The organism is Paenibacillus konkukensis, from assembly GCF_023523925.1.
In the GTDB taxonomy this organism is placed as follows: Bacteria; Bacillota; Bacilli; order Paenibacillales; family NBRC-103111; genus Paenibacillus_S; species Paenibacillus_S doosanensis.
In genome coordinates, this window is sequence record NZ_CP027059.1 from 6945314 (window position 1) to 7175999 (window position 230686).

At 54.9% G+C, this 230686-nt stretch carries 208 protein-coding genes, 1 pseudogene, 1 riboswitch and 2 other annotated features (2 of these 212 cut by a window edge); of the genes and pseudogenes, 174 read left to right on the forward strand and 35 right to left on the reverse strand.

Going from position 1 to position 230686, the window contains the following annotated elements:
• The 8 genes from SK3146_RS30140 to SK3146_RS30175 all read left to right on the forward strand — a co-directional run.
• Window positions 1-93, forward strand: partial view of an RluA family pseudouridine synthase gene (locus tag SK3146_RS30140; protein WP_249862246.1) — the final stretch only. 792 nt of this gene lie to the left of the window's left edge; only the last 93 of its 885 coding nucleotides appear in the window; its start codon lies beyond the left edge, outside the window; the stop codon is at window positions 91-93.
• A 106-nt stretch (window positions 94-199) separates the two neighbouring features.
• On the forward strand, window positions 200-1435 hold the full coding sequence (locus SK3146_RS30145) for a LysM peptidoglycan-binding domain-containing protein (RefSeq protein WP_249862247.1): 1236 nt from the start codon (window positions 200-202) through the stop codon (window positions 1433-1435).
• A 625-nt stretch (window positions 1436-2060) separates the two neighbouring features.
• Window positions 2061-4736 carry a valine--tRNA ligase gene (locus tag SK3146_RS30150; RefSeq protein ID WP_249862248.1) on the forward strand — a complete coding sequence of 892 codons (2676 nt, stop codon included), beginning with the start codon at window positions 2061-2063 and terminating at the stop codon, window positions 4734-4736.
• A gap of 22 nt (window positions 4737-4758) precedes the next feature.
• Window positions 4759-6129 carry a bifunctional folylpolyglutamate synthase/dihydrofolate synthase gene (locus tag SK3146_RS30155; RefSeq protein WP_249862249.1) on the forward strand — a complete coding sequence of 457 codons (1371 nt, stop codon included), beginning with the start codon at window positions 4759-4761 and terminating at the stop codon, window positions 6127-6129.
• A 7-nt stretch (window positions 6130-6136) separates the two neighbouring features.
• On the forward strand, window positions 6137-7525 hold the full coding sequence (murC, locus tag SK3146_RS30160) for a UDP-N-acetylmuramate--L-alanine ligase (RefSeq protein ID WP_249862250.1): 1389 nt from the start codon (window positions 6137-6139) through the stop codon (window positions 7523-7525).
• Between the two features lie 152 nt (window positions 7526-7677).
• Window positions 7678-7902, forward strand: coding sequence for a DUF1450 domain-containing protein (locus SK3146_RS30165; RefSeq protein ID WP_249862251.1), 225 nt, complete (start codon window positions 7678-7680; stop codon window positions 7900-7902).
• Between the two features lie 94 nt (window positions 7903-7996).
• The gene (locus SK3146_RS30170) at window positions 7997-8464 is read left to right on the forward strand and encodes a ferritin (RefSeq protein WP_434006918.1); all 468 of its coding nucleotides are present in this window, start codon (window positions 7997-7999) and stop codon (window positions 8462-8464) included.
• A 102-nt stretch (window positions 8465-8566) separates the two neighbouring features.
• Complete coding sequence (locus tag SK3146_RS30175) at window positions 8567-9904, forward strand: SPOR domain-containing protein (RefSeq protein WP_249862253.1); 1338 nt, start codon at window positions 8567-8569, stop codon at window positions 9902-9904.
• Between the two features lie 313 nt (window positions 9905-10217).
• Here SK3146_RS30175 and SK3146_RS30180 read toward each other — a convergent pair whose 3' ends face one another.
• A complete protein-coding gene (locus tag SK3146_RS30180; protein ID WP_249862254.1) occupies window positions 10218-11522 on the reverse strand; it encodes an N-acetylmuramoyl-L-alanine amidase in 1305 nt (434 codons plus the stop codon).
• Window positions 11523-11646: 124 nt separating this feature from the next.
• On the opposite strand from SK3146_RS30180, the gene SK3146_RS30185 reads away from it, so the two are divergent.
• The 18 genes from SK3146_RS30185 (at window position 11647) to SK3146_RS30270 (ending at window position 26636) form a co-directional block, all read left to right on the forward strand.
• On the forward strand, window positions 11647-11889 hold the full coding sequence (locus SK3146_RS30185; protein ID WP_249862255.1) for a DUF4321 domain-containing protein: 243 nt from the start codon (window positions 11647-11649) through the stop codon (window positions 11887-11889).
• 115 nt (window positions 11890-12004) lie between these two features.
• Window positions 12005-12610 (forward strand): Maf family protein, encoded by a 606-nt coding sequence (locus tag SK3146_RS30190; RefSeq protein WP_249862256.1) that lies wholly within the window; start codon window positions 12005-12007, stop codon window positions 12608-12610.
• A 57-nt stretch (window positions 12611-12667) separates the two neighbouring features.
• Window positions 12668-13357: a RadC family protein gene (gene radC / locus SK3146_RS30195; RefSeq protein WP_249862257.1), complete on the forward strand. Its 690-nt coding sequence runs from the start codon at window positions 12668-12670 to the stop codon at window positions 13355-13357.
• Window positions 13358-13526: 169 nt separating this feature from the next.
• Window positions 13527-14561, forward strand: a complete 1035-nt coding sequence (locus tag SK3146_RS30200) for a rod shape-determining protein (protein ID WP_249862258.1) — start codon at window positions 13527-13529, stop codon at window positions 14559-14561.
• Between the two features lie 35 nt (window positions 14562-14596).
• Entirely contained in the window at window positions 14597-15466 is an 870-nt protein-coding gene (gene mreC, locus SK3146_RS30205; RefSeq protein ID WP_249862259.1) for a rod shape-determining protein MreC, read from the forward strand.
• Window positions 15463-15990 carry a rod shape-determining protein MreD gene (gene mreD / locus SK3146_RS30210; protein ID WP_249862260.1) on the forward strand — a complete coding sequence of 176 codons (528 nt, stop codon included), beginning with the start codon at window positions 15463-15465 and terminating at the stop codon, window positions 15988-15990. Before mreC ends, mreD begins: the two co-directional genes overlap by 4 nt.
• Before the next feature lie 70 nt (window positions 15991-16060).
• Window positions 16061-16711, forward strand: coding sequence for a septum site-determining protein MinC (gene minC / locus SK3146_RS30215; RefSeq protein ID WP_249862261.1), 651 nt, complete (start codon window positions 16061-16063; stop codon window positions 16709-16711).
• A gap of 18 nt (window positions 16712-16729) precedes the next feature.
• Window positions 16730-17524 carry a septum site-determining protein MinD gene (minD, locus tag SK3146_RS30220; RefSeq protein ID WP_249862262.1) on the forward strand — a complete coding sequence of 265 codons (795 nt, stop codon included), beginning with the start codon at window positions 16730-16732 and terminating at the stop codon, window positions 17522-17524.
• A 6-nt stretch (window positions 17525-17530) separates the two neighbouring features.
• Complete coding sequence (locus SK3146_RS30225; RefSeq protein ID WP_249862263.1) at window positions 17531-18676, forward strand: FtsW/RodA/SpoVE family cell cycle protein; 1146 nt, start codon at window positions 17531-17533, stop codon at window positions 18674-18676.
• A gap of 198 nt (window positions 18677-18874) precedes the next feature.
• Window positions 18875-19774: a M23 family metallopeptidase gene (locus SK3146_RS30230; RefSeq protein ID WP_249862264.1), complete on the forward strand. Its 900-nt coding sequence runs from the start codon at window positions 18875-18877 to the stop codon at window positions 19772-19774.
• Window positions 19767-20651 carry a M50 family metallopeptidase gene (locus SK3146_RS30235; RefSeq protein ID WP_249862265.1) on the forward strand — a complete coding sequence of 295 codons (885 nt, stop codon included), beginning with the start codon at window positions 19767-19769 and terminating at the stop codon, window positions 20649-20651. The genes SK3146_RS30230 and SK3146_RS30235 overlap by 8 nt, the downstream gene beginning before the upstream one ends.
• Window positions 20652-20674: 23 nt before the next feature.
• Complete coding sequence (locus SK3146_RS30240) at window positions 20675-21916, forward strand: Rne/Rng family ribonuclease (protein ID WP_249862266.1); 1242 nt, start codon at window positions 20675-20677, stop codon at window positions 21914-21916.
• Window positions 21917-21980: 64 nt separating this feature from the next.
• Window positions 21981-22067: a sequence feature (ribosomal protein L21 leader region), on the forward strand.
• A gap of 14 nt (window positions 22068-22081) precedes the next feature.
• On the forward strand, window positions 22082-22393 hold the full coding sequence (rplU, locus tag SK3146_RS30245; protein WP_249862267.1) for a 50S ribosomal protein L21: 312 nt from the start codon (window positions 22082-22084) through the stop codon (window positions 22391-22393).
• An 11-nt stretch (window positions 22394-22404) separates the two neighbouring features.
• Window positions 22405-22734, forward strand: a complete 330-nt coding sequence (locus tag SK3146_RS30250; protein ID WP_249862268.1) for a ribosomal-processing cysteine protease Prp — start codon at window positions 22405-22407, stop codon at window positions 22732-22734.
• 21 nt (window positions 22735-22755) lie between these two features.
• On the forward strand, window positions 22756-23067 hold the full coding sequence (rpmA, locus tag SK3146_RS30255; protein ID WP_249862269.1) for a 50S ribosomal protein L27: 312 nt from the start codon (window positions 22756-22758) through the stop codon (window positions 23065-23067).
• A 125-nt stretch (window positions 23068-23192) separates the two neighbouring features.
• Entirely contained in the window at window positions 23193-23891 is a 699-nt protein-coding gene (locus SK3146_RS30260; RefSeq protein ID WP_249862270.1) for a Spo0B domain-containing protein, read from the forward strand.
• Window positions 23892-23903: 12 nt separating this feature from the next.
• Complete coding sequence (gene obgE / locus SK3146_RS30265; protein ID WP_249862271.1) at window positions 23904-25205, forward strand: GTPase ObgE; 1302 nt, start codon at window positions 23904-23906, stop codon at window positions 25203-25205.
• A gap of 378 nt (window positions 25206-25583) precedes the next feature.
• The gene (locus tag SK3146_RS30270) at window positions 25584-26636 is read left to right on the forward strand and encodes an anthranilate phosphoribosyltransferase (protein WP_249862272.1); all 1053 of its coding nucleotides are present in this window, start codon (window positions 25584-25586) and stop codon (window positions 26634-26636) included.
• Between the two features lie 291 nt (window positions 26637-26927).
• Here SK3146_RS30270 and SK3146_RS30275 read toward each other — a convergent pair whose 3' ends face one another.
• Window positions 26928-27431: an NUDIX domain-containing protein gene (locus SK3146_RS30275; protein ID WP_249862273.1), complete on the reverse strand. Its 504-nt coding sequence runs from the start codon at window positions 27429-27431 to the stop codon at window positions 26928-26930.
• A 236-nt stretch (window positions 27432-27667) separates the two neighbouring features.
• Between SK3146_RS30275 and SK3146_RS30280 the strand changes: the two genes are divergently transcribed.
• The 14 genes from SK3146_RS30280 (at window position 27668) to yajC (ending at window position 43916) form a co-directional block, all read left to right on the forward strand.
• Window positions 27668-28141 (forward strand): ACT domain-containing protein, encoded by a 474-nt coding sequence (locus tag SK3146_RS30280; RefSeq protein WP_249862274.1) that lies wholly within the window; start codon window positions 27668-27670, stop codon window positions 28139-28141.
• A gap of 141 nt (window positions 28142-28282) precedes the next feature.
• A complete protein-coding gene (locus SK3146_RS30285) occupies window positions 28283-29770 on the forward strand; it encodes an IS1182 family transposase (RefSeq protein WP_249861446.1) in 1488 nt (495 codons plus the stop codon).
• Between the two features lie 173 nt (window positions 29771-29943).
• On the forward strand, window positions 29944-31230 hold the full coding sequence (locus SK3146_RS30290; RefSeq protein ID WP_249862275.1) for a homoserine dehydrogenase: 1287 nt from the start codon (window positions 29944-29946) through the stop codon (window positions 31228-31230).
• Between the two features lie 170 nt (window positions 31231-31400).
• Complete coding sequence (gene thrB, locus SK3146_RS30295; protein ID WP_249862276.1) at window positions 31401-32375, forward strand: homoserine kinase; 975 nt, start codon at window positions 31401-31403, stop codon at window positions 32373-32375.
• Window positions 32372-33253, forward strand: coding sequence for a prephenate dehydratase (gene pheA, locus SK3146_RS30300; protein ID WP_249862277.1), 882 nt, complete (start codon window positions 32372-32374; stop codon window positions 33251-33253). The genes thrB and pheA overlap by 4 nt, the downstream gene beginning before the upstream one ends.
• A 508-nt stretch (window positions 33254-33761) precedes the next feature.
• The gene (locus tag SK3146_RS30305) at window positions 33762-35858 is read left to right on the forward strand and encodes a LysM peptidoglycan-binding domain-containing protein (RefSeq protein ID WP_249862278.1); all 2097 of its coding nucleotides are present in this window, start codon (window positions 33762-33764) and stop codon (window positions 35856-35858) included.
• 176 nt (window positions 35859-36034) lie between these two features.
• The gene (locus SK3146_RS30310) at window positions 36035-36703 is read left to right on the forward strand and encodes a BofC C-terminal domain-containing protein (protein ID WP_249862279.1); all 669 of its coding nucleotides are present in this window, start codon (window positions 36035-36037) and stop codon (window positions 36701-36703) included.
• A gap of 255 nt (window positions 36704-36958) precedes the next feature.
• Window positions 36959-37462: a crossover junction endodeoxyribonuclease RuvC gene (ruvC, locus tag SK3146_RS30315; protein WP_249866489.1), complete on the forward strand. Its 504-nt coding sequence runs from the start codon at window positions 36959-36961 to the stop codon at window positions 37460-37462.
• Window positions 37459-38097: a Holliday junction branch migration protein RuvA gene (ruvA, locus tag SK3146_RS30320; protein ID WP_249862280.1), complete on the forward strand. Its 639-nt coding sequence runs from the start codon at window positions 37459-37461 to the stop codon at window positions 38095-38097. The genes ruvC and ruvA overlap by 4 nt, the downstream gene beginning before the upstream one ends.
• Window positions 38098-38110: 13 nt before the next feature.
• A complete protein-coding gene (gene ruvB / locus SK3146_RS30325; protein WP_249862281.1) occupies window positions 38111-39118 on the forward strand; it encodes a Holliday junction branch migration DNA helicase RuvB in 1008 nt (335 codons plus the stop codon).
• 95 nt (window positions 39119-39213) lie between these two features.
• Window positions 39214-41331: a SpoIID/LytB domain-containing protein gene (locus SK3146_RS30330; RefSeq protein WP_249862282.1), complete on the forward strand. Its 2118-nt coding sequence runs from the start codon at window positions 39214-39216 to the stop codon at window positions 41329-41331.
• Between the two features lie 5 nt (window positions 41332-41336).
• Window positions 41337-42401, forward strand: a complete 1065-nt coding sequence (gene queA / locus SK3146_RS30335) for a tRNA preQ1(34) S-adenosylmethionine ribosyltransferase-isomerase QueA (protein WP_249862283.1) — start codon at window positions 41337-41339, stop codon at window positions 42399-42401.
• A 32-nt stretch (window positions 42402-42433) separates the two neighbouring features.
• The gene (gene tgt / locus SK3146_RS30340) at window positions 42434-43570 is read left to right on the forward strand and encodes a tRNA guanosine(34) transglycosylase Tgt (RefSeq protein ID WP_249862284.1); all 1137 of its coding nucleotides are present in this window, start codon (window positions 42434-42436) and stop codon (window positions 43568-43570) included.
• 31 nt (window positions 43571-43601) lie between these two features.
• Window positions 43602-43916, forward strand: coding sequence for a preprotein translocase subunit YajC (gene yajC / locus SK3146_RS30345; RefSeq protein ID WP_249862285.1), 315 nt, complete (start codon window positions 43602-43604; stop codon window positions 43914-43916).
• A gap of 75 nt (window positions 43917-43991) precedes the next feature.
• Here the strand turns inward: yajC and SK3146_RS30350 are convergent, their stop codons facing one another.
• Window positions 43992-44351 (reverse strand): TIGR04086 family membrane protein, encoded by a 360-nt coding sequence (locus SK3146_RS30350; protein ID WP_249862286.1) that lies wholly within the window; start codon window positions 44349-44351, stop codon window positions 43992-43994.
• 178 nt (window positions 44352-44529) lie between these two features.
• Here SK3146_RS30350 and SK3146_RS30355 point away from each other — a divergent pair, with 178 nt between their 5' ends.
• A complete protein-coding gene (locus SK3146_RS30355) occupies window positions 44530-45852 on the forward strand; it encodes an SLC13 family permease (RefSeq protein WP_249862287.1) in 1323 nt (440 codons plus the stop codon).
• A 122-nt stretch (window positions 45853-45974) separates the two neighbouring features.
• Window positions 45975-46649 (forward strand): DUF421 domain-containing protein, encoded by a 675-nt coding sequence (locus SK3146_RS30360; RefSeq protein WP_249862288.1) that lies wholly within the window; start codon window positions 45975-45977, stop codon window positions 46647-46649.
• Between the two features lie 4 nt (window positions 46650-46653).
• Here the strand turns inward: SK3146_RS30360 and spoVB are convergent, their stop codons facing one another.
• A complete protein-coding gene (gene spoVB, locus SK3146_RS30365) occupies window positions 46654-48222 on the reverse strand; it encodes a stage V sporulation protein B (RefSeq protein ID WP_249862289.1) in 1569 nt (522 codons plus the stop codon).
• 225 nt (window positions 48223-48447) lie between these two features.
• Between spoVB and SK3146_RS35195 the strand changes: the two genes are divergently transcribed.
• The 6 genes from SK3146_RS35195 (at window position 48448) to SK3146_RS30395 (ending at window position 55370) form a co-directional block, all read left to right on the forward strand.
• A complete protein-coding gene (locus tag SK3146_RS35195) occupies window positions 48448-48981 on the forward strand; it encodes a post-transcriptional regulator (RefSeq protein WP_349655170.1) in 534 nt (177 codons plus the stop codon).
• Between the two features lie 137 nt (window positions 48982-49118).
• On the forward strand, window positions 49119-50345 hold the full coding sequence (gene secD, locus SK3146_RS30375) for a protein translocase subunit SecD (RefSeq protein WP_249862290.1): 1227 nt from the start codon (window positions 49119-49121) through the stop codon (window positions 50343-50345).
• Between the two features lie 16 nt (window positions 50346-50361).
• The gene (gene secF, locus SK3146_RS30380; protein WP_249862291.1) at window positions 50362-51246 is read left to right on the forward strand and encodes a protein translocase subunit SecF; all 885 of its coding nucleotides are present in this window, start codon (window positions 50362-50364) and stop codon (window positions 51244-51246) included.
• 60 nt (window positions 51247-51306) lie between these two features.
• Entirely contained in the window at window positions 51307-52260 is a 954-nt protein-coding gene (locus SK3146_RS30385; RefSeq protein ID WP_249862292.1) for a cation diffusion facilitator family transporter, read from the forward strand.
• Window positions 52261-52413: 153 nt separating this feature from the next.
• The gene (gene recJ / locus SK3146_RS30390; RefSeq protein WP_249862293.1) at window positions 52414-54861 is read left to right on the forward strand and encodes a single-stranded-DNA-specific exonuclease RecJ; all 2448 of its coding nucleotides are present in this window, start codon (window positions 52414-52416) and stop codon (window positions 54859-54861) included.
• Window positions 54858-55370, forward strand: coding sequence for an adenine phosphoribosyltransferase (locus SK3146_RS30395; RefSeq protein ID WP_249862294.1), 513 nt, complete (start codon window positions 54858-54860; stop codon window positions 55368-55370). The genes recJ and SK3146_RS30395 overlap by 4 nt, the downstream gene beginning before the upstream one ends.
• Before the next feature lie 65 nt (window positions 55371-55435).
• Here the strand turns inward: SK3146_RS30395 and SK3146_RS30400 are convergent, their stop codons facing one another.
• Window positions 55436-56146 carry a phospho-N-acetylmuramoyl-pentapeptide-transferase gene (locus SK3146_RS30400; protein WP_349655171.1) on the reverse strand — a complete coding sequence of 237 codons (711 nt, stop codon included), beginning with the start codon at window positions 56144-56146 and terminating at the stop codon, window positions 55436-55438.
• A 35-nt stretch (window positions 56147-56181) separates the two neighbouring features.
• Here SK3146_RS30400 and SK3146_RS35200 point away from each other — a divergent pair, with 35 nt between their 5' ends.
• From SK3146_RS35200 to SK3146_RS30435, 8 genes are all read left to right on the forward strand, one after another.
• The gene (locus SK3146_RS35200) at window positions 56182-56559 is read left to right on the forward strand and encodes a hypothetical protein (RefSeq protein ID WP_349655172.1); all 378 of its coding nucleotides are present in this window, start codon (window positions 56182-56184) and stop codon (window positions 56557-56559) included.
• 67 nt (window positions 56560-56626) lie between these two features.
• Entirely contained in the window at window positions 56627-57589 is a 963-nt protein-coding gene (locus SK3146_RS30405) for a bile acid:sodium symporter family protein (protein WP_249862295.1), read from the forward strand.
• 193 nt (window positions 57590-57782) lie between these two features.
• On the forward strand, window positions 57783-59036 hold the full coding sequence (locus SK3146_RS30410; protein WP_249862296.1) for a DUF445 domain-containing protein: 1254 nt from the start codon (window positions 57783-57785) through the stop codon (window positions 59034-59036).
• A 136-nt stretch (window positions 59037-59172) separates the two neighbouring features.
• Window positions 59173-60042, forward strand: coding sequence for a non-homologous end joining protein Ku (locus tag SK3146_RS30415; protein ID WP_249862297.1), 870 nt, complete (start codon window positions 59173-59175; stop codon window positions 60040-60042).
• A gap of 385 nt (window positions 60043-60427) precedes the next feature.
• Window positions 60428-61507 carry a response regulator transcription factor gene (locus tag SK3146_RS30420; protein ID WP_249862298.1) on the forward strand — a complete coding sequence of 360 codons (1080 nt, stop codon included), beginning with the start codon at window positions 60428-60430 and terminating at the stop codon, window positions 61505-61507.
• A 1-nt stretch (window position 61508) separates the two neighbouring features.
• Complete coding sequence (locus tag SK3146_RS30425; protein ID WP_249862299.1) at window positions 61509-63374, forward strand: cache domain-containing sensor histidine kinase; 1866 nt, start codon at window positions 61509-61511, stop codon at window positions 63372-63374.
• Window positions 63375-63422: 48 nt separating this feature from the next.
• The gene (locus SK3146_RS30430; protein WP_249862300.1) at window positions 63423-65078 is read left to right on the forward strand and encodes an extracellular solute-binding protein; all 1656 of its coding nucleotides are present in this window, start codon (window positions 63423-63425) and stop codon (window positions 65076-65078) included.
• Window positions 65079-65103: 25 nt separating this feature from the next.
• Complete coding sequence (locus tag SK3146_RS30435) at window positions 65104-65250, forward strand: hypothetical protein (protein ID WP_249862301.1); 147 nt, start codon at window positions 65104-65106, stop codon at window positions 65248-65250.
• Here SK3146_RS30435 and SK3146_RS30440 read toward each other — a convergent pair.
• Entirely contained in the window at window positions 65226-66074 is an 849-nt protein-coding gene (locus SK3146_RS30440; RefSeq protein ID WP_249862302.1) for a sugar phosphate isomerase/epimerase family protein, read from the reverse strand. The genes SK3146_RS30435 and SK3146_RS30440 overlap by 25 nt on opposite strands.
• Before the next feature lie 41 nt (window positions 66075-66115).
• The gene (locus tag SK3146_RS30445; RefSeq protein WP_249862303.1) at window positions 66116-67192 is read right to left on the reverse strand and encodes a Gfo/Idh/MocA family protein; all 1077 of its coding nucleotides are present in this window, start codon (window positions 67190-67192) and stop codon (window positions 66116-66118) included.
• A gap of 236 nt (window positions 67193-67428) precedes the next feature.
• On the opposite strand from SK3146_RS30445, the gene SK3146_RS30450 reads away from it, so the two are divergent.
• A complete protein-coding gene (locus SK3146_RS30450; protein WP_249862304.1) occupies window positions 67429-68322 on the forward strand; it encodes an AraC family transcriptional regulator in 894 nt (297 codons plus the stop codon).
• A gap of 68 nt (window positions 68323-68390) precedes the next feature.
• On the opposite strand, the gene SK3146_RS30455 is transcribed toward SK3146_RS30450, so the two are convergent.
• Complete coding sequence (locus SK3146_RS30455; protein ID WP_249862305.1) at window positions 68391-69989, reverse strand: sulfatase-like hydrolase/transferase; 1599 nt, start codon at window positions 69987-69989, stop codon at window positions 68391-68393.
• 195 nt (window positions 69990-70184) lie between these two features.
• Between SK3146_RS30455 and SK3146_RS30460 the strand changes: the two genes are divergently transcribed.
• Both SK3146_RS30460 and SK3146_RS30465 read left to right on the forward strand, forming a co-directional pair.
• Entirely contained in the window at window positions 70185-71936 is a 1752-nt protein-coding gene (locus SK3146_RS30460; protein ID WP_249862306.1) for an ABC transporter ATP-binding protein, read from the forward strand.
• Window positions 71933-73732 carry an ABC transporter ATP-binding protein gene (locus SK3146_RS30465; protein ID WP_249862307.1) on the forward strand — a complete coding sequence of 600 codons (1800 nt, stop codon included), beginning with the start codon at window positions 71933-71935 and terminating at the stop codon, window positions 73730-73732. Before SK3146_RS30460 ends, SK3146_RS30465 begins: the two co-directional genes overlap by 4 nt.
• Before the next feature lie 186 nt (window positions 73733-73918).
• Here SK3146_RS30465 and SK3146_RS30470 read toward each other — a convergent pair whose 3' ends face one another.
• Window positions 73919-74521, reverse strand: a complete 603-nt coding sequence (locus tag SK3146_RS30470) for an MmyB family transcriptional regulator (protein WP_249862308.1) — start codon at window positions 74519-74521, stop codon at window positions 73919-73921.
• A 309-nt stretch (window positions 74522-74830) separates the two neighbouring features.
• On the opposite strand from SK3146_RS30470, the gene SK3146_RS30475 reads away from it, so the two are divergent.
• Both SK3146_RS30475 and SK3146_RS30480 read left to right on the forward strand, forming a co-directional pair.
• Window positions 74831-76822 (forward strand): heparinase II/III domain-containing protein, encoded by a 1992-nt coding sequence (locus SK3146_RS30475; protein WP_249862309.1) that lies wholly within the window; start codon window positions 74831-74833, stop codon window positions 76820-76822.
• A 137-nt stretch (window positions 76823-76959) separates the two neighbouring features.
• A complete protein-coding gene (locus SK3146_RS30480) occupies window positions 76960-78129 on the forward strand; it encodes a DUF2087 domain-containing protein (RefSeq protein WP_249862310.1) in 1170 nt (389 codons plus the stop codon).
• Between the two features lie 272 nt (window positions 78130-78401).
• On the opposite strand, the gene SK3146_RS30485 is transcribed toward SK3146_RS30480, so the two are convergent.
• The 4 genes from SK3146_RS30485 to SK3146_RS30500 all read right to left on the reverse strand — a co-directional run bounded on the left by SK3146_RS30485 (window position 78402) and on the right by SK3146_RS30500 (window position 84583).
• Window positions 78402-80753 (reverse strand): helix-turn-helix domain-containing protein, encoded by a 2352-nt coding sequence (locus SK3146_RS30485; RefSeq protein ID WP_249862311.1) that lies wholly within the window; start codon window positions 80751-80753, stop codon window positions 78402-78404.
• A 238-nt stretch (window positions 80754-80991) separates the two neighbouring features.
• Window positions 80992-82524: an extracellular solute-binding protein gene (locus tag SK3146_RS30490; RefSeq protein WP_249862312.1), complete on the reverse strand. Its 1533-nt coding sequence runs from the start codon at window positions 82522-82524 to the stop codon at window positions 80992-80994.
• Between the two features lie 210 nt (window positions 82525-82734).
• Entirely contained in the window at window positions 82735-83607 is an 873-nt protein-coding gene (locus SK3146_RS30495) for a carbohydrate ABC transporter permease (protein ID WP_249862313.1), read from the reverse strand.
• A 16-nt stretch (window positions 83608-83623) separates the two neighbouring features.
• Window positions 83624-84583 carry an ABC transporter permease gene (locus SK3146_RS30500; RefSeq protein ID WP_375295432.1) on the reverse strand — a complete coding sequence of 320 codons (960 nt, stop codon included), beginning with the start codon at window positions 84581-84583 and terminating at the stop codon, window positions 83624-83626.
• A 315-nt stretch (window positions 84584-84898) separates the two neighbouring features.
• On the opposite strand from SK3146_RS30500, the gene SK3146_RS30505 reads away from it, so the two are divergent.
• Both SK3146_RS30505 and SK3146_RS30510 read left to right on the forward strand, forming a co-directional pair.
• The gene (locus tag SK3146_RS30505; protein WP_249862314.1) at window positions 84899-86797 is read left to right on the forward strand and encodes a heparinase II/III domain-containing protein; all 1899 of its coding nucleotides are present in this window, start codon (window positions 84899-84901) and stop codon (window positions 86795-86797) included.
• A 194-nt stretch (window positions 86798-86991) separates the two neighbouring features.
• On the forward strand, window positions 86992-87903 hold the full coding sequence (locus SK3146_RS30510; protein ID WP_249862315.1) for a pectinesterase family protein: 912 nt from the start codon (window positions 86992-86994) through the stop codon (window positions 87901-87903).
• 129 nt (window positions 87904-88032) lie between these two features.
• Here SK3146_RS30510 and SK3146_RS30515 read toward each other — a convergent pair whose 3' ends face one another.
• Window positions 88033-88926 (reverse strand): sugar phosphate isomerase/epimerase family protein, encoded by an 894-nt coding sequence (locus SK3146_RS30515; protein ID WP_249862316.1) that lies wholly within the window; start codon window positions 88924-88926, stop codon window positions 88033-88035.
• A gap of 289 nt (window positions 88927-89215) precedes the next feature.
• Between SK3146_RS30515 and SK3146_RS30520 the strand changes: the two genes are divergently transcribed.
• From SK3146_RS30520 to SK3146_RS30540, 5 genes are all read left to right on the forward strand, one after another.
• The gene (locus SK3146_RS30520; RefSeq protein WP_249862317.1) at window positions 89216-89986 is read left to right on the forward strand and encodes a DeoR/GlpR family DNA-binding transcription regulator; all 771 of its coding nucleotides are present in this window, start codon (window positions 89216-89218) and stop codon (window positions 89984-89986) included.
• Between the two features lie 126 nt (window positions 89987-90112).
• Window positions 90113-90910, forward strand: a complete 798-nt coding sequence (locus SK3146_RS30525) for a hypothetical protein (protein WP_249862318.1) — start codon at window positions 90113-90115, stop codon at window positions 90908-90910.
• A gap of 40 nt (window positions 90911-90950) precedes the next feature.
• A complete protein-coding gene (locus SK3146_RS30530; protein ID WP_249862319.1) occupies window positions 90951-91124 on the forward strand; it encodes a hypothetical protein in 174 nt (57 codons plus the stop codon).
• 24 nt (window positions 91125-91148) lie between these two features.
• Window positions 91149-91634 (forward strand): pantetheine-phosphate adenylyltransferase, encoded by a 486-nt coding sequence (gene coaD / locus SK3146_RS30535; RefSeq protein ID WP_249862320.1) that lies wholly within the window; start codon window positions 91149-91151, stop codon window positions 91632-91634.
• A 151-nt stretch (window positions 91635-91785) separates the two neighbouring features.
• The gene (locus SK3146_RS30540) at window positions 91786-92328 is read left to right on the forward strand and encodes a DUF402 domain-containing protein (protein WP_249862321.1); all 543 of its coding nucleotides are present in this window, start codon (window positions 91786-91788) and stop codon (window positions 92326-92328) included.
• Window positions 92329-92462: 134 nt separating this feature from the next.
• Here SK3146_RS30540 and SK3146_RS30545 read toward each other — a convergent pair whose 3' ends face one another.
• Window positions 92463-93419: a substrate-binding domain-containing protein gene (locus tag SK3146_RS30545; protein ID WP_249862322.1), complete on the reverse strand. Its 957-nt coding sequence runs from the start codon at window positions 93417-93419 to the stop codon at window positions 92463-92465.
• A gap of 167 nt (window positions 93420-93586) precedes the next feature.
• Here SK3146_RS30545 and modA point away from each other — a divergent pair, with 167 nt between their 5' ends.
• Together modA and modB are read left to right on the forward strand one after the other, a co-directional pair.
• Window positions 93587-94441, forward strand: coding sequence for a molybdate ABC transporter substrate-binding protein (gene modA, locus SK3146_RS30550; protein ID WP_249862323.1), 855 nt, complete (start codon window positions 93587-93589; stop codon window positions 94439-94441).
• Between the two features lie 12 nt (window positions 94442-94453).
• Window positions 94454-95113 carry a molybdate ABC transporter permease subunit gene (gene modB, locus SK3146_RS30555; protein ID WP_249862324.1) on the forward strand — a complete coding sequence of 220 codons (660 nt, stop codon included), beginning with the start codon at window positions 94454-94456 and terminating at the stop codon, window positions 95111-95113.
• Between the two features lie 241 nt (window positions 95114-95354).
• Here modB and thiM read toward each other — a convergent pair whose 3' ends face one another.
• Window positions 95355-96167: a hydroxyethylthiazole kinase gene (gene thiM, locus SK3146_RS30560; protein ID WP_249866492.1), complete on the reverse strand. Its 813-nt coding sequence runs from the start codon at window positions 96165-96167 to the stop codon at window positions 95355-95357.
• Between the two features lie 219 nt (window positions 96168-96386).
• On the opposite strand from thiM, the gene SK3146_RS30565 reads away from it, so the two are divergent.
• The 10 genes from SK3146_RS30565 (at window position 96387) to SK3146_RS30610 (ending at window position 103080) form a co-directional block, all read left to right on the forward strand.
• Window positions 96387-96875 carry a hypothetical protein gene (locus SK3146_RS30565; protein WP_249862325.1) on the forward strand — a complete coding sequence of 163 codons (489 nt, stop codon included), beginning with the start codon at window positions 96387-96389 and terminating at the stop codon, window positions 96873-96875.
• A 292-nt stretch (window positions 96876-97167) separates the two neighbouring features.
• Window positions 97168-97614, forward strand: coding sequence for an NUDIX hydrolase (locus tag SK3146_RS30570; protein ID WP_249862326.1), 447 nt, complete (start codon window positions 97168-97170; stop codon window positions 97612-97614).
• Window positions 97615-97626: 12 nt separating this feature from the next.
• Window positions 97627-98394: a DUF3891 family protein gene (locus SK3146_RS30575; RefSeq protein ID WP_249862327.1), complete on the forward strand. Its 768-nt coding sequence runs from the start codon at window positions 97627-97629 to the stop codon at window positions 98392-98394.
• 241 nt (window positions 98395-98635) lie between these two features.
• Complete coding sequence (locus SK3146_RS30580; RefSeq protein WP_249862328.1) at window positions 98636-99121, forward strand: NUDIX domain-containing protein; 486 nt, start codon at window positions 98636-98638, stop codon at window positions 99119-99121.
• A 27-nt stretch (window positions 99122-99148) separates the two neighbouring features.
• Window positions 99149-100054 carry a TIM barrel protein gene (locus SK3146_RS30585; RefSeq protein WP_249862329.1) on the forward strand — a complete coding sequence of 302 codons (906 nt, stop codon included), beginning with the start codon at window positions 99149-99151 and terminating at the stop codon, window positions 100052-100054.
• Window positions 100051-100599: a hypothetical protein gene (locus SK3146_RS30590; protein WP_249862330.1), complete on the forward strand. Its 549-nt coding sequence runs from the start codon at window positions 100051-100053 to the stop codon at window positions 100597-100599. Before SK3146_RS30585 ends, SK3146_RS30590 begins: the two co-directional genes overlap by 4 nt.
• A gap of 55 nt (window positions 100600-100654) precedes the next feature.
• Window positions 100655-101041: an MmcQ/YjbR family DNA-binding protein gene (locus SK3146_RS30595; protein ID WP_249862331.1), complete on the forward strand. Its 387-nt coding sequence runs from the start codon at window positions 100655-100657 to the stop codon at window positions 101039-101041.
• Entirely contained in the window at window positions 101038-101445 is a 408-nt protein-coding gene (locus SK3146_RS30600; protein WP_249862332.1) for a hypothetical protein, read from the forward strand. Before SK3146_RS30595 ends, SK3146_RS30600 begins: the two co-directional genes overlap by 4 nt.
• A 250-nt stretch (window positions 101446-101695) precedes the next feature.
• Window positions 101696-102220 carry a GNAT family N-acetyltransferase gene (locus tag SK3146_RS30605; protein WP_249862333.1) on the forward strand — a complete coding sequence of 175 codons (525 nt, stop codon included), beginning with the start codon at window positions 101696-101698 and terminating at the stop codon, window positions 102218-102220.
• Entirely contained in the window at window positions 102220-103080 is an 861-nt protein-coding gene (locus SK3146_RS30610; RefSeq protein ID WP_249862334.1) for an HAD family hydrolase, read from the forward strand. Before SK3146_RS30605 ends, SK3146_RS30610 begins: the two co-directional genes overlap by 1 nt.
• A 234-nt stretch (window positions 103081-103314) precedes the next feature.
• Here the strand turns inward: SK3146_RS30610 and SK3146_RS30615 are convergent, their stop codons facing one another.
• Window positions 103315-103533: a hypothetical protein gene (locus tag SK3146_RS30615; RefSeq protein WP_249862335.1), complete on the reverse strand. Its 219-nt coding sequence runs from the start codon at window positions 103531-103533 to the stop codon at window positions 103315-103317.
• 187 nt (window positions 103534-103720) lie between these two features.
• Here SK3146_RS30615 and SK3146_RS30620 point away from each other — a divergent pair, with 187 nt between their 5' ends.
• Together SK3146_RS30620 and SK3146_RS30625 are read left to right on the forward strand one after the other, a co-directional pair.
• Window positions 103721-104305 (forward strand): histidine phosphatase family protein, encoded by a 585-nt coding sequence (locus tag SK3146_RS30620; RefSeq protein WP_249862336.1) that lies wholly within the window; start codon window positions 103721-103723, stop codon window positions 104303-104305.
• Between the two features lie 220 nt (window positions 104306-104525).
• On the forward strand, window positions 104526-104945 hold the full coding sequence (locus SK3146_RS30625) for a GNAT family N-acetyltransferase (protein WP_249862337.1): 420 nt from the start codon (window positions 104526-104528) through the stop codon (window positions 104943-104945).
• On the opposite strand, the gene SK3146_RS30630 is transcribed toward SK3146_RS30625, so the two are convergent.
• Window positions 104922-105299 (reverse strand): MerR family transcriptional regulator, encoded by a 378-nt coding sequence (locus tag SK3146_RS30630; RefSeq protein WP_249862338.1) that lies wholly within the window; start codon window positions 105297-105299, stop codon window positions 104922-104924. The two genes, SK3146_RS30625 and SK3146_RS30630, sit on opposite strands and share 24 nt — an antisense overlap.
• Before the next feature lie 213 nt (window positions 105300-105512).
• On the opposite strand from SK3146_RS30630, the gene SK3146_RS30635 reads away from it, so the two are divergent.
• Window positions 105513-107483, forward strand: coding sequence for an FAD-dependent oxidoreductase (locus SK3146_RS30635; protein WP_249862339.1), 1971 nt, complete (start codon window positions 105513-105515; stop codon window positions 107481-107483).
• 98 nt (window positions 107484-107581) lie between these two features.
• Window positions 107582-108136 carry a DJ-1/PfpI family protein gene (locus SK3146_RS30640; RefSeq protein ID WP_249862340.1) on the forward strand — a complete coding sequence of 185 codons (555 nt, stop codon included), beginning with the start codon at window positions 107582-107584 and terminating at the stop codon, window positions 108134-108136.
• Between the two features lie 169 nt (window positions 108137-108305).
• Here the strand turns inward: SK3146_RS30640 and SK3146_RS30645 are convergent, their stop codons facing one another.
• Complete coding sequence (locus tag SK3146_RS30645) at window positions 108306-108461, reverse strand: hypothetical protein (RefSeq protein WP_249862341.1); 156 nt, start codon at window positions 108459-108461, stop codon at window positions 108306-108308.
• 108 nt (window positions 108462-108569) lie between these two features.
• Here SK3146_RS30645 and SK3146_RS30650 point away from each other — a divergent pair, with 108 nt between their 5' ends.
• The 7 genes from SK3146_RS30650 to SK3146_RS30680 all read left to right on the forward strand — a co-directional run bounded on the left by SK3146_RS30650 (window position 108570) and on the right by SK3146_RS30680 (window position 118282).
• Window positions 108570-110405, forward strand: a complete 1836-nt coding sequence (locus tag SK3146_RS30650) for an ABC transporter substrate-binding protein (RefSeq protein ID WP_249862342.1) — start codon at window positions 108570-108572, stop codon at window positions 110403-110405.
• A gap of 215 nt (window positions 110406-110620) precedes the next feature.
• A complete protein-coding gene (gene ppdK, locus SK3146_RS30655; RefSeq protein WP_249862343.1) occupies window positions 110621-113326 on the forward strand; it encodes a pyruvate, phosphate dikinase in 2706 nt (901 codons plus the stop codon).
• Between the two features lie 96 nt (window positions 113327-113422).
• A complete protein-coding gene (ndk, locus tag SK3146_RS30660) occupies window positions 113423-113866 on the forward strand; it encodes a nucleoside-diphosphate kinase (protein WP_249862344.1) in 444 nt (147 codons plus the stop codon).
• A gap of 206 nt (window positions 113867-114072) precedes the next feature.
• Window positions 114073-114237, forward strand: a riboswitch (SAM riboswitch).
• 139 nt (window positions 114238-114376) lie between these two features.
• Window positions 114377-115396 carry a methionine ABC transporter ATP-binding protein gene (locus tag SK3146_RS30665; protein WP_249862345.1) on the forward strand — a complete coding sequence of 340 codons (1020 nt, stop codon included), beginning with the start codon at window positions 114377-114379 and terminating at the stop codon, window positions 115394-115396.
• A complete protein-coding gene (locus tag SK3146_RS30670; protein WP_249862346.1) occupies window positions 115389-116057 on the forward strand; it encodes a methionine ABC transporter permease in 669 nt (222 codons plus the stop codon). Before SK3146_RS30665 ends, SK3146_RS30670 begins: the two co-directional genes overlap by 8 nt.
• Before the next feature lie 68 nt (window positions 116058-116125).
• The gene (locus SK3146_RS30675) at window positions 116126-116971 is read left to right on the forward strand and encodes a MetQ/NlpA family ABC transporter substrate-binding protein (protein ID WP_249862347.1); all 846 of its coding nucleotides are present in this window, start codon (window positions 116126-116128) and stop codon (window positions 116969-116971) included.
• A gap of 195 nt (window positions 116972-117166) precedes the next feature.
• On the forward strand, window positions 117167-118282 hold the full coding sequence (locus SK3146_RS30680; protein ID WP_249862348.1) for an aminopeptidase: 1116 nt from the start codon (window positions 117167-117169) through the stop codon (window positions 118280-118282).
• A gap of 862 nt (window positions 118283-119144) precedes the next feature.
• Here the strand turns inward: SK3146_RS30680 and SK3146_RS30685 are convergent.
• Window positions 119145-120020: an AraC family transcriptional regulator gene (locus tag SK3146_RS30685; protein ID WP_249862349.1), complete on the reverse strand. Its 876-nt coding sequence runs from the start codon at window positions 120018-120020 to the stop codon at window positions 119145-119147.
• 150 nt (window positions 120021-120170) lie between these two features.
• Between SK3146_RS30685 and SK3146_RS30690 the strand changes: the two genes are divergently transcribed.
• The 3 genes from SK3146_RS30690 to SK3146_RS30700 all read left to right on the forward strand — a co-directional run bounded on the left by SK3146_RS30690 (window position 120171) and on the right by SK3146_RS30700 (window position 122648).
• Entirely contained in the window at window positions 120171-121457 is a 1287-nt protein-coding gene (locus SK3146_RS30690) for a Gfo/Idh/MocA family protein (RefSeq protein ID WP_249862350.1), read from the forward strand.
• 188 nt (window positions 121458-121645) lie between these two features.
• A complete protein-coding gene (locus SK3146_RS30695) occupies window positions 121646-122368 on the forward strand; it encodes a peptidylprolyl isomerase (protein ID WP_249862351.1) in 723 nt (240 codons plus the stop codon).
• A gap of 43 nt (window positions 122369-122411) precedes the next feature.
• Complete coding sequence (locus tag SK3146_RS30700; protein WP_249862352.1) at window positions 122412-122648, forward strand: hypothetical protein; 237 nt, start codon at window positions 122412-122414, stop codon at window positions 122646-122648.
• A 231-nt stretch (window positions 122649-122879) separates the two neighbouring features.
• Here the strand turns inward: SK3146_RS30700 and SK3146_RS30705 are convergent, their stop codons facing one another.
• Window positions 122880-123728, reverse strand: coding sequence for a helix-turn-helix domain-containing protein (locus tag SK3146_RS30705; RefSeq protein WP_249862353.1), 849 nt, complete (start codon window positions 123726-123728; stop codon window positions 122880-122882).
• 169 nt (window positions 123729-123897) lie between these two features.
• Between SK3146_RS30705 and SK3146_RS30710 the strand changes: the two genes are divergently transcribed.
• The 6 genes from SK3146_RS30710 (at window position 123898) to SK3146_RS30735 (ending at window position 133337) form a co-directional block, all read left to right on the forward strand.
• Window positions 123898-125397, forward strand: a complete 1500-nt coding sequence (locus SK3146_RS30710) for a tagaturonate epimerase family protein (RefSeq protein WP_249862354.1) — start codon at window positions 123898-123900, stop codon at window positions 125395-125397.
• A 90-nt stretch (window positions 125398-125487) separates the two neighbouring features.
• Window positions 125488-126900, forward strand: coding sequence for a glucuronate isomerase (gene uxaC / locus SK3146_RS30715; protein WP_249862355.1), 1413 nt, complete (start codon window positions 125488-125490; stop codon window positions 126898-126900).
• A gap of 377 nt (window positions 126901-127277) precedes the next feature.
• Window positions 127278-128615 carry a multi antimicrobial extrusion protein MatE gene (locus SK3146_RS30720; protein WP_249862356.1) on the forward strand — a complete coding sequence of 446 codons (1338 nt, stop codon included), beginning with the start codon at window positions 127278-127280 and terminating at the stop codon, window positions 128613-128615.
• A 395-nt stretch (window positions 128616-129010) separates the two neighbouring features.
• A complete protein-coding gene (locus SK3146_RS30725) occupies window positions 129011-130438 on the forward strand; it encodes a sulfatase family protein (RefSeq protein WP_249862357.1) in 1428 nt (475 codons plus the stop codon).
• Window positions 130439-130455: 17 nt separating this feature from the next.
• On the forward strand, window positions 130456-132336 hold the full coding sequence (locus tag SK3146_RS30730) for a heparinase II/III family protein (RefSeq protein ID WP_249862358.1): 1881 nt from the start codon (window positions 130456-130458) through the stop codon (window positions 132334-132336).
• 29 nt (window positions 132337-132365) lie between these two features.
• Complete coding sequence (locus tag SK3146_RS30735) at window positions 132366-133337, forward strand: ROK family glucokinase (protein WP_249862359.1); 972 nt, start codon at window positions 132366-132368, stop codon at window positions 133335-133337.
• A 187-nt stretch (window positions 133338-133524) separates the two neighbouring features.
• On the opposite strand, the gene SK3146_RS30740 is transcribed toward SK3146_RS30735, so the two are convergent.
• Complete coding sequence (locus tag SK3146_RS30740) at window positions 133525-134280, reverse strand: 3'-5' exonuclease (RefSeq protein ID WP_249862360.1); 756 nt, start codon at window positions 134278-134280, stop codon at window positions 133525-133527.
• A gap of 223 nt (window positions 134281-134503) precedes the next feature.
• On the opposite strand from SK3146_RS30740, the gene thrC reads away from it, so the two are divergent.
• Window positions 134504-135895 carry a threonine synthase gene (thrC, locus tag SK3146_RS30745; protein WP_249862361.1) on the forward strand — a complete coding sequence of 464 codons (1392 nt, stop codon included), beginning with the start codon at window positions 134504-134506 and terminating at the stop codon, window positions 135893-135895.
• A gap of 325 nt (window positions 135896-136220) precedes the next feature.
• On the opposite strand, the gene SK3146_RS30750 is transcribed toward thrC, so the two are convergent.
• Window positions 136221-137459 carry a CynX/NimT family MFS transporter gene (locus SK3146_RS30750; RefSeq protein WP_249862362.1) on the reverse strand — a complete coding sequence of 413 codons (1239 nt, stop codon included), beginning with the start codon at window positions 137457-137459 and terminating at the stop codon, window positions 136221-136223.
• Between the two features lie 114 nt (window positions 137460-137573).
• Between SK3146_RS30750 and SK3146_RS30755 the strand changes: the two genes are divergently transcribed.
• Window positions 137574-138155, forward strand: coding sequence for an XRE family transcriptional regulator (locus tag SK3146_RS30755; protein WP_249862363.1), 582 nt, complete (start codon window positions 137574-137576; stop codon window positions 138153-138155).
• A gap of 107 nt (window positions 138156-138262) precedes the next feature.
• On the opposite strand, the gene SK3146_RS30760 is transcribed toward SK3146_RS30755, so the two are convergent.
• Window positions 138263-139585: a TolB family protein gene (locus SK3146_RS30760; RefSeq protein ID WP_249862364.1), complete on the reverse strand. Its 1323-nt coding sequence runs from the start codon at window positions 139583-139585 to the stop codon at window positions 138263-138265.
• Between the two features lie 256 nt (window positions 139586-139841).
• Between SK3146_RS30760 and SK3146_RS30765 the strand changes: the two genes are divergently transcribed.
• The 7 genes from SK3146_RS30765 (at window position 139842) to SK3146_RS30795 (ending at window position 147900) form a co-directional block, all read left to right on the forward strand.
• Entirely contained in the window at window positions 139842-141278 is a 1437-nt protein-coding gene (locus SK3146_RS30765; protein ID WP_249862365.1) for a PTS mannitol transporter subunit IIBC, read from the forward strand.
• A gap of 187 nt (window positions 141279-141465) precedes the next feature.
• Window positions 141466-143535 (forward strand): BglG family transcription antiterminator, encoded by a 2070-nt coding sequence (locus SK3146_RS30770; RefSeq protein ID WP_249862366.1) that lies wholly within the window; start codon window positions 141466-141468, stop codon window positions 143533-143535.
• A gap of 35 nt (window positions 143536-143570) precedes the next feature.
• Window positions 143571-144005, forward strand: a complete 435-nt coding sequence (locus tag SK3146_RS30775; RefSeq protein ID WP_249862367.1) for a PTS mannitol transporter subunit IIA — start codon at window positions 143571-143573, stop codon at window positions 144003-144005.
• Window positions 144005-145162: a mannitol-1-phosphate 5-dehydrogenase gene (locus SK3146_RS30780; protein WP_249866493.1), complete on the forward strand. Its 1158-nt coding sequence runs from the start codon at window positions 144005-144007 to the stop codon at window positions 145160-145162. Before SK3146_RS30775 ends, SK3146_RS30780 begins: the two co-directional genes overlap by 1 nt.
• A 22-nt stretch (window positions 145163-145184) precedes the next feature.
• Entirely contained in the window at window positions 145185-146909 is a 1725-nt protein-coding gene (gene ptsP / locus SK3146_RS30785) for a phosphoenolpyruvate--protein phosphotransferase (RefSeq protein WP_249862368.1), read from the forward strand.
• Complete coding sequence (locus tag SK3146_RS30790; protein WP_249862369.1) at window positions 146910-147173, forward strand: HPr family phosphocarrier protein; 264 nt, start codon at window positions 146910-146912, stop codon at window positions 147171-147173.
• Window positions 147174-147348: 175 nt separating this feature from the next.
• The gene (locus tag SK3146_RS30795) at window positions 147349-147900 is read left to right on the forward strand and encodes a glutathione peroxidase (protein ID WP_249862370.1); all 552 of its coding nucleotides are present in this window, start codon (window positions 147349-147351) and stop codon (window positions 147898-147900) included.
• A gap of 238 nt (window positions 147901-148138) precedes the next feature.
• Here the strand turns inward: SK3146_RS30795 and pepT are convergent, their stop codons facing one another.
• Entirely contained in the window at window positions 148139-149371 is a 1233-nt protein-coding gene (gene pepT, locus SK3146_RS30800; protein ID WP_249862371.1) for a peptidase T, read from the reverse strand.
• Between the two features lie 141 nt (window positions 149372-149512).
• On the opposite strand from pepT, the gene SK3146_RS30805 reads away from it, so the two are divergent.
• The gene (locus tag SK3146_RS30805) at window positions 149513-150037 is read left to right on the forward strand and encodes a DinB family protein (RefSeq protein ID WP_249862372.1); all 525 of its coding nucleotides are present in this window, start codon (window positions 149513-149515) and stop codon (window positions 150035-150037) included.
• Window positions 150038-150129: 92 nt separating this feature from the next.
• On the opposite strand, the gene SK3146_RS30810 is transcribed toward SK3146_RS30805, so the two are convergent.
• From SK3146_RS30810 to SK3146_RS30820, 3 genes are all read right to left on the reverse strand, one after another.
• Window positions 150130-151569 carry a sensor histidine kinase gene (locus SK3146_RS30810; protein ID WP_349655174.1) on the reverse strand — a complete coding sequence of 480 codons (1440 nt, stop codon included), beginning with the start codon at window positions 151567-151569 and terminating at the stop codon, window positions 150130-150132.
• Window positions 151566-152267 carry a response regulator transcription factor gene (locus SK3146_RS30815; RefSeq protein ID WP_249862373.1) on the reverse strand — a complete coding sequence of 234 codons (702 nt, stop codon included), beginning with the start codon at window positions 152265-152267 and terminating at the stop codon, window positions 151566-151568. The genes SK3146_RS30810 and SK3146_RS30815 overlap by 4 nt, the downstream gene beginning before the upstream one ends.
• Before the next feature lie 133 nt (window positions 152268-152400).
• Window positions 152401-152919, reverse strand: coding sequence for a hypothetical protein (locus tag SK3146_RS30820; protein ID WP_249862374.1), 519 nt, complete (start codon window positions 152917-152919; stop codon window positions 152401-152403).
• Window positions 152920-153288: 369 nt separating this feature from the next.
• Between SK3146_RS30820 and SK3146_RS30825 the strand changes: the two genes are divergently transcribed.
• The 12 genes from SK3146_RS30825 (at window position 153289) to SK3146_RS30880 (ending at window position 165714) form a co-directional block, all read left to right on the forward strand.
• A complete protein-coding gene (locus tag SK3146_RS30825; protein ID WP_249862375.1) occupies window positions 153289-154386 on the forward strand; it encodes a mandelate racemase/muconate lactonizing enzyme family protein in 1098 nt (365 codons plus the stop codon).
• A gap of 61 nt (window positions 154387-154447) precedes the next feature.
• Entirely contained in the window at window positions 154448-155776 is a 1329-nt protein-coding gene (locus SK3146_RS30830) for an ABC transporter substrate-binding protein (RefSeq protein WP_249862376.1), read from the forward strand.
• 203 nt (window positions 155777-155979) lie between these two features.
• Complete coding sequence (locus tag SK3146_RS30835) at window positions 155980-156834, forward strand: carbohydrate ABC transporter permease (RefSeq protein WP_249862377.1); 855 nt, start codon at window positions 155980-155982, stop codon at window positions 156832-156834.
• Window positions 156831-157646 carry a carbohydrate ABC transporter permease gene (locus tag SK3146_RS30840; protein WP_249862378.1) on the forward strand — a complete coding sequence of 272 codons (816 nt, stop codon included), beginning with the start codon at window positions 156831-156833 and terminating at the stop codon, window positions 157644-157646. The genes SK3146_RS30835 and SK3146_RS30840 overlap by 4 nt, the downstream gene beginning before the upstream one ends.
• A 117-nt stretch (window positions 157647-157763) precedes the next feature.
• The gene (locus tag SK3146_RS30845) at window positions 157764-159314 is read left to right on the forward strand and encodes a sensor histidine kinase (RefSeq protein WP_249862379.1); all 1551 of its coding nucleotides are present in this window, start codon (window positions 157764-157766) and stop codon (window positions 159312-159314) included.
• On the forward strand, window positions 159299-159451 hold the full coding sequence (locus SK3146_RS30850) for a hypothetical protein (protein WP_249862380.1): 153 nt from the start codon (window positions 159299-159301) through the stop codon (window positions 159449-159451). Before SK3146_RS30845 ends, SK3146_RS30850 begins: the two co-directional genes overlap by 16 nt.
• 59 nt (window positions 159452-159510) lie before the next feature.
• Window positions 159511-161148 carry a response regulator gene (locus tag SK3146_RS30855; protein WP_249862381.1) on the forward strand — a complete coding sequence of 546 codons (1638 nt, stop codon included), beginning with the start codon at window positions 159511-159513 and terminating at the stop codon, window positions 161146-161148.
• A 53-nt stretch (window positions 161149-161201) separates the two neighbouring features.
• A complete protein-coding gene (locus SK3146_RS30860; protein WP_249862382.1) occupies window positions 161202-162353 on the forward strand; it encodes an ABC transporter substrate-binding protein in 1152 nt (383 codons plus the stop codon).
• Entirely contained in the window at window positions 162350-163501 is a 1152-nt protein-coding gene (locus SK3146_RS30865; RefSeq protein ID WP_249862383.1) for a CaiB/BaiF CoA transferase family protein, read from the forward strand. The genes SK3146_RS30860 and SK3146_RS30865 overlap by 4 nt, the downstream gene beginning before the upstream one ends.
• A gap of 21 nt (window positions 163502-163522) precedes the next feature.
• The gene (locus tag SK3146_RS30870; protein ID WP_249862384.1) at window positions 163523-164698 is read left to right on the forward strand and encodes a CaiB/BaiF CoA transferase family protein; all 1176 of its coding nucleotides are present in this window, start codon (window positions 163523-163525) and stop codon (window positions 164696-164698) included.
• Window positions 164691-165218 carry a MaoC family dehydratase gene (locus SK3146_RS30875; RefSeq protein ID WP_249862385.1) on the forward strand — a complete coding sequence of 176 codons (528 nt, stop codon included), beginning with the start codon at window positions 164691-164693 and terminating at the stop codon, window positions 165216-165218. Before SK3146_RS30870 ends, SK3146_RS30875 begins: the two co-directional genes overlap by 8 nt.
• A gap of 4 nt (window positions 165219-165222) precedes the next feature.
• Entirely contained in the window at window positions 165223-165714 is a 492-nt protein-coding gene (locus SK3146_RS30880; RefSeq protein ID WP_249862386.1) for a MaoC/PaaZ C-terminal domain-containing protein, read from the forward strand.
• 137 nt (window positions 165715-165851) lie between these two features.
• On the opposite strand, the gene SK3146_RS30885 is transcribed toward SK3146_RS30880, so the two are convergent.
• Window positions 165852-167123 carry a hypothetical protein gene (locus SK3146_RS30885; protein ID WP_249862387.1) on the reverse strand — a complete coding sequence of 424 codons (1272 nt, stop codon included), beginning with the start codon at window positions 167121-167123 and terminating at the stop codon, window positions 165852-165854.
• A 272-nt stretch (window positions 167124-167395) separates the two neighbouring features.
• Complete coding sequence (locus SK3146_RS30890) at window positions 167396-168316, reverse strand: AraC family transcriptional regulator (protein WP_249862388.1); 921 nt, start codon at window positions 168314-168316, stop codon at window positions 167396-167398.
• Window positions 168317-168738: 422 nt separating this feature from the next.
• Here SK3146_RS30890 and SK3146_RS30895 point away from each other — a divergent pair, with 422 nt between their 5' ends.
• From SK3146_RS30895 to SK3146_RS30950, 12 genes are all read left to right on the forward strand, one after another.
• Complete coding sequence (locus SK3146_RS30895) at window positions 168739-170556, forward strand: sensor histidine kinase (protein ID WP_249862389.1); 1818 nt, start codon at window positions 168739-168741, stop codon at window positions 170554-170556.
• On the forward strand, window positions 170531-172078 hold the full coding sequence (locus tag SK3146_RS30900; protein WP_249862390.1) for a response regulator: 1548 nt from the start codon (window positions 170531-170533) through the stop codon (window positions 172076-172078). The genes SK3146_RS30895 and SK3146_RS30900 overlap by 26 nt, the downstream gene beginning before the upstream one ends.
• 107 nt (window positions 172079-172185) lie before the next feature.
• Window positions 172186-173526 carry an ABC transporter substrate-binding protein gene (locus tag SK3146_RS30905; protein ID WP_434006833.1) on the forward strand — a complete coding sequence of 447 codons (1341 nt, stop codon included), beginning with the start codon at window positions 172186-172188 and terminating at the stop codon, window positions 173524-173526.
• 82 nt (window positions 173527-173608) lie between these two features.
• Window positions 173609-174487, forward strand: coding sequence for a carbohydrate ABC transporter permease (locus tag SK3146_RS30910; protein ID WP_249862392.1), 879 nt, complete (start codon window positions 173609-173611; stop codon window positions 174485-174487).
• A gap of 27 nt (window positions 174488-174514) precedes the next feature.
• On the forward strand, window positions 174515-175414 hold the full coding sequence (locus SK3146_RS30915) for a carbohydrate ABC transporter permease (protein ID WP_249862393.1): 900 nt from the start codon (window positions 174515-174517) through the stop codon (window positions 175412-175414).
• Window positions 175415-175443: 29 nt separating this feature from the next.
• Window positions 175444-176217: a phytanoyl-CoA dioxygenase family protein gene (locus tag SK3146_RS30920; RefSeq protein WP_249862394.1), complete on the forward strand. Its 774-nt coding sequence runs from the start codon at window positions 175444-175446 to the stop codon at window positions 176215-176217.
• A gap of 256 nt (window positions 176218-176473) precedes the next feature.
• Window positions 176474-177490, forward strand: a complete 1017-nt coding sequence (locus tag SK3146_RS30925; RefSeq protein ID WP_434006834.1) for a ketoacyl-ACP synthase III — start codon at window positions 176474-176476, stop codon at window positions 177488-177490.
• 218 nt (window positions 177491-177708) lie between these two features.
• Window positions 177709-178632 carry a peptide-methionine (R)-S-oxide reductase MsrB gene (gene msrB, locus SK3146_RS30930; RefSeq protein ID WP_249866496.1) on the forward strand — a complete coding sequence of 308 codons (924 nt, stop codon included), beginning with the start codon at window positions 177709-177711 and terminating at the stop codon, window positions 178630-178632.
• A gap of 217 nt (window positions 178633-178849) precedes the next feature.
• Window positions 178850-179431 carry an RNA polymerase sigma factor gene (locus SK3146_RS30935; protein WP_249862395.1) on the forward strand — a complete coding sequence of 194 codons (582 nt, stop codon included), beginning with the start codon at window positions 178850-178852 and terminating at the stop codon, window positions 179429-179431.
• Window positions 179428-180204: a hypothetical protein gene (locus SK3146_RS30940; RefSeq protein WP_249862396.1), complete on the forward strand. Its 777-nt coding sequence runs from the start codon at window positions 179428-179430 to the stop codon at window positions 180202-180204. The genes SK3146_RS30935 and SK3146_RS30940 overlap by 4 nt, the downstream gene beginning before the upstream one ends.
• Window positions 180205-180219: 15 nt before the next feature.
• A complete protein-coding gene (locus tag SK3146_RS30945; protein ID WP_249862397.1) occupies window positions 180220-181176 on the forward strand; it encodes a DUF4367 domain-containing protein in 957 nt (318 codons plus the stop codon).
• 97 nt (window positions 181177-181273) lie between these two features.
• On the forward strand, window positions 181274-181456 hold the full coding sequence (locus SK3146_RS30950; RefSeq protein ID WP_249862398.1) for a hypothetical protein: 183 nt from the start codon (window positions 181274-181276) through the stop codon (window positions 181454-181456).
• A 206-nt stretch (window positions 181457-181662) separates the two neighbouring features.
• On the opposite strand, the gene SK3146_RS30955 is transcribed toward SK3146_RS30950, so the two are convergent.
• Entirely contained in the window at window positions 181663-182346 is a 684-nt protein-coding gene (locus tag SK3146_RS30955) for a DUF1232 domain-containing protein (protein WP_249862399.1), read from the reverse strand.
• Window positions 182347-182478: 132 nt separating this feature from the next.
• Here SK3146_RS30955 and ytaF point away from each other — a divergent pair, with 132 nt between their 5' ends.
• Together ytaF and SK3146_RS30965 are read left to right on the forward strand one after the other, a co-directional pair.
• On the forward strand, window positions 182479-183114 hold the full coding sequence (ytaF, locus tag SK3146_RS30960) for a sporulation membrane protein YtaF (protein ID WP_249862400.1): 636 nt from the start codon (window positions 182479-182481) through the stop codon (window positions 183112-183114).
• Between the two features lie 280 nt (window positions 183115-183394).
• A complete protein-coding gene (locus tag SK3146_RS30965) occupies window positions 183395-183847 on the forward strand; it encodes a hypothetical protein (protein ID WP_249862401.1) in 453 nt (150 codons plus the stop codon).
• 294 nt (window positions 183848-184141) lie between these two features.
• Here SK3146_RS30965 and SK3146_RS30970 read toward each other — a convergent pair whose 3' ends face one another.
• Complete coding sequence (locus SK3146_RS30970) at window positions 184142-185026, reverse strand: LysR family transcriptional regulator (protein WP_249862402.1); 885 nt, start codon at window positions 185024-185026, stop codon at window positions 184142-184144.
• A 50-nt stretch (window positions 185027-185076) separates the two neighbouring features.
• Entirely contained in the window at window positions 185077-185517 is a 441-nt protein-coding gene (locus tag SK3146_RS30975) for a MarR family winged helix-turn-helix transcriptional regulator (protein ID WP_249862403.1), read from the reverse strand.
• 179 nt (window positions 185518-185696) lie between these two features.
• Between SK3146_RS30975 and SK3146_RS30980 the strand changes: the two genes are divergently transcribed.
• The 14 genes from SK3146_RS30980 (at window position 185697) to SK3146_RS31045 (ending at window position 203073) form a co-directional block, all read left to right on the forward strand.
• On the forward strand, window positions 185697-187160 hold the full coding sequence (locus SK3146_RS30980; RefSeq protein WP_249862404.1) for an MFS transporter: 1464 nt from the start codon (window positions 185697-185699) through the stop codon (window positions 187158-187160).
• Window positions 187161-187346: 186 nt separating this feature from the next.
• Complete coding sequence (locus SK3146_RS30985) at window positions 187347-187754, forward strand: VOC family protein (protein ID WP_249862405.1); 408 nt, start codon at window positions 187347-187349, stop codon at window positions 187752-187754.
• Between the two features lie 64 nt (window positions 187755-187818).
• Window positions 187819-188787: an aldo/keto reductase gene (locus SK3146_RS30990; protein ID WP_249862406.1), complete on the forward strand. Its 969-nt coding sequence runs from the start codon at window positions 187819-187821 to the stop codon at window positions 188785-188787.
• A 65-nt stretch (window positions 188788-188852) separates the two neighbouring features.
• Complete coding sequence (locus tag SK3146_RS30995; protein WP_349655175.1) at window positions 188853-190871, forward strand: GTP-binding protein; 2019 nt, start codon at window positions 188853-188855, stop codon at window positions 190869-190871.
• Window positions 190872-190916: 45 nt separating this feature from the next.
• Complete coding sequence (locus SK3146_RS31000; RefSeq protein WP_249862407.1) at window positions 190917-191795, forward strand: aldo/keto reductase; 879 nt, start codon at window positions 190917-190919, stop codon at window positions 191793-191795.
• A 236-nt stretch (window positions 191796-192031) separates the two neighbouring features.
• A complete protein-coding gene (locus SK3146_RS31005) occupies window positions 192032-194251 on the forward strand; it encodes a helix-turn-helix domain-containing protein (protein WP_249862408.1) in 2220 nt (739 codons plus the stop codon).
• A 316-nt stretch (window positions 194252-194567) separates the two neighbouring features.
• The gene (locus SK3146_RS31010; RefSeq protein ID WP_249862409.1) at window positions 194568-195959 is read left to right on the forward strand and encodes an ABC transporter substrate-binding protein; all 1392 of its coding nucleotides are present in this window, start codon (window positions 194568-194570) and stop codon (window positions 195957-195959) included.
• A 102-nt stretch (window positions 195960-196061) separates the two neighbouring features.
• On the forward strand, window positions 196062-197003 hold the full coding sequence (locus SK3146_RS31015) for a carbohydrate ABC transporter permease (RefSeq protein WP_249862410.1): 942 nt from the start codon (window positions 196062-196064) through the stop codon (window positions 197001-197003).
• Window positions 197000-197836 carry a carbohydrate ABC transporter permease gene (locus SK3146_RS31020; protein ID WP_249862411.1) on the forward strand — a complete coding sequence of 279 codons (837 nt, stop codon included), beginning with the start codon at window positions 197000-197002 and terminating at the stop codon, window positions 197834-197836. The genes SK3146_RS31015 and SK3146_RS31020 overlap by 4 nt, the downstream gene beginning before the upstream one ends.
• 41 nt (window positions 197837-197877) lie before the next feature.
• A complete protein-coding gene (locus tag SK3146_RS31025; RefSeq protein ID WP_249862412.1) occupies window positions 197878-198879 on the forward strand; it encodes a Gfo/Idh/MocA family protein in 1002 nt (333 codons plus the stop codon).
• 551 nt (window positions 198880-199430) lie between these two features.
• Window positions 199431-200201 carry an FHA domain-containing protein gene (locus SK3146_RS31030; RefSeq protein ID WP_249862413.1) on the forward strand — a complete coding sequence of 257 codons (771 nt, stop codon included), beginning with the start codon at window positions 199431-199433 and terminating at the stop codon, window positions 200199-200201.
• A gap of 71 nt (window positions 200202-200272) precedes the next feature.
• Window positions 200273-201565: a UDP-N-acetylglucosamine 1-carboxyvinyltransferase gene (gene murA / locus SK3146_RS31035; RefSeq protein WP_249862414.1), complete on the forward strand. Its 1293-nt coding sequence runs from the start codon at window positions 200273-200275 to the stop codon at window positions 201563-201565.
• A gap of 27 nt (window positions 201566-201592) precedes the next feature.
• Window positions 201593-202417 carry an inositol monophosphatase family protein gene (locus SK3146_RS31040; protein ID WP_249862415.1) on the forward strand — a complete coding sequence of 275 codons (825 nt, stop codon included), beginning with the start codon at window positions 201593-201595 and terminating at the stop codon, window positions 202415-202417.
• Window positions 202414-203073, forward strand: coding sequence for an HAD family hydrolase (locus SK3146_RS31045; RefSeq protein WP_249862416.1), 660 nt, complete (start codon window positions 202414-202416; stop codon window positions 203071-203073). The genes SK3146_RS31040 and SK3146_RS31045 overlap by 4 nt, the downstream gene beginning before the upstream one ends.
• Window positions 203074-203210: 137 nt before the next feature.
• On the opposite strand, the gene SK3146_RS31050 is transcribed toward SK3146_RS31045, so the two are convergent.
• Window positions 203211-204104 carry a helix-turn-helix transcriptional regulator gene (locus SK3146_RS31050; RefSeq protein ID WP_249862417.1) on the reverse strand — a complete coding sequence of 298 codons (894 nt, stop codon included), beginning with the start codon at window positions 204102-204104 and terminating at the stop codon, window positions 203211-203213.
• Window positions 204105-204256: 152 nt separating this feature from the next.
• Between SK3146_RS31050 and SK3146_RS31055 the strand changes: the two genes are divergently transcribed.
• The 13 genes and pseudogenes from SK3146_RS31055 to SK3146_RS31115 all read left to right on the forward strand — a co-directional run bounded on the left by SK3146_RS31055 (window position 204257) and on the right by SK3146_RS31115 (window position 220947).
• Window positions 204257-205639, forward strand: coding sequence for a sulfatase family protein (locus SK3146_RS31055; protein WP_249862418.1), 1383 nt, complete (start codon window positions 204257-204259; stop codon window positions 205637-205639).
• 207 nt (window positions 205640-205846) lie between these two features.
• On the forward strand, window positions 205847-206803 hold the full coding sequence (locus tag SK3146_RS31060) for an iron-hydroxamate ABC transporter substrate-binding protein (protein WP_249862419.1): 957 nt from the start codon (window positions 205847-205849) through the stop codon (window positions 206801-206803).
• A gap of 274 nt (window positions 206804-207077) precedes the next feature.
• The gene (locus tag SK3146_RS31065; RefSeq protein ID WP_249862420.1) at window positions 207078-208595 is read left to right on the forward strand and encodes a sulfatase family protein; all 1518 of its coding nucleotides are present in this window, start codon (window positions 207078-207080) and stop codon (window positions 208593-208595) included.
• Between the two features lie 141 nt (window positions 208596-208736).
• A complete protein-coding gene (locus SK3146_RS31070) occupies window positions 208737-210464 on the forward strand; it encodes a DUF4091 domain-containing protein (protein WP_249862421.1) in 1728 nt (575 codons plus the stop codon).
• Between the two features lie 84 nt (window positions 210465-210548).
• Complete coding sequence (locus SK3146_RS31075) at window positions 210549-211925, forward strand: sulfatase family protein (protein WP_249862422.1); 1377 nt, start codon at window positions 210549-210551, stop codon at window positions 211923-211925.
• Between the two features lie 203 nt (window positions 211926-212128).
• A complete protein-coding gene (locus tag SK3146_RS31080; RefSeq protein ID WP_249862423.1) occupies window positions 212129-213466 on the forward strand; it encodes an ABC transporter substrate-binding protein in 1338 nt (445 codons plus the stop codon).
• Between the two features lie 69 nt (window positions 213467-213535).
• Complete coding sequence (gene yidD, locus SK3146_RS31085) at window positions 213536-213796, forward strand: membrane protein insertion efficiency factor YidD (protein WP_249862424.1); 261 nt, start codon at window positions 213536-213538, stop codon at window positions 213794-213796.
• Between the two features lie 437 nt (window positions 213797-214233).
• A complete protein-coding gene (gene metG / locus SK3146_RS31090; protein WP_249862425.1) occupies window positions 214234-216225 on the forward strand; it encodes a methionine--tRNA ligase in 1992 nt (663 codons plus the stop codon).
• 59 nt (window positions 216226-216284) lie between these two features.
• The gene (locus SK3146_RS31095) at window positions 216285-217358 is read left to right on the forward strand and encodes a Gfo/Idh/MocA family protein (protein WP_249862426.1); all 1074 of its coding nucleotides are present in this window, start codon (window positions 216285-216287) and stop codon (window positions 217356-217358) included.
• 291 nt (window positions 217359-217649) lie between these two features.
• Window positions 217650-218558, forward strand: a complete 909-nt coding sequence (locus tag SK3146_RS31100) for a metal ABC transporter substrate-binding protein (RefSeq protein WP_249862427.1) — start codon at window positions 217650-217652, stop codon at window positions 218556-218558.
• Window positions 218559-218711: 153 nt separating this feature from the next.
• Window positions 218712-219371: pseudogene (locus tag SK3146_RS31105) on the forward strand (metal ABC transporter ATP-binding protein); the annotation flags it as partial.
• A gap of 36 nt (window positions 219372-219407) precedes the next feature.
• A complete protein-coding gene (locus SK3146_RS31110; RefSeq protein ID WP_249862429.1) occupies window positions 219408-220211 on the forward strand; it encodes a metal ABC transporter permease in 804 nt (267 codons plus the stop codon).
• Window positions 220212-220236: 25 nt separating this feature from the next.
• Entirely contained in the window at window positions 220237-220947 is a 711-nt protein-coding gene (locus tag SK3146_RS31115) for a cytochrome c biogenesis CcdA family protein (protein ID WP_249862430.1), read from the forward strand.
• 5 nt (window positions 220948-220952) lie between these two features.
• On the opposite strand, the gene splB is transcribed toward SK3146_RS31115, so the two are convergent.
• Window positions 220953-222014: a spore photoproduct lyase gene (gene splB / locus SK3146_RS31120; protein WP_249862431.1), complete on the reverse strand. Its 1062-nt coding sequence runs from the start codon at window positions 222012-222014 to the stop codon at window positions 220953-220955.
• A gap of 229 nt (window positions 222015-222243) precedes the next feature.
• On the opposite strand from splB, the gene mntR reads away from it, so the two are divergent.
• The 11 genes from mntR to leuS all read left to right on the forward strand — a co-directional run.
• Window positions 222244-222666, forward strand: coding sequence for a transcriptional regulator MntR (gene mntR, locus SK3146_RS31125; protein WP_249862432.1), 423 nt, complete (start codon window positions 222244-222246; stop codon window positions 222664-222666).
• A gap of 151 nt (window positions 222667-222817) precedes the next feature.
• On the forward strand, window positions 222818-223315 hold the full coding sequence (locus SK3146_RS31130; protein WP_249862433.1) for a YqeG family HAD IIIA-type phosphatase: 498 nt from the start codon (window positions 222818-222820) through the stop codon (window positions 223313-223315).
• A gap of 7 nt (window positions 223316-223322) precedes the next feature.
• Window positions 223323-224444, forward strand: a complete 1122-nt coding sequence (gene yqeH / locus SK3146_RS31135; protein WP_249862434.1) for a ribosome biogenesis GTPase YqeH — start codon at window positions 223323-223325, stop codon at window positions 224442-224444.
• Window positions 224445-224525: 81 nt separating this feature from the next.
• Window positions 224526-225374 (forward strand): shikimate dehydrogenase, encoded by an 849-nt coding sequence (locus SK3146_RS31140; RefSeq protein ID WP_249862435.1) that lies wholly within the window; start codon window positions 224526-224528, stop codon window positions 225372-225374.
• A gap of 32 nt (window positions 225375-225406) precedes the next feature.
• The gene (gene yhbY / locus SK3146_RS31145) at window positions 225407-225700 is read left to right on the forward strand and encodes a ribosome assembly RNA-binding protein YhbY (protein ID WP_249862436.1); all 294 of its coding nucleotides are present in this window, start codon (window positions 225407-225409) and stop codon (window positions 225698-225700) included.
• Window positions 225701-225741: 41 nt separating this feature from the next.
• Complete coding sequence (locus tag SK3146_RS31150) at window positions 225742-226329, forward strand: nicotinate-nucleotide adenylyltransferase (RefSeq protein WP_249862437.1); 588 nt, start codon at window positions 225742-225744, stop codon at window positions 226327-226329.
• Entirely contained in the window at window positions 226319-226885 is a 567-nt protein-coding gene (gene yqeK, locus SK3146_RS31155; protein WP_249862438.1) for a bis(5'-nucleosyl)-tetraphosphatase (symmetrical) YqeK, read from the forward strand. Before SK3146_RS31150 ends, yqeK begins: the two co-directional genes overlap by 11 nt.
• 78 nt (window positions 226886-226963) lie before the next feature.
• Complete coding sequence (gene rsfS / locus SK3146_RS31160) at window positions 226964-227311, forward strand: ribosome silencing factor (RefSeq protein ID WP_249862439.1); 348 nt, start codon at window positions 226964-226966, stop codon at window positions 227309-227311.
• On the forward strand, window positions 227308-228207 hold the full coding sequence (locus SK3146_RS31165) for a CvfB family protein (protein WP_249862440.1): 900 nt from the start codon (window positions 227308-227310) through the stop codon (window positions 228205-228207). The genes rsfS and SK3146_RS31165 overlap by 4 nt, the downstream gene beginning before the upstream one ends.
• 106 nt (window positions 228208-228313) lie before the next feature.
• Complete coding sequence (locus tag SK3146_RS31170; protein WP_249862441.1) at window positions 228314-229120, forward strand: class I SAM-dependent DNA methyltransferase; 807 nt, start codon at window positions 228314-228316, stop codon at window positions 229118-229120.
• Window positions 229121-229530: 410 nt separating this feature from the next.
• Window positions 229531-229803, forward strand: a binding site (T-box leader).
• 98 nt (window positions 229804-229901) lie between these two features.
• A protein-coding gene (gene leuS / locus SK3146_RS31175) for a leucine--tRNA ligase (protein ID WP_249862442.1) crosses the window boundary here: on the forward strand, window positions 229902-230686 show its 5' end (the start). The gene runs 1666 nt beyond the window's last position; 785 of the gene's 2451 nt are visible here — the first part of the coding sequence; it begins with the start codon at window positions 229902-229904; the stop codon falls past the right edge of the window.

A 230686-nucleotide genomic window follows, 5' to 3' on the forward strand; every position in this document is an offset into this window, starting at 1 on the left:
CTGAGCCACCCGTTCACAGGGGAGCCGCTGCATATTGAAGCTCCATGGCCGGCCGATATGCAGGTCCTTTATAATACTTTGAAAAAAATATAGTCATGCTCCTCCCGCGCAAACCATATAATCCTATAGATAAGTGATACTGACCCATTTTTTCGGATGCGGTTTGCGAGACTAGCTTTACGAAAGGGAGGGCAATACATTGGCTGATCAACAAAGCGGTTTGCGGTTTGACATTTATGAACGAGTGCATTTATCGGAAGGCGTGGCAGGCATCAAAGAGCTGGAGGGAGTCGAGCTGGTGCCGCATATTCAGGTGCTCCCGCAAGGGGATCAAGCGCTGCTCAGAGGCAACCTGCTCTTGTCCGGCACCTATGTGGACGAACAGGATGCTTTCAATAGAACTTTGGAGCATCTGATTCCCGTTGAAATTACGCTTCCTATGAATCGCGTGCAGCGGATGGAAGATATTGCGGTAGAAATTGAAAATTTCGACGTGGAGCTGCTGTCTACGAGAAGCTTGAATATTACCGGCGTCCTCTCGCTGAACGGTCTTGAAGTCGTATCGGCCGCTTCCGCCGACAGCTGGGGCGAGGAGGAAGAGGAGGTCGTATTCGTTCACGAGGCTCGGGAGCAGGCGCCCGAGGAAGCTCAGCGGTTTGAAGAGGCGCTGCAGGAGGAAGAGCCGCCGTTTGAACAGGAGCCGGGATTTGCCGAAGAAGCGGCGTTTGCGCAAGGAGAGACGGCGGAACCGAGCGGGGCGGAAAGAACGGAGGCGTCCGGCTTTGCCGCCCAGCCTTCGGCCAATCAGCAGCAGTGGTCTTCCCCGCCGTCGTCTTATGCCGCCGCGAACCCGATTCCGGAGCCGAAGGGCAGTCCTGCCGCCGAGCGGAGCAACCGGTCGGAAAGCTGGTCGGCGGCCGAAAGCGGCTCGCTCTCCGCGGTGAAAGAGTCTGAGCAAGCCGCAGATGCCGAAGCCGCCCAAAACCAGAGCTTGGAGGCTGCGGAGGCGAACGAGCCGAACGAACAAAGCGAACAGAACGAGCCGCTCCAGCCGCTTAGCCAGCAGGAAGACAAGAAGGAAATGAAGATCGCCTTCTCCGGCAAAAAGACGGAAAGCGCGGAGTCTTCCAAGTCTGCCGGCCTGTCGTCACTGCTGCAAAACGCCGTATCGTCCAAGGGCGAGACCAGACCCGAAGAAGAGGCTCCTGCTGCCGCGCCTCCGACAGGCGACAAGCTGGAATGGAAGCGGCTCCTCGGCGGTCCTAGACAGGAGCAGCAGGAATTCAAGCGGCTGCGGCTGTGCATCGTGCAGAAAGAAGAGACGCTGGAGACGATTGCGAAGCGTTACGATCTGAACCCTCGGGAGATCGCGCTGTTCAACCGGCTTGGCGAGAATGACTTGTCGGAAGGGCAAATCGTGTACATTCCGAAGTAATCGATTCAAAGCGAAGATTATGCGGCTCAAAATAACACCTCGTCGGCCCGCTGCGGGTTTGATGGAGGTGTTATTTGGTTATAATGAGAACAAACGATATTTATAGACGCCTACCGTATTGACTCTATGTGCAATGTTGTTTATCATAGGAATGATTATACATCTTAACAACTTGGAGAGGGAATAATAGGCAGCCAACCCTTCAGAGAGCGGAATTGCTACGCTGGAAGATTCCGCAGGACGTAACTGGCCGAAGTCGCCCTGGAGTTGCAATGTTCAAAGCATAAGAGACCCAATCGGCCTGTCGCCTACATTTCAGAAGAAGGTGCGAAAGCTTCGGGCGTCTTATGCGAATAGACACTGCCGGCCGCAGCCGTTACCTGTTAAGTGCCGCATGGAGAGCCGTTTTTGTACGCTTTGCCCTCATAAGCGAGGCAAGCGCGAATCCAATACGCTATTCAAGCGGAATAAAGGTGGTACCACGGAAGCAGATCCTTTCGTCCTTTGCGGCGAAAGGATTTTTTTGTTGTTTTGGGAAACGGCGCATACGGCCGGTTCTTCGGCTTCACCGTGAATGCCCGAAACCAATAGTTATGAATGACTTGATAAATGGAGGTTTATACGTATGGAAGAGACCAAAGCAGCACAAACGCAGGGATCGGCAACTTCAATGCCGACCACTTACGATCCGAAGGAAGCGGAGAAAAAATGGTACGATTATTGGCTGAAAGGCGAATATTTTAAAGCGGGGCAGCGGCAGGACGCCGAAACGTATACGATCGTCATTCCTCCTCCGAACGTAACGGGGATGCTTCACATCGGCCATGCGCTCGACTTCACCTTGCAGGACATTATGGTCCGCACCAAAAGAATGCAGGGCTACGATGCGCTGTGGCTTCCCGGCTCCGACCATGCGGGCATTGCGACGCAAACGAAAGTGGAGCAAAAGCTGCGCGAGGAAGGCGTAACCCGATACGATTTGGGTCGGGAGAAGTTCCTTGAGAAAGTGTGGGAATGGAAAGAAACCTACGCCAACACCATTCGGGAGCAATGGGCCAAGATGGGCTTCTCGCTGGATTATTCCAGAGAACGTTTTACGCTCGACGAAGGATTGTCCAAAGCGGTTCGCGAGGTGTTCGTCAAGCTGTACGAAAAAGGGCTGATCTACCGCGGCAACTATATTATCAACTGGGACCCGGCGGCGCGCACGGCGCTTTCGGATATCGAGGTGGAATATAAAGAAGTTCAGGGTCATTTGTATCATTTGCGTTATCCGGTAAAAGACAGCGGCGAATCGATCGTCGTAGCGACGACGCGGCCGGAGACGATGCTCGGAGATACCGCCGTCGCCGTTCATCCGGAGGACGACCGCTACAAGCATCTGATCGGCAAAATGCTCGTGCTGCCGATCATCGGCCGGGAAATTCCGATTGTAGCCGACGAGTACGTCGAGAAAGATTTCGGCAGCGGCGCCGTGAAAATTACGCCGGCCCACGATCCGAACGACTTCGAGGTCGGCAAACGCCATGATTTGCCGCAAATTCTCGTCATGGACGATACGGGCACAATGAACGACAACGCCGGCAAGTACAAAGGCTTGGACCGTTTCGAATGCCGGAAGCAAATCGTCACCGACATGAAGGAATCCGGCGTTCTCATCAAGATCGAGGATCACGTTCATCAAGTGGGACACAGCGAGCGCAGCGGCGCCGTTGTCGAGCCGTACTTGTCCACCCAATGGTTCGTCAAAATGAAGCCGCTCGCCGATCGTGCGATCGAAGCGCAAAAAGCCGGCGAAGGCGTTAACTTCATTCCGGACCGGTTCGAGAAAATTTACCTGCACTGGATCGAGAATGTGCGCGACTGGTGTATTTCCCGCCAGCTTTGGTGGGGGCATCGGATTCCCGCCTGGTACTGCGAGGATTGCGGTGAAATGCATGTATCCCGCGAAGCGGTAACCAAGTGCTCCTGCGGCAGCGCGAATCTTCGTCAGGACAACGATGTGCTCGATACTTGGTTCAGCTCCGCATTGTGGCCGTTCTCCACGCTCGGCTGGCCGGATGAAACCGAAGATATGAAACGTTACTACCCGACCAGCCTGCTGGTGACGGGATACGATATTATTTACTTCTGGGTGGCGCGGATGATTTTTAGCGCACTCGAATTTACGGACCAAATTCCGTTCAAGGATGTGCTGATGCACGGCCTCGTACGCGACGCGGAAGGCCGCAAAATGTCCAAGTCGCTCGGCAACGGGGTCGATCCGCTGGAAGTGATCGAGAAGTACGGAGCGGACGCCATGCGCTTTATGATCTCCACCGGCTCCACACCGGGGCAGGATCTTCGCTTCCGCTGGGAAAAGGTCGAGCAGGCGCGTAATTTTGCCAACAAAATTTGGAACGCATCCCGTTTTGCGCTGATGAATCTCGGGGATTTCAAGGCCGAACAAATCGATCTGACCGGTTCGCTGAGCACGGCCGACCGCTGGATTTTGCATCGTTTGAACGAAACCGTGCGGGAGGTTACCCGCCTCATCGATTCGTACGAGTTCGGCGAAACCGGACGACTGCTGTACAACTTTATTTGGGACGATCTTTGCGACTGGTATATCGAGTTCAGCAAGCTGTCCTTATACGGCGCCGACGAACAGGCGAAGCATACGACCCAATCCGTCCTTGCTTACGTGCTGGACCGCACTCAGCGTTTGATTCATCCGTTCATGCCGTTTATTTCCGAGGAAATATGGCAGCATCTGCCGCATGAAGGCGACACGATTACATTGGCGCCATGGCCGGTATATGAAGCGGGTCTGGAAGCGCCCGATGCGGTTCGCGAAATGGAGCTGCTGATGGATATGATTCGTACGGTCCGTAACATCCGGGCGGAAGTGAACGTGCCGATGAGCAAAAAGATCGAGCTGCTGGTGAAACCGGCAAGCGAAGACACTCTAGCTATTCTGAAACGGAACGAAGAGTATGTGAGACGTTTCTGCAATACGTCGCTGTTTGATATCGGCATGGAAATCGCCACTCCGGACAAAGCCATGACAGGCATCGTAACCGGCGCCGAATTGTATCTGCCGCTTGCCGGGCTGATCGACATTTCGCAGGAGCTGGCAAGATTGGAGAAGGAGCTGCAGACGCTGCACGGCGAAGTGGAACGGATTGAGAAGAAGCTGAACAATCCGGGCTTCGTAGCGAAGGCTCCGGCCAAAGTTATCGACGAGGAAAAAGCGAAGCTGGCCGATTATGCCGACAAGCGGGATAAAGTGAACGCCCGTCTGGCAGAACTGAGAGGGTGAGTTTGAAGTGAGCGAAACGAACGTGACAGCGCAACAAACGGCAGGCGCTTTTCGCACCGCGGCGGAAGCCGTCAATTGGATCGTCCATTTGATCCCTTTCGGAATTAAGCCGGGACTTAAGCGGATGGAGAAGCTGATGGAGCTTCTGGATCATCCGGAACGCCGCCTCAAATTCATTCATGTAGCGGGAACGAACGGCAAGGGCTCGGTCTGCGCTTTCCTGACGGAAGTGCTGAAGCAGAGCGGATACGATGTGGGGACGTTTACGTCCCCTTACATTGAGAAATATTCGGACCGAATTCGCCTGAACGGCGAAAATATCCCCGATGAGGACCTGGTGCGCGTAGTTAACAAGATCAAGCCTCTGGCCGATGAAATCGCCGCGAGCGAGCTGGGCCAGCCGACGATGTTCGAAGTATCCACGGCGGTAGCCATCGAATATTTCGCTCATGTCGCTTATCCCGACTTCGTCGTGTGGGAGACGGGCCTTGGAGGCCGGCTCGATTCCACCAACGTCGTCGCTCCGATCCTGTCGGTTATCACGAACATCGGGCACGACCACATGGAAATATTGGGCGATTCGATCGCCAAAGTCGCTGCGGAGAAGGCGGGCATTATTAAACCCGGCGTCCCGGTCGTCAGCGCGGTCGGCCAGCCCGAAGCGGTCGAAGTGCTGGATCGGACGGCGAAGGAGAAAAACAGCACGCTTTATTTGCTGGATCGGCAATTCCGTTACGAAGCGTTGTCTTCGCGGGAAAACGATCAAACGTTCCATTTTTACAGCCCGTTCCGCAATATTCCGGATCTCGGCATCTCGATGAACGGCCGGCATCAATTTCAGAATGCGGCGGTTTCGGTCATGGCGCTGGAGCTGCTGCGCCAATATTATGCGCTGATCGTGGAGGACGATGTGCTGGTTAAGGCTCTCAAGGATACGCGGTGGGCAGGCCGGATGGAGATGATCTCGCAAACTCCGCGCATTTTGATCGACGGGGCTCATAATCCCGAAGGCGGGGCAGTACTAGCACAGGCGCTTAAGGAAACTTACACATACAATAAACTACACTTCGTTATGGGAATGCTTTCGACAAAGAATCATTCCGAATATTTGCGGCATATACTGCCATTGGTGGATACCCTCATCCTTACCGAGCCGGATTGGCACAAAAAGGAAGATGCTGCTAAGCTAGCCGAGCTGGCCAGAACGCTTTTACAGGAGATCGGTCGAACCGATGTGGACGTGATCGTGGAACCGGATTGGAAGGCGGCGCTGGAGCAGGTAAAAGGCAGAACGGCAAAGGACGACCTGGCCGTCGTTTCCGGCACGTTGTATTTAATAGGAGATGTTCGTTCCTGGATCTTACATCAATCCGATTCTGAAAAAGGCTGGTGAGAGCGGCGTGAATACAACAGAGCACATCCATTTTATCGGTATTGGCGGGTATGGCATGAGTGCTATCGCCAAGGTTATGCTGGAAATGGGCTACCATGTTTCGGGGTCTGATTTGGCGCGGCAGGAGCTGACGGAAAAGCTTGTCGCCAAAGGAGCTCAAGTGTTTATCGGTCATGAGGCCGATCATGTCAAAGGGGCGGATGTCGTCGTTTATTCGACCGCGCTGTCCAAAGACAACGTAGAGATAGCCGAAGCCGAGAAGCTGAACATACCGATTTTGCACCGTTCCCAAATGCTGGCGCGATTAATGAACGCCAAGAAGGGAATCGCCGTAGCGGGAGCGCACGGCAAGACGACGACGTCGTCGATGATCGCTCTCGTGCTGGAGCAGTGCAAGCAGGATCCGACCTACATTATCGGCGGAGAAATTATGAACGTGGGCAGCAACGCCAAAGCGGGACAAGGCGATTGGGTCGTGGCGGAGGCCGACGAGAGCGACGGCTCTTTTCTGCAGTATCATCCCGCCATTGCGCTTGTGAACAATATCGAAGCCGACCATCTGGAAAACTATGACGGCGACTTTGAAAATTTGAAAAAAGCGTACGCCCAATTTTTGAGCCAGGTCAAGGCGGACGGCAATGCGGTCGTATGCAAAGACGACCCTTACCTGCGCCAGATGATCCCCGATATTCAAAGCGAGGTCATTACTTACGGCATAGAAGAGCAGGATGCCGATTATATAGCGCGCAATATCGATTTGGGCGACCGCAAGGTTCGCTTTGACGTCGTTCGCCGGGGAGAGCACCTCGGAACGATCAAGCTGTCGGTGCCGGGCAAGCATAACGTGTACAACGCGCTCGCCACGCTGATTACTTGCATGGAGGCGGGACTTGCGTTCGGACAGGTGGCCGAGGCGATTACCGATTTCCGCGGCGCGAAGCGGAGATTTCAGGTGCTGGGCGAGGTGAACGACATCCTCGTGATCGACGATTACGCCCATCATCCGACGGAGATCGAAGCGACGATCAGCGCGGCCAAAGCGACAGGGAAAAAAATTACGGCCGTATTCCAGCCGCAGCGCTATACCCGAACCTATTTCCTGTTCGAGCAGTTCAGCCGCGCGTTCCCGGAAGCGGACGAAGTCATCATTACGGATATATACTCTCCGGCCGGAGAGAAACAGATTGAAGGCATTTCCTCGGCGAAGCTGGTCGAGCTGATCCGCCAGAACAGCAATGCGAACGTGCGCTACATTCCGAGCAAGGAAGAGGTGCAAACCTACTTGCTGTCTCATGTGAAGCGCGGAGATTTGGTGCTGACTATGGGCGCAGGCGACATATGGAAGGCCGCCGACGGGTTGGCCAGAGCGCTGGAAGCGAAAGCAAGCTCGCAATAAGACGATAACCGCAAGGAGGTCACTCTCCGATGCGGTTTTTCTTTTGTTTCGACGCCTAAAAAAATTGGCTTGTCTCCGTCTCCGAACCGATTGACAATGATAATGAGAACTATTATCATTTGAATGAAATATAGGAAAAGAAGGGAAGCCTTATGAAGAAGATCAAATACTGCTGCCGCAATTTAAAACGGGGCTCCAAGAGCGTATATAAGACGATCAAGAAGGAATTTCCGGACATTAAGCAGAAGAAGAAAGATTGTCTGGGCAACTGCAAGCTCTGCTCCAAGCAGTGTATGGTGATGGTCGGCAAGACGAAAATCGTCTGCGCCTCCTCGGCCGATAAGCTGTATGACGAGCTGCGGTATTTGATCGGATGAAAGGCTTATGTATAATAGGGTAGAATACCAAACCATTAAGGAAGGTCGTGTTAGTTTGTTAAACGATGCATTAAGCGAAGCGCTAAACGAGCAAATGAACTTTGAATTTTATTCCTCCCACGTGTATTTGGCGATGGCCGCTTATTGCTCGGGCGAAAGCTTGGACGGATTTGCCAACTTTTTTATCGTGCAAGCGGAAGAGGAACGTTTTCACGCAATGAAAATATACAAGTTTCTGAACGACCGCGGCCGTCGGGCGACGATCACGGGAATGGATCACCCGCATAACGAATACCGGTCGATGCTCCACGCCTTCGAGCAGGCCTACGAGCATGAGCAGACCGTAACGAAACGGATTTACCATTTGTCCGACATTGCGCTGAACGAGCGCGAGCATGCGACCATTCACTTTCTGAAATGGTTTATCGACGAGCAGGTGGAGGAGGAAGCGATGTTTGACAGCATCATCCACAAGCTCAAACGGATCGATAAGGACAGCAACGCGTTCTTCGTGCTCGATACCGAATTCTCGCAGCGCGTATTCACGCCTCCGGCCAACTAAGATCTGAAGGGCGATCCATCGAAATCGGACTTGCCTGTTCTAATTAGGACGACTCTCTCATAGTCTAGTAATACGAAAACGGGACAAGGGAGAGAAGTAGAAATGAGCAGGAGCAAAATGACGTTTCGATTTGATCATACTACCCCTGGACGGAAGCAAAACGCCGAGCGGACGGTGAAAGAGGAACCGCCGGTCATTCCTCTTCATGTAGAGGAATACCGCGTTGTGGAGGAGCGCCAGCCGGAGAGCTTGACGAATCTGGACAAAGTATACGGAATGCAGACGACAACCGCTTCCGAAACGGAGCGCAAAGCGCCGCTTATCGACGCCCAGCAGCTGAATCCGTATACGACCGATTACGGCGGCTGGCAGAGCTCCTTCGATACGGAGACGAACAGAGTGGAGCGGATTATCCGGGAATCGGCCAATCATAAGACGAACAGGTCGCAGCCGCAGGAGCATTCGGAAGGAAGAGACAGGGACGCCGGAGCGTTTGGAAGCGGCGATTATGTGCCGCCTCAGGAGCCTATTCGCGATCATCAATGGTATATTCCCGAAGACCCTGTCTTCGTATCGAGTCCGCCGAAGCCGAATACATCCTGGCTGAAAGTAGCGACTTCGGTAGCCGGAGCGATTGTAACCGGCATCGCCTTCGGATTTTTCGTGCTGTCGATGTTCTCCGGGGATTCGCCGGAAAAAGCCGCGAAGGACGCTTTGTCCGGCCAACCCGCCGCAGTGAATCAGGCCGGCGGCGGAGTTAAGCAGGATGCGGCAGGGGCTGCGGTTCCGGCATCGGCCGCGGCGGGCGCCGCGGTAACCATTCCGGCCAAAACCTACAGCTTCCTGCAAAGCGGCGTATTCAGCACGCCGCAAAGCGCCGATGCGGCTCAGGCCGATCTGAAGAAGCAAGGATTCGTCGCCGTCCGCGACAGCGGAGACAAATATCCCGTTTACGTCGGGATATCGATGACTCGGGACGAAGCGCTCGGTCTCGCCCAGAAGTTCAAGCAGAAAAATATCGATGTCATCGTTAAAAATGTCGATTTGCCCGCCGTGAGCAAAGCGAAATGGAGCGGCAAGACGGCCGACGCGCTTCCAAGCTTTATCAACCAAGGGGATAGTCTGCTGCAAACAATCGCTCCCCTTACCGTAGCTCATCTGTCGGAAGCGAAGCCGACCCCCGCCGATGCGGCGGCCGTGCAATCGGTCAAAACGGCGCATCAGGCCTGGATCGGGCTGAACGCTCAAGTAAACGAAGGACTGGCCGACGATGCCAAGGCGATCGTGCAGCGAATGAATACGGCGATGCAGACGGCGGTCGTCTCGGTCGACGAATACAGGAAAAATCCCGCGGCAGCGTACATGTGGCAGGCGCAGACGGCGCTGATGCAGTACGTCGTGGCGGAGAAGGAGCTGCGGGCCGCGGTTGCTGTGCAGTAAGCAAGACGGGCGATGACGAATCGCCGAAGGGCCGCGCGGCATAGCGCAAATCAAACAAAGACGAACGGGATCAGCCTGACGGCAGCCCGTTCGTCTTTGTTTGGTTGTTTAGGAAATGATGCGCAGCCATATCCTGTGGAAATCCGGGTTCTCCCCCGAAAGGAAAGTCTACCCATAGAACGATCCCAGAGGAATGGTTAGACGCCGATCCAGCTTAGGCTGGATGCGGGCGGAATAAGCTTCAGAGCATCAATGTCACTTGTTCCTAAGGCGGCTTGGCGCGAGCGCCTGGCAAGCTGCCTGAAGCTTCGCGTCACTTCGGCGACGCGGTTTTTTCGCTTTGCACGTAGCGGTCGAGCAATGCCGCCGCTTCGGCGCGATTCATGCGGCGGTCCGGCATATACCGGTCCGCCGTCATGCCGTCGATCCAGCCGGCCTGCTTGAGGCCGGCGATCGCCTGCGCCGCCCAGTGCTCGGGCGGCACGTCCCGGAACGGCTGCGGCGCCGTGCCCGCAGCGGCGGTGCCGTCCAGCGGCAGCGCGAGCCGCTGGAACATCGCGGCCACCTCCGCGCGCGTGACCGGCTGGTCGGGGCGGAGCGTCCCGTCCGCGTAGCCGTCCAGCACGCCGGCTCTGACGGCCTTGTTCAAGGTAGCATAGGCCCAGTGTCCCGGGGCCACGTCCTTGAAGCGTTCCGTCGCGGCGACGCCGCTGCAGGCGTTCGGACCGTACACCTCGCCGGTTACGGTGCCGCTTGCCGCGCATTGGCCGGTCGCGGCGGAAGCTTGGGCCTTCGACAAGTCGAAGACGCGGTCCAGTAAAGTAACCCATTCCGCGCGCGTCAGCTCGCGATCCGGCTGAAACTGGCTGCCGACGCCGTCGATAATGCCGAGCTGCTGCAGCCGGGTGATCGGCTCGCTGGCCCAATGGCCGCGAATATCGGTGAACACGGCCGATTTGCCGTCAAGCGGCATATAATTTTCGATGCCAAGGGCGATTGCCTTGGCCATCTGCGTTCTTGCTTTGTCGCTAGCGAGCAAATCCGCGTCCTGCGCGTTGGACAGAAACGCCGTCTCTACGAGGATGCTCGGGATCGTTCCCATTCGCACGACGTAGACGGAGCTTTCCATCAGCCCGAGGCTGCTCGTGCCCGTCGTCTCAACAAACTTGTCCAATACGGACTGCGCAAGCTTCCGGCTCTCTGGCGTCAATGCCGCCATTTGCGGACTCGCGGGGTAATCCGCCTGAGGATAGGCGGAGTCGTAATATAAGACCATAGCGCCCCGGCTCGCGGGATCGAAATAAGAATTGGCGTGAACCGATACGAACAGGTCCGCATGCTGCGCGTTGGTAAAATCGACCCGGTCTTTTAAAGATACGTAAGTATCGTCCGTCCGCGACATAGCCACTTCATAGCCCTGCTGGGTCAAAAAATCCTTTAATTTGCGGGCAATATCGAGATTGACGGTTTTTTCATACAGGCCGTTTACCCCGACAGCCCCGGGATCGGAGCCTCCGTGGCCTGCATCCACAACGATTTTTGCGGCGAAGGACGAGGTCGGAAGAGTCATCCACAGCGCTAGGAAAAACAAGATGATAGTCAATGGCCGACGCTTCAAAACGAATCCCTCCTCATTTCATTGTACAAGGCGCCGATGCCCGTTGTAAGCAGGTAACATTCTCCAAATCTATGCTATAATGACGGAGTGAGCATACATTTCGGTAGAGGAACGGGAATTCGGAATGAAAAAGAATACATTTACTTTTATTTTATTGCTTATCATAGGATTAGTAGCCGGAGCGCTGGTCGGCCAGCTGCTGGCGCCTGTGCCCGGACTGTCGTTTTTGACGAAGTCCGTCGAGCTTGCCTGGGAGCCGCGGGCGGATCTGCTTGTGCTAAAATACGATTTTCACATCCAATTGAAGCTGAATTTGATCAGCCTGCTCGGCCTGGCGGCGTCCTTCTGGATTTACCGGAAGCTGTAGCCGCCTGACGGCTCGGTTTGAATCATTCGGGAACAAACGAGCGAAAGGGTCATTTGTTTACCGCGCCAATGGCTGGGACTCGCCTCCATACTTTTCGAAACCAAGGAGATTGTATATGTCGAATTCGGGACAAAAAAAATTGATACTCGCGTCTTCGTCGCCGCGCAGGCAGGAATTGATAAGATCGCTCATGCTGCCTTACGAAATCCGCGTGAGCGACGTGAACGAAGATACGGAGCCGGGGCTTAGCCCGGCCGGCATCGTGGAACAATTATCCAGTCGCAAAGCGGCGGCTGTCTGCGAAATGTATAAGCAAGAAAACAAGAGAGAAGGCATTGTGATCGGCTCCGATACCATCGTCGTGCTGGACGGCGCCGTTCTCGGCAAGCCGAAGGACAAGGAGGACGCCCTGCGCATGCTGACGGCGCTGCAGGGCAGAGCTCATCGGGTATACAGCGGCGTAGCCTGTATCGATCTGGAGTCGGGACAAGAGGCGGTTTCTCATCAGGTCACATTAGTTTACATGAAGCCGTTGACGAGGAGCCAGCTTGAGCGTTATATTGATACGGGCGAGCCGATGGATAAGGCGGGCTCTTATGCGATTCAAGGGCTCGGAGCCACGATCGTCGAACGGATCGAGGGCGATTATTTCAATGTCGTCGGCCTTCCGCTGTCGCTGCTCAGCGATATGCTGAACGGTTTTGGCATTGCTGTTATTTGAGTCTTCGTCATGCTATAATGAGGGTTCAATGACTTTTTTAACGAAAGAGGGGAATGAATGGAATCGCCCAATTTGACATTGCGCGATGTCCCAAACGAAGAACGACCAAGAGAACGCATGATGCAGTATGGGGCTCAAGCATTAAGTAACGCGGAGTTGTTAGCTATTCTACTACGTACGGGAACCGTGCAGGAATCGGCCGTTCATTTGGCGCAGCGGCTGCTGAGCCAAGCCGGCGGATTGCGGAACCTTGTCGATATGAGCCTGCAGCAATTAACCGAGATCAAAGGAATCGGAGAGGCCAAAGGACTTCAAGTTCAAGCGGGCATCGAGCTTGGGCGAAGACTGGCGCGCAGCGGGATGACCGAGACGGTCACGGTTCGTTCGCCCGAAGACGTATCCGGTTTAATGATGGAGGAAATGCGTTATTTGCAGAAGGAGCATTTCGTATGCTTGTTCTTAAACACAAAAAATCACGTTATTGGGCAGGAAACGCTGTCGATGGGCAGTTTGAACGCATCGATCGTGCATCCGAGGGAAGTGTTTCGGGCGGCGATCAAGAGAAGCAGCGCTTCGATCATTTGCGTGCATAACCACCCGAGCGGCGATCCTACTCCAAGCTCCGAAGACGTTCAAATGACGCAGCGGCTTGTGGAAGCCGGCGATATCGTAGGCATCGACGTGCTCGATCATGTCGTGATCGGCGACCGCCGTTACATAAGTTTGAAGGAGCAAGGTTTGATGTAATATAATAGTTACAGATGAGGAATTTTCCTCATTTTTAAAGAAAATGAAGGTTAATACGGGACAGAGAATGTCAGCTTTTGCCCGGATCGCTATACATGCAAGATGTGTCGGAAACGGGTCTTTTGCAGTTTGTTTGGACGTGCAGTCATAAAGGAAGGGAGTACCAAAAATGTTTGGTGGTTTTACGAAAGACCTGGGGATCGATCTGGGCACAGCAAATACATTGGTCTATGTGAAGGGGAAAGGCATCGTCGTGCGGGAGCCGTCCGTTGTGGCGCTGCGCACCGATACCAAATCCATCGAGGCCGTAGGCAACGACGCAAAAATGATGATTGGCCGTACTCCCGGAAATATTCGCGCAGTCCGTCCGATGAAGGACGGGGTTATCGCCGATTTTGACACGACATCTACGATGATCAAATATTTTATACGCCAGGCGCAAAAGGACCGCTGGCTGTTCCAGCGTCATCCGAGCGTCATGGTATGCGTGCCTTCCGGCATTACCGCCGTGGAAAAGCGTGCGGTGGAGGATGCGACCCGTCAGGCGGGAGCCCGCGACGCTTTTACGATCGAGGAGCCGTTCGCGGCTGCGATCGGCGCGGACTTGCCGGTGTGGGAGCCGACGGGCAGCATGGTCGTCGACATCGGGGGTGGAACGACGGAAGTGGCCGTCATTTCGCTCGGCGGCATCGTAACGAGCCGCTCCATCCGCGTTGCGGGGGATGAGATGGATGATGCCATCACGCAATACATTAAACGGACTTACAATCTGATGATCGGGGAACGCACTGCGGAATCGATCAAGATGGAGATCGGGTCGGCGCTGCCGATGGACCCTTCGGTTCGCTTCGAAATTCGCGGCCGCGACCTGGTTAGCGGTTTGCCTAAGACGATGGCGGTGACTTCCGATGAAATTACCGAGGCGCTGAGCGATACCGTATTCAGCATTGTCGATGCGGTGAAGGTGACGCTGGAGAAATGCCCTCCCGAGCTGTCGGCCGATATTATGGACCGCGGCATCGTGCTGACGGGCGGCGGCGGCTTGCTGCGCAATCTGGACAAGCTGCTGTCCCGCGAAACGGGAATGCCGGTGCTGGTTGCCGAAAATCCGCTTGACTGCGTAGCTATCGGTACGGGAAGAGCGCTTGAAAACATCCACCTGTTCAAAATGAAATCGGGTCCTACGAGCAAATCCAGACGTTAAAAATATGAAGCGGTAAAGGTTAGAAGGTGTATGCTTTGAAATTATTGGGGAATAAGAGGCTGCTCATCCTAATGCTTGGCCTCATTTGTTTCATCGCCCTGATGGGCTTGACGCTGGGAAAACGGCAGCAAACGACCTGGCCGGAGAAATTTTTGGGCGATACGATTTCATGGACACAAGGATTGTTTTATAAGCCCGCTGGCTATATAGCGGGTTTCTTTGAGGATATGAACCAAATGCGTACGATCTTTATCGAAAACAAAGTATTGAAGCAGACGTTGACGAAATATGCGCGCGACACGACGCGGCTAAACGATCTTGAGCAGCAGAACAAACGGCTGCAGGAAGCGCTCGGCTTTACCGAACGGCAGAAGCAAGCCAACAACTACACGTTCCGGATTGCCGAAGTGGTTGCGCTGAGCCCCGACGCTCTGAACAATACGGTTCGAATCAACCTGGGAGAGAAGGACGGAGTCAAGCCGAATATGGCCGTTGTCTCGGTAGACGGTCTGGTCGGGCGGGTCATGCAGACGTTTTCGTTTTATTCGAACGTTCAGCTGCTCAGCGGAGTCGACGATACGGCCAATACGTCCAAGGCGATTTCCGTCACGATCAAAAATCGCGAAAACGAGTCGTTCGGCATTATCGAGAGCTACGATCCTGCCAGCCAGAAGCTGATCATGACCAAAATCGACCCGAACGATAAGCTGCAGGTCGGGGACGAAGTCATCACATCCGGACTGGGCCAAGTGTTTCCGAAGGGGATTCCGGTAGGCAAGGTGATTTCGCGGAAGCCCGGCAACTTCGGCATTTCCCATGAAGCGGAGATTCAGCCTTACGCGCGATTCGACCATCTGAGAGAAGTATTTGTAGTCATTGTTCCGGAGCAGGAGGAAACCCAGTGACGCGGAAGTGGTTATGGATTATCCTCGGGGCGCTGTTTATTTTGGAAGGAACGCTGCTGCAATGGCTAATTCCCGGGGTATGGCAATCCAGAGTTTACGTGGCGCCGCATTTTATACTGGTTATCGTTCTTTATATCGGACTCTATGTCAATCGGCATACCGCGCTTTGGTACGGGCTTATTTTCGGCCTGCTGCAGGATATCATGTACTACTCGCCTATGCTTGGGCCGATCTCGTTCGCTCTCGGCTTGACCGGTTATTTGGCGGGCCTCACGCACCGCAGGCTTTATTCCAATATTGTCGTCAGCATGCTGGTTATTGTTCTCGGCAACTTGGCTTACGAATTGATCGTATACGGACTGTACCGTTTGTTCCAGACAACGCATCTGGATTTGCAATGGGCTTTCCTCCATCAGATGCTCCCAAGCGCTCTGATCAATCTTCTCTTTGCCCTAATCGTGTATGTCCCGGTAAGAAAGCTTTTTGAGGGCATGCACAGCGGGTCTTCCGCCTCGGAGGAATAATTTTCAGCGAAAAAGAAGGAGATCTGCTGAAAAAAGCCGAAATGTATAGGCTGGGAGGTTGGAGGAGTGTATGGCCGCAGTTAAGCATCATGTGACGATAAAAGGTGTCAAGGACGGGCTTGTTTTTTTGCTCGACGACACCTGCGAGTTTGGAGAAGTGTTAAGCGAGCTTCAGCATAAGCTGGAGAAAACCCATCAGCAAATATTGACGGGCCCGATTATTCACGTGCATGTGAAGCTCGGGAAGCGGGCCGCGTCGGATGTGGAAAAGGAACAGATCCGCTCGATCATCTCGCAAAAGGGGAACCTGCTGATCCAATCGATTGAATCGCAAATTGCGGACCCGATGGAGTCCGTTTTCCATATGCCGGAAATCAAGCTGGTGAGAGGCATTGTCCGTTCCGGGCAAACGTTGACGGAAGAGGGCAATCTCTTGTTCCTCGGGGATGTGAATCCGGGCGGCAGCATTATTAGCTCGGGCAGCATTTATATTATGGGTTCTCTGAGGGGGCTGGCCCATGCCGGCTTCGACGGCGACGAATCGACGGTTATCGCCGCGTCCCATCTTCGGCCGACGCAGCTTAGGATCGCTTCGGTCATCAGCAGGCCGCCGGACGAATGGGGCATTAACGAAGCGTTCATGGAGTATGCCTACGTCAAGAACGGCAAGATGGAAATAGATAAAATACACCATATGCATAAGATGGTTGCAAAGCAGTAAGAAGAGGGAGTGGACCGTATGGGAGAGGCTATCGTCATAACTTCGGGGAAAGGCGGCGTCGGCAAGACGACCACATCCGCCAACATCGGGACGGCACTGGCGCTGCAGGGTAAAAAGGTATGTATGGTGGATACCGATATAGGCCTGAGAAACCTGGATGTCGTCATGGGGCTTGAAAACCGGATTATTTACGATTTGGTGGACGTGGCGGAAGGCCGCTGCCGTTTGGCGCAGGCGCTGGTCAAGGACAAGCGCTTCGACGAGCTGTACATGCTGCCGGCCGCACAGACCAAAGACAAGCATTCCGTCTCCCCGGAAGCCGTTCGCGATATCGTTCTTGAGCTTAAGCGCGACTTCGAATTCGTCATTATCGACTGTCCTGCGGGAATCGAGCAAGGGTTTAAGAACGCCGTCGCGGGTGCCGACAAGGCGATCGTTGTAACGACCCCGGAGAATGCCGCCGTAAGGGATGCCGACAGGATCATCGGATTGCTTGAGAACGAGCGAATCGAATCCCCTAAGCTGGTCATTAACCGCATTCGCGCGAATATGGTCAAAAAAGGCGAAATGCTCGATATCGATGAAATCTGTTCCGTATTGGCCATCGATTTGCTCGGGATCGTTCCGGACGACGAGTACGTCATTAAGGCGGCTAATATGGGCGAGCCGACGGTGATGAACCCTAGTTCCCGGGCCGCTATCGCCTATCGCAACATCGCGCGGCGCATCTTGGGAGATACGGTGCCTTTGCTGCCTATGGACGAGAAACAGGGCGTGCTGCACAAGCTGAAGAAGTTTATGGGAATGGGATGATCGGGTTTGCTGCATAAACTGAAGAAAATAGACATTCCGATCGTAGTCATTTTGCTGGCCTTTATGGTCATCAGCACGCTGCTCGTTTACAGCGCGACGCTCGATGATCCGAATATCGTATTTGACATGAAAAAAATCGTTACGATTTACATTATCGCCATTTTAGCGTTTATCGGCGTGACCTTCGCGGATTATCGCGCCCTGGTGAAAATATCGCCTTACCTGTATATTACAGGGCTCGCTCTGGTGGCTGCGGTATATAAATTCGGCATGGAAATTAACGGGGCGAAGAGCTGGTTCTCGCTTCCGGGAGGCTTGCTGTTTCAGCCGGCCGAATTAATGAAGCTGCTGCTCATTATCGGGTTGGCGGCCTTTTTGGCCAGAAGGGAAGGCGATCCGCTGTTCTTCTGGAAGGATGTCGTCCCGGTCGGAGCCATCGTGATTGTGCCTTTCGTTTTGGTGCTTATCCAGCCCGATTTGGGGAATGCGATCATTTTTCTCGTCGTCTTCGTCGGCATGCTGTGGATCGGGAACGTTAAATATTTCCACTTTTTGATCGGAGTAGCCTTGGCCGTAGCAGGGCTGATGCTGTTCCTTTATTTGTTCGTCCACTACCATGATCCGATCAAAACGTTTTTTACCGAGCAGGGCAAGGGGCACTGGGTCGCCCGGATCGATACGTTCATCGACCCCGATTCCGCCACCAAAGACCAGAAGTTCCAGGTCGACAACTCGATAAAAGCGATCGGCTCGGGAGGATTAACCGGAGAAAAATATTTGCAGGGGACATCGGTGCACAGACATTTCATTCCTTACGCCTATTCCGATTCCATCTTTGTCGTATTGGCCGAGGAGTTTGGATTCGTCGGTTCTTCCGTGCTTCTGCTGCTGTATTTTATTTTGATTTACCGGATGATTTTAATTTCGATTCAATGCGGAGACAAGGCGGGGGCTTATATCATTGTCGGCGTCGTTTCGATGTTCGTCTTTCAGATTTTTGAGAACGTCGGCATGCTGATCGGCATTATGCCGCTAACCGGTATTACGCTGCCGTTTATAAGCTACGGCGGTACGTCGCTGCTGATTAATATGGTTAGTATCGCTCTGGTGATGAGCATTCGCGTTCATCAGGAGAAGGAGCCGAGCTATTGAAAAATGAGTAACACTCTGTGCGCTGCGCAGGGTGTTTTTTTTGTATTGGTATGGAGGTCGCTATTCCCCGGTTTGCATCGATAAATAGCTTTTCTCTCATAATCGCTTGTCCCGGCTCATAAGATGAGAGTATACAAGCCCGGACTGTATCCGGCTGGCGATGAAGGTTCGGCGCTAATTTCGGGGAGGAATCGAAGCATGAACACCAAAAACAATATTCGTCAAAGAAGGTTGGAACGCATAAGAGAGCTGCAGGAAGGGGCGGATCGCCGCGTTCCTTCCATGGCCGCTTTTCCCCCGAAGCCTTCTCCTCAAGATGGATATCGCTTGCAGGATCAGAGGCCGGAGGAGCTGCGGGGGACGCCGCTTGGCGAGGAGAACCAGTGGAACGATCCCGAATACGTATGGAAGCGGAAATGGCAGCAGGATTTGGGTCGGCAGGATTACGAATACGACGATTACCGCTCGGGCGGCAGCAGGGCCGCACCTCCCAAAGGCGGCTTGCGCTGGAAGCTGGTCGCCAGCTGCGTATTGTTCGCGCTCATTTGGGGATTGTTCCAATGGAACGATCCGCTCGCGAACAAGGGCAAGGCGTGGGTCAGCTCGGCCCTTAACGAATCGTTCCAGTTTCAATCGGTGGCGCTTTGGTACGAGCGCCAATTCGGGGGGCCGCCGTCGCTCCTGCCGGCGCTGAACTCCATCAAGCAGGAGGAAGCGCAGAAGGTGGATGCGGTGTCGAAGCATTATTTTTCACCGGTTCAAGGCAAAATTATCGCTCCTTATGAGACAAGCCACTTGGGGATTACGGTGGAAACGAAGCCGGATATCCCGGTGGCCGCGATGGATACGGGACTTGTCGTTTATGTAGGAAACAAAGAGGATACCGGTTATACGATTATTATCCGTCACACCAACGGCATGCAATCCGTGTACGGCTGGGTGGAGCAGGGCAGAGTTGCGCTTAACGACTGGATCAAGGGCGGTGAGACGATCGGGACGGTGTCCAAAAATAGCAGCAAGCAGACAGGGTATTTCTATTTTGCGGTGTCCAAGGATAATAAGTTCGTCAATCCGGCGGATGTGGTGAATTTTGATTAAATGGGGCTCGCTCTTCGGGGTTAGACTGCGGTTTCATCCGCTGTTTTCCATCGTCATTTTATTATCGGTCCTTGCGGGGTATTTTATAGAGACGGCTACCTTATTCGTCATTGTGCTCGTTCATGAATGGGGCCATGTGGTAGCGGCCAAAAATTTCGGCTGGCGCGTCAAAGAAGTTCAACTGCTGCCGTTCGGCGGGGTGGCGGTCGTGGAAGAAATGGCCAGCGTCCCGGTCTGGCAGGAAATTATTGTAACGGTGTCAGGTCCGCTGCAAAATGGTATGATGATCGTAGCGGCTTTTGCGCTGCAATCGGCAGGCTTTATCTCCGGCGAATGGGGCGCCTACTTCATTCAGGCGAATGTGTTCGTCGCTTTGTTCAATTTGCTTCCGATCCTCCCGTTGGACGGAGGGAAGCTTATGCAGTCATTGCTCAGCCTGTGGCTTCCTTATCAGCGGGTTATCGCGCTTAGCTGCGTCGTCTCCCTTGTTTTCAGCGGGCTCATGATAGCGGCGTCGGTGCTGCATATGCTGTACGGCGGCTTGCAGATGAATTTGCTAATGATCGGCTTGTTTTTATTTTATTCCAATTGGTACGCATACAAAGGCTTGTCCTATCATTTTATGCGCTTCCTCATTCACCGGGAAAATTCGTTGAACCGGCTGATGAATAGCGGGACGCTCGCCCGGCCTATCGTCGTCCACGGAAAGCGCAAAGTGACGGATATCGTCCGCCTGTTTATGCGGGAGAAGTACCATCTCGTTTACGTGATGGATGAGCGTGGGACGATACGCGTCGTGCTTCCCGAACAGCCGCTGCTGCAGACGTATTTCAATGAATCGAAGCGGGGAAGTGCGATTTCCGAGCTTTTCATGTAAAATGAAGTCCGAGGTGGAAAAACATGAAGCGTATTCTTGTTCAATGCGGACAGGACCAAATCGAAGTGGCAGTTATGGAGAACGACAGATTGGTAGAGTACGACAGTGAATTTCGCGGAGCCGAGCATTTGGCCGGCAATATGTATATGGGCCGTGTCGTGAACGTGCTGCAAGGCATGCAGGCGGCTTTTCTCGATATCGGATTGGAAAAAAACGCATTTCTATATATTGATGACATTCTTCCCGCACACCTGGAAAAGCATCCGAAGCAAAAACCTCCGATTACGGAGCTCGTTCAGGTGGGACAAGCGCTGCTTGTTCAGGTGGTCAAAGAGCCTGTCGGCAACAAGGGAGCGAGGGTGACGACCCATTACTCCATCCCGGGCCGGTGGGGGGTCTATATGCCGAGCGCCGATTACGTAGGAGTGTCGCGCAAGATTGAGAACGAGACCGAGCGGGAGCGGCTGAAGCACGCGGCGGAGAAACGGCTGATTCCGGGCGAGGGATTTATAGCCAGAACGGCTGCGGAGGGCGTTCACGAGTCGCTGATCGCTTCCGATCTGGAGGATCTCAGAAAACGCTGGCAGGCCGTAGAAGAGCTTTCCAGGCAGCAGGGGAATGTGCCGCGGAAAGTGTATACGGATTTCGGGCTGCTGCCGCGCTGGATACGCGATGTATTCCGGGACGATGTCAGCGAGCTGCTCGTTAACGATCAAGAGGCTCACGACTCCATTTTGTCGCTGATTCGTCCGGTATCCCCTACGCTGTGCGACAGGGTCAAACGTTACGGCCAGCAGCAAGCCTCGCTGTTCTCGCGCTTTCATGTGAAGGAACAGCTGGAGAACGGCTTTAAACGCAAAATATGGCTCGATAACGGGGGATACGTCGTCGTCGACCACACGGAAGCTCTCACGGTATTCGATGTCAATACGGGGCGGTATACCGGCAGCGTCGATTTGGAGCAGACGGCCAGAGATACGAATGCGCTGGCCGCGCAGGAGATTGCCAGGTTGCTGCGGCTTCGGGATATCGGCGGATTGATTATTATCGATTTCATCGATATGAACGTGCCTGCCCACCGCCAGCATGTTCTGGATAAGCTGGAGCAGGAATCGAAGAAGGACCGGACTAAAACGGTCATTGAAGGCTGGACCCGGCTCGGTCTCGTCGAAATGACGCGCAAAAAAGTGCGCGACGGCAAGGACAAGCTGACGATGCGCCGATGTACGGCATGTGAAGGCAGCGGCTGGGTGGCGAACAAATAAGTTTTGTCCATATAGGCATTGCAATCATTTATCCTCTATGGTAGAATATTCAGGTATGTTGCAAAACATGCTGTAACCGCGCGAAGCGGGTTGGAAGCACGCATTCCTTGCCGGAATGAGTCACCTAGCTTAGGCGAGTCTGAGACATGAGGGAGGTGCAACGAAATGTACGCAATTATTGAAACGGGTGGTAAGCAATACAAAGTTCAGGAAGGCGATGTTCTTTACATCGAAAAACTGAACGCTGGCGAAGGCGAGTCCGTTACTTTCGACAAAGTATTGGCTGTATCCAAAGAAAGCGGTTTGGTGGTTGGAGCTCCGGTTGTTTCCGGCGCTGCTGTATCCGCAAAAGTGGAAAAGCACGGTAAAGGTGAGAAAATCATCGTTTACAAATACAAAGCGAAAAAGAACTACCGTCGCAAGCAAGGTCACCGTCAGCCTTACACTAAAGTCGTGATCGAAAAAATCAACGCTTAAGGGATAAGGATATGATTCGGGTAACGATCAAACGGAGGCCGGGCGGCCGGATCGAGTCGTTCCGGGTAAAGGGCCACGCGCTGTTTGACAATCCGGGCAAGGACATTGTCTGCGCTGGAGTGTCCGCAGTGACCGTGGGCACCGTTAATGCCGTCGAATCGGTGCTTGGAGTCGAGCTGCAGGCAGATATGAAAGACGGTCTGCTGGATGTGAGAGTTCCCGAGCGGCTGGACGAGGCATTGAGCGAAAAGGTGCAACTGCTGCTGGAATCGATGGTCGCTATGCTGCAATCGATCGAACAATCGTATGGTGAATATATAGCTTTGCAACAATCCAAATAATGAAGAAGGAGGTAGACAACCATGCTACAATTAAATCTTCAATTGTTCGCTTCCAAGAAGGGTGTAGGTTCCACGAAGAACGGTCGCGACAGTATCGCGAAACGTCTTGGCGTGAAACGCGCTGACGGTCAAACCGTTACTGCGGGAAGCATCCTGGTTCGCCAACGCGGCACCAAAATTCATCCAGGCAATAACGTAGGCATCGGTTCCGATGACACGTTGTTTGCAAAGGTAGAGGGCGTTGTGAAATTCGAACGTCTGGGTCGTGATCGTAAGAGAGTTAGCGTCTACCCTGTTGACGCTGCTCCTGTGGCTGCGGCTGTAGAAGTTTAATACGTCATCGACGATAACCCCGGCGATTCAGTGTCGCTGGGGTTTTTTTGCAATCGATCGAGAGTACTCGAAGGTATGAAGTTGGTGAGGAACAAGGTGGCGAGCAGTGATCTTTTTCGTACAACATGCTATACTGGAAGAGTTACGATCAAGTGCGGATCGGAGAGGTTACGGGAATGATATCGAATGAACGCGATAACGAGCCGAATAGGGGATTTTCATGTCTCCCTACAGGAATGCCGCTTAGCGAGGAGCAGGAGACGGAGCAGAATCTGCGTTTCATCCGTTTGTTAAACCATTACCGTCATGATTGGATGAATGAGATTCAGGTGCTGTTCGGTTACGTGAAATTAAAAAAATATGATAAATTGGCGGACCTTATGGAAAAAATAAAACATAAGGTGCAGCAGGAAAGCTATATTGCCAAACTGGGCGTGCCCGATCTGGTTGTATACCTGCTTTCTTTTCAAACCGAGGTTAAAGAGGTCGGCCTGGATATTCGGCTGGATCAGGAAATTCATCTCGATGAGCTTCCGGTGGACACTCGCCGGATCAATAATTTGATGTCGGGCGTCATGGATGCTTTCAAAGAGAATGCGCGCAAATATGCAATGGATGAGGCGCACCGGTTAATACTTCGGCTGGAAAAGACGCCCGGCACATTGTCCGTAACGTTCGATTATCACGGGCAGGTGGAAGTGGCAACGTTAGGCGCCGCGCTGGAACGTGTCCGTTCGCAGTCGGTACCGGCGGAGTATTGGGAGACCTTACAGTGGGAAACTAATCAGGCAGTTGTCAAGATTGCGCTGTCCTTAAATACATAAAGAGGTGGATTCATGTTTGTAGATAAAGCGAAGATTTACGTTAAAGGCGGTGACGGAGGAGACGGGCTCGTTGCGTTCCGCAGAGAGAAATACGTTCCGGAAGGCGGTCCGGCCGGCGGCGACGGCGGCGATGGCGGGGATGTCATTTTTCAAGTGGACGAAGGATTGCGGACGTTGATGGATTTTCGTTATCAGAAGCATTTTAAAGCCGACCGCGGAGAGAAGGGCCGCAACAAAAGCCAGCATGGGGCCAACGCCGACGATATGATCGTCAAGGTGCCTCCGGGAACCGTCGTGATCGACGACGATACGCAGGAAATCATAGCGGATTTGACCCGTCACGGCCAGCGCGTCGTGATCGCCAAAGGCGGGCGCGGCGGAAGGGGCAATACCCGTTTCGCTACGCCGAATAACCCGGCCCCGGAAATCGCCGAGAACGGGGAAGAAGGCGAGGAGCACTGGGTCGTGCTGGAGCTTAAGGTGATGGCGGACGTCGGTCTGGTCGGATTTCCCAGCGTCGGGAAATCTACGCTGCTGTCGGTCGTGTCCGCGGCGCAGCCGAAGATCGGCGCGTACCACTTCACTACGCTTACGCCTAATTTGGGCGTCGTGGACGTCGGAGACGGCAGAAGCTTCGTCATGGCGGATTTGCCGGGCCTGATCGAGGGAGCCCATCAAGGCGTCGGCCTAGGGCATGAGTTTCTGCGCCATGTCGAGAGGACGAGGGTCATCGTTCATATCATCGATATGGCGGCGACGGAAGGACGCGATCCGTTTGAAGACTGGCAAAAAATCAATGAAGAGCTGAAGCTGTATAACAGCAAGCTGGAAGAGCGCCCGCAAATTGTCGTAGCCAACAAAATGGACATGCCGGATGCGGAGCTGTATTTGGACGAATTCACGAAGCGGCTTGACGAAGTAAAGCCGGGGACAACGATCGTTCCGATTTCGGCGGTTACGAAGAAGGGCGTGCAGGAGCTGCTCTACAAAGTGGCCGATCTGCTCGAGACGATTCCGGAAATGCCTCTGGTCGAAGAGCTCTCCGATCTGGCGGAGAAGAAAGTATACCGTCTTGCTTCCAAGGAAGAGGACGATTTCACGATCCGTAAAGACAATGAGGATTTTGTTATAGAGAGTCCGAGCATCGAGAAGCTCATGAAGCGGACGAATTTCACGACCGAAGAATCGGTTCTGCGGTTTGCCCGGATTTTGCGGAAAAAAGGGATCGACCAAGCGCTGCGCGAACGCGGAGCCAAGGACGGACAAATCGTGCGGATCGGCGATTTCGAGTTTGAGTTCGTCGAGAGAGAATAGCCCTGAACGGATAACAAAATGATAAAGCACCAACACTCATGTTACTATAATGTGAGGTCGGTGTTTTTTTTGTTTAATTATTAATCATTTTACCGGCAGAAACAATCAAATTTTATCGAAAAAGGCATTGAACAACACGAATTTCGCATGTATAGTGTATAATGTGAACAATTCTAACATATACAAGACGCGATTTTATGGGGAAAGCAGCAGGGGAACAGGGAGTTTAGTATGAAGTCGAGCTTAAAAAGTTGCAGAGTAGGGCCATATCCCGATTTTAATGTCATAATATATCCGGTTATATGTTAGTTTATGCCTAGTATGGCTAAGTCTGCCGAGTCCCGGCGATCTTCCGCAGATTTGAAATGAGGTGACAGCATGAAGGAATGGATAAACACGGTCGGCGCAGGCAAGCTCGGTTCGCGCCATTTGAGCTATGACGAGGCGGTCGCCGCCGCCCATGCGATCGCCCGCGGCGAGTCGACGGATGCGCAAACCGCCGCTTTTTTAATGGCGATGCGAATGAAGGGCGAAGCGGACGAGGAAATGATGGGATTTATCGACGTGTTCCGCAAATACTCGCTGCCGTACCGCTCGTTCTCCGATTCGTTGAACTGCGCCGGCCCTTACGACGGGCGCCGCTACTTCCCAATCACGCTTCCGGTCAGCCTGCTTATCGCTTCCGTCGGCTTTCCGCAGGTGCTCCACGGCAGCGATTCGCTTCCTCCGAAGCTGGGATTATCCTTAAAAGAGCTGCTGGAGGGGCTCGGCATTCAAGTGGAGCTGGACGCCAAGCAATGGGAAGATATATTCGCCGAACTGCATATCGGCTTCATGCGGACGGATTCGATCTGTCCTCCGTTCGGCCGCATCCGCCATGTTCGCGAGCAAATCGGACTGAGGACGTTTTTGAATACGGTGGAGAAAGTCATCAATCCGGTCCATTCCCAAAACATCATTATCGGAGTGAACCATAAGACGGCGATGACCCATCTGATCCGTCTGCTGCCGCAATCCGGCTTCGAGACGGCTTTTATCGTACAGGGCATCGAAGGGTCCGAGGATTTGCCGATTTACAAAACGAGCTCTATCCGCAAGGTGACGCCATGGGGAGACGAATCGAACAGCGTGGACCCGACGATCTTCGGGTTTCGCGGCGATCCGTTCGAGAAACGCGGCAAGGACGAGCAGCTCCGGCTGCTTGCCCGCGTTATACAGGGCGACGATTCGGACGAAGTGCGCAACGAACGCGAGCATGTTATATTTAACGCGGGCCTAAGGCTGTATTGGTTCGATAAAGTAGGCAGCTATGAAGAAGGCTTCCAGCTAGCCCGTTCTCTGCTTGCGCGCAAGGAAGCCTTGAAGCTGCTGGATAAGTGGCGGGAGCTGAGCGGCAAAAGCCAATTCAGCCCGAAAAGGCAGGCCAAATAAACGGTAACGCCGTAACCGTACAGGCAGGCTTCGACACGGTGTCATAGCTCGCTTGAGATGCAGCTTACCGTCCCTCCACCGTCATGGCCGGATTTCCGGAACCGAGGGCCCGTTGCCGTTTCAAACCCCCAAACACCGCTTATAATGGCAAGAAGCGTATGAAAAAATAAATGCTCCTCTTAAGCAGACAGGTTACAATTCAGCCTGCTGCCGTAAGAGGAGCATTTTTCATGGCGAATCAGCGGCGTCGCGCGTTCAATAAGCCGGCCGTAAGGCGCGCAAAGCCGTTACTCAGTTCATCACGGGATCGACAAGCGGGGTCCAATGGACTGTAGGCGATGCCGAGGCGGATATCCCGGCGGTTCCGATCCAAATATGCGGCGCGGGTCCGTGGGAGAAATAATGTTCGAGCAATGTGTGGAAAATAAAGGGAATTTCTCTTTGCAGCACCTGTTCGCGGGGAATCCAGTACAGGATGCCTTCGTCGGTTTGCAGCACATCCCTGCGCGCCGATTGCGCCGTATAGATGAACTGCTGACGAATTTCCTGGCGGTTTTGGCGGATCAATATATATTGCAGCTTCATCTCGGTAAGCTCAGACGGCTGCAGTCCGGTTTCTTCATATATTTCCCGCAGGCAGGCGTCCAGCGGATCGTTGATTTCTTCCGGCTCCATATGGCCGCCTACGACAGCCCACATGCCGGGATTTAAAGTACGGGTCGGCGATCGCTTCATCATCAGCAGGTCGCCGTCGTTAAACAGCATGGCCGTTGCCATCATTCTTGCGCGGATCAAGAAACTCCTCTCCTTTACTGCGTCGATGGGATCGTTATGCGGATGCGGCTGACAGCCCGGTTATAGAGGCGTGTCTCATCAAACCTTACCATGAATCGCTTAGGCATGACAGGGTACAGATGTGGAAACTTTATGAAAGTCGGCCGGCTTGGAAAAAGCCTATTGCCGGAATCCGACATTTTCGTTATAATGTCCACTATGAAGAAACAATCGTCTTTTTGGAGAGGACTGTTAACGTGCTGGATAAAAAAGATCCGGAGACCAAGCCTGAAGGACATGAGCGTTATTTTTTAGTCAGGGAAGACATACTGCCTGAAGCGCTGGTCAAGACCGTGCAGGCCAAGGAATTGCTCGCACGCGGCGAAGTGAAGACGATTCACGATGCCGTCGAACAGGTGGAGCTGAGCCGCAGCGCCTTTTACAAATATAAGGACGGTATTTTCCCTTTAAACAAGCTGGAGCGGGAGCGGATTGTGACGATCTCGATGGATCTGGAGCACAGGTCGGGGATCTTGTCCCGGGTGCTGGCGATGATTGCCGGTCTGGAAGGGAACGTGCTGACGATTCACCAGACGATTCCGCTGCAGGGCGTGGCCAACGTCGTCATTTCGGTGGAGACGTCGCAGATGGCCGAGACCGTCGCGGGGCTGCTTGATCGGTTACGTGAGCAGGACGGCGTGACAAGGGCTCATTTGGTTGGCCAGGGATAAGCGATTGGAAGATCAAATGGGCACCGCAGGGGCTTTTCACCACGCTTCTTTAGGAGTCTGTCCGACGAAACAGGAAAAGCATAGTTTCGTCGCGAAACTTAACTGTAATCTGTTTATCTGGTAAAAAAGGGTGTGTGGTTTATGGCAAAATTTAAATCTTACTCCACGGAACAAGGTGAATTGTTTCCGATGTATTTGAGCGATTGGATCCCTGAAGATCATTTAGTGCGGCTTGTTAGCGACATCGTGGATCAGTTAGATCTCACGGTCATGACAAATCGGTATTCCCATCGCGGAGAAGAAGCCTATCACCCCGCCATGCTTTTGAAGTTATGGTTCTATGGCTATGCTACGGGTGTGTTCACCTCCCGGACCCTTCGTCAGGCTATGGATGAAAATATTCCTTTTCGTTGGCTATGTGGCGGCCATCGACCGGATTTCCGTACGCTCAGCGATTTTCGAAAGGATCACCTCGAATCATTACCGGGACTTTTCAAACAAGTGGTACACATCGCCATACAGCTAGGGTACGTGTCCCTCGGTCATGTCAGCATCGATGGTTCGAAGCTGAAAGCCCATGCATCGAAGCATAAGTCGATGTCGCGAGATCGGATGAACCAGGAAATCGAGCGTCTGGAAAAGGAAATCCGCGAAGCTCTCGAGCAAGCCGGCCAGATAGACGACCAAGAGAACGAAGAGCCCCTTTCGCTGTTGCCGGAATCGGTGACCAATCGCCAATCCCGACTTGAAAAAATCAGAGAGGCGCTCAGACAGTTGGAAACTCGCAAACCGGTAGAGGAATCGAAGACACCGGACAAAGATCAATTTAACTTTACCGATCCAGATTCCCAAATCATGGATACGAAAACCCAAGGCGTCATCCAAGGATATAATCCGCAAATTGCCGTAGATGCGGATCAGGGATTCATCGTCGGACTGCAGATGAACCCTAGCAGCAGCGACCAACACCAATTCCAGCCGGTGCTCGGTTCCATCCGCAACATAACGGGAAAGGTGCCCGAGAAAGTGAGTGCGGACGCAGGGTACTTTAGTGCGGACAACATTCAGGCGGCGACGAAGGCCGAGACCGACGCCTACATCGCGGCAACCCGTGAAAACAAGCAGCACGGGAATCCGTACGATAAAACCAACTTTACGTATATCCCGGAAACGGATACCTATGTGTGCCCAGCGGGACAAACGCTGATCCACAAGTACACATACTATGAAAAGGATCCTCAAAAAGCGACTCAATGGGTGTATATGAGCGATGCCTGCCTGACCTGCCCGTTTCAAAAGGACTGCGTTAAGTCCGGATCCGGTAAACGAAGGGTCAAACGCAATGAAGGCGATCCGATCCGAGAAGCCATGAGAACCAAAGTGCAAAGCGATGCCGGTAAAGACATTTACCGGTTACGTAAAGCCATCGTGGAACCCGCGTGGGGGCAAATGAAAGAATGTCAGGGCTTTCGTCAGTTTCACCTCCGTGGCGAAGATAAGGTTGAGGGTGAGTTCGTCCTTTTGGCTTTAAGCTATAATTTAAGAAAGCTTCATTCTGCCAAATATCCCAAACCATCCACGGTGTATAAACGGGAGAGGTCTGCCCAAAAACGTAAAAAAGCGGCGTAACTCCCACAAAGGCAAAGAAAGACACAGTGATTATACTCAAATCGTGATGAAAAATCATTTGAAAACCGAGTCTTACTCCGAAGGGACCTACAAAAGTAACTCCGTCGGACAGACTCTTAGGAGAATGGTGAAAAAGCGGCTATCGCCAAGCGAGATGAAGGAGGAGACGATATATGAAACCAATCAAAGTAGGATTACTCGGGCTAGGTACCGTCGGAACGGGCGTCGTCCGTATAGTGGAAGGGCATCAGCAAGACTTGGAGAGCCAAACCGGCGCAGCGCTGGAAATTTCTCGAATTCTTGTTCAGGATAAAAATAAATCGCGGAGCATCGCCATCAGCCCGGATAAGCTGACCGAAAGCCCGTGGGAGGTTATCGACAACCCGGAGATCGATATTGTCGTCGAAGTGATGGGCGGCGTCGACCTGGCGAAGCAGTACATTCTGGAAGCGCTGGAGCGGGGCAAGCATATCGTTACGGCGAATAAAGATTTAATGGCGCTGCACGGCCAGGAAATTTTGGCCAAAGCGTCGGAGAAGGGCTGCGACGTATTTTACGAAGCCAGCGTAGCGGGCGGCATTCCGATTATCCGCACCCTGGTGGAAGGCTTCTCCTCCGACCGGATTACGAAAATTATGGGCATCGTGAACGGTACGACCAATTACATTTTGACGAAAATGAGCCAAGAGGGTGCGGCTTATGCGGATGTGCTGAAGGAAGCCCAGGAGCTCGGTTATGCGGAAGCCGATCCGACCTCGGACGTAGAAGGCTTCGACGCGGCGCGCAAAATGACGATTCTCGGCACGCTCGGTTTTCATGCCAACGTCGCTTTGAGCGACGTGTCGGTAAGTGGCATCAGCCAAGTGAGCAAGGAAGACATCGCCTATGGCAAACGTCTCGGCTACGAAGTGAAGCTGCTCGGCATCGCCGAGCGCCAGGACGACCATATCAGCATCAGCGTGCAGCCGACCATGGTGAAGCAGTCGCATCCGCTGGCCTCCGTGAACGGCGTATTCAACGCGGTATATGTTTATGGCGAAGCGGTCGGCGAGACGATGTTCTACGGACCGGGAGCCGGCGAAATGCCTACGGCGACTTCGATCGTAGCGGATTTGGTTGCCGTCGTGCGCAATCTGAAGCTCGGCATCAACGGAAAGCGCGGATATACTCCGTATAAGGAGAAGAAGCTGAAAACCGACGAGCAAATTTCGTCCAAAAACTTTATTTTGCTCCATGTCGAGGACAAGGCGGGCGTGCTGGCGCAAATTACGCAGGTATTCGCCGAGCATGAGGTTAGCCTGGAATCGGTGCTGCAGCATCCGAACAAGCTGAATCCGAAGGCGGAGATTATCATTATCACGCATGATGCGAATCAGGCGTCAATGAAAAACGTGCTCAAGGCGTTCGAGACGATGGATGTCGTTCATTCGATCAAGAGCGTCTACCGGGTTGAAGGCTGATTCTCCGGCAAAGGCGATGACCGAGAAGCGGGAGAAACCGTAAAGCAATGAAGCTAGAATTATCCGCAGATGAAAACCGCCGGACGGCAATCTCGGCCTGAAGCTTGCGTTGGAGCGAGGCGAAGGGCGGTTCCGGCCGGCAAAAAAGCTTGAAGGGTATGGGACGATTCATGGACATAATCGGTAAAAAGGTGAGAATCAAAGTGCCCGCCACTACGGCGAACCTCGGACCCGGCTTCGATACGCTGGGCATGGCGCTCGATTTATATATGTGGATTGAAATGGGCGTTGCCGATAAGACGGCCGTTCATCTGATCGGCGATCAAATGTCGGGTCTTCCGACGGGCAAGTCGAATCTGGTTTATCAAGTGGCCCAGCAAGTATTCGCTAAAGCGGGTGTGGAGCATCCTGAGCTGGAAATTTCGATGTACAGCGACATTCCGCTCACCCGCGGCCTCGGCAGCAGCGCTTCCGCCATCATCGGCGGGATGGCGGCGGCCAATGCGCTCATCGGCAGCCCGCTGTCCGACGACACGCTCTTCCAGATGGCGACGGCGCTGGAGGAGCATCCCGACAATGTCGGCCCGGCGCTGTTCGGCGGCTTGGTCGTCGCCTTCTGGGACGGCGCGCGCGCGGAGCATATTCGCGTCGAGCCCGACGACAGGCTGGAAGCGCTGGTGGCTATCCCGCACTTTGAGCTGCTCACGGAGAAAGCGCGGCAAGTGCTGCCGCGCGAGCAGAGCCTGGCGAATGCCGTCTACAACGTAGGGCATTCGTCCGTGCTCGTGGCCGCCTTCTGCACCGGGCGGCTCGATATGATCGCCGGCGCGATGAAGGACGCGCTGCATCAGCCTTACAGGGCCCCGCTCGTGCCGGGCCTGTCCAAAATTTTGGCCGAGGCGACGGATCACGGGGCCCTCGGCGTAGCCTTGAGCGGCGCGGGCCCGACGATGCTCGCGCTCGTGGAGCGGGGCAGCTCCCGCAAGGCGGAGCTGGAGGCGTTTCTGCTCGGCACGCTGAAGGACGAGGGCATCGAAGCCACGCTCATGTGGCTGAAGCCGGACAAGAGCGGCGTACAGGTGTTGACACACTTTGATGAAAGTTGTACATTATTCGAAAACATCAAAGGAGAGGTCCGCGCATGAAGCGAATTGCGCTTTTAGGTCCGGGCACGTTCACGGAAGAATCGGCGGATTATTATTTGGGTAGAAATCACTTCGATTATGTGAACTGCAAGCTCATAGACGATGTCTTTATGTCCACCGTCAACGGACAAACCGATTACAGCGTCATCCCCATCGAGAATACGTTCGACGGTTCGGTGAGCCTCCATTTGGACTGGCTGGTGCATGAAGTTGAGCTGCCGATGCAAGCGGAATGGGTGTACCCGATTTCCATCAATCTGCTTGGCGTTGCAGGCTTCGGAGCGTCGTTGGAAGCAGGCTGCAGCGGACTGAAGAAGATCGTTTCCCATGGCGTTACGCTGACCCAATGCCGGCAATTTTTGCGTCAATACTTGCCCCATGTCGAGCTGGAGCAGGTGGGCAGCAACGGCGTAGCCGCCCGCATGGTCAAGGAGCTGGGCCGTTCCGACGTGGCCGCTCTGGCCCCCGCCAGCGCCGGCGCGCTGTACGGATTACATACGTGGGCGCAGGGAGTGCAGGATCATTATAATAACTTTACCCGCTTCGTTCTGGTGGGTTCGGAGCCGCTTCGCCTGCCGGAGAAGACAAGCGCGATGGTCAAAACGACGATTATCGTGACGCTGCCGGACGATTACCCGGGCGGGTTGCATCAACTGCTGTCGGCTTTCGCCTGGAGAAGAATCAATCTGTCGAAGATCGAATCGAGACCAACCAAGAAGAAGCTGGGAACTTATTATTTTTATATCGATATAGAAGCGTCTATGGATTCGGTTCTGCTGCCTGCGGCATTGCAGGAAATCGAAGCGATCGGTTGTCAGGTTCGGATCTTGGGCAGCTATCCCACCTATTCGTACGAGCCCGAGGGCTCCAAGGTATAGAAGAAAAGGGATAAAGCCGATTTTACAAGCATACAATGAGCAGAAAGCACCTTCGCTCCTTCAGGGGCGGCAGGGTGTTGCTGCTCTTTTTTGCGTTGCCCGGAAAGCGATGTCAGCCGGATTCTTGAGGCTAACCGGGGATTCTCCCCGGAAGGCGTGGCCAACCGTTTGAATCATCCCGGCGGAACGGTCAAACGGCGATCAAGCCGCAGCTTGATGCGGACGGATCGGCTTCGAAGCATTGCGCCGCTTTTAGGGGCGTTCTTCCGTTGCACGCTTATTTTTTTCCCGCGATTATGGTCAAATGCCTACCGACTTGCATAAACTGTATTGTTATTTTGTTTTGGCACGCGCGATGCACGGCTTTTATTTCCGTCAATGGCAGCTTAAGAGCTCTTAGGCAGTTCCCGTGGTGCTATGCGAAAAAGAGAAACGGCAGTCCGCAAGCGCTAGAGGAAGCGCGCGGGAAGATGCGTTTCTCCAAGAACATGTTAAGGAGGTTTATGCATTGAAAATCCATATGGTGAAGAAAGGCGAATCCCTCTACCAAATCGCACAAAAGTATAATGTTGATCTGGATAAGTTGATCGAGCTGAATCCGCAAATCGCTGATCCCAACGTCATTGATGTGGGCATGAAGGTGAAAATCCCCAATGCTCCGAAGCCGGTGGAACCGCCGAGCGACTATCTTTACAAACATACGGTAGTACAGGGGGATACGCTGTGGAAGCTGTCCAAAGCATGGAACATTCCCCTGAATGATTTGATTGCGGCTAATCCGCAGCTCAAAAATCCGAATGTGTTGATGACGGGAGATGTCGTATTTATTCCGAAAACGGGCGGCGGGCATCATCACCATCATAATCAGCAATCGAACCAAAATACGTATCCGTACCCCCACCACCCGGACAAAAAGAATACGGCTCCTATCGAAACGAAACCGGCAGAGCAAACGCCGGCGCCTGAAGCTCCGAATTCGAACGTTTCTCCGATCACGGAAGTGCCGCAGCCGAATGTCGAAATGCCTGTCATGCCGAATATGAACCAAGGCCCACAGTTTATGCCGGAGATGACGGCGATGCCGAATATGAACCAAGGTCCGCAGTTTATGCCGGAGATGGCGGCGATGCCGAATATGAACCAAGGCCCGCAGTTTATGCCGGAATCGACAGCGATACCGAATATGAACCAAGGTCCGCAGTTTATGCCGGAGTCGACGGCGATGCCGAATATGAACCAAGGTCCGCAGTTTATGCCGGAGTCGACGGCGATGCCGAATATGAACCAAGGTCCGCAGTTTATGCCGGAGATGGCGGCGATGCCGAATATGAACCAAGGCCCGCAGTTTATGCCGGAGATGACGGCGATGCCGAATATGAACCAAGGCCCGCAGTTTATGCCGGAAGCGACAGCGATGCCGAATATGAACCAAGGCCCGCAGTTTATGCCGGAGATGACGGCGATGCCGAATATGAACCAAGGCCCGCAGTTTATGCCGGAGATGACGGCGATGCCGAATATGAACCAAGGTCCGCAGTTTATGCCGGAGTCGACCGGCAAGCCGGAGATGAACCAGGCTCCGCAGTTTATGCCGGAGATGACGGCGATGCCGAATATGAACCAAGGTCCGCAGTTTATGCCGGAGTCGACCGGCAAGCCGGAGATGAACCAAGGTCCGCAGTTTATGCCGGAGTCGACCGGTAAACCGGAGATGAACCAGGCTCCGACATTTAGTCCGGAATCTACATTCATGCCAAGCTCGAACCAAAAGCCGCAATATGTTCAAAGCGAACAGACCATGCCGCAGCAATGGGGGCCGCCGCCGGGGCCGCTTACCGATAACGCATTCGGTATGATGCCGCAGGCGACGCCGAATATGCCGTTCCAGCAGCCTTCTGCGAATTTGTTTCAGCAGTTCCAGGTTCCTGCCGTAGAAGCGATGTCGTACAATCAGCCGAATTTCAACGCTTGGCCGCAGCAGCAGCCGCCATTCCCGCCTATGCAGGCTATGCCGTCGGCCAATCAAATGCCTTATCAAAACTTCGCGGCGCCAATGGCTTCGTATCCGCAATTCGGACCGAATGCAGGCGGCTGCGGCTGCGGAGGCCAAGTATCGCCCGCTTTTGATCAGGCGATGCCGTATGGTTACGGGCCTCAAATGGAGAATCCGTTTATGGCTCAGTCGGCAGGCCAGCCGTTCCCGGGCATGCCTTTTCCCAACATGGGAATGCCCTTCCCGAACGCGCCTTATCCGACGGCGGTGAGTCCAACTTCCGAAGCGCCTTGTTATCCGTTTGAACCGGCGATGAATACCGCATTTCCCGGACCGGTTTATCCTATGTACGGTCAGCAGGTTTCGCCGTTCTCGGCTCCTTTCGAGGAAGGGCCCTCAGGCAAATCCAAAGGCCGCGACGATGAAGAGCAAGAGGAGTATGACTCACAGGTGACGATCTCCCGCAAGGCGGAGCAGACGACCGCGAAAAACGCCAAAAAAAAACGTAAATCCCCGGAAGCGGCCATTAGCCGGCTGGTGAAAAATACGCGCCGCAACCGTTCGGGATCGAACAAATCGACCTCCCAGAAAACGCCGTGGATTAACCTGTAATCAGAAAAATACCATGATAGGCCGCAGGCCGGAAGCGAAACGCTTTCGGCCTTTTCGGCGTGTACAGAGCAAGGGGATCGGAGGGTAGAAAGGACGATTATTCGGCATCGGTATAATCATTCGTATCCATGGGAAAAATAGTAAAAACATCATACTGACGTTAGAAGGGGATTCGAATGATTCTTCTGAGCTTGCTGAATAAAATAAAGAAAAAGCTGCGCTGGAAGCGTCGTTGGTTAACTTTGGCGGCTGTTCTGCTGCTGGCGGGATTAAGCACGGCGGCGGCCGCGCTGCTGCACTCGATGACGGCGCCTGAGGAGCGGGGCTGGTCCGGAGCGGATCAATCCGTATTCGGGCGGCAGGTTAAACCGTCGGAACAATCGGAGGAAGAAGTTAAGGCTATGCTGAAGCAAATGGAAGGTCAGCGCGAAGCATTTACCAAAAAAGCATATGTTTGCGGCGATGAGCTGCAAATGCTCGGCAGCATGTCGGCTTCGCAAATTTTTGACTACCACAAGAAGCATCCGGCCTTAACGGTTGTGCTCGGAGAAGACGGCCGCGTCTATTTTACGGAGCGGGTGGACGATTTGTCTCCGCAGTGCAAGACCAACGCCTACTTCGGGCTGGACGCTCAAGGGAATCTTTCCCTGTTTGAAGGAGTGCCGGAAGGAAAACAGGTAATTCGCACGTTTTTCCAGCTGAACATCGAGTTTTTGGAGAGCAGCCTGCCGAGCGAGACGGTCAAGCAGCTGTACCGGGGCATTCCCGTAAGCAACCTGGACGAGTATAACAGCGTGCTATCGACCTTTGCGGACTTTGCCGTCGAGGAAACGCCCAAGCACTAAAAGGGTGGTGAACAATGCCGGCTGCGCTTGCGAAAGCATCTTCCGATTCTCAGCGGGCTATCGACCGCAAGCCGCGCATAAATCACCGCGCTTCTAAAGACGCCTTCGTCTCTTAATGACGGAGGCGTCTTTCTTTTCGGCTGCGGACAGAGCGATTGTTGAGCCTTTTGGGGCGTGTTCATGCGCGGTAATATCTGCTATAATGGCATGGGAACACATATGTTCGCTTTTAGGCAGGATGGGAGAGTGCGCGTTTTGCGAATTATGGGGATCGATCCGGGGATCGCGATTGTCGGCTTCGGGTTTATTGATAAGCAGGGCTCCCGGCTTGTGCCGGTACAATACGGAAGCATTCAGACCGAAGCGCATACGGACGGGGCGCTGCGGCTGAAAATGGTGTACGAGGCTACGGTGCAGCTGATCGAGAAGTACAAACCGGATGCCGTGGCTATCGAGAAGCTGTTTTTTAACCGGAACGTCACGACGGCGTTTACGGTGGGGCAAGCTCGCGGGGTGATGATGCTGGCCGCCGTTCAGAAGGATATTCCGATAGGCGAATATACGCCGCTTCAAGTGAAGCAGGCCGTTGTCGGATACGGCAAGGCGGAGAAAAAGCAGGTGCAGGAAATGGTGCGCATGTTTCTGAATTTGTCAGCCGTTCCGAAGCCGGACGATGTCGCGGATGCGTTGGCAGTGGCGATTTGTCATGCCCACACCTCGACGTTCGAACAAAAAGTAAACGGGGTACATAAACGATGATCGATTTTTTGAGAGGCATTATTGTACATAGGGAAACGGAATATGTCGTTGTGGACGTCAGAGGCGTGGGCTACCGCGTCTTTTGCCCGAATCCGTATGCGGCGCAGTTGAAGGAAGGGGAGGAGACGACCCTGTTCATTCATTATCATGTGCGCGAAGATGCGCATCTGTTGTTCGGTTTTATATCCCGCGAGGAGCAATCGCTGTTCAGGCTGCTGCTTGAGGTCAGCGGCATCGGACCTAAGGTGGCGATCGGAGTGCTTGCCGGCGGAGGAAGGCCCGAGGTTATCGCCACGGCCATTCAGCAGGAGAATTTGAGCTTCTTGACGAAACTGCCCGGCATCGGACGCAAGACGGCTCAGCGGATGGTTCTGGACCTGAAGGATAAGCTGGGAGCGATATCCGCGGATAAGGACCCTTTCGCCGCTTTTACGGCAGGAGCGGGGCTGGCGGCCGAGCCGCAGGGCACGGGAGCATGGAGCGAAGCGAAGGCGGCGCTGATTGCGCTCGGCTACACGGAAGCGGAGGCCGACCGGGCCGGCCAGGCGATCAAGTCCAAGCTGCAGGGCGGCGAAGCCGTCGACGCGGTGATGAAGCTGGCGCTGCAGGCGCTGTATCAGCAGTCGCTTAAGTAAAAGGAGGTTCACCATGGATGAACGGATCATATCCGCGAACCTGATGATGGAAGATCAGGGAATGGAGCTGAGCCTGCGCCCCCGCTATTTGGCCGAATATATCGGGCAGACGCAGGCAAAGGAAAATTTGAAAATTTATATAGAAGCGGCCAAGATGCGCAAGGAAGCGCTGGACCATGTGCTGCTGTACGGGCCGCCGGGGCTCGGCAAGACGACGCTGTCGAACATTATCGCCAACGAACTTGGAGTAAACGTGCGTACGACATCGGGGCCGGCGATCGAACGCCCGGGCGATTTGGCGGCGATCTTGACGAACCTGCAGGAAGGCGACGTGCTGTTCATCGACGAAATTCACCGCTTGCACCGCACGGTAGAGGAAGTGCTGTACCCGGCTATGGAGGATTTTGCGCTCGATATTATTATCGGCAAAGGGCCGAGCGCGCGTTCGGTCAGGCTCGATCTCCCGGCCTTTACGCTGGTCGGGGCTACGACGCGGGTAGGGCTCTTGTCGGCGCCGCTGCGGGACCGCTTCGGCGTCGTCAGCCGGCTCGAGTATTACACCGTAGACGAGCTCGCTTATATCGTCAGCAGAACGGCCGATATTTTGCAGGTGCAAATCGTCGGCGAGGCGTCCGATGAGATCGGCAAGCGTTCGCGCGGAACGCCGCGCATCGCCAACCGGCTGCTGAAGCGGGTGCGCGATTACGCCCAGGTCAAGGGCGACGGCATCATTACGCTCGACATCGCGCAGAAAGCGCTGCTCGGCATCCAGATTGATCATCTGGGCCTCGACGAGATCGACCACAAAATGCTGCGGGCCATCATACTAAGCTTTCAGGGCGGGCCGGTCGGACTCGATACGATTGCGGCGACGATCGGAGAAGAAAGCCAGACGATCGAAGATGTGTACGAGCCGTATTTGCTGCAAATCGGTTTTTTGCAGCGCACGCCGCGAGGCCGTATGGCAACGCATTTGGCCTATCGTCATCTGGGGCTGCCGGTGCCTGACGGCAATAACTGACCGCTTGTATGGCAAGTGGAAGGGAAGAGTGCGCTCATCCAACGTTAGAAAGGGGAACGCTGAACATGAGGAAGCTTCGGCCTTCACTTGGTTCTATGTATAAAATCATCGCCGGCATATGCATCGCAGGCGCGGGATGGGGAGCTTCGGCGACAATCCCGGAGCTTAATCAGCCGGCTTATGCGGCTGCCGCTTTGCCTAAGCTGGATTCGATAAGAGTCGCCCTGTTTGTGGACACGGGCAAATATAACGTCACTGCGTCTTATGTCACCTTGTCCTCGGATCAAGGGCTGAATATCGCTTATCGGGGCGCGGCGGGAGCCGATAAGCCGGTCTTTGCCGTCGACGGCAAAACGCCGGCTGCCGTTTCTCTCGACGGCTACCGCGCGCTGCTGTGGGAAGGCTCGGACGCCGCATCCGCCAAGGCGCTGGTAGACAAGCTTACCGCCTCTAACGAAAGTCCCGTCGTTTTGGCGGCTTCCAAGCTCGGCCAAACGGTATATCAGGTGACGCTCGGACCTTACGCCACCAAGGAAGCGGCGGCGGCCGCTTTGAGCAAGGCTTCGGCGGACGCGGCGGCAGGCGGCGCTCTGAAGGGCTTTGCGCCAAGCGTAAAAGGCCCGCTTCATTGGAATGCCGGCGTTTACGCGAGCGAAGCGGAAGCCGACGCGCAGGCGGCAGCCGTCGGCGCAGCGGGCTTCGACGCCGGCGTCGCCTATATCGCTGCGGGGGCGGGGGCTCCTGCCTACGCAGTATTGGCCGGGGCGGCGGCCGACGAGAAGGAGCTTGCCGCCGTGAAGCAGCAGCTGAGCTCGTCGCTGCCGTCGGCCGTTTTGCAGCCGCTTGATGCCTCGGCAGCCTACATATTGAAGCGGAACCAACTGGACGTAACGTCGCAGCCGCCGGCGCCGATGCCGCACTATATGGCCGGCGGAGCCGGCGCCAAGCTTGCGGTCACCGCCGGCGGCCAAGGGACCGTGACCGTGAAGGAACGGTTCGGAAGGGCGTACCGGGGAGCTTTGGAGATTTCCCCGTATAACGGGAAGCTTGCGGTCATTAATGAGCTGCCGTTCGAGCAATACCTGGTTTCGGTCATCAGCTCGGAGCTGAGCAAGGATTGGCCCAAGGAAGCTCTGAAGGCGCAGGCCGTTGCGGCCCGAACCTATGCGTTGAAGCAGGGGATGAAATATGCGATCGCCCATGTTTCCGATTCGACTCAAGACCAGGCTTATCAGGGAGCGGGCGCCGAATTTGCGGCGGCGGCCGAAGCGGTGCAGGCTACGACCGGTGAAGTATTGACGGATAAGAGCGGCTTGATCGAACCTTTGTTTTATTCCAATGCGGGAGGAATGACGGCCGATTCGAGCGAAGTCTGGGGCAATAAGGTCGATTATTTGAAGAGCGCTCCGAGTCCTGACGATGGTGCCGAAAAAGGAAAGGCGATATGGTACCTCATCGTGCTTCCGAACGGTCAGTCCGGTTATATTCACTCGGACTATGCCCGCGATACGGGGCAAAAAAATGCCGCAGGGCTGCCTTATTACGAATCGAACGGTACGGGAGTCAGCGTACGTCCGGCCCCTTACGTCGATAACGCGGCCAACCCGGCCAGCTTCAAGGTCGATATCGGCGACCGTTTCGTCGTGATCGATCAGGCCGTCGAATCGAATGCTTATTCGTGGATACGCGGGCCTTTTGACGCAAGCAAGTTGAAGGATAAGGTCAATTCGGTGCTTCCGAAGCCGATTGCCGGCAGTCTCGATCAGCTGGAAGTATCCAAACGGGGAGAATCGGGACGCGTCATCGAGATGGCCGCCAACGGTCAGGTGATGAAGCCGGCATACCCGGACGCATACCGCACTTTGCTGAACAATTTGCCCAGCACCCGGTTTGATATTGAAGATACGGGAAGGTATACTATATTGGGAGCGGGCAATACGGTGCGCAGTCAGTCCCCTGCATCGCCCGGGATTTATGTCGCCTCCGGCTCGGATAAGCCGCAGCAGCAAACGGCGGCGCAGCTGTTCATTATGAACGGGGACAACAAAGCCCGGCTCAAAGACAAGCAGTCCCGCTATATTTTCAAAGGAACCGGTTACGGTCACGGCTTAGGGTTATCCCAATGGGGCGCCAAAGGCTACGCCGAGCTCGGTTACGACTATAAAAAAATATTGCAGACCTACTACGTAGGAGTCTCGATAACCAAGGAATGACGACAATGCAAGTAGAATGGTTCGATTATGAATTGCCGGAGTCGCTAATTGCGCAGACTCCGCTGCAAGAGCGCACTTCATCCAGATTGCTCACATTGAGCAAAACGACCGGAGCGATCCGGCATCAAACTTTTGAACAACTGATCGATTATCTGGAAGCCGGGGATGTACTCGTGTTGAACGATACGCGGGTTTTGCCAGCCCGGCTTTTTGGCATCAAGGCGGATACCGGGGCCAAGGCGGAGGTGCTGCTGCTCAAGCAGTTGGAGGGAGACCGCTGGGAGGCGCTGGTGAAGCCCGGCAAACGGCTGAAGATAGGCTCCGTCATTGAATTCGGAGAGGCCGACGACGACGCAGGCGGGCCGAGAACGGCCCTTTTGACGGCTACGGTCGAGGAAGAGCTGGAGATGGGCGGCCGGATTCTCAGCTTCAAGTACGAAGGCATATTCAATGAACTGCTGGACCGTCTGGGACAAATGCCGCTTCCACCGTATATTAAGGAGCAGCTTCCCGAGCGCGAGCGGTATCAGACCGTTTATGCCCGGCACGAAGGTTCCGCAGCGGCTCCTACGGCGGGACTTCATTTTACGCGCGATTATTTGAATAGGCTGGAACAAAAAGGTATACAATTAGCCTATATTACGCTTCACGTCGGCCTCGGGACGTTCCGTCCGGTTTCGGTGGAAGATGTGGAAGCGCACAGCATGCACGAAGAATATTACGAAGTAAGCGCGGAAGCGGCTGAGCTTATTAATGCGGCAAAGGCTAACGGACGGCGAGTTGTCGCTATCGGCACGACGTCGTGCCGCACGCTGGAGACCGCAGCGAAGGTTAGCACGGAGAAGGGACGCCTTGCGGCTTGCAGCGGCTGGACGAATATTTTTATCTACCCCGGTTATGAATTCCAGATGGTCGATGCGCTGCTGACGAATTTTCATTTGCCGAAGTCGACGCTGCTCATGCTGATTAGCGCGCTGGCGGGCAGAGAGCATGTAATGGCGGCATATCGCGAAGCGGTAGAACGGGAGTACCGGTTCTTCAGCTTCGGCGACGCGATGTTTATTTATTAATCAGCAGGATATATAGAAAGAAGTGATTTTCATTGGCAGCAGTAACCTATGAACATATTAAAACTTGCAAGCAATCCGGGGCCCGTCTAGGCAGGGTGCATACGCCGCACGGCGTCATCGACACGCCGGCGTTCATGCCGGTCGGCACGCAGGCTACCGTCAAAACAATGAGTCCGGAAGAATTGAAGCAGATGGACGCCCATATTATTTTGAGCAATACGTATCATCTGTTTTTGCGTCCGGGACACGATATCGTGAAGCGGGCTGGGGGCCTGCACCGGTTTATGAACTGGGACCGCCCGATTTTGACCGACAGCGGCGGGTTTCAAGTGTTCAGCTTGAGCGAGATGCGCAAAATTACCGAGGAAGGCGTTGCATTCCGCTCTCATTTGAACGGGGACAAGCTCTTCATTTCGCCGGAGAAATCGATCGAGATTCAGAATGCCCTCGGTTCCGACATTATGATGGCTTTTGACGAATGCCCTCCGTATCCGGCCGAGCACAGCTATGCGAAGCAATCCCTTGAGCGGACGACGCGCTGGGCGGAACGCTGTCTGAAGGCGCACGCGCGGCCTCAGGACCAAGCGCTGTTTGCCATCGTGCAGGGCGGCATGTATGAAGATTTGCGCAAACAAAGCGCCGCCGAGTTGACTTCCATGGATTTCCCGGGGTATGCTATTGGTGGATTAAGCGTAGGCGAGCCGAAGCATTTGATGTATGAAGTATTGGATTACACCGTGCCGCTGCTGCCTGCGGGAAAGCCAAGGTATTTAATGGGAGTGGGGTCGCCCGACGCGCTGGTTGAAGGCTCGATCCGCGGCGTCGATATGTTTGACTGCGTCCTGCCGACACGCATCGCCCGCAACGGTACCGTGATGACCAGTTCGGGACGGCTTGTCGTGCGGAATGCGAAATATGCCGAAGATTTCGGACCGCTCGATCCGGAATGCTCGTGCTATACATGCCGCAATTATTCGCGCGCGTATATTCGCCATTTGATCAAGGCGGACGAGACGTTCGGCATTCGTCTTACTACGTATCACAACTTGCATTTCTTGCTGGAGCTGATGCGTCAAGTAAGACAAGCTATTCAGGAAGACCGGCTGCTAGATTTCCGCGATCATTTTTTTGAAAAATACGGGATCGATGAAAACGGAAAAGGGTTTTAAACGTATAGTATAAGGAAAGGGGGGAAAGCAAATGTGGTTAGCGGCAAATGAGCCGGCTCAAACGGCCGGTATCGAAAGTTATTTGTATACATACGGTCCGTTGGTATTGATGTTCGTAGTGCTGTATTTCTTATTGATTCGTCCTCAGCAAAAACGCCAAAAAACCCGCAGCATGATGCTCGGCAACTTGAAGAAGGGCGATAAAGTAGTGACGATCGGCGGATTGCACGGCACGATTTTGGAGCTGTCTGACGATACGGTCATCCTGCGCGTCAACGATGTAACCAAGCTGACGTTCGAACGTTCGGCTGTGAACGCGGTATCTTCCGGCGAAGACAAGAAGTAGCTGCCGGCTTTCTCAAGCTTCACACACGAAAATGCGAGCCTCCCGTAGAAGGAGACTCGCATTTTTTCGTTGCCGTTATTTTTTCATATTGACGCCGAGAATGCCGCCGAGCGAGCCTGCGCCGAAGGTTAAACCTAGCAAATAGAGAGTTTGCTCGGTCAACCCGGAATCATAGGCCAAAAATCCGACTATACATACAATGATACAATAGACGACGCCGAGTATGCCTCCGTGATACCAGCCGCGGGTTCCGCTTCGTTTGCCGGATACGATGCCTCCGATGAACATGGCTACGCCATGAATGGACATCGTATAGCCGAACAAGGAGGATTCCTGGAGACTGGTTGCCAGCATCAGCAAAGAGATCATCAGCGTCCCTAGCAGCATGAAGATCATAGAATACATCAAGCCGGATAAAAGAGGCGATTGCTTCATCTTTCGACTCCCCCATTCAAGAGCATTTATCATCATTGTATGGGCGCGTACATAAAATTAGTACATGTTGTTCTGGACGCCTGAAGGCGGATCAAGTATAATGGCGGATACATCTGATCGCCTATCTATGCGGGAAAGCGGAGCAGCGTGACTACGAATAGAAAGGATGGAGATATCTATGGATGCGATTCAACCTGCCGCTGCGTGGCAAATCATTGCAGCCGTTATTATTTTTATTATCGCATACGGTCTTATGTTGACGGGAACGGTGCATCGGGCGGCCGCTGCGTGGGGAGGCGCCGTGCTGATGCTGGCGCTCGGCATCGTTTCCTTGTCGTCCGCGTACCGGACTCATATCGCCTGGCAAACGATCGGTCTGCTGATCGGAATGATGATCTTGTCCGGCGTCACGGCAAGAACCGGATTGTTTCAGTACATAGCGCTGAAATCGGCGCAAAAAGCGCAGGGCAGCGCGCCGAAGCTGCTCGTTCTTCTGTCTGTGATTGCCGCTGCGGGCTCGGCGGCGGTAGATCCGGTAGTCACCATGATCGTGCTCGTGCCTGTGACGATCCGCATCGCAAGCGCACTGGGAATTAGCGCCCTTCCTTTTCTCGTTGCTGAAATGTTGACGGGCACCGTCGGAGGAACAGCCACCTTAATAGGTTCCGCGGGAAATATGCTGCTCGGTTCTTCCGGGCTGACAGGACTTACGTTCAACGGATTTTTACTCCATTTGGCTCCGTTATCGGTTCTTCTGTTGGCGGTTCAACTGCTTGTGCTGTGGAGAGTTTACGCCAAGGAGTGGAAGGAGACGGCCGTAAACAGAGACGAGCTCATGTCTTTGGATGCTTCCGCTTATATGCCAAGCCGTTCCTTATTGCTTAAAGTATGGATCGTGTGGGCTCTTACGCTGATAGCGTTCCTGCTGCATCAGCCGCTTCGAATGCCTGTGGCCGCCATTGCCTTGATCGGAGCGCTTCTGCTAGTTACCCTGACCGTAAGAAGCAGGACGGAAGCGGAAGAGGCGGTTCATTCCGTCGAGTGGGGGACGGCGGGGGCTTTGATCGCAGTATTCATTTTGGCCGGAGGCTTGGCCGACACGGGAGTTTGGGAGACATTAGCCGTCAAGACGATGGAGCTGACATCCGGCAATTTAATGTTCGTGTCGCTGCTTGTTCTGTGGGTATCCGGGATCGTGTCCGCGGCGGTGGACCAAGCTCCGCTCGTTGCGGCGATGATTCCGCTGATCCGGCAGATCGGGGCTCATATGGAGCTCGCTTTCGGTTGGCAGCTCAATCCGGTATGGTGGTCGCTCGCTCTGGGAGCCGGTCTCGGAGGGGGAGCAACGCTGATAGGGTCGCACGCCAATCTGATTGCCGCGGGAATCGCCATGAAAGAAGGCCGCGGCATCCCGTTCGCCAAATTTATGAAAATCGGCATACCGCTTACTTTGCTGTCGCTGCTTATATCGACGGTGTATGTCATAGCCGTATTTTTCTAAGCCCGCATTTGCCAACAATTCGTAAGCTTGCGGATTGCATGACACCGCCGAGTAAAGGTCAAAATACCCATGGGTAACAGTCCTGTCTTTGCTACTACTATCGTAGGAGGATCACGGATAACATGGAGATTTTGGCCCTTTTTTTGCGCACCGTTCTCGTTTATTTCATCGTGCTCCTTACTTTGCGGATCATGGGCAAACGGGAGATCGGGAAGCTGTCTTTATTTGATCTGGTTATATCCATCATGATTGCGGAAATCGCCGTATTCGTGCTGGAGGATTTGAATAAGCCGCTGCTCGAAGGAGTCGTTCCGATGGTCACGCTGGTAATCGTCCAGTTGGGGATAGCTTATATTTCGCTGAAAAACGAAAAAGTGCGCCGCCTCGTCGAAGGAAGGCCCGCCTTCCTTATTCAGAACGGAAAGCTGAACCGGGAAGTGATGAAAAAGCATCGTTACAATCTGGACGATTTGCTGCTGCAGCTGCGGCAAAATAAAATCGTGGATGTGGCCGATGTGGAATTCGCCATATTGGAGCCGTCGGGAAAGCTGACTGTCGTCGAAAAAGAAGAGGCCGCAGGCAAGCCTGCAGCCGCACAAGCGACGATCCGTTATGAAGGATTGCCTCTGCCGCTTATCATGGACGGCAAAGTTCAGGACGATAGTTTGACGAAACTCGGCAAAACCCGTTTTTGGCTGAAAAGCCAGCTTCAAGCGAAGGGCATCAACGATTTTAAAGACGTGTTTTTTTGTACGGTGGATCACCGCGGCAAATGGTTTATCGACAAGAAAAGATAACGGGCTATTTGACGAATTTGCGGCCGATCCAGATGAGCCTAAGCAAATCGTTGCGGTCGATAAGCTTAAGCATGACGGAGCACATAAGGTACAGTAACAGGCCGATGCCGCTGGATGCGATAAAACGAACGGCTTCATTTTCGACCCAAGGATAGTACATCAAACCGTGGCATGCGAGGCCCGACACCGTCATGGCGAGGCCGACCTTCAAGAAGTCTTTCCAATCCATACGAAACCGGAGCAGCTTGGACACACTGCGCCAATGTAAAATCGTTACAAGCATAATATTGACATTGATCGCCATAACGGCTCCCAATATCCCGAACTGCGGCTTGCTGGCCAGCCAATAAATGAGCGACAGCTTGACGACGGAGCCGGTCAATGTGTTGACGAGCGCGCTGCCCGGCCGCTCCAGCGCCTGCAGCGTAGCCTGCAAAGGAGCTTGGAAATAAATGAACAAGGCGATCGGCGCCATCATTTTGAGCATGGATGCGACTTGGCTTTGTCCATAAAAGTAATAGCATAGCGGTTCGGCAAGCACGAACATGATCATCGCAAACGGGCCGCCGGTTACCAGCGCGAGCTTCAGCGATTGATGGAGCCGGGAGTGAATGGTCTTCAAATCGTTTTGGGCCGCCGCTTCCGATAAAGACGGAATGAGTGAGACGGAGAGCGAATAGGTCAAAGCGCTGGGCAGCATGAGGATCGGCATGACCATTCCTTGCAGGGCGCCGTATTGGGCGGTTGCCGTTTTGGTCGCGACGCCGGCCAGCGCAAGGCTGCGGACAATAACGATCGATTCGAAGAAATAAGAGCAGGAGCCTACGAGCTTGCTGCCCGTGATCGGGAACGCCAGCTTCAAAAGATGCTTCAGCTCCGCGCGGCGGCTGATCGCGGACAATAGATCCGGCTTGGCTCTTGTCATGGAGCGCGAGCCCCCGCGGCGGCTGCGGCGGTATAGAACGTACAGGACCAGCAGGGCGCATATTTCTCCCGCCAGCACCCCTGCCATCGCTCCGGCCGCCGCATATTCGATACCGTAAGGAAGCATCAGGTAAGCGAAGGCCAGAACGGTTACGATCCTCACGAACGTCTCCGCGACTTGCGACAGCGCCGTTGGAATCATGTTCTGTCTGCCTTGAAAATAACCGCGATAGACGGAGCCGATTCCGACGATCAGTATGATCGGCGTCATCATCATGAAAGTGTAGTATACTCTGGAATCCGTTAACAAATAGGTGGAAATCCACCTTGCCGACAGCAGGCTGGCTGCTGTAAACAAAGTGCTGAGCGCCAAGGAGAGAAGCATGGATAGCCGGAAAATGCGGCGAATCCGCCCCTCGTCCCCTGCCGCCTCCGCCTCGGCAACCAGCTTGGCGATCGCAATCGGAATACCCCCGGTAATAAGGGTCAAGATGACGATCAGGAACGGGTATCCCATCTGATACAACCCGACGCCTTCGGCGCCGATGACGCGCGGCAGTGTGATCCGGGGGATGAATCCGAGAATGCGGTTAATGATTCCGGCGGCAAGCAGAATGAGCGTGCCTTTGATAAACGATTGTTTGGTCACGTTGGATTCCTACTTCCTCCCTTATAGTTTATTAAAGAATATGCTGGACCTGTCCCAATGCATGCCTTTTTTTGACCGCCTGGACGGAAGGGAGGGCCGCCGGCGGCGACGGGGGCTCATCGCAGGTTCCGGCACCGGGAATTTCCTCTTGCCGTAAGGAAGGAAATACACCTTGCGCATCGAATTAATTAACGACGATGCTGAACCGCGAGGAGGTTGATAGTGATGGATCACGAGGAACGGAATACACAGCGGGACGGGGATGCAGAGGCTTCCGATGCGATGTCGGAGGCAAGTGCGGAGAAAGAGCAGGCGGCCGGAGCGGCGGAGCCGACCGGGACGGGAGCGGAGGCTGAGCCGGGCTCCGGCGAAGAAGGAGATAGTCTAAAGGAGGCCGCCGTCTCGCTGGAAGACCCGGCGGTTTTGGCGGTGGAGGAAGCGTCCGAATTCGAATCGCGATTTGAAACGGCGCTTGACGCAGCTCCCGGCCATGAACCCGAAGCCGAAATCGAAATGCTGTCGGATGATGAGCTGAACGAAGTCATCGAGAGCATTTGCACCAGCAAGGCCGAGGAATTCAGAATGATCGGATACGAGCATGTGACCGGCAAGGACATTTGGGAATGTGTCAGCGACAAATACCGCAAGACGGGATCGCCGCCGCTGCACAGAGTGGTCAACGATATTTTATCGCTGAAAGTGACGAGCTTCATGAACTGGATGACGATGAGCATCTATAAGACCAACCCTTTCCAATGAAGAAAGGGTTATTTGTTGTGCATTCCGGTCTTCTTCGGGAAAACGGGAATTTTTTGCGTCATTCATCGCCAAATTGACTCGTTTTTCGCAGGTGGGTATAATAGGAATATTGAGTATGGAAGGAGATCGTTAACCACATGAAACGGATAGTTGCTTTTTTGGCGGTCGTGGTCATTACTTTCGGCCTTGTCGCCTACTTCACTCCGGGATTAGTGAAGAACATTAAACTCGGTCTAGACTTAAAAGGTGGGTTCGAAATCCTGTATGTGGCCGAGCCGGTCGAAGCAGGAAAGTCGGTGACGAAAGAGTCGCTTAAACAAACGGCCAACAGCTTGATGAAACGGGCGGACAGCCTCGGTATCGCCGAACCGGAAATAACGACGGAGGGCAATGACCGCATTCGCGTGCGTCTGGCCGACGTCAAAAACGAAGAAGAGGTTCGGAAAAAGATCAAGAAGCCCGCAGAGCTGACATTCCGGGGACCGGACGGCACTAAAGAGATGCTGGGCAGCGATTTCGTGGAAGGCGCGGCCAAAGTTGAGTTCGACCAATCCAACCGCCCTATAATCAGCATCAAAGTGAAAGATCCGGACAAATTCAAGCAAGTAACGGAGAAGCTTCTCGGGAAGCCTCTGGCTATTTATCTGGATGAAAACGAGCTTTCCGCTCCTGTCGTCAACAGCGTCATTCAGGATGGAAATGCTACGATCTCAGGCAACTATACGTTCGATGAAGCGAACAGTCTGGCGAACACGATTAACCTGGGCGCCCTGCCGCTCAAATTAACCGAAAAATATACGCAGGTGGTAGGCGCCTCGCTCGGCCAGCTGTCCTTGCAGCAAACCGTTGAAGCCGGTTTGATCGGCGCAGCGTTGATCCTTATCTTCATGTTGGTGTTCTACCGTCTGCCGGGGCTAATTGCGGCGATTACTTTGATCACCTACATGTTCCTGCTGCTTGTGGCGTTCTGGCTCATGAGAGCGACGCTGACATTGCCGGGCATCGCGGCGTTTATCCTCGGGATGGGGATGGCGGTCGACGCCAACATCATCACCTACGAACGTATTAAAGAAGAAATTCGCAGCGGCAAGAGCCTGCTGTCTTCCTTGAAATCAGGCTCCAAGCATTCGTTCCGCACGATTATGGACGCCAATATTACGAACCTGATTTCCGCCGTCGTGCTGTATTATGTCGGCAACGGAGCGATACGGGGCTTCGCCTTGACGACGATTATGAGTATTATTTTAAGTATTCTCACAAACGTTTTCTTATCGCGGTGGTACATTCATCTGGTTATCAAGAGCAATCTCTTCAAGAAACCTGCTTATTACGGTGTAAAGGAGTCGGAAATTCGTGGACTATAAAAATCACTTTGACTTCATGAAAAACCGTAATAAGTTTTTCATCGCTTCCATTGCCATCCTGATAATCGGATTGATCGTGCTTGTTGCTATGAATCTGAATTACGGCGTCGACTTCAAAGCGGGTACATCGCTGGATATTAATGTAGGACAAGCCGTAACGAAGGAAAAGGTAGATCAAACATTTGAAGGCGCCGGCGTGAAGCCGGCGATTACGACCATCAGCGGCAACAATGATCATATATCGGCGCGGTTCGATACGATCTTGTCCGAAGATGAGCTTAAGAAGGTCAGTACGGCCATGACGACGGCTTTTGGCGATAAAGTATCGCAGGAAGTCAATACGGTATCGCCGGATATTGCTAAGGAGCTTGGCTATAAAGCGATGCTTGCGGTAGCGATCGCCAGCGTGGCGATATGTATTTATGTCAGCATCCGTTTCGAGTGGCGGTTCGCCGTTGCGGCTATCATTGCGATTTTGCATGACGCGTTTATCGTTATCGCCGTATTTGCAATTTTCCGGCTTGAGGTTAACCTGCCGTTTTTGGCTGCCGTACTCACGACGATCGGGTATTCGATCAACGATAAGATCGTTATTTTCGACCGTGTCCGGGAAAATTTGCGCTTTTCCAGAATCAAGTCCAGCGAAGATTTGTCCAATATGCTGAACGCAAGCATATGGCAAACGATGGCCCGTAATATTAACACGGTTATTACGGTTTTGATAGCCGCGGTATGTTTGTTCATCTTCGGAAGCGAGTCCATCAAGCTGTTCGCATTGGCCAAAATCGTCGGCTTGACATCAGGCGCATACTCCTCCGTATGTATTGCCACACCGCTGTGGTATTTGCTTAAAAACAAATCCTTAGGTTCTAAAACTAGGGCAGCTGCAGTAAAAGAATAATAGCCGGCCGCGCGAAATTACGTTTCCGCGGCCTTTACAATTCACTTGAGGAGTGGCTCCATGTCTGATGAACGGTTTCAACAGGCGCGTTTTGGCGCTTGGATCGGTATTGTCGGCAATATCGTGCTCGCGGTCATGAAGGGAGTTTTCGGTGTCATTTCAGGGAGCAAGGCGCTGGTGGCCGATGCACTTCGCTCCGCAACGGAAGCGGCCTGTTCTATCGTCGCCATGCCGGGTTTTCGGACTGTCAAGAGTTCTCCGGACAAAGATTATCCGTACGGGCAAGGTAAGGCGGAGTCTTTTACTGCTATTATTATTTCAGTCATCCTTCTTTTAATCGGTTTGGAGACGGCGCTGTCCTCGGTTCGAGTCATGCTGGCGGACTCCCTCTCGGCGCCTAAGCCCATCGCTTTCATTGCTATTGCCGTAGCGATCGTCGTGAAAGAAGCGATGTTCCAATATAAGTATCGTCTCGGAAAACGGATTTCAAGCCAATCCTTAATGGCAAACGCCTGGAAACACCGTTCGGATATTTATTCTTCTCTTGTCGCGCTTGTCGGCGCAGGGGGAGCGATTCTCGGTCATTACCTGGGAAATACACATTTGTATTATTTGGACCCGATAGCCGCACTCTGTATCGCCGTACTGATTATTCGAACAGGACTGGACCGCATCAGACAAACGGTTCAAAAATCCGCGGATCACGCGCTGCAGCAGGAGGACGTTGCCGAGCTGGTTCGTACGGTACAGGCTGTAAAGGGAATTATCGCAGTTGACGAGCTTCGGGCAAGAGAACATGGACATTATGTCATTGTTGACGTTAAAATAAGCGTAAACCCGAGAATTTCGGTAATGGAAGGGCATGATCTCGCCAAGCGGGCCAAGCATATGCTGATGTCGCGTTTCTCGCATATTGCCGACGTATTGATTCATGTAAATCCGTACGCTGGCGGATATCCCTATAAGAATAATGCGGATTCAAGTCAAGATGAATATCCGACGCTGCTGCACTAAAGTGTGCTATATTAGATAAAAGCTTTCGAAGCAAGTTTTGCTTCCGGCAAAACTCAAAGTTAATGCTTACGAAGACGGCTTTCCTGCGAGGAAAGCCCGGATTATGCTTACGAAGATGGCTTTCTTTGCAGGAAAGCCCTTAGGAGGGACAGCATGCTGCAATCACGAGCAAGATGGAAAATAAGCGAGACGGATTCAAAGCAAGCAGAGGAATTGGCCGGGCAACTGGAGATTTCTCCATTGCTGGCCCATCTGCTTATAAGCCGTGGGATGACGGATCAAGAGCATGCTGCCGCATTTTTATTTGGAGGAACGGATCATATCCACGATCCGTTCCTTTTAGATGGTATGGAACAAGCGGTAGTACGCATACGCCAGGCATTGGAGCGCGGGGAAAAAATCCGCATCTACGGCGATTACGATGCAGACGGGGTCAGCAGCACGACGCTGATGGTACATTTACTTAGAACGCTGGACGCTTCATTCGATTATTACATACCTCATCGCGTGCATGAAGGATACGGCATGAACAAGCCGGCCGTCGATCTGGCGAAGCAGGAAGGCATCTCGCTCATTATTACGGTCGATACGGGAATCAGCGCGGTGGAAGAGATCGCCTATGCGTCAGAGCTGGGCATTGATGTTATCGTCACCGACCATCATGAGCCGCCGGAAGTGCTTCCCGAAGCTTACTCGGTCATTAATCCGAAAAAGCCGGGATGCCCTTATCCGTTCAAGCAGCTGGCCGGTGTCGGCGTCGCCTTGAAGCTGGCTCAGGCGCTGCTCGGGCGCTGGCCCGAGGAGCTGCTCGAATTCGCCGCTATCGGAACGGTAGCGGACTTGATGCCGCTGCTCGGCGAGAATAGAGCTATCGTCAAGCAGGGGATCAAGCGGATGCAATCCTCGGCCAACTGGGGAATCCGCGCGCTGCTGGACGTGTCCGGCGTGCAAATGAAAGATGTGAACGCTACGCATATCGGTTTCTCGCTCGCGCCTCGTATTAACGCAAGCGGACGATTGAACAATGCGGACGACGCCGTCCGGCTGCTTATTACGGACAGCGAGCAGGAAGCCGAGCATCTCGCTTACGATCTGGACTCGCTCAATAAGGAACGCCAGCGCATTGTAGACGACATGACCAGGCAGGCCATGAGCATGATGGAGGAGCGCAAAGCGTCCGGCGGTTTGAACAAAGTTATCGTGCTCGCTCACGAGGATTGGAACGTAGGCGTCATCGGCATCGTGGCCTCGAAGCTGATGGACCGTTTTTACCGCCCGACCCTCATCTTGGGCATCGATAAGGAAACCGGGCTTGCCAAAGGCTCCGCCCGTTCGATTGCCGGCTTCGACTTGTACCAGGCGCTCAGCCATTGTCACGATTTGATGGAGCATTTCGGCGGGCATCAAGCGGCTGCGGGGATGACCTTATCCAAAGACCATCTTCCGGAGCTGGAGCGACGCCTCAACGTATTGGCCGAAGAATGGCTGAAGCCGGGCGATTTCGTTCCGCTGCTGCATGCGGATATGGAATGCGCTCTGGACGAGGTCGGCGTAGAGACGATCCGCCAGCTGGAGCAGCTGGGACCGTTCGGCATGGGGAACCCGCAGCCGAAGTTCGTATTTACGAACATCCGCTGTCAAGAGCTGCGGACGATCGGCAAGGAGCAGCAGCATGTTAAGATGACGCTGATCAAAGGCGGCGGTGAAGCCGCGGCAACGCTCGATGCCGTCGGTTTTAACAAAAGCGCGGCGCTCCCCTGGATTTCTCCGTCCGCATCGATGGACATCTTGGGAGAACTGTCCATCAACGAATGGAACGGCGTGCGTAAGCCGCAAATTATGATTCAGGACATTCGCGTTCCGCACGTGCAATTGTTCGACTGGCGGGGAGCTTCAAGCAAGCTTGAATTCAAGCTTAGGGAGCTGAACAGCCGCGTAAGTCCTCTGGCAGAAGCGGAGGAAGGCAGCGGACAGCCGGCTGTCATCACGTTTCATCCGGAAGATAAACAGGTCAGAATGAAATTTATGAACACTTATCCGGTATGGGGGATGGACCCGGCGACAGGACAAGGCTCTCCGCTTAACGAGCACGCCAGGCGCAAGCCTTTATCCGCTGTCAAGGATTTGGTATTATACGATTTGCCGGCACAGCTAGGGGCGCTCGAGCAGGTCATCGTTTCGGCGTCGGGCGCCGAGCGCTGGTATGCCGTATTCTCGGGTTCTCCGGCGAATCAGGGGCCGCTTCCGAACCGCGACATATTTAAAACCGTCTACGGCGCCGTGCTGAAACTGGGGGACCAAGCGTTTCCGGCCTCGTATATCACGGAAGCATTGTCCAGACGATCGGGGCAATCGCAGCAATTGATTCAATTTATTCTGGATGTATTCGAAGAGCTCGGCTTCATCCAGCGCCGTCCGGAAGGGTACAGGGCGGTATCTAATCCGGCCAAGAAAGATCTGACGGCATCAAGATTATACCGGCAGCGCCAGCATAGCTTGGACGTCGAACAGACGCTGGTTTATTCCAGTGCTCAAGAATTGCACGAATGGATAAGCGGCAAGCATAAACAGATGAAACCATCATTGGAGGAAATCATATGAATTTCAAAGAGTATATTCGCGTCATCGAGGATTTTCCGCAGCCGGGCATCAGCTTCAAGGATATTACTACGCTGCTTAATAACGGGCCTGTCTATAGGGAAGTCATCCAGGAGCTTGCGCGTCAGCTGAAAAACAAGCAGATCGATCTGATCGCAGGACCGGAAGCAAGAGGCTTCGTCATCGGCGCGCCTCTGGCCGTCGAGCTGGGAGTCGGATTCGTTCCGATTCGTAAAAGCGGCAAGCTGCCCGGAAAAACCATCGAGGCCGACTATGCGCTTGAATACGGCAAAGACAAGCTGGCTATGCACGACGACGCCATCAAGCCGGGACAGAAGGTGCTGATTGCCGACGATCTGCTGGCTACGGGAGGCACGATCGCTACCTCGATCAATTTGGTGAACCAACTCGGCGGCGATGTGATCGGAGCCGCATTCCTGATCGAGCTGGAAGAGCTCAACGGCCGCGAGAAGCTGGGCGCTATCGATATTGTTTCCCTTGTGAAATATTAAGTTGGACTGTCTTGGCAGCGAAAGCCGCTCATACCTCTTGTGTATGGGGGGCTTTTCTCTTGGCATCACATCGCATAAGCCCACAATAGCCAACTGATCAGCGAGCAGAGAGCGGATACGCCTCCGAAAATCCAGACGATTTTCGTTTCGCTCCAGCCGTATTTCAAGCTGTAATGATAATGAACGGGCGTCATTTTGAACAGGCGCAGCCGCGTTTTTTTGTAATACCAGACCTGCAAAATGACCGACAGCTGCTCGGCGAAATAAACAAAAAACAGGATCGGCACAAGAATCTCGACTTTTTCGATAACGGCCAGAAAAGACAGCGATCCTCCGATGGCCAGAGAGCCGGTATCTCCCATAAAAGCTTTGGCCGGATACATATTGTAGATGAGCAGTCCGAGCAAACCGGCGATCATGGCGATGCAGAACAGCTGTACTTCCCATGAAGAGGAGATGGCAAAGAAAAAGAAATACGTCGGAATCGACGAGAAGATCAGCAGGCCGTCCAAGCCGTCCGTAAAGTTTACCGCGTTGGCCGTACCGATAATGAACAGCATAATAACGGCTATGTATAGGATCGGGGGCAGTTCAAGCCCGGAAGAAAATAAAAGACGCACGGTCGTATCGAGCGGAGTCAACTGGCTGTAGTAATAAAGCATCGCAGCGGCGGCGGCGCTTTGCAGCAGAAGCTTGGCCGAGCCGCTTATTCCGCCAGGGTCCTGCAAAACGGCTTTTTTCATATCGTCAATGCAGCCGATGATGCTGAATAGCAAATAGACGGAGCTGAGGAAAATAATGAGATCCCCGGATGCGTCGCCAGCAGCACGACATTGCCTATCATGAGAATAATGCCCGCCATCAGCGGCGTTCCGCGCTTCGCTTGGTGATCTGCCGGAAGCTGCGAACGAATCGGCTGGGTCAACCGAAGCGTCCTCAAACCGCGGATCAGAACAGGGCAGAGCGCGGCGACAATCACGAAGGTCATGGTAAAAATAGTCAGACTGACGATAAGCATCGGATTCACTTCCTTTACGGTTCGGATGAACGGTTTGTTTTTTTGCAAGGGGTCAAGCCTTTATTATATTGTTATGGAGCGCGGCGGATTTTAAAAGCGAAAAATAGTCGGCGGTTCTTTCTTGTTTTTCAAAGAGAAAACGAATTATTTGTTCCGGAAATCGCCCTATAGCGGCAATATTATGCTAGAATAAGCTTTAATATGGGACACATTCTGTCTAGACAAAAGAGGGCTGCTAATGTTAATCAAACTGAATAAGGCGTTGGAGAAGATTATGCCGGTGCTGACCCCTGCGGCCGTTGCCGTCGGGCTGCTCTGCGCGACGTGGCTGCACACGTTAAGCTTTCTCGTTCCGTGGATTTTTGCCATTATGACGTTCGCCGGCAGTATAGGTTCGAACTTCCGGGATTTAGGGAAAGTAATGATGCATCCGCTTCCAATTATCGCGACATTTCTTATTTTGCATATCGCCATGCCGATTCTTGGCTGGGCTGCCGGCTCGCTCGTATTTCCGGGGGACGATCTGACGCAGACGGGGTTTGTGCTGCTGTTCGTCATTCCGACCGGAGTCGTCAGCCTTGTCTGGGTAACGATCTATGGCGGCAATATCGCCTTGACGCTGGCGCTTATTTTGCTGGATACGCTGTTGTCGCCGATTATCGTGCCGCTTAGCCTGTCGGTAATCGTCGGAGCCAAGGTCCATTTGGACGTCTTGGCGATGATGAACGGGCTGCTGTGGATGGTTGTAGTGCCTTCCATTGTGGGGATGATTTTGAATCATCTTACCAAAGGCGGCGTGAAGGTCGTATGGGGGCCGAGGCTGGCGCCGTTTACCAAAATCGGCTTGTTTATCGTCGTCGCGATCAACAGCTCGGTTGTAGCGCCTCATTTGCGGGAGATGAATGCCAAGCTGATCGAAATTATCGCGGTCGCCTTTGTCTGCGCCACTGTCGGCTATTTGGCGGGCTGGCTCATATCCCGTGCGATGAAGTGGGATCAGGATGTGACCGTAGCGCTTACGTTCAATTCCGGAATGCGTAATTTGAGCGCGGGCGCGGTGCTCGCCATCAGCTTCTTTCCTCCGCCGGTCGTTCTCCCGGTTATTGCCGGCATGCTGTTCCAGCAGCTGCTTGCCGCGTTGTACGGGTATAATTTGAATAAGAAATACCGTTTGAAAAATCAGCCGTCGCAAGCGGCGTAAACGTTGGATGAGCGGGCAGCCCCCGACGGGGCTGCCTTTTCGCATGCCGGGCGGCATGACGAAATTGCCGCATTTTTAAGCGTGCCGATAAAATAAATGGCAATCATTTGATTTTTTTGCCCGGACATGTTCTATAATAGAGAAAACAGATATTGCCGAGCTTTCGGCTTCTTAGAAAAGGGAGAATTGACAAGTGAGTGGAAATTCCAAACATACGGCATCCGTATCGCTCGGAGTCATGGCTGCGGGCTTCGCGGGAACTTTATTTTTAGATGGGACGAATCCTTGGATCGGCTTTGCGCAAAGCGGCTTCGAAGCGGGGCTCGTAGGCGGGCTCGCCGACTGGTTTGCGGTTACGGCTTTATTCCGTCACCCTCTCGGAATCCCGATTCCGCATACGGCCTTACTGCCCAAAAATCGCGATAAAGTGTCCAAGGCGTTTATATCGACGATTCAGAACGACTTGCTGAGCAAGCAAAGCATCGTGGACAAGCTGTCGCAGGTTCCGCTCGTCATCAAATTGCTGCGCGGGGCCCAGGAGCAGCTATCCACCGATAGCGCCAAGGCGGGCATCGCCGCCATAAGCGAATTCATTCTGCAGCAGGTTCCGTTGGAGAAGCTCGCCGCTTACGGAGAGCGGGAAATCCGCAAGCTGGTCGAATCGCTGGACACGCGCAGCATCGTCAATGCTTTGCTGGAACAGGTGTATTCGAGACGATACGACGAGAAGGTTTTCGATTTCGTGCTCGATCTGGCGGAGCAGCTTGTCATGAAGGAAGAGATCCGCAACCGGATGGGAGCGATGGCCGCGCAAGCGTTAACTCATTTGAAGACGAACGGGCTGATGCAGTTCGCGCTGAACGCTTTTGTAGGTTACTTCAACGAGGAGAAGCTCGGCAGCTTAATCCAGCAATTTATATTAAGCGGCATCGAAGGGCTGCGAATGCAGGAGAACACCAACCGCAAGGCGGTGCTGCAATCGCTGCGGTTTTGGCTGGACAATCCGGCGCACCGGGACAATATCGCTTCGGAGCTCGATGCGTGGAAGGAGCAGCTGCTGACGCAGTTTCAGTTGGAGGAGAAGCTGCTTGAGCTGCTGAAGCGGCTGCATGTCCGGGCTTTGGAATGGGTTCGGGAGGATGGCTACGCCGAAGCTTATGTTTTGCCGTTCGCCTCGCGGATCATCCAGCGGATCGAGTCCGATGACGAGCTGCTAAATAAGCTTGAGCTCGGTTTGCGGGAGCAAATCGGCCGCATGATCGAGGCGAATCACCATAAAATCGGAGCGCTGATTCAGGAAAATATCGACCGGTTCGACGACGAAACGCTCATCAACCTTATGGAGGATAAAGTCGGCAAAGATTTGCAGTGGATCAGGGTGAACGGGGCGATCTGCGGGTTTTTGATCGGCCTTGTGCTGGCCGGCGTCAAGCTCGCGATCGGTTAAAACGGCGAGCGGACGCAGGCCGCTCAACATCGGGCTTCCGCTCCGCAGCCGGAAGCCCGATTATAGCAAAGTATAGTTTCTCTATGAAGTGGAGATCATAGTAATAGAATTCACTTCGGATGGAGGTTCTTATGCGATGCATACGATTTGGAAGGGAGCGGTAAGCTTCGGGCTCGTACATATTCCCGTTAAGCTGTACTCCGCGACGGAAGAGAAGGAGATCGCCATGAAGTATGTGCATCGGGACTGCGGCGCCCCTGTGCAAAATGTGCGGCACTGTCCCGCATGTCAAACGGATGTGGAATGGGAGCAGATCATCCGCGGCTATGAGATCGAGAAAAACCGGTTTGTGCTGTTCGAGAAAGAAGAGCTTGACGATCTGCTGCCGGAGACGAATAAAGAGCTTCGGATTGTCCGTTTCGTAGAGCCGTCCGACATCGATCCGGTATATTATCATAAAACCTATTACCTGGGACCGGGCGAGCTCGGGACAAGCGCGTATACGCTGTTCGCCGAAGCGCTGAGAAGCAGCGGAAAAATCGCCATAGGCCAAATCGCGATACGGTCCAAAGTTAGTTTGGCCGCCATCCGCATATGCGACGGATGCTTGGTCATGGAAACGATGTTTTACCCGGATGAAGTTCGGCAGGTGCAGCAGGTGCCGAATATGCCGGAGCAGCAATCTGTCGGAGAGAAGGAACTGGCGATGGCGCAGATGCTTATTTCCCATTTATCGGGGACATTCGATCCGGCTGCTTACCCGAATGAATACCGCCTAAGACTGATCGACGCGATCGAACGTAAAATGGCCGGCGAAGACATTCGCACCGCTCCTCCTGCCGCTTCGCAGAGCGGCATCCTAGATTTGATGAGCGCGCTCCAAGCGAGCCTTGAGGCTGTGACGCCGGCGGAGCCGCCTGCTCCGTCCGGCAAATCCGCCAAGCCGAAAGCGAAGCGGAGGGCCAAACAGGCATCCGACACGGCTGCGGCCGAATCCGCTTCCTAACGGCGATTTTGCTTTTAGCACGGCAACTGAATACGCCTCGCAGCCGAAACCCCACTTTTGTGGGGTTTATTTATTGTTTAGGAAATGATGCGCAGCAATAACCTGAGGATATCCGGGTTCTCCCCCGAAAGTAAAGTCTACTCATAGAACGATCCCAGAGGAAGGGTTAGACGCCGATCCAGCTTAGGCTGGATGCGGACGGAATAAGCTTCAGAGCATCACGTCACTTTTGGCGGATTTGTTCTTGGGGATAAGAGGGTGTCATACCGAGCATCTTTGTAGTAAAATAAGGAAAAGGCAGCCGTTCCGCAAATTTAGTAAGCGCTTTATTGATGTGACCTTTCACGGTTGCATTATAACGAGGTGAAGCGCGTTACAGCAAGATTTGGCATTCGAATGGGTTGACAGCAAACAATTTGACGGAAGGGAAGGGATGGATGTCATGAAGCAAATCCTTGTCGTCGATGACGAGCCGATGATTCGGGCCGGGCTCACGAAGCTGATCAAGCATTACAGCCAGGGGGTACATGCCTATGCCGTGCCGAACGGCGCGGAGGCGGTGGCCGAGATTCGCAAGCAGAAGCCGGATATGGTATTCACGGATATTCGCATGCCGAAAATGGACGGCTTGGAGCTGTGCAGGCACATCGCCGAGATGAACCTGAATATTAGAACCGTCGTTATCTCCGGTTACGGGGATTTTACTTATGCTCAGAAATGTTTGACGTACGGGGTTAAGGAATATTTGCTGAAGCCGGTAACCGAATTGGAGCTGTACCCGGTGCTTGACCGTCTTCTGTATCAGGAGAAAGTGCATTCATTATCGGTATCCGCGTATAGCGAATGGCTGGAGCAGGCGGAAACGGCGATCTGGTCGGCCGATTTCGAGGGCATTGACCGGCTTCTGCTGCGCTGGAGCGGGGATGACTTATGCGGGGCTCTCGACACCGAGCAGCTTGAGCAGACGATAGCCGATGTATTGAAGGCGCTGGTCAAGAAGCTGAATGCCCGCGAGCTATACCAATTTGCCGATACGCCGCCGCCGAAGTCTGCCAAGAACCGGGACGAGCTCTTTAAGCATCTCGAATCGGAGCTGATTCATTGGTGCGGCCAGCTTGCGCAGTGGCGCGGAGGCAATCAGAAGAGCGTGTTCGAGGAAGCGAAATCCTACATCGACGATCATATCGCCGAGGAGATCAGCCTGGAGGCGGTCGCTGAAAGAGTCGGGCTCGCGCCGACATATTTCAGTTATTTTTTTAAAAAGATGACCAATGAAACGTTCGTTCAATACCGGATGAGAAAGCGGATCGAGATGGCTAAGCGGCTGCTTGAGCTGCCGCATTACAAAATTGTGGATGTGGGAATGGAAATCGGGTACCAGAACTATCCCCATTTTTCCAAAATATTCAAGAAAATGACCGGCATTTCCCCGACGGAATATAGACAAATGCTAGGGATCAAATAACATGAAATCCAGCTTGGCCGGAAAAATATTCGTTTATTTTGCCATAGTGATCGCGTTGACCTCCTCCATTATCGGCGTTACGCTGTATCAGCAGTCGTCCAAGGAGCTGGACAGGCAGACGGAGAAGCTATTGACCCAAATTGTCGACAACGCGATGCATCATACGGACTTATATTTAAAAAATTATGAGCGGGCGACCTTATCCGCACTTTCTTCCTCCAGTGTAAAAGAATTTCTGGACACGAACGATAAAAGCTTTTATTCGATGTTCACGCTGCCTTCCCAAATTAAGGAGAAGGTCATTCAGCCGATTTTCATCAATAACCCCGAGATCAGCTTAATGTATCTGGTCGGTTATAACGGGAGCAGCGTATTTGACGTGAACGCCCCGAGCTTGACGGTTAACGACGCGGTCTTATCCGACAGCTTGGACGATCTGAAGGAGATGACCAAGGATGACGGCAGCCTGACGATTATGGATTGGAGCTTCACGAACGGCAATCTTGCGCTGGCTCGCAAAATTTCCGGCAGGCAAACCTCCAAAGCGTTCAAGGGGATTCTCGGCGTCGAACTGAAGATAGAAGAACTGACGACGCTGTGGAAAGGAATTAAGCTCGGGGATACCGGTTATTTCTACATCGTCAACGACCGGGGGCGCATCGTGTACCATCCGTCCTCTTCCAAAATCGGAAAGCAGTTGGAAGGCGAGCTGTATACGCAGCTTCAAGATAATGCGAACCGCTTTTTTATAGACAAGAAAAGCGGGCGGGCCAATTTTAGCCGCCGTTCCGATTATTCCGGGTGGACGCTCGTCGCTTCCTTGCCGGTGAACGAGTTGAGAAAGCCGATCTTGAACATCCGGCAGACAACCCTTATTACCTGCGCATTCGCGCTGATTGTCGCCTTGATACTGGCATACAGGTTCGGCCAGACGATCATTCGGCCCATCCGGCGGCTGGAGAACGGGATGAGGCAGACGGAGAAAGGAAACTGGACCCAAGTGCCGATGACGGGGGATAAGGATGAAATGGATCGTTTGATTCGCAGCTACAACGTCATGGTAGCGCGGTTGGCGGATTTGGTCGATCAAGTTTATGCGGCCGAGTTGAAAAACCAGGAGCATTTGTTGAAACGGCAGGTCGCCGAATTCCAGGCGCTGCAGCTGCAGATCAATCCGCATTTTTTGTATAACACGCTGGAGACGGTGATCTGCTATGCGGTCGTTCAGGATTCGAACGAAATTAAAGATATCGTCCGTTCGCTGTCTTACATGCTGCGCTACTCGGTGAGAGCCGATCTGGAAGAGATCACGGTGGCGAGTGAATTGAAGCATGTACTGCATTTCATGACCATTATGAATTACCGGTTCGAGAGAGAGTTTGAACTGCAAGTCGACATTCCGCCGGAATATTTGCTCAAAACGATGGTTCGCTTATCGCTGCAGCCGCTCGTTGAAAATGCGTTCAAGCACGCGTTCCCCGATGGCATTGAAGAGCATCATTACGTGCGCATCGGGATGACGGCGGACAACGGCGATTTATTCGTCACGATTACCGATAACGGAATCGGAATCCCGGAGGAGCGGCTGAAGGAGCTTGAGAAGCGGCTTCTCCTGGAGCGTCCGCCCGAGCGAAGCGGAGGCGAAGAGCAGGGGGGCATCGGCCTGTTGAATGTGCACAACCGTATCCGCATGGTATTCGGCGACCGCTACGGCGTTACGGTTCGGGGAGCTGCGGGAGCGGGAACTACGGTGACGCTGCATATGCCGGACAAGCGCCCCGCCCATATTTTGCAGCCGGCGCTGCCCGCTGACGATGGAGGGAAGAACGGCAGGCCGACCCGGCCCCTGGAGGCGTCAACCGGGTAAGGACAGCTTTAGAATGCATTTCATCTTGGAAAAGGGCAGGTAGGTTGCATGCATAGCACAAAAGTAGCATGGCTTGCTCTGGCAGCCGGAACGCTTCTGCTGACAGGCGGCTGCAAGCATGAGGCGGAGCAGCCTGACGACGATAACGCCGCCGTCGCCGTAAGTCCGGCCGGGATATTCCCGATTACGAAGCAGCCGGCCACGATCCGCATCATGGTTATGGATAACAACCGGGTGGACAACTTCGCAACCAATGAATTCAGCAAATGGATCGAAGAGACGACGAACCTGCGCATTGAATGGGAGGTCGTTCCTCCCAAGAGCGCGGAGCAGAAGATGACGCTTGCTTTGGCCAGCGGAGATTATCCGGACGTGTTCCTCGGGCTCAACGTCAATCCGGTGCTGCAGGCGCTGTACGGCAAGGACGGCGTCTTCCTTCCGCTCAACGAGCTGATCGACAAGTACGGGACGGAAACGAAGAGGGTGCTTGAGGAAGCGCCGTATGTCCGCGATATGATAACGACGCCGGACGGCAATATTTACGGGCTTCCGCTGGTGAACGAATGCTACCATTGCACGCAAGGAACGAAGATGTGGATCAATCAAACGTGGCTCGACAAGCTCGGTCTGGCCATGCCGACGACGACCGGGCAATTTTTCGACGTGCTGAAGGCGTTTAAGGAAAAGGACCCTAACGGCAACGGAGAGGCGGACGAGCTTCCGCTCGTCGGGGCTACGAACACGCCGTCGGGCAGCATCGAGTCGTTTTTGATGGAGTCGTTCATAGAGAGCGACAGCAGCCACATGTTCGTAAAGGACGGCAGCATTCATGTCGCATACAACCAGCAGGGCTGGAAGGAGGGGCTTGAATATTTGCATCGGCTGTACGAAGCGGATTTGCTGGCTCCCCATACGTTTACCCAGGATAGGGTGCAATTGAAGCAGCTTGGGGAGAATCCCAACGATGCGATCATTGGCGCTATACCCGCGCAAAATCCGGCGATTTTCAGCGATATGGATAAGAGCCGCTGGAAGCAGTACGTGACGGTTCCCCCTTTGCAAGGGCCGGGAGGCTGGAGAACGGCGGTATACAATCCGTACGGGGCGGTGACGCAGGGCGCTTTCATCATTACGAACAAGGCGCAGAGCCCGGAGGCGGCGTTTCGTTTGGCGGATTTGCTCTACAGCGGGGAGGCGACCTTCCGGAGCAACGTAGGGCGACCGGATAAGGAATGGAGCTGGGCTGAGGAAGACGACGTCGGAATCGACGGACATCATGCCAGATGGAGACAGCTGAAGCTGCCGGGGATTCCCGGGAAGAAGCAGAACGTTCATTGGTCGCAGACGGGGCCTTCATACCGTTCCAACGAGTGGCGGCTCAGCCAGGCGGCGGACCCGGACAACCCGCTGGAAGTCGTGCTGTATCAGGAAACGAAAAAAAACTACGAGCCTTACCGAATCGAGAAAAACAAGATCGTGCCGCCTTTGTTTTTTACAAGCGATCAAGCGGAGGAGCTGGCTGATTTAAGCAAGCCGATCGACAGGTGCCGCGAGGATTTTTTGACCCGCGCCGTTCTAGGCGATCTCGACATCGAAGCGGAGTGGAACGATTACGTGCAGTCGCTGGAAAAATTGGGACTTAGCCGTTACCTGGAAATTTATCAGGCGGCCTATGACCGCAAGATGGCAGGCAGCGCGAAATAGCGAGAACGCTTCTGGAGATGAGCGAATGCGTGTGGAGAACGAAAATATTGCGCAGAAAGCCCCGGCTCGCGCCGGGGCTTATTACAAGGCTATGTGCAGCTGCGGCGAGCAGCAGCTTGCTTACTTGGCCGGCCGATTCCCGAAGGGTTATTCCAGACCGGCGGCCGCATAAACGCGGCGGAATGCTTCCTGCGAGCGCTTCAGCAGAACGCTGCTCGGCTCGGTGAGCGGCTGCGGCGTCAATATTTCCTGCGCAATCACTCCCCGATAGCCGATCCGGTTCAATGCGCCGAGGAATCCGGCCAGATCGATAACGCCTTCTCCGGGGAACAGCCGGTCGTTATCCAGCACATCCTCTACCGGTACAGCCGGAGCGTCGTTAATATGAACGAGGACGATCCGGGAAGGATCGAGCTGCAATATATCGTCCACACCCAGCTCGTTAGTATACCAATGATAGCTGTCGAACAGCAGTCCTACGTTATTTTCGCCGATTGCGTCGATCCAGTCCAGCGTCTCCGCAAGTCCCCAGATGAAAGGATTTCTCCAGCGCGTCCGCAAATGATGAGGGCCGACAAATTCCAGCCCGAGCCGGATGCCGTAAGGGGCCAGTATCTGCGCGCATGTGCGCAGCCGGCGCGTAGCCAGCGCCATGAAATGGGCGGCGGAGTAGTCTGTCGACGGCAGCACGTAAGTGCAGCATGCCGTGCAGCCGAGAGCGGCGGCCGCTTCCGCATCCTGGGCCAATCTGGCGAGCCCGGAGCGGAATTCTTCTTCCGTCGTCCGCCATTGCACGGATAGGCCGATCGTACCGATCTGGACGCCGTGTTCTTTCAGAAAAGCCTGCGCTCCGGCAAAGCCTTTGTCCGCTATCCACTGCTCCAGCTCCTTGCCTTCCGCAGCGACAGCCTCGAAGCCGTGCTCGGCGGCGGCTTGTATAAAGGATTCGATGGAGCCTGCCTGGCCGATACCGGCGCGTGTTACCCCTTTTAACATGGAAATGGCCTCCTCTTAACGGTTGAAAATCGCTTAAAGCGCTACAGATTCCAGTCCAGAATCACTTCATGTCCGGTTTTGGACGATTCGTAGATGGCATCCAAAATGAGATTGTTCGTGAATCCGGTCATAGCCGACGTATCCGGCTGCTTTCCTTCGCGGATGCATTCGATAAAATGGCGGCTCAGCCGGACGCGTCCGCCTTCGTCCTTCTCCGGAGTGACCAGGCTCGTTTCGATAGCACGGTCGAACGTTTCGGTAAGCAGCTTGCCTTGGCCGCCTCGTATGGACGCTCCTCCCTCGGTGCCCATCAAATGAATAAAATGCTGGCTGTCCGTATCCATATGGACGGCCCAGCTGACTTCCAGCGAAAGCGTGCTCCCGTCCTCCATCTTGATGAGCGCGGTAGCCAAGTCCTCTACGTCAAACCGGCCGTCCCAGTTCGGTGTGCCCCAAGTGCCGATCCCGCGTTTGCGCGGTCCGAATTCCGCATAAGCGGAGCCGTATACGGACACCGGCTTAGGATTGCCCATCAGGAAGAAGGCCAGGTCGAGCATATGGACCCCGATGTCGATCAGCGGTCCGCCGCCCGATTGCTCGCGCTGCGTAAACCATGTTCCCCAGCCGGGAATGCCTTTGCGGCGGAACCAGCCTGTTTTGGCGTTATAGATATGTCCCAGCGCCCCCTTATCGACCTGCTCTTTAATTTGCAGAGGAAGCCATTCCCAGCGCATCTGATGAGGGATCATCAGCACCTTGCCGCTCTCGCGCTGCGCTCTGACGATTTCCCGGGCCGAAGGCACGTCGATGGCCATCGGCTTCTCCAGCAGCACATGCTTGCCCGCCTGCAGCGCTTGGACCGCGAGCGGCGCATGCCACTGGTTCGGCACGCCGATGACGACGGCATCAACGGCCGGATCGGCGATCAGCTCCTCCGCGCTTTGATAGCATTTCGGGATGCCGTACTGGGCGGCCCTTTGCTGCGCCAGCGGATAATACGAGTCCGTTACGGCTTCAATGAAGGCGTCCTCGGGCAGTTGGCCGAACGTTTGAATATGTACGTTGCCGATATTTCCCGCGCCGATAATTCCGAGGCGGATTTGTTCTTTCGAGTTCATGGGTGGACCCTCCTAAGAGTTTTTGCGAAGCAAAAACTTGCTTCGAAAGCGTGGGCTAAGAGTTTTTGCGAAGCAAAAACTTGCTTCGAAAGCATCGGCTAAGAGTTTTTGCGAAGCAAGCAATAACAGAATTTGCGCCGGCGCGTTCCTTTTTATAGTAAAATGGAAGCGTATAAAATGCGTCCCATTTTTTACGAACGTTATCCCAATTTTTCAGCAGGAGTGAGATTGATAACATGGCGATCATCCCGAAATATTTGACCCATTACCCGAATATGGATTCGGCCTTTCCGTTTCATCTCAGAATTAACCGGCTGGAGCACGGGTTCGAATCGCACCGGCATGATTTTTTGGAGTTTTCCTATGTTATCGAAGGCCGGGGCTCCGAAATGATTAACGGCGTGGAGCATCCTATGGTGCCGGGCGCCTTTACGCTGGTCATGCCGTACCAGTACCATGAGATCATATCGGAGCCGGGGGCGCCGCTTCGCTTATACAATTGCAACTTCGGCATCCATCTGTATGCTCCGGGGGAGGAGCTGCCGGGGATCGACCCGTATTATACGGAAGAATTGCTGCCCCCGTTTGCGCAGATGGACGAACGGGAGCAAGGGACGATCCGCTCGATACTGGAGGAGATGCGCAGCGAATATGAAGGTGCAGGCTTATGGAAGAATGCCATAATCAAGGCTAAGCTAACGGAAGTGCTGGTCCGGTTCGACCGCTTCCGGCGCAGGGAATGGGGCCGGAGCGGGCAGCGGGCCGCCGCGTGCGTCAAGCTTCAGCTCCAACCCAGAGGCAGCATCTGGCAGGTAATCCGCCATATCCACGACCATTATCAGGACGAGCTGACGTTATCGGGGATGGCCGAGCGGTTTGGATTTAGCGTTCCTTATTTAAGCGAGCTGTTCAAAAAAACAGTCGGACAAAATTTTCTCGCCTTCGTGCACGAGGTGCGCATTCGCCAGGCTTGCGGCCTGTTAATTTCTACGGAGATGAACGTTTCGGATATTGCTATGGAGACCGGCTACGGATCTTACAATACGTTTTCGCGGATTTTCCGCGAAACCAAAGGGATGACGCCGGCGGAATACCGCAAGCTCAGAACGCCGGGGACCAGATCGCCGTAATCTATCTGCTGTATGCTTCAGCATAAGCAAGCCCCGAGGCTCGCTCTCCGAACAAAGAGGGCGGGCGCTCAGGGCTTCTGGTTCGTTACGCTCAGCAGGTAGACTTGCGATTCGGCCAGGACGGTCTCTTTCTCGTCCACGACCTTGACCTGCAGCTCCAGGCTGCCGGGCTTATCGTACATGTTCTTGGGGATTTCGGCCGTTACGGCTTCTTCGGATAGCCATGTCGTAGGCAGCGGCCGACCGTCGGCGAAGACTATCGTACCGATGCCGAATTTGCCGCCGCGGACCGTAACGGAGGCCGATTTCCTCAGATCCGGCAGCTTGCCGTCCCCCGCTCGGATCGATGCGGGACTTACGGAGGCGATCGACGGTGCGCCATATCCCATCGTATAATTGGCATCATTCGCGGGAGCCGCGCTTTCGTCCGGCGCTTGTTCGTCCAAAGCGAGAATTTGCCGCTGCCTGGCTTCATACTCCGCCAAATCCGCCTCGCGGATATTCATAGCTTCATAATAAGACTTCGGCGGAATGATCGGAATGCGCTTGTATAAGTCGTATAAAAAGTCCGTATACCCGCTGCCGGCCAGCTTGGCCAAATGAAGCACGTACGGCCCGAGAAACGAAGGGCTCATATGCAGCGTTTCCTTATTTTGCGGCAAATAATTGTTCCAAACGAGCACGGGCGTGCTGTACATTTTGTCCAGAAAATCCGGATCGTTCTCGCCCGATATGTACCGGCTTTCGCGGTAGACGAAATAATCTTTTTCCAGAAAAGGCAGATGATCGCCGAAGAAGACGATAATCGTCGGTTCCTTCACGCGGCTGTAGTGCTCAACCAGCTCATGCAGCATGGCGTCCGCTCCGCTGGCTCCCTGGGCATAAGTCTCCAAGATGGCCAACGCTTCTAGGGACATATTGCCGTTCGTATCTTTGATGTCGATGGTATTGCTTTTAAACTTGTTGGCAAAGTAATGGTAGTGATTTTCCATCGTATTGGCAAAAATAAAATCGGGCCCTTCGCTCAGCGAGCTTTGCTCAATGATCCGTTTGGCTACGGCGTGATCGCCGATATACGGTCCCACATATTCGTTCGGGTTGAAAAATTCAAAGCTGATAAACCGCGAGAAACCGAAATGCCGGTATACGTTGCGGCTGTCGAAATACCAATTGTAGAACGGGCTTATGACCGTTGATGTATATTGCCGGCGGCCCAGGATACTAGCCAGCGAGTCGACGTCCTTCTTAATAAATTGCTCGTAGGCGATAGAGCCTTCAGGCAGAAAACGCATGGAATTGCCGGTCAGTACTTCGAGCTCGACATTGGCGGTGCCGCCGCCGAATTGGGGGGACAGCAGCCGGCCGTTCGTATATTTTTCCTGGAGGGCGTGGAACGTAGGGATCGGGTCCCGGCTGAAGCTGAGCCCTTCGATGACCGTAGGGTCCCAGAACGCTTCGCTGAGGACGACGATCACATTGGGATCACGGCTTAACTGCTCGCGGCTCCAGTCTTCCGTCGATATTTCCAGCTGCAGCGGCTTGCGGGGATCGGGTTCCTCGGGTTCCTCCCAAGGGGAGGAGCTGCGCAGCACGGCGAGCAGTCCGGCGGCTGCAATCAATGCGGTCCACCTGGCCCAGGGAGGATAGCGGCGTAAGTTGAATGACATAAAGGCATGGCTCCTATTCCAACCAAATTGATCCTATTATAGCATGAACGAGGCAGGCGATACATCAAAATTGAAAGCGATGCCAAGATTCATTTTCAATCAAAAAATACGTTGACGCCGCAGCGGCGATCTACTAAAGTTACTTGCATACCCTTTTTTTCCAGACAGGCGCAGATAGAGGAGGATTTTCAGGTTATGAAAGCAAAAATACCGGCAAAAGAATACGCCGGGCTGCTGCAAAGCTATTTGCGGCCGCAGAAGAAGAGTATCGCGTGGCTCGCCGTTCTGCTCATAGCGGGGATCGTCATGCAGCTGATCAATCCGCAAATTATCCGCTATTTCATCGATACGGCCAAGACGCAGGAGAGCGTGAAGCCGCTGCTGTATGCCGCAGGCTTGTTCATCGGCGTATCGCTGCTGCAGCAGGTCATTACGGTTATCGCGACTTATATCGGCGAAAACGTCGGCTGGATCGCCACGAACAAGCTGCGGGGCGACGTCGCCGAGCATTGCATGAAGCTCGACATGTCCTTCCATAAGGCGCACACCTCGGGAGCCATTATCGAAAGGGTGGACGGCGATATTAACAACTTGGCAAACTTCTTCTCCAACTTCGTCGTCACGCTGCTCAGCAACATGCTGCTTGTCGTCGGCATGCTCGTGCTGCTGTTCCGGGAGGGCTTCGTCATCGGGCTCGGCATGACGCTGTTCGTCGTGTCCGCTATATACGCCATTCAATATATACGTAAGTTCGCTGTTCCGCATTGGGGTAATTTGCGGCAGATGAGCTCCAAATTTTACGGCTTTCTGGGAGAGCATCTCGAAGGCACGGAGGATACGCGGGCGAACGGCGCCACCGATTACGTCATGCATCGCTTCTTCCGGTTAATTCGGGAGTGGCTGCCGCTTCGCACGAAAGCTTTTATGGGTTGGGCGAGCATGTGGATTACGACGCTCGTCGTCTTCGCCATCGGCAACGCGATTGCGTTCGCGCTAAGCGCCTATTATTGGAAGCACGGCTCCATTACGCTCGGAACGGTCTATATGATCTTTTATTATACCGAGCTGATGGCTAAACCGATCGAGAAAATCCGCACGCAAATGGAAGATTTGCAAAAAGCGGACGCAAGCATCATACGCATTCGCGAGCTGCTCGCCACACAGCCGGCGATCCGCGACGGGATCGGTCTGCCGCTGCCTGCGGGGCCGTTATCCGTGCGCTTCAATCAAGTCGACTTCGGCTATGAGGACGACATAACGACGCTGGACGGCATTGATTTCCGGCTGGAGCGGGGCAAGGTGCTCGGCGTGCTGGGACGCACGGGGAGCGGCAAGACGACGCTGGCCCGGCTGCTGCTCCGCTTCTACGATGTGCGCAGCGGCGGCATTTCGTTCGGAGATGTCGATATTCGCGACGCGAAGCTGAGCGACCTGCGGGAAAGGGTCGGGATGGTCACACAAAACATCGAGATTTTTCAAGGAACGGTGCGCGACAATCTGACTTTCTTCAGGGAAGATATTGCGGATACGGATATTATTCATGTGCTGGAGGAGCTGGGGCTTAAGGAATGGTTCCGTTCTCTGCCGTCCGGACTGGACAGCGCGCTGGAATCGGGGGGCGGCGGATTGTCGGCCGGAGAGGCCCAGCTCATATCGTTCGCGCGCGTGTTTTTGTCCGATCCCGGCCTTATTATTTTGGATGAAGCGTCCTCCCGGCTGGACCCGGCAACCGAGCAGAAGATCGAGCAGGCGATCAGCCGGCTGCTGGTGAACCGTACTTGCATCATTATCGCGCACCGGCTGGCCACGATCCAGAGGGCCGATCAAATTCTCATTCTGGAGCAAGGCCGCGTCATTGAATTCGGAGATCGCGCACGGCTGGCGTCGGATCATAAGTCCAAATACAGCCAAATGCTTCAGGTCGGAATGGAGGAAATGCTGGCATGAGCACGTTTCGGTTTTTATGGCGGCTGACGAAGTACCGTCCGCTATTGTATTTCATCAATGCGATCGCCTGGTCGCTCATTTATTTGGCTCCTATCGTTCCGGGGTGGGTGACGAAGCAGTTTTTCGATACGCTGTCGGGGGAAAGCGCGTACGGCTTCGGCGTCTGGTCGCTGATCGCGCTGCTGCTGGCGGCGGCGATAGGCAAGTCGTTCCTGATTATTTTCGGTTTCATCACCGATATCAGCTTTCGCTTTCGGATCGGAGCGCTGCTGCGCCGAAACATGCTGAAGCATATTTTGAAGGAGCCGGGAGCGAAGGCGATTCCTTGCTCCCCCGGAGAAGCCATCAGCAGCTTCCGAGATGACGTCGACCAGGTTGAGGAGACGATCAGCTGGTCGGTCGATGCGTTCGGCATGACCTGTTTTGCGGTCGTATCCTTCGTCATTTTATACGGCATTAGCCCTACGATGACGCTGTGGGTGTTCCTTCCCTTGGTTTTCGTCGTAACGATCGCCCAGCTCTCGACGACGCTGCTGCAAAAATACCGGGCGGCAAGCCGCGAGGCGACGAGCCAAGTAACGGGTGCGATCAGCGAAATGTTCAGCACCGTTCAGTCGATTCAGGTGGCGGGAGCGGAAGGGAGAGTAATCCGCCGTTTCCGGGAGCTGAACGACAACCGCCGGCAGGCGATGCTGAAGGATAAGCTGCTGACGCAAATGCTGGATTCGGTCTTTTCCAACACGGTTAACATCGGGACCGGATTGATTCTGCTCCTGGCGGCGCAGTCGATGCGCAGCGGCAGCTTCACGGTCGGCGATTTCGCATTGTTCGTCTATTACTTGACGTTCGTCACTCAGTTCATTCAGAACTTCGGCAAGTTTCTGACATATTTCAAGCAATGCACGGTATCGAAGGACCGTCTGGAGCGGCTGATGCAAGGGGCGGATCTGGCGGTGGCGACCGAGTATCATCCTTTGTATTTGCGGTCGGAGCTTCGGGAGACAGGCGCTTTCGAGGTCACGCGCCCTCATGCGGAAGGCGGCCGTCTGGAGCTGCTGGAGGTGAGCGGTTTGACTTATCGGTATCCGGAAACGGGCAGAGGGATCGAGAATATCACGCTGCGCATTCCGCGCGGATCGTTCACGGTCGTTACGGGCCGCATCGGCTCCGGCAAGACGACGCTCGTCCGTACGCTGCTCGGCCTCCTGCCGATGGACGAAGGCCGCATCGAATGGAACCGGCAGCAGGTGACCGAGCCCGGCGAATTCTTCACCCCGCCGCACAGCGCCTATACGCCGCAGGTGCCGAGGCTGTACAGCGACACGCTGCGCAATAACATCCTTCTCGGCTTGGATCGGCAGACGGCTCCGCTGCAGGAGGCGATTCATTCGGCCGTGCTTGAACGCGATATAAGTCAACTGGGGCAAGGACTGGATACGATCATCGGACCGCGCGGCGTGAAGCTCTCCGGCGGTCAGGCACAGCGGACCGCAGCGGCGCGCATGTTCGTCCGCGACGCCGAGCTGCTCGTGTTCGACGACTTGTCGAGCGCATTGGACGTCGAAACCGAACGCAAGCTGTGGGAGCGTATCTATGAGCAGCGCGAGGGCGAGGCGACATGCCTGGTCATCTCGCACCGCAAGACGGCGCTGTCCCATGCGGATCATATTATCGTGCTGAAGGACGGGCGCATCGAGGCCGAGGGTACGCTTGAACGGCTTCTTGAGACGAGCGGGGAACTGCGGCATTTATGGTTTCGCGAGGAAGGCGAGGAGAAGGCCGTCTCTCCGGGTTAGAGGAGAGGCGTACGCGGCATAAGAAAGCAAAACCGCCTGCGATCCGGCTTACGGCCGGTTCACAGGCGGTTTTGCCGTCTTAACGGCGGCTTATTCGCTTAGCAGAGTACTTGGAGGGCGATGACGCACAGCGAAGGAAAGCGCGATAATTCGCAGGTCGGCCTGCGACGTCGAAAGACGTTTTTCTCAGATGGCGCTTAGCAATTGCTTCATCTTCGTCTCGGTCTCCGATTCCGGCAATGGAGTATAGACGCAGCAGCGAAGGTCGGCATGGGCGTATACCTGGAACGAAGTAATTTCGAAGTGCATGTTGCCGGCTTCCGGATGGTTAAACTCGCGAACCGTTACCGGCGTCGTGACAAGATCGCTGCGCTGCCACAACTGGGTAAACTGCGGATTGAGCCTGCCGCATTGCTCGGCGAATTCGGCATACCAAGGATCGGCTCCGTATTGACCGTAATAATTGCGGAAGATGGACAAGAAATCTTTGGCGAAATCTTCCCAGTTGACAACAAGCTCCTGCAGCTCGCGCTTCATGAAAGAAAGCCACACGATGTTGCGCTCCTCGATGCTGATCGGGCCGAGGCTGCGCATAACGGCGCTGGCGGCCTTGTTCCAGCCTATGATGTTGCAGCGGCGATCGGCGATAAACGCCGGACAGGGACACAAGTAATCGAGAATGCGCTGCAGGGTAGGGCTGATGGCGGAAGGCTCCTCGGCAAATGCGGCGGACAAGGGCGGGAGCCCTTCGTCCTCGGAGGCTTCGGATGTATGTACCGTTTCATTCATATGTAAGGATTCATTATATAGTAAGGTCACTGTGTGGTCACTCCATTAATAATCGTACAAGTGATTATATGACATCCGTTTATAAAACACAATACTGCAAAGCGATGTTATCGTAGGATTTTTAATTCCTTTTCATACCAGCGGCCTGAAACGGTCTTTGTGAAACGTAAAGTAGCGACATTTTTTCGCAATAGACCGAAACTTTGCCCCGGAGCTTTCTGGTAGCATGAACAGTGCGGCAACAGATGCGAGCTTGCCGGCCCGAAGGAGCAGGACGGGCCGGATTAGCGACTTGAAGGGGGAATACCTATGTGGAGCAAGGAATTTTTCAGCCGAGTCCAAGATAAATGTAAGCGTTACCCGCAGGCGATGAACGCCTATGAGCATTTCCGCCGTCAGGCGGAGCCTGCGTTGGACAAGCCGATCGACATCCCGCTTTCGGGAGGCGGCTGGAGCCACGATTACAACTGTCCGAACGACGGGGACCGGCTCGTCTTGATAGATCGTCATCATCATCGCTGCCCGACTTGTTCCAGCGTTTGGAGCGGATCGCCGTGGGATGAGGTGGCCATTGCCAACGAGCATTGGAATTACGGCAGAATATGCCGCAATGCGGCATTGATATATGCGATGGAAGGCGGAGAACGCTGGGGAGAATGGGCTAAGCGCGTGCTGCTGATTTACGCGCGGCAGTACGACCGGTATCCGCTGCATGACCGGTACGGCGGAGCGGGCCATACGTCGGGGAAAGTCATGTGCCAGACTTTGTCGGAAGCGAGCTGGCTGTGCTTGCTGGCGCAGGGTTATCATATCCTAGAGCGCCAAGGGGTATTTACGGCGGAGGAGAGCCGCATGATCGCCGATCAGCTGCTGCTTCCCGCGCTCGATGTGATCGCGAACAACCCGGCCGGCATATCGAATTGGCAAACGTATCACAATGCGGCCAAGGCGCTGGTCGCCGCCGCTTTAGGCGACGAGGAGATGATGCGTCAGGCCGTTCACGATCCGGAGAACGGGTTTTACTTTCAGATGGCGAACAGTCTGGGAGAGGACGGCTTCTGGTACGAAGGGGCGTGGGGCTACCACTTCTATACGCTGGAAGCGCAGACGCTGATCGTGCTCGCGGGCGAGAGCTTCGGGCTCCGGCTGTACGAGGAGCCGAGATTCCAGTCGATGTTCCGCGCGCCGCTCGAATGCATGCTGCCGGACGGAACGCTGCCGCCGATTCACGATTCGGGGGAAGTGAGTCTGACGCGGTACGCGCATCTGTACGAAATGGCGAACCGGTATTTCGGATTGGGGAGCGAGATCGTCGCCCGCGGCCCGAGGGAATCGCTGTACAGCATTTTGTTCGGCTTCGAGGAGGCGCAGGGCGGCCGGAACCAAGCGGAGATAGCGGACGACGGCTTCGTGCACTTGCAGAAGGCCGGCATGCTGTTTATGAAGCGGCAGGCTTCGTCGCCGGAGCTCGGCCGGGTCGCGACGATCGATTACGGCGAACACGGAGGATGGCACGGCCATCAGGACAAGTTGAACCTGCTGTATTATGCGGGCGGGCATCCTTGGCTGACGGACGCGGGCATGCTGCCGTACGGCAATTCGATCCATTTCGATTACTTCAAGCAGACCGCCGCTCACAATACGGTAGCGATCGGCGGGCGTTCCCAAGCGGAAGCGGAAGGCGTCGTCGAATGGACGCGGGCGCATCCGGACGGGACGCTGGAAGCGGTGATGGCCGTCGACGGGGCCTATCCCGGAGCGCGTCTGCGGCGCAAAGTCGTCCTTCACGCCGACGTGCTGCTCGACGTATTCCACGTCCAATGCGAGGCGGAGCAGCAGGTGGATTGGATTATCCATACGCAAGGGCGGCCGGCTGCGGGAGCGGGCTCGCCTGAGTGGAGCCCCGCTGCCGAAGCCGCGCTGGGGACCGAGGACGGCTACGCCTTCTTCCGCGACGTTCGGCGCGCAGATTCGGACGGCAGCCGCTGGTCGATGGAGTGGACGTGGGACGACAGCGGCGGAAGCGGCGACCGGCTGCAGCTGATCGGCTTGGCCGCGGAGAACGCGGAGGAGCTTTATTTGGCGGAGACGACAGCGATGCCGGCGGTCGGCAAGCGGAGCTCGCTGGTGCGGAGAAGACGTGGGAGGGAAACCGTCTTCATCTCGATATTCCGCGCCGTGAGGGGGCTTGCGGAGGGCGAGCCGCTTCAGGCGGATTACGACAGCGCCGCGCAACAAGTACGGATTCGAATCGGAGGCGGTGCGCCGATCGTTTTATCCGCCGAGCTCGGCGGGCAATAAAAGAAATTCGGTTGAGAAAGCAAGCGGTTCTCCAGCGGTTTTGGAGGCCGCTTGTTTGCGCGTCCGCGAGAAATCCGAAAGGCCGATTTGACACTAACTAAACGGATAGATAAGATGTCTATATAAATATAAATGAAATGGAGATATGTTTGATCGTGGATCATTCGGATTTTTTTTGGCAGGCTTCGATCCCAGATTTGAAACGCGGATACGGTTATGAAGAAGCGAGCGGACGGTTCATTTGCCTTATTTGCGGCAGCTCCTTCGAGAAGGGGATTATTTATTCGGACGGCACGACGATGTACGAGGCGGAGAAATTTACCGCCGTGCATATTGCCGAAGAGCATGGAACGATGTTCGATTATTTGCTTGGCCTAAGCAAGAAGCAGACCGGGCTGTCCGATTTGCAAAAAAACTTGCTCGCTATGTTCTACGAAGGGTACAGCGATAACGAAATTGTGCAAAAAATGGACGGGGGCAGCACTTCGACGATTCGCAATCATCGTTTTGCGCTGCGCGAGAAGGAAAAACAGGCGAAGCTGTTTCTGGTCATTATGGACCTGCTTGAGCAGAAGCTTAACGCCGATAAAGGTCAGGACAAGCAATCAGGCAAAAGGCGGGCGGCTGCGATCGAGCACACGATAGCCATTCGCGACGATCGGTTTGACGTCCGGGACGAGGAGCTTCAAACGGCGATTTTATCGTATTTTAAGGAAGGGCCGGACGGTCCGCTGGCGCGGTTTCCATCGAAGGAGAAGCGCAAATTTATGGTGCTGTGCCATTTGATCGGACGTTTCGATCGGGGCAGAACGTACTCGGAGAAAGAGGTTAACGAGGTGCTCCTGGCGGCTTACCACGATTATGTGACGCTGCGCAGATATTTGATCGAATACGGGTTTATGGAACGCGAGAGCGACGGGAGCGCATATTGGGTCAAAGAGGGCGCACCGGCCTTGTCGGCGGAGCGGCGCAAACAATTGGTAAAAGCCTATCAAGAGATGAATCGGCCGATGGGCGTTTATGCGATCCGCAACAAGGCGGACGGCAAAATGCTGGTTGGAAGCAGCGTCAATCTGGACGCCATCTGGGACCGTACGCGGTTTGAGCTGGAAATGAAGGGTCACCGCAACAAACGGCTGCAACAGGATTGGAAGGAATTCGGCGAAGACTCTTTCACGTTCGAAGTGTTGGAACTGATCGAAGAACCGAAGTCAAACCCCAAAGCAATCGCCGACGATTTGGCTGCCCTCGAAGCCAAATGGATCGAACGGCTGCAGCCATTCGGAGAGAAGGGGTATAACGGATAATCGGGCCGTCTCCCGAACAAGGAGCTTTCGTGAATTTGGCGTTCACGAAAGCTCTTTGTCGTTGTTTAGGAAATGATGCGCAGCAATTTCCTGTGGATATCGGGGGCTCCCCCGAAAGTAATGTCTACCCATAGAACGATCCCAGAGGAATGGTTAGACGCCAATCCAGCCTAGGCTGGATGCGGACGGAACAAGCTTCAGAGCATCACGTCACTTTTGGGGGATTTGTTCCTGCCGGGATACAAAGCCTTAGGAAGCCGACGGCTGGACGTTCATCCTTCGGCAGTCGCAGCCGCCTGCTGCTTGCTTGAATATTTGCTCCTGTATTCCCCCGGAGTCATGCCGCAGAGCCGCTTGAAGGAGCGGATAAAATTTTGCGGATTGTTGTAGCGCAGCCGATCGGCGATTTCGGCGACTTTGCAATCCGACTCTCTAAGCCACTCCTTCGCCTTCTCCATGCGAAAGGCGATAATGTAGTCGGTTAACGTCATGCTGGTTTCGACTTTGAACAAGTGGCTGAACTGGGAGGTCGGCATCGAAGCTAGTTCGGCCAGGAGCGGCTGGGTCAAATCTTCCTGATAATGCTCGTGAATGTAATTGAGTACCTTCTCCATTGTATGGCGCTGGCGCAAGCTTCGTCTTTGCGTAATATGTTGAAGCAGGGCGGGGTACAGCTCCTCCTTAAGCCACTTGACGATCGCTTCGCTCGTTTTCATCCGCCCGAGCCGGTGATAGGCGTTGTAATGCAGCACCTTCGGTCCTTCTTCCGGATCGAGCTCGTACAGCGTCTTGAGCGAGGCGGCGATCAACTGCACGAAGGCTTGCTGCACATGGTCGTAGTTGGCTCCTCCGGAAGCATTTGTAAGCCGAGCGGCGAACTCGTCCAGTTGATCGCAAACTTGTTCCAGCTGCCCCAGCTTCACGCCGGTCAAGATCAACTGCTCCTGCTCGATCGGATATTCGTAGGAGGCGGCTTGCGGACTTACGGCTCCGATGTAGAACACGTTGCCGCTGCCGTGTATCATCTGGTACTGCAATGCTTCTTGCGCTTCCTTATGAGAGAGCTTGATCTGCGAGCTGCCTTGGTAACAGCGGCCGATTCCGGCCGTGACGGTGATCTTGAGGACGCTTTGGATGACGCTGCGCAGTTCCTCCGCCAAGCTGAAGGCGGCGGTTTGCAGCTCGTGCGTCGAGGCTTCATCGCTTCCGTGATTCAGCACGACGGTTATATCGTCCGTCTGCGTCTGGAAGACGAAGCCGTGGGCGCAGCGGGAGAGCAGTTCCTTGGCGATATTCACGGCGGCGTACGAAAACAGGTGAAGATCCCGTTCCGTATGGCCGCGCAGATGGTCGAGTTCGAGGCACATTACGGTACAATACGGAGCCGGCATATCGATCCCGTAGTAGCGCAGCTTTTCGTCGATTTCGTCAGGCTGCATCGGTTCCGTCACGAGCCGCTGAAGGAAGCTGGCGCGCAGCAGAGGAAGAGATTCGGTCATTTGCAGCTCCAGATGGCGGTTGGCGGAGTGGAGCGACTCCATATAGTGCCGCAGCAGGCTAAATTCATTTTTGGTCGCATGCGGAGGAGGAGACAGCGTGCCGCCGCGTTTGCGGACCATATCCAATATGCCTTGAAGCACGCGAAGGAAAGAGCCGGATAACGTTACGGCCGCAATGACGCAGATGAGCACGAGCAGCGAGCTTACGGCGAGCGTCGCGTTTTTAATCCATTGGATGCTGCTGGTAAGCTCCTTAAGCGGTACGGCGGATAAATACCGCCATCCGTTATAGTCGGATTTCAGATAGTTGAACAAAATGTCCTGCCGACCTATCGGCAGGGTGAACATCTCCTCGTCTCGAGAGGCGGCAGCGATCCGCCGAATGACGGGATCATCGGAGTCGGGCTGCAGCAGCTGCTTGTTCCAGTCCGATAAAATATTGCCCGAAGGCGTGACGATAATCATTTCCCCGCTGCGCCCGAACTGCATATGGGTGAACACATCGAAGAAAGCGCGATCGTTCAATTCGATGACCAGAAACCCGAGAGGCTTGTCCACAACGGAGGCGGGCAGCTTGCGGACCAAGGTAACGACATGAGAGCCGCCCCGCGTTACGGTAGGCTGCGACCGCTTGCGGTCAATCCAGAAGAACGCTTCTTTATGCGATCGAATGGCTTCCAGCACGCTCGGATGCAGTCTGCTCGCTTCAGCCAATCCTTGACTTGGGCTGACGATCAGATTTTGACGCGTCATATACAAATAAACTCCGTCGCTGTCGTTGATCAGACCTTCCATCGAGTTCAATATGGCCATCACCGAGCTAAACAGCTGCGGATCGCCGTAAGGATTCTCTTGAGATAAAAATTCCTTGAACACCGGATTGAAGGCGTGCTGAAGCACGACCTTATCGAGGTTGATCAGCTTGTCGTCGATCCGCTCCTGAACTTGCTTTACGGTTTCCTGATTCGCCTGCCCGATCTCCTGAAAGAGACTGTGGCTGGCCAGCATATAAGTAACTGTGCCCAGAATAGCGATCGGCACGACAGCCAGCAAGCAAGCCGTCATAATGACCTTCAGCCGCACAGGGCCGAACGTCCAAATGCGTTGAATCCACAGCGTAAGCATCAGGGGCCACCGCCTTATTAACCACATAATTATTGATATATATGTTCGTGCAGGGCATCCATTTCCCTCCCGGCGGAGAAGAAAACAGGCTTCAAGCCCTAATTTTTTTGTGAACCCGCATCCGAACGCATAATGCGCCCCTCACCAGAGCTTCATCCAGGAGGGGCGCTGCTGCCGTATGAGATTACGTCCGGCCTTTACTATCATGCTATGGCGGAACACGGATGCTGCCGTGCCGTCATTTTTTCTGCGTTTTGTACCAGTCGTTCGTTTCCTTCGTAATTTGCCGTCCGCCTTTATCGAGCCACTCCTGGACAAACCGGTCGAAATCGTCCATCGGCACTTTGCCCATCACCAGTTTGACGTATTCTTCGTCGCGCAGCTTGTTCAAGTCGCTCTGTTTATCCGGAGCCGACGGGGCGACGAAGGAGAGAGCCGGATTCTTAATGCCCATATCCCTGACCAGATCGAGATTTTCTTTCTGCGCTTTCTGAACGGCGGCCGGAGCGGAGGAGACGACATAGCTGTAAGGATCGTAAGGGTTATGGGCGATGACGGCATCGACGCCGTCGGCTTTGTATTTGTCTACGTTAATTTTGTATGTTCCGTCGGCGTTCTTGGTATGATGAACGCCTTCCACGCCGTACCGCTTCAAGTTATAGGCTTCGTCGCCGGCCTGCCAGTCGAGCAGCTCCATAATCCGTTTCAGCTTGTCCTTGTCGGTTTTGGCGGGGATGACCCACTCTCCGAAAAAGCCCGACGTTTCGCTGTATCCGAATTTCCCGGTCGGACCTGCCGGCGGCTTGATCATAATCAGATTGGCCTTCGGATCGACTTTAGCCAAATTTTCCACGTAACGGGCGTAATCGCTGGTTTGTCCTCCAAGCAGAATGCCGGCTTTGCCGCCTTCAAGCTTCTCCCATACTTGCGTGTTCTTCAGTACGGCAAAGTCTTTGTCCAGCCCGCCGTCCTGATACAGCTTGCGCAGCCATTCCAGCGCCTGCTTCTTGCCCGGCGTGATCGCATCGTTCATCAGCGTCCCGTCTTCCATCACCCGCCAGCCGGCGCCGGAATCGAAGGCCATGAACAGCGGGTCCATATGCGAGACGTTCTCCCCGAAGGCGATGCCGAACGTATCGGCTTTGCCGTTTTTGTCCGGATCGTCGGTCGTAAATTTCACCGCGGTTTTATATACGTCGTCCATCGTCGCCGGTACGGGGAGACCGAGATTGTCGAGCCAGTCTTTGCGGATCATGACCGCGGAACGGTTCAGCGCCCGGGTTCTGGGAACGCCGTACAATTTGCCGTCGATTTTGATATTGTCGAAAATGCCCTGCGGCGTTTTCATAATATTGGGCGATGCCTTGATCAGATCGTCCAGCGGGGCGAAGGCGCCTTGAGCCACATAGGTGTTCAGCTCGGGGTCGGGATATTTGGTCCACAGGATAATGTCCGGCATGTCTCCGGACGCGAGCGTTACTTTCAGCTTGTCTTCATAGCTGTTGTTAGGGACGGCCATCGGCTCGAATTCGATGTTGAACTTGTCCTCGATCATTTTCCAAACCTCGTTTTTTTGCGGCGGCTCGTTGTACAGCGGGAACATCATGCTGATCTTCAAACGCTTCGTACCTCCGCTGTCAGAGGCGCCCTCTTTGGAAGCGGCAGGAGGATTGTCTTCGGCGCCGGGAACCATCGAGCAGCCGAGCAGCGTTGTCGCCGCAAACGCGGTAACGGTAGAGACGGATAACCATTTGGACCATCTGTTTGTCATGATAATGACCTCCTTAAATATGGGGCTTATACATACAGGACGCGCCGGCTGCAAAGTGAATAAGGCCGCGGAACTCCTTGCGATAGCTGTGAGAAGGGCGTGGGCGGGAGAGGGCCGCGTCGGCCTATTCGATTGCGCTTGAAGCACTTCGTCAAGCTGCGTCCGTGATACCGCTAGCCGAATACGGAATACAAAAATTTCGAGCCTTCCTCAGCCTTTGACGGAGCCGAGCAGCACGCCTTTGGCAAAATGCTTTTGCAGAAACGGGTACACGAACAAAATCGGTACCGTCGCGACGATGATCGCCGCCATTTTGATCGTGGTGGGGATGATTTTGAGCTCTCCCATCGCGACCTCGAAATCCTGGGTGGAGCCTTCAATAATCATTTGCCGCAAGACGACCTGAATCGGCCATAAGTTCGGCTTGGTTACGTACATGACGGCGGCAAAAAATTGATTCCAATGCCCGACGGCGTAAAATAGCGTAAAGGTGGCCAGCGCCGGCATGGAGAGGGGGAGTACGATACGGAACAGTACGCCCCAATTTTTGCAGCCGTCGATGCGCGCCGCTTCCTCCAGCTCCTCGGGAATGGCCTGGAAAAAGTTTTTCATAATAATCAGATTGAATGCGCTGATTGCGCCGGGAATGATGAGCGACCAGACCGTGTTGATCAATCCCAGCGATTTGACGATCATATAGGACGGGATCAATCCGCCGTTGAACAGAATGGAGAAAACGACGAGAAACAAGATGACGCCGCGCCCTTTGAGCCTTTTTTTGGCCAGCGGGTACGCCATAAACGTCGTCAGCAGCAAATTGGTGAACGTGCCGACTACGGTAATGAAAAATGTCGTATACAATGAGCGTACAAAATGAGTGTTCGAGAAAATCGTCCGGTATGCGTCCCACGTAAACGTCTCCGGCCATAGGATGACGCCCCCGCGCAGCACCTGCTGCAGCGGAGCCAGAGAGGTGGCGAGTATGTACAGAAACGGAAATAGCGTGATTAGCGAGCAGGCGATGAGAAACAGCGTATTGGCTGCATCGAACAATCGGCTGCCCCATGTCGGTTTGGTGTGCATGTAGTTCCCTCCCAGTTTAGAAGACGCCTTCTTCGCCGAATTTTTTGGTCAGCCAGTTGGCTCCGACGACCAGAATCAGACCGATGAACGATTTGAACAGTCCGACGGCGGTCGTATAACTGAATTTGCCCCCGATTAGTCCTTCCCGGTACACATAGGTTTCGAACACGTCGCCGACGCTGGTTACGGTGGAATTCAGCATGAGGAAAATATGCTCGAAGCCGACGTCGAGGATGTTGCCGAGCCGCAAAATGAGCAAAATAAAGATTGTGCTGCGAATGGCCGGCAGCGTTATATGCCACAGCTGACGCCAGCGCCCGGCTCCGTCGACGATCGCCGCTTCGTAGAGCTGGGTATCGACGCCGGACAGAGCGGCAAGGAAAATGATCGTGCCCCAGCCGGCTTCTTTCCATATGCTTTGCGAGACGAGCAGGGAGCGGAACCAGTCCGGCGTTGTCAGGAAGGAGAGCGCTTCGCCTCCGGACGCCTTGATCACTTCGTTGACGATTCCGCCCTGCGTGCCGAGAAGCAGGTAGGTAATGCCTGCGACGACGACCCACGAAATAAAATGCGGCAAATAAATAATCGTCTGTACGGAGCGCTTGAACCACGACCTTCTAACTTCATTAAGAAGAAGCGCGATGACGATCGGGGCCGGAAAGAAGAAGATCAGGTTATACAAGCTAATTAAGATGGTATTGCGAAAAATTTCCCAAAACTTGTCGTATTGGAACAGCCGGATAAAATGTTTGAATCCGACCCAATCGCTGTTCAAAATCCCTTGAAACGGGCTGTAATCTTGAAAAGCGATAATAATTCCCCACATTGGCAAATATTTGAAGATGAGAAAGTAGAACAGGCCGGGGGCCAGCAGTAAATACAAGTCCCAATCCATCAAATGCTGTTTCCAACCGGGTCGGATTCGTTTGGCGGAAGGGGAGATGTCAAGGCTCGTCTCTGCGGTATCCGCTTTCATATATTCACACTCCTTGTTTAAGTGGGCTGCACGGCTGGTAGAACTGCGCCTCTTGCGATCATTGTAGGAGACGGTGCGGCAAAAAGAAACAATCATTTCATCTGACACCTTGCATGGGAGGAAAGCCCGCAGCGGCGGGGGCGGGGGGCGATTCCGGGGGCGATAATCATTTCTTGTGATTATGGATGAAGCGGCTTGTTGCCCGGCGATTCTATTAATCTTTTCAGATGATAGTAGGCTTTGAGCGAAAGTTAAGGATACAATGACAGTAGGCTTAGCGGCCACGATTCCGATCCTGAGGGGATGAGGTAAACGATGTTCAGTTCAACGGTGACACAGGAGTATGCGGCCGAACGTCTGCAGTCGGCGGCGCAGTTCCATCCGTTTCCCAAAGCGGGAGAACGGGCATTCTGGGAGGCGGTGCCGGACAGTATCCGCGCTCAATGGATCGAATGGGCGCAGGAGCGCCTTGCGTTCGAATGGCCGGCGCTGCCCGCCGTCCGGTATATGGATTTTGTCCGCAATGGCAACCGCACCAAGTATGAAGCCGCTTATTTCGAGCGGAGAAGGGCGCTTACCGAACTGGTTGTAGCGGAATGTCTCGAAGGGCAAGGACGTTTCATGGAGCCGATCATGAATGGAATCTGGTGCTTATGCGAAGAAACCTATTGGGTCGTTCCCGCCCATATGTCGATATCTCTGCAAAGCCGCGGCTTTGCGCTGCCCGATGTGACCGAGCAGGTGATCGACTTATTCGCTGCGGAGACCGGAGCACTGCTGACATGGACCGCCTATTTATTGGACGCACAGCTTGAACGGGAGGAGCCGATGATCGGCAGACGCATCCGCCATGAGATCCGCCGGCGCATCATCGAGCCGTATTTGGACCGGGAGGACTTCTGGTGGATGGGCTTCATCGACCGCACGGTCAACAATTGGAATCCGTGGATTCATTCCAACTGCTTGGCGGCGCTGCTCGTGCTGGAGGAAGATCCGTTCGTGCGCAGCAGGGCGGTATCCAAAGCGGCGCGCAGTCTCGACGCGTTCGTCGGCGTCTACCATCCGGACGGCGGCTGCGACGAAGGAGCCAGCTATTGGGGGCGCGCGGGCGCTTCGCTGTTCGACTGTCTGGAGCTGCTGTACGAGGCGACGGGCGGACAAATCGATTTCTACGGCGAGCCGCTCATTCAAGAAATCGGCAAGTACATTTACCGCGTGCATATCGACGGCAACCACTTCGTCAACTTCGCTGACGGCGATGCCAAGCTCACGATAGCGGGAGATTTGGTGTACCGCTACGGGAAGCGGATCGGCGATGCCAGGATGAGCCGGCTTGGAGCGTATGCGTTCCAGGGCAACGGGTTCTTCCGCGATAAAATTCCTTCGCTGCACCGGATTGTCGCCGAGCTGATGGATGCCAACGAGCTGCTGCGGGAGCCGGTTTCTCCTCCTTATGAGCGCGACGTGTGGCTGAAGGATACGCATATATTTGCCGCAAGGGAGCGGGGAGATAGCAGCGCGGGGCTGTATTTGGCCGCCAAGGGCGGGCATAACGACGAAAGCCATAATCATAACGATGTCGGCCATTTCGTCGTTTACTACAACGGCCATCCGTTTCTGATCGATGCCGGAGTGGAGAGCTACACGGCGAAGACGTTCTCTCCGCGGCGTTACGAAATATGGACGATGCAATCCGCTTACCACAGCCTGCCGACGGTTAACGGCGTCCAGCAGCAGCCCGGGAAGGAGTACCGGGCGACCGGCGTGGAGTACAGCGCTGACGATGAGCGCGCCCGCGTCTCCATGGAGCTGTCCGGCGCCTATCCGGAAGAAGCGGGAATCGTCTCGTGGCGTCGCACGTGCGCGCTGCATCGCGCCGGAGGCTGCGCAGAGGTGGAGATCAAGGACGTTTACCGTCTGCAGGAGGCCACGGCCGACATCGTGCTGAGCTTGCTGTCGCTGCAGCGGCCGCTGCTGCGCGAGGACGGCGTGATCGAGCTGGAGAACGAGCATGGCGAGCGTCTGCTGCTTCATTATGACGCTGAGCGTCTGCATGCGTCGGCGGAAGCCATCGCGGTGGAGGATGCCCGGATGAAGCCGGTCTGGGGCGATGCCGTGTATCGCATTCTCCTGCGGGCTGGGGAAGCTTCGCTCGAAGGGGAATGGAAGCTGACGGTAGAAGCGGCTGCGGCGGCGCCTGAAGCAAAGGGCTAAAGACATTTGCACCAGCGAAGTCAAACGGGAACCGGAAGCTGCCTAGCGGGCGGCGTCGGTTCCCGTCTTTATGCAAGGACAAGAATATGAAAGTTTTGATGCAATCGAGCATGAATTAGAGAAGAAACTTGAGTTTGATTGTGAGCATAATACGTTTGTAGAAGATTTCGTTCAGGGGAAGGAGAGAGGAAATCATGAGAATCGTGGTGGCCCCTAACGGGGAAGGGGATTTCCCGACGGTTCAGGCAGCGGTCGATGCGGCTCCTTCAGGAAGCAGGGAGCCGGTCGTCATCGATATCAAGAACGGAGTGTACGAGGAGAAGCTGACCGTTCCCAAGGAGAAATGCCGGCTGCATTTCATCGGCGAGAGCCGGGACGGAGTCGTGCTGACCTATTCGGATCGTGCTAAGACGATCGGAACGGACGGAGAGCCGCTCGGCACGTTCCGCAGCGCCAGCGCTTTTTTTCACGGCGACGATTTTACCGCTGAACGGCTGACGATTCGCAACGGCTCAGGACAAGGAGCCGGGCAGGCGGTGGCTGCATTCGTAACGGGAGACCGAGCCGTATTTCGCGAGGTGACGTTCCTCGGCTTTCAAGATACGCTGTATACGGGAGAAAGCAGGCAGTACTACGAGTCATGCCGTATCGAGGGGGATGTCGACTTTATTTTCGGACCCGCCAGCGCCGTATTTTCCCATTGCGAAATTCATTGCAAGCGCAAGGGAGGCTACTTGACGGCGGCCTCGACGCCCGAGCATCAAGAACACGGCTATGTGTTTCTCGACTGTAAAGTAACGTCGGACCCGGGAGCCTCCGACGTATATCTCGGCAGGCCGTGGCGGCCGCATGCCCGCGTCGTCTGGATTCGCACGGAGATGGACGGATCGATTAAGCCGGAAGGCTGGCATAACTGGAATGATCCGGCGCGAGAGCGCACATCCCGTTATGGCGAATATGCCTCGCGCGGAGATGGAGCGAACCCTGAAGCGAGGGTCGGCTGGTCCGGTCGGCTTACGGAGGAAGAGGCGCGCGAATGTACGGCGGAGAAGGTGCTCGGCGGGCCGGACGGCTGGAATCCGGCGGCAGCCTCTCCGCACGCTTAGGCATCCGGGTCGGCAGACAAACAGCCCAAGTCAAGCCGCCGCATGTTCCATATTGCGGGCGGGCTTGCGCTTGGACTGCTGCATCGCATCGCTGCTTGGATAAGTCTTAATTAAATAGAAATAGACGGATTAGGCTTCGCCGGCTGCCGTGCGCCAAGCTTCCTCGGCCAGCCGCTTAAATACAAGCGCTTGCTGCCAGCGGTCGGATATTTCGGCGCGGCCGCAGGAGTAGCCGTCGGAGGTAATCGCATAACCCGGAGGGCCGAGCTCGCTGACGAACGGCAGCACGTCGCCGGGCTGCGCTTCCTGAAGCCAGTAAGCGATTCCTTTGGACCACCATCTGAGATAATGCTCGACCATGCCATGCTCTCCGTTCGGTCCGATATCGACTTGAACCTGCTCCCCGTTGGACACCCGTCCGTGCAGGGCGGATGTGCGGCGCAGCAGCGTATCGAGCAGCGGCTCCGCTTTTTCGATGATGCCGCTATGGGTCATCTCTCCCGCCACGACATAGTGCGAGAAATCGATAGTAAGCCGCAGGCCGGGGATAGCGTTTACATAATCGGCCGTCCGGTGCAGGTCCTGCGTGACGCGGGCCCGGTGCGTCTCTACCATGAACGGGACGCCGTGGACGGCGGCTTCTTCCGTCAAGCTCTGCAGCAAGCGGATCGCTTCGTCCCCGATGACAAAGGAGTCCATCACCTGAGCGTTGACATACTGCGCGCCGAATTGCTTGGCGTCCCGAAGCACCGGCGTGAGATCTTCCCTTCGGTATGGGAAAGCATGCGTGCCGAAGCTGAGGTTGTATTCCTCAAGCAGGCGATGCCAGCGATCCTGCTCTTCAGGGGCCGGAATTCCGCTCAATATGCCGGTAAAGCCGGCTTCAGCAATCTTCTCGAACTTCTCCTCCACGGTCCATTCCCGTTCGCCGTTTCCGACGCCGTTCATAGCCCACCAGGATTGCTGGATGTCCAGCCGCGGCTTGCGGCCCGAACCGTCGTTGATCTTATGCGCTTGTGCCATAGCGTGTTCTCGTAGGCCTCCTTCGATTCAGCGAATTTGGTTTTGTTTGCGTTTGTATTATTATACAAAAGAAATCGGACGCTGGGTATCCTTCTTTTTCCAAAAATATCTTTGCTGCGGGAGCTGATCAAGCTAGTGCGATCGGCGATCTTGTTGTACAATATTAGTCATTGGAATTCGTTGCCGGGCATACTGCCGGAAAATTCGAATCAAGCGCGCAGCGCGCGGGAAGCGGGCCTAGCCGCTTGTCCGATGTTGGATGATAACGAGAAATGAATGAGGGATCACGATGCTTGTAGCCCAAAGATGGCAAAAAATCGTACAGCTCGTCAACGAACGGGGCAGTATCCGCGTGACGGAGCTTAGTGCAATATGCGAGGTGACGGAGGAGACGATCCGCCGCGACTTGGATAAGCTGGAAAGCGAGGGAAAGCTGCTGCGCAGCCATGGCGGGGCGGTCAGCATTCCTTCCTCCCAGGCGGAAACGCCGTATATCGAGCGGGAAACGACCAATGCGGACGAGAAGCGGAGGATTGCCCAAGCGGCGGTCGGCCATGTTAACGAGCATGACCGGATTATTCTCGACGCCAGCTCTACCGCATGGTATATGGCCCAGCATTTGCCGGACATTCCGCTGACGGTGCTGACCAATTCAATCAAGGTAGCGATCGAGCTGAGCACGAAAGAAAAGGTGAAGGTCATCTCGACCGGAGGACTGCTTTCTCCCCGGTCGTTATCCTATGTGGGCCCGCTGGCCGAGCGGTCTCTGAGCACCTATCACGTCGACAAGGCGTTCATATCCTGTAAGGGGCTGCATCTGCGGCGGGGGCTCAGCGAGTTCAACGAGCTGCAGGCGCTGATCAAGCAAAAGATGATCGGCATCGCCGATACGATCTACGTGCTTGCGGATTACAGCAAATTCGGCCTGCAATCGCTGGCCCATGTCGCTTCGTGGGAGCAGATTCAGCATGTGATTACCGATGAGAAAACCGATGCCGATACGATTAGGCAGCTGACGGAATTGTCCGTTAACGTGCATCAAATTCCGGCCTGCGTTTAGCGCGATCCGCGAGCGCCCTTCTGTTTGTCCGACGGCAAACGGGAGGGCTTTTTCTTTTCGCATAACGGTTACATAATATGGTAAAATGAGAGCGGGTACAATAACAGAAGCGGTGAGGAACGAAAAATGAGAGCATCTGTGGACATCGTTAAAGTTTGGAGACAGTTCGATCATCATCCGATGGAGACGTTGACGAAGGCATGGCACATTTCTCAAGGCGCCCCCGGCAGGCAGCGGACCGTTCAAATGATGGAAGAGCACCGGCGGCAGTTCGGCACGTCCGGCAACTGCTTTGATTTGGCGCTGTGGCTTATGCACGAATTTGGCAAGAACGGCATCGAGTCTTATCCAATCGGTCATCATTTGCATACGCCCCGAGCGCATGTCGCGGTGATCGCAGTGGGCGAGCGAGGGCAAACATATTTTTGCGATTTGGGTGATCAATGGATCGAGCCGATATTGATTGACGCCTCATGCGAAGATTTTACCCAGGATGAGCTGGACGGATTTGTCACAGGCGGGAGGATAAAAGCAGAGCTGCCCGCAGGGCGGAATGAAGCGAAGTTCACCTACATACGCCCGAACGGCAAAATCAGCGAGCAGACATTTTCCTTGGAGCCTATCGAGATGAACGAATTTATAGCCGCCGCTAATACCTCTCAATCCTTGCTCCGATATCCTTTGGTCGAAATGCGTTTTACCGAGCATAACGAAGTGCGGCATTGGGAGTTCGACCGCTGGAACAGCTTTGTGAGCTGCAGCGAAGGGCTGATCCGGGAAAGCAAGCTGGAGATGGAGGAAACTGGAGAGTGGGCCCGGCGTATTCATCAGCGGACCGGTATGCATACGGATGTGATTATTCGGGCGCTGAATACTTATGTCGCGGTGATGCCGGGCGCAGCGGTTGAAAATGGAACGGATTAGGTATATTCTGACTTATAATCCCGACACGGAGGACTTGAAGATGAGAAAAGAAATCATGATAGCCTGGCTGGAGGAGAAAATTCAGCAAATTAAAGATACGCCCGTGAGCGTAGTCGATACGAAGGAGAAGCAGCATTATTTGCTCGGCAGTCTGAAGACGCTGGAATTGATGAAAGAACAGATCGAGGAAGGCAAATTCGACGTAGGCGAATGAGGACAACGCAGGGAGGAGACTGTTATGAAAGCTATTTATCCGGGATCGTTCGATCCGTTTACTCTCGGCCATCTGAATATATTGGAACGGGCGGCAAGATTGTTCGACCATATCGACGTCGTAGTTGCGAGCAACCGCTCGAAAAATTATATGTTTTCGGCGGAAGAGAGGTATGAGATCATCCGCTTGTCTACGGACCATCTGCAGCAGTCGCTGAGCGTCGTGCAGTATCCGGGAATTATTGCGGATTACATCCAGGAAAATCACATCGACGCCATTATCCGCGGCATTCGCGGGTCGACGGACCTCGATTACGAGATTAAGCTGGAGCAGTACAACCGGAAGGCGTGCTTGGCCGAAACGGTATATTTGACTCCGACCACCAAGCATTTGAACACCAGCAGCACGTTGGTCAAAATGTTCCTGCAGAGCAAAAAGCTCGATCTGGCGGCCGAATATTTGACCGATAACGCGCATGCATATATCGGATCTTTGCTGCGCGCCAAGTAAGCGGGGGGAGGATCGATCTTGAGGACATCGATATGTCGGACATCAGTACGGTTCAGCGTCCGGTATTCGAAAATTTGCGTAATCATTCGGAGACAATCCTGCGGACCTAACGCTCGGCGCTTTGCCGACGTTTTGTTAAGGGGGGACAGGGATGAAACGGAAGATTGCCAACCGTCCCGGCTGGGGGCGCGTTGTCCGGAAGCGGTACGAGCAGAGCTATGTCGATGACGGCATATTTCGCGGATACATTGCGATTCTGCGGCTGGACGAGGTGCGGGAGCCGCTGCGCGTCACTTACGGAGAGAGCGATACCGTCTGCATTGCCGACGACGGATACGCTTGGCTGATGCTGTTCCCTGCCGATGCCAACTACAGCTTAACGGTCATGGCAGATGCGGGAGGCCGCGTCGTACAGTGGTATTTCGATATTATTCAATCGATGGAGCTCAATAGCGAAGGCATCCCGGTGATTTACGATTGGTATCTCGATCTGGTGCTGCTCCCGAATCGGGCGCTCTATGTGCTGGATGAAGACGAATGGCGCGAAGCTATGCTCCAAGGAGAGCTTAGCGAAAAGGACGGCGCTGAGGCGGCAGCCGCTTTGAACGATTTGAAGCGCCGCATCGAGTGCGGAGAACATGAATGGGTCGGGCGGACGGAGCATTACTTCGGGCTGTTCGGCACGGAAGCTTAGAACGTTTTTGGCCCGGGACAGCGGGCTTGATTAGAGTCGAATCCCCTTGCGGTGCACAGGCAAAAAGTTCCGAGAACGACGGACTTTGCCGCTGCCGGCCGAAGGGGATTTTTTGGCGTTCCCTAAAAAAGAAATCAAGCTTCGTACAAGACTTGTCCGGTCAACGTCAGATCATAGCCGGAAATCGTGCGCAGCTCTTTGTGAAAAGCCTCCGATTGCAGGATACGCAGCACGGCGTCGATCCATGCCCGGTTGTCGGGCTTGCGGATCATGACAAGATCGTACCGCTCTTGAATGAGCGGAATGAAGTCGATCCCTCCGACGATAGCGGCCGCCTTCTCGATCCCGACCCCTACATCGGCATCGCCTGCGGCGACTCTGCCCGCTACCGCCATATGGCTAAGCTCCTCTTCGGCGTATCCGTCCAGCGCAGCCTGCGAAATGCCGTGAAGGCGCAGCTGCTCGTCCAGCAGGACGCGGGCTCCCGCTCCCTTCTCCCGGTTGACGAGCCGCAGCTTCGGCCGCTGCAGATCGCTCCAATGCTGCAGATCGAGCGGGTTGCCCCGCTGAACATAAAAGCCTGCGCGTCTAGACACTAGATTGACGACGATATAGGGCGAGCCGACGAGCAGCTTGCGGATATAAGGAATGTTGTACTCTCCGGTATCTCCGTCGAGCAGATGGGTGCTCACAATATCCGACTCGCCCCGGTACATCGAGATCAGGCTGTCCAGACTGCCTACATAGGAGCGTAGAGGTCTCACTCCGGGAATTTGCTTCTCCATATGCTTGGCGAGCAGGTCGAGGCTAATATCTTGGCCTGTAATGACAAGGGGGCGGCCTCCGCCGGCCCATGGAGCGGGTGCCGACGAGACGGAGGCATTCGCCGCCGCAGACTGTCCTTGTCCGGATACAGGAACGGTTTTGGCCCGCTGCTTGTAGGCTTCGAGATCGGCGGCTTCGACGCGCATTTGCTTGCCCACCCGATAAGAAGGCAGTTCTCCTTTTTTAATCAGGTCGTAGACGGTTAATTTGGATATTTTTAACAATTTGGCGATTTCTTCGGTCGTATAGGATATGTCGCTGGTCATGAGATTCCTCCTTGCATGAATTAACCCGATCGCCTCGGCTGCAATCTATTGTAACATAAATGACCTTTTTGTTATCGGTCAACGGTTTACATGTGCCTCAGCAAACAAGTATAATGAGTATTGTTTTTCATTAGATATATCTAAATATAACAAAGGGTGAGAGAAATATGTGGGGTAAAGTTAAAAGTAGTATGGTTTTGTCTGTCGTCGTCGGTTTGGCCTTGACGTTCTCGGGATGCGGAACCAAGCAAGAGCCTGCTGCAGGCGGAAACGCCGCGGCTCCTTCGCAAGTCAGCCAAACGAGCCCGACTCCGGCCGAGAAGGTGGAACTGACGATCTCCGCGGCGGCCAGCCTGACGGACGCGCTCAAAGAAGTGCAGGGCAAATATGAAGCGGCGCATGCCAATATCAAATTAAACTTTAATTTCGGAGCGTCGGGCTCGCTGCAGCAGCAAATCGAGCAGGGAGCTCCTGCGGATTTGTTCTTGTCCGCCGCAACGAAAAATATGAAGGCGCTGGTCGACAAGCAGCTCATCGACTCCGCGAAGCAGAACAATCTGCTGACCAATGAGCTTGTCGCGGTCGTTCCGGCCGACGGGAAGGTCGCTGTCTCCAAAGAGGCGGACTTGACGAAGCCCGAGGTGAAGAAGATCGCTATCGGAATTCCGGAGAGCGTACCTGCAGGCAGCTACGCACAGGAAGCATTGACGAACGCCAAGCTCTGGGAGGGCCTGCAGTCCAAAACCGTACAGGGCAAAGACGTTAGACAAGTGCTGCAGTACGTAGAAACCGGCAATGCCGATGCCGGATTCGTCTATAAGACGGATGCGCTCACCTCATCTAAGGTGAAGATCGCCTTTGCCGTCGATCCGAAGACGTACACGGCGGTCGAGTACCCGATCGGCATCGTTAAGGCGACCAAGCACGGCAAAGAGAGCGAAGACTTCTACACCTATTTACAGTCGAAGGACGCGTTAGATATTTTTGCCAAATACGGTTTTACGCCCGCCGCTTCCAAGTAAGCGGTGGAGCTTATGAATGCGAGCGAGTTTTGGGCGCCGATCAAGCTGTCCTTGCAGGTGGCGCTGCTATCCAGCGTGATCGTTACCGTTATTGGCATTGCCGCGGCCTGGTGGATGTCCAGAAGATCGTTTAGAGGAAAACTGGTACTGGAAACCGGCTTTATGCTGCCGCTTGTGCTGCCTCCGACGGTCGTCGGCTTCCTGCTTCTGGTGCTGCTCGGCCGCAAAAGCTGGCTTGGGCAGCTCATCGAATGGCTGTTTGCCGCGCCGATTATTTTCTCCTGGTGGGCTGCCGTCGTTGCAGCGGTCGTCGTCGCTTTTCCGCTCGTCTACCAGACGATGAAGGTGGGCTTTGCCTCGGTCAGCCGGGATTTGGAAGATGCCGGCCGCTCGATAGGAGCGAGCGAATGGCAGGTGTTCCGCTATATAACGCTGCCGATGACGCTTCCTTCCCTGATGACGGCCTACATTCTCGGCTTTGCCCGGGCGCTCGGCGAATTCGGGGCTACGCTGATGATAGCGGGCAACATTCCCGGCAAGACGCAGACGATCCCTACGGCGATTTATGTGGCCGTGGACGCCGGCAATAACCCGATGGCCTGGTCCTGGACCGTCACGATGATCGCCATCTCTTTCCTGATGCTGCTGCTGACGGGACGCAAGCCTGCGTAAATAGCCGCAGCCATCGCTTACGGGACACCCATGGGCCGGATAAGCCGCTGCCCGTCCATAAATAACCCCGGAACCGATGAGGTTCCGGGGTTTGTCGTTGTCATGACGCAGCCAATGAGCAACCGATAATGGAGAATATGAGATGCAGTCTCCTTTGGTGCGGGCCACGGTCGATTAGGAAGCGGCCGCGTCAAGAGGATAGGCGTTGCCGAAGCGGAATTCGCGCTTGATACGGGCACGCTTAGACGCGTCTCACCCGGGCGGAGCGTTCGAGCTCTTCGCCGCTCAGCGCGGCGAGCTCGTCGAGGAAGCGTACGGCGAAGCTGCCCGGAGCAGGGCGTTCGCCTGCGGCCCGCTCGGCGGCGACGCTGTAGCCGGCCAGCGCGGCGACCGCGCCTTCAAGGAGCGGGCGCGAGGCTCCTGCGGCTGCGGCGGCGAACGCGCCGATCACGCTGGTGAGCAGGCATCCCGTGCCTGTCACGCGCGTCAAGATCGGGTGGCCGCCGGCCACCGCGTAGGTGACTTCGCCGTCGCTGGCCATGTCCTCTTCGCCGGTGACGACGACGATGCAGCCGAGCTGCTGCGCCGCCCGCTTCGCCAACGCGGCCGCATCGCCTCCGTCGGCTCCGGCGTCGACGCCCTTGATGGCGCGGCTCTCGCCGACGACGTTGGCCACCTCCGCGGCGTTGCCCCGCAGCACGGCGACCTTCACTTCGCGCAGCAGCCTCCGCGACGTTTCGGTCCGGTACGCGGTCGCCCCGGCGCCGACCGGATCGAAAATAACCGGAACGCCGTGCTCGTTGGCCGATTGGCCGGCGATAATCATCGCCTCTACCTCTTCGGCGGTCAGCGTTCCGATGTTCAGAACCAGAGCTCCGGCGATAGCCGCCATATCCGCGACTTCCTCCTTCGCATAGGCCATGACGGGCGAGGCTCCAAGCGCCAGCAGCCCGTTGGCCGTGAAGTTGGTCACCACTACGTTGGTAATATTATGAACGAGCGGCTTCATTTCCTTGACTTGCCGCCATAAGGCGGCGATAGCTTTATTGTCCATTATATTTTCATCCATCCTTCGTTCTTTATTGTGCTTTATAGCATAGAGCGTCTTTCTGCTAATCATAAACCAACCGGGGAAGCTTGCCAACCCGCGAAAGCGGCGGTTAACAGCCGTTCTTGCGCACTCCGGAGAAGGACCGTGCCGGTTTCATTGGTGTTCGCAGCATCCTGTGCTATAATCAACAAATCGACTTAGTAGGATATCAGGAGGAAAAGAATGCTTACTTTTGAACAAAAACTGGCCGTAGTCGAATCGTTTCCGGAGCTGCAGCGCAAGGACGTTTCGTTGGGGCGGGTCAATTTTCAGTATGAAGACAGCGCCTACGACCGCAAAAACGTCGTCTACCATCTGCATAAAAACGGCAATGGCTTCGTTTACGCCGGTCATCTGAAGGGATATGCGACCGATGAGAAGGGGCTTGTCAATATCCGCGATTTCTCCGAAGAGGAGCTGCGCGGCTTGCTGACGGCTTCCATCCGCTCGCTGTCGCCGAGTACGCCGCAGAATGCGAAGCGATCTTCCTCTGAACCGGCCGAAGGCGGCGAAGAGCTGTGGATCGGCCCGGAAAACCACACGCTGCGGTTGTATTACGAAGACGAGCTGTGGTATTTATACGATCGGCACAACCTGGAATCGGCCTTCGAAACCTATGAGGAAGCCGAGGAGTATCTTCGTGAGGAAGGGTTTGCACGAAGCGGCAGCTAGCTTTGGGCGCAGGTCTGGCATGCAGAAAGCCGCGAATGAAACAAAACTTCATAGTGTTGCTCGTAAAACCGTTCATAATTAGAACGGTTTTTTTGCATTAATTCTGGAATCCTCGCGAAAAAAGAGCGGAGGGGCCATTTGGATCTGGAAAAGCGTCAGCGTCCGCCTTTGAAATTGGAGCGTTGCGAACTTGTCATGTTCATCGCCGTATTTAGGGCTGAAGAAAATGGTATTTTGTGGTAGCATATAAATAGTCATATATGTTTGGAAGATGGCTGAAGGAGGCGGAGGAATGTTAAGGTTTAGCAAGGAACTCCCGACCGACAAGCCTGTGGCCGGCGTGCACTGCGTGCCGATGACGGACGACGGCAATCTGCTGATGGTATGGGACCGGCAAGAACGCAGACTGACCACGGTCGGAGGAAGACTGGAAGGGAACGAATCCGTTCAGGAGGCGTTGGACCGCGAGGCGATGGAAGAGGCGGGCGTTGTTCTGACGCGGCGGAGAATCCCTTTTGCCCATTGGTATTGGAACGAGACGGAGACGTATACGGTATTTTTTCTGGCTTTTATCGAGCGCTTTCATGAAATGCCGGAAGGATTCGAAAAGACCGGATATGTCATCATGAACTTTCCTACCGCGCTTGAAATGATCGAGAGGCTGGAAGGTCCGGGGGAGCGTGCTCAAATTATAGCGAAGGCCAGGGAAGTGATGGAATCGGCTAAGTTTGCGGGATAAGGAGCGTGTACGATGATTATTCGTGAAACAGAAGAAGCTTTTATATTGATTGCCCAGCATGAACATGCCAGATTATCGGGCCAAATCGCCGGGCACTTGGGAGCGGATCTATTTGGGGACGAATCGTTAAGAGAGGATGTGCTGCTTGCCGTCTACGAACATGACCGCAGCTGGATTCGGCTGGATGACGCGCCTATCTGGAACGACCGGGCCGAAAGTCCGTTTTCTTTTACGGATTATCCGCTGCTTCCCAAGCTGCTGTGCTACCGGGTCGGGCTCGACGAAATAGAACGAATGAGTGCATACGCCGCCTTGCTGTGCAGCAAGCATTTCGCGTCCTTCCAAGATTTGCGCCAGTCGAAACGGCAGGCATGCATCGATTTTTGCCGTGAAGAAGCGCTGCGCCAAGAGCGTATCTTGAACTCGCTTAGCTGCGATGAAGCGCAGGCGGAGAAGCATTTTCGCTTGCTGCAGCTGTGCGACGATCTTTCGCTGTATGTCTGTATGAACGAACCGGGAGCGGACAAGGAGCATGAGCATCCGTGGTTTCGCTTCGGATTCAAGCTGTCTGAGGCGCTCGGGCTCGGCGATAAGCTGATGGCCGAGGGGGCGGATGGGGAACGGATTGCGTTAACTCCCTTCCCGCTGGAGCGGGCCTGCACCGTCTCGCTGAAGTATAAGCGTGTGGCCAAGGAGCTTGCCGGCCGGCTCGGAATCGATCAGGCCTATAAGGAATCGGCGTGGCTCACGCAGGAAGCGACGTTTGCGGGGCATTCCTAAAAGGGTGGTGAAAAAGTCCGCTGCGGCGTCCATTTGATCCTCCAATCGCTGTTGAAAACGGATTCTTTGGATTGTTTTTTCGTTTTTCTGTGGAGAGAATCCGTGTTCAAAGGCGAACGCTTACGCTTTTCCAGATTCAAATGGCCCCTCCGCTCGGTTTTCACCGGACTTCTAAACGGCGTCTTATTGCAGGAGACATATCGGCAAATCAAATCTATTTGCAAACGGGAGGATATTACAGATGACCTATCATATTCGCGTTAGACCTACGGCCCTGATTATTCAGAACGGCAGCATTTTACTTATTGAATATACGGACGAGCACGGCGTGCACTACAACCTTCCGGGGGGAGGAGCCGAGCCTGGAGAAACGCTCGCCGAAGGGGCGGCCAGAGAAGTGCTGGAGGAGACCTGTGCGGAGGCGGAAGTCGGGCCGATCGCCTTCGTGTACGAGATGGCGCCGCACCGGCAGTCGGGCGATCACCCGAATTCGCCTCACAACTTATCGATTATTTTCGAATGCACCTTGAAGGAAGGCTCCGTGCCCCGCTTGCCGGATCAGCCGGACCCTAAGCAAAGCGCCGTCAAGTGGATTCCGTTATCGGAGCTGGACTCCATCGTCCTGTATCCGAACATTAGCGGGCATATTCGACGGTTTGTGAACCGCCGAGCGACGATGGAGCTGATCGAAGATCATGAGCTGGACAGTTACGCCCAAACGAAATGATACCGGTACGAACGGAGGATGTGCGGATTGAACCGTTTTATGATCGGCCAGTACGGCCGCTTTGACTATAACAAGTTCCGCCGGGACTTTAAGCCCGGATTTTACGGAATCGAAGCCTGTTTGTTCGAGCGGGAGGAGGATGCCGAGCATTTGCTGAAGGAAGCGGGAGATCACGGGTTTCGGATCGGCATTCATTTTCCGCTGCGCGCGGGACGGTATAAGCATAGGGACGCGCTTCTCTTGTCCGATGACAAAGGGACGCGGGAAGCGGCCTATGCGGACGTCGAACAGGAGCTGAGCTATTTGCGACGGCTCCGTCCCGATTATGTGCTCTTTCATTATCCGAAGCCCGTCATTATGGATGACAGGGTCGATTGGACCTTGTGGCGGTTCTCCGACCGGAGCGAATATGCATGGGAGAGCGAGTACTCGCTGGAGACTCTGCGGGAGGGGAGCGAGCAGCTGTTCGAATGGCTGGACCGAAAAAGCCGGGAATATGATTTTACGCCTGTGCTGGAACTGGACGGTTTGAACCGATACCTTTACGGGACGGATCTGCTCGAATCCTTGCTGTGCCGATACCCCGGCATCCGGTTGTGTCTGGACACCGGCAGGCTGTATTTGCAGGAGAGGGTCGATCCTTATTTCGACGCCAAGGCGGTTCTGGAAGCTTACGCGCCATACGCTAAGCTCATTCACTTGAGCAACACGAACATCGCGGAGGGCCGGGTCAGGTTCAACCATTATCCGGTGCATCCCGCTCAGAAGCCGGAGGAAGGATGGGCCCCGATGGAGGACTACCTGCGGATTATCGCAGCGCGAAACCCCGCCGTGCAAATTTTGTTCGAGCATAATTCGGCTTTAATAAGCGATGAAGAGCTGGCTCAGTGCTATGAATGGGTCTGCGAGTTGATGAACGGGATAAGCTCATGAAAGCGCGAAGAATCGCCGCCGCCGTCATCGTGCTGTTATTCATCGCTGCCGCTTTCTTGGAGGAGTATAAGGCATCGTTTCCGCGCGTGTCGGACGCCGTCGCATTCGATAAGGATGTAAGCGAAAGCTTGCGGGTTCAGGGGCAGGAGCTTATTCCCGTCTACGAAATCGGCTCGGAGGCGTTTTATTTCGGCGTCAATAAGGAACTGGCTCTGGTAGGCATTCATGCGGTGAAAGGGCTGTTTGGCTGGAAGGTCAAGTCCCGCACGACAGGGACCGGTTTCGGCCTTAAAGAGCCTTGGCAGAAGCCTCTCAGGGGTGGGAGCAACGAAAATAATATCGTGTTCTTCGGGCTGGCCGACGCAACGGCCGCCGACGCCGTGCTTGTCAACGGGGAGCGCGCCGCGATGGTTCGGCTTGATGCGTATTTGGATCGGCCGGAAGCGAAGGGGCTTGCGGTATGGTACGTGAAGCTGAAGGAAAAGGCCGATCGGCCTGTTATCGAAGCGGTCGATCGAGAGGGCAACGTCGTATATAAATTGTAATTGGCGCCGATCATCGTAGTAAAAGAAATCATTGCTATGAACGGAGGACAGGATAATGACTCACCATTCTTTGCTTAACTCGCCCGAGGCGCTTCAACTGCTGGAGCGAATACGCGCCGTCTGTATGGAATTTCCGGAGGTGGCCGAGAAGATCGACGCTTTCGGCCATACTTCCTTTCGCGTGAGCGATAAGCCGTTCGTCATGATGGGACAAAAGGAAGGGCTGCCCACGCTGGCGATCAAGAGCACCCCCGCGTTTCAGGACATTTTGCTCCGGCAGGAAGGGACGAATTATTTCAAAACGCCTTATATCGGGCATCACGGCTGGGTATCCGTACAAAATATAGAGCGGATCGATTGGGAGGAAACGAAGCAATTGATCGAAGAAGGATTTTACCGTACGGCTCCGAAACGGCTGGCGAAGCAGCTGCGGGGCCAATGAATCCAAGATGGCTGGAATGGGCGGGCAAGCCGGTGCGGGCGGATGTTTATTTGGGCATGGGAGCGATTCTGGCGATTGCCGTGAGCTATCTGTATGCAAATTCGCTCTGGTTTACTTTTCGTTTTCTCGGCATGGAGGAAGGCTCGCAATGGGGTGCCGTGCGGCTGTGGTCGTGTGCATCGTCGCTGCTTGGCTGCAGCCTTCTGGCGGTTATGCTGTGCAGCTATAGAAGCGTGGTGAAAAAAGAGCGGAGGGGCCATTTGAATCTGGAAAAGCGTAAGCGTTCGCCTTTGAAAACGGATTCTCTCCACAGAAAAACGAAAAAACAATCCAAAGAATCCGTTTTCAACAGCGATTGGAGGATCAAATGGACGCCGCAGCGGACTTTTTCACCACTCTTATAGGATCGCAGGAGAAAGGCTCTATCCTGCGGCCCGGATGATAGCTTCCTTATTAGCGGTCATCCAACTGCCGCCGATAGCGTTATGGCTGTTGTTCGGATTGCTCGGTTCCGTGACGGAAGGAGCGTTGGGAGCGATAAGCCATGGGGCGGTTTTGTTATTGCTGCTCAAAGCATTGTTTCATAGCACAAAAATTAATTGATGGAAACGGCAAGCTATGGATAAATTTGCTTAATATTTGGAGGCCAAAGCGATGAAAATCACCAATATTATACCCGAACAAGCCGCCCAGTTTCGCGAGCTGAGGCTTCAAGCGCTCCGCAGCTATCCGGAGGCGTTCTCGGCGAGCTATGAGACATTCGCCCGGCAGTCGCTGGACGCGGTGAAGGAGCGAATTCAAACCTTGGACGATAACTTCGTGCTGGGAGCGTTTGACGGCGAACGGCTTGCCGGGATGGCCGGCTTCGTGAGGGAAGCCTCTCCGAAGCTGAGGCATAAGGGAAATATATGGGGCATGTACGTCGATTCGGCTTACAGAGGGCAAAGGGTCGCCTTCCAATTATTGGAGGAGCTGATTCGAAGAGCCGGTATGCTGGAGGGGCTGCGGCAAATTCTGCTTGGAGTGACCGCATCCAACACCGCCGCCCGGAAGCTGTATGACCGCATGGGCTTTACCGTATACGGAGTCGAGCCCGCTGCGCTGCAATATAACGATATGTATTACGACATGGAATTGATGGTGCTGCATCTGCCGAAAAAAGAAGAGAGGCTGAGCTGATGGAGACACGGACTGCCGAATGGGATTGGAAGAAAACGCTGTTCGTATCGGATTTGGACGGTACGCTGTTAAACGACCGGCAGCAAATCAGCGAATCGTCGCTGGAAGCGCTGAATCGGCTTATTCGGGAAGGGCTCCAATTTACGATTGCAACGGCACGTTCCATCGATTCGGTCAAACATATATTGGAGGGCTTGCAGCTGCAGCTTCCGGTCGTTCTGATGAACGGCGTCTTCATCTACGATTGGCGGCAAAGGAAAACGATTAGGAGTAATTACTTGCCTTCCGAGGTTGGAGAGGGCATTGTTCGTACATATATAGAGCACGGATTGAATCCGATTGTGTACACGGTGGATTCTGGAGGGTCGCCTCATGTTTATTACAGAGGAATGTTTAACGAGAGCGAACGGCTTTACATAGAAGGCCGGCTAAGCCAAGGCGATTCGCGCTTTATGCTAATTGACGATTACGAGGATTGCCTGCGGGAGCATATCGTCAGCGTGAACGCCATCGATACGCCGGGCAGGCTGGAGGCCGCCTATCGGCGCTATGCTTCTGAAGTGGCGTGTCAGTGTCATTTCGGACCGGATATTTACGCCCCGGATTATCATTGGCTGGAGATCGCCAGTTGCCGCGCGACGAAGAAAGAAGCGGTATTATATGTAAAGAACATGCAGCGCATGGAAAAACTTGTCTGTTTCGGGGATAATCTCAACGATTTGTCTATGTTCGAAGCGGCCGATGCGGGGGTTGCGGTGAGCAATTCCCACGAGCGGCTTCGGGAGCGGGCGACGCATCATATCGAAAGCAATAACGAGGACGCCGTTGCCCGCTTTCTGGCAAGTACCCGAAGCGGCTGATCCCTGGCGGAGCCGGCGAACCCCGAAATTTACAAATGGCATAAAAGAACAAATCCCCCAAAAGTGACGTGATGCTCTGAAGCTTATTCCGTCCGCATCCAGCCTAAGCTGGATCGGCGTCTAACCATTCCTCTGGGATCGTTCTATGGGTAGACATTACTTTCGGGGGAGCCCCCCGGATATCCACAGGATATGGCTGCGCATCTTTTCCTAAACAATCAAAAAAACCGCCCTTTAGGCGGTTTCAATAAGTTCGGTTAAAAATATGCTCGTTTTGATGATCGAACCGTTCTTTTCGAGTTGTACATAAATCCATTCGGTTTGCTTGTCGATGACAATTCCCTTGCCTTCCCGCGTTAGAACTCTCGTTTTGTTCAATAACACAGGGAACGGATAATGTGCTGACTGACTCCTGAGAACTTTCTTCGGCATCGCTATAACTTCCTTTTTCATTGGTTTTTAGATTATTGTAACATTTCTTTTTAGCAGATTCTGTTGAAAAAGTCACAAAATCTGAAAAAAATGCAAATTTTTTTGCAGCGGCTATCGGAATGAAACGAAGCATAGGCTAATACAAGGCATCTTTTTCACCACACTTTTTTAGCGATGCTCCCATTAAAGAGACAAGGACGGGGATAGGATGACGCGCGTAGGCTTGATTCGGCACGGGGTTACTTATTGGAATAAGGAAGGACGAACACAAGGCCATTCTCATAACGAATTGGATGAAGAAGGCATCGCTCAGGCGCACCTGCTTGCGGAGCGCTTGAGCGGGGAGGATTGGACGGTCATCGTCTCCAGCGATCTGCGCAGGGCGAGGCAAACGGCTGAGATCATCAGCGGCAGGCTGGGGATTGCGATAGCGGGGTTGGACGAACGTCTCCGCGAGCTGGGACGGGGACAGGTTGAAGGCTACACGGAAGAAGAACGGGTGGAGCGCTGGGGAGCCGGTTGGAGGCAGATGAACCTGGGGCTGGAGAGCGGAGCGGCAGGGGGAGAGCGCGGCAGCTGCTGCATAAGGGAGCTTGCGCGTAAATATGCGGGAGAGAAGATTTTGGTTGTCAGTCACGGAGCGGTGTTGAGACACAGCCTGAACAGGCTGATCTCCGGCCTTCCTACAGGAGATCCGCTGAATAATACGTCCCTGACCATTCTCAAGCAAGCTGAAGGCGATCAATGGGAATGCGAGCTGTATAACTGTACCCGACATTTAAAAGCCTGGTGAAAAAAGAGCGGAGGGGCCATTTGAATCTGGAAAAACGTAAGCGTTCGCCTTTGAAAACGGATTCTCTCCGCAGAAAAACGAAAAACAATCCAAAGAATCCGTTTTCAACAGCGATTGGAGGATCAAATGGACGCCGCAGCGGACTTTTTCACCACCCTTTTAAACGAGTGAAAAAAGTAGAATTTGGCATGTGCATACTTAATAAAAAAGGAGGAACACGATGCGATTCTCAGTCCGATTTGCAAAGCAGCATGATTTTGAGAACGTCGCCGGAGGCGATCAAAGTATCAGCGCGCAGCTGCTTGCCTATAAGCTGGCCAATGAGGAGATCGTGCTGGCGGAAATGAATCGGGAATTGATCGGTTATTTAAGATTGGAGCATTTATGGGGCAAGTCGCCGTATATCGGACTGATTATTGTCCGGCCGGATTGCCAGAAGCAGGGCGTCGGCCGCGGGATGCTGCAATTTCTCGAGGACCGGCTAAGGAGCAAAGGGCAGTCCGCCTTGTACAGCTCCTCGCAGGTTAACGAGAAGGAACCGCAGGAGTGGCACCGGCGGATGGGCTTTCGCGAGTGTGGAATCATCAGCGGGATCAACGAGGGGGACGTCGGCGAATTATTTTTCGTCAAAGCCCTGTAATGCGCTTCTTTCATCATGAATGGAGCGGATGCGCTCTTCGAGGTTGGAGCGAATGGCGGTCAATAGTTCAATCTGTTCGTTCAATTCCCGCAGCTTCTTTTTATATACGGGCAGCACTTCTTCGCAGAAAGCCTCTTTATTTTTCATGACGCAGTGTAAAAAACCGGAAATTTGCGCCGTCGTTAAACCAAGCTTCAAATAAAACCGGATGGTGCGGACTTGTTCGACCGCCAGGTCGTGGTACTCGCGGTACCCGTTATCAAGCCGGCGCGGGGTCAGCAGGCCTTGCTCTTCATAATGGCGCAAAGATCGGACGCTGGCTCCCGTTAACCTGGACAGCTCGCTTATTTTCATGGTCGTGCTCCCTTCGAGGCAAGCTTAAAGAAACTTATACCATAATTATAAACCTTAACATTGAGGTTAGGGTTATTTTTTTGCGCTTATCGCTGTTTTTCTTCGCTTCCTGCGGGATCTTAATAATTCTTAAAGAATATTTAGTAAAAAATTGATAAAGCCCGATTACAATGGACAATGGATTGACAGAGAAAAAAGAGTGGGAGTGGAATCATGCGTATCGGAATTAAAGGTTTAGGAATGTTGGTAGCGGCGGTTTTGCTGGCAGGTGCCACTTGGTTCTCGTGGTTAGTATGGGGACAAGGGGGCTCCTCCGGCAAGATGCTGAACGAGGTGCGGAATAAAGCTGCCGGCGGGGCTTCCGATACTGCCAAGCAGCAGCCTCTGAAGGTCGTCGAATCCGTCCAAAAGCTGAAAGGCGAATACGACGTCATTGTCGCGGGGACAGATCCGGAAGGCGTAACGGCCGCCATTTCGGCGGCGCGCAGCGGGTTGAAGGTGCTGCTTGTCGACGGGCGCAACCGCGACATTCTCGGCGGGCTTATGACGATCGGCTGGCTGAATACGCTCGATCTGAACTACGCGCCGGAAGCTTCGATGATTCCGGGCAAGCATAACTTTTTGAATAAAGGGATATTTCAGGAATGGTACGATCAGGTTGAGGGCACTTCGTTCGATACGCATACGGCGGCGAATGTCTTTTACGATATGGTACGGCATGAGCCGAATATCGATTTGCTGATGAAGGTTAAAGAAATGAACCCGATTACGGAGCCGTCTGCATCCGGAAGCGGGAAGCGCGTCGCCGGGATCGAGCTGGTCAAAGCCGACGGCAGCAAGCAGACTGTGCGCGCCAAAGCGGTTATCGATGCGACGCAGGACGCGGATGTGGCCGCGGCGGCCGGAGTGCCCTTTACTTGGGGGCGGGAGGATATCGGGGACAAGCAGTCCCAGATGGCCGTAACGCTCGTCATGAAGCTGAGCGGAGTCACGCCGGAGGTTTGGCAGTCATTCGGCAAGCACAAGGATACCGGTATGGATGCGATGAGCGTCTGGGGATTCCCGGAGATGAAGGAGTACGCGTCGACGAATAAAGAGCGCGTGCGGATGCGCGGGTTGAACATCGGCAGACAAAATGACGGCACGATTCTCATTAATGCGATGCAAATTTTCGGCGTCGATCCGTTAAACCCGCAATCCGTTCAGGAAGGCATGGAAATCGGCCGCAAAGAAGCGCCGCATATCGTGCAGTATATGAAGGAGCATTTCAGCGAGTTTAAGGATTTGGAGCTGGCGGGAACGGCGCCGGAGCTGTATGTCCGGGAAAGCCGCCATATTCAGGGCGAATACCGTCTGACGATGGCCGATCTGCTCGACAACCGCGATCAATGGGATGCTATCGCTTACGGTTCCTACCAGGTCGATATTCAAAGCACCAATTATCAGGACCCGGGAGCGGTCATGATGCATCCGAAGCAGTACGCCGTACCGTTTCGCAGTCTGGTTCCCAAGCAGGTCGACGGTTTGCTTGTCGTCGGGCGCGCGGCCAGCTTCGATACGCTGCCGCACGGAAGCGCGCGGGTGATCCCGCTCGGAATGGCTACGGCACAAGCCGCCGGAGTTGCGGCGCAAACGGCCATCGAGAACAACATTTCCTTCCGCCAGCTCTCTCAATCGGCCGATGCGGTCAAGACGATGCAGGACAAGCTGCGGCAGCGGAAGGTGGAGCTGAGCATGCAAAAGTTCGACCCTCCCGCATATACGAAGCATAAGGCGTATCCCGGCCTGAAGGCGGCGGTCAGCATGTTCGCTACGACAGGCGGCTATGACAATATGCAGTGGAAGCTGGACGACAAATCGAATGCGCAGCGGTTTGTAAACAATATGCTGGCTGTGCGCAAGGCGCATCCCGATGCGTTCAAAGGCGAGCCGTCTGCAGCCCTCAAAGGAATGACCGATCCGGCCAAGCAGCCGTTAACGCTGGAACAAGCGGCTCTGACGCTGGGGAACGCTATGGGGCTGAAAACGCTGGAAGAAAAAACGATTCGGCATTTAACCGAGCGCGGATGGATTCGCCAGGAGACGATCAAGGCTATCGAACAGCCTGCCGCGTTGACTAACGGAGATGCGTTTATGCTGATTCGCGATATTGTTGCAACATTTGCCGGCAAAACTTACGAATAAAAAACGCCGTCAGACAGCGTTCGACAATTTCCACCTGTTTACAATTGCGGCAGCTTGCCCCACAATGGAATGGAGTACAAAATTTGGGAGGGATACCTTTGTCCAAAAAAATTCTCCTTATTACCGGCGACGCCGTAGAATCGCTGGAAGTGTATTATCCGTATTACCGGGTGCTGGAAGCCGGTTATGAAGCGGTGATCGCTTCTCCGAAGAAGAAGACGCTCAGAACCGTCGTGCATGATTTTGAAGGCTGGGATACTTATACCGAAAAGCCGGGATATCAGCTGGATTCGCATGTGTCGTTCGCCGACGTCAATCCGGAAGAGTTCGACGGACTTATTATCCCGGGCGGCAGAGCGCCGGAATATATTCGTCTGGACGAGCATGTGCCGCGTATTTTGGCCCATTTCTTCGAAGCGGGCAAGCCGGTCGGCGCGATCTGCCATGCGGCGCTTGTGCTCGGCGCGCTGAAGGACAAGTCTTATTTCGAAGGGCGCACGATGACCGCTTACACGGCCTGCCGGTTCGACGTCGAACAGCTGGGCGCGCGGTATACGGAGGAGACGCTGCATGTCGACGGCAATTTGGTCACCGGACATGCCTGGCCCGATCTGCCCGGATTCATGAGAGAATTTTTAAAACAGCTGGATTAGGAGCGAACGCCTGTCGTTATCCGCTCAATTGAATAGCGTCGGCTCGAGAGAAGCTTCTCTCCGGGGCCGGCGCTTTTTGCGTTCAAAAGCATGGTGAAAAAGTGGACGGATAGCCGATGGAGAGCTGCGTCAGCGTCAGCGGTCGCCGTACAACTGCCGGCCTGCTCCTTTAAAACATGGCGCTTAACGCCCCGACAGCCGCCGTCCCCAGCGCCAAATCCAGCATAGGAAGCCGAAGCTGCGCTGTCCAAGGTCTTAAAGCCGTCCGCTCGATATTCCGCCCATTCTCCCTCATCTGCATTTCCAGATCGAATATGTTCATCATAGGGTTCCACTCCTTTTTTTGTAATTTTGATTATAGCTGGATAAAGGTGAATAAAAAGTGTAGAATGTTACACAATTTCTTCATCTTTTTTGACCGGAGGTAGACATCATGTTAGAACAATATTACTTGACGATCCGCAGGCAGCTTCCGAATGCAACCGAAGGAGAGGAAGCGGAGGTAACGCTGCAGCAGCTTGCGGACTGGCTTCATTTTTCCGGCAGAAATGTCAATATTATATTGAAAAAAATGGAAGAATTGTCGTGGATTCGCTGGATACCGGGACGAGGCAGGGGGCATCGTTCCAGAATGGCGTTTCGGGTAACGCGCGAGTCATTGGTGTTGAAAATGGCGGAGGAGCATGTAGCCCGGGGCGATCTGCAGCAGGCTTTCGCCTGTATCGACGAGCATGCTTATTTGCCGTCGTTGCGAGACCAGTTCGTTTATTGGCTGGACAGCCACTTCGGCTACCGGCCGGAGCAGCATCACGAGGAGCGGACCGATACGCTGCGGATTCCGTATCATAAGCCGATTTTATGTATGGACCCAGCGTTCATCACCTTTGTCGTCGAGTCGCATATGGCCAAGCAAATTTTTGACGGCATCGTCCGGTACAACCATCACACTCGAACGATCGAGCCGCATATCGCGCATTTCTGGATTCGCAGCGAAGACGAGACCGAATGGATCTTTTATTTGCGCAAAGGCGTTTTGTTCCATCATGGACGCGAGTTGACGGCAAGGGATGTCAAGTTTTCGCTGGACCGCATCCGCGACGAGCATGTCGATTCGCCGTACAGATGGATGTTCCAGGACGTTGTGTGCATCGAAGCGCTGGACCGGTATGCGATCCGCATCCGTTTGGCTCAGCCCAACTCGCTGTTCTTGCATTTCCTCAGCTTTGACCGAGCCTCCATCGTGCCGGAGGATTTGGTGTCGTCGCAAGGGGCCGCTTTCAAGCGCCACCCCGTCGGTACAGGACCTTTTCAAGTCGTGCAGCATGATGCCAATATGTTCGTATGCGAAGCGTTCCCCCGGTATTTTGACAAAAGGGCGCATCTCGACCGGCTCGAAATATGGTACACGCCCGACCTGGAGTGCAAAGCGAGCGGGTATGAACGGACGATGTACCGGATTCGTACGCCCGGTGAGGAAGACTCCCACGAACGGTGGAATAAGGTCGAGATGATCTCGCGAGGCAGCAAAATGCTGACCTTCAATTTGCGAATGCAGGGCCCTCAAAGGCAGTTATGCTTCCGGCAGGCGGTCGTGCACGGCATTGACCGCAAGAAACTGGAACTGCTGCACACTCCCGAAGACGCCCGATTGGCGGATTGGTTCATATACGAACATCATCCGTCGGATCAAGAGACGCTGTATAACCCGCAGCTGGCACGGGAGCTGCTTCGGCAAAGCGGATATGACGGAGAGGAGCTGGTGCTCGGGGCGTCGCAAGCCTATCTCGAGGAAGCGGGGGCGCTGGCGGCGCTGTTCGCGGAGATGGGCGTCAACGTTTGCGTCCAGACGCTGGACAACGATTCCTGCGGCCGCATCAAGGGGGGCAGACGAAGCCATATGTGCCTGGGCACGATCATTTTGGACGATGATCTTGTATTGTCGGTGATCGAGTTGTTTATGGCCGATAACAGCCTCGTGCACCGGCATTTAAGCGACGAATTGCTGCAAGAGATGCGTCCGCTGTTTCAGCAGATTTACGCTGCGGAATGCGAGTCGGGTCCGGGCGGGCAAAGCGAGGGGCTAAAGCGGCTGGAGAAGCTGGTCAAGAGCCGGGCTGCGGTGTTTTTCCTGTATCATTGGCAGCAAAGAACGCTGTATCATCCGTCGCTGCGCGGCGTATCGCTCAATGCGCTGGGGTGGGTTCCGTTTCGGGATGTCTGGTTCGAGCCGGTTTCGCTGGAACCAACGAACTTTTCGGCGGCATTTTAGGCGCGGATGGGGATACGGCTGCTCAATTGTTAGGTCATATAAGACGCGGCTTGGAATGATGTAACATAAAAATATGGATTTGACCCATATATCATGTATTAATTTATATTAATACGCACTATTGAAAATATATATTGTGTATGATATCGTGTGTATTAGTGAATTCATACCACATCATTCCAAAGCAGTTCAATTATGTGACGGGAGGAACCAGCATGTTGAGAGTAGTGCCGTTTGAGATGGGAAATGCCAGTATGAAGCAGCTGTTAGGGGGAAAGGGAGCGAATCTTGCCGAGATGACGAGAGTCGGGCTGCCGGTGCCGCCGGGGTTTACGATAACGACGGACGTATGCCGCGCTTATTACGCCGCAGGCGGTACGATGCCGGAAGGCTTGTTCCCGGAGGTGCAGGAGGCGATGCGCCGGCTGGAGCAAGCGAAGGGCGAACGGTTCGGCGATACCGAACGTCCGCTGCTTGTTTCGGTCCGCTCCGGTTCGGTAACGTCGATGCCGGGGATGATGGATACGATCCTCAACCTCGGGCTGAACGACGAGACGGTGGAAGGGCTGGCACGGTCTACGGGCGACGCTCGCTTCGCCTATGATTGCTACCGCCGTCTGATCCAAATGTTCGGCAATGTCGTGTTCGATCTGGAAGGATACCATTTTGAATTCCTTCTTCAGCGCATGAAGCAGCGGCTTGGCGTCGAATCGGACCATCAAGTGACGGCGGAAGGCTGGCTCTCCCTCATCGGCGAATACCAGGGCATTATTCTCAAATATGCCGGGCGCGCCTTCCCCCAGCAGGTCGATGAGCAGCTGGAGCTGGCCGTGGAGGCGGTGTTCCGTTCGTGGAACAATCATCGCGCGCAAATATACCGCAATATTCACCGCATTCCCGATGAGCAGGGGACGGCGGTCAATATTCAATCTATGGTGTTCGGCAATATGGGGGCGGATTGCGGCACCGGGGTCGTGTTTACCCGCAACCCGTCAACAGGCGAGCGGACGTTGTACGGCGAGTTTCTGATGAATGCGCAGGGCGAGGACGTCGTCGCCGGAGTGCGTACGCCGAAGCCGATCGTGAAGCTTCAGGAAGAGCAGCCTGAAGCTTACGGGCAGCTGATCGCGGCCGCCCAGAAGCTGGAAGGGCACTACCGCGATATGCAGGATATCGAGTTTACGGTAGAGCGCGGCAAGCTGTACTTGCTGCAGACGCGCAGCGGCAAACGAACGGCGCAGGCCGCCGTCCGGCTGGCGGTCGCCTTCGTAGGCGAAGGCGTAATTACGCGCGAGGAAGCGATTCAGCGCATCGAGCCGTTCCATCTCGATCAGCTGCTGCATCGCGCGATCGATCCGTCCTGCAGGCCGGACGTGCTGGCTTCCGGCCTGCCTGCTTCGCCGGGCGCAGCCGCCGGGCAAGCCGTGTTCGACGCCGACACGGCGGAAGCCTGGGCGCGCGCCGGGAAGAAGGTCATTCTCGTGCGGTCGGAGACGACGCCCGAAGACATTCACGGCGTGCTTGCCGCCGAGGGAGTGCTTACGAGCCGCGGCGGCATGACGAGCCACGCCGCCGTGGTCGCCCGCGGGATGGGCAAGCCGTGCGTATGCGGCTGCGAGGCCATCCGCTTGGGCGAGCGGGCCTTCGAGGTCGCCCAAGCGGACCAGGTCGCGGCGACGATCGCCGAAGGCGAGTGGATCTCGATTGACGGCGCCACCGGGCGCGTCATTCGCGGGGTTGTGCAGCTGCGGGAGCCTGAGCTGACGGCAGAGCTGGAGCAGCTGCTCTCGTGGGCGGACGAGATTCGCCGCCTCGCGGTGTACACGAACGCGGACACGCCGGAGGATGCGGCCAAAGCCCGCGGCTTCGGTGCGGAAGGGATCGGCTTATGCCGCACCGAGCATATGTTTATGTCTCCCGACCGCATACCGGTCGTAAGGGGAATGATCCTTGCCGAGCGCCCCGAAGAGCGGGCGGAGGCGCTGCGGGAGCTGCTGCCGATGCAGCAGAGCGACTTCGAAGGCCTCTTCCGCGCGATGGACGGCCTGCCGGTGACAATCCGGCTGCTCGACCCGCCGCTGCACGAGTTTTTGCCGAATCTGGAGGAGCTGGCGGTCCTTCGCTCGCAGCTAACGCTGCGGCAGGATGCGGATGAAGAGGAGCTGCAGCGGGTCGAGAGGCTGCTGCGCAAGGTGCGCAGCCTGCATGAGATGAACCCGATGCTCGGTACCCGTGGATGCCGTCTCGGCTTGATCCATCCCGAAATTTACGAGATGCAGGCGGAGGCGATCTTCCGCGCGGCGCTGCACTGCTCGGAACAAGGTATTGACGTGCGTCCGGATATCATGATCCCGCTCATCGGCCATGCGAGCGAGCTTAAGCTGATGCGGGAGCTGGTCGACCGCGCGGCTTCCGAGGCATTGGGCTCCAGGCCGTGTCCCTTCACTTACCGCGTAGGCACGATGATTGAGGTTCCGCGAGCGGCGATCACTGCGGCGAGCATAGCCCGACATGCCGATTTTTTTTCCTTCGGCACCAACGATTTGACCCAGATGACGCTCGGCTACAGCCGCGACGACGCGGAAGGCAAGTTCCTTTCGCATTATGTGGAGCATAAGCTGCTGCCGGCCAATCCGTTCCAGGTGCTTGATCAGGAGGGCGTTGGAATGCTGATTCGCTGGGCGGCCGGGCAGGGCAGAGCGGTAAAGCCGCAGCTGAAAATGGGAGTATGCGGCGAACACGGCGGGGATAAGGAATCGATCTTCTTCTGCCATGCCGAAGGGCTCGACTATGTGAGCTGTTCGCCTTACCGGGTTCCTCTGGCGAGAATTGCCGCTGCCCAAGCCGCGCTGACCATGGCTTACGGCGAAGCGACCGATCATGAGGCTTCTGCGCAGCAGCATTCGGCTTATTCCGCCTAACGTCTGTGCGGTCGCGCATTATAATTTTTTGGTAAAATGGAAATAATGACTAATCCACTCGGATATACAGATGATGGCTAAGCGAGGTGCTGCAGGTTGGAAAGAACATTGTTAATGGTGAAACCGGACGGGGTACAGCGCGGATTGATCGGAAAGATCGTACAACGGTTCGAAGATAAAGGTTTTCAATTGATCGGCGCGAAGCTGATGCAAGTATCGGAGGAGCTGGCGCAAACCCATTATGCCGAGCATGCCAGCAAACCTTTTTACGGGGAATTGGTCGATTTCATTACCTCCGGCCCCGTGTTTGCGATGGTATGGCAGGGCGAACAGATTGTGGCCCTCTCCCGTTCGATGATGGGCAAGACGAGACCGCCGGAGGCGGCTCCAGGTACGATTCGCGGCGATTTTGCCGTCCGTACCGAGAGCAACGTCATTCACGGCTCGGATTTGCCGGAAAGCGCGGAGCGAGAAATTGCGCTCTTTTTCAAACCGGAGGAGCTAGTCGTCTACGATCATGTCATCCAAAAATGGCTGTAAGCGGCGGGCTGCAACAATGGGAAGCTCCCGGTTCTTCGGAGCCGGGAGCTAAACTATTATTAACCAAAGATTAATAATAAAAAGATGTACTTACTAGAATTAATCATTATTTGATAGAAATAGAATGTAAATAAAAGTAAGTTGACATATACTTCGAGAATGGATTACACTAAGCAAGGCTTACAATTTCATACGAAAAAATGTACTTCTTATTTAGAGTGGCGGAGGGATAAGGCCCGATGAAGCCCGGCAACCGTTCCAGCAGGATGACCGAATGTGCGCGATGTCATGCGTGCCATTTGCGGAACCATCCGTGGAAGTCCGGTGCCAATTCCTTCGGAGCGCGCATAGCGGGTTCCGGGAGATGAGAGGACGCACGAATGAAGACCAACTCTGTTCGCTTGCGTTCAGGGTTTTTTTGTCGTTAAGGAAAGGGGCGGCCGCCTTAGTTCACATAAATAGGATGGATGCACTTTGGGGGCCTCGTGAAACGGAAAGAAGGTGAAAGCGATGATTGAGTTACGGCAAATTAATAAAACGTACGGCTCCGGCGCAGGGGTTGTTCAAGCATTGAAGGATATCGATCTGACGGTGCGCAAAGCGGAAATTTTCGGCATTATCGGGCATTCGGGAGCCGGGAAAAGCACGCTGATCCGCACGATCAATTTGCTTGAGCGGCCGACATCGGGTCAAGTTATGGTGGACGGAACGGACATTACGTCGTTGCCTCATCATCGGCTTCAGGAGCGGCGGCGCTCGATCGGAATGATTTTTCAACATTTCAATCTGCTGTCGTCGTTATCGGTGCATGACAATATCGCTTTTCCGCTGCGCTTGTCCAAGCAGCCGAAGGCGGAGACGGAGCGGCGCGTGAAGGAGCTGATCGGGCTCGTCGGGCTGGAAGATCATGCCGATAAGCATCCCGCTCAATTGTCCGGGGGCCAAAAGCAGCGGGTAGGCATAGCGCGTGCGCTGGCGACGAATCCGAAGGTATTGTTATGCGATGAAGCGACATCGGCGCTGGACCCGCAAACGACGCAATCGATTCTTGCGCTGCTGCTGGAAATTAACCGCAAACTTCATATTACGATCGTGCTTATTACCCACGAGATGCAGGTGATACGCGCCATATGCGATCGGGTGGCCGTGCTGGACGGCGGAATGATTGTCGAATCGGGGGACGTCGCCAGCGTCTTCTTGAAGCCTCAGCACCGCACGACCAAAGACTTTGTCGCGCAAGCGTCGGACGGTTCCGAAGCTTATGCCGGACTCATCGACAAGGAAAGAGGGAAGCGGACGCAGGTGAAAATTACGTTCATCGGCAAGCAAACTTACGAACCCGTGCTCTATGAAACGATGAAAGAAATGAATGTGCCGTTTGCGATATTGCAAGGGACGATCTCCCGCTTGAAGGATACGCCTTACGGCCAATTGATCGTGGAGCTTCACGCCGCCGGCGAAGAAGCGGACAGGACTTTGACGGCGCTGCGGGATCAAGGGCTTGATGTGGAGGTGCTGACCGTTGGATAAGCCGTCTTTTTGGGATTTGGATTGGGAGGAGATTGGCCGGGCTTGCCTCGATACTTTGACGATGCTGGGCGCTTCGACGTTTTTTACCGTGCTTATCGGATTGCCGCTGGGCATATTGTTATTTTTGACCTCGGGCGGGCAGCTGCTGCAGCAGAAGGCATTATACGGTATCTTATCTTTCGTAGTGAACGTGCTTCGCTCGGTTCCGTTCGTCATTTTGATGATTGTGATCATTCCGTTTACGAAGCTGCTGGTCGGCACCTCGATCGGCGTGCCCGGCGCGATTCCTCCGCTGGTCATCGGGGCGGCGCCGTTCTTTGCCCGATTGGTGGAGACTTCGCTTAGAGAAGTGGACCGCGGCGTCATTGAAGCGGCCCAGTCGATGGGGGCTACTTACAATCAGATTGTAGGGAAGGTGCTTTTGCGGGAAGCGAGGCCGGGGCTCATTGCAGCGATTACGATTACGGCCGTTACGCTGGTTTCCTATACCGCTATGTCCGGAGTCATCGGGGGCGGAGGGCTGGGGGATTTGGCGATTCGCTACGGGTATCAGCGGTTTCAGACGAACGTGATGATCGTGACCGTCGTTATTTTGGTCGTGCTCGTTCAAGTGCTGCAAATGCTTGGAGACCGGCTCGTACGGAGTTATCAGCGGAAATAGAAGGGCGTCCTTCTATAGACGTGTTTCTTATATAAACAAATACATGGATTGGCGGAGGGAACATACTTATGAAAAAAGCAATGGTATCTGTATTATCCGTTGTGCTTGCTTTGACGATGGCAGCTTGCGGCTCGAAGCCGGCGGCTCCCGCCGAGTCTTCTGCAAACGGCGCGGCAGCGGGCGGGGCGGCGAAGGAAGTCACGCTGAAGGTCGGAGCGACAGCCGTGCCGCACGCGGAAATTTTGAATTCGGTGAAGGCGAAATTGAAGGAACAGGGAGTCAATCTGGAAATTAAGGAATTTACCGATTATGTGCAGCCTAACGTGCAGGTGGCCGAGAAGCAGCTGGACGCGAACTTTTTCCAGCATACGCCTTATCTGGAGCAGCAAAACAAAGACAAAGGCTTCAACCTGGTGAAAGTAACCGGCGTGCACATCGAGCCTTTCGGCGGCTATTCCCAGAAGATTAAAAAAATCGACGAGCTGAAGGACGGCGCCACCGTCGCCATTCCGAACGATCCGTCCAACGGAGGCCGGGCGCTCGCTTTGCTGGAGAAAAACAAGCTGATCAAGCTGAAAGACGGCGTAGGCGTCAACGGTACGGTGAAAGATATCGTCGACAATCCGAAAAAGCTGAACATCAAGGAGCTGGAAGCCGCGATGCTGCCGCGGGTGCTGGGCGAAGTCGACTTGGCGCTGATCAACACCAACTATGCGCTTGAAGCGAAGCTGACGCCGACCAAGGACGCGCTGTTCATCGAAGACAGCAATTCGCCTTACGTGAACATCTTGGTCGCCCGCCCCGATAACAAAGATTCCGATGCGATCCAGAAGCTGGCCAAAGCTTTGAACTCCGAGGAAGTAAGAACATTCATTAACAGCAAATATAACGGAGCGGTTGTGCCGGCGTTTTAAGCAGGAGCAGGCGAGAGAGACGGGACCTTGACAGACGCCCGTCTCTTTTCGGTATGTTCGTTCGTCGGGACGTGAGCGGGGTTTGAAGTTTTACGTGAAATTGGTTACATTTGTTATGCAGACAGGTGTTACAGGATGGAAGCGGCGGCCCTGCGAGGTGCAGCGTTTTTTCTAATAATAAGGAGTGATGGACCGATGAGAGATCCGAGATTAAAGGTGTTTGCGCATAATTTGATCCGCTATTCCGTAAATCTTCAGCCCGGCGAGCATATTTTACTGGAAATGATCGGCCTGCCCGATCAAGAATTGACCAAATGTCTCATTGAGGAAGTGCATGCGGCCGGAGGGCATCCGCATATCGAGCTGCGCGATCCCGCCGTTACCCGCAGCTTGATGCTGCACGGCACGAAGGAGCAGTTCCAAATGCTGAAGGAGCTGGAGCTTGAGCGGATGAAGCGGATGCAGGCTTATATCGGCATGCGCAGCGGCAGCAATATTACGGAAACGTCGGACGTGCCGGAAGCGCAGATGAAGCTTTACGTAACCGAGTACCAGCGGCCGGTGACCGATCAGCGCGTCAATCATACCAAATGGTGCGTGATGCGTTACCCGAATCCTTCGATGGCTCAGCTTGCCAATACGAGCACCGAAGCGTTCGAAGATTTTTACTTTCAGGTGTGCAATCTCGATTACAGCAAAATGGGCGGCGCTATGGAAGCGCTCGTCAGCCTGATGAACCGTACCGATAAGGTGCGCCTCGTCTCTCCCGGCACGGATTTAACCTTCTCCATCAAAGATATTCCGGCGATTCCTTGTGCAGGCAAAAATAATATCCCCGACGGCGAAGTGTTTACCGCACCGGTGAAAACATCCGTTAACGGCGTATTGTCCTACAATACCCCTACGATTTATCAGGGAACGTCGTTCGAGAATGTGGTGCTGCGGTTCGAAAACGGCAAAATTATTGAAGCGACAAGCAACAATACGAAGAAGCTGAACGAAATTCTCGATACCGACGACGGCGCAAGATACATAGGCGAATTCGCGATCGGCGTGAATCCGTACATCAAATATCCGATGAAAGATATATTGTTCGATGAAAAAATCGACGGCAGCATTCATTTCACCCCGGGCAACGCTTATGAGGAAGCGGATAACGGCAACCGTTCTTCCGTTCACTGGGATATGGTGCTCATCCAGCGGCCTGAGTTCGGCGGCGGAGAACTGTACTTCGACGACAAGCTGATCCGTAAGGATGGACGCTTCGTCATTGCGGAGCTGGAGCAGCTGAACCCGGAATATCTGATGTAGCGGCGTCGAACGAATGGAAGCGGCGACGGCCGCTTGCCGAATAGAGCGAAGCAAGACCGGAACTGCAGCTTGATGCGGTCCGGTCTTTTTTGTTGTTTAGGAAATGATGCGCAGCCATATCCTGTGGATATCCGTGGTCTCCCCCGAAAGTAATGTCTAACCATAGAACGATCCCAGAGGAAGGGTTAGACGCCGATCCAGCTTAGGCTGGATGCGGACGGAATAAGCTTCAGAGCATCGCGTCACTACCCTGGAAATTACTCTTGGTACCCCATTTCCATTGTCTGTGGTGCCGCGTAGCGGCATGGATGGCTTTTGGGGGATTTGTTCCGCTTCCGTGCGCCGTGGGCATCCCGCTGCGCTTTTTGCGGAGCCCTCCCGCAGAGAAGGGGATGACTTCGTCATCTTGATAGGCTTGAAATCCGGGGACAAAAGTGAACGCTGCGCTTCTCCGGATTGCCTTCGCTGACGACGGCTGTTTTTTCAACGGACCCTCTAAAAGGGTGATGGAACAATCCGCTGCGATGCCATTTGATCTTACAATCGCTGTTGTAATTTTGAATGGTTGTCGCCGATTTTTTAAGAGAAAATCCGTCTGCAAAGGCGAGCACTAACGCAGTACACTCGCAACGGACACAGCGGCCGTTATATCTACCCTATCGGCCATTTTGGATTTCTAACGGACACAGATGCAGCTATTTGTTGACAATGCCGCCTTAGAAAGCAATTCGGAGCTATGTAAGCGCTATGACGTCCGTTACGTTTAAAAAGCATCCGTTTGCGACGACTTTAGCTCCCTCATGTCCGTTAAAAGTAGAAACGGTTCGACTCCTATTTTCTATCCGTTTTCAAAGCGAACCAGCTACTTGCCGGCCCATTTGCGGTACTGCAGCGGCGACATGCCGCATACCGATTTGAAGATGCGGCCGAAATGGGTGCTGCTGTCGAAGCCGACCTTCTCCGTAATGTCGGTGACCGACATGCGCGACGATTTGAGCAGCTGCTGAGCTTCCTGCACGCGCAGGCTGTTCACGTACTCGATGACGCCGAACCCGGTTACTTCTTTATAGATGCGGCACAAGTAATACGGGCTGATATGAAAATGTGCGGACAGTCCTTTCAGCGACATCGGCTCGCGGAAATGCTCGTTAATATATTTCACGATATCCGATACTTTGCGGTGCAGCGTGGTCGGATGATCGGATACTTTGCTGCGGCTGTCCGACTGCTCGATATGCCGCTGAATCATGAGCAGCAGCTCGCCCAGCAGCAGCCTCATATAGCCTTCGGTGCCGCTCTCCTGTTGTTTTTGCTCGCGGAGCATCTTCTCCATAACCGATTCGACCGCGATCAGCTCGCGCGCATCCGGGTGAAGCACCGGCCCTTCCTCGAATACGTTCAGCAGCCCGGGCAGCATCGACTGAACCGGTTCCACGAACGAATCGCGGAAATTGATTAATATCCGCTCATGCTGCGGGGAGCCGGCTTCCATCGTTTTATGCAGCACATTAGGCTGAATCAGCACCAGATCGCCTTTTTTCACATGATATGACCGTTCTTTAATGAAATAAAATCGCTCGCCCGCGCGCATATAATAAATTTCGTACGAATCATGGGAATGATTTTGTTTCATGTTGAACGTATCGGTGCGTATCGAATGATGCAGATGAAAGCCGTCTTTTTCGGAGAAGGAAAAGCCCTTCTCCGGCAGCGTGCCTTGGGGCGGCAGCGGTTTCATATTCTGGCGACCTCCTTAAGAGTCCGATAGAAGCGGAATGATAGAATGTGCAAAATATGTTGAAAAAATAAAATGTAAGCAATTTTCGTGCTGTTTTCGTATATTTATTGCGCTATACTCACAATAACACAGACAAGGGAGGAAATATAGATGTCACGTAAACGTTATGCACTCGTAGGCACGGGAGGAAGAGCAAGCTTCTTCTACACTTCCATCGCCCGCGATTATAAAGAAACATCCGAATTGGTCGCTTTCTGCGATATTAACCAAACCCGGATGAATGTAGCCAACCAAAAACTGGAGCCGTTCGGCGTTGGACCGCTTCCTACTTATAAATCTAGCGATTTCGACCGGATGATCGAGGAGCAGAAGCCGGATATCGTGATCGTAACGACGGTGGACCGCACGCATCATACGTACATTATCCGCGCTATGGAGCTTGGCTGCGACGTCATTACGGAGAAACCGATGACGGTCGACGAGGTGAAATGCCAGGAAATTCTCGATGCGATCAAACGGACAGGCCGCAACGTACGCGTCACGTTCAACTATCGCTATTCTCCGCACAATACGAAAATCCGCGAGCTGATTATGGACGGAGCCATCGGCGACGTTCACTCGGTTCACTTCGAATGGCTGCTGAACACGAAGCACGGCGCGGACTACTTCCGCCGTTGGCATCGCGACAAGCGCAACAGCGGCGGCTTGCTCGTGCACAAATCGACGCATCACTTCGATCTGGTCAATTTCTGGCTCGGCACGCAGCCGAAGACGGTATTCGCCTTGGGCGATCTGATGTTCTACGGACGCGAAAACGCCGAGAAGCGCGGCGTCACCGAGTTTTATTCCCGCGCTTACGGCAGCGAGTATGCCAAGAACGATCCGTTCGCGCTGCATTTGGAGGAAAATGAGAACCTCAAATCGATGTATCTCGATGCGGAAAAAGAAGACGGCTACTTCCGCGACCAAAGCGTCTTCGGCGACGGCATCAATATCGAGGACACGATGGGCGTCATGGTCAAATATCGCAACAATGCGATTCTGACTTACTCGCTGTACGCTTATGCGCCTTGGGAAGGATTCCGCGTCTGCTTCAACGGCAGCAAAGGCCGCATCGAAATGAACGTCGTGGAGTCTTCCTATGTCAATTCCGGCGGCGAGCAAGCGCTCGAAGGAGCGGTGAAAGGGAAGAAAATTACCGTATTCCCGATGTTCGACGCGCCGTATGACGTTAAGGTTGAGGAAACGAAGGGCGGCCACGGCGGCGGCGATCCGGTGCTCCTGAACGATTTGTTCGGCGTGAAAGCTCCGGACCGCTTCAACCGCGCGGCTTCGCATGTGGACGGAGCGATGTCGATCCTTACCGGCATTGCGGGCAACCAGTCGCTTCGCACGGGTCTTCCGGTGCAGGTGGCCAATCTGGTGTCGTTCGACTAATTATTACTCGATCATTCATAGCGCAGGGCTGCGCGAGTTACGGCAGCCTTGCGCTTTTTTGCCGTTTAGCTCTCGGATCGATCGGCGGCATAAGTCTTGAAATGATTGGAAGGGAGATTTAAGATGGAATTGATAGGATACGCTCTTAAGAGCTTGAGAGGAGAATTCAGGTGGGACAAGGTTTCTTAATGGCGCTACTGATCGTGGCAGGACTTATCCATTATGCCAGCGTGGATGGCGGCGCAGTAGAGCAAGGAGAGGGATACGGGATTGAGAGCCCGGCAGGCGCGGGCAATTCGTCAAGCCAGTCTAACGGCTCGGCAGGGGAAGATGGAACAGAGGCGGTTGAGGAAGCTCCGGCTGTCAGTAAGATTTACGCGCAGCCTCCGGAGATGACTATCGATGAGACGAAAACATACGAGGCGACGGTTCACACGAACAAAGGCGACTTTACGATCGAACTGTTCCCGCATGAGGCTCCGGTGACCGTCAATAACTTTGTTTTTCTGTCGCGCGAAGGCTACTATAACGATGTGACGTTTCATCGGATCGTTCAATCGTTCATGATTCAAACCGGCGACCCGACAGGTACGGGAGCCGGCGGTCCGGGATACAAATTCAAGGACGAACTGAATTCTCCGTTCCGCTATGAGCCGGGAGTCGTTGCGATGGCCAATTCCGGTCCGGATACGAACGGCAGCCAATTTTTCATCTGTACGGGACCGGACAGCGATTATTTGAATCAAATGCCGAATTATACGATTTTCGGCCGGGTTACGGACGGAATGGATACGGTGCGGGCGATTGCGGCCACGCCGGTCGGCAAGCAGAAGCAGACGGGCGAAGAGAGCGCTCCCGTGGAAGCAGTGACGATCCGGTCCGTCGATATCGTGGAAAAGGATGCGTCCTAATAGCGTCGGGGCGCCGCGCCAAAAAGAGAAGGTGGAATGAAGCTTGGAGCAGTACGTAGCATTGATCGGAGTTATTTTGGAGAAGCTGGAGCAAACGTACAAAGATTTGAAATTCAATTATGACGGGATGGACGCAGTTTTGCGGCAGCATTCCCCTGAAGAGAAAGCGAATACGCCGGAGCTTATAACGATCGGCGAGCTGCGGGATATTTACGGAGAGCTGATTACCAGACTGGAGGCGCGTATGCCCGGGTTGAAGGAGCCGGACGAGCGGGCGTAAGAAGGATTTTCGCCAAGGTTCCGTTTGCGCGGGGAGAAGCTTCCTCCTCGTGTACCCTAGTAACGAGGGGAATCCCCGCCGAGCGAGCAAGCGGAAGACGGTTTCGGCTTGCGCCGTCGACGTCATTGCAGCGCGACTCTCCAGAAGCATCGGAAGCTCGCGGCAGGCAGCGCTTGCGTCTCCTTAGCCGATGCTCCCGTTCGTCGCGTCAGCGAGGCGAGCGGGCAGGCATTACTGCTGATGCTTGCGATATTCGTGCGGGGTCAGCTTGGTCAGCTTTTTGAACATGCGCCCGAAATGGGCGATATTCTCGAAGCCGACGCTGTCGGCGATGTCGATGATTTTGCGGTTCGACTCCCGCAGCAGCTTCTGCGCCTCGCGAATCCGGGTCATGTTGACGTATTCGATAAACGTAAAGCCGGTAATTTCTTTGAACGCGCGGCTCATGTAATAAGGACTCATATAAAACATCTCGGAGATTCCCGACAACGTCATCGGCTCTTGGTAATGGCTGTTAATGTGTTGGACGATCTCCGATATTTTTTTGTGCAGCGGGCTGGCGTGCTCGAAGGGAACCGATTCGTAACGTTCGGCGTAACGGCTTGAGAACAGCAGCAGCTCGACGAGCAGCAGTTTAATGTAGGTTTCGAATCCGTTCTGCTTCTCGTTGAGCTCCTTGGTCAGCTTGTTCATGATCGTCTGCACGAAAATCTGATCCTGCAAATTCAGACTGAGCACATGGGCAGGCTGCTGAAATACGCCGAACAGCGAAGGATGATAGAACGGATGATCGGTGCCGATGAACGAATCGCTGAAATTAATGACGATGCGCTCATGGCCCGGCTGGCCGACATCGGACGTCTTATGAACGTCATGCTTGTTGATGAAGACGAGGTCGCCCGGTGCGATCATATAGGATCGGTCTTTAATAAAATAGTTGCGCTGGCCGGACAGTAAATAATAAATCTCGTAGGTGCCGTGGTAATGGTTTGTTCTTTCGAAAGGCTCGGTTCGCTTGATGTGCTGTATATAGAAATCGCCTTCTTCCGCACCGTAGGTGAGGGATACCGTTTCGCTCATATGGCTCGATCACTTCCCGATTTCAAGATTTCTCTCATTGTAGCAGAGAATGATACTTTTTCATAGCAAGATATGCATAGGTCTGTGGAAAATAGGCAAAATTGGCGAAGATAATGGTATGATTTTGCGTTATGATCGGAGTATCACATTAATCAAGGAGGCTTTTTTCATGAGCAAGTATCAGACGATCGCCCAAGCAGTGAAAGAGGGCAACGTTAGCAATATCAGCGCTTCTGAAGGTATCAAAGTGTATCCGCATTCATTGTCGGAATCCGGCAATGTTAAGCTGGTTATGATTAAGGACAACCAAACGAAGTACATTTTGGCCGTAGGCGAAGGCCCGCTGTTCGACGAGCTGCAAGGCAGCGTAGAAGGCGGAGTGAAAGCTTGCCCGTTGACTCATGAAAACCGTTTGGTTATTAATAAATATTTCGATTACACCGTGCCTCGCGCATTCGGTACGCAAATCGCGACGATCGGTCTCGGCGACCGTCTCGGCATCGCTTCGCCGGGCCATATTAAGACGGTTCGCGGCAGAAACGTGCGTCCGATTCTGGCTCAGCAAAGTATCCGCGAGCTGAATTTGACGGGACGCGATTACAAGCAAGTCGTCGACGCCGCTTGCTTCGCCGCTTTCCAGGAAGGCTACAAGGACGGCTTCGGCGCCGACGGCGACCACTTGAAGGTAGAAGCGGACATCGAGCTCGCGCTCGGTCTCGGCTTCACGATGCTGACGCTGGATTGCTCCGAATATATCGACAATTCGATCGAAGGGCTGTCCGCCGCGGAGCAAGCGGCCAAATACGCCGCGCTGCCCGAAGACGTGCGCAAGCATTACGAATCCCGTTATTTGAATCAGGAATTCACGATTGCGGGAACTTCCGTAACGTTCGACCAAGAAACGTTGGCCAAAAACGTGCTGATCTACGGACCTGCCATCGATTTCATGGAGCATATCTACAACAAATACATTAAAACCGCCGACCGCGAAATCGACTTCGAGATTTCGATCGACGAGACGGCTACGCCGACCGCGCCGGAATCGCATTTCCTTGTAGCTAAGGAATTGTATGCCCGCGGACTTACGATTTACAGCATGGCGCCGCGCTTTATCGGCGAATTCCAAAAAGGCATCGACTACATCGGCGACATCGAGCAATTCGAGAAAGAGCTGATCATTCATGCCGGCATCGCCGACGACTTCGGCTACAAGCTGAGCATTCACTCGGGCAGCGACAAATTCAGCGTGTTCCCGATCATCGGCAAACATACCAAAGGCCGCTTCCACGTGAAAACGGCCGGCACGAACTGGCTCGAAGCGGTAAGAACGGTAGCCAAAGTGAATCCGGGCCTGTACCGCAGAATGCACCAGCACGCATTGGAGCACTTCGAAGAAGCTACGGCTTACTACCATGTAACAACCGATTTGAGCAAAATCGCGCCGCTCGATCAAGTGGCCGACGCCGATCTGGCCGATACTTATATGAACGAGGACAATGCGCGCCAATTGATCCATATTACTTACGGTATCCTGCTGCAAGCGAAGGATGCGGAAGGCAAATCCTTGTTTAAGGACGAGTTCTACAGCACCTTGAGCGATCAGGAAGAAGCGTTCGAGCAATCGCTGATTTCCCATATCGGCAAGCATCTGGACTTGCTCGGCAAGTAAACCGCCCATTTCAAGCCGGAGCGTGCGTAGCATGTTTCGGCTTAGGCATTGATTCGAACTATTTCCACAAGAGAGGATTGAGGATGTCCCATGAAACCATTTCTTGACGAAAACTTCCTGTTGTCCAATGAAACAGCCGTCCGCCTGTACCACGATTACGCCAAGGATATGCCGATCATCGACTATCACTGCCATTTGAGCCCGCAGGAAATTTATGAGAACAAAACGTTCAAGAACATTACGGAAGCGTGGCTGTACGGAGATCACTACAAATGGAGAGCGATGAGAGCGAACGGCGTCGAGGAGCAATTCGTTACCGGCGGCGAAGGAGCAAGCGACTACGACCGTTTCTTGGCCTGGGCCAAAACCGTTCCGCAAACGATCGGCAACCCGCTGTACCATTGGTCCCATCTTGAGCTGCAGCGCTTCTTTGGCATTTACGATCTGATCAACGAGAAAAACGCTCCTGTCATTTGGGAAAAAGTGAACGCTCAATTAAGCGGCGAAGGCTTCGGCGCGAGAGACCTGATCAAAAAGTCCAATGTCAAAGTCGTATGTACGACGGACGATCCTACGGATTCGCTGGAATATCATATTAAAATTAAAGAAATCAAAGATTTCGACGTTCTTGTGCTGCCTTCGTTCCGTCCGGACAAAGGCCTTGAGATCAATCGCGCGACGTTCCTGCCTTGGGTAGCGAAGCTGGGCGAGGTTGCCGGACAAGCTATCGGCAGCTACGATCAACTGCTGGCGGCTTTGGAATCCAGAGTGCGCTTCTTCCACTCCGTAGGCGGACGCGTATCCGACCATGCGCTGGATTACGTCGCTTATGCGGAAACGACCAAGGAGCAGGCGGCAGCGATTTTCGCCAAGGCGCTGAAAGGCGAAGCCGTCAGCCTTGAAGAAGAAAAGCAGTATAAAACGTATACGCTCGTATTCCTCGGCAAGCTGTACGCCGAACTGGGCTGGGCGATGCAGTTCCATATCAACGCGGCGCGCAACAACAACAGCCGGATGTTCGGCAAGCTCGGCCCGGATACGGGATACGATTCGATCAACGACAGCTCGCTCGCTTCCCCGCTGGCCAGACTGCTGGACGCTCTCGACGGCGACGATTCGCTGCCTAAGACCATTCTGTACTCGCTCAATCCGAAGGATCATTATGTGCTCGGCACGATTATCGGCAGCTTCCAAGGCGGCGGCATTCCGGGCAAAATTCAGCTCGGCTCCGCTTGGTGGTTCCTCGATACGAAGGACGGCATGATCGAACAAATGAAGGCTCTCTCGAACCTCGGGTTGTTCAGCCGCTTCGTCGGCATGCTGACCGACTCCCGCAGCTTCCTGTCGTATACGAGACATGAATATTTCCGCCGCATCGTATGCAATCTGATCGGCGAATGGGTGGAGAACGGCGAAGCTCCGAACGACCTGGAGCTGCTCGGCGACATGGTTCGCAATATTTCGTACAACAACGCGGACGAGTACTTCCAGTTCTCTTCCTAATTGATGATGAGCATTCCATCATAGAGCCAATAAGTCCGGTGTATCTATAAGATATGCCGGGCTTATTTTTGGTTGAACGGATTTGTCCGTGGCGGAGAAGGACTCGGGCAGGAGGCTATGGAATATAGGGTAAGAGTAACCAGCCGAACTGCGATTACGGAGCCGCGGCTTTTCCGACCCTCTTCTAGCAGGGTGGTGATTTCGTCGTGGCCTGCGGTCGATAGAGGTTTCCGCTCGCTGTTGCAGCCGGATTTCTTTCATTGTTAACCCCTCACGCGGGGAAAATCCGTCTACAAAGGCGACCGCTGGCGCTTTTCCAGATTCAATTGGCCTCTCCGCTCTTTTTTCACCACGCTTCTAGAAAGGAAGTCTTATGTATGGAAATAAGTAAAGCACCGCCTCAGGCGGGTCTTAAGATACATCAGCTTCAGCCGCTGCCGTTTCGCAAGCTGCTGGCCTTCTTCGTACCGCTCGGCGCGTCGGCAAGCCTGGTCATGATTTCGCATGTCATTATTAACGGGACATTGGCCCGCTCCGCGCATCCCGAGCTGCTCATCGCCAGCTACACGATCGCGATGAGTCTAATGGACGTGATCGAACGGCCGGCCATTCTGCTGCGACAGACATGCTCCGCGCTGGTGCGGGACCGGGTTTCGTTTCGCGCGATGTCGTCCATCGCCGTTTATTTGCTGCTGTGCAGTTTTATCATCGGCTCGGCGATCGGCTATACTCCGCTCGGGCCCTGGGTGTTTCTGCATGGGTTCGGGGCGGCGGCGGAGCAAGTGCCGGAGATTGTCGATATATTCCGGCTGCTCAATATCGTCATCATCTTCTCCGGCGTGCGCTGTTTGTTTCACGGCATTATTATTTATAATCTGCGCACGAAATGGCTTACGATCGGGATGGGGATTCGGCTTATCGGCATGTTTATGGCGGCCGCTTACTTTGTAGCCACGGACAAAGTAAGCAGCGGAGCGGTAGGCGCGTGGATTTTTCTGCTCGGCATGGCGATCGAGTGCCTCATCAGCGTGTTGGAAGGAAGGTCGCTGCTGAAGCGCGTCATTCCCGAGAAGCTGGAAGGCCATCCGATCGCGGATAAGGGGCCTATCTTCCGGTTTTACCGCCCGTTGATGTACTCTTCCTTTCTTGCCGTGCTCATCGACCCTGCGATTAACGCCTTTCTCGGAAAAACGGGAAGGATGGAGCTGGCGATCGCTTCGTTCGCGATTGCGGTCAATCTCGCGCACTTGATGCAGAGCTTCTTCTCCTATATGCATCAGATTGTGCTTAACTTCTATAATGTCAATGCGCGCAGAGTGTATCAATTCGCTTGGATGATGAATTTATGCCCGGCTTTATTGATTTCCGTGCTTGCCTACACGCCGGCAGGCCCTTGGTTTTTGGAGCAAGTGATGGGAGTGAGGGCGGGGACGGAGCTGATGAGCGAAAGCTTGCGTGCGCTGCGCTTTTTTATGATCATGAATCTGGTATTCCCGTGGCTCGATTACTGCAACGGTATCGTGATGCTCAAGGGGCAAACCCGCTGCATGGTGTGGTCGCAGGCGGCCAATGTGCTGGTAACGCTGCTGGCTCTGCTGCTGCTCGTATGGAAGGTGCCCGGTTGGGGCGGATCTGTCGGCGCGCTGGCGCAATCGCTCGGCTTGGCGGGAGAATTCGCCGTCGTACTGTATGTGCTCCGCTTTTCCCGCGAATGAAGGCAGTGATAACTGACGAGTCTGCAAACATTTGTTGAAATGTTTACGAAAGAAATTTATTAGATGTTTGCTCAACGGTTAGAATGAAGATTTTTCACAAATTCATACCGCCGAATGAGGGAGGCGATTGAAAAAAGGCCGTATATCGGCCTTTTTTCGTTCAAGCTTATAAATTGTAAGTTTAATTTTAAACAAAGCAACCTGCAATTTAAACATGTTACGAAATATGTAGAGTTATCTTATGTTAAAATATTGACAATAGTTAGGCGCCGTTTTATGATCTAATGGAAGCCTTTACATAATGTTTGCGAAAAACGGTACTGGACTCTAAGCGACGCCGCACAGGCGTTAACCGACGAGAGGCAGGGATTACGCTAATGAATATTGTCATTATCATGTCTGATGAGCATTCCCAGGAGGTAATGGGCTGCTCGGGCCACCCCTTGGTACAGACTCCCGTATTGGACCGGCTTGCCGCCGAAGGGACTCGATTTACGAATTGCTATACGAATTGTCCGGTGTGCACTCCGGCGAGGGCGAGTTTTTTTACATCCAAGTATGTGAATGAGCTGGGGACCTGGGATAATGCTACGCCTTATGACGGTAAAGTGAAAGGGATTTCCGCTTATTTGGCGGAGCACGGGCGCGAGCTGCACAGCTTCGGCAAGCTTGATTTTCATCCGGAGGGACATTATGAAGGTTTGATTGCCCCAAGGCCGGGATTCCGTAGAAATATTGATACCGGCGCTTATTTCCGGGATACCTGCGAGCCGAAGCCTAAGGTGGAGGAGCGCTACCGGAACATCGGCATCCGCAGCAAAGGCACGAACGATCAGCGAATAAGGGATGAAGCGATCGAGTGGCTGAAGCAAAGAAAGGTTCAGGCGGCTCCATGGGTTATGTACGTCGGTTTTTCCCATCCGCATTTTCCGTTCTTCGTCAAACAGGAGCATTGGGATACGTATGATCCGCTGGTGCAGCAAATCCCGGAGGCGACGAAAGGGCCGTTTGACGAACTCAACGAGCCGCTGCAGGCGATGCGCCGTTATTTCCGCTGCGATGCGGCGGACGAGGAGACGATTCGGCGAGCCCACGTAGGCTATTTCTCCTTGACGACGGAGTTGGACGAGAACATCGGCGACATCGTATCCGCTTTGGAGGAGCTCGAAATGTACGACGACACTTTGATCATCTACACGAGCGACCACGGGGAGCAGCTCGGCAATCACGGGCTGTGGTTCAAATGCTGCATGTATGAAGAGTCCGCCCATATACCGCTTATTATGAAAGGCCCCGGCGTAAAAAAGGGGGCGACGGCAGATACGCTCGTATCGCTTGTCGACCTGTTCCCGACGCTATGCGAGGCGCTTGCGCTGCCCGTTCCCGAAGGGGTGCAGGGCAGGTCGTTATGGAGACTGGCGACAGGCAGGGCGGACGTGGAGCGCAGCGATTTTGTGTTCAGCGAATACCACGCGCACGGAATGCCGGTCGGCATGTATATGATTCGCTGGGATCGCTGGAAGTACGTTCACTTCAACGGCTATACGCCGCAGTTGTTCGATCTGGAGAACGATCCGGAAGAAATGTTCAACCAGGCGGAGGCTGTGCCGATGAGCGATGAAGCGAAACGGGCGCTCGAAGCATGCGAACGGAGGCTGCGTTCGGTATGCGACCCGGAGGAAACGGAGCTTCGCGCCAAATCGTTTCAGGCTAGGATGAAGGAGCGGCTTGGAATTGCCGAGTTCACGACGGGCGATCCCAAATCGAGCGGATTCGTAAATCCGAACTATCCGGTTCCTTTTCCCGAAGCCAAAGCTCATTGAAGAACAGGAGTGCATCTATGATACGTCGACAACTGAACCTGCACGATTGGAAGAGGAGGCTGCTGGGCAAGGAGGAGTACAAGCCTTTTCCGCGGCTGGAAGAGAGAGAGCCTTGGGAGCAGCTTCCCGCGTCATTGAAAGCTTCCATCGTCCGCGAGGCGGAAGCGAGCCTGCCGTTCGCCTATCCTCCGCTTACGGCCGTGATGTACATGGAGTTTTGGAGAAACGGCAACCGGACGCGCTACGATCTGCCGTACCATCGCCGGAGACGAGCGCTCACTACTTTCGTGTTAGCCGAATGCATCGAAAATAAAGGCCGTTTTCTGGACGATATCGTCAACGGCATTTGGTGTATATGCGAGGAGACGTCTTGGGTCATCTCGGCCCATAATTTTCATTTCTATGACCGCAGCCTTCCCGTTGCCGACAAGGCCCGTCACGACATCGATCTGTTCGCCGCCGAGACCGGCAACGCCCTGGCATGGACGTATTACTTGCTGGGGGATGCGCTAACGGAGCATTACGGGCCGCTTGTTAAAGAAAGGCTGGCAATGGAGCTGCGCGAGCGCATTTTAGAGCCTTACGCGAGCAGGACGGACATGTGGTGGATGGGCTTCGACGAATCGGTGAAGCTGTACAACTGGACGACCTGGATCACCTCCAACGTGCTCAGCGCCGTATTATTCGTCGAGGAGGATGACGACCGGCGCATCCGGGCCGTAGAAAAGGCGGCGTACAGCCTGGACCGCTTTCTGCTTACGTATCATGCGGACGGCGGCTGCGACGAGGGGCCGAGCTACTGGAACAAAGCGGCGGGTTCCTTGTTCGACTGTCTTGAGCAGCTGTTTGTTGCCACCGGCGGAACGATCGATCTCTACGGCGAGCCGCTGATCCGCAATATTGCCGCGTATATTTTCAAAGCGCATATTCATGACCGGTATGTGCTTAACTTTGCCGACGGGCCGCATAAGGTGACGATTGAAGGCGATTTGATCTATCGTTTCGGAAGTCGTACGGGGCAGAGCGATCTAATGGATTTGGGCTATACGATAGCCCGTCGATGGGGGACCGAGGGAGTCAAGCAGATGCAGTTTTTCTCCTTTTTACGGGTAGTTCCTGCGCTCTTTAATTTCAGCAAGCTGCTGGAGCATGGACGGGCGGCGGCATATCCGCGCAGCCTGTGGCTGGAAGGGATTCAGGTGATGATTGCCCGGGAAGCGGCGAGCCCGGAGCAAGGGCTGTATGTTGCCGTAAAGGGCGGACACAACGACGAAAGCCACAACCATAACGATGTCGGCCAGTTTGTTATTTATTATGACGGAGAGCCCTGCATCATCGATCTGGGTGTAGAGACTTATACGAAAGAGACGTTCGGACCGAACCGGTACGATATTTGGACGATGCAGTCTTCTTATCACAACCTGCCCGAGATTGCGGGCGTGCGTCAGGGCGCCGGAGAAGGCTATCGGGCTTCCGACTGCCGGTTTGCCGATGACGGGCAGACAACGTCGCTTGAGCTCGACATCGCCGGCGCCTATCCGCCGGAAGCGGGGCTGGATTATTGGCGCCGATCGGTCGCTCTCCTGCGCGGCGGCACTCCCGCCGTACAAGTAACCGAGACATACCGGTTTGCTTCGGAAGCCGGTGAGATCGCTCTCCATTTGCTGACGGGGCGTGAGCCCGGGCTGCAAGCGGACGGAACGATCTGGCTGCCGACGACGGAGGGGAAGGGACTCGTCTGTCAATACGACAACCGCGAACTGGAGGCGGTGATCGAGGCTCGCGTCATTACGGACGAGAAGCTGCTGCAAGCTTGGGGAGAGACGGTATATCGCATCGTCATGAAGCCGAAGGAGCGGTGCGCCGCAGGACAATATGTGTTTACATTCCGTGCGTAACGGCGCGCACATTCGAAGGGGACCGATAGATGAAGAAGGCGTTGTATGCGGGAATCGATATAGGCGGAACGAATGTGAAAGTCGGGTTATGCGATGCCGGCGGCCGGCTGCTGCATAAGCTGGAAGGGCCTACAGGAGGAGCGGAAGGGCTGCATGAAGCGGTTCGCCGCATCGACCAATATGTTCGCCGGGCTGTTGACGAAGCGGGGGGTCATTGGTCGGACGTAGCCGGTATCGGAGCGGGGATTCCCGGCTTCGTCGACATCCATAGCGGCGTGGTGGCGCTGGCCGAAAATTTGGGCTGGGAGCAGGTGCCGATCGCCCGCATATTGTCGGAGCAGTTCGGCAAGCCCGTTGCCATCGAAAATGACGCCAATCTGGCGGCGCTAGGAGAAGCGCTCCACGGCGCGGGACGCGGGGTGAACCATCTCGTGTGCTATACGGTCGGAACCGGCGTAGGAGGAGGCATCGTCGAAGCGCGCCGTCTCGTCCACGGGTTCGGCGGCATGGCGGGAGAACTCGGCCATTTGCGAATCGCCGCGGAAGCCGAGGCGGCCCCCTGCAACTGCGGGCTGCGAGGCTGCCTTGAGACGATAGCCTCGGCCACGGGCATCGTCAGGCTGGCCCGGGAGGCAATCGGGCGAGGGGAGGGCACGACGCTCGCCGGGCTTGACTTGGCGCGGCTGGAAGCCAAGGATGTGTTCGTCCACGCCGAAGCCGGAGACGGCGCGGCGGTGCGAATCGTCCGCAAGGCCGCGGATGCGCTCGGCCTGTCGATGGCGATGGCGGCTGCGGTGACGAATCCGCAGCGCTTCATTATCGGCGGCGGCGTGTCCCGCGCCGGCGAGACGCTGCTGACGCCGGTCCGCGAGGCGTTCGCGCGCTACGCCGCCGAGCCTTTGCGCCGGCAGGTCGATATCGTCCAAGCGCAGCTTGGCAACGATGCCGGGATAATCGGCGCGGCCGGCCTGGGCAGGAGCTTAAGCGGCATGCCGTCATAAGGCGAGCTGCGCCCATCTGCTTCGCGCTCTCTCCCTTAAGCGACCCGAACGGCTTGACCCGGCATCTGCCTTTCGTGCGCCGCCCGGACCGGGGCTTAGCCGCAAGCGTCCCCTTTATACGGCAAAACCGTCCTTGGCAAAGGACGGTTTTGGGCCGAGACGGCTGCAACTGCTATAAGTGTTAAGCTTAAGCCAACTGCTGCATGGTTTTCGCTTTTCTTCCGTATTTCATGTTGAAAAATTTGGTGAACAGCTCGTGGACCATTTCAATCTCTTCGGCGTCCAGTCTCATGATTTTAAAGTAGGTTTTGGCTTTATCGTTACCGGCAAACTGTTTCCAGGTGAGCAGCTTGTCCTGTTCCAGAGCGCTGTCCAGCGATAAAGTGATCCACTTTTTGATACCGCCCGTGCATAGCTTAAAATGATTAGGAACAAAATAAGCGTCAGAACGCATAACATCCGGCTTAAGCTGCAGCAGCCGCGCGGTGTTAAGCGCATCGTCCAGCGCCGAGTGATGCTGCCCTACCGGTTCAAGCTCGTGCTCGACCAGCGCTTGCTGCAGTCCTCCTTCGAAGAAGGAAGTTACGTCAAGCAGATTGACGAGCCAATCGCCACTGACCTGATTTATTTTGCAATCAAGAAATAAATGGAAGAAATCACCGCCGCCCCAAGCAAGAATGGTATACTCCTCTCCGCAAAAAGCCCGGAACTCCCGGATCACCTGATGAAAGCGAGCGCTCTTGTGCAGCGTTTCCTTCGTAATTCCGCAAAATTGCAAGGCGAATCTATTAATATAAAAATTCGGATTGATATAGCTTTGAAACGTATCGACGATTTCCAGCCGGTCGTTCAGCTTGACGGCCCCAATCTCGATAATTTCCATAGGATAAATATCGTAATGCTTCCTTCCGTTAAATTCGAGGTCTATCACAATATAATTCATACACTTCACCTCCTCGTACAAGCATACCACGTTTCGGACCCAAGGTTATAATGTTTTTCGTTGCCAGTCCGGATTTTATCCGTCTTTTCTTCGGAAAAAAACGAGCTGTTCGCCTTTTTCGGCCGCCGGAGCGCGGTTTTGTCGATAAAATCCGTATTTTCCTTCATTCCTAGACAAGTTTTTGATATAATAAAGTGAATTTTCATACGTGAAGGGGATTAGTATGGATTATATAAGCACGCGAGGAAAAGTGGAGAAGTGCGGATTTATCGATGCCTTTTTGATGGGGCTGGCCAATGACGGCGGTCTTGTGATCCCAAGTGAAATTCCGAACATCTCGGAACAGAAGCTGAAGGAATGGCAGGAGCTGTCCTATCAGGACTTAATGCTTGAAATTTTCTCTTATTATACGAACGATGAAATTCCTTACGAGGATTTGAAGAAGCTCGTTTATGACAGCTACTCCACCTTTAGAGACGAGGCCGTAACGCCTCTGAAGCAAATTAACGATTCGCTGTACGTGCTGGAGCTGTTCCAAGGGCCGACTTTTGCGTTCAAGGACGTCGCGCTGCAATTTATGGGTAACCTGTACTCCTATGTGGCTACGAAGCGCAATGAAATTATCAATATTTTGGGCGCGACCTCCGGAGATACGGGAGCGGCGGCTATCCAAGGCGTAAGAGGCAAAGAAGGCATCCGCATCTGCATTTTGCATCCGCATCAAAAGGTTAGCAAGGTGCAGGAGCTGCAAATGACGACGGTGCAGGATGAGAATGTGCTGAACTTGTCCGTGAAGGGCAATTTCGACGATTGCCAGCAGTCGATCAAGGAATTGTTCGCGGATGTGGACTTTAAGCATAAATATCATCTGCGCGCGATCAACTCGATTAACTTCGTGCGCATTTTGTCCCAAACGGTATATTATTTTTACGCTTACTTCCAAATCGCCAAAGCAAAACCGGTCGGGAAGGTCAATTTCAGCGTACCGACAGGCAACTTCGGCAATATTTTTTCCGGCTACTTGGCCAAACAAATGGGACTTCCGATTGGCAAGCTCATTCTGGCTACAAATGAAAACAATATTTTGGAGCGTTTCGTTAAAGAAGGCATGTATAAACCGGGCGAGTTTTACAGCACGTACAGCCCTTCGATGGATATTCAAATCGCCAGCAACTTCGAGCGGTATTTGTACTACTTGAACGACCAAAATCCGGACAAAGTATCCGAGCTGATGAACCGCTTCCGTGCCGAAGGCCAGCTGGAGATCGGACCGGAGCTGCTCGGCAAAGTGGCTCTCGACTTCGAAGCCCAAGGAGTGAAGGGTGCGGATTGCCTGGAGATTATCGATAAATATTACAAGCAATCCGGCTATTTATTCGACCCGCATACGGCCTGCGGAGTAAAAGCCTACGAAACTTGCAGCGGGGAGCAGGAGACTTGCGTCGTATTCGCCACGGCGCATCCGGCCAAGTTCAACGAAGCGATTGCGCTCATCGACATTGAGCAGCCGTTCCCGACCGAAATTCAGCAGCTGTTCGACAAGCCGCAGGTTCAAACGGTCATTGAGAACGATAAGCAGGTGCTCGTCAGCGAGCTGGAACGGTTTTTCGGTTAATAAAATGACGGATGGATAAATAGAAAAATCGCCCGGGCTTACCGGGCGATTTTTTGTTATTTAGGAAATGATGCGCAGCCATATCCTGTGGAAATCCGTGGTCTCCCCCGAAAGTAAAGTCTACCCATAGAACGATCCCAGAGGAAGGGTTAGACGCCGATCCAGCGTAGGTTGGGTGCGGACGGAATAAGCTTCAGAGCATTACGTCACTACCCTGGAAATTACTCTTGGTACCCCATTTCCATTGTCTGTGGTGCCGCGTCGGCGGCATGGATGGCTTTTGGGGGATTTGTTCCTATAAGCTATGGACTGTAAGCACGGCGGCTTATTTCGCGGCCGGTCGGGAGTCGCCAAGCTGAACGCTGCGCCCCGCGCCAAGCCCGATCAGCAGGAACAAGATCGTTGAAACGACAAGGACAAGCAGAGGCGCCGTCCAGGACTGCGTCAAATCATGCAGATAGCCGAACAAAATCGGTCCGACGGCGGCGAGCAAATAGCCGAACGATTGAGCCATGCCGGACAGCTCGGCGGCCTGGGCCGCGCTCGAGGCGCGCAGCGCGAATAAGGCGAGCGACAAGCTGATGCTTGCGCCTTGTGCGATGCCGATCAAAATGATCCACAGCGGAGCCAGCGACGTAGACGTGCTCAGCAGCAGACCGCAGTAGCCGAGCAGCGCGACCAGCGCCGTGAACACGACCAGTCCGCGTTGACTGGAGCGGCGTCCGGCAAGCACCGGCATAATGAAGGAGGCCGGCAGGCTGACGAATTGCATAAGCGACAGCATCCAGCCGGCGGCTCCGGTGCTCATGCCGCGGTCGTGCAAGATGGCCGGGAGCCAGGCGATCGTCACGTAGAACGCTAACGATTGCAGTCCCATGAACAGCGTGACCTGCCAAGCCAGCGAAGATTTCCACAAGCTGCCGGTTCGGGCCCGTTTGATGACAGCGGCGGCTGCGCCGGAGGCCTTCAGCTGAGGCAGCCATAAGATTAGACCCGCTGCGGCGAGGATGGCCCAGCAGCCGAGCGAGCCTCGCCAGCCGAGACCGAGGCCATTGGCGACAGGGACACTGATGCCGGAAGACAAGGAGGCCCAAAGGCTCATCGACATGGAGTACAGACCTGTCATCAACCCGACTTTGCCGGGAAAATCGCGTTTGATCAGGCCGGGCAGCAGAACGTTGCCGATAGCGATAGAGGCGCCGAGCACGGCTGTTCCGGCGAACAGCGCCGCTGCGGAAGGGAGCGAGCGGATCACGATTCCCGCGGTTAAGGCGGCCATGCTTATAAACAGCGTCTTCTCCATGCCGATGCGGCGGGCGATGCCGGGCGCGAGCGGAGACAACAAGGCGAAAGCGATAAGCGGCAGCGCGGTCAGCAGACTGGCCAGCACATTGGACAAGCCGGTATCGGCGCGGATCGATGCCGTTAACGGTCCGACGACAGTAATGGAGGCGCGCAAGTTGGAAGCGATCAGGATGACGCCGAACATGAGCAGCAGGCTGCCGCTGCGAATGCCTGTTGCTGCATGGGCTTGCCCGATTGCAGCAGATTTGGGGTTGTTCATTGCAGTTCCTCTCCTTTGTACAACAAATCGATCAACGATTATTGCATGTGATAATAAACTATAATATACTTATAACGAATAAAAGTAAATTATAATTTATTTGGAGGGAAACCTTTGGATATTTCTAAAGAACAGGATGAACAAGAAGTGCAGGGGATGGTCCGCCGGATCGGCCACCAGCTTAGACAGCTGCGCAAAGAGCAGAAGCTGAGTCTAGACGACCTTGCGGAGAAATCCGGGGTCAGCAAGCTGACGCTCGGCAAAATCGAAAGGGGAGAGACAAATCCGAGTCTGGCCGTGCTATGGAGAATAGCCGACGGTTTGTCGGTGCCGATGTTTTCGCTGTTCGCCGGGGAGACGGTCGTCCAGGTGTCCCGTGCTGGCTCAGGAATGCAGTTCACGGACGGGCCGTGGCGGATCGAGCCGATGTTCCCCCAATCGATGAGCGGAGGAACGGAAATATACCGTGCCTATTTGGCGCCTCGCAGCAAGTATTCTTCCGATTATCATCCGGCCGACGTCATGGAAACCGCTGCGCTGATGTCCGGTATCGCCCGCATCATCGTCTCCGATGTCGAGCATGAGCTGCACCCGCATGATGCGATCCGGTTCCGCGGCGGCTGCGTTCACACGTATGTGAATGATTCGGACGATACCGCAGTTTTGCTGATCTCGCTGGAGCGTGAGAAGCAATAAGCCTTAAGCATAATCATAATGCGCAGCGCCTGCAGCTAAGTCTTCGTCAAATCGCTTGCGCAGAGGCTTTTAGACGAGCGGGCGCCGCGTGAGGCAAGGCGTCTTTCTCAAGAAGAAGTGCCGTCATACCAGCATAGCACCTCGCTCCAATCCCACTGCTCGTAATAATTCGAGCCTAAATCCACGGATTCAATCCATAAGACCGCCTCCGCGCCGTTATCCTTGCCCAGCATTACGCCGGCTTTCTCCCGGTTTGAGCGCACCCAGCCAAGCCGGCGGCTGCTCTTCAGATATTGAGGAGCGTAGTCTCCGTAACCGGCAGGCGGGGAGGATACCGGCTGCTGCTGCGGATCTTGAATGTTCAGCTGAACAAGCGCCGGCAGCGGGCGCTGCGACGGGTCCTGCTGCCATGCGCTCTCCGCCGATCGGGATACGACGAGCTTCTCGCTCGTAACCCAAGTAAAGCCGACGTCCGCATAGCCTTTCGGGGTAAGCGCCGGCAGGTGCAAAGCCGGCAGCTCCTTCACTTTCAGATGTTTATTCTCCAGCGCCATCCGGCCACCGCCTTGAATATAAGCCAATCGGCTGCGGGCAGGTGCCCACTTGAACCAACCGGAGTTGGCCAGCATTTCATCCACCGGCTTAAAGCGTTTGCCGTCGGCGGAAAGCAAGCATAACATATCGCTATCGGCGGACCAGGAAGCCGTAGGGTGAACGACGAATGAAATCCATCTCCGGTCGGCCGACCATTTGAAAATCGACGTGCCGATCGACAGCACGGTGACGCTGCCTCCGGTAAGTTCGGAAGGAATCGTAAAAAATCGTTTCATTTTTTTATCGTCCATTTTGGCGTCGTAAGGAATCAAGTACAGCACCGGGTTCGTCCAGCCGTCGGGCAGACGGTCAGCCGCGGTGGAAGCCAGAAAACCGGAGCCGTCGGGCAGCCATGAATAATTGTTCACCCCCAGCGCCACATTGTCAAAATGCTGCCGGGGTAAGACGTCCGTATCCGTAATATTCAGCACGGTTTGGTCTTGGAACGCCAGCATATTGCGCACCGGGGACCACTGCAGATTCGTCCCGCCGCGCGCGTAGATCTGCTCATGGCGGCCATCCTTCGCATTATAGAGCCATACCTCCTGATCGCTTCCGTTCTGCGAACGGTTGTAGGCAATCCATTGGCCGTCGTAAGACCATTTGGGACCGGATACGCCTCCCAGGTCCGTCAGCTGCTTTTCCTCCGTTCCCGCTTTGACCCATAGATTGCCTTTACGCACAAACGCCGCCTTTACGGGATGAACGGGCGCCGATTCCGGGTCAGCATAGCTTTCTCCGCAAAAGCCTGCCGTCAAGAGCACCGCTGCCAGCAAGCAAAATATTCGTTTCCAGACAAACAGGTGTTTCCCGAGAAACTTTTGCCGTATTTTCATGAGAGATCTTTCCTTTGTTTAGACGTTGGATAGTAGGTTTCGACGTTAATGTACTCTACCGGCTCAAGCCTCATACAGTATTTTTTGCAAAAGTTGAACATGCTAAATTAAAAAAGTGTCAACAGCGTTGATGACGGGACACGTTTATCCTTAGGTTGAAGAACAAACCGCCGTGGCTTACGATAAAGACAGATAACGCTTGCACAAATTTTTATTAAAGCAGCGGCATTTCAAAACTTAAAGGGAGGAATCCTACATGAATACAGCAGCACAGCAAGCATCCGGCGGAGTTCGGGTGAAGGTGCAGCGCTTCGGGCGTTTTTTGAGCGGGATGGTTATGCCGAACATCGGCGCCTTCATCGCCTGGGGATTAATCACGGCATTATTTATTCCGACAGGCTGGATCCCGAATGAATATTTAGCTAAGCTGGTGAGCCCGATCATCACGTATTTGCTGCCTGTTCTCATCGGTTATACCGGAGGGACTATGATTCACGGGCAGCGCGGAGGCGTCATCGGCGCCGTCGCTACGATGGGCGTCGTTGTCGGAGCCGACATCCCGATGTTTCTCGGAGCCATGATCGTCGGTCCCGGATCGGCGTGGATTTTGAAGCAGTTCGACAAATCGATCGAAGGCAAAATCCGTTCCGGCTTCGAAATGCTCGTCAACAACTTCTCGTCGGGGATTATCGGCGGGGTGCTTGCCCTCATCGCCTACACGGGGGTCGGCCCTGTCGTAGAAGTCATCAGTAAAACGTTGGCCGCAGGGGTACAGGTTCTCGTTAACGCGGGCTTGCTGCCGCTGGCCAATATTTTGATCGAGCCGGGGAAAGTGCTTTTCCTGAATAATGCGATCAACCACGGCGTACTTAGCCCGATCGCGCTCGATCAAGCGGCCAAAACAGGCAAATCGATTATTTTTATGCTCGAATCGAATCCCGGACCGGGACTTGGCATCTTGCTCGCCTATTGGCTGGTCGGACGCGGCACCGCTAAGCAATCCGCTCCCGGAGCGGCAATCATTCATTTTCTCGGCGGGATTCATGAAATTTACTTTCCGTATATTTTGATGAACCCCCGCTTGATCTTGGCGGCTATGGCCGGCGGCGTGACAGGCACATTCACCTTCTCGCTGTTCCATGCGGGACTCGTTGCGACACCGTCGCCGGGAAGTATATTCGCTTACATCGCGATGGCGCCGAAAGGCGGCTTGCTGGCCGTATTCACCGGGGTGATTACAGCGACGATCGTCTCGTTCCTAGTCGCCGCCCTGCTGCTGAAAACAACGCGTAAGGATGAGCAGGACGAAGGCGATTTGGAAGAAGCGTCGGCAAAAATGAAGCAGATGAAAGCAGCGGGCAATGCCAGCCCATCCGCTCCGGCTGCGGCAAGCTCGGCAGGTACGGTTCTCGCCAAAGAAGATGTCCGCAAAATTGTCTTTTCATGCGATGCAGGTATGGGCTCGAGCGCCATGGGCGCTTCGATTCTACGCAAAAAAATGAAGGCGGCGGGTGTGGACGTAACGGTTATCAACACCGCGATCAGTGAAATTCCGGGCGACGCCGATATCGTCATTACGCATAAATCGCTGACGGATCGAGCCAAGGCGCAGGCGCCGAAGGCCGAGCACATCTCGATCGATAATTTCCTGAAAAGCCCGGAATACGACGAATTGGTCCAACGATTAAGCTGATTGTATAATAGCGCATAACACCGGTGCGAGAGCGCGGTGAACAAGAGCAGGGCAGCCGATTTCAAAAAAAAGGTTTGTCGTTCGCCGTACGGTGAATGCGATAGAGCCTGCGGCAGTTCGGAAAAAGCTTGTTCGCCGCTGCCGTCAGCGCCGGAGTTATGCCATTTTATGTATGAGGAAGATGCCCATGTTGAACGTTTCCAGCAGACATCGCCAAATACTGGAGCTCCTGCTGAACCGGAAGGACGAGATTACAGCCGGTGAGATTGCGGCGGCAATCAATGTAAGCACCCGAACGGTTCACCGGGAGTTGTCCGAGGTGGAGCAGATCGTGGAAGCGTACGGATTGAAGCTTCATAAGAAATCCGGCATCGGCATTCAAATTTATGCGGATGACCCGGAACAACTGGAGTCATTCCGCGAAAGATTGTCCCGTACAAGTGCGGTTGATTTTTCCGCGGAGGACCGCAAAGTGTGGATTCTCTGCTCGCTGCTCGAGGCTCAGGAGCCGGTGAAGCTGTTTACGCTGGCTCACGACATGAAAGTGACGATGCCTACCGTGGGCCACGATCTGGACGAATTGGAGTCTTGGATCGGCAAGCGCGGCCTGCAGCTGGTGCGAAGGCGGGGCTACGGGGTCGAAATCAACGGATCGGAGACAAGCAAGCAGAAGGCTATAGGCTATTTGGCCGGAGAGCATCTGGACGATTCCGATTTATTCGGGCCGACCGGACGGACGGTGCGCCCGGCGACGGCAAAGCTGCTGAATATGGTCGGCAAACCGTTTCTGATGGAAATTGAGAACGCTCTGTGGGAATGGGAGCGGCTGAGAAACGCCGATTTGGCTGAGGGCGCCTACACGGAGCTGTTAGTCCGTCTGTCTACCGCGGTTAAGCGGATCGAACAGGGGATTAGGATGAAATCGAGGAAGCGGGGCGGCTCGCATCCGCCAGGCGAAGTGCCGGAGTTTGCGAGGCCGATCATTGCTTCGCTATCCGCGAGGCTCGGGATCGAATTTACCGAAGATGAAACGGCCTATATTGCCGAGCTGCTTCGCGAAGCGACGCTGGGCCCGGCAGGCGCAATCAACGGCTTGCTGCCGCAGGACGACCTTAGCCTGATAGATAAAATGAACAGGCTGATTCGTTACGCGGAGGAACGGACGGGAGTTAACGTAACCGAAGACCGTACGCTCAGGGAAGGGTTGCTGAGCCATCTGGAATCCGCGCTGGAGAGACTTCGTCACGGCGCTTATATCCGCAACCCGCTGCTTGCCCAGATCAAAAAAGATTACGACTACTTATTCGGAATTTTACGCGAAGGGGTCGATAGCGTCATTACCGATGTCGCCGTGCCCGATGAAGAGGTTGGCTTTCTGGTTATGCATTTCGGCGCTTCCCTGGAGAGGCTGAATCAATTTCGCCGCAACGTGCGGGCCATTCTGGTGTGCACCAGCGGAATCGGCTCCTCGAAGATGCTGGCGATTCGGATCGGCAAGCAATTTCCGCAGATCGAGATTGTCGGCAACGTATCATGGTACGAAGCTGCGCGGCTGCCGGGAGAGACGTACGATCTGATTGTCTCGACGGTCGATCTGCCGCTGGAAGCGGATCAGTATATTAAGCTTAGCCCGCTGTTGACCAAAGAGGAAGCGGAGCGGTTGCGCCGGTTCATCCAGGATATTACACTGAAAAAGACCCCTTCCGCGAAGCGGCCGGCCGCAAACGAAGGACAAGGAACATGGGAGCGGCTGCTCAAGCTCAAAGCGTATTTGGATGAAATCGTCCGGCTGATCGGGCAGTTCCGGGTGCACCTTGCCGGGGGGCCGTCCGCCAGCTTGCGGGATGTGGTGCTTGAGCTGTGCGCTTATGTGAAGGAAGCGGGCGTACTTGACCAAGCGGGCCCTGTCGCCGATCAACTGGTCGAGAGAGAGAAGCTGGGAAGCCAGCTCATTCCGGATACGTCGGTGGCATTGTTTCATACGCGGAGCGAATATGTCCGCTGGCCGTCGCTAACCTTATTTCGATTGAGCGAGTCTATCGTGCTGGAGGCGGAAGGGCCGACGGAAGTCCGGCATATACTGCTGATGCTGGGACCGCGCGAGCTGGCGAAGGAGAGTCTTGAAGTGCTCAGCGAGATCAGCGCGCTGCTGCTTGTTCCGGAGATGATCGGGCTGCTGGAGCGCGGGGAGCCGGAGGAGATCAAGCGGTTTTTGAGCGAGGAGTTGGCGCGCTTTTTTATCGATAAAACGCAATAACGACGAAGAATATAAAGGGAAATGGAGAGATAACCATGAGTGTTTTATCCAAAGAGAAAGTCAGATTGAACGTGAAGGTCGAAGACAAATACGAAGCGATCCGCTTGGCGGGACAACTGTTGGTGGACGCTGGACATGCCGAGCTTCCGTATATCGAGAAAATGATCGAGAGAGAACAGACGTTATCCACTTACATGGGCGGGGGACTTGCTATTCCGCATGGAACGCAGGACTCGAAGCAATTTATCCGCTCGACGGGGTTGTCGATTCTGCAGATCCCGGAAGGCGTCGATTTCGGCGAAGGGGAGAAAGCCTATTTGTTGGTCGGTATCGCGGCGGACGGAGACGACCATCTGGAAATACTGACCAACGTAGCGATGATCTGTTCGGATGACGATAATTTGGAGGGCATTTTGAAGGCTTCTACGGCCGAGGAGCTGCTCGCCATCTTTGAAAGCGGGATGGAATGATGAGGGCGGTTCATTTCGGAGCGGGCAACATCGGCCGCGGGTTTATCGGCCTCTTGCTGTCCGACTCCGGTTACGAAGTTACTTTCGTCGATGTGAACGAGACGCTTGTGGGCTTGCTGCGGGAGCGCCGAGAATATACGGTCTCGCTCGCTAACGAGTCGCAAGATACGGTAACGGTCCGCGGCGTTACGGCGATCAGCGGCAACGACGCCGAGCAAGTCGCCGCGGCGGTAGCCGGAGCGGATCTGGTCACGACGGCGGTCGGCGTGAACATATTGAAATTCATCGCCGGCAATATAGCGTCCGGCATACGCCGCAGACTTGCGGCGGGCGCCGCGCCGCTGCATATTATTGCCTGCGAGAATGCGATCGGCGGCAGCACGCAGCTGAAAGAGCATGTGTACTCGCATCTTAACGAAGAGGAGCGCCAGCAAGCGGACAGCCGCGTTGCCTTCCCCGATGCGGCCGTGGACCGGATCGTGCCGCTCCAGCACCATGAAGACCCGTTGCATGTTACGGTTGAGCCGTTCTACGAATGGGTCGTCGACCGCTCGTCCATGTTCGAAGGGTTCGAGCCGGTGAAGGGCGTTCACTATGTGCAGCAGCTTGAGCCTTACATCGAGCGCAAGCTGTTCACCGTCAATACCGGCCATTGCAGCGCCGCTTATCTCGGTTATTTGCAAGGAATAGCGACGATTCAGGAGGCTATGGCCGACGAGGCGATAGCCCGGCACGTTCGCGAGGCGCTGGATGAAACCGGCAAAATGCTCGTGTACAAATATTCCTTCAACGCCGAAGAGCATACGAGCTATATTGCGAAAATTATGGAACGGTTCCGCAATCCGTACTTGACCGATGAAGTCGTCCGCGTCGGCCGTTCGCCGATCCGCAAGCTGTCGCCGAACGACAGACTGGTGCGCCCGGCGCTGCAGGCGTTCGCGGGCGGTATCGAGCCAGTGCGTCTGGCCGGCGTTATGGCGGCGGCGCTGCGCTTCGACTATGCCGACGACCCGGAAGCGGCGGAGCTTCAGGCTGCCGTAAAGGAGCTCGGCGCAGGCGCGGCTTTGACACGGTATACAAGCATACCGGAAGATCATCCGGTTCATGAGATGGTTATGAAACAATACTCGGCGTGGAAGCCGTCTAATACACTTTAACTCGAGGAAGGAGCGGTTGGAAATGTCGAATCATTTGACAGGGGTAGCGGCCTCGCCGGGCATAGCCGTCGCGCAAGCGTTCCGGCTGCAAACCGTTCAGCAAACGCCTGTCCGCAGCTCGGTGGCCGATCCCGAGCAGGAGGCGGCGCGCTTTGCGCAGGCCGTGAAGGAGGCGCAAGAGCAGCTTCAGACGATCCGGGAGATGACGGAGAGCAGGCTCGGCGCGCAGAAAGCGGAAATTTTCGAGGCGCATCTGCTGCTTCTGGAAGATCCGGATCTTATCGATGCCGTTACGGATAAAATCAAAGACGAATCGGTCAACGCCGATTATGCGCTCTATGAAGTGGCCGGAACTTTCATCGAAGCTTTGATGGCGATGGATAACGAGCTGCTGCGGGAGCGCGCGGTCGACGTGAAGGACGTATCCGGCCGCGTGCTCAGCCGCCTTCGCGGAGAATCGTACGGCTCGGTTGCCGATCTGTCGGCGCCGGCAATACTCATCGCCGAGGATTTGACGCCGTCCGATACGGCGCAGCTCAATCCCGATCTGGTGATGGGCTTCATCACCGAAATCGGCAGCAGAACGTCCCATTCCGCCATTATGGCACGCTCGTTGGAAATTCCGGCGGTTGTCGGCGCGGGAGCCGCGGCGGCTGGAATTGCGAGCGGGGTTACCGTCATATTGGACGCGGTGGAAGGACGGATTGTCGTCGATCCGGATGAGCAAGAGCTTCAGGCGTATTTGCGGAAAAAAGAGCAGTACGACGCCCGCAAGGCGGAACTGAAACAATTGATCGATCAGCCTTCGCTGTCCTCCGACGGCCGCCAAGTGGAGCTTGCAGCCAATATCGGCAGCGTCGAGGATGTGCAGAAAGCGCTGGATAACGGAGCGGAAGGAATCGGCTTGTTCCGCACCGAGTTTTTGTATATGGGCCGCAGCGCGCTGCCTACCGAGGAAGAGCAGTTTAAAGTATATCAATATGTGCTGGAGAAAATGAACGGCAAGCCGGTCGTCATCCGCACGCTCGATATCGGCGGGGACAAAAAGCTTCCGTACATGAAGCTGCCTGAAGAGAGCAACCCGTTTCTCGGGCTGCGGGCATTGAGGCTGTGCCTCGACCGTCAAGATCTGTTCCGCACGCAGCTGCGGGCGCTGCTTCGGGCCAGCGCCTACGGGCAGCTGAAAATTATGTTTCCGATGATCGCCGTTGTGGAAGAGCTGTGGGAAGCCAAGCGCCTGCTGCAGGAGGAGACGGAGAAGCTGCTCGGCGAAGGCGTGACCGTTGCCGGGCATATCGAAGTCGGGATGATGATCGAGGTGCCTGCGGCTGCGCTCGCAGCGGACAGCTTCGCCAAAGACGTCGACTTTTTCAGCATCGGCACGAACGATCTGATTCAATATACGATGGCGGCGGACCGGATGAACGAGACGGTTGCGTACTTGTACCAGCCCAGCCATCCGGCGATTCTCCGCCTGATCGATATGGTTATCCGCGCGGCGGAGCGCGAAGGCAAATGGGTCGGCATGTGCGGGGAAATGGCCGGAGACGAAACGGCGATCCCGCTGCTGCTCGGGCTCGGACTGCACGAGTTCAGCATGAGCGCCGGATCGATCCTGCCGGCCAGAGCGCTGATCGGCAAGCTGCCGCAGACCGAATGGGCCGATCATGCCCGCAAGGCGCTGGCGATGCGCAGCCAAGCGGAGGTCAAACAATTCGTTCAACAATTGACAAGGAGTGAAGCATAAATGCTGTCTCAATCGTTTACCGTGATGAACCCGTCGGGCTTTCATGCCCGCCCTACCAAAATATTCGTTCAACAAGCAAGCGAATTTCCATGTAAAATCAACTTGACGAAAAACGGCAAAAAAGTGAACGGCAAAAGCTCGCTGAGCATGCTGACTTTGGGACTCGCTCAAAATGACGAAGTGCTGCTTGAGGTTGACGGCGAGCAGGAAGAGCAGGCTATGGAAGCGCTGGGCGCTTTGCTGACCAAAATTTACGAGGAATAGTATAAAGGCCATAAGCGGCCCCGGTCCTGAGTTCCGTTTGGACCGGGGCTTTTTTTATTATGCGAAACTTATAGCAATTACCTATTAAATCAATTTCAATTATATATTAGACGAATAAACAATTTGCCTTTATGATAAGTTGTAACACTAGCGCCATTGAAAGGGGATTTAAGCCATGTCTGTCTATCAATATGAGGCTCGAACGATCGACGGCAAACCCGTCTGTTTGTCGGCTTACCGCGGAAAGGTTCTTCTTATCGTAAATACGGCGAGCCGGTGCGGATACTCCAAACAATTCGAAGGGCTTCAACAGCTTTATGACGCGTATCGCGCAGCGGGATTGGAAATTCTCGGGTTTCCGTGCAACCAATTCAACGATAAGGAGCCCGAAAATAATGCGCAAATTCAGACGTATTGCGACAGCCGATTCGGAGTGACGTTCGGGCTATTTGAAAAAATCGAGGTGATCGGAGCGGATGCGCATCCTTTATTTCAATATATGACCGGGCAAGCGCCGTTTCGAGGGTTTGATCCCCAAACCTCCGAAGGCCGTTGGATGCGGGAGTTTCTTATGGAAAAATACCCCGGCATCTATGAGGGCGACGGGGTCAAATGGAATTTCTCCAAGTTTTTGATCGATCGGAGGGGCCGGGTGAAGAGCAGGTACGAATGCACGATCGAGCCTGCGGACATCGAACCGGATATCCGCTACCTGCTGCTAGCGTAGTTTGATTTATCGTCCGTATCATTCGGCGGTAAAGCGCGGCGACATACGCCTGCTGCGCTGGCCGCGGGACGGCGAGCCCTGTTATCCCCGGATCGCGTGAACGGATTCGTCGTCCGTCACACAGCAGCGAAATTCCGGGGACGCAGGGCGTGGGCATGCAGTTCTACGGTAAATTTGCGCTTACTTCGCCGCCGTATCCGTTATGTATGCGCCTCGGCGTCGAGGATCGAAACCGGTCTTAAGCGCGCTGCTCGAAACGCCGTATAATCTCAACGATCACGTTCGTCGCTTTTTCCATATTGTCGACGGACACGAACTCATACCGCCCGTGATAGTTTTCTCCGCCTGTAAAAAGATTCGGCGTAGGCAGCCCCATATACGACAACTGCGACCCGTCCGTTCCGCCGCGAATCGGCTCGATGACGGGCGCGATCCCCAGACTTTCCATCGCTTCGCGGGCGATGTCGACGATGCCGCGGACCGGCTCGATTTTCTCCCGCATGTTATAGTACTGATCCGTGATTTCTACCGAAATGCGCCCTTGTCCGTACCGCGCTTCCAGCTCCTTGGCTATCTGCGTCATCAGCTGCTTTCTATTGTTAAAGGCGGTTTTGTCAAAATCCCTAATAATATAATGCAGCTTCGTTTCTTCCACATCCCCGTGCACCGAGATGAGATGGAAAAAGCCCTCGTACCCTTCGGTATGCTCCGGCGCTTCCTGAACCGGCAGTTTGCCGTTGAACTCCATGGCGATCTTGGCGGAATTGACCATCTTTCCTTTGGCCGTGCCGGGGTGTACGATTTTGCCCTTGCAGGTGACGATCGCCTGCGCCGCGTTGAAGCTTTCGTATTGCAGCTCGCCTAACGGTCCTCCGTCCACCGTGTAGGCGCAGGAAGCGCCGAACGCCGCCACATCGAACCGGTGCGGACCTCTGCCGATCTCCTCGTCCGGGGTAAAGGCGACGCGGACCCGGCCGTGCTTGATCTCCGGATGCTGCAGAAGGAAGTCCATCGCCGTCATAATCTCGGCAATGCCCGCCTTGTCGTCCGCGCCGAGCAGCGTCGTTCCGTCGGTCGTCACGAGAGTATGCCCGGCATAGCCCGCCAGCGCGGGAAAATCTGCGGGGGACAGCACGATGCGCTGTTCTTCGTTCAAGACGATATCCTTCCCGTCGTAATGCTCGACGACTCGGGGCTTGACGCCGGCTCCCGTAAAATCTGTGGCCGTATCCATATGCGCCATAAAGCCGATGGTCGGCACCTCCTTGACGGTGTTCGCAGGGAGCGTAGCCATCACATATCCGTTGGCATCCATCGTCACTTCGGACATTCCGATGCCCTTCAATTCGTCGACTAACATGCGGGCGAGCGTTAATTGGCCCGGCGTCGTAGGGCAGGTCGTACTGCCGGCGTCAGACTGCGAATCGACTTGTGCATAGGCGGTCAGACGTTGAATCAATTGCTTTTTCAATGGATCATCATCTCCTTTTCCTCCATTATAAATCAAGTCGAAGCCAAGACCAATCGGGCGAGCGGGGAGCAGTTTTCTTCGAGCCGCCCAGCTGTTATGATAATATTGCTTCATGATTGATTTGGGGAGAGGAGCGTGCTTATGAATTTTACGATGGAAGAAGCGATCGAGGTTTTGGAACGGACGCCGCAAACGTTGGAATATTTTTTATCCGGCTTGTCCCCCGGGTGGCTGCAATGCAATGAAGGCGAAGGCACGTGGACCGCTACGGAAGTGATCGAACATCTCATCGAAGGGGAGAAGCATAACTGGATGCCGCGGCTGGAGTTTATTCTTCAAGAAGGCGACGGCAAACCGTTCCCTCCGTTTGACCGGTATTCGCATTTGCATGAACCGAAATCCGCGTCATGGGAGCAGACGCTGCGCGAATTTAAAACGATCCGGTCGCATAACATAGCCAAGTTGAAAGCTCTTGTCGATCCGGAGCGGCATTTGGAGCTGACGGGCTCGCATCCGGCTTTCGGCAGCGTGAAATTGCGGGAGCTTGTGTCCACCTGGGTCGTCCATGATTTAACCCATATGGCGCAAATCGTTCGAGTCATGGCGGAGAGATACAGGGCGGACGTCGGGCCGTGGAAGGAATATTTGGGCATCTTGAAAAAGTAACGACGCCGCCTGTCCGCCGGGACGACGGCAGCAGCAAAAAGCCTGGCCGTTGCGGCTCAGGCTTCTTCAGCTATAGAAACAGGATAAGCGGCTCATTTCTGCACCGTCTCCACCGTCGGAATCCAGACGTCGAACGTCGTGCCTTTGTCGATCTCGCTGCGAACCTCGATCTTTCCTTCATGCAGAGCGACCAATTCCCTCACGATGGCGAGGCCGAGGCCGGTTCCTTGATTTTTCTTGGAGCGGCCGCGGTCGACTTTGAAAAACCGTTCCCAGATCATTTCCTGATCGTCCGTGGAGATGCCAATGCCCGTATCGGATAAGGTCAGATGAATATACGGCTGCTCATAGGCGGCGCCAATCGTAATTCGTCCGTTCTCGGTAAATTTGATGGCGTTTTTGATCAGATTGTTGCATATTTGCTCCATCCGGTTGGCGTCGGCGTAGGCTTTCGGCAGCGGACCGGCAATCGCAAGCTCGATTTCGGTTTGCTTGTCGGTTGCCTCGGGCTCGAATTTGAAGGCAATTTGCGACAGCAGCGTCTCCATATCGACCGGGGAGCGGGAGAGCATAATTTCATTATTTTCCAGCTTAATCAAGTCCATAATATCGTCGACCAGCCGATTCATATGCAGCGTCTCGTTATAAATAATGCCGTAATAACGCGGCTTGGCCGCTTCGTCGATCAAGCCGTCCTGCAGTGCCTCCAGGAAGCCCTGCATTGCCGTTAACGGTGTTCGCAGCTCATGCGAGACGTTGGCGAGAAAATCTTGGCGGATGTGCTCCAGCTTCTTTTTCTCCTGATCAACGATCTCCAATTTTTCCACCATATGGTTGATCGTGGAGGCGAGCTCGCCTATTTCGTCTTTGGACTGGATGCGGATGCGTTCGCTGTAATCGCCCATGCCGATTTTGGCGGCGGCGCGGTCGATTTTTTGCAGCGGCTGCGAAATCGTCCACGATAAATAGGAGGCGATGACCGCAGAGAGCAGGAGGCCGAACAGGGTGCCCCACAGTATCGTTTCGCGCAAATTTGTGATCGTCTCGTTCATACCGGTGACCGGGGCGTGCAGAACGATGCCGCCGTACAGCTGATTGTCTTTGCCCCAGGGGACGACGACGGAGAGCATCTGTTCCTTCAGTCCCTCGAATTCCATATTCATGACGGTATTCTCGCCTTTGCTTACTTTGGCGACGATTGAGGCGTCTACGGATTTGCCGATGTACACCTCGTCTTTGGCCGAGGTGGCGACGATTTTACCCTGCAGGTCAAACAACCAGATGCGCGTGTCGTAGGATTGGTCGAAGAAAAGCAGCAGGTCCTTCAGCCCATCGTCCGGGAGACGGACGTTTTGCACCGCAACGTTGACGCGCTTGGCTTTGCGCAGCAGCTCGTCCTTCTTGGAATCGATAATATAATCCTTGGTCAAAAAGGAAATCATCAGCCCGACGACGCACAATCCGAGCAGCACCGTGAACATATTGCTGAACAGAATGCGCCGGAAAATGCTTTTGTTAATCCCGAAAATCATGGTTCCACCGCAAATTTATAGCCGATGCCCCAGACCGTCACGATGCAGTCGTTTTTGTGCGGGCCGAGCTTCTCCCGCAGCTTCTTCACATGAACGTCCACGGTCCGGTTATCCCCGGCAAAATCGTATCCCCACACTTGCTCCAGCAGCTGCTCGCGCGTAAAGACGTTGCCCGGCGATTTGGCCATATGGGCGAGCAAATCGAATTCCTTGGGCCGCAGGCTCAGCTTCTCGCCGTCGCCGGCAACGACCTCGCGCCGGTCCACATAAATGGACAGCCCGTCAAATTCCAGGCTTTGCGCCGGCTCCGCTTCATCCTGCAGCTTGCGCGGCTGCATTCGGCGGAAAATCGCCTTGATTCTGGCGATAAGCTCCCGGGGACTGAACGGCTTCGTGACGTAATCGTCGGCGCCGAGCTCAAGGCCGAGCACCCGGTCGATTTCTTCGCCCTTGGCGGTCAGCATAATGATCGGGATATCGAACCGTTTGCGGATTTCCCGGCATGTCTCATAGCCGTCCATCACCGGCATCATCACGTCGAGAATAATGATATCGGGAGCTTCTTTATCAAGCATGTCCAGCGCGGTTAAGCTGTCCTGCGCTTCCATCATATCGATATGCTGTTTTTCAAAATAAAGGCGAATGATTTCGCGTACGTTCGGATCGTCGTCAACAACCAATACCTTCCAAGGGTTCATAGCTTCTCCTCTTCGTTTTTTGGTTTACTTATAGTCTTCGTTGGATGCAACCGGTTTTGCGGGGGTTCCATGCGAAAAAAAACCTTTCTCCCCGGAGGAAGAAAGGCGCGATAAGATCTATATGAAAAGCCGTTTAAGGCTTCGGATTGTTAGTGGATTCATCCGGCGTCTTCAGATCGTCGCCGCTTTTGGAATCGCCTCCGGGGCTGGAATCGGCAGATTTGCCGCCGGTTGCTCCCGAGCCCGAGCCGACTGAGCTGCCCGCGCTTCCTGCACTTTCTGTGCTGCCCGTACTTCCCGTACTGCCTGTGCTACCCGCACTTCCGCTGCTTCCCGCACCGCCCAGACTGGAGCTTCCCGAGCTGCTTGCGCCGCCCGTGCTGGAGCTCGAAGAACCGCCGCTTGCGCCGGTAGAACCGGACGAACCAGATGTACCGGATGATCCAGACGAACCGGACGAGCCGGATGAATCCAGACCGCCGGACGGAGAGCTTGTCGTCGGCATGCTGCCCGTATCCTCCTTGACGCCTCCGCTGCCGCTTTCGCCTCCGCCGCCGGAGCATCCTGTAATCATTGCGAAAATGAACACCATGCTTAAAGCTAGGGTCAAAGTTTTTCTCACGGTCAGGCGATTCGATAAAAGTGTTCTCAAAAGTAACATCTCCTTCCAAACATTTACTTTTTGCGCAGGAATTAAAAATATGATGACAAACGGTTGGCCTGCTGCGGCCGGTAGGGGATTCTGCCGCCGCCACAGCCTGCTGCTCCTGCACAAGAACAATGTACAGCATAAACATGACCGTTCTGTGTGGAAAAAAAGATCATTGTATTAAAAAAATATGAACAAATATGAACGGAGGCAAGGCATGCGGTTCCTACGCGATTTAGCCCGTAAAGAACTTGAACATGCCGATGTGGTAAAAAAATCGTATATAATGCTTAAATTATTGCCCTGTCCCTTGCCGATTAAAGCAAGGTACAATTGAGCTGTAGATCGACCAGACAAGGGGGGAATGCCGCAATGAAAATAACGAAGGTGGAAAGCTTTATTCTTCACGTTCCGCTCAGCCCGCCGATTACGGACGCGATCAACGCGCCTACCCATTGGGGACTGCCGGGAGTCCGAATTTATACGGACGAAGGAATAACCGGATATGGATACACGGGGACCTGCGCCTACGGGGACGAACTGATTACGGATACGATCGACCGGTACTATACGCCCGTTCTGCTCGGCAAAGATCCGTATATGGTGAGGGAAATATGGGACGAGCTGCGTTACGGCAAGATGCATTGGATCGGAAGGGCGGGCATTACCCATATGGCGTTGGCCGCGGTGGATATCGCGCTGTGGGATCTGATGTCCAAGGCGGCGAGCAGGCCGCTGTGGCAGTATCTGGGCGGTCATAAGAGCAAACCGGTCAAAGCCTACAATACGAACGGAGGCTGGTTAAACTGGCCGAAGGAGCGGCTGCTTCAGGACATCACAGCCTTTGTCGAGCAGGGCTTTACAGGAGTCAAGATGAAGGTCGGCAAGCCGGACCCGCGCGAAGACTATGACCGGGTTCGCGCCGTTCGCCAAGCGATAGGCGACGATGTGATCTTGATGGTCGACGTCAATCAGATGTGGAATATTACGACGGCGATGACCTGGGGCAAGAAGCTGGAGGAGTTCGATCTGTTCTGGCTGGAGGAGCCGCTGAACCCGGATGACGTGATGAACCATAAAAAGCTTGCCGACGAGCTCAACGTGCCGATCGCGCTCGGGGAGCATGTGTACAGCAAATATGCTTTCCGCGACTATATTCATCAAGGGGCCGTAGAATACGTGCAGGTCGATACGACGCGCGTCGGCGGTATTACCGAATGGCTTCAGGTCGCCGGTTTGGCCGCCGCATACGATTTGCCGATCGTGCCTCACGTCGGCGATATGGGGCAGATTCATCAGCATCTGGTGGCCGCTACGTCCAACGCGGTCATGCTGGAGTACATCCCCTGGATTCGGGATATTTTCGTCGAACCCGCTACCGTCAAGGACGGATACTATGTGCTCCCGCAAATGCCCGGCGCATCGACCGAGGTGATTCCCGAGTATTTTGACAAGTACCGGGTGAAATAATCGCCATGTTAAAAGGCAAACCGCTCTTTCATTATTATATGAGATACGAGGAGGGCTACATATGTTCAAGCATTCGAGAACCACAGCCGCCGCATTGCTGCTGACGCTGCTTGTCGGCGTCGCGTCGGCCTGCAGTCCGAGCCAGGAGGCCGCGCCGGATAAACCGGGCGGAGCGGCGGCCGCAGACAAGCCGTTTGCGGGCAAGAAGGTGACGGTATTTGCGCTGAATCATCCTTGGAGCGATACGATCAAAGGCTCGATTCAACAATTGGAAGCGTCTACAGGCATGAAAGTGGATTTTCAAGTGATCGGCGAAGATCAGCTGCAGCAAAAGCTGGCCGTTCAATTTACGACGAATGCGGCAAGCCCCGATGTGTTTATGTACCGCCCTTATATGGATAAAATTTTGTACCACAAGAACGGGTGGACTTCGCCGTTAAACGATTATGTCAATAAGGATGCGGCTTATGATTTCGCCGATTTCGCCAAATCATCCATCGAAGCGGCCACGATCGAAAACAAGATCGAGTCGATTCCCGTCTTTACGGACCAATTCGTGCTGTACTACCGCAAAGATATACTGGAGAAAAATGGAATTGCCGTACCGGCGACGCTGGACGAACTGACGGCGGCCGCCAAAAAGCTGCATGATCCGGCCCATGATTTCTACGGCTTTGTCGGCCGCGGTCAAAGAAACGCCCTCGTCACGGCCGTCTCCTCGTTCGTGTTTTCGCAGGGGGGCGACTTTATGAAGGGAGATAAGGCGGCGATCAACACGCCGGAGGCCATCAAGGGTTTTCAAACCTATGCGACTTTGATTAAGGATTACGGGCCGCAGGGGGTGCTGAATATGTCTTGGCCGCAAGCATCCGCTATCTTCGCTCAAGGCAAAGCCGCGTTTTATGCTGAAACCGCTTCCGTGTACAAAAACACGACCGATCCGGAGAAATCGCTGGTAAAAGATAAGATCGGTTTCGCCAAATTTCCGGCCGGCGACGCCGGGGCCAAGCCATACAACATCACGGCCTGGTCGCTTGCAATCAACTCGAAATCGGCCAATAAAGACGCGGCGTGGGAGTTCATCCAATGGGCGACGAACAAGGAAAACGTGCTGAAGACTCAGCGCGCGGGAGCGCCCGGCGCGAGAAGCTCTCTATGGACGACGAAGGAGGGCATCGAGACGTATCCGGCCGATCTTGCCGAAGCGATTCAGGAGACGATGAAAATCGGCGTCGGGCATAACGTGCCGGAGGTGATCAGCGTGGGCGAGGCGCGCGACGCGGTCGGCAGCGTCGTGGTGAAAGCCGCGCTGGGCGAAGATATTAAAGCGGCGGCCGATCAGGCCAATGCGGAGTTTCAGGCGATTATCGACAAGGACAAGACCAAATGAGATAATCTCGCACCGCGGAGCCTTGCTCCGAAGTCCATTCAAAGATTTTGTTGGGCCCCGGAAATGTATGCCTTCTATACTGTTAAAGAAACCGCGCGCTGCGGTTAACCTCAGGAGGCGGCCTCTTGCCGCCTTCGCCGGTTAGCCGGATCGGCCGGAGAAAGGAGCGGTTGCTCATGGGATACGGCTGGTTAGACCGTAACATGAAATGGATATTCATAATGCCGGCCGCACTGTTCATCGTGCTCATCATTGCTTTTCCGCTCGCCTATACGGTACATATCAGCTTCTATGAATGGAGCATGTCGGCGATTACGCCGCCCCGATGGGTAGGGCTGGACAATTATGCCGCCCTGCTGGCCGACGAGCGGTTCTGGGGCTCCGTATGGCGCACCTTTTATTTCACGGTTCCGGCGATTGTGCTGGAGACGGTGCTGGGCGTACTGATCGCCGTGTTATTTTCCCGCGATTTTATCGGGGCCAAATGGGTCAAGACGTTTCTGATGCTGCCGATGGTGGCCACTCCCGTTGCAATCGGCCTGATTTGGCTGCTTATTTACGAGCCCTCCATCGGGCTGGCCAATCAGCTGCTTAGGACGCTCGGCATGAAGCCGCTCGCTTGGCTGGGGGCGGTAGATCAGGTGATCCCTTCGCTCATTGTTATCGATGTATGGGAGTGGACGCCGATGATCGCCCTCATCGTCATCGCCGGCTTGACGACGCTTCCGTCCGAGCCGTACGAATCAGCGGATGTGGACGGAGCGACGTCCTTCCAGAAATTCATCCATATTACGCTGCCGATGCTGCGCCCGACGATTATAGTAGCGGTCGTGCTGCGCATGATCGACTTGCTCAAAACGTTCGATACGATTTATTCGACGACCCAGGGCGGCCCGAATTTCGCTTCGGAAACGCTGAATGTCATGGTCTACACCCAGGCGTTTCAATATTTCAAGCTCGGCGCCGCCTCGTCGCTGCTCATCCTGTTCTTCGCCATCATTATGTTCATCGTGCTGCTTCTGATCTCGATCCGCAAGAGAGTAGGTGAAGCGGGATGAAAACCAGGCTTTGGCCGGCCATTTACCAGCTCGTCTTAACGCTGGCGGTATTTCTCGTGTTTACGTTTCCGTTTATTTGGATGCTCATGGCTTCGTTCAAAACGCAGGTTCAGGTGCTGTCTGCCGATCACATTTTTCTCTTCAAGCCGACGTTCAAAAACTATATCGAGGTGTTTCGGGACAACGACTACCTCCGCTATTTGCTGAACAGCTTTCTGGTGGCGCTGGGCTCCACGGCGTTCGCCCTCATCCTCGGCTTGCCTGCGGCTTATTCGATAGCCAAATATCGGATGCATACGCTCGGCACCGTCATTCTGGTCGCCAAGATGATTCCGGGCATCACGTTTCTTGTCCCTTGGTACATTTTGTTTACGAAGCTGCATATGGTCGATACGTTCACTGTCTTGATTGTAAGCCATATGGTGATCGGACTGCCGTTCATCATGTGGGTGATGATTCCGTTCTTCGAAGCGTTTCCGGTGGAAGTCGAGGAGTCGTCGTGGATAGACGGAAGCTCCAAATTCAGAGCGTTTATGTCGATCGTCCTGCCCGTTTCCGTTCCGGGCATCGTTACGGCGGCGCTCCTGTCGTTCATTTTCTCCTGGAACAACTTTATGTTCTCGCTGATTCTTGCCGGCGAACGAACCAAGACGCTGCCGATCGCCGTCTTTAACTTCATATCCGCCTCCAATATTAACTGGGGCGCGCTGATGGCCGCAGCCTGCGTCATTACTTTGCCGGTGATGATTATGGCCCTGTTCTCGCAAAAATATATCGTCAGCGGATTGTCGGCGGGCGCGGTAAAAGGGTAAGCGGCAGACCGAGCAAATCGTTATACCCGCAGCCGTTGTTTTCGGTTACACTCTCAGTATACAGATCATGGGGGGGGGGGGAACGGGATGCGATTGAAAATGAACATTTTCAGAAAAATGGTATTGTTCATTGTACTGCTGCTTATACCGATCGTGCTGCTCTACGGCTTCTCGAATCGGGTATCGATAGAAGTCGTGGAGGAAGAAATCCAGAATTCCAATTTAAACCGCATATCGTTTTTTACGTCCCAAATGGACAGCGTGATCGATCAACTGTCGATCATTCCTATCATTGTCAGCAAAGACCGCAGCATACAGGAGCTGCTCAAGACGACGAAAGAATACGAGCAGCTGCAGCTTCAGGAAGCGATTGTCGGCAAGCTGATTTTGCTCAGCGCGACAAGCAGCTGGTCCAATCGGCTGACGATTTATTTGCCCGGTTTAAAGCAAGCCATATCCAGCGATTATAACGGCGTGTACGATCCGGATTTTTTCCGCAGCAGCATCAAGCCCGATTGGGAATACCATGCGCTGCCCGCCGGCGATTCGTATTTCGCCAAGTTCATTCTTAGTCCGCTCATTTCTTATAAAAATCCGGAGGATGCCGAGGCCGTGACCGAGGTGCGATTTTCCCGGCGAAATGTCATGAATATGTTGGCTGACTATAAGCAGGACGGCAAGGGGGACCCTTTTTTATATTCTCCGGGCACCGGACCGATCGTCAGCAGCGCAGCGAATGAGGCGTTGATCGGCGAATTGACGTCTTACTTGAACGGACAGCAGTTAAGTCCCATGGGGCACCGGATCGTTGAGCTGAGGCACGAGAAATATTTGGTCGGCTACGTCCAATCGAAGAGCCTGGGCTGGTATGTCGTCGATTACTTGCCTCTGCAGCAAATTTTATCGCCTATCGTCAAAAGCCGGAATTTGTTCTACGGCTCGATCGCGCTGCTGCTGGCGATGAGCGTCGTCGTGGCGCTGATGCTGTACAAACAGGTACAAATTCCGATCCAATTGCTGCTGCGCGGAGTTCAAGGGATTCAGGCCGGCAAGTACGCCCTCCGTCTGAATCATCGCCCGAATAACGAATTTGAGTATGTATTCGCCCGGTTTAACGAGATGGCGGCCCAAATTCAAGAGCTTCTTGAAAAGGTTTACATGGAGCATATCCGGTTTCGGGAGGCGAAGCTGAAGCAGCTGCAGTCGCAAATCAACCCGCATTTTTTATACAACTGCCTGTTTTTTATTAAAAATACGATTGCGGTCGGAGACAAGCATGCGGCCACGGAAATGGTTGTCAATCTGGGCGATTATTTCCGCCATATCACGAAGCTGGAGAATACGATGACGACGCTGCACGAAGAGATGAAGCTGGTTCAGAACTATTTGAACATTCAGAATCTGCGCATGGACAGGTTTCATTATGAAATCGACATACCCGACTCGATGGCTCAGCTCGAAATACCGAGGCTGCTGATCCAGCCTATCGTGGAAAATGCGATCATTCACGGAATCGGCAAAAGCGAGCGGTACGGCATTGTGACGATTACCGGTCAACGGCAGTGGGGAGAAAACAAAATCGTGATCGACGACAACGGGATCGGCATGTCCCCGAGAAGCTGGCGGAGCTGCAGCATAAAATATCGCTTCCGATGGATAAAGAGATGAGCTGCGGCTTATGGAACGTGCATCAGAGGCTGCTGTATCAGTTCAAGGAAAGCTCCGGGCTGCTGCTGTCCGCGTCTCCTTCGGGAGGGCTCAGAATCGTGCTGAAATGGGCTGAGCGGGAGGCGGAGAGCGCTTGACCGCCGCGGTCCTGAAAGCGATGTGTTCCTAACGATAACGCGGATTCAGGAGGAGAACGATGCTCAAATTGCTGCTTGTGGACGATGAGATGAATGTGGTGGAAACTTTGGCCGTGACGATTCCGTGGCAGGAGATCGGGATCGGAGAGGTGTACAAGGCGTTCTCCGCTGCGGAGGCGCTCGATATTCTCAAGACGAATGCGATCGATTTGGTCATAACCGATATATGTATGCCGGGGGTAGACGGGCTGGAGCTGATCCGGAAAATTACATGGAATTGGAAAAATACGAAGTGCATCCTGCTGACGGGCTATGCCGAATTCGAGTATGCGCAGAAGGCGATCCAAAACCAGATTTGCGACTATTTGCTCAAGCCGATTCGGGACGAGGAGCTGATCGAAAGAGTCGCCAAGGTTGTCCGGCTGATTCATGACGAGAGGGAAGCGAACGAGACGTATCAGCGGGCGATGAAGGCCTTGCACGATCATTTGCCGAAGCTGAAGAGCGAGCTGCTGAACGATATGCTGCAGGGTAAACGGACGACCCGAGGACAGTCGGCCGAAAAGCTCACGCAGCTGGGGATTCCGGTACGGCCGCAGGACGATTTTTGCCTGCTGCTCATCCGGTATAAAGAGCAATTCGCCGACTACGATCCGTTCGAGATGTCTTTGATGAAGTTTGCTATCGGCAATCTGGCCGAGGAGACGTTCGAGGAATATTTTCACGTATGGATCAGCCAGGACGTTCACGAATATTTGGTCGTGCTGGCTGCGCCGAAGGAGGGGCTATGCGCTGATGAGGATACGGAGGGCGGCGGGGAGCGTAAATACCATATGGAGCGTCTCGCCAACCAGCTGCAGCTGAACATCGAGCTTTATTTAAAACGGAGCGTTTCCGTGCTTGTCAGCGCCTGGGGCCGGTTTCCCGAGGAGCTCGCGAAAGTATACCATAACTCGCTGGCGATTTTCCGCAAACGGTTCGGCAGCGAGAAGGACCTTCCGGTATATACGATCGGGGAGACGGAAACCGCGGAGATGCACAGCTTATACCGGCTCTACGAACCGCCGATGCTGGTGCATTTAATGGAGGCGGGAAACTGGAATGCGGTGGAGCGGAAGCTGGAGTCCGTTCTGGAGGAGCTGGAGCAGTCTTGGTCGGAATCGGCGGAGCATATCACCGAAGTGTTCTTCTCGGTGTTCGCGGCGTTCTCCTTCATTGCCCACAAGAGCGGCAAACGTCTCGCCGAGCTGATCGGCAGCGAGTATGCGAGGGGCAGGGAGCTGGCTCCGTGCAGGACGGTCCAATCGCTGCGCGCCTGGATTCAGGCCGTGCTAAAGCACATCGAGCGGTATACGAGCAGCGAAACGAAAAACGCCCGCGAATCGGCCGTCCGCCAGACGCAAAAGTTCGTTCAGGCCCAGCTGGCCGATAACGTATCGCTGCAGTCGATATCCGATTATTTGCAGATGCATCCGGCCTATTTGTCCCGCATCTATAAGCTGGAAACGGGGGAAAACTTGAGCGACTACATCTATCGCCTGAAGATGGAGCGGGCCGCTCATCTGCTCAAAGCTACGACGAGTAAAATTTATGAAATCGCCGTTGAGGTCGGCTATCAGAATCCGAATTATTTTATCAAAATATTCAAAAAGCATTTCGGCAGCACGCCGCAGGATTACCGGATGAACAGCAAGTGAGCGCAAACCATATTATCCGATCAGATTTAATTACGGTTAGGAGGGACGGCAGGATGAGCATTGTGTTAAAGGGCATTACTTGGCATCACAGCCGCGGCTTCGTTCCGCTGGCGGCTACCGCGCAGCGGTTCGCCGAGCGGAATCCGGGGGTGGAGATCGTATGGGAGAAGCGTTCCCTGCAGCAGTTCGCGGATGCGCCCATTGAGCAATTGGCGGAACGGTACGATCTGCTGGTGATCGACCATCCGTGGGCCGGCTTCGCTGCCGATCGGCGTATTCTGGTGCCGCTGGAGCGGCATTTGCCTGCCTCGTTTCTCGAAGATCAGGGCCGCCATTCGGTCGGCAGGTCCCATGAGAGCTATAACTTCGGCGGTTATCAAAGCGCTCTGGCGATAGATGCGGCGACCCCGGTGGCATCGTATCGCGAGGATATTATGGCTAGAGAAGCAGCCGAGCCGCCGACGACATGGGAGGAGCTGCTCGCTCTGGCCGAGCGCGGGCTTGTAGCATTTCCAGGTATTCCTATCGATACATTGATGAATTTTTATATGCTGTGCTCCAGTCTCGGAGAAGACCCGTTCCTGCGGGACAGTGAAGTTGTGTCATGCGAGATCGGGATACAGGCGCTCGAACGGCTGAAGGAGCTGGCCGGATATTGTCCGCAGGAGATGTTCGGGTGGAATCCGATCCAGCTGTATGAAGCGATGGCCGTTCGCGGCGACATTGCCTATTGTCCGTTTGCCTACGGATATTCCAACTACTCGCGTCCCGGCTATGCCGCTAACGTCATCACGTTCGCCGATACGGTGCGGCTCGGCGAACGCAAGCTGCGCACGACGCTGGGAGGCACCGGGCTTGCCGTATCCGTCCGCTGCCGGCATCTGGATGAGGCGCTTCAGTATGCGATGTATACGGCTGATCCGGCGGCCCAGCGGACGCTTTATGCCCAAAGCGGCGGTCAGCCTGGACATCGCGCGGCCTGGACCGACGCAGCGGTCAATCGAAGCTGCGGCGGATATTTCGAGCGGACGCTGACTGCTTTGGACCGCTCCTTTCTCCGTCCCCGTTACAGCGGGTATCTGCATTTCCAGGACCGCGCGGGAGATTTCGTCCGCCGCTATGCGATGCAGGGCGGGGATGCCGGGGGCGTGCTGGAGAAGCTGAACGACCTATACCGCGATTCGCGGAGGGAGGGAGCGCTATGAGACCGCTGGAAGGAACGGTCGTGCTGGAGTTTTGCCAATTTTTATCCGGTCCGTCTGCGGGCTTGCGGCTGGCGGATCTCGGAGCGAGGGTCATCAAGATCGAAAGGCCGGACACCGGCGATTTATGCCGTCAGCTGTATATCGGCAACCTGGATTATAACGGGGAGAGCGCGCTGTTCCAAACGATCAACCGGAATAAGGAAAGCTATTCGGCCGATCTGAAGCATCCCGGGCAGCTGCAAGACATCAAGCGGCTTATCGGGCAAGCCGACGTCCTGATCGAAAATTTCCGGCCGGGCACGATGGAGAAGCTGGGGCTTGACTATGAGAGCGTCAAGGCGATCAACCCGCGAATCGTCTATGCCAGCGTCACGGGATACGGCAAGGAGGGGCCGTGGCGGGATAAGCCGGGTCAGGACTTGCTCGTGCAGTCGCTGTCGGGCCTCGTGTGGCTGAACGGAGACAGCGATCAGCCTCCGCTGCCGTTCGGTTTGGCGGTAGCCGATATACTGGCCGGAGCGCATCTGGTGCAGGGGATTCTCGCCTGCCTGGTGCGGCGGGGCCGCAGCGGGGAAGGCGGCCTGGTCGAGGTAAGCCTGCTGGAATCGCTGCTCGATTTCCAATTCGAGGTGTTCACGACGTATCTTAACGACGGAGGCCGGCCGCCGCAGCGCAGCTCGATTAACGGCGCACACGCGTACTTGGGGGCGCCTTACGGTATTTATGAGACGCAGGACGGCTATATCGCGCTTGCGATGGGGTCCGTGTTGAAGCTGGGGGAGCTGCTCGGCTGCCGGGAGCTGTCGGCGTTCGCCGACCCCAAGGAATGGTTCGCGCGCCGGGACGAGATCAAGACGATATTGGCGGCTCATCTGCGCAGCCGGCCGACGCGGGAATGGCTGGCGCTGCTCGAGTCTGCGGATTATTGGTGCTCGGATGTGCTGACATGGGAGCAGCTAACGGAGCATGAAGCCTTCAAGGCGCTGGATATGCTTCAGGTAACGCGGGCTTCCGGCGGGACGGCGTTCAAGACGACCTGCTGCCCGATCCGGATGAACGGCATAAGGCTGAAGTCGCCCAAGGGGGCGCCGCGCGTCGGAGAGGACAGCCGTAAGATTGCCGCAGAATTCGGATTCACGCCGTCTTAATGGGGAAGGAGCGGCCGTCAGATGAACAGAGGCGCTAACGCCAAGCCGCTGGAAGGGATACTCGTTCTCGATTTCAGCCAGTTTTTGTCGGGACCGTCGGCCGCGCTGCGGCTCGCCGATCTCGGGGCGCGGGTGATCAAGATCGAGAAGCCCGGCACGGGAGACATATGCAGGACATTATATATTTCCGATCTGGAGCTGGACGGCGACAGCACGCTGTTCCACTCCATCAACCGCAATAAGGAAGGCTACGCCGCCGATCTTAAGCGGGAGGAGGACCGGGATCGAGTGCGGCGGCTGATCGAGCGCGCGGACGTGCTGATCCAGAATTTCCGGCCCGGCGTCATGGAACGGCTGGGGTTGCATTACGATGCGGTCCGCGAGCGGAATCCGGCGCTGATCTATGCGGAGATCACGGGGTACGGCGCAGAGGGGCCGTGGAAGGATAAGCCCGGACAGGATCTGCTTGTCCAGTCGCTCTCCGGTTTGGCGTGGCTGAACGGAGAGGCCGACCGGCCGCCGCAGCCGCTGGGGCTCGCCGCCGTCGACATGGCTGCGGGGACTTATCTGGTGCAGGGAGTGCTCGCCGGATTGTTCCGGCGGAGCATGACGGGAGCAGGCTGCCGCGTGGAAGTGAGCCTGCTGGAGTCGATCCTCGATCTGCAGGCGGCAGAGCTTGTCGTCTATTGGAACGGCGGAGAGCGGCTGCCGCAGCGTCCGCAGACGGGCGGCGCCCATGCCTGGATGCCCGCACCGTACGGGATGTATCCGACCGCGGACGGATACATAGCGTTAGGCGCAGGCTCTGTGGAGGCATTGGGCAAGGCGCTTGATTGCTGCGGGAGCCTCGCCGGCTGCGCCGACGAAGCCTCCCGGTACGAGCGCCGGGAGGAGATAAACCGGCTGATCGCCGGACGGCTGGCGGCAGGTACGACCTCGATGTGGCTTGAACGGCTGGAAGCCGCAGGGTATCCCTGCTCAAGCGTGTTGACCTGGGAGCAGCTGCGCCGGGAAGAGGCGTTTCTGCGTCTGGGTATGACGCAGACGGTATACAGGGGCAGCGGCGCCGCTATGCGCTCGACGCGCTGCCCGATTCGGATCGACGGGGCGGTATATACCTCGTCGCAAGGCTCACCGCGCATCGGAGAGCATAATGAATCGATCAACGAATGGCTGGAGGCGACCGAGCATGAATGAAAACGAACGAAGCGTCAGACCGCATCAGGAACTGCCCGTGTTTCATACGGAATCGTGGATGTACGAGGAATTTGAGGTAGGGCAGAAGATCCGTTCGATCCGGCGCACCATATCCGAGGGCGAAAGCATGCAGTTTAACGCGCTTGTGATGGATTTGCATCCTTATGTTGCCGACGACATGTTCGCACGGGAGGAAGGCGCGTTCGGGAGACGGCTCGTGGCCGGAGCTCTTGTATTCAGCATGGGACTCGGGTTGATGGCCCATAACAATATTCACACGTTCAGCTATGGATACGATAAGCTGCGGTTTATTAAGCCGGTATTTATCGGCGACACGATCTACACGGTCAGAACGCATATGGAGAAGCGTCCCAAGTACAAGGAGATGGGGCTCGTGAAAGTCAGCTACGAGGTGTATAAGAACGAGGGCGAGCTCGTATTGTACTGCGAGCATCTGCAGACGGTGCGCTACCGCAGCCCCGATGCGTGGCAGCATTTGATCGAGAAGAAGGAGGCGTAGCGCGATGGGCAGCCGATCGATGTTTTTCGAAGATTACGAGACCGGAGCCGTCCGGCAGACGACCGGCCGCACGGTAACGGAGGCCGACATTGTGCTGCATGCCGGGCAGACGGGAGATTTTTATCCCCATCATATGGATGCGCAGTGGTGCCTGACCCAGGAGTTCCGGCAGCGGATCGCCCACGGCACGCTTATCTTCAGCATGGGCGTCGGCATGACGGCCGGGGAGATCAATCCCGAGGCGTTCTCCTACGGCTATGACCGGCTGCGTTTTGTCAAACCGGTATTTATCGGCGATACGATATACGCCAAAGCCTCGATCAAGGAAAAAAGAGACTACCCCAAGCGTCCCGATTACGGGATCGTATGCGAGCTGGTGGAGGTGTTCAACCAGCGCGGCGAGCTGGCGCTTGTCTGCGAGCATCTGCTGCTCGTCAAGAGAAAGCTTGCCGGGGATGCAGCGAGCGGCAGGACGAACGGCGGCACGTCCATTTAACCGGGATCGTCCGTAAAAGCGAGAGCGCAGCCCACGATGCCGACCGGTCGCGGGGGCGGCTCCCCAAAAACGTAAGGACCTCGACTCCGCCGGCACGCTGCCAAACGGGGTTGAGGTCCTTGCTTGCTTCAGTACATTTACGAAATCGACTCCTCCCGCTCCTTCCACTGCCGCTCCGCCTCGCGCACTTCCTTCCAGAAATGGTCCAGCTCCTGCTTCGCTATTTCGCGGACGAAGCCGATGTCCTCGCCGATCAAATCGGTCGTCCATTTCCGCCCCAGATTGGCGTGCACAACCTCGTCGGCCCAGTCGTAATCCTGGAATTGCGCCATCAGCGGATGCTTCGCCTCGTCGCGGCAAAATTCGTATTCGCCCGCTTTGCCCGGGCGCTTCATGGCGCCTTCTTCGATGCCGATGGACAGCCAGGCGTATTGAGCGCCGGGAATTTTCGGGGCATTGACGTCGTAATCGGACGTGTACTGCGGCCGGCTCATCCAGTCCACGCCTTCGCTCTCGAGCGCGGCCTGGCCGAACAGCGCATGACGCACTTCGTCCCATAAATGGCGCGCCAGGTCGCGATAAAACTCCCAGGGCATATTTTTCTGCGAAAACAGCACGGCGGCGATCAGCTCGGCGGCCGTCATCTCTTCCTGCCTTACGCGCATTTTGTCGAACAGCTTCTGACGGACGGGATCGTCCGGGGCGACGGCGACGCTCGTCCGCGCCCAAGTCGCGGGGCCCATATTCCTCGGGTCGCGGACGGACCGCAGCGGCAGCGTGTACGGCTGCTGCGAACGCCAGCGGTGCGGCAGCGCCGCCGTCTTGGGCTGGGAGCCGTCGATGCCGCCGGCGGCTTGCAGGAATCCGGTCAGCCGGGCTTTGAATTCGCCGCCTTGATCGTCGTAGATTCCCGACGATTGGAGGTGGCCGATCATCTCTTGGCCCCAAGCCAATTGCTCCTCCAAATCGAGAACGACCGTGCGGAGGAGACGGATCGTCGGCTGGTCGACGATTTGCTGCGTCGTGGCGAGATGATTGCGGTATACCTGCAGCAGCGCCGGTTTGACGACTTCATAGATGCCAATGGCGAGCTCCAGATCATTGCGCGCTTGAATGAGCTCTTCCATTAGCAGCGACAATGCGGCGTCGGGCTCGTGATTCAGCACCGCAGACGACGTTCTCAGCTCCGTAATCCGCACGCGCAGCCGGTCGGCGGCCTCCGCGTCCTCATACAGATGCTTCCCGAGCGCGACCTTCAAATCCCAGTTCTCGCGGGCCGGCAGATGGCCGGCGGCGATGCGCAGCAGCGACTCATGGATGAAGCGGTACCGCTGAAGCGCCTTGGCGTTTTTTTCCACCCCGTATGTGCCGATGGCGTAAGGGTTTTTAATTCCGGCATAGCTTAACATATTGGATTCCCTCCCTGATCTAAAAGGGTGGTGAAAAACAAGCGGCCTGCGGTCGATAGAAGTTTCCACTCGCTCTTGTAGCCGGATTTTTTTCATTTTGAATCGCTAAAGCGGGGAAAATCCGTCTACAAAGGCGACCGCTTATGCTGTTCCAACTCACTATCGACTCTTCGGCCACTTCTTCACCACACCTCTAATTGATGAAGCGCTTGCTTTCATTATGGCAATCGCGGGAAGAAGCTTCCATTCAGACAAACCGGATTAAGGTGGATTTATTTGATCTGTGCGCTATGAAGCAGTTTATTCGCCGGATAAGGCGTGCGGTACGCTTCCGCAGGGGCAAGATGCTGTGCGCGCGGATCGGAGAATCGCTCCCGGTATTCGGATGCGGTCATGCCCTTGCTCCGGGTAAAGCAGCGGGAAAAATAATGCTCGTCCGTAAAACCGACCGTAAAAGCGATTTGCTTCACGGTATCGTGGCTTTGAACCAGCAGCTGGCAGGCTCTGTCGATGCGGCGCTCGGAGATCGCCTTCTGCGGCGTCATGCCGGTATGCCTGACGAAAATGCGGGTGAAATGCTCATGCGTCCATCCTACGCTGTCGGCTATGGCGGCGACGGATAGGGGGAGATGAAGATGCTGATCGATCGTTTGCAGCGCTTTGACGATTTGCGGGGGAAGCGGATTCGCTTCCTCCGCTTCGGCGGCTGCCGATCCCGCAAGCTCCTCCAGCTCCGCGAGCAGGGAGTACAGCAGCAGATTGCATCGGCTCTCCCAGCTTGGCGGTCTGGCTGCGGCCAGATGTAAAATATGGGTCAGCAGGGAGGGCAGCAGACTGGCTTTGCCGGCCGGCAAATATGAAGGGCCGTCCGGCGAAACGAGCGGAGACAGGTCGTGAGAACCGGTCAGCGTATCCATCATGAAATGGACGAACAGATGCCGGGTCGGCTGGACCGGGTCGAATCTGTAAGTATGCGTCTGGGCGGGACGGGTCAAGATGAAGCAGGGCTCCTCCAACCGAAACGTCCGGTCGTCCAGCCGGTATTCCGCAGCCGAGCCTACGGGAAAATAGACGAGCTCGTAATCGGTCAGCGCCCTCGGCCCGAGCGTCCAGCCCGCCTTCACGGTGAAATCGCCGGCAATTACGATATGCGGGGCGCTGCAGCCTGGCGCGGGCTTGCTTGGCATATTCATCGGGTCGCTCTCCTTCCGAATTCTTAGAGGCGTGGTGAAAAAAGAGCGGAGGGGCCATTTGAATCTGGAAAAAAAATCTAAATAATCCGGATTTCAACAGCGATCGGAGGATCAAATGGACGCCGCAGCGGACTTTTTCACCACCCTTTTAAAAGCGTGGTTAAATTCAAGATAGCAGAAACCGCGTTCGGGTGGCAAGATGAAACCGTGCGTCCGGCGGCCGTGGTCAAAATGAGGCGAATGATGCGCAGGAGAGCAGGAATTCTTTTCCGCACTCACGAATAAGACTGTTTAGGCCGTTTAGTTCCGGTCCGGGCACGTCCTGCTTCTCTCGGAAGCGCCGCCAAGCCGCAGGCTGGCTGCAGCGAGCTTGTCCCAGGCCGTAACGCAAAAGGCAACAATTAAGGAAACGGGGGGTTGCGATGAAAGGAAGCCGATTCACTGCTTACCTGAGGCACGGAAGCCGGTTTTACAACAAGCTGCATTCCATTGCCGTTCAATTGTTTCTGCTGTTCTTCGTCAGTATTATTGTGCCGGTGCTGATCGGAGGCTATTTGTCGTATGAAAAATCGGCCAACATGATCGAGGAGCAGGTTAGCAACGTGGCGTCGCTAACGATCAAGCAGGTCAGCGACAAATTGAATTTTATTTTTAAAGGACTGGACAACGTATCGATGCGGCTGCTCGGCAGCAAAGCGATCCAGGATGCCCTTCAAGGCAAAAATGCGGCGACCCCTTACGACAGCTTCAAGCAGAACAATGACGCCAAAGATTTTATCATCTCCTTGATTACCAATTCTCCGGAAATTATGGACATCTATCTTCTCGATATCAACAAAAATAATTCGGTGGTCAGCTCCACCTTCCAAGGCGTCGTCGACCCGTGGCAAACGGATTGGTACCGTAAAGTGCTTGAGGCCGACGGCAATGCGGTCTGGTTCGGACTGACGAATATTTCATATTTAAAAGGCATCGATATGGGCATTCCGGTGTTCGGCCTCGGACGGACGATCAAGGAAGTCGACACAGGCAAAATTATCGGAGTCATGTTCATCGAGGTTAGAGGCAATATTTTGACGGAAGCGCTTGCAGACATACAGTTCGGACGGACGGGCTACACCTATGTGGTGGATCAGGGCAACCGTTTCGCTTATCATCCGGATTCGGCTTATTTCGGACAAAGCTCCGACTTGGCGATGCCGGCGACGACGCAGACGATGCGGCTGAACGGCAAAGATATGCTCGTCATCCCGGCTTCGCTCGGCAACGGCTGGCGTGTGGCGGGCATCGTGCCGATCCAGGAGCTGATCGCAGGCTCCATCGAAATCCGCGATCTGACGATCTGGAGCGCTCTGGCATCGATTGTCGTAGCGATGATTATGGGCTATTACGTCGCCTATAAAATCGGCCGCCCCCTCGTCTATTTAAGCAAGCTGATGAAGCGGGGAGAAGCCGGGGATTTAAGCGTGCGCTCCGATCTTGGCGGCCGCAACGAGATCGGGCAGCTAAGCCGCAGCTTCAATAAGATGATCCGCCAGATCGGCGTGCTGATTCACCGGATCGCCGAGGAGGAGCGGGAGAAGAAGAAGGCGGAAATTCGGGCGATGCGCTATCAGATCAATCCGCATTTTTTGTACAACACGCTCAATTCGATCCGATGGATGGCGAAGCTGCAGCGGACGGAGGATGTCGCCAACGCGATTTCCACCCTGGTGCCGCTTCTCGAAGCGAGTCTGGAGCGGAATGGCTCTTTCGTCAGGCTCGGAGAGGATTTCGAGCTGCTGAACAAATATTTGATCATTCAGCAATACCGGTATCACAATCGGATTACACTGAATATCGAATGTCCGCCCGAGCTGAGAGCTATTACGATTCCGCGCATGCTGCTGCAGCCGATCGTGGAGAACGCGATCTTCCACGGCATCGCTCCGAAGGATGAGAAAGGGTTCATCGAAGTGACCGTCTCGCGCGAAGGCGGCGATGCGGTTGTCGTCATTCGGGACGACGGCATCGGCATTTCGAAGGCCAAGCTGCCCGATTTGCTGTCGGGAACGGGCACGACGCGCGCAAGCGGCATGACCCGGATCGGCCTGCTGCATGTGCATCAAACGCTGCAGCTGTATTTCGGAACGGGATACGGTGTGGAGGTGGAAAGCGAGGAAGGGCTGGGAACGCGGGTGCAGCTGATTTTTCCTATTCAAAAGGAGGATGACCATGTACAAAGTGCTGTTGGTCGATGATGAAGCGATGGCGCGCATCGGGCTCCGGTCGACGTTCGAATGGGAAGAGAACGGGTTTCTTCTTGTCGGAGAGGCGTCGAACGGGAAAACCGCGCTGCAGTGGCTGGAGAGCCATGAAGTGGATATTTTGATTACGGATATCGCCATGCCGGTGATGGACGGTCTGGAGCTGATGCGCAGGGCGCGGGCTGCATATCCGGCGCTGAAGGTCGTGCTGCTCAGCTGCCATAACGATTTTGAATATGTGCGGGAAGGCATCCGACTCGGCGCCTCCGACTATTTGCTCAAGCCGACGCTGGAAACGGAGGATTTGCAAGCGGTGCTGGGCAAGCTGAAGGAGCAAATTGCCGAGGAGCGCAAGCGGACCGAGCTGATCCTGCGGCAGGAGTTGTCGGGCAAGCGGCAGGAGCTGGAGAAGCAGCTGATGAAGCTGCTGGCGGGCGAGGAGCCGCAGCAGGAAAGCACGGCGGAGCTCGCCTGGCTGAACGAAGGCTACAGAATCGTCGTCTGCATGCTGGATGGGGCGGCCAAGCTTCGCGCCGAGGAAGGAGGGCTGTTTATTGAGATTGTCATGGAGGAAGTGCAGGCTTCCTGCTACGAGCATTTGGAGCGGGGAGCCGCATTCCGGGTCGGCTCGGACCAGCTTGTGCTCGCCGTGCCGGATGAGGGCGGCGATCAGGAGAGCTGGATGGCACGGCTGGAGCGGCTCCACCGCATGCTTGCGGACAAGGGATACTCGTTTACGATGGGGGTCAGCTTCTGCAGCGCCGGAAGCGGCGGGCTGAAGCGGGCTTACCGGGAAGGGCTGGACAAGGCCGCTCTGCGCTTTTACTTCGGTCCCGGAGGCATCCGCTCCATGATGGTCTCTCCGAAGCGCCCGTCGCGCAGCGGAAACACGGAGGCCGGGATGAACGCGCTGCGGGAAGCGATATCCGAAGACTGGAAGGACAAAGCCGCAGAGTGCCAGAAGCGCCTGCTGGGCTGCTGGACCTGCGACAACAAGACGCCGGTCGAAGTGCTGAGGGAAGCGCAGGAGCTGCTGTCTTTATACCAGCTGTGCAAGGGGAACCGCTACGTTCCGGCGGAACAGACGGAAGCGCTCCGGATGATGGAATCCGTTGAAGAAGTGCAGTCCTTCTTATGGTCGGTGTTCGAGAGCTTGTGGAAATCGGAGGACGAGATTGAGGAGGAGTTCGGCTTTCACCGCCGGATTATCGCGAAGGCGATCGAATATATGCAGGGCAATTTCACTAAAAACATCAGCCTGCAGGATGTAGCCGACCATGTGTCGGTCAGCAAAAACTATTTCAGCGAAATGTTCAAGCGGGTGACAGGGCAAAATTTTATCGATTATTTAATCCATCTGCGGCTTAAGCGCTCCACCGTGCTGCTCCAGACGACGACGCTCAAAGTATACGAAGTGGCGGAAATGTCCGGCTTCAACGATGTGAAATATTTCAGCAAGCTGTTTAAGAAGATGATGAAGCTGTCGCCAGCGGAATTCCGCGACCGGGGGGGCTGAAATGAAAATATTCGGAAAAGGCTCCACCATTTCGGAATAAAAGCGGTTACATCCGCAAATTTCGCGTCCTATAATAAAAAGGTAGCCGATATTTTTGATAGAAGGGGATGAGTAAAATGAAAGTAAAGACAACCTTGTCCGTTGCTATGATGACGACTGTAATCGCTTTATTGCCTCTGCTGCAAGCTTGCAGCGACAGCGCAGCTCCGGGAGGACAGGCCGCAGCGCCGAAGCCGGGAGAGAAGATCAAGCTGAAATGGTCTACCTGGGGCAATCCGGGCGAGCTGGGCAGATTCCAGGAGTTCACCAAAGATTACAACGCCAAGCACCCGAATGTCGAATTTGAATTAATCCCAATTCCAAGTGACTACGAGCAGAAAATATTGACCCAGCTTAGCGGCGGGGCGGCGCCGGACGTGTTTTATTCCGGGGACGGGACGATCGTGAAGCTGATCGATAACCAGACGATCGCCGAGCTGACCCCTTATATGGACAAGAGCTCGGACAGCAAAATCCGCGAGGCCGACTTCTTCAAAGGTCTGTGGGGCGCAGCCAAAAAGGACGACAAAGTGTACGGAGTGCCGGTGGACTGTAATCCGATGATTCTTTGGTATAACACGAAGCTGCTGAAGGATTCGGGAGTGACCGAGCTGCCTGCGGAGCTGTATGAAAAAGGTCAATGGAATTGGAATTCGTTCAAAGCAATGCTCGAGAAGCTGCGCGCGAACGGCAAGCACGGCTTCGTGCTGGATAACGATTGGAACCGGTATTACAGCTTTGTAAGCAGCAACGGAGGCAACGTGTACAACGATAAAGGGGAATTTATTGCGGATAAGGACCCGAAGACGGTCGAGGCGTACAAATTCCTCTACGATAACATCCAGGCGAAAAACATTACGTTTGCGGGAACGCTGCCGAAGGGGCAGGGAGGCGACGCGATGTTTATGTCCAACCAGGTTGGCTTCGTGTCGGCGGGGCGCTGGTATCTCCCGATATTCAAGCAGAGCAAGGACCTGCAATTCGACATCGTGCCTTATCCGACCAACACCGGCAAGAAGATCGAGCCTGCGGCCGTCGCCACTGCCTATATGGTTATGAACAAGAGTACGAAATATCCGAAGGAAGCGTATGAGTTCATCAGCGAATTCGTATCGAAGGAAGGGCAAGTTTACCGTCTGCAAGGAGGCGGTAACGCGGTTCCTTCCGTAGAGGGCGCCGATCAGGTCGTAATGGAAGGCAATTTGCCAGAGCACGCCCAGTACTTCCTGGACGCGCGCAGCATCGGCTATGCGCTCACGCCGTTCGAAGCGGGAATTCCCGGCTTGACCCAAATCATTAAGGACGAGATGGAAGCTCTGTGGCTCAAGGACGGCAAACTTGACGAGACGTTAAAATCGGTCGGGATTAAAGCGAACCAGAAAATAGCCGATTATAAGGCTGGCAAATAGACGGCATGCGACTTCGCAGGGAGGGGGCCGGACCCGGCTTCGGGCGGCTTCCTTCCAGACTTCAACGAAAGGCTGATGACTTATGAACAAACGCGTATCGGAAGGGATTTGGGGCTATGCGTTCATTCTTCCCCAGTTGACCGGACTTCTCATATTTGCCTTTATCCCGCTTGTCTCCGCCTTCGTGCTTAGCCTCATGAAATGGGACGGCTTCGGCAAAAAGCAGTTTATCGGACTCGATAATTTCGTTACCCAGTTTCATAATCCGGACTTTAAGCTGGCGCTGTTCAACACGGCATGGTATACGCTGCTGGTCGTGCCGACCGGCATTGTTCTGGCCATTCTCGTCGCGGTCGCGCTGAATAAAGTGCGGGGCAAGGTCGTATACCGGCTCTTTTACTACATGCCGGTCGTTACGAGCTCCATCGCGGTATCGATTGTCTGGCTGTGGCTGCTGAACTCCGAATTCGGCATTATCAACGTATATTTGAAGCAGTGGTTCGGCATCGTCGGTCCCGAATGGCTGACGAACCGCAAGCTTGTCATTCCGTCGATCGCCATGCTCAGCGTCTGGTGGGGACTCGGCGGCAATATGGTGCTGTTCCTCGCCGGACTTCAAGGGATTTCGTCCAGCTATTACGAGGCGGCGCAAATCGACGGGGCGAGCCGATTCCGCCAATTCTGGCATATTACGCTTCCGCTGCTCTCTCCGACGACGTTTTTTGCGACCATTATGTCGATCATCGGCTCCTTCCAGGTGTTCGATCAATCGTTCGTCATGACGGGCGGAGGGCCGGCCAAAGCCAGCTACACGATCGTCTACCACATTTATCAGCTGGCGTTCGTCGAGTTCACCTTCGGTAAAAGCGCTGCGGCCGCCGTCATTTTATTCGGCATTATTTTGACGCTGACGCTGCTGCAAATGTACATGTCGAAGCGGTGGGTTCATTATGGCGGATAAACGAAACCGGGAGAGGAGGAGACGCTGATGGAGATTCAAGCGCAAAGGAATACGGCCGAAACGGGCCGTTCGACCGCAGCGGCGTTGCGGCGCGACCGCAGCGGCACAAGCCCGGTCGGCAAGGTGCTGCTGCACGCGGTGCTGATCGTCGGGGCCGTCATTATGACGGGGCCGTTTCTATGGATGGTTCTCAGCTCGCTGAAGCAGTTTTCGCAAGTATTTCTCATTCCGCCCAAGTGGATTCCCGATCCGTGGGAGTGGAGCAATTATAAACGGTCTTGGGAAGCGCTGCCGTTCGGCCACGCTTACTTGAACAGCTTTTACATCGCCTTCATTTCGGTTGCAGTCAAGCTGCTGACCTGCTCCATGGCGGCGTACGCCTTCGCCAAAATCCGTTTCCCGCTGCGGGAGCCGCTCTTCGTTCTGTTTCTGGCGACGATGATGGTTCCGCATCAGGTGACGATTATTCCTTTATACTTGATGATGAAAGGCTTCGGCTGGCTGGACACGCATCTGGCCTTGATCGTGCCGGCTTCGCTGCTCGATGCCTTCGGCGTGTTCCTGCTGCGCCAGTTTATGAAGAGCATTCCCGACGAGCTGGAGGAAGCGTCCATCGTCGACGGCGCGAACCGCTGGACGATCTACTGGCGCATCATTCTTCCGCTCATCCGTCCGGCCTTGGCGGCGCTGGCGATCTTCACGTTCCTCGGCATGTGGAACAGCTTCTTCGGCCCGCTTATTTTCCTGAACAGCCCGGACAAATTTACGGTGCCTCTGCTGCTCAATTTGTTTCGCGGCATGTACATTACCGACTGGACCCTGATGATGGCGGGGTCGTCCATTGCCGTTATTCCCGTTTTGATCGTATATATTATCGGACAACGGTACATTATCGAAGGGGTTACGCTGACGGGAATCAAAGGATAGTCCAATCGAAAAAGCGGGGAGGATGAAGCATGATCACGGCGGATGAGGCGGAATTTTACCGGGATAACGGGTATTTGCTCGTGAAAGGAGTGTTCGACGGACGGGAAGTGGAGGAGATGCGTCGGGCGACCGGGAAAATCATCGAGCGTGCGGCGCATTCGAAGTACGACAAGAACCATGCCTGGCAGGGGGACTACTTGCCCCCAGAGGAGCTGAAGAAGCTCGTGCTTAAGGGCTTCCACGACGTGCATTATCATGATGCGGCCTTCGCGCGGGCGGCGATTCACCCGAATATGGCTGCGATTTTGTCGCAGCTGATCGGGCCCAACGTGCTGCTGCATCATACGAAAATGCTCGTCAAGCCGCCGGAGAACGGAGCGGCGTTTCCGATGCACCAGGATTATCCGTATTTTCCGCATACGAACCACACGATGCTGGCGGCCAGCGTGCACTTGGACCGTGCGGATACGGAAAACGGATGCCTGTGCGTCGTTCCGGGCTCTCACAAGGCAGGACCGCTCCCTCATATCGGAACGTATTACCTGAACCATAAGGAGCATCCGATTTCCAGCGGAACGCCTTGCCCGGCGGAGGCGGGAGACGTGCTCTTCTTCAATTATTTGACGATCCACGGCTCCGATTGCAACCGCAGCGAGCGCCCCCGCCGAAATGTGCTGTTCCAATACCGCGAGGCATCCGATTTGCCCGTGAGAAACGTCCATTTCGATTGGGGCATGGGGCTGATGGTTTGCGGGGAAAATCCGAACTTCAGCAGCGTAAAACCGAATTATCAGATTGTGTAAACGAGAAGCGGGGCGGGCTGCAAACTGCAGCGCGTCCCGTCGGACGTTCATGCGGCGGCCGCATCACGGCGCCGATCCGGCTATTGCGCCGGGAGCTTGAGAGCTCCCGGCGTTTTGTCGTTTACGCAAGTACATGCGCCGGGCCGATACCCGTATATTCTGCATAGGTGAAAGCCTGGTTAGGATTGACAAGGAGCTTCGCGTTCGTTAAAATTAGTACCAAGTACTAATACTTGATGATAAAGGATGATGCGCCTTGGAAATCCGTCATGCCACAATTACGGCCATCGGCACGTTTGTGCCGGAGAAGCGTTTGACGAATTACGACCTGGAACAGATGGTCGATACGAGCGACGAATGGATTGTGCAGCGCACGGGCATTCGCGAGCGCCGAATCAGCGCTCCGCATGAGTATACGAGCGATCTGTGCGCTGCCGCGGTACGCGATCTGATGCGGCGTTACGGCAAGTCCGTGAACGATGTCGATATGATCATCGCGGCTACAAGCACGCCGGATTTTCCGTTTCCGAGCACGGCGTCGTTGCTGCAGCACAAGCTCGGCGTTTCGCCGTCCACCGGGGCGATGGACGTTAGCGCGGCATGCGCGGGCTTCGTGTACGGCCTGCATCTTGCCAACGGGCTGATCGCATCCGGGCTGCACCGCAAAATTCTCGTCGTCGGGGGCGAGACGTTGACCAAAATTACCGACTATACCGACCGGACGACCTGCGTGTTGTTCGGCGACGGGGCGGGGGCGGTGCTGATCGAGCGTGATGAGCGGCGCTCAAGCTTCTTATCGTCCCGTCTAAGCACCGAAGGAAGCGGCGGCGCTCATGTGTACCAGACGCGGATCGCAAACCGCATAAACGGCGTTGAGCTCATCGACAAGCAGCTGCTCGTGCAAAACGGCAGGGAAGTGTTCAAATGGGCTGTGCGTACCGTGCCGGAAGGCGTGCGGGAGGTGCTGAGCAATGCTTCGCTTGATCTGGGCCAAGTCGATTGGTTTGTGCCGCACAGCGCGAATTTGCGCATGATCGAGCCGATCTGCGAGCGGCTCGGACTGCCGCCGGAGCGGGCATTGTACAGCCTGGAATACTTCGGCAACACATCGGCGGCGACGATTCCGCTGGCACTCGATCTGGGCATCCGCGCCGGCAAGATCAGACAAGGCGATCTGGCGCTGCTGTACGGATTCGGCTCCGGGCTCGTGCAGGCAGGCATGCTGGTCCGTCTTGAACTCGATCCGGAAATCGAGCCGCCGTTCCCGCTGTAAGCCGCAGGCGGGCTTCGGATCATTCGCTTCGTTCCTATGAAGGTGCTCCCGCTTCACTTCACTTTGGGGGCACTTTTTTAGTATGATGGATAAGTAAACCAAGCTTTGAGGGGAAACGATTGTATCATATAGATAAGGAGTGAGAATCAGTGGAAGAGAAAACGAATCACAACCATCGCGAAGAGCTGGCGACATTTGCCGGCGGCTGCTTCTGGTGCATGGTCACCCCGTTCGACCAGCTTCCGGGCATTAAAAAGGTCGTTTCCGGCTATACGGGAGGACATAAGCCGAATCCGACGTATCAGGAGGTTTGCTCGGAGACGACCGGACATGCCGAAGCCGTGCAAATTACGTTCGATCCGATCGTATTTCCTTATGAAAAGCTGCTGGACACCTTCTGGCAGCAGATCGATCCGACCGATACAGGCGGCCAGTTTCACGACAGGGGAGAATCGTACCGGACCGCGATTTTTTACCATACGGAGGAGCAGCGCCGCAAGGCGGAAGCGTCCAAGCAGGAGCTTGAGCAGAGTGGGCGGTTCTCCCGTCCGATCGCGACCGAGATCGTGCCTGCCGGGGAATTTTACGAAGCGGAGGAGTACCATCAGGATTACTACCAGAAAAATCCGCTTCGTTATAAAATGTACCGCAAAGGCTCGGGGAGAGACGCTTTTATCGAGCAGCATTGGAATACGCCGCAGGATAAGGAGCGCTTAAGAGGACGGCTCACTCCGATGCAGTTCGAGGTGACGCAGAACAATGCGACCGAACCGCCGTTTCAAAATGAATTTTGGGATCATCACGGAGAAGGCATTTACGTGGATATCGTTTCGGGAGAACCGCTGTTCAGCTCGCTCGATAAATTCGACTCGGGTTGCGGCTGGCCGAGCTTCACGAAGCCGCTTGTTTCCGGGAATGTGAAGGAAAAAGAGGATTACAGCCACTTTATGATACGCACGGAAGTGCGCAGCAGAGAAGCGGATTCGCATTTGGGGCATGTGTTTCCGGACGGCCCGAAGGATGCGGGGGGGTTAAGATACTGCATCAATTCGGCCTCGCTGCGGTTTATTCCCAAAGAACAGATGGAGCAGGAAGGTTACGGCGCGTATCTGGCTTTGTTCGAGCGCGGCGGACGCGATTAAACGGTTTATTCGTCCATACGGTTGCCAGGCGGCCGAGTCCGGGGAATTCCCGGGCCCGGCCGTTTTTTTTTCAAGGGCCGCGCAGCCTTTTCTGAAAAAGTGCTTTTCATAGCGGCACATCCATTGTATGATCAAAAAAGGAAATATTGTCCAAACGATAGGGCGTATTTTCCGCAGGACGTTCGCTTCCTGCACTTGTACTTATTTCGGAGGAACCATGTCAAAATCGATATTGCTCCTGCTGACCGGTGACATCAGGTCCCTCGATCCGATGCTGCAGGAACAGGTGTACAAACAATTTTACCGCCTGGTCTATCCTATGATTATGTATATTGTGAAGGATCATCAGACGGCAGAAGATATTATTCAGGAAACGTTCATTCTCATTATCCGCAAAAGTCCCCACGATATCGACGAGGCGAGGCTGAACGCATGGCTGCGCACCGTTGCCCGCAATGCTACGATAAGTTATTTGCGAAAAAATAAAAAAAAACAAGACGAATTGCTTTCCGATGACGTCTATATAGAAAACGCGGTCCCGCTGATGGCGGAACGGGCTTCATCCACGGAAGCCGAAGTGGAAGCGAAGCTGCTCGAAGAAGCGATTATTCAGTGTATTCACCAGTTGAAACCGATCTACCGCCAGGTGATCCGCATGCGCTGGCTGGAGCGCCTGTCCTACAAGGAAATGGCGGAGCAGCTCGGCGTTTCGGAGGAGAAGATCAGGCAGACATTGCATCGGTCCAGGGAAGCCATCAAGAAAAAACTGCAGCGTGAATGGAAGGTGAACGAGCCTTGAACAAATCGGATTTTGACGCCGAATTTGACAGGTTATTGGAAGAAGCGGTCCGACAAAGCGAGAATGACATCGTCGTTCCCGATGCCGGTCCTTCATGGACAAGGATGGAGAAGCGGCTTGTCCGGGAGCGGCGCAGAGCAAGGTGGATGCGCGGCGCCAGATGGTTCTCCCTCGCGGCGGCTTCGCTGCTGGCCGGCGCTTTCCTGTTCCACTCGCTGCAGACGACCGAAGCGTTCAGGCCGATGTTCGAAATGGCCTATAAGATGAAGGGCGGCACGGTAAGCATGCAGATCGGGAGCACCGACCGCCCGTCGGCCGAAGGAGCCAAAACGCCGCCGCCGCCGGACGATTGGGAAGAGCCTTACGTGGATAACCGCGATTTGCCGCAGGAAGGGGCTTTCCGGAGGATGACCGTTACGCTGGAGGCAGCGAAGGAACAGATGCAGTTCGAGCTTCCTTCTCTCGATGCGATCCCGGGCGACTTGACGCTTCAGGCAGCGACGCTTCATTTCTCCGGCGGGGAGGCGAAGGCCAGCGCGCTGAAGCTGGTGTATGCCGATAAGGGAGAGACGCCCGCGCTGACGGTGCTGCTGAGAAAACGGGCGTTCAGCGCTCATGCGGAGGACCCGGACGGACAGCGGTTCGTAACGGAGCTTCCCGACGGTACGGCGGACATTGAGGTGAATCGCGGCGAGCTGAATATGATTGTGAGAGGCTCGCTTAAGCCGGAAGAGCTGGGCCGCATTGCGGACGGCTTGCTGGCCAAACCTTAGAACGAAGGGGATTGTATGGAGAACGGATGGCTGCTGCTGTTTAAACAAAATATCGCGGCTTGCCCGGAGCGTGTGCAATATGCGCTGTTCGAGCAGTTCGTTGAGGTCATTTCCCGGGCGGAGCCGATGAGGGAGCTGCCGCGTCCCGCGGCGCGGCAGGCGGTCAAAGCCGTATTTCTGCAAGCGGCCGCCGGCCGCTTCAGGGGAATGGACGGCGGGCGGATTGCCCGCAGGCTGGAGGAAATGGCGCGGGAGCAAGCCGTGAAGCGCCGTAGAGCCGGCGCGCCGGCGGCCGAGCGCGAGGCTGGCGATCCGCACGCGGCGCTGCTGGAAGCATGGGGCGATATCGCTCCCTTGCTGAAAGGGCGAGCGAAACGGCGCAGGAGGGCGCGCCTTACCGCGGCGGTATGCGGCTTTGCCGTTATTTTGCTGGCAGGCGGCTTTATGTTCGGCACCGCCTCACCGAGCCGCGAGGCGGCCGAAGCGGCTGCGGCTGCAGCTTTCCGGCAGGAAGACGACGAGGCTCCGCTTTACGGCCCATCCGTCGTAAGCGAGGCAGAGCCGCCTCTGCGAATGACGGAAGCGGAGGGAGAGGCGGCCGCTTACGCCGACTTTAAACTGCTCGTTCCGAAGTTTGTTCCACCGGGCTATACGTTTCAGGAAGCGAGCGTATGGGGCAGAGAACGCGGGAAGCAGCGGTCGGGGCATATTATTTTCGAGTATGCGAACGAGGAAGGCTATTTGCTCCGAGTCAGCTTCGTGAAGATGGAGCCCCGCAGCGTATTGTCGTCGGGTTTTTTTATGCCGGCAAGCACGGAGGAACTGCCTGTCCGGGGGAGTAAAGGGCTGCTGGTGACTTCGCAGGATCGCTACGTGCAGCTAAACTGGATGGAAGACAACGTTTATATCAGCATCTCCGGCCGCGAGCTGGACAAGGAGCGGCTGCTGAAAATGGCCGAAAGCTTGAGCTAACGGATACGAAGCTTTGGATTTTATACCGAAAAGATGGTAAAGTAGATTCGTATTCCTAGGATTCAGGAGAAACGAAGGTCAAAGGAGATTCGCTGCAATGATCGTGTTGTTCATCTTGTTTATTTTGGTGATGGGGTCTTTTTTTAGCGGCGCGCTGGTGCTGTTTTTTCAGAAAAAGCCTAAGCTTGGATTTTTGATGCTAGTGCTCGGTTTGGCCGCGACCTTCCTGTTCTACTATTCGATTTATAAAGGCTGGGTCACGGTGCCGCAGCAAAGCTGAAGCGGGAAGCGCGTACGGAAAGCAATAGCAGCAGACAAGAAGAAGGATGGCCTCCGGGACCCGGCGGACCGTCCTTTTCTTGTTGTTTAGGAAATGATGCGCAGCCATATCCTGTGGATATCCGGGGGCTCCCCGCAAAGTACCTGAATCAGCTTCGAAGCCATGGCCCCACTTTGTGGGGTTATTTTGTTGCGCGGGAGCTGACGCTAACCATCCTCCGCATCCGGCGGTGCCTCCTTTTCCATCCGGGCTAGCCGGTCCAGCGTCATTTGCACGGCGATGGCATCGTCTAGGTAACCGATCGGAAACACATAATCCGGAATAATGTCCGCAGATAAAATGAAATAGAGCAGAGCGCTTCCGGCGACGGCTCGCCTCTCTGACGTCAGATCGCTTTGACAGAATAGGGCATGCATCTGCCTCAACTGCTCGATGAAAGGTCCGGCGCTGTTCACGCTGTCGACCTTCGAACGGAAATCTTCGACGATGATTCGCCGTCCTTCCTCCGTCAAAGCGTATTGCTCGTACTTGCCGAGCTCCTTGCGGACCCGCTCTGTCGTAAAATCGGAGTCTACCAGGTTATGGGAAAGCAGCAGCTCTCTGATGCTGTCTACGGAAGCATGAAGCTCCGAAGGCCGCTCCGGCTGGCTTTGTCCGATATCGAATGAAAGCCCCGCCGCTTGCGAGAGCCGCTGCGCCGAGATGCCGAGATGAGCGGCGAACTGCTGCAGATGATCCAGACGGGCCCTCTGCTTTCCGTTAATAATTCTCGAAATGGTTGCGGTGTCGATGCCTGTAAGAGAGCTTAGCTTGCGCATCGACAAAGATTTCTCCTTCAGTAAAGCTTTGAGCATCTCTCCAAGCTGCTGCCCCATCTCTTCGTTTAACATCGTTTATACCCTCCTCATGGACCGACGTTTTCGGACGTGTTGAGATTTCTCAACATTTTTGTTGAGGGATAAGCACGCTCTGCGAGCATGAACCGTACAATGCACTATAAATAAACGGGGAGTGGAGCACGAATGGTATGGATGATGATATTGGGTTTTGCGATTTCCTCAAGTCTGGATAATCTGGGAGTCGGAATATCTTACGGAATTCGAAGTATTCGCATAGGTTTGTTATCTAATCTGCTCATGGCGGGCATTTGCTTTCTTTGCAGTATGACGGGCATTTGGGGAGGGCAGTGGCTGGCAAAAGTTTTGCCGGGAATGTTTCCCGCGATCGCAGGCGCTTTCGTTCTGGTAATTGTCGGCATACGAATCATAGTGCTGGCGTTTCCGCGCAAGCGCAGCGACTCCGCCGAACAAGAAGAGACCGCAGGCTCCGGCGGACATTCGCTCGCAGGCATTCTCCGGAACCCGGAGTCGGTAGATACTGACAAGTCCGGGGAAATCGGGCTTGGGGAGGCCGCCGTGCTCGGCATCGCGTTGTCGGCCAATGCGGTGACGAACGGTTTGAGCGCAGGGCTGATCGGCCTGTCTCCCATAGCGATCTCCTTGGCCGCTGCCGTGGGAAGCTTCGCTACCGTATGGCTGGGCACCGTGTTGGGACGCAAAGCGGCCGGCATCCATATCGGATCTTTCACGCTGGGGCAATTCGGCACGCTCTTAAGCGGCGTCATTCTGTTAATTATCGCTTGCAATTCGTTATTCTGATCCGCCGCTGCAGGAGTATACGCTTCAGAGCATTGCGTCACTTTGGAGGGATTTGTTCTCAAGTTTATTTTACGGGGAACAAGCGGCGGGTATGCCTTTTTTCATCGGGAGGAGCTTCGTGAAGGACAAACGCACAATTGAGCCTTACCGGGTTCATTAACCCATGCTATTTGCCGAGCGGACGCATAGTGTATAGCATAGACAAGTTGGATGTCAGTACCTGGCGGCAGCCAGGTCACAGCCAACGAAACTGAGCACACTGCAAAGGAATGGGATGGGTATGAAAAAAGTTTACGTGTCCAGGACGCGCAGCGCAACGCTGAGATCCGTCAAGAAGAGTGCGCCGAAACCGAAAGCGAGACGTCCGAGGTCGGTCAAGGACTCCTTCTCCGACAGCGACATATTGCCTTCGACCTCCTCAGGCTTGCAGGGCTTCGGCGGTTTGGGGCAGGACAATGCCATGGGCGGCTTTCCAGCCAGGGAAGAAGCTTCGTCGGCTCCGGCGGCGGCGCCAGCCGAGCAGAGGGCGTCCCTCTTAAGCAGCTTCGGCGGCATTGACGGCATTATCTCGATGATGACCAAAGCGCAGCAAGTGTTCAAGTTATTTCAGCAGATGGGGCCGATTTTTAAAATGATCGGAGCATTCGGCGGAGCCAAGGCCACGACGGCCAGCCTCCGAACCGGCAGAGGGCGCAAGCCGGTTCGGCGCGGCGGCTCCGTCAAAAGACGTTGAATCGGTGAAGAGCGGCGGGCAGCTTAGGACGTCGCTCTTTTTCGTTGTTTAGGAAATGATGCGCAGCAATTTCCTGTGGATATCCGGGAGGCTCCCCCGAAAGTAAAGTCTACCCTACCCATAGAACGATCCCAGCGGAAGGGTTAGACGCCGATCCAGCTTAGGCTGGATGCGGACGGAATAAGCTTCAGAGCATCACGTCACTTTTGGGGGATTTGTTCTTGCTTCGGTTAGACCGTAAGCTTCCGGTCATCCACGGGAACCAGCCGCGCATCATTTTTTTCGTCCGAACGCTTAAGCATCCCCGGATTTGTTCATAAGCAGCTCGATAAAGTGCTGCGCGGCAGCGGATAGATGGTGTCCTTTCAGCCAGATGAGTCCCGCCGCCGCCGACAAAGGCGGGTCCGTTATTTTAACGGCGCGGATTGTGGGGTCCGACAGCTGGGCAATGACCGTTGCGGGCACGAGGGCCGAGCCGAAGCCGGATGATACCAGACGGAGCAGCATCGGGATGTCGGAGCATTCGGCGGCGATGTTCGGCTTCATGTGCTGTTCGGAGAACGCCATCAGAATGGAATAGTGCACCCCTAAGCCTTCGGTGCTGGGCAGTATTAGCGGATAGCCCGACAATTCGGAAAGCGCCGCTTCCTTGCGGGAGGAAAACGCCTGAAGCGAAGTGATAAAGTAGAACGGCTCGTTGCGCAGGTGGAATACGGAGAAGTCGTCCAATTGCAGGGGCAAGCGGATAAGCGCCAGCTCCAGCGCGCGGCTCTTCACCAGATCGCACAGCCGGGAAGATTCGTTCTGCTGAATTTTGTAAGTAACATGGGGGTAGAGCCGCTTAAACTGATGGAGCAGTCCCGGCAGTTCTACGGAGGACAAGGTGTTGACCCCGATGTTTAGACATCCTTTGACGCCGTTGCCGACCTCCTTCACTTCGGAAACGGCTTCCTCCATCAGCTGCGTCATTTGCAGAGCGTAGCGATACAACGCTTTGCCGGATTCGGTTAACTCCAGCAGCTTGCCGCTTCGCTCGACCAGGACGGTTCCGAGCTCCTCCTCCATCGCTTTGAGCTGTTGGCTCAGCGGGGGCTGGGACAGATGCAGCCTTTGGGCCGCGGCGGAGATTTTGCGTTCTTCGGCGATGGCGATAAAATAGCGCAGTTGTCTAATATCCATAATTCGCTTTGTCCTTCCTTGATCTGCAGTTTCGGGAAATACGCCGATCCTTAACCCTGCGGTTCGTCGTCCGATTCGATGCTGCGGCCGATTTTGTGGAGCAGCCCGAGCAGCAGCTCCTCTTCTTCCTTGTTTAAGTGCAAGACAAGCCTCTGATTGAAATCATCGAGAATCGACTGCAAAACGGGGGCGAATTGCTTAGCCTTTATCGTCGGATAGACAAGCTGGGACCGCCGGTCGTTCGGATCGGGAGTCCGGCTGATGTACCCCGATTGCTCCAGCTGCTTGATGGACCGCGCAGTGGTAGCTTTATCGAATTTAAGCTTGTGGGTAAGCTGATCCTGATTGATGCCCGGGCTGTGGAGAACGGCCTTCAGGAAGCTGTACTGCCCGCCGCTTCCGATTCCGTGAGGAGCGAGCCGTTTGGCGAGTATTTTTTGACTGGAACGGTGAATGTAAGAAATAAGCTTGCCGATGGGTTCCTTTTTCATAGGTATACCTCTTTTGGGAAAAATTAAATGACATCCCGAGAACGTTCGAGAAAAGCAAACGCTATAAAAATATTTTATCTGAACATTGTTGCGCATGCAACTAATATGAGGTAAAGTGATTACGAATAATTGGTTGAGCCTGCAACTAATTAAATACGCCGAAGTTCAGGAGGTTACTTATGAATCCGTCTTTTAAAACCTATCAGGAAGATGCCGCCGTCCAGCAGAAACGCTGGATTATTCTGATCGTCCTTAATTTATTTACGTTTATGTCCACGCTGGACGGCAGCATTGTCAATATCGCTTTGCCCGTTCTGTCCGAGCGGTTAGGGCTGCCGATCGCCCAAATTGAATGGGTGACGACAGGATATTTGATGGCGATTTGCACCGTGATCCTGTTTTTCGGGAAGCTCGGGGATATGGTCGGCAAAATCCGCGTGTTCAAACTGGGCGCCTATATTTTTATCGCAGGCTCGCTGTTGTGCGGACTTAGCGGCTCGCTTACGTTCTTGATCATATCGCGGGTTATTCAAGCGCTGGGAGCTTCCATGATGATGGCAACGAGCCAAGGGGTCATAACCGACATATTTCCGGCGAAGGAGCGCGGCAAGGCGCTCGGGTTCATCGGCACCTTCGTCTCGCTCGGAAGCATCGCGGGCCCGAGTCTCGGCGGCATCATCATTTCCTCGCTGGGCTGGGAATATATTTTTTGGGTGAACGTGCCGATCGGCCTTATCGCCATCCTGATCGGATGGAAGGTGCTCCCCGCCGATCTGGTCAAAGTGAAGTCGAGGATCGACGCTCCGGGCAGTCTGCTGTTCGCCGTATTTATCGTTACCCTGTTTACGGGGCTGCTGCTCGGTCAGCAGGCCGGATACGGCAATCGTTGGATTGTTCTCTCGCTGCTCGTTGCGGTTATTGCGTTCGCGCTGTTTCTGCGTGCGGAGCGTACCCGGACGGAGCCGCTTATCGAGCTGTCGCTGTTTAAAAATGTGCTGTTTTCGGTCAGTATTTTATGCGGGTTTCTCGTCTTTTCGGCGAATTTCTGCTTCAATATTATCGCCCCGTTCTATGCGCAGAACATGCTGAATTTGTCTCCGTTCGCGGCCGGTTTTTTGCTGATGCTGTTCCCGATCTGCATGGTGATCGTCGCTCCGGTCAGCGGGGCGCTTTCCGATAAAATAGGGTCCGAGCCGCTAACTTTTGCCGGATTGATCGTGATGGTGATCGCCCAGTTCGGGCTGGCCGCGCTGCATGACGGCAGTCATTTGGCGGTCGTAGGCTTGTGGATCGCGATGCTCGGCATCGGCAGCGGGCTGTTTCAATCTCCCAACAACGCTCTGATCATGTCGCAGGTTCCGCGCACCAGACTCGGCTCGGCGGGCAGCATCAATTCGCTCGTCCGCAATGTGGGGATGGTCGTAGGAATTACGATCGCGACGACGCTGCTGTTCCATGTTATGAGCAGCAAAGCGGGTCATCGGGTCACGGGGCTTATTCCCGGCCGTCCGGATATTTTTCTCAGCGGGATGCACACCGTATTTATCGTCTCCTCCTGCATTTGCCTGGTGGCGGCTCTGCTTACGGGCTGGCGGATGTATCACGCTTATTCGGCCAAATATGCCGAATCCTCCGAGGGATAAGCTTCACGGAAAAAGATCTCATCTCCCGCCTCGCGGCAGGATTTGGGATTTTTTTTGCATCGGCCGGGGCGGCGGACCCTACTTACCTTAACGTAACTAAATGAAAACTTATTCACTCCTTATATTTCGCGGCGATTTTTTATATGATGGTAACAGGTTCTATTATTAGCGGGGAGGCTGGGGCAATTGATTAAACGAATCGGTCATTTGGCGCTTACTGTGAAGGATATGGAGCAATCGCTGCATTTTTACTGCAATGTGCTTGGTTTTGCAAAGGCTTTCGAGCTGCACGACGCGGCGGACAAGCCTTGGATCGTCTATCTGAAAGTATGCGAAGGCCAGTTTATCGAGCTGTTCTACGGCGGGCTGAACAAGCCGGCTCCGGTGGATAAGCCGATCGGCTTCAATCATCTGTGTCTTGAGGTGGAGGATATTCACGCCGTCGCCGAGCATTTGAAGAAGAACGGCATTGCGCTGGACGTGGAACCGAAAATGGGGAAAGATACCAACTATCAATGCTGGGCCAAAGACCCTGACGGCAACCGGATCGAGTTCATGCAGCTGATGCCGGGTTCGCCGCAGTTAAACAGCTGAAGCTGAGCTTTAGCGATATTACGGAAAAAAGACGACCGTTAACGATAGGGAGGAGATTTAGGAGATGGAATACCGCACATTGGGAAAAACGGGGATACAGGTATCGAGCTTATGTTTCGGGACGATGTCGTTCGGGGGGCCGGCCGACGAGGCGGAATCCCGCGCGATGTTTAACCGCTGCAGAGAAGCGGGCATCAACTTCTTCGATACGGCGAACGTATATAACCGAGGGGTTTCCGAGGAGATTTTGGGCCGCTGCATCGAGGACTGCCGTGACGAGATCGTCCTGACGTCCAAAGTTTGCTTCCCTACGGGGCAAGGGGTCAACGACCGCGGCTTGTCGCGCAGACATATTATGCTTGCGGTAGAGCAAAGCTTGAAGCGGCTCGGAACCGACCGGCTCGATCTGTATTTCGTCCATCATTTCGATCCGAAGACGCCGATGGAAGAGACGCTTCGCGCCCTCGACGACTTGCAGAGCCAAGGCAAAATATTGTATCCGGCCGTAAGCAATTGGGCGGCATGGCAAATCGCCAAAGCGCAGGGGATCGCCGCCAAGGAGAGCCTGGCCCGTTTCGAGTGCATCCAGCCGATGTACAATTTGGCGAAGCGGCAGGCGGAGGTCGAGATTTTGCCGATGGCCGAATCCGAGCAAATCGGAGTCATCAGCTACAGCCCGCTCGGCGGAGGGCTGCTGACCGGCAAGTACGGCCGCGACCGCAGGCCGCAGCAGGGACGGCTGATGGAGCAGAAAAATTATATCGAACGGTACGCGGAGCAGCAGTATTACGAAACGGCCGAGAAGTTTACCGACTATGCGCTTGAACGGGAGCTTCATCCCGCTTCGCTTGCCGTAGCGTGGGTGATGTCTCATCCCGCCGTTACGGCGCCGATTATCGGAGCGCGCAATGTCGAGCAGCTGGAGCCGTCGCTTGCGGCTTTGGATATTGCGATGACGCCGGAGTGGCGCGGCGAAATATCCGCTTTGTCCGTAACGCCGCCGCCGGCGACCGACCGCACCGAAGAAAGATGAGGTGAAGGCTGCGCTTCGAGAATCGGCAAACGGAATCCGAGTCGAGAATGGAGAAGCGGCACATCATGATGGATCACAATCAATCGGCAATAAGAAATATCGGCATCGTCGCCCATGTCGATGCGGGGAAAACGACGACGACCGAGCACATACTGTACGAAAGCGGCCGCATCCGCAGTCTCGGCCGCGTCGACGCCGGTACGGCGCAGACCGACTGGCTGGACATCGAACGGGAGCGGGGCATCTCCGTCCGCGCCGCATCGACGGCGTTCCAATGGAAGGGCTGCACGGTCAATTTGATCGACACGCCCGGGCACGTCGATTTCTCGTCCGAAGTCGAGCGCTCGCTGCGCATATTGGACGGCGCCATCCTGATCGTTTCGGCGGTGGAGGGCGTGCAGGCGCATACCGAGACGTTGTGGCGGGCGCTTGAGGCACTAAAAATTCCAACCCTCATCGTCATCAATAAAATGGACCGGGTGGGAGCGAATCCGACCGGCGTGCTGAAGGAATTAAACCGCTTTTTGTCCGGCGGCATCGTTCCGGTTCAGCGGTATTCCGGTACAGAGGAGGACTTCCGTTCGGTTTTGCGGTTGTGGAACCGCCGGGGGGACGGAACCGTTGCCCGTGCGGCGGACGATCTCCAGGAGGATTACGATGCGCTGCTGGAGCGGCTTGCGGAGCAGGACGAAGCCCTGCTTGACGATTATGTCGGCGGCATGCCTGTCAGCGACGAGAGGCTTATCGATAGCCTGACGGAGCTTACCCGGCAGGGCAAGGTGCAGCCGCTTCTGTACAGCGCAGCCGGCAAAGGCATCGGCATCCCCGAGCTGATGGATGCGATAGTGGAGCTGCTTCCGGCTCCGGCAGGCAGGGCGGAGGACCCGCTGTCGGGCATTGTGTTCCGGCTCGAGCGGGACAAAGCGATGGGGAAGATCGCTATGGTCCGGCTGTACGGGGGCCGGATCGTGAACCGCGACGTCATCCGCAACTATACGCTCGGCACGGACGAGAAAGTAACGCAAATCCGCAAAATCCACGCCGGCCACCAGGAGGACGTCGGCGTGCTGGAGGCGGGCGATATTGCCGGCGTCTGCGGTCTCAGCCGCGTACGGATCGGCGATATTATAGGCAGCCCGGACGCGGTATCACCCGAGCATCGGCTGACGGAGCCGCTGTTGACCGTGCAGGTGAGCCCTGCGCAGGCGGCGGATTACCCGCAGCTGGTCGCCGCGCTGCAGGAGCTGACCGAAGAAGACCCGCTGCTCGATTTGCAATGGCATCCGCTGGAGAGAGAGCTGCACATGAAAATTATCGGGCCGATCCAACTGGAGGTGCTGACCCATGTGCTGCAAAGCCGCTTCGGTCTGAGCGCCGCGTTCGGCAAGCCTACGGTCATCTATAAGGAGACGCCGTCGGCCGAAGGCTACGGCTTTGTCGCCTATACGATGCCCAAGCCTTGCTGGGCGATCTTGAAATTCCGCATTGAGCCCGGGGAACGCGGGAGCGGGCTGAGCTACAGCTCCGTTGTCAAGCCGGAGCGGCTTCTCCCCGGGTACCAGAACGAGGTTGCCCGCAGAGTGCCTGAAGCACTGCAGCAGGGGCTGCTCGGTTGGGAGGTGACGGATCTGAAGGTGACGCTCGTCGAAGGGGAACATCACGTATGGCATACGCATCCGCTCGACTTCGTGCTGGCTACGCCGATGGGCATTATGGACGGCTTGGCCCGGGCGGGCACAACGCTGCTTGAGCCGTATGTGCAGTTTCGGATTACGGCTCCGGAAGAAGCCGGCGGCAAAATTTTACATGAGCTGACGCTCATGCGGGCGGAGTTCGATTATCCGGAAATGACCGGGGAGCGCTTTAACGTGGAAGGGACGGTACCTGTTTCGAGCTCGCTCGAATTTCCCGTGAAGCTCAGCATGCTCACGGGAGGACGGGGCACTTTCGCTACCCGGTTCAGCGGCTATAGAGAATGTCCCGCGGGCACCGTCGTCGAGCGCCAGAGAAGGGGCGTAAATCCTCTCGATACGTCCAAATATATTCTCAGCATGCGGAGCGCCCTGGGAGCCGCAAGGTCTTAAGCGGGCTCGCCCGCATCAACACACTCTATAAGGAGGACAATTGTTATGCTGCAACGTCAAGTAGGCCGTTTGGGGCATATGAGCTCCGTCGTCATGTTCGGCGCCGCCAGTCTTGGGCAGGTGACTCAGGAGGAGGCGGACGCGTCGATCTCATTCGCTCTGGAGCATGGAGTGAACCATTTCGATACGGCGGCGAGCTACGGCGATGCCGAGCTTCGCATGGGACCGTGGATGCCGCGGGTTCGCGGCGAAATCTTCCTCGCCACGAAAACGGGCGAGAGGACGAAGGAGAAGGCCAAGGAGCAAATTTACCGCTCGCTGGAGCGGCTGCAGACGGATCGGCTCGATCTGCTCCAAATGCACGCCGTCGGCACGATCGAGGAGCTGGACAAATGTACGGCTCCGGGAGGCGCCCTCGAAGCGCTGCTTGAGGCGAAGGACGAAGGCGTGATCAAGGCCATCGGCATTACCGGCCACGGGCATCAGGCTCCGGTCACTCATCTGGAAGCGCTGCGCAGATTCCCGTTCGATACCGTGCTGCTGCCGCTTAACTATCACTTGTATTCGCTTCCCGAATACAGAGAGGCTTTCGATGCGCTGCTGGAGGAAGCGGGCAGGCAGAACACGGCGCTCCGGGTTATCAAGGCGATCGCCAAAGGCCCTTGGGGCGAGGAGCAGGACAGAGCCTACGCGACCTGGTATGAGCCGTTCGACAGGCAGGAGATTATCGACGCCTGCGTGCACTTTGTTCTGTCGTTCAAGGGAGTCGCCGGCTTCGCCAGCGCGGGGGACATCCATTTGTTCCCGAAAATCGTCGATGCGGTCGAGCGGTACGGCTCCATGAGCGACGAGGAGGCGCAGCGCGTCTTGAGCGCGATCAATGGCTACAGGTCGCCGTTCGGAGCTCCGACCTCCATCGCTTAACCGGAATCGGCGGCCGCGGCCGCCGGCAGAAGATAGAAGCCAAGCTCGCAGCATTGTTTACGAACAGGGCCCCGCTTGTCGGCGAACAAGCGGGGCCTCCTGCTGCCTTCGGAGCCTTACGGAACGCGCCGAATCCGAATCTGCCAGCCCTTCCGCATACGGCGGCTATTGACTTCACCGGCGGACGTACGCATAATTTGGTTCATACACTGAGTTTCCGAAATGAGTGAGACCCGATGAGCAAGAAATGGTTTTATCGCCTGCTGCTTTCTTATATTCCCGTTTTCTTTGTCGTCACGGCTTTTTTATTTTTTATCTTTTTTCAAACGTTAAGCGAGCAAAACAAGAAAGAAACGATCAAAGCGAATGATTTTGTCGCTCAGCAGGCGATCCGTTATATCGATTATTCTTTAAAGGCGATCGACGAGAAGGTGACCCTGGAGCTGCTGCGCAATTCCGACGTAGCGCGTTACTTTTCCTCCGGCGGCGCGGACGATTTGAAGCTGGATGTGGCGGTCATGAACGCGATGCGCGATTTGAAGGTGACCTACCCGCTGATAGACTCGATGTATGTCATCCGTTTCCGCGACGATACCGTGCTCAGCAATATCGGTTCCTATGCGCTTCGCGATTATCCGGACGAGCCGTTCATCGCCCGGATGCGCAAGGCGCCCAACAGCGTCTGGTCCGATTCCCGGGCTTTTAAGCAGTTTGCGTATGAAGAAGGTGTCCAGGTCGTAAGCTTGACACGGGGCTTTCCGGTGTTTTCCCAAGAGAAAGGGATGCTGGTGCTTAACGTAAGGACGGATGCGCTGCATGCGATCGCCCGCCAAATGTACAATCCGGAAGTCAGCTTCGTCCGGCTGTACGATCGCCAAGGAAGCGATCTGATGGAAGCGGCCGCAGGCGACGCGTTTTCCCCTGAAGAAGGCAAAGTGTACGCAAGTTATGTATCCGATTACACAGGGTGGCGGATGGATAGCGGCATACGCCGGGAAGGCTTGATCGGGCTGGTGCTGGGCTTGTACAACGTGTGGATTTCGCTGGGCATACTGGTCGTGCTCGGTGCGATTGCCTGGATGATCTACGTCACGCGCCGCAATTACAAGCCGATCGAATTGATCGTTTCCCGGCTGCAGCTGTATCTGGACTATAAGGCGCGATTTATCGGCGGCGGGGCGAACGCCAATGAATTCAAGTTTATCGAGTCTGCACTGGACAATATGATCGAGCAATCCAATCATTGGGAGCGGCAGTATTACCAAGATTTGGGCGTGCGCCGAAATTATTTCATTCACGGGCTGCTGGAAGGGACCAGACGGGTCGACGCGGAGGAATGGAGCCGCGAGGCCGACGGCTTGATGATGCCCGCCACGTTCGGAATGCAGACGGTATTCGTCGTGGAGATCGACAAGTATACCGAATTTTGCAAGGAATACAGCCACCGCGATCAAAATCTGTTCAAGTTTGTCATCAGCAAGATGGTCGAGGAAACGGCGGTTTCCGGAACGGAGACGGTCTGGACGCTGTGGACGGCGTCGCATCAATTAACCTGCGTGCTGCGTATCGATGATGGGACGAAGACGTCGATCGAGCATATCGAGATGTTTGAGAAAATTAGAAGCTGGATGGAAGTCAATCTTCAGTTGACCGTCACGATCGGGATCGGGGGGCTGACCGGCCGTCCGGAAGGGCTTCGCGATTCGTTCAAGGAGGCGCAGGAGGCGCTGCGGTTCAAAACGATATACGGCGGCAACGGCCTGCTTGTTCACGAGCGGCTTCCGTCGAAGGGCGAGGCGAACGAGCAGCTGCAGCTCATTATGAATATCGCCGGCGATTACCGGATGTCGCAAGGCCGCTGGCGAAGCGATCTGCAGACGCTGTTTCGCGAAATGTACCGCAGCGTCCTGTCCCGGGAGGATGTCGTCACGCTGCTGCGGTCGCTGACGTTTCATTTGGACCGCGCCGTGAGCGCCATGGGCGCGCATCTCCAGGAGCGGTGGAAGAAGGACGCCTATCCGAAGCTGCTCGGACTGCTCGATTCCTTCGAAACGCTGGAGGAGATTGAGGACGGCTATCCCGCCGTGCTGGAGCGGTTTGCGCTGCAAATGGACGAGCTGCGGGAAGCGAAGCATCCGCAGTTTGCGATTCACGAGGTGAAGGCTTACTTGGAGCAGCATGTGATGAACCCGAATCTGTCCCTCGATTTTTTGAGCGAGAAATTCGGAATGAACGGGAAATATTTGAGCAAAGCGTTCAAAGAGGCGTACGGCGTCAAGTTCGTCGACTTTATGATCGATCTGCGCATGCAGCATGCCAAAAGAATGCTGACGGAAACGGATCGGACCGTTCAGGAAATCGCCGAAAACGTCGGGTATTCCAGCGCGATTTCGTTCATTCGCACCTTCAAAAAGATGACCGGCATGTCTCCCGGCGATTACCGCAAAGGAAATTGAAAAACGTTTATCGGCGAAAAAAATTTATTGCGTTCGAAGCCGCTTCCTTAATTCGTACGGCAAATGCGTACGGGCCGAGGAGGCGTTTTTTGTTTGCCGCAACGGCCTGCGCCCGCTGCAGTGCTTCCTGCCCATCGGCGGCGATGTCCGGGCGCGGAATGACAATTAGTTTATCGCCGAAAAGTGTACATTGAGCTAGGCGGCGGCTGCATTTAAGATTAAGGCAAGTCGATCGACGGCGATGAATGCAAGCGGGCGCCGCACACGCTTTACAAACGGCCGAACTATGAATGACAACTAAGGCGGGGGGAAATGCATGACCATGATGAAACGCAAGAAGGCACCGGTATGGAGCAAGCGTGCAGCCGCAGCGGCTGCTCTTATGATGACGGCAGGCGGGCTGCTTGCCGCCTGCTCGGATGAAGGCGGTAAGCCGTCGTCCGGCGCGGGGAGCGAGAAAACCGTTACGCTGACGTTTGAAACTTCGCTGTATGCGGAAGCGCCTCATAAGAAGGCGATCGATACGCTGATTTCGATGTACAACGAAAAAAATCCGAACGTGAAGATTACAGTTCACGGGGCAGATTACGAAAATTTCTGGGACAAGTTAACGACGGAGGTCATTGCGGGTACGCAAGGGGATATCGTACAGGTGTACCCGGAAAACATCGCGACCTATCATTCGCTGGTCGACGGAGGCGCGTTCGTCAATCTCGATTCCTACATCAAAGGCAAGGATCCGGAGAAGAAGCTGGTCGGCCAGGAGCTCAGCAAGGTAGACGGCTCCTACTATGCGATATCGAACTACGCTTGGGGAAACACCGGTATTTTTTATCGAAAATCGCTGTTCGAAAAGGCGGGCATCGATCCGGGCAGCGTCCGTACTCTGGAGGATTTCAAAAATGCGGCGACCAAGCTCGGCGTCGACACGAACGGCGACGGCAAGCTCGATCAATACGGCTTCGCTAGCGTCGTAGGCTCTCATCCGTTCGTCGCTTCCGAGTGGTACCGCCTGGTCGCAAGGCCGGTTTCGGGAGGCATCTTCTTCCCTGACGGCGAGGCGGGACCGTATACGGCCGACCGGATTCATGTGAACAGCGAAGCGAATGTGTGGGCCGCCGCATGGTGGCAGGATTTGATGAACAATCCGCAGGCTACGCCGCCGGGCACTCGCGACAAGAAGGTCGGGCGGGAAATGTTCTGGAACGGCCAGGCGGCGATGAATATGGACGGTCCCTGGTTTATCGGGATGACCAAGGAGCGGGACGCGAAGCTGATGGACGATCTGGGCTTGCTGCCGCAGCCGGTGGTTCAGTACAAGGGCAAGGACTACAAGCCGAATCCGCATACTAACCCTTCCGTCGCGATGATTTCCAAAAAGAGCAAGCATGTGGAGGAAGCGTGGAAGTTTCTGGAGTGGATGACGAGCCCGGAGGCGCAGCAAGTGATCGCCGGTTCGGGCATGATTCCGAGCAATAAGGACTATGTGGCGACGGACGCTTACAAAAAGGATAATCCGCTGGCCGTCCAGTTTATGGAATTTCTTAACGACCGCTACGCACCTGCGGTAATGGACCCTCCGATTCCGGAGCAGGGAAGCCTGTCGCAAATTATCGTCAACACGGCGCAGGACATATTCGTCGGCAAGAAAGATCCGAAGGCGTCGCTGGATGAAGCGGCCAAGAAGATGAAGGAAGCGTTAAATTAACCGGAAACGGCATGTCCGGGGGCGTCCGCACATTCTGCTGTGATGGCGTCCGCCCGCCGCTTGCCGGAGAGAACGGGATTAGCTGAAGAGAAGGAGGGTCTTATGAAACATGCAGAAGCGGCACCACGTTACGAGCAGCCTTCCTTATTGAAGAGGGAATTCAAAAGATGGCGCGACAACCGGGTCGGCTACCTGTTCATTGCGCCGCTCGTGATCGCGATCGTCCTGGTACTGCTGTATCCGATCGGCAAGGCTATGCTCATGAGCTTTCAATATTGGCTCGTCACGAAGCCGAAGGGCGGACATCCTTTCGTAGGGCTGGACAACTATGGCGGCTTGTTCCGGTCGGACTATTTTTTTACATCGCTTTATATTACGTTTTTGTACATTGTCGTCACGGTGGCGCTCCGGTATTTGCTCGGCCTGGGAACGGCTCTGCTGCTTCATACGAAGTTCAGGGGCAGGGGCCTGGTGCGGGCTCTGGTCATTATTCCGTGGGCGGTTCCGGAGGTCGTAACCTGCCTCGTGTTCATATTGATGTACGATTATCAATACGGAGTGATCAACGATATTTTGTTGAAAATGAATATATTATCGAGTCCGGTCGCCTTCTTGGGCGATTCGCGCACGGCGCTCGGCGCGGCCATGTTCGTCAATGTGTGGAAAGGCTTCCCTTTTGCGGCGATCATGCTGCTGGCCGGCTTGCAGAGCATTCCCAAGGATTTGTACGAAGCGGCGACGATGGACGGCGCCGGTATTTGGCGGCAATTCCGCAGCGTGACGCTGCCGCTATTGCGGCCGGTATCCGTGGTCGTCTTCCTCCTCTTGGTCGTCTGGACGATCAAAGATTTCGGCATCGTGTATGTGCTGACGGGCGGCGGCCCTAGCCGGGTTACGGAAATATTGACGATTTTTATTTACAAGGTCGGATTCAAGACGTTTAATTTCGGCGTGGCCGCAGCGGGCGGTATGATTTTGCTGCTGGTCTCGATCGTCTTTACTTTGATCTACCTGAAAGCGACGAAAGCGGGGGAGACGACGTGAAGAAACTGCGCCGAGCATGGATCTATGTTTGCGCCGTACTGATATCTTTATTTGCCGTCGGCCCGTTTCTATGGATGATCGCGACTTCGCTCAAGCCGCCCGGCGACATCTACAGTATGCCGCTGAACTATTTGCCTTCGGCTATCAATACAGGCGGTTATAAGGCGATGCTGAACCCGTCCGCGGACGATAACCTGAACTTCGTCAAATGGTTTTACAATACGACCGTCGTCTCCTTGCTGACTACGCTATTCTCAATTATCATTTCCGCCCTCGGCGGATATTCGATGTCCCGGTTCCGCTATCGCGGGCGCATGGCTATCGGCTATTTGATACTGATTACGCAAATGCTGCCGGGCTCGCTGCTCATTATTCCGTTATACATCATCATGAAGGAATACCAGCTGCTGAATTCTCACATCGGGCTTGTGATCGCCTATTCCACCGTGGCGATACCGTTCTGCACCTGGATGCTGAAAGGCTATTTCGACAGCGTTTCCTATTCGATCGACGAGGCGGCCATGGTGGACGGAGCGAGCCGCTTGGTAACGTTTATCCGGATCATTCTGCCATTGACGCTTCCGGGACTGGTCGTGACGGCGATCTTTTCGTTTCTGACCAGCTGGAATGAGTTTCTGTTCGCCCAAACGTTTTTGAGCGACTACGGCAAATGGACGCTGTCGGTCGGGATCGCCAGCTTTCAGGGGCAGTATGTCGTCAACTGGGACTACTTGATGGCCGGCTCGGTCATGACAACGCTTCCGATCGTGGTCGCGTTCTGGGCGCTGCAAAAATATTTGGTCAGCGGGATGACCGCCGGAGCGGTGAAATGACGTTTATGCGAAAAACATTGGATAAGGAGCGGTATATATCTATGATTAAGTTCGGAATTGTCGGAATGGGCATTAGAGGAAGTCTGTTTGCGGATACGATTCGCCAAAATCCTTATGCGGAGCTTGCGGCCGTCAGCGATGCGTTCGAAGAGACGCTGGAGAGAAACAAGCGCAAATACGGCGTGCCCGGCTATCTGCGCGTAGAGGATATGATCGAACGCGAGAAGCTGGATGCGATCGTCATCGCGACGCCGGATTTTCTTCACCGCGAGCCGGTGATGCTTGCCGCCAGGAAAGGCATCCATATGATGGTCGAGAAGCCGTTCTCAACGATCGTCGAGGAAGCGGAGGAGATGGCGGAAGCGGTCAAGGCGGCGCAAGTCAAATGTCTGGTCGCTTTCGAGAACCGCTGGAATGCCCCGTTCGCTGCCGTGAAGGAAGCGGTCGAGCAAGGGCAGATCGGGAAGATCGTCACCGTGAACTCCCGTCTGAACGATACGATCTATGTGCCGACCCAAATGCTCAAATGGTCGAAGAATTCGACGCCAGGCTGGTTTTTGTTCCCGCATGCGACCGATATTGCGCTGTGGCTCAAGGGCGTTAAGCCTACCAGGGTCTATGCGGTCGGAACGAAGAAGAAGCTTGTCTCGATGGGGATCGATACCTACGATGCGATCCAGGCGGTCGTCACGTTCGAGGACGATACGCATGCCACGTTTACGACCAGCTGGATTTTGCCGGAATCGATGCCGCTGATCTACGATTTCAAGTATGAAATTATCGGCGAGCACGGCGCGCTGTACGTCGATCTGTCCGATCAGATGGTGCGCAAGGCGACCTCCGACTACAGGCATATGCATACGCTGGGGACGCCGATCAACGGGCAGTTTACTTCCGCGCCGAGCTTTATGCTCCATTCGTTCATCGATAATATCCGGCTGGATACCGAGCCGGACAGCGGAGTCGATGCCGGGTTGCTGAATACTAGACTCGTGCATGCGATTCATCGTTCGGTGGAGACGGGCACGATCCAAAGCGTGTGAAGACGAAGGGGATGACGGGTACACTGCGGGAAACATATGCGAGCCTTGGAGCCATTTGCTCCAAGGCTCGTATTTCTTGTTGTTTAGGAAATGAAGCACAGCCATATCCTGTGGATATCCGTGGGCTCCCCCGAAAGTAAAGTCTACCCATAGAACGATCCCTGAGGAAGGGTTAGACGCCGATCCAGCTTAGGCTGGATGCGGACGGAATAAGCTTCAGTGCATCACGTCACTTTTGGGGGATTTGTTCCGCCAGCCGGTCTCGGGCGCGGCAAGCCGGGCAAATCGCGAACCCATATGGGAACATATGGGATTTCTCCGTTCGGCAGCAACCTTTTGGCCCGCCGTCTCGTATAAAATGGAATAGGCTTCTTTACGCGTTTTTCCGCTCGCAGGCGATATGCGCCGGGATTAGCCGGCCGCGTCAGCGAAAAGTGAGCGATTTGTCAGGAAGGTGCATTACCATTGCCGGACAAAATAGGGTAAGATGATGAAGAACGCTTTTTTAGCGGCCTTTCCATGAAGTTTTCTCATAAAGGTGTTGTTATGAAATGATGGTAAACGATATTCGGGTACATAGAGCGGACTCTTCGGCCGCCAGAACCAATCAGCGGCAATCAGCCGAGGCAAGCCAGTCGGACACTTACGCCTGTCTGTATATCATCAGAGGGGAGCCGCATCGTGCGGGGACCTGCATCAACTTGAATACCGACAGTTGGGTCGTCGGGCGCTCGTCCAACGATGAAACGCCGGATCTGGCTTTTTCCAACGCGTTTATTTCCCGCAAGCATCTGATGATTCGCAGGGAAAGGGACAAGGCGGTGCTGTACGACATGGGCAGCAGGCACGGCACGGAAGTGAACGGCGTCCTCATTGAGCCGCATACGCCGCATACGCTGCAGGCATTCGACATCATCAAGCTGGCCAAAGGGATGGTGGTCATCCACTTCTCTTATTTGTTTGCGGATCAGACGCTGGAATTCGAGCCGATCAGCTATACGCAGCAGTTCAACTTTCAAGAGCTCGGCTTCTCTATTAACTGGGAGAAACGGGAGTGCACGGTCGAAGGGCAGCGCATTGTGATGTCCGAGAAAGAATACGGACTGATCAAGCTGCTGTACGATCAGGCGAATCAGCTGGTGCCGTTCGACGAAATCAAGAAAACGGTGTGGCCGGAAAGAACGCTGGGCTTAGGCGGCGTGCCGGATGTCAGTATGGATGAATTGAATGCTTTAATATATCGGATTCGCAAAAAATACGGGAAAGATACGTTTACGATCAGCGCCGTCCGCGGCAGCGGGTATGTCCTGGAGAAGGACTGACGCATCCCGTCTTGACGGGGCGGACGGTTCGCTTCTTAAAGTAAGCGTCCTTACGGAAGGCAGGAACGATTGTGAAAGTGATACAAGTGCAAACATCAGGTCCGCTTTACGGCAGCGTAACCGTTCAAGGCTCCAAGAACAGTTCGCAGGCGCTGCTGGCGGCCGCTTGTCTGGCCGACGCTACGGTAACTCTGGAAGGAATCCCGGGCAGCAACGATGTCCGCATCATTCGCCAAATCGGTTTGGACATCGGTCTTACCATAGAGCGTACGCCTATGGGGGACATGCTGATCGATCCGCGATTCATTCACAGCGCGACCATCGATCCGGGCAAGTCGTCCGCTTACCGTTCCTCTTATTATTTCGTCGGCGCGCTGCTGGCCAAGTTCGGTAAAGTGACGATCGGATTTCCCGGAGGCGACGACTTCGTATCCCGGCCGATCGATCAGCATATTAAAGGATTGCGCGCGCTCGGCGCAGAATTTACATTTCATAGCGATCATTATGTCGTCGAAGCGAAAGAGCTGCGCGGAGCCGATGTCTATTTCGATACGATCACTATGGGGGCTACGATCAATGTCATACTGGCGGCGGCGAGAGCCAAAGGCAGAACGCGCCTGAGCAATGCGGCGACAGATCCGGAAGTCGTAGATACGGCCAATTTCCTCAATCAGCTCGGGGCCAAAATCGTCGGCGCGGGAACCGACCAAATCCGCATTGAAGGCGTGCCTTACCTCGGAGGCGGGCGGTACGCCGTCATTCCGGACCGCCTGATTGCCGGTTCGTTCCTTATGGCGGCAGGCATCAACGGCGGGTCTGTGACTGTGGCTAATGTCATACCGGAGCATATGGGCTCCTGCCTGGCGCAGTTAAGAGAAATCGGGCTGGAGATCGAAACGGGCGACCAAAGCGTCACGGCGCATTCGGACGGCCGCCTGCGCGCGACCCGTGTAAGAACGGGGATGTATCCGGCTTTTGCGACCGATTTGCAGCAGCCGCTGACGGCGCTGTTAACCCGGGCGCCCGGCAAAAGCATCGTCACCGAGCGGGTATTTGTCAAACGTTTCAATCATATTCATCAGCTTAAGCGTCTGGGCGCCGATGTATGGGTGCGCAAGGAGAGCGCCTATATTAAAGGCGGCGTGCCGCTTGTCGGCAACTGGGTTCACGCGACCGACGTCCGGGCCGGAACCTGCCTTATTTTGGCGGGACTCGCCGCGGAGGGGACGACGCGAATCACCGGAGTGGAGCATATTGAGAGAGGTTACGAGGATGCGGTCGGAAGCTTCCGCTCGCTCGGCGCGCGAATTGAATCGACGGAGTGGACGGCGGGGAACGCAGAGGCCGGATTCGTCGGCATGTAGTTTGGCAAGCCAAATCGGATGGGGAGGATGAAAGCAGCGGTGGAGCAGATTTTAACGTTAGCGGAAGAGGTTGCGGCGCAGGCGGCGAAAGCGGCGGGGGCCGTAGCCCGCAATTTGTTTCAGCGGGGCTTCAAGGTCGAGGAGAAGGACGAGAGCGGAGATCTGCTTACGGAAGCGGATTTGCTTGCCGAACAGGTCATATTGCACAGCATCCGGGGGATGTTTCCGGAGCATCAAATACGCAGCGAGGAATCCGGCTGGTCCGGAGTCGAGGGGGACTGGCTGTGGCTGGTCGATCCGCTCGACGGCACCAATAATTTCGCCGTCGGCATGCCGCTTTTCGGCGTCTCGATTACTTTGATTTACCGAGGCATGCCTATGCTCGGGATTATTTACGATACGATGCAGGACAAGCTTTACACGGCCAGGAGGTCGGCTGGCGCAGTCTGCAATGAAACCGTTTTCCGGATACAAGAGAAGCCTGCCTCCAAGCGAATGACAATAGGCTGGATTCAAGGCCATCAGGTACAGCAGGATAACCGGGCTTCCCGGCTGCGCCTGCATATCGAGCAAAACAGCAAACGGCTGCTTCGTCTGTGGGCGCCGACGCTGCAATGGGTCATGCTCGCGCGAGGTCAAATCGACGGCATTGTGCTGTATAATTCGGAAGGCGACGACTTGTATTCGGGTCTGCTGCTCGTCCAAGAAGCGGGAGGGGTCGTCATGGATTTCGACGGCAACCCCTTCGACGGGATGAACGCCGAGCCGTATATTATCGCTTGTCCGCCGGACCGCAAGGAAGCGCTGCTGCAGCTTGTCCGCAGCGGGCTGCAGGCGGAGGCTGCGCTATGATCCGGGCGGTGCTGTTCGATCTGGACGGAACGCTGCTGGACCGGGATGCCTCGGTTCGCAAGTTTATTCGCCGGCAGCACGAGCGTCTCCACCGGCATGTCGGCCATATTGACGCGGAGGAGTATTGCTCCGCGTTCATTACGCTGGATGCCAAAGGATACGTCTGGAAGGATCGCGTCTACGCGGAAATGGCCGAACGGTTCGGGATACACGGGCTGACGCCGGATCAGCTGTTAGCCGATTATATTGCCGGGTTTGCGGACAGCTGCGTCCCTTTTCCGAATATGATCCGTCTCCTTGACGAGCTGAGCGACAGAGGAATCGCGCTTGGGATGATAACGAATGGATTCACGGCGTTCCAAATGAACAATATTAAGGCCTTAGGCATACAGGATTATTTCCGAACGCTGCTTATTTCCGAGCGGGAGGGTTTGCGCAAGCCGGACCCGGCGATTTTTTTGCGGGCGCTTGAACGGCTTGGCGTTACGCCGGAGGACGCGGTATTCGTCGGCGATCATCCGGTCAACGACGTTCAAGCGGCGCAGGCCGTAGGGATGAAGGGCGTGTGGAAGCGCGACCCTTATTACGACGCTCCCGGAACAGCGGACGCGGTAATCGATGATTTGTCCGAGCTGCCGTCCTTTTTGTTTAAGTAATCGGTCGGCTGTGCGAAGTTGCCGTACGCCGGACGTCATAAAAGGCCCTCCGAGGGCCGCGGGCCGCAGACCGGAGCGGAGGACGTTGGCGTCTTCGCGCCCGGTCTTCTTTTTGCAAGGAAAGCGAAGTCAAGGCCTCACCTTGCGGGGGGATCTTGTTCCAGCTCCTGTTGCGGGAGAGCCGAGCTATGCTTGCGGCAGTAAGACGGAGACGCGCCGAAATAAAGGCTGAACGCGCGCGAAAACGTAGCCGTATCCGAATAGCTGAGACTTAAAGCGATTTCGGTAACCGTCAAGCCGGTTTCTCTAAGCAGCTGCATCGCTTTGTTCATCCGCAGCCTCATTAAATATTTGAGCGGAGAAATGCCCAGATGCTGGGTGAACACTTTGGAAAAATACGTCCGGTGAATGCCGGCATGCTGCGCAATATGGTTGACATCGATAGGTTCCGAATAATGAGTGTTCATATAGTCGAGGCTTTTCTTGACCCAGTCCTTTTGCCGGTGCTTCGGCGAGCCGTCCGCTTCAGGACGTTGGTCCAGCAAATCGATAAGCTCGTACAGCAGGCTTAGAAAGCGCAGCCTCGTCCGGCCGGGACGAAGCGCGCCCGCCGACCAGAAGTGCTGCAAGGTAAGCGCCACCTCGGTCGTTCCTACGCCCTTGGCGTAAGGCTGCCCGGGGTGAATCCCGATCATGGAGAGCAGGGCTGCCGCCTGATCTCCGTCGAAGGCGACCCAAGCCATCTCCAGCGGGACGGCGGGATCGGCCGGCCTGTAGCTGTATATCCGCTGCGGGAATAGACAGAAGACGTCTCCTTTATGCAGCTGGACGATGTTGTTCTCGTATTGAAACAGTACGGAGCCTTGCTGGACGAAATGAAGGCTGAAATGATCGGTCGCCCTCGGGCCGGCGTTATAGCTGGGCTTCGTTTTGTTGCGCCCCAGCCGAACGAGCCAAAGGCCGAGCGACATGTCCGTCTCGTCCGGTGTGAAATACATATTTTCCGCATATTCCTGAGTGTATTCTTTCATGGGTCCCACTTCCGAATGTTTTCTTCAGTATACTCATAACCTTACAAAATGCAAAGCCGAGGACACATTTAGCCATTGTTCCGCCTGCGGTATGACGATATAGTGAGGCTAGAATCATCCATATCTTATCCGATGAAAGGACTACTTCCAAGATGAATCGTACTAATGTCTTATTCATTTTGTCCGACGACCAGGGCGCATGGGCTATGGGCTGCGCCGGGAACAGCGAGATTCGCACGCCGAACCTGGACCGGCTCGCCGCGACCGGGATTCGTTTCGATAACTTCTTCTGCACGTCGCCGGTATGTTCGCCGGCCCGGGCCACTTTACTGACCGGACGGATTCCTTCCCAGCACGGCGTGCACGATTGGATTCGCGAAGGCAGCATGGGCGAGGGAGCTATCGAATATTTGCACGGGCAGACAGGCTATACCGAGCTGCTTGCCGCAGGCGGATACAGCTGCGGCTTGAGCGGCAAATGGCATCTCGGCGACAGCATTCATCCGCAGAAAGGCTTCTCCCATTGGTTCGTTCACCAATCCGGCGGCAGCCCGTATTACAATGCGCCGATGATCCGTAACGGCGAACCTGTCGTCGAGCCCGGCTATTTGACCGAGGTGATTACGGACGATGCGCTGCAGTTTTTGGATCGGCAGACGGAGGAAGAGCCGTTTTATTTGAGCGTTCATTATACGGCTCCGCACAGTCCATGGATCGGCAATCATCCGGAGGAATACGTCAAGCTGTACGAAGATTGCCCGTTCGAGTCGTGTCCGCAGGAGCCGGCTCATCCGTGGACGATTCCCGACGCCCCGTGGGGCAGCGATTGGCGCGAAAATTTGAAGGGGTACTTCGCCGCGGTGACGGCCATGGACGCGCAGATTGGAAGGCTGATCGACAAGCTGGAAGAGAAGGACTTAAGGGAAAACACGCTGATCGTCTTTATGGGCGACAACGGCTTTAACTGCGGCCATCACGGCTTCTGGGGCAAAGGCAACGGAACGTTCCCGCAAAATATGTACGACACCTCGGTCAAAGTTCCCGCCATTTTCAGTCATCCGGGCACGCTGGCCGAAGGAGAGGTGTGCTCTGCGATGCTGAGCGGCTATGATTTCATGCCGACTCTGCTCGAATACGTAGGGATCGAACATCCCGGCGCCGCAGGCCTGCCGGGGGCCAGCTTCGCTCCGCTGCTGCGCGGCGAATCGATGAAGGAACGGGAGCATATTTTCGTCTTCGACGAATACGGACCGGTAAGGATGATTCGCAATCGCGAATGGAAATATGTGCACCGGTATCCGTACGGTCCTCATGAGCTGTACGATCTTGCGAGCGATCCCGATGAACGCGTCAATCTTTTGGAACATGGCGGAGAAGCAAGCGGGGAACGGGCGGCGGAGCTGAAGGCCGAGCTCGACGAGTGGTTCGTCCGCTATGTCGACCCGCGGCTCGACGGCGCGCGCGAAGCGGTTAGAGGAGGAGGGCAGGTTGCCCTCGCAGGAACGGCGGGCAAAGGCAAACCGGCCTTCAAATAGACGTTCATACAAGCAAGCGAAAAGCGGTGTCTTCATCGTCGGCGGACGATGGGCGCCGCTTTTTCGTCTTTGGCTTTGGAGCGATTCGCTCGGCGTAATTATTTTTGGCAGTATTTTTGGAGATGCAATTGATGTCCGGTAATGTTATAATCTTACGGTGATAATGATTATCATTATTGAAATACCTGTAAGAGGAGAGAATTTACAATGACAATGAGCGCAGCCAAGAAACTAAATATGATCGTCCTTGCGATTTTGCTTGCCGCCATGCTGACGGCTTGCGGGAAAGCTCCGGATACCGGATCGGCTCAAGGAGAAGCGGAGCAGGATAATGAAACGGCCGTGTATCATACCGATAACGGGGATATTGCGGTTCCCAAGAACCCGCAGCGGGTCGTCATGCTGGCGGACAGCTACCTCGGCGATTTTCTGGTGCTCGGGATCAAACCGGTGGGCGTAACGGATAATGCTTTTACCAACGCCTATTTTCAAGGCAAGCTTGACGGAATCGAAAATCTAGGCGAAGGCACATCGCTGGAAAAAATATTGGAGCTGAGGCCCGATCTGATTGTTACGTACGCAGCCGCGGACAATATTGAGCAGCTCGGCAAAATCGCGCCGACGATTCCGATTCCGTACGGGAAGAAAACGTTCCGGGACCAATTGAAGGAATTCGGCCAATTGACCAGCCGCGAGGCCAAAGCGGATGAATGGATTGCCGCCTGGGATAAAAAAATTGCCGAAGCCAAGCCGAAGGTGCAGGCGGCCGTCGGAGACAAGACGGTGTCGATCCTGCAGCCGTATGCCAAAGGCATCTATGCCTTCGGACACAACTATGCCAGAGGCGGCGAAATTATCTACGGCGAGTTTAAGCTGAAGGCGCCCCAGCCGATCCAGAAGGAAGCGATCGACAGCGGCATAGGCTACGCCAACCTGTCGCTCGAAATGCTGCCGGACTATGCCGGAGATTATATTTTCACAAGCGCCTGGTCGGGAGACAACGCCGATCCGGAGGTCGTATACGGAAGTGCCGTCTGGAAGGGACTTCCCGCCGTCAAAAATAACAAAGTATTTAAGCTCGATCCGCGTTCCTCGCTGTTTAACGATCCGATCTCCCTCGATGCGGAGCTGGATTGGATCGTGGAGCAGCTGACCCGGTCTTAAAATAACCGAACCGATCGGCCGGCGTCACGATTGCGCCGGGTGATATGAAACGGAATAAAAGCCATAACTTGAAGCTTTCCGCTTCCCTCCCTCAAGGAGCAGCGGAAAGCTTTTTTTATCGCCTGACATTCGCGGAAGTGCGGTCGGGATTTGATTAAGGCAATATACAAAATGCAAAATAATTGTTACACCATGCCATTGTATTTAAAGAGTTTAAACTTATATAGTAAGAAGTAGAATATACAAAATAACAAGTTTGGATGGTGAGCAAGGCATGAGCAAGCGCAGGCCTAACATTTTGCTTATAACAAGCGATCAGCAGCATTGGAATACGATTGGAGCGTTCAATCCGGAGCTGCAAACTCCGAATTTGGACCGGCTTGTGAGCGAGGGCACGACGTTCGGCAGAGCCTATTGTCCCAATCCGACCTGCACGCCTACGAGAGCGTCGATCGTGACGGGGATGTACCCGAGCCAGCACGGCGCTTGGACATTGGGGACAAAGCTGCTGGAGGACCGCGTGACGGTCGGAGATTTGCTCGGCGAGGGCGGTTACCGGACGGCGCTGATCGGGAAGGCGCATTTTCATCCCATCGGTTCGACGGAGGAATATTCCTCGCTGGAGGGGCGCGAGAAGCTGCATGATTTCGCTTTTTGGCGGGATTTCACAGGCCCGTATTACGGCTTCGAGCACACGGAGATGCTGCGCAACCATGCGAACGAATGGTTGGTCGGGCAGCATTACGCGCTGTGGATGGAGGAGAACGGCTGCGCGAACTGGAGAGATTACTTCACCCCGCCGATTGGAACGATGGATGCAAACGAGCAGTTTCATTGGCCGATTCCGGAGCGGTATCACTACAATACGTGGATTGCCGAGCGGACGAACGCGCTGCTGCAGCAGTACAAGGAGCAGGACGACGCGTTCTTCCTGTGGGCCAGCTTCCCGGACCCGCATCCGCCTTATTTGGTACCCGAGCCGTGGTGCGACATGTACGACCCCGATCTGCTCACGATACCCGAGGGCGCGCCGGGAGAACATGAACACAATCCGCCGCACTTCGGCATGACCCAGGAGCGGGAGCCGGATTTCTCCGCTTACAAGGAGACGGGCTTCGGCATCCACGGCTATCATTCTCACGTTCGGATGACGGAGGCGGAGCGCAAAAAGGCGGTTGCCGTCTACTACGGGATGATCAGCTTCATGGACCGGTACATCGGCTCGATCCTGAACAAGCTTGACGAGCTCGGGCTGAGCGAGGATACGATTGTTATTTTTACGACCGACCACGGCCACTTTTTCGGGCATCACGGACTCCAGGCCAAAGGGGGCTTTCATTACGAGGATTTGATCCGCGTGCCGTTCGTCGTCCGCTACCCGGGGCGCGTGCCTGCCGGCGCCGCGTCGGATTCGATGCAATCGCTCGTCGATCTGGCTCCGACGTTTTTGTCGATGGCGGGACTGCCTGTCCCTCCCGCGATGACCGGAATCGATCAAAGCGCCGTATGGGCGAATCCGCAGCTTAGCGCAAGGGAGCATATCGTTTGCGAATTTCATCATGAGCCGACGACGATTCATCAGAAAACGTACGTCGACCAGCGGTATAAAATAACCGTTTACTATAACCAAACCTACGGCGAGCTGTTCGATCTGGAAACGGACCCCGAGGAGCGGCATAATCTGTGGGACGAACCATCGTGCAAAGAGCTTAAAGCCGAGCTGATGCTCCGGTACATCTGGGCCGAGCTGGGCAAGGAACCGATGCCGATGCCTCGAATTTCCCATGCCTAGTCCGAGCCTGGCGCACGTCTAGCCCGCGCCGGGCGCTATAGGGCAAATCTCGCATATGCGGGGAAATTTCGCTTATGGACAAATGAATACGTTCTTATTAATCTAACATTGCAACGCTGCAGCGAACCCCGGCATCGGCGGATGAAGCGCAGGGCCGCAAGTCTCGGCTTATTCGGCTGCAGCTTGACCAATGGATACAGCGAGGGGGAAGAGAGGTTGTCGAATTTATTGAACACCGTAGTCATTAGCTCTTTGTCCAAAGTGTTTGCCGACGAAGAGGCGATCGATCCTCTGTTGAAAAAAGCAAGCGCATTCAGTAATGAAACGTATGCCTATCAAATTGCTTACCGTTCGCCGTCGTTGATGAAAGCGGTACGGGTCAGCGTACGGTCGGAGCTGGCGGATGCGATCTCGGTCCGCACGGTAGGCCTGGCGCCTTCCGAGCTGCCCTGGATGCATGACGCCGATCGCCATGTGCTGCGCACGACGCCGGGGCTGTATCCGGACCCGCTTTACCCGATCGACGAGCAGGAGGGACTGACGTTGTTCCCCGGCCAATGGCGGGCTCTATGGGTCACCGTTTCGCTGGACGGAAGTCAAGCGGCTGGTCAGTATGAAATCGAGGTACGGTTCGATAACGAGCAAGGGGAATGTCTGGCGTCGGAGAAAATGGTGCTGGAGATTATCGGCGCCATGCTGCCGGAGCAAAAGCTGATTCATACGGAGTGGTTCCATACGGACTGCCTGGCGGTGCAGTATGGGGTGGAAGTATTCTCCGAACGGCATTGGGAGCTGATCGACCGGTATGTCGATACGGCGGTGCGCCATGGGGTGAATATGATCCTGACGCCGGTGTTCACGCCTCCGCTCGATACCGCTGTCGGAGGAGAGCGTCCTACCGTCCAGCTCGTCGATGTGGAGCAAACCGGCTCATCCTACCGCTTCGGCTTCGACAAGCTTCGCCGCTGGGTCGAGCTGTGCGACAAGCGGGGAATCCGTTACTTCGAATTCTCCCATCTGTTTACTCAGTGGGGGGCGAAGCATGCGCCTAAAATTATGGCTGACGTTGACGGTGAATACAAGCGGATTTTCGGCTGGGATACGGATGCGAACGGCGAAGCTTACCGCGGCTTTCTGGAGCAATTTTTGCGCGAGCTCGTCGCCTTTATCCGCGAGAACGGCCTGGAGCAGAGAAGCTTCTTCCATAACTCGGACGAACCGCGGATGGCCGATATGGAGCAGTATCAGAAGATCAGCGAGTTTACGCGCAAGCATCTGCAAGGATTTCCGATTATCGACGCGCTGTCGGATTACGCGTTCTATGAGAAAGGGCTGGTCGAACGGCCGATTCCGGCCAGCAACCATATCGAGCCTTTTATAGAAAACGGCGTTAAGCCTCTCTGGACGTACTACTGCGTATCGCAGCGCAATCTCGTGTCGAACCGTTTTTTTAATATGCCGTCGGCAAGAAACCGGATTATCGGCATGCAGCTGTACAAATTCGGGGCCGAAGGATTTTTGCATTGGGGATACAATTTCTGGTTTTCGCAGTATTCGAGGAAGCCGATCAATCCGTTCGTCAATACGGATGCGAACCATTCTTTCCCTTCCGGGGATGCGTTCCTCGTCTATCCAGGCGAGGAAGGTCCGATCGAATCGATTCGGATGGAAGTGTTCTATGAAGCGCTGCAGGATTTGCGGGCGCTGCAGCTGCTCGAAAGCTATATCGGCAAAGAACGCGTCGTCGCGCTGCTGGAGGAAGATCTCGAACAGCCGATCACTTTCAGCGAGTATCCGCGTTCGGCCGAATGGCTGCTCGCCAAACGGGAGCAATTGAACCGCTTGATTGCGCAGCATGCGCAGAGTTAGCCGGGCAACATCCGACCCGGCGGATGCGGCGCCGGCCGCAAGGGGCCGGGAGCACAAGACAACTCAGTTTGGAGACGATGAGAAATGAACAAGAAACAACCGAATCTGTTGTTCGTATTCCCCGATCAATGGAGAAGACAGGCCGTCGGCTTGTTTAACGAGGATGAAGTAAGCACGCCTAATATCGACCGGTTCGCCGGAGAGAGTCTGACGCTAAATCATGCGATAAGCTGTTTTCCGCTTTGTTCGCCCAACCGTTCCGTTATGCTGACGGGCCGTTATCCGCTATCGACGGGCGTGACGAGCAACTGCAAGCTGGGACTGCCGATCAAGCTGAACGACGATGAGCTGACGATCGGAGGCGTGCTGAAGGAAGCGGGCTACCAGACCGGCTATATCGGCAAATGGCATCTCGATGTGCCGGAGCAGTCCCTAGAGCCCGAGCCGGCTTCGGGAGCTCGCCACTGGGATGCTTACATACCGCCCGGCCCGCGCAGGTTCGGCTTCGATTTCTGGTATTCCTACAACGCCTACGACCGCCATATGCATCCGCATTATTGGCAGGATACGCCGCAGATGATCGAGCCGAACGTCTGGTCGACCGAGCATGAAACGGACGTGGCGATCGATTATATCCGCAGGCGCGATCCGGATCAGCCGTTCTGCCTGTTTGTGTCGTGGAATCCGCCGCATCAGCCGTTCGAGCAGGTTCCGGAACGCTATAAAGCGATGTATGCCGATAAGCCGGTAAAATACCGTCCGAACGTATGGGGCGACGGGCTGGCCCAAGCGGAGCAGCATCTGCGCAATTATTACGCCGCGGTGACGGCGACGGACGACCAGTTCGGCCGTTTGCTCGCCGCGCTTGAGGAAGAGGGGCTCGCGGACGATACGATTGTCGTACTGACGTCCGACCACGGAGAAATGATGGGCTCGCACGGCTGGCTGGAGCATAAGAACGTATGGTACGAGGAATCGATCGGCATTCCGTTCTTTATCCGTTATCCGGGGCGCATTCCTTCGGGCGGCAGCGATTGTCTGCTGAACAGCCCCGATCTAGTGCCTACGCTGCTCGGGCTGATGAACGTTCCGGTACCGGAGAAGGTGCAGGGGACGGATTGCTCCGCCGTATTCCGCGGAGAAGGAGGCAAGGAGCCTGCGTCGGCCTTCATATGCCATTATCCGGGAAGCGTCGAGGAGCATCGGAAGGCGCGGGAACAAGGGTTGGAGATCAACGCTTACGGCTGGCGAGGCGTTCGCACGCACCGGTACACGTATGTGGCCAAGCGCAGCTTCGGCGACGCCGCCTTGACCAGGCTCTGCTTCGATAACGAGAGCGATCCGTATCAATTGAACCCGCTGCGCTTCGACCAGGCTCCGAAGGAAGGGCCGGCGGTGCTGCTGGAACGGGAGCTGGGACAATGGCTCGCCAAGCTTGACGATCCGTTTGAGCTGATCTGAGCGGACGCAAGCCGGGCCAAATGAAGGCGGAACGACAAACAATTTTGCAAGAACGACGAAGATAAAGAAGCAAAGAGACGGCAGGGGCCGCTTCGCCGGCAGGCGCAGGCGGATAATGCGGACAGCGCGGACCATGCGGACGGCCGGGCGGCAAGCCCGCGCCTCCTCCTTGCCGTCGAATTCAAAGGGGGACTTGGTTAGCCATGGAAAAGAGGAAAGTGCATGACGGATCGTCCGGGACCGGTTATAGAAAAAAAGGAGCCGCTTCTCTCGCCGCTATTTTTTTATGCCTTGCTGTAACCGCTTGCAACGGCGCTGCAGGAGATGCGTCCGAGCCGGCTCCGGCGGCGGATAAGCCCGCGGTTCAGGACAGCAAAGAGCCTGTTGAGCTGGTCGTCTATAACGCGTCCAATTCCACCGCAACGGCGGAGGCGTTCATGGATAGCGATATCGGCAAAGAAATTAAGGAGAAATTCCCTCAAGTCACAATCAAGTTCATCGCCACCGGCAAGGGAACGACGGCGAACGAGCTGCTTGTTTCCGGGCAGGACGTCGATTTGATTCTCTGCTCCGTCTTCTCCTTCCCGGTGCTGGCCGACACGGGGCTTTTGTACGATATCGGCGATTTGATCAAGCAAAATCGCTACGATACGAGCCGGCTTGTGCCTAACGCGATCGAATTTCAGAAGCAATTCGGAGGCGGCGTCTACGGCTTCCCTGTTGCGAGCGCTCCGACGGCGCTGTTTTACAACAAAGACATCTTCGACAAGTTCGGCGTTCCGTATCCGAAGGACGGCATGACCTGGGACGAAACGTACGAGCTGGCCAAACAGCTGACGCAGACGGATGCAGGAACGTCCTACTACGGATTCGCTACGCGCTACCCGTTCATGTACAATACGAACCAGCTGTCGCTGTCTTATTACAATCCGGATTCGCAGAGCGTTCAGGTGTCGGACGACCGCTTCAGGCTGTTCATGGAAAACTTCACCCGCTTTGCGCAAATTCCCGGCAATGAGAAAGCGACGACGGATATGTTCGCGAAGGAGAAAAATGTGGCGATGATGGCGTATCAGATCGGGCGCTGGGATTTCGACAGCTGGGATATGGTCAGCATGCCGACCTTCAAGGAAGCGCCGGGCATCGGACCGCAGGATTACGGCACGTATATGAACATTTCCAGCACGAGCAAGCATAAGCAGCAGGCGTTCGAGGTTCTTGAGGCGTTAACGTCCGATGAATACCAGATGAAAATATCGAAGGCGGGCACCTTGCCGATCGTCCGCACTCCCGAGGTCGTTCAAGCGTTCGGGCAGCTGTCCGATGCTGCAAGCGGGAGAAACTTCAAAGGGAAAAACGTCGGCGCATTTTTCCCCAAGGAGAGAGCCCGGCCGTCTTACGTCACCAAGTATGACGATGCGATAGCCAAGCGGATGAACACGGCCTTTTCACAGATCGTCTCCGGCGGCACGAATCCGGTCAGCGCGCTGCGGGAAGCCCAGGAAGGGGCTGAGAAGGACGTTTCGGCCATGAAGAAGTAAGCTTGACTCCCGTCCTCCGATCGGGCATCATACGAAGTAAGACCGCTTACCCATCGGAGGGCGATTGCTATGAAAAGAGTGCTGCAGGGCGGCGTGCGCTTTTACCGGAAGTTTATTTCGCCGCTGAAGCCGCCTACTTGCCGGTTTTACCCCACATGCTCGCAATATGCGCTCGATGCGCTGGAGCTGCACGGGCCGGTCAAAGGAAGCTGGCTCGCCGTCAAACGAATATGCAAATGCCATCCGTTTCATCCCGGAGGCATCGATTATGTTCCCGAGCCGGAACGCAAACCGGAGAAGCCGCGGAACGATGCGGCGCAAGAGGAATAGAAGCGGAGTGCGGCGGCGGGCCGGACATCGCGGGCGATAACCGCATCGCGCCGCCTGGTACGGACTTGACAGAGGTTAGTACTTTTCGCTATATTTGGCTTAACTGCATAAAGAATATGCCCTATGAACGGATGAGTACTTTGCCTGAGGTCGTACAGAGAGCCGGGAAGCTGAGAGCCGGTCGACGGAAAGCATAGGAAGATGGTCCGGGAGGACAGGAAGGCGAGCGCGGAATCGGACGAGTGCCGTACGGGCAAGCCCTCTTCGCTGTTCCGGCGTTAACGGAAAGTCGCAAGTTATGACTGCTGAGCCTTGAGCTATCGTATCATTCGGTACGAAAGCCGGGGGAAGTTGGGTGGTACCGCGTGAGCACAAGCTCTCGTCCCAAGATGGACGAGGCTTTTTTTATTTGTACAAAGAAAAAAGGAGCGATTCCCATGACCAAGGAACAACAATCGTTTTACATTACGACCCCGATTTATTATCCGAGCGACAAACTGCATATCGGCCATGCCTATACGACGGTGGCCGGCGATGCAATGTCCCGTTACAAACGGCTGCGCGGCTATAATGTCATGTATTTGACGGGCACCGACGAGCACGGCCAGAAGATCGAGCGCAAGGCGCAGGAGAAAGGCGTGACGCCGCAGCAGTTCGTCGACGGCATCGTCTCCGGTATCAAGGAGCTATGGAGCAAGCTGGACATTTCTTATGACGATTTCATTCGGACGACCGAACCAAGGCACAAGCAATCGGTCGAGAAAATATTCGCCCGTCTGATCGAGCAGGACGACATTTATCTGGGCACTTACGAAGGCTGGTATTGTACCCCTTGCGAATCGTTCTTCCTGGAAAACAAGCTGGTCGACGGCAAGTGTCCGGACTGCGGGCGGCCCGTCGAGCTGATCAAGGAGGAGAGCTACTTCTTCCGGATGAGCAAATATGCCGACCGCCTGCTGAAGTATTATGAAGACAATCCGGATTTCATTCAGCCGGAATCGCGCAAAAACGAGATGATCAACAACTTTATCAAGCCGGGACTGGAGGACTTGGCCGTATCGCGGACGACGTTCGATTGGGGCGTGAAGGTGCCGAACGATCCGAAGCATGTCATCTACGTATGGATCGACGCGCTGTCCAACTATATTACGGCGCTCGGCTACGGCAGCGGCGACGACAGCAAATACCGGACGTTCTGGCCGGCCGACGTCCATCTGGTCGGCAAGGAAATCGTCCGTTTCCATACGATCTATTGGCCGATTATGCTGATGGCGCTCGATCTTCCGCTGCCGAAGAAGGTGTTCGGCCACGGCTGGCTGCTGATGAAGGACGGCAAAATGTCCAAATCCAAAGGCAATGTGGTCGACCCGGTAACGCTTATCGACCGTTATGGCTTGGACGCCCTTCGCTACTATTTGCTGCGCGAAGTGCCGTTCGGCTCCGACGGGACGTTCACGCCGGAAAGCTTCGTCGAGCGGATCAACTTCGACCTGGCCAACGATCTCGGCAATCTGCTGAGCCGCACAGTCGTTATGATCGACAAGTATTTCGGCGGCAGCATACCGCCTTATATCGCAGGAGCGACCGAATTCGACGGCGCTCTGCTGGATACGATCAGCGCGACGGTTCAAAAAGTGGAAGAAGCTATGGAGAAAATGGAGTTTTCCGTAGCGCTCGGCGCGATCTGGCAAATGGTCAGCCGCACGAACAAATATATCGACGAGACGCAGCCATGGGCGCTGGTCAAGGACGAGAGCAAGCGCGACACGCTTGGCTCGGTGCTCTACTGCCTGGCCGAGTTGCTGCGGATCGTCTCGGTGATGCTGCAGCCGTTCCTGACGCAGACGCCGCGCAAGATGTGGCAGCAGCTCGGCATTCAGGAAGGGGCGCCGACGGCTTGGGATACGATTCACAAGTTCGGCACGCTGCCTAGCGGCACCCGCGTCGAAAAAGGCGAAGTGATGTTCCCGCGGCTGGAAGCGGAGAAGGAAGCGGCTTATATCGCCCAAGCGATGGGCGGAGGAGCGGCTCCCGCGCCGGCGGAAGCTGCCGGCCAAGCGGCGGTCGCTGCGGACGCATCCAAGCCGGAGGCGCCGGAAGGCGTTCAGGAAATCTCCATCGACGATTTCTTCAAGGTCGATCTGCGCGTCGCCGAGGTGCTGGCCGCCGAGCCGGTGAAGGGCGCCGACAAGCTGCTGAAGCTGCAGCTCGACCTCGGGTACGAGCAGCGCCAGGTCGTCTCCGGCATCGCCAAATTTTATAAGCCGGAGCAGCTCGTAGGCCGCAAAGTGATCTGCGTGACGAACTTGAAGCCGGTGAAGCTGCGCGGCGAACTGTCGCAGGGAATGATTCTCGCGGCATCGCACGGAGATCAATTGACTTTGGCGACAATTTCTGATGCACTTCCTAACGGATCTGTGGTAAAATGAGGATTGTTCACGTTAACATTATGAATAATCTATGACTCTTTTAACAGGAGGCTTAATCTATGCAAACCAAAGACGGAATGAATTACGCGCCGCAAGGCAAACCGAATCCGGTGGTCGGACAAGGCGAATTCGCCTTTGCCGCGATGGCTTTGGATCACGGTCACATCTACGGGATGTGTAACGGCTTGGTCGAAGCGGGAGCCGATCTTGTCGCCGTGTACGATCCGGACCCGGCGAAGGTGGAAGCTTTCATCAAGAAGTTCCCTCAAGCCAAAGCGGCCGCTTCCGAAGAGGAGATTTTGAACGATCCTTCGATCAAGCTGGTCGCAGCGGCGGCGGTGCCGTCCTTGCGCGGTCCGCTCGGCGTTCGCGTCATGGATCACGGCAAAGACTACTTCACCGACAAAACTCCGTTCACGACGCTGGAACAGCTGGAGCAAGCAAGAGCGAAGGCGAAGGAAACCGGCAAGAAGTATATGGTCTATTACAGCGAGCGTCTGCACGTCGAGAGCGCGGTGTTTGCAGGCCAACTGATCGAGCAGGGCGCGATCGGCCGCGTAGTTCAAGTGATCGGCTTTGGTCCGCATCGGCTGAACGCGCCGTCCAGACCGGAATGGTTTTTCCAGCATGACAAATACGGCGGCATTCTGTGCGATATCGGAAGCCATCAGATCGAGCAATTCCTGTTCTTCACCGGGGCGAAGGACGCGACGGTGCTGCACAGCAAAATCGCCAACTACAATAACAAGGATTATCCGGAGCTTGAAGATTTCGGCGACGCTACCCTTGTGGCGGATAACGGCGCGACGAACTATTTCCGCGTCGACTGGCTCACTCCGGACGGCCTCGGCACATGGGGCGACGGCCGGATGACGATTCTGGGCACCGACGGCTATATCGAGCTGCGCAAATATATCGATATTGCCCGCGATCCGCAGGGCGACCATCTGTATCTGGTCAATAAAGAAGGCGAACAGCATTTCTCCCTGAAAGGTCAAGTCGGCTATCCGTTCTTCGGCCAGCTGATCCTCGATTGTATTAACCGCACGGAGAAGGCGATGACGCAGGAGCATGCCTTCAAGGCCGCCGAGCTGTGCATCAAAGCGCAAATGCAGGCGGTGCGCGTCGAGTAGCTGTCCGCGGCGAACTTTTTCACCTTTACAATGAAAGCATCCGTTTCACCGGTCTTAGGGCCGGAGGGACGGATGCTTTATTTGCGTTATGGCGGAGGCCATTTCTTGAATCCGGCATATTTGCGAGCGGTTAATCGTAAACATTATTAACTGTTGACACGGCAGGGAGGACGGACGTATAATCGAATTCGTCTAATAAAAAAGTTTACGATTTACAAGCAGGGGGAAACTATATTTATGCAATGGCGTAATAAAAAAGTTGTTTTACCCGTTTTACTCGCATTTCTTACGATGATAATGCTGGCCGGCTGCGGCAAATCGCAGGCGACGCTCATGAACGGCAAGGTCAACGTCGTAGCCAGCTTTTATCCGCTGTACGATTTCACTAAAAAGATCGGCGGCGACCGCGTCAACGTCATCAATCTGGTGCCGACGGGCGTCGAGCCGCATGACTGGACACCGAAGAGCCGGGACATGCAGAACTTGTCCAAAGCGCAAATGTTCGTTTATTTGGGCGCCGGATTCGAAGGCTGGGTGAACGATACGCTGGGCAGTCTGCCGAAAGACTCGAAGGTCGCTGTCGTGGAAGGAAGCAAGGGCGTGGAGCTGCTGGCGTCATCCGGAGAAGACCACGATCACGATCATGACGCAAAGAATAAGGAAGCTCACAACGAATCGCAGTACGATCCCCATGTATGGCTGAGTCCGGTCAACGCCAAGAAGATTGCGCTCAATATTAAGGATCAGCTGGTGAAAACGGACCCTGCGGGGCAATCGGACTACGAGGCCAATTACGAGAAATTCGCGGCGCAGCTCGATCAGCTGGACGCCAAATATAAAGAAGCGCTGGCCAAAACGCCGAAGAAGGACATCGTCGTCACGCATCAGTCGTTCGCCTATTTGGCCAAGCAATACGGCCTTACGCAGAAGGCGATCATGGGCTTGTCGCCCGATTCCGAGCCGACTTCCAAGGATTTGAAGGAGATCAACGAGTTTATCCGCACGAACGGCATCCAATACATTTTCTTCGAAGAGCTCGTATCCGACCGGCTGGCGAAGACGCTGGCGAAGGACGCCAAGGTCGAGACGCTGGTGCTGAGCCCGATCGAAGGGCTGACCGATGCTCAGGCGAAGGCCGGAGCCGATTATATCTCTCTGATGGAGAGCAATTTGAATAATTTAATAAAAGCATTACAATAGAAGTAAGACCTGCGATAAAAGGAGCTTGCAGCTATGGACCAAGTGAATGCAGGATGTCATCGGAGCATTGTCTCGATTGATGACGTCTTTTTTTTCTACGAAAATAAAAAAGTGATAGAAAAACTTAATTTCTCCGTGCTGGAGCGCGATTTCGTCGGCTTGATCGGCTCTAACGGAGCGGGGAAAACGACGCTGCTCAAAATGATTGTCGGGCTGCTGAAGCCTACGCAAGGCGAGATCCGTCTGTTCGGCGAGCCTGTCTCCTCCTTCCGCGACTGGGAGAGGATCGGCTACGTCCCGCAAAAAAATGCGTTCAATCCGCTGTTCCCGGCCACGGTGCGCGAGGTCGTCATGTCCGGCTTGTACGGCAAGAAGCGGATGTTCCGCCGCATGAGCAAAGCCGACCAGCAGAAATGCGAGGACGCGCTCTACGTCATGCGCATCGAGGATTTGGCGGACCGGCGGATCGGCCAATTGTCCGGCGGCCAACAGCAGCGGGTTTTTCTGGCGCGTGCGCTTATCAACAACCCGGAGCTGCTCATACTGGACGAGCCTACGGTCGGCATCGACGCGGAAACGCAGGCCGGTTTCTTCCGGATGATCCGCCATATGCATCAGCATCACCATATTACGTTTATTATGGTTTCCCACGACATGGATATGGTACAATCTTATATTGGAAGCGAACCCGTACAGAAGAGCGGAACGCTTTCGTTTTACGTCAAGCATACCCATGCGCCGGAAAATTGCAGCGAAACGAATTTGACCCACTCGATTCAGCAGCTGCGGGAGCAAATCGAAGTCTTGTCTTGATCAAACGGGTGTAAGCTGAAGCTAGGAGAGAATCAGGTGGATATTTTTACAGAATATTTTTTTCAACGGGCTTTATTGGGAGGCTTGTTGATCGGTTTGGCCGCTCCTATGATGGGCGTGTTTCTGGTGCTGCGCAGGCTGTCGATGATCGGCGATACGCTCGCGCACGTATCGATTGCCGGCATCGCGCTCGGCTTCCTGCTCAATGTGTACCCGATCGGCGTCGGGCTGTTGTTCGCCGTGTTGGCTTCCTTCGCCATCGAATGGCTGCGTAAAGCGTACAAAACGTATGCGGAGCTATCGATAGCGATCATTATGTCCGGCGGCGTAGCGCTGGCGACCTTGTTGTTTACGCTCGGCAAAGGATTTAACATTAACGTGATGAGTTATTTCTTCGGGAGCATCTATACGCTCGATACGGGAGATTTATGGGTCGTACTGGCGGTGACCGTCATTGTGGTCGGCGTCATCCTGGTCAATTACAAGGAGCTGTTCCTGATGTTTTTCGACGAGGATGCGGCCGGGGTAAGCGGTCTTCCGCTCAAATTTTATAACATGATGATTACGATCCTGACGGCGCTCGTCATTACGGTCGCGATCAAGATCGTCGGCGCGCTGCTCGTCTCGTCCTTGCTGACGATTCCGGTCGCCTGCAGCCTGCTGGTGGCCCGCAGCTTCCGCAACTCGCTTTTCTGGGCCGTGTTGTTTTCGGAGATTGCGGTCGTCGGAGGATTGGTCGCCGCGGGCGTATGGAGTCTGGCTCCGGGAGCGACGATCGTCTTGTTCCTGATCGGCCTGTTGATCATCAGCATGTTCGTGAAACGGGGTTTGCGTTTATAAGGCTCCGAAAGAAAGGAGTTCAGGCATGGAAATCAATATGTGGATCGCGCTGTGGGCAGGCGTAGCTTCGTTCATCTCCCCCTGCTGCTTGCCGCTCTATCCGTCTTATTTATCCTACATAACGGGCGTTTCCGTCAGCCAATTGAAAAATGCCGGCGGCGAAGCCGGCGTGCGCAGCAGGACGGTGCTGCATACGCTTTGTTTTATCGTCGGATTTTCGATTATTTTTTACAGCTTGGGCTGGGGCGCGGGACTCGTATCGAATTTTTTCATCGATTTTAAAGACTTGCTTCGGCAGATCGCTGCCATTTTAATTTTTGCGATGGGCTTGTTTCTGGTCGGCATTTTTCAGCCGCAATGGCTGATGAAGGAGCGCAAGCTGCAGTGGAAGTTCAAGCCTGCGGGCTATGTCGGATCGGTGTTGATCGGCATGGGTTTCGCGGCGGGCTGGTCACCGTGCATCGGGCCGATTTTATCGGCGATTTTGGCGCTGGCCGCTACGAATCCCGATTCCTGGCTGCCGCTGATTACGGCGTATTCGCTCGGCTTCGCGATTCCGTTTTTCGTACTCGCTTTTTTCATCGGAACGACCAAATGGATATTGCGGTATTCGGGCAACATTATGAAAGCGGGCGGGGGCCTGATGATCTTGATGGCGATTTTGCTGTACACGGATCAAATGACCCGCATTACCATATGGCTGAATCAGATTACCCCCGACTACTTGAAGTTTTAAACCGGTTAGGTAAAATAATCGATCGTTGCGTTAGGGAATTTTTCGAAAATTTGCTCCGTAATAAACTCGCGCAGCGCCGTGGCCTGCTCATCGGGATATACATATTTGCCTTGGCCCCAGCGCCCCCATTTGTACTTGCGTTTCGTTTCGTCAAGCTCCAGCTTTGTTTTCGGATAACGCTGCAAAATGACGTTTTTGGCCGTTTTCGTAAAGCGGTGCTGGATCAGCTCAAAGGTCAAATCAGAGGTAGCTTCTTCGGGAAGCGCCTCTTTTAATTTGCCCAGAAGCTCGCGGTAGCCTTCTTCCCAGCCTTCATGCCAAATAATGGGGGCGATAATAAAACCGAGCGGATAGCCGGCTTTGGCCACTTTGCCCGCGGCGGTAATTCGTTCGCCGAAGCTGGAGGTCGCCGGCTCGAAATGCTTGATTACATAATCCGCATTGACGCTGAAGCGAAATCGCGTATGCTTATTATGCTTGGCGTCGAGCAGCGGCTCCACGTGATGGAATTTCGTCACGAAACGAAGCCTGCCGAGCGGCTCCTGCCCCATAAACTCGATCAGCTCTTTGAGCGAGCCGCTAATGTGCTCCAGACCGACCGGATCGGATGTGCACGCAGCTTCGAATCGGGTGATCTCCGGGGCCCTCTCGTCAATATAGCGCTTGGCGGCTTGAAGAATATCGTCGGTGTTGACATAGACACGAATATACGGCTTCGCGCCGAGCGTCGTCTGCAGGTAGCAGTAGTGGCAGTGGGCCATGCAGCCGGTGGCGATCGGGATCGCATATTCCGCCGAAGGCTTGGACGTGTCGAACTTCAGCGTTTTTCGAATGCCTACGACGAGCGTTCTTTTGGCGATGCGGTATTTTTCCAGCTCGCTGTCTCCCGGCAGGTTGGTAATCCGGTTATGAGAGGTAGTCATATGAATCGGAAGGCCTTGCTCTTTGGCCCATTGCCATATTTTTTGCCCTTTCGGGTAATTCAGCGCATCCGGTTCGAAATAAACGAGCTCCGGTACGAATACTTCCGTCTGCCGCATCGCGGGACTTTCCGTTGCGACCGCCATGCCGATTCCTCCTTCATGCGGGCCTTGGTACAATTTCATGACTTGACTTGCTTCGATAACCCGGCTGTGTTATAGTAAAAGGCGCTTATAACGACCATAGTTTGATCCAGAATGCTTCTGCTCACACGTGGAAAATGCACCTTGGAGAAGCGCTTGTCTCTTCATATATGGACGGGCAAGAATTCAGCGGATTTGCGCCATGGTTTGATGATGTACGGGAGGAAAGCGTATGGCTACACCGAGCATGGAGGATTATCTGGAGAGGATCTACAAGCTCATCGACGAGAAAGGATACGCGCGCGTGTCCGATATCGCCGAAGGGTTGGAAGTTCATCCTTCTTCTGTGACGAAAATGATCCAAAAATTGGATAAAGACAATTATTTGGTGTATGAAAAATACCGTGGTCTCGTATTGACATCCAAAGGGCAAAAAATGGGAAAGAGACTGGTGGATCGGCATCAATTATTGGAACAGTTTTTAACGTTGATCGGCGTATCGGAAGATACGATCTATAAAGATGTAGAAGGCATTGAGCATCATCTCAGCTGGGATTCGATCACCTGCATCGAAACGCTGGTCGAATATTTCCGGAGAGAGCCTTCGCGATTGGAAGACCTGATGGCGCTGAAAAGGGAAATGGACGAATCGTAACAGCCTGCATCCGACTTGCTCGGGTGCTTTTTTTGGTATAGGAGAACGAATCGAAGCGCGGCGCGCTATAGGTCACTGTATTCTTTTGCAACAAAAAGGACAAATATGGTATAGTTTGCGTATATATGCTCGTTCCTAGAGGTGAATGTTTTTGCTAAAAAAGCTAGTTCCGCAACTGCAGGTAAATACGATTTACGATATCGATCTGAATGAATTGTGGAAGCAGGGCAAGCGCGGCATCATTACGGATCTGGACAATACGCTGGTGGGCGCCAAGGCGCCGCTTGCGACGCCGGAGCTCATCGATTGGCTCAAGGTCGTCAGCCAGATCGGCTTTCAGGTTATTATCGTATCGAATAATAACAAGCTTCGCGTCAGCCAGTTCGCCGAACCGCTGTCGCTTCCTTTTATTTACCGGGCAAAGAAGCCGACCCGCGCGGCTTTTCATAAGGCGATGCATTTGATGAATTTGCGTCCCGAGCAAACCGTGGTCATTGGCGATCAGATGATGACGGATGTGCTCGGCGGCAACCGGATGGGGCTGTATACGATTCTCGTACTGCCGATTGCGCGCAAAGACGAAGGCTTTTTCACGAAGGTCGTTAACCGGAATTTGGAAAAAGCCGCTTTAACTTGGATAAGAAAGTAGGTACACCATGACAGAAACCCATTTGGACCAAGCGGCCTGCGCAGGCTGCGGAGTCAAGCTTCAGACGGAAGACCAAAGCGCGCTCGGGTACGTCCCGAAGCAAGCGCTTAGCCGGACGCCGGTCATTTGCCAGCGCTGCTTCCGCATTAAAAACTATAACGAAGTATCCGGCATCACCCTGGATCAGGACGATTTCCTGAAGCTGCTGAGCCATGTAGGGACCACCCGGTCGCTCGTCGTGAACATCGTCGACATTTTCGATTTCGAGGGCAGTCTGATCAGCGGCTTGCCGCGCTTTGTCGGCAACAATCCGGTCGTGCTCGCCGTGAACAAAATCGACCTGCTGCCGAAAGTGACCAATTACAATAAAATCGTCAATTGGGTCCAAAGACAAGCGAAGGAATTCGGTTTGAAGGTCGTCGAAGTCGTTCTTTGCTCGGCCAAGCAAAATATGGGCTTCGAGCGTGTCGTCGAAGCGCTGGATAAGCACCGGGACGGCCGCGATATTTATGTGGTCGGGGCGACGAATGTCGGCAAATCGACATTGATCAACCGGCTGATCCGCGATTACAGCGATCTCGATGCCGAGCTGACAACCTCCCAGTACCCGGGCACGACGCTCGATCTGGTCAAAATTCCGCTGGACGACGGCACGTTCGTTATCGATACGCCGGGCATTGTGTACAAGCATCGGCTGACGGAGCTTGTCAGCAAGCGGGATTTGCAAAAAGTGATGCCGGATCGGCCGCTCAAGCCGCTGGTATTCCAGCTCAACGAGCAGCAGACGCTGTTCTTCGGCAGTCTGGCCCGGTTCGACTTCGTGCAGGGAGCGCGGCAATCGTTCACCTTCTACGTCTCCAATGCGCTTAACGTGCACCGGACGAAGCTGGAGAGGGCCGATGAGCTGTATGAGGAGCATAATGGCGAGATGCTGGCTCCTCCGGCGCGGGAAGAGCTTGAGCTGCTGCCGAAGCTGGTCAAGCATACGGTACGGATTCCGAAAGGGAAGCTGTACGACGTTTCGATTTCGGGCCTTGGCTGGGTGAAGGCGAACAGCGATGCCGGAGCGGATCTGGTCATTCACGCGCCGCGCGGAGTGAAGGTCGCCGTCAGGGAATCGATGATTTGATGCGCGCCGGGAAGCCGCACGGTCCGCGGCCGAGCGGCTTGCGCGCCAACGCCAATATGGAAGCGGGAGCGGGTTGAAACTATGGGGAAATTGGACAGTCACACGATTATGTACGGCGTTTTCGGCGATCCGATTCGTCACTCCAAATCGCCGATTATGCTTAACCGTGCTTTTGAGGAAGCGGGAATCAACGCTGCTTACGCGGCGTTTCATATTTTACCGGGACAGCTGAAGGACGCGGTGGCAGGTATTCGGGCGCTGCAGTTCCGCGGCGTCAACGTCACGATTCCGCACAAGGTGGAAGTGATGGACTACATGGACGAGATTGACGAAGGCGCCCGGGTTATAGGGGCCGTCAATACGATCGTCAACGATAACGGCAAGCTTACGGGCTACAACACCGACGGCATCGGCTACGTCCGTTCGCTGAAGGAAGAGACCGGCATCGAGCTCTCCGGCAAGAAGGTGCTCATTCTCGGGGCCGGAGGCGCGGCTCGCGGCGTCGGCTACGCGCTGGCGAAGGAGGGGGCCAAGCATATATACATCGCTAACCGCAATCCGGAGAAGGCGGTCGTTCTTGCCGCCTCGCTATCGGAGTTCACGGGAACGACCGGCCTCTCCTCGGAGCAGGCGGGCGAAGCGGCGGGCGAAGTAAGCTTAATTGTCAACATTACGCCGGCGGGGATGCATCCTAACGTAGACAGCGTGCCGATGGACGCGTCGCTGATCCGCAGCGGGGTCGTCGTCAGCGATACCGTGTACAACCCGCTTGTCACGAGGTTTCTTCGCGAAGCGGAGGCCAGAGGGGCGCGAATTCATCCGGGCTTAGGCATGTTTATTTATCAGGGCGCATACGCATTTGAATATTGGACCGGCGTGCCTGCGCCGATCGCGGCGATGCGCCGGGTCGTCGAGCAGTCGTTCGTTTAAAGAAATAATACAGTAGAATAGAGGCAATCATCATGCTAACAGGCAAACAAAAACGATATTTGCGTTCAATGGCGCATCATTTGAATCCGATCTTCCAGGTAGGCAAAGGCGGCGTCAACGACCACCTGATCCGCCATATCGAGGAAGCGCTGGAGGTGCGCGAGCTGATTAAAGTGACCGTGCTGAACAACTGTATGGAGGACCGCAGCGAAGTGGCGCAGCAATTGGCCGAAGGAGCGGGTGCCGAGCTTGTGCAGGTTATCGGCAAAATCATCGTCCTGTATAAGGAATCCCGTGACAACAAGAAGATCGAGCTGCCGGTCTGACCGGGAGAGAGGCCGATAATTGTCGCGAAAGAGGTGTAGCTATGAAGGTTGGGATCATGGGAGGAACCTTCGACCCGATTCATACCGGTCATTTGATAGCGGCCCAAAGCGCGTGCGAGCAGGCGAAGCTGGACGAAGTATGGTTTATGCCGACGAACGTTCCTCCTCATAAGAGCGAGGCTCCCGGCGCTTCGGCGCGGCAGCGGTGGGAGATGGTCGCTTTGGCGGTAGAGGGCAATCCGCGCTTTAAGCCGGTCGACCTGGAACTGAAAAAAGGCGGAGTCTCCTACAGCATCGATACGGTCAAACTGCTGACGCAGACATATCCCGGCATTCATTTTTATTACATTATCGGCGCGGATATGGTGCAATATTTGCCCAAGTGGTATAAAATCGGCGAGCTCGTGCAGCTCGTTTCGTTTATCGGATTGCAGCGGCCCGGCTATGAAGTGGAGATTTCCAGCCTGCCCGCAGCTGTCCGCGAGGCGCTCATCATGGCGCAGATGCCCTTAATGGAGCTGTCCTCCACAAACATCCGCGAGCGTCTGAGCCGGGGGCTGCCGGTACGGTATAGGGTCCCGGACAGCGTAAATGATTATATCGAGGTGAACGGTATCTATGGATCGTAAACAGCTGATGGAATCGGTCAAAGCTCAGATGCCTTCCAAACGGTGGGAACATACGCTCGGCGTTATGGAGACGGCGGTCATGTTGGCGCGCAGGTACGGCTGCGATCCGGAGAAAGCTTATTTGGCGGCGATTCTTCACGATGTTTGCAAGTATTGGCCGGTCAAGGATCAGGGGGATGTCATCCGCGACAACGGATTATCCGCCGATCTGCTGGACTATGACAAGGAACTGTGGCATGCCGCCGCGGGCGCTTTCGTAGCCAAGCGGGATTACGGGATCGACGATGAGGAGATATTGGACGCCATACGATACCATACCTCGGGCCGGGCGGGCATGTCGCTGCTGGAGAAGGTCGTCTGTCTGGCCGACTATATCGAGCCGGGGCGCGATTTTCCGGGCGTGAATAATATCCGCGAAATCGCCGAACATAGTGTAGAGAAGGCACTCATTGCCGGTTTTGACGGAACGATCCGGTTTTTGCTGGACAAAGGGAAAAAGGTATATCCGCTGACGATCATCGCGCGCAACAGCCTGATCGAAGAAATCGTCGGGTAAAGCGGAACCAATATCGTCTTAGGCGGATATTGTACAATAGAAGGATTTAACGGTGAAAAAGAAAGAGGAGGAACATGAATGAGCATAACCCCGGAACAACTGATGGCCCTTGTAGTAGAAGCGGCTGACGACAAGAAAGCGATGAACGTGGTGACTTTGAATCTGCAGGGGATCTCTTTGATTGCCGATTATTTCGTCATTTGTCACGGCAACTCGGAGACGCAGGTGCAAGCGATCGCAACCGAAATTCGCAAAAAGGCCGAGGAGCAGGGCGCGCGCTTGCGCGGTATGGAAGGAATGGATACGGCACGCTGGGTGCTTGTCGATATGGGCGATGTCGTGGCTCACGTATTCCACCGCGATGACCGGGAGTATTACAATATCGAACGGCTGTGGTCCGACGCGAAAGTGGTTGAGCAAGTATGAGATTGGAAGCGGGGACCCGGGTTAAGCTTGAAGTAGCGAGAGAAGTATCGCCCCACGGTTATTTTTTGACCGATGGGGCTCAGGACGTTCTGCTTCATTACAGTGAAATCGAAGGGGAAGTTGCCGTCGGACAGCAGGTCGACGTATTCCTGTTCTTCGATACGGAAGACCGGCTCGCGGCAACGATGCGCACTCCGCTCATCAGCCTCGGCGAAGTGGCGCTGCTGGAGGTCGTCGACATCCACCGCCGCTTCGGCTGCTTCCTGGAGATGGGGCTCGGACGCAATCTGCTGCTGCCGTTCCGCGAGCTTCCCGAGCTGCCGGAGCTCAGACCGCAGGTCGGCGACAAAGTGTTCGTACTGCTGGCTCATGACCGGCAGGGACGGCTGGTGGCCAAGCTGGCCGGAGAGCCGGACTTGCAGCCGCTATGTTTTCACGCTCCGACGAGCTGGAAAAACAGTTTGGTTAAGGGCAGAGTGTACAAGACGCTGCAGATCGGCACCTTCGTCGTGTGCGAGGGCGGCGTGCTGGGATTCGGGGCGATCGGGATGATTCATGCCTCGGAACGGACAAGACTGCTTCGTCTCGGCGAGCAAATCGAGGTGCGAGTCAGCTATGTTCGCGACGACGGTAAAGTGAACTGCACGATGCGCGCGCCGAAGGAAGTAGGACGCGACGAGGATGCGGAGCGGCTGCTTCAATTTTTGAAGGAACGTCCGAACGGATCGATGCCGTATTCGGACGAAACGCCGGCCGACCTTATTTTTCAACGGTTCAAAATCAGCAAATCGGCGTTCAAGCGGGCGATCGGCAAGCTGATGAAGGAAGGCTTGGTGTACCAGCAAGGAAGCTGGACGCACTTGAAGCAGGAACAAGACCAGCAGATCGAAGAATAACGGAAGATACTGCTGCCGCCGGCAATCCCGGGACTTTTTTGCCACCTAGGAGGAAGGGCGGAGAAGGACGGGAATGCCGGTTTTTGCATTTTACATAAACAAAGGGATGTTGATAGCCGTGGCCTATGAATTGTTTGCGTATCATTATGACCGATTGATGGAGGAAATGCCTTATCCGCAATGGCTCGATTTCCTGGACCGCTGCTGGGACAAGTACGGGCATCCGCAGGAAATCGCCGATCTGGGCTGCGGTACCGGCAGCATCGCGATTCCGCTAGCCCGGCAGGGATATGCGGTATACGGCATCGACTTGTCCGAAGACATGCTGGCCGTCGCGCAGCAGAAAGCGGCCGAAGCGCAGCGGGAGCGGCCGTTCTCCGGCAAGGGCGAAGTGACCTGGCTGCAGCAGGATATGCGGGACTGGGGCTTGCTGAAGCCGGTCGATGCGGTCATTTCGTTATGCGATTGTCTGAATTATTTGCTCGAAGAGCAAGACATAACGGAAGCATTCGCCAACGCATACGCAGGGCTCAAAGACGGCGGCTTGTTCGTGTTCGACGTCCATACGCCGTACCAGCTGGAGGCTTATGCGGAGGAACAGCCGTTTTTCCTGAATGAAGACGATATCGCGTATATTTGGACCAGCGAGTTTGACGAAGAACGCTGTGAAATCGAGCATGCTCTGACGATCTTCGTTCAGGACGCGGCGGGAGCGGAGCAAGAACGGCAAGCCGCCGGGACGGAGCGCTTTCGCCGGGTGGACGAGGTCCACGTGCAGAGGGCGTACCCGCTGGACTGGCTGAAGCGGCAGCTGTTTTCTGCCGGGTTCAAGGAAGTCGATTGCTATGCGGACTTCTTATGGAAATCGGTCACGGAAACGACGCAAAGAGCGTTCTTCGTAGCGCGGAAGTAGCAGGGGCGGTACGAAGGTTTGCGATCGTGCATAAGCTACATATTCATGATCAGCTTCACGATCGCGAATATAATTCCCCATAAGGGGAGGGCGAGCACGATGCCGTTAACGATGCCTGTCATGGGACGTACACCTCGAATCGGATGAATGTGCGGCAAGCGATGCCTTCGGTTTGGATGAGAGCGAAGGCAGAGGTCGACCGACTGCCGTGCGTTGGGGACGAACGGCTTCTTAAGGGCAAGTCCGTCAATCGGTTCGGCGTCGCTTGTGTATTTCTAGCTTTTCCATTTTATGTGAAAGCTAATCCGTATGTTCAGGTGCGGGCGGCGGCGAAGAGCCTAAAGCGTATTCAGACGGCCTATGGACTTGACATCGCTGCCGTTTTTTGCATATAATCGCCTTATATGTATATTGCGGCTGTGATAAGGAATAGTAGCTCTTGCGCATCGTCTTGCAGAGAGCCAGCGGTTTGGTGGAAGCTGGCAGATGATAGGAGCGAACTCGCCTTGGAGCCAGAAGGTGAAATTCGTTACCGGCGCGGCGGCTTGTCCAAGGCCTCGTTTACCGGCATCAGAACTTAGCCTGATCGTCGCCCTCGCGTTAAGGGGAAGAGTGAACACGGGTAAAGCATGCCCGCTGTTAACTAGGGTGGTACCACGGGAAGCACGCCTCTCGTCCCTAGCGTTGCGCTAGCGATGAGAGGCTTTTGTATTTTTTTAAGCATTTATGAAACCACATGCAAATGAGTTGAAGTTTGAATGGGTGAAAGGGGCACAATCGTATGACACAGGAAGTAAAGGAACAGCAGGGGTATAACCCGCTGGTTGTAGAACCGAAATGGCAGGGGCATTGGGAACGGAACAAAACGTTCAAAGTGCTTGACGACGACAGCAAGCCCAAATTTTATGCGCTGGATATGTTCCCGTATCCGTCCGGAGCAGGTCTTCACGTAGGCCACCCGGAAGGCTACACCGCTACGGACATCGTATCCCGCTACAAGCGGATGCGCGGCTATAACGTGCTTCATCCGATGGGCTGGGACGCCTTCGGCTTGCCTGCCGAGCAGCACGCTCTCGATACGGGACAGCATCCCCGCGACATTACGATCAAGAACATCAACAATTTCCGCCGGCAGATCAAATCGCTCGGTTTCTCGTACGACTGGGACCGCGAGATCAGCACGACCGATCCGGAGTACTATAAATGGACGCAATGGATTTTTATCCAGCTGTATAAAAAAGGGCTCGCTTATGTAGACGAAGTGCCCGTCAACTGGTGTCCTGCGCTCGGAACGGTGCTGGCTAACGAAGAAGTGATCGACGGTCTGAGCGAGCGCGGCGGCCATCCGGTTATCCGTAAGCCGATGCGTCAATGGGTGCTGAAGATTACCGAATACGCGGAGCGCCTGCTGGAAGATCTGGAGGAGCTTGACTGGTCCGAATCGATTAAAGATATGCAGCGCAACTGGATCGGCAAATCGAAGGGAGCGGAAGTGACGTTCGCCATCGAAGGCCACGCGGATGCCGACTTGAAGGTGTTCACGACGCGTCCGGATACGCTGTTCGG

What these genes read in the sequence shown, in the direction of transcription:
- SK3146_RS35195 (WP_349655170.1), top strand. Translation starts at nt 48,448, where the DNA reads ATGGATCACGAGGAACGGAATACACAGCGGGACGGGGATGCAGAGGCT.
- thiM (WP_249866492.1), bottom strand. Translation starts at nt 96,167, where the DNA reads ATGGACAATAAAGCTATCGCCGCCTTATGGCGGCAAGTCAAGGAAATG.
- SK3146_RS31060 (WP_249862419.1), top strand. Translation starts at nt 205,847, where the DNA reads ATGACAATGAGCGCAGCCAAGAAACTAAATATGATCGTCCTTGCGATT.
- SK3146_RS30625 (WP_249862337.1), top strand. Translation starts at nt 104,526, where the DNA reads ATGCGATTCTCAGTCCGATTTGCAAAGCAGCATGATTTTGAGAACGTC.
- SK3146_RS31070 (WP_249862421.1), top strand. Translation starts at nt 208,737, where the DNA reads ATGAAGCGCAGGGCCGCAAGTCTCGGCTTATTCGGCTGCAGCTTGACC.
- SK3146_RS30770 (WP_249862366.1), top strand. Translation starts at nt 141,466, where the DNA reads ATGTTGAACGTTTCCAGCAGACATCGCCAAATACTGGAGCTCCTGCTG.
- SK3146_RS30730 (WP_249862358.1), top strand. Translation starts at nt 130,456, where the DNA reads ATGATACGTCGACAACTGAACCTGCACGATTGGAAGAGGAGGCTGCTG.
- obgE (WP_249862271.1), top strand. Translation starts at nt 23,904, where the DNA reads ATGTTTGTAGATAAAGCGAAGATTTACGTTAAAGGCGGTGACGGAGGA.
- SK3146_RS30855 (WP_249862381.1), top strand. Translation starts at nt 159,511, where the DNA reads ATGCTCAAATTGCTGCTTGTGGACGATGAGATGAATGTGGTGGAAACT.
- yhbY (WP_249862436.1), top strand. Translation starts at nt 225,407, where the DNA reads ATGCTAACAGGCAAACAAAAACGATATTTGCGTTCAATGGCGCATCAT.
- SK3146_RS30170 (WP_434006918.1), top strand. Translation starts at nt 7,997, where the DNA reads ATGAACTTTGAATTTTATTCCTCCCACGTGTATTTGGCGATGGCCGCT.
- SK3146_RS30685 (WP_249862349.1), bottom strand. Translation starts at nt 120,020, where the DNA reads ATGAAACCGCTGCCGCCCCAAGGCACGCTGCCGGAGAAGGGCTTTTCC.
- SK3146_RS30480 (WP_249862310.1), top strand. Translation starts at nt 76,960, where the DNA reads ATGGAGATATGTTTGATCGTGGATCATTCGGATTTTTTTTGGCAGGCT.
- SK3146_RS30395 (WP_249862294.1), top strand. Translation starts at nt 54,858, where the DNA reads ATGAATTTCAAAGAGTATATTCGCGTCATCGAGGATTTTCCGCAGCCG.
- SK3146_RS30355 (WP_249862287.1), top strand. Translation starts at nt 44,530, where the DNA reads ATGGATGCGATTCAACCTGCCGCTGCGTGGCAAATCATTGCAGCCGTT.
- SK3146_RS31055 (WP_249862418.1), top strand. Translation starts at nt 204,257, where the DNA reads ATGAATCGTACTAATGTCTTATTCATTTTGTCCGACGACCAGGGCGCA.
- SK3146_RS30710 (WP_249862354.1), top strand. Translation starts at nt 123,898, where the DNA reads ATGAGCAAGTATCAGACGATCGCCCAAGCAGTGAAAGAGGGCAACGTT.
- thrC (WP_249862361.1), top strand. Translation starts at nt 134,504, where the DNA reads ATGGATTATATAAGCACGCGAGGAAAAGTGGAGAAGTGCGGATTTATC.
- SK3146_RS30910 (WP_249862392.1), top strand. Translation starts at nt 173,609, where the DNA reads ATGAACAAACGCGTATCGGAAGGGATTTGGGGCTATGCGTTCATTCTT.
- SK3146_RS31005 (WP_249862408.1), top strand. Translation starts at nt 192,032, where the DNA reads ATGAGCAAGAAATGGTTTTATCGCCTGCTGCTTTCTTATATTCCCGTT.
- SK3146_RS30690 (WP_249862350.1), top strand. Translation starts at nt 120,171, where the DNA reads ATGTCACGTAAACGTTATGCACTCGTAGGCACGGGAGGAAGAGCAAGC.
- SK3146_RS30955 (WP_249862399.1), bottom strand. Translation starts at nt 182,346, where the DNA reads ATGTTAAACGAAGAGATGGGGCAGCAGCTTGGAGAGATGCTCAAAGCT.
- SK3146_RS30580 (WP_249862328.1), top strand. Translation starts at nt 98,636, where the DNA reads ATGACCTATCATATTCGCGTTAGACCTACGGCCCTGATTATTCAGAAC.
- yajC (WP_249862285.1), top strand. Translation starts at nt 43,602, where the DNA reads ATGTGGTTAGCGGCAAATGAGCCGGCTCAAACGGCCGGTATCGAAAGT.
- SK3146_RS30175 (WP_249862253.1), top strand. Translation starts at nt 8,567, where the DNA reads ATGAGCAGGAGCAAAATGACGTTTCGATTTGATCATACTACCCCTGGA.
- SK3146_RS31050 (WP_249862417.1), bottom strand. Translation starts at nt 204,104, where the DNA reads ATGAAAGAATACACTCAGGAATATGCGGAAAATATGTATTTCACACCG.
- SK3146_RS30500 (WP_375295432.1), bottom strand. Translation starts at nt 84,583, where the DNA reads ATGAAAGCGGATACCGCAGAGACGAGCCTTGACATCTCCCCTTCCGCC.
- SK3146_RS30510 (WP_249862315.1), top strand. Translation starts at nt 86,992, where the DNA reads ATGAGAATCGTGGTGGCCCCTAACGGGGAAGGGGATTTCCCGACGGTT.
- SK3146_RS30665 (WP_249862345.1), top strand. Translation starts at nt 114,377, where the DNA reads ATGATTGAGTTACGGCAAATTAATAAAACGTACGGCTCCGGCGCAGGG.
- SK3146_RS30725 (WP_249862357.1), top strand. Translation starts at nt 129,011, where the DNA reads ATGTCTGATGAGCATTCCCAGGAGGTAATGGGCTGCTCGGGCCACCCC.
- SK3146_RS30435 (WP_249862301.1), top strand. Translation starts at nt 65,104, where the DNA reads ATGCGTGTGGAGAACGAAAATATTGCGCAGAAAGCCCCGGCTCGCGCC.
- SK3146_RS30185 (WP_249862255.1), top strand. Translation starts at nt 11,647, where the DNA reads ATGAAAAAGAATACATTTACTTTTATTTTATTGCTTATCATAGGATTA.
- SK3146_RS30920 (WP_249862394.1), top strand. Translation starts at nt 175,444, where the DNA reads ATGATCACGGCGGATGAGGCGGAATTTTACCGGGATAACGGGTATTTG.
- SK3146_RS30520 (WP_249862317.1), top strand. Translation starts at nt 89,216, where the DNA reads ATGCTTGTAGCCCAAAGATGGCAAAAAATCGTACAGCTCGTCAACGAA.
- queA (WP_249862283.1), top strand. Translation starts at nt 41,337, where the DNA reads ATGCAAGTAGAATGGTTCGATTATGAATTGCCGGAGTCGCTAATTGCG.
- SK3146_RS35200 (WP_349655172.1), top strand. Translation starts at nt 56,182, where the DNA reads ATGCGTCGCCAGCAGCACGACATTGCCTATCATGAGAATAATGCCCGC.
- ptsP (WP_249862368.1), top strand. Translation starts at nt 145,185, where the DNA reads ATGTCGAATCATTTGACAGGGGTAGCGGCCTCGCCGGGCATAGCCGTC.
- coaD (WP_249862320.1), top strand. Translation starts at nt 91,149, where the DNA reads ATGAAAGCTATTTATCCGGGATCGTTCGATCCGTTTACTCTCGGCCAT.
- SK3146_RS30240 (WP_249862266.1), top strand. Translation starts at nt 20,675, where the DNA reads ATGAAGCGTATTCTTGTTCAATGCGGACAGGACCAAATCGAAGTGGCA.
- SK3146_RS30350 (WP_249862286.1), bottom strand. Translation starts at nt 44,351, where the DNA reads ATGAAGCAATCGCCTCTTTTATCCGGCTTGATGTATTCTATGATCTTC.
- SK3146_RS30740 (WP_249862360.1), bottom strand. Translation starts at nt 134,280, where the DNA reads ATGAATTATATTGTGATAGACCTCGAATTTAACGGAAGGAAGCATTAC.
- SK3146_RS31140 (WP_249862435.1), top strand. Translation starts at nt 224,526, where the DNA reads ATGGGGAAATTGGACAGTCACACGATTATGTACGGCGTTTTCGGCGAT.
- rpmA (WP_249862269.1), top strand. Translation starts at nt 22,756, where the DNA reads ATGCTACAATTAAATCTTCAATTGTTCGCTTCCAAGAAGGGTGTAGGT.
- SK3146_RS30405 (WP_249862295.1), top strand. Translation starts at nt 56,627, where the DNA reads ATGTTAATCAAACTGAATAAGGCGTTGGAGAAGATTATGCCGGTGCTG.
- SK3146_RS30385 (WP_249862292.1), top strand. Translation starts at nt 51,307, where the DNA reads ATGTCTGATGAACGGTTTCAACAGGCGCGTTTTGGCGCTTGGATCGGT.
- SK3146_RS30895 (WP_249862389.1), top strand. Translation starts at nt 168,739, where the DNA reads ATGAAAGGAAGCCGATTCACTGCTTACCTGAGGCACGGAAGCCGGTTT.
- SK3146_RS30815 (WP_249862373.1), bottom strand. Translation starts at nt 152,267, where the DNA reads ATGAACCCTTGGAAGGTATTGGTTGTTGACGACGATCCGAACGTACGC.
- yqeH (WP_249862434.1), top strand. Translation starts at nt 223,323, where the DNA reads ATGACAGAAACCCATTTGGACCAAGCGGCCTGCGCAGGCTGCGGAGTC.
- SK3146_RS30775 (WP_249862367.1), top strand. Translation starts at nt 143,571, where the DNA reads ATGAGTGTTTTATCCAAAGAGAAAGTCAGATTGAACGTGAAGGTCGAA.
- SK3146_RS30505 (WP_249862314.1), top strand. Translation starts at nt 84,899, where the DNA reads ATGTTCAGTTCAACGGTGACACAGGAGTATGCGGCCGAACGTCTGCAG.
- SK3146_RS30310 (WP_249862279.1), top strand. Translation starts at nt 36,035, where the DNA reads ATGATTCTTCTGAGCTTGCTGAATAAAATAAAGAAAAAGCTGCGCTGG.
- SK3146_RS31040 (WP_249862415.1), top strand. Translation starts at nt 201,593, where the DNA reads ATGAAAGCAGCGGTGGAGCAGATTTTAACGTTAGCGGAAGAGGTTGCG.
- SK3146_RS30465 (WP_249862307.1), top strand. Translation starts at nt 71,933, where the DNA reads ATGAGCACGTTTCGGTTTTTATGGCGGCTGACGAAGTACCGTCCGCTA.
- SK3146_RS30620 (WP_249862336.1), top strand. Translation starts at nt 103,721, where the DNA reads ATGACGCGCGTAGGCTTGATTCGGCACGGGGTTACTTATTGGAATAAG.
- SK3146_RS30720 (WP_249862356.1), top strand. Translation starts at nt 127,278, where the DNA reads ATGGAAATAAGTAAAGCACCGCCTCAGGCGGGTCTTAAGATACATCAG.
- SK3146_RS30975 (WP_249862403.1), bottom strand. Translation starts at nt 185,517, where the DNA reads ATGAAAAAGGAACCCATCGGCAAGCTTATTTCTTACATTCACCGTTCC.
- SK3146_RS30805 (WP_249862372.1), top strand. Translation starts at nt 149,513, where the DNA reads ATGAATTTTACGATGGAAGAAGCGATCGAGGTTTTGGAACGGACGCCG.
- SK3146_RS30330 (WP_249862282.1), top strand. Translation starts at nt 39,214, where the DNA reads ATGTATAAAATCATCGCCGGCATATGCATCGCAGGCGCGGGATGGGGA.
- SK3146_RS30880 (WP_249862386.1), top strand. Translation starts at nt 165,223, where the DNA reads ATGGGCAGCCGATCGATGTTTTTCGAAGATTACGAGACCGGAGCCGTC.
- SK3146_RS30905 (WP_434006833.1), top strand. Translation starts at nt 172,186, where the DNA reads ATGAGTAAAATGAAAGTAAAGACAACCTTGTCCGTTGCTATGATGACG.
- SK3146_RS30455 (WP_249862305.1), bottom strand. Translation starts at nt 69,989, where the DNA reads ATGTCATTCAACTTACGCCGCTATCCTCCCTGGGCCAGGTGGACCGCA.
- SK3146_RS30230 (WP_249862264.1), top strand. Translation starts at nt 18,875, where the DNA reads ATGAACACCAAAAACAATATTCGTCAAAGAAGGTTGGAACGCATAAGA.
- SK3146_RS30540 (WP_249862321.1), top strand. Translation starts at nt 91,786, where the DNA reads ATGAAACGGAAGATTGCCAACCGTCCCGGCTGGGGGCGCGTTGTCCGG.
- SK3146_RS31015 (WP_249862410.1), top strand. Translation starts at nt 196,062, where the DNA reads ATGAAACATGCAGAAGCGGCACCACGTTACGAGCAGCCTTCCTTATTG.
- SK3146_RS31170 (WP_249862441.1), top strand. Translation starts at nt 228,314, where the DNA reads ATGTTGATAGCCGTGGCCTATGAATTGTTTGCGTATCATTATGACCGA.
- SK3146_RS30250 (WP_249862268.1), top strand. Translation starts at nt 22,405, where the DNA reads ATGATTCGGGTAACGATCAAACGGAGGCCGGGCGGCCGGATCGAGTCG.
- SK3146_RS30835 (WP_249862377.1), top strand. Translation starts at nt 155,980, where the DNA reads ATGAAATGGATATTCATAATGCCGGCCGCACTGTTCATCGTGCTCATC.
- SK3146_RS31115 (WP_249862430.1), top strand. Translation starts at nt 220,237, where the DNA reads ATGGAAATCAATATGTGGATCGCGCTGTGGGCAGGCGTAGCTTCGTTC.
- SK3146_RS30470 (WP_249862308.1), bottom strand. Translation starts at nt 74,521, where the DNA reads ATGAATGAAACGGTACATACATCCGAAGCCTCCGAGGACGAAGGGCTC.
- SK3146_RS30360 (WP_249862288.1), top strand. Translation starts at nt 45,975, where the DNA reads ATGGAGATTTTGGCCCTTTTTTTGCGCACCGTTCTCGTTTATTTCATC.
- SK3146_RS30530 (WP_249862319.1), top strand. Translation starts at nt 90,951, where the DNA reads ATGAGAAAAGAAATCATGATAGCCTGGCTGGAGGAGAAAATTCAGCAA.
- SK3146_RS30460 (WP_249862306.1), top strand. Translation starts at nt 70,185, where the DNA reads ATGAAAGCAAAAATACCGGCAAAAGAATACGCCGGGCTGCTGCAAAGC.
- rsfS (WP_249862439.1), top strand. Translation starts at nt 226,964, where the DNA reads ATGAGCATAACCCCGGAACAACTGATGGCCCTTGTAGTAGAAGCGGCT.
- SK3146_RS30750 (WP_249862362.1), bottom strand. Translation starts at nt 137,459, where the DNA reads ATGAACAACCCCAAATCTGCTGCAATCGGGCAAGCCCATGCAGCAACA.
- SK3146_RS30610 (WP_249862334.1), top strand. Translation starts at nt 102,220, where the DNA reads ATGGAGACACGGACTGCCGAATGGGATTGGAAGAAAACGCTGTTCGTA.
- splB (WP_249862431.1), bottom strand. Translation starts at nt 222,014, where the DNA reads ATGGCGGTCGCAACGGAAAGTCCCGCGATGCGGCAGACGGAAGTATTC.
- SK3146_RS30415 (WP_249862297.1), top strand. Translation starts at nt 59,173, where the DNA reads ATGCATACGATTTGGAAGGGAGCGGTAAGCTTCGGGCTCGTACATATT.
- SK3146_RS30150 (WP_249862248.1), top strand. Translation starts at nt 2,061, where the DNA reads ATGGAAGAGACCAAAGCAGCACAAACGCAGGGATCGGCAACTTCAATG.
- SK3146_RS30615 (WP_249862335.1), bottom strand. Translation starts at nt 103,533, where the DNA reads ATGAAAAAGGAAGTTATAGCGATGCCGAAGAAAGTTCTCAGGAGTCAG.
- yidD (WP_249862424.1), top strand. Translation starts at nt 213,536, where the DNA reads ATGAAAAGAGTGCTGCAGGGCGGCGTGCGCTTTTACCGGAAGTTTATT.
- SK3146_RS30870 (WP_249862384.1), top strand. Translation starts at nt 163,523, where the DNA reads ATGAACAGAGGCGCTAACGCCAAGCCGCTGGAAGGGATACTCGTTCTC.
- SK3146_RS30765 (WP_249862365.1), top strand. Translation starts at nt 139,842, where the DNA reads ATGAATACAGCAGCACAGCAAGCATCCGGCGGAGTTCGGGTGAAGGTG.
- SK3146_RS30760 (WP_249862364.1), bottom strand. Translation starts at nt 139,585, where the DNA reads ATGAAAATACGGCAAAAGTTTCTCGGGAAACACCTGTTTGTCTGGAAA.
- SK3146_RS31065 (WP_249862420.1), top strand. Translation starts at nt 207,078, where the DNA reads ATGAGCAAGCGCAGGCCTAACATTTTGCTTATAACAAGCGATCAGCAG.
- ppdK (WP_249862343.1), top strand. Translation starts at nt 110,621, where the DNA reads ATGTTGAGAGTAGTGCCGTTTGAGATGGGAAATGCCAGTATGAAGCAG.
- SK3146_RS30810 (WP_349655174.1), bottom strand. Translation starts at nt 151,569, where the DNA reads ATGATTTTCGGGATTAACAAAAGCATTTTCCGGCGCATTCTGTTCAGC.
- SK3146_RS30440 (WP_249862302.1), bottom strand. Translation starts at nt 66,074, where the DNA reads ATGTTAAAAGGGGTAACACGCGCCGGTATCGGCCAGGCAGGCTCCATC.
- SK3146_RS30735 (WP_249862359.1), top strand. Translation starts at nt 132,366, where the DNA reads ATGAAGAAGGCGTTGTATGCGGGAATCGATATAGGCGGAACGAATGTG.
- SK3146_RS30495 (WP_249862313.1), bottom strand. Translation starts at nt 83,607, where the DNA reads ATGCACACCAAACCGACATGGGGCAGCCGATTGTTCGATGCAGCCAAT.
- SK3146_RS30600 (WP_249862332.1), top strand. Translation starts at nt 101,038, where the DNA reads ATGAATCCAAGATGGCTGGAATGGGCGGGCAAGCCGGTGCGGGCGGAT.
- SK3146_RS31075 (WP_249862422.1), top strand. Translation starts at nt 210,549, where the DNA reads ATGAACAAGAAACAACCGAATCTGTTGTTCGTATTCCCCGATCAATGG.
- radC (WP_249862257.1), top strand. Translation starts at nt 12,668, where the DNA reads ATGGAATCGCCCAATTTGACATTGCGCGATGTCCCAAACGAAGAACGA.
- SK3146_RS30575 (WP_249862327.1), top strand. Translation starts at nt 97,627, where the DNA reads ATGATTATTCGTGAAACAGAAGAAGCTTTTATATTGATTGCCCAGCAT.
- secD (WP_249862290.1), top strand. Translation starts at nt 49,119, where the DNA reads ATGAAACGGATAGTTGCTTTTTTGGCGGTCGTGGTCATTACTTTCGGC.
- msrB (WP_249866496.1), top strand. Translation starts at nt 177,709, where the DNA reads ATGGTCACCCCGTTCGACCAGCTTCCGGGCATTAAAAAGGTCGTTTCC.
- yqeK (WP_249862438.1), top strand. Translation starts at nt 226,319, where the DNA reads ATGGATCGTAAACAGCTGATGGAATCGGTCAAAGCTCAGATGCCTTCC.
- SK3146_RS30995 (WP_349655175.1), top strand. Translation starts at nt 188,853, where the DNA reads ATGATGGATCACAATCAATCGGCAATAAGAAATATCGGCATCGTCGCC.
- SK3146_RS30675 (WP_249862347.1), top strand. Translation starts at nt 116,126, where the DNA reads ATGAAAAAAGCAATGGTATCTGTATTATCCGTTGTGCTTGCTTTGACG.
- SK3146_RS30285 (WP_249861446.1), top strand. Translation starts at nt 28,283, where the DNA reads ATGGCAAAATTTAAATCTTACTCCACGGAACAAGGTGAATTGTTTCCG.
- ruvB (WP_249862281.1), top strand. Translation starts at nt 38,111, where the DNA reads ATGGATGAACGGATCATATCCGCGAACCTGATGATGGAAGATCAGGGA.
- SK3146_RS30890 (WP_249862388.1), bottom strand. Translation starts at nt 168,316, where the DNA reads ATGAATATGCCAAGCAAGCCCGCGCCAGGCTGCAGCGCCCCGCATATC.
- SK3146_RS31045 (WP_249862416.1), top strand. Translation starts at nt 202,414, where the DNA reads ATGATCCGGGCGGTGCTGTTCGATCTGGACGGAACGCTGCTGGACCGG.
- SK3146_RS31025 (WP_249862412.1), top strand. Translation starts at nt 197,878, where the DNA reads ATGATTAAGTTCGGAATTGTCGGAATGGGCATTAGAGGAAGTCTGTTT.
- SK3146_RS31010 (WP_249862409.1), top strand. Translation starts at nt 194,568, where the DNA reads ATGACCATGATGAAACGCAAGAAGGCACCGGTATGGAGCAAGCGTGCA.
- SK3146_RS31000 (WP_249862407.1), top strand. Translation starts at nt 190,917, where the DNA reads ATGCTGCAACGTCAAGTAGGCCGTTTGGGGCATATGAGCTCCGTCGTC.
- SK3146_RS30865 (WP_249862383.1), top strand. Translation starts at nt 162,350, where the DNA reads ATGAGACCGCTGGAAGGAACGGTCGTGCTGGAGTTTTGCCAATTTTTA.
- SK3146_RS30945 (WP_249862397.1), top strand. Translation starts at nt 180,220, where the DNA reads ATGGAGAACGGATGGCTGCTGCTGTTTAAACAAAATATCGCGGCTTGC.
- ytaF (WP_249862400.1), top strand. Translation starts at nt 182,479, where the DNA reads ATGGTATGGATGATGATATTGGGTTTTGCGATTTCCTCAAGTCTGGAT.
- SK3146_RS31150 (WP_249862437.1), top strand. Translation starts at nt 225,742, where the DNA reads ATGAAGGTTGGGATCATGGGAGGAACCTTCGACCCGATTCATACCGGT.
- recJ (WP_249862293.1), top strand. Translation starts at nt 52,414, where the DNA reads ATGCTGCAATCACGAGCAAGATGGAAAATAAGCGAGACGGATTCAAAG.
- secF (WP_249862291.1), top strand. Translation starts at nt 50,362, where the DNA reads ATGAAAAACCGTAATAAGTTTTTCATCGCTTCCATTGCCATCCTGATA.
- SK3146_RS30915 (WP_249862393.1), top strand. Translation starts at nt 174,515, where the DNA reads ATGGAGATTCAAGCGCAAAGGAATACGGCCGAAACGGGCCGTTCGACC.
- SK3146_RS30950 (WP_249862398.1), top strand. Translation starts at nt 181,274, where the DNA reads ATGATCGTGTTGTTCATCTTGTTTATTTTGGTGATGGGGTCTTTTTTT.
- SK3146_RS30980 (WP_249862404.1), top strand. Translation starts at nt 185,697, where the DNA reads ATGAATCCGTCTTTTAAAACCTATCAGGAAGATGCCGCCGTCCAGCAG.
- SK3146_RS30515 (WP_249862316.1), bottom strand. Translation starts at nt 88,926, where the DNA reads ATGGCACAAGCGCATAAGATCAACGACGGTTCGGGCCGCAAGCCGCGG.
- SK3146_RS30630 (WP_249862338.1), bottom strand. Translation starts at nt 105,299, where the DNA reads ATGAAAATAAGCGAGCTGTCCAGGTTAACGGGAGCCAGCGTCCGATCT.
- SK3146_RS31165 (WP_249862440.1), top strand. Translation starts at nt 227,308, where the DNA reads ATGAGATTGGAAGCGGGGACCCGGGTTAAGCTTGAAGTAGCGAGAGAA.
- SK3146_RS30525 (WP_249862318.1), top strand. Translation starts at nt 90,113, where the DNA reads ATGAGAGCATCTGTGGACATCGTTAAAGTTTGGAGACAGTTCGATCAT.
- ruvA (WP_249862280.1), top strand. Translation starts at nt 37,459, where the DNA reads ATGATCGATTTTTTGAGAGGCATTATTGTACATAGGGAAACGGAATAT.
- minD (WP_249862262.1), top strand. Translation starts at nt 16,730, where the DNA reads ATGGGAGAGGCTATCGTCATAACTTCGGGGAAAGGCGGCGTCGGCAAG.
- SK3146_RS30900 (WP_249862390.1), top strand. Translation starts at nt 170,531, where the DNA reads ATGTACAAAGTGCTGTTGGTCGATGATGAAGCGATGGCGCGCATCGGG.
- thrB (WP_249862276.1), top strand. Translation starts at nt 31,401, where the DNA reads ATGGACATAATCGGTAAAAAGGTGAGAATCAAAGTGCCCGCCACTACG.
- SK3146_RS30605 (WP_249862333.1), top strand. Translation starts at nt 101,696, where the DNA reads ATGAAAATCACCAATATTATACCCGAACAAGCCGCCCAGTTTCGCGAG.
- rplU (WP_249862267.1), top strand. Translation starts at nt 22,082, where the DNA reads ATGTACGCAATTATTGAAACGGGTGGTAAGCAATACAAAGTTCAGGAA.
- SK3146_RS30445 (WP_249862303.1), bottom strand. Translation starts at nt 67,192, where the DNA reads ATGAACTCGAAAGAACAAATCCGCCTCGGAATTATCGGCGCGGGAAAT.
- SK3146_RS30990 (WP_249862406.1), top strand. Translation starts at nt 187,819, where the DNA reads ATGGAATACCGCACATTGGGAAAAACGGGGATACAGGTATCGAGCTTA.
- modA (WP_249862323.1), top strand. Translation starts at nt 93,587, where the DNA reads ATGTGGGGTAAAGTTAAAAGTAGTATGGTTTTGTCTGTCGTCGTCGGT.
- uxaC (WP_249862355.1), top strand. Translation starts at nt 125,488, where the DNA reads ATGAAACCATTTCTTGACGAAAACTTCCTGTTGTCCAATGAAACAGCC.
- SK3146_RS30485 (WP_249862311.1), bottom strand. Translation starts at nt 80,753, where the DNA reads ATGCTTACGCTGTGGATTCAACGCATTTGGACGTTCGGCCCTGTGCGG.
- SK3146_RS30850 (WP_249862380.1), top strand. Translation starts at nt 159,299, where the DNA reads ATGGATAAAGAGATGAGCTGCGGCTTATGGAACGTGCATCAGAGGCTG.
- SK3146_RS30970 (WP_249862402.1), bottom strand. Translation starts at nt 185,026, where the DNA reads ATGGATATTAGACAACTGCGCTATTTTATCGCCATCGCCGAAGAACGC.
- SK3146_RS30565 (WP_249862325.1), top strand. Translation starts at nt 96,387, where the DNA reads ATGCTTACTTTTGAACAAAAACTGGCCGTAGTCGAATCGTTTCCGGAG.
- SK3146_RS30430 (WP_249862300.1), top strand. Translation starts at nt 63,423, where the DNA reads ATGCATAGCACAAAAGTAGCATGGCTTGCTCTGGCAGCCGGAACGCTT.
- SK3146_RS31030 (WP_249862413.1), top strand. Translation starts at nt 199,431, where the DNA reads ATGATGGTAAACGATATTCGGGTACATAGAGCGGACTCTTCGGCCGCC.
- SK3146_RS31080 (WP_249862423.1), top strand. Translation starts at nt 212,129, where the DNA reads ATGGAAAAGAGGAAAGTGCATGACGGATCGTCCGGGACCGGTTATAGA.
- SK3146_RS30190 (WP_249862256.1), top strand. Translation starts at nt 12,005, where the DNA reads ATGTCGAATTCGGGACAAAAAAAATTGATACTCGCGTCTTCGTCGCCG.
- SK3146_RS30860 (WP_249862382.1), top strand. Translation starts at nt 161,202, where the DNA reads ATGAGCATTGTGTTAAAGGGCATTACTTGGCATCACAGCCGCGGCTTC.
- SK3146_RS30595 (WP_249862331.1), top strand. Translation starts at nt 100,655, where the DNA reads ATGACTCACCATTCTTTGCTTAACTCGCCCGAGGCGCTTCAACTGCTG.
- SK3146_RS30650 (WP_249862342.1), top strand. Translation starts at nt 108,570, where the DNA reads ATGTTAGAACAATATTACTTGACGATCCGCAGGCAGCTTCCGAATGCA.
- SK3146_RS30490 (WP_249862312.1), bottom strand. Translation starts at nt 82,524, where the DNA reads ATGACAAACAGATGGTCCAAATGGTTATCCGTCTCTACCGTTACCGCG.
- SK3146_RS30590 (WP_249862330.1), top strand. Translation starts at nt 100,051, where the DNA reads ATGAAAGCGCGAAGAATCGCCGCCGCCGTCATCGTGCTGTTATTCATC.
- SK3146_RS30200 (WP_249862258.1), top strand. Translation starts at nt 13,527, where the DNA reads ATGTTTGGTGGTTTTACGAAAGACCTGGGGATCGATCTGGGCACAGCA.
- SK3146_RS30705 (WP_249862353.1), bottom strand. Translation starts at nt 123,728, where the DNA reads ATGAGCGAAACGGTATCCCTCACCTACGGTGCGGAAGAAGGCGATTTC.
- minC (WP_249862261.1), top strand. Translation starts at nt 16,061, where the DNA reads ATGGCCGCAGTTAAGCATCATGTGACGATAAAAGGTGTCAAGGACGGG.
- SK3146_RS30875 (WP_249862385.1), top strand. Translation starts at nt 164,691, where the DNA reads ATGAATGAAAACGAACGAAGCGTCAGACCGCATCAGGAACTGCCCGTG.
- SK3146_RS30635 (WP_249862339.1), top strand. Translation starts at nt 105,513, where the DNA reads ATGCGTATCGGAATTAAAGGTTTAGGAATGTTGGTAGCGGCGGTTTTG.
- mntR (WP_249862432.1), top strand. Translation starts at nt 222,244, where the DNA reads ATGGCTACACCGAGCATGGAGGATTATCTGGAGAGGATCTACAAGCTC.
- metG (WP_249862425.1), top strand. Translation starts at nt 214,234, where the DNA reads ATGACCAAGGAACAACAATCGTTTTACATTACGACCCCGATTTATTAT.
- SK3146_RS30545 (WP_249862322.1), bottom strand. Translation starts at nt 93,419, where the DNA reads ATGACCAGCGACATATCCTATACGACCGAAGAAATCGCCAAATTGTTA.
- SK3146_RS30290 (WP_249862275.1), top strand. Translation starts at nt 29,944, where the DNA reads ATGAAACCAATCAAAGTAGGATTACTCGGGCTAGGTACCGTCGGAACG.
- SK3146_RS30845 (WP_249862379.1), top strand. Translation starts at nt 157,764, where the DNA reads ATGGTATTGTTCATTGTACTGCTGCTTATACCGATCGTGCTGCTCTAC.
- SK3146_RS30780 (WP_249866493.1), top strand. Translation starts at nt 144,005, where the DNA reads ATGAGGGCGGTTCATTTCGGAGCGGGCAACATCGGCCGCGGGTTTATC.
- SK3146_RS31095 (WP_249862426.1), top strand. Translation starts at nt 216,285, where the DNA reads ATGCAAACCAAAGACGGAATGAATTACGCGCCGCAAGGCAAACCGAAT.
- SK3146_RS30475 (WP_249862309.1), top strand. Translation starts at nt 74,831, where the DNA reads ATGTGGAGCAAGGAATTTTTCAGCCGAGTCCAAGATAAATGTAAGCGT.
- SK3146_RS30425 (WP_249862299.1), top strand. Translation starts at nt 61,509, where the DNA reads ATGAAATCCAGCTTGGCCGGAAAAATATTCGTTTATTTTGCCATAGTG.
- SK3146_RS30645 (WP_249862341.1), bottom strand. Translation starts at nt 108,461, where the DNA reads ATGATGAACATATTCGATCTGGAAATGCAGATGAGGGAGAATGGGCGG.
- SK3146_RS30570 (WP_249862326.1), top strand. Translation starts at nt 97,168, where the DNA reads ATGTTAAGGTTTAGCAAGGAACTCCCGACCGACAAGCCTGTGGCCGGC.
- pheA (WP_249862277.1), top strand. Translation starts at nt 32,372, where the DNA reads ATGAAGCGAATTGCGCTTTTAGGTCCGGGCACGTTCACGGAAGAATCG.
- SK3146_RS30830 (WP_249862376.1), top strand. Translation starts at nt 154,448, where the DNA reads ATGTTCAAGCATTCGAGAACCACAGCCGCCGCATTGCTGCTGACGCTG.
- SK3146_RS30965 (WP_249862401.1), top strand. Translation starts at nt 183,395, where the DNA reads ATGAAAAAAGTTTACGTGTCCAGGACGCGCAGCGCAACGCTGAGATCC.
- SK3146_RS30790 (WP_249862369.1), top strand. Translation starts at nt 146,910, where the DNA reads ATGCTGTCTCAATCGTTTACCGTGATGAACCCGTCGGGCTTTCATGCC.
- modB (WP_249862324.1), top strand. Translation starts at nt 94,454, where the DNA reads ATGAATGCGAGCGAGTTTTGGGCGCCGATCAAGCTGTCCTTGCAGGTG.
- SK3146_RS30260 (WP_249862270.1), top strand. Translation starts at nt 23,193, where the DNA reads ATGCTATACTGGAAGAGTTACGATCAAGTGCGGATCGGAGAGGTTACG.
- SK3146_RS30680 (WP_249862348.1), top strand. Translation starts at nt 117,167, where the DNA reads ATGAGAGATCCGAGATTAAAGGTGTTTGCGCATAATTTGATCCGCTAT.
- SK3146_RS30795 (WP_249862370.1), top strand. Translation starts at nt 147,349, where the DNA reads ATGTCTGTCTATCAATATGAGGCTCGAACGATCGACGGCAAACCCGTC.
- SK3146_RS30270 (WP_249862272.1), top strand. Translation starts at nt 25,584, where the DNA reads ATGAAGGAATGGATAAACACGGTCGGCGCAGGCAAGCTCGGTTCGCGC.
- SK3146_RS30165 (WP_249862251.1), top strand. Translation starts at nt 7,678, where the DNA reads ATGAAGAAGATCAAATACTGCTGCCGCAATTTAAAACGGGGCTCCAAG.
- SK3146_RS30450 (WP_249862304.1), top strand. Translation starts at nt 67,429, where the DNA reads ATGGCGATCATCCCGAAATATTTGACCCATTACCCGAATATGGATTCG.
- SK3146_RS30935 (WP_249862395.1), top strand. Translation starts at nt 178,850, where the DNA reads ATGTCAAAATCGATATTGCTCCTGCTGACCGGTGACATCAGGTCCCTC.
- SK3146_RS30885 (WP_249862387.1), bottom strand. Translation starts at nt 167,123, where the DNA reads ATGTTAAGCTATGCCGGAATTAAAAACCCTTACGCCATCGGCACATAC.
- SK3146_RS30695 (WP_249862351.1), top strand. Translation starts at nt 121,646, where the DNA reads ATGGCGCTACTGATCGTGGCAGGACTTATCCATTATGCCAGCGTGGAT.
- SK3146_RS30825 (WP_249862375.1), top strand. Translation starts at nt 153,289, where the DNA reads ATGAAAATAACGAAGGTGGAAAGCTTTATTCTTCACGTTCCGCTCAGC.
- SK3146_RS31100 (WP_249862427.1), top strand. Translation starts at nt 217,650, where the DNA reads ATGATAATGCTGGCCGGCTGCGGCAAATCGCAGGCGACGCTCATGAAC.
- SK3146_RS30840 (WP_249862378.1), top strand. Translation starts at nt 156,831, where the DNA reads ATGAAAACCAGGCTTTGGCCGGCCATTTACCAGCTCGTCTTAACGCTG.